The sequence below is a fragment of the Aeromonas sp. A04 genome (assembly GCF_047780465.1).
Classification (GTDB): Bacteria; Pseudomonadota; Gammaproteobacteria; order Enterobacterales; family Aeromonadaceae; genus Aeromonas; species Aeromonas bestiarum.
In genome coordinates this window covers 169,909-400,594 of record NZ_JBLNHP010000002.1, presented here as the reverse complement: position 1 = coordinate 400,594, position 230,686 = coordinate 169,909, and the positions used below count along the sequence as shown (strand labels likewise).

Here is a 230,686-nt window from a genome sequence, read left to right as displayed (position 1 = left end):
ATAGAGCGAGCCGGTCAGGTGGAGGGATGCCGCCGCCAGCGCGATCAGGCCGTAGCAGAGCAGCGTCATCCGCTTGAGACCCACCTTCTCGATGAGGAAGAAGGCGGCAATGGTGCCCGCCAGCGCCCCGCCGTTAAGCAGGGAGAAGATGGAGGCCACCTGATTGACGTCGGCGCCGAACTTGGCGGCGATGGGTTCGATCAGCATGCCGAACTGGGTCGCAAAACCGGCCATCACGAAATTGGCCAGGAAGCTGATGGCAGTGAGGGAGAGCTTATTGTTCATATTGGATCTCTCATAGGGGTCAGGGTGCGTGCAGGGTTGGGCGGGGCCGCGGCGCTTACAGCGCTGTGTGCAGTGCCAGCTCGATCATCTGGTTGAAGGAGAGTTGCCGCTCCTCTGCGGTAGTCTCTTCACCGGTCAGGCAGTGGTCGGAGACGGTGAGGATGGCGAGCGCCTCGATCCCCTGTTGATGGGCCAGCCCGTAGAGACCGGCCACCTCCATGTCGATGCCGAGCACACCGAACTTTTCCAGCGCAGGGATCAGGTTTTCGTCCGGATCGTAATAGAGGTCACCGGTGAAGATATTGCCCACCTTGACCGGAATCGCCTTCTCCTGCGCCTTGGTAAACGCCTTGTGCAGCAGGGCGAAGTCGGCCGAAGTGGCCATCTGGTAACCGGCGCTGCGCTTGGCGTTGGTCGGGGAGTCGGTGCCCGCCGCCTGCGCCAGAATGACGTCACGCATCTGCACATGGCGCTGGGTCGCCCCCAGACTGCCGATGCGGATGATGCGCTTGACCCCGAAGTCGTTCACCAGCTCGTGGGCGTAGAGCACCATGGAGGGGATCCCCATGCCGTGGCCCATCACAGAGATACGCTGGCCGTTGTAGTAGCCGGTGTAGCCCAGCATGTTACGCACATTGGTCACCTCGCGCGCATCGGTCAGAAAGGTCTCGGCGATATAGCGGGCCCGCAGCGGATCCCCCGGCATGATGACGGTCTCGGCGAAATCGCCCGGGTTGGCATTGATATGAGCGGTCATTGTTGTTGTGCTCCAGGTTGACTCATGTGGATGAGCGCATCCTAGCCCCCGCCCAGCCTCCCCTTGCAGGACAAAAGTCCTGTTGCCCCGATCGAGATCCCAGTTCCGGCAACTTGTTGTCTGCTGCGTTGCATGCCGCATGCTTTCGACGTTGCTTGCTACGGCTTGCCCATCACAGTCACCCGCCATTCCTGACGCGCCGGGCAACCGGCATAAAAAAGCGGGAGGGCGACTGCCCTCCCGCTCGATAGACCCTGCTACTGGCGCAGCGGGCCGATGACATTGTTGGTTCTGCCGGTTGACGCTTTCACTGCGCCAACAAACGCTGACCTAGCTCAGGTCATGCAGCGCCTTGCCAAGGGGTGGCGTGAGGCGCAAGTCAGAGAAGCGCACCGCCAGCCCCTGCCGCTCCGGGGTGCAGCACATAACCCCGATAAAGCAGCGCTCGCTTGGCGGGAACGGGGCGAGGCGCAGCAGCGGCCACACTTCGCCATCGGTGGAATATTGCAAACGCAGGCAATCGGCCAGACGGGTCAGCCGCAGCCAGAAGCGGCGCGGATTGCCGGTGAAAATGCCGGTGGCCCAGTCAGATCGCGGATTGGTCAGCACGCTGCCGATCATCGGCTGGGCATCGTTGTACTCGATCCCCGCTTTGAGCCAGTGCGCGTCGTCTTGCAGCAGCATCAGACCCGCCTGATCGTAGAGGGTGGTGAACTCCCCCTCGACACAGACTTGAAAGGTAAACTCCCCCGCCACCTCGCAGCCATAAAGATGCCCGCTGTGGCGCTCGAAGCCATACCAGGTGCTGCGCCAAAAATCGGTCTGCTTGTCCGTTACCACCTGCAAGCCATCGCTGGTCTTGTGCCACTCGGCGGGCTTATTGAGCCAACGCCACGCCGTGCCTTCTATCATCCTGCTCTGCTCCCTTTTATCCCGCGGACTCCCGCACAACAGCGGCTCGCCAACGCCTCGCCCCTCGTCCGGTAACGACAGGTCATGGCTGCGCCTCTGCGGAACCCATAAAAGGAGTCAATAGTGTCGCTATTGCCGCCCCGACACAAGCCTAGTGCCCAGCGCCATCAACCCGCCCAAAAAGCACGGGGGCCTGATGGCCCCCGCTAGCATGCACTGTCGACCTGTCGGCTTATGCCGATTTGACGCACTTCTGGACAAAGCTGTTCTTGGCCGCGCCCGCCAGCTTCTTGTCAGCGGCCGCTTTCTCGCACTGGGCTGCCTTGTCGGTGGCCGCGTCGGTTTTTACGCACTTCTGGATAAAGCTGTTTTTGGCCGCGCCAGCCAGCTTCTTGTCGGCGGCTGCCTTCTCGCACTGGGCCGTCTTGCCGTTGGCCGAAGCATCCTTGACACACTTGCCCACAAAGCTGGTCTTGGCGGCGCCGTTCAACTTCTTGGCCGCGGCCTGCGCCTCACACTGCAACTGGGCAGAGTCCTGGGCAAACGCCGTGCTGGTCAGCAACGCGCCGGTACAAAACAGGCCGAACAGGATGGCAATACGCTTCATATGACGTTCCTTATTGTGATGTGGTTGCAACTGCTGATTGTTGCCGCAGATCCCCCGCACTGCCAACCAGAGCAGCCGGAAGCCGGGCAACCATCGCCCGCACTATAGCGCCGATTGCTGAAGCGGGATTATCCCCAGCCAGTCTACCCCAGCGGCAAGCCAGCTCCCCTCTTCCCCACAACACCCGCCAACCCCCAATAAAATCAAGGGCCATGGGAATCCTGTGCCCTGCCTCTGCGATTTCTTGAGCTGGCGCATAAAACGCAGATATTCCTGATAGTTACGTCAATTTTTGACTGGTGAGACCAGATTCGATTGGCTTATCATAGCCATCCGGTGCCTATTGTTGCGATGGGCTGCGGCCCTCGCTGGTCAATGGAGCATATTGGAAGCTGTAATCCACGGGCGGTAGCGTGAGACTTAGTGGCGTTACGCTCCACCCAAAAAGGTGGGTGTCCCACATTTTCTTGACCATGCAAAAATAAACAACCAAAAAATTTAGCTTTCTAGGTAAACGTTGGGCTTCACTTCGTTCAGCGCCAACCTACGAGGGTTAGCAAAAAAATATATTTAAATGTAGTTCTTTGACGAATATTTATTTTCATGCCTTTGATATGTGGTAATTTTTATGGAACGACAATTTTTCTCCGAAAACATGCTTGTACAAAGACTCAAACAGAGCGATGAGGTTTCATTTCTTTTTGGCTCAGCTCTGAGTTCAATTAAAGATGGCGCTGGAATATCAAATGTCCCCCAAGTTATAGATATAATAAAAGAATATGTTACCGAACTTGATTTGCTAGATGACTACAATGATTTTATTTCAGGTAAAGACGAGCAATTTGTATATCAAGAATCATTTGCCTTCATGTCTGCAATTAAAGGTGCGGTATCAACAAAAGAAATTGTAAAACGTGTGGTAATGAAAAACTATGATACTAACACTGCGCAACATAAAGTACCCAAAGCGATAAAAGATTTTGTTAGAAGCATAAAAGATCGGAAAATAAACGTTAAAAACATCATAACCACAAACTTTGACACGTTGATTGAAGCTCAGTTTGATAATGAAGGTATTCTATACAATAGTATAAGCATCATATCGGACTCAAATATCAATCAAAATAGCAATGATTTTATAAATATAATTCATATTCATGGTGTCTGGGATAAAGGTGACACCATGCATACAAGAAATCAATTAGAAGCAAAAAGAGATAAGATTGAAGCCTCTTTAAAAAATCTTCTTGCTGAACAACATGTTATTGTAATGGCTTATAGTGGATGGACGGATAGTTTTACAAGAACATTAGCAAATATTGTGAACGATGATAAAACTGAATATAATCTTGCTTGGTGTTTTTATGAAAAAGAAGATGGAATCATTGATCGAAAATTTAAAAGCCTTTTTGATGAACTTACACCAGCAATAAGTAGAGATAGGATCCAGTTCTATAAAAGCATTGATTGCAACATCATTTTTGACAGAATAGCTCCACAGCCACAAACAAAAAAAAAAGCAAACAAGCCATCAGAGCCAAACTCTAACAATGAAATAAATTATTATATTTTAGATGCAAACAATGCGTTTCAACATATAAGAGAGAACGAAAGATATAAAGCAATTGGTTTTTTAAACTCAAATAACTCCTTGTTTATTGAAGCCGGACTTGGTTACGGATTATACGGATTTATATATTCAATAATTAAAACCGTAAAAAATAAAGATACCAAGTGTATCAAAATTGATTTATCTGATGTAATTGCAAAAAGCCAAATTGATGATAAAGTCAAAAATGATACAGGCCACAATCTGGCATCCCTTATATATACGTTAGGATTAAATCAAGACTCTGTACACTTCATTATATTCGATAAAATCCGAGGGAATGCAGATGCAGATGCCTTAACATATTTATTGAAGCTTCAAGAAATATTTACAATTCATAATAAAAATATATTCCTGATATATTCATCGGCCATTAAAATAAAACCGTTCGATTTAATTCATGTGAAATTGTCAGAGCTGAGTTTGCATGAGACTGGAATATTTCTTAGAGAAGAATTTGGCAGTTCACGCTTTACCCATAATGAAATATCGCAAATTCATGATCAGTCAGAAGGTGTAGTAAAAAAGCTTGAACAGATTATCTATTTTTTAGAGAACAGTTCAGCACAGGAGGTTCTTTCCCAAAATGATATTTTTGATGACATATTTCACTCAGACTGCATACCGAACACAACATTAAAGCAAATAGAACTATTGATTAATGACCCCAATAAAGAACTAACTTTTAGTATGCTAAAGGTACTTTCTATTCTTAAAAATGGAGAGACACTAAGCAACTTGCGAAGAGATAAAATGGGGCTGAATTTCGGACCAAGAAACACAAAAGAACTAATCCAGTTGGAGTTGGCATCCACTATATACATAGATAGCGCTACAACAATAATCAGGATTAGCCCAATAATAAAGGATTACATCCTTTCACATATGTCAGATGAGGAAAAGTTCAATATTGCTCACGCATATCTGAGTGTAACTATTATAGAGTCAAAAGATGGCATAAAGCTAAATGCGGCCAACAGAAAGATATATGATAATGGTTATAATACCGAGGAAGATAACGCTAACACCCTTCTGAAGTATAATATTGATGCATGTAAATCCAAACTATCAATAGAAAATCTCCCTGTAGATATCGAAAAATCACAACAGCAACGACTTGACAAATTACTTTATTTATCTAGGTCATATGTTTATGGGTTATGTAACTCATCACGCTTTAATGAAGCCATCTCTGCGATAAGCAGCCTAACTGATACTATCAAGGAGGTGAATCCAAACGATCTTTACAAATATTATCAAAGAATAGCTTATGCACATCGTATGAAGACGAATTATGAAGAAGCTAATCATTATCTAAATTTATGTGAAACTCTGTGCCCCAGCTCAGATAAAACAACTCTGCAAGATATTTATACAGAAAAGCTATATTTATTAGAAAATGAAGACCCTATCAAAGCAGCTAACTTTGCTAGAGAACACAAAGATAAATTCAATCGTAACTCACCTGCATATATTTTGTCAGATGTAATGATGACAATAAATAAAGATAAAGGCGCTAGGATTAAAGCTTTGGAAGCCTTAGAGCGCAAGGCTAGAAGATTGAATTACCATACAGCAGCAAATAACATTTTATTCATTCTCAATGATGAAAAAAATGATGTGGAAAAGATAAATTTACTAAATAAGGTTCTGGCAACAGATACTAGTGCATACAATGTATGTCGAGCAACGATTGATAAAAATGAAGTGCTAGTCCGGAATGGGAAATTTGACAAAATTTCTGAGTCTGACATAAGCCGCCTGTTAAATATTTATGACTATTTGTTTAAACAAAAATTTGACTACTTATTCAATCAATGTCACAGCATACTTTGGTCTATTGCTGAACACATAAAAAGGGAAGATTTAATTGTTTTTATTTTTTATAAGGGAACTATCGTTTGGAAACTTAATTCCGATCAAGAAAACGAAGATAAATACAATAAACTGATTGGTGATGTCAATATCCTCAACAATAGATCCTTGCTTGAAAATAATTACTCCTATTGATTTTAAATGGCTAAATAACAAATATAGAATTCTACACAAAACGTGGAACTCCCGATAATAAGTGACTATCTGCCTGCTCATAGAAAAAATCCCCCGTTGCCGAAGGATTTCATTCACATCTGTTATCTAGACGCGGCGGCTTAGCTTAGCCCACCAAAAACGCCCTTAACCGGGCAAACTCCGCTGGCAAATTAACGGAGAGCAGCGGCAGCTCGGCGTGTTTGGCGAGGGGGCCGGGCAGCGGCACATCGAGATTCAGGATCTCGTCCACCGACTCCTTGAACTTAGCGGGATGGGCGGTGCAGAGGAACACCCCCACCTCATCTTCACCGAGCTGCTCGTTCAGCAGATCCCAGGCAATGGCGCCGTGGGGCTCGCACAGGTAATCCAGCTGGTGCAGGCGCAGCAACGCATCGCGGGTCTGGGCGTCGTCACGCATGCCAGAGCCCAGGGTTTCCAGCGCCCAGCCGTTGCGGCGGCACAGCTCCTCTACCCTAGGCCAGTTGTTGGGACGGCTCACATCCATGGCATTCGACAGAGTAGCTACCGTCTGGTGCGGCTCCCACTGACCGGATTTGAGGTAGCGCGGCACTGTGTCGTTGGCGTTGGTGGCGGCGATAAAGCGCTTCACCGGCAGCCCCAACGCCTTGGCGATCAGCCCCGCGGTGAGGTTGCCAAAGTTGCCGGACGGCACGCTGATAACCGCCTTGGCTCGGTCGGCTTTCGGTAGCTGGGCCAGCGCCTCGAAGTAGTAGCAAACCTGCGCCAGCAGACGGCTGATATTGATGGAGTTGGCGGAGTTGAGGCCAATCGCCTTTTTCAGCGCTTCGTCGTCGAAGGCATCTTTCACCAGCGCCTGACAGGCATCGAAGTCGCAAAATCTAGGACGCCCACCTTTCTGAGCCAGCCACTGCTCGGCTGGCTATCTCTGCAATCATGAATACTGACCCCAGGAAAACAGTAACAATCGGGCAAGCGAGCGGTTTTTATCTGACAAACCGTTTGTGCAAACGTGGTAATGCCTGACACCGGAACATATGCCAAAAATGGGGAGAAAACAGGGTCTAATAGACTAGTACGGTGGCTGATGACATCGTTGTTGACCACAGTGGTGGGCGAACTGCCGACAATGTGCCTTGTCTCCCACAACTCTGATCCCTTGCCGCCTAAACAGTGTCACCTGTTTCAGCCATCGGGCACCATCAAGGCCCAACCGCGCCAAGATTGGGGCCAGGTGGGCCGGAATATAACCCCGCTTGTCGGTCCGAATTGCACGGCCGGTCCAGTCAACCAGCATCAGATAGTCAGAAAAGGCATAGGGCAGTCCGTCAGGTTCGAACTTACTGGCAAACGGCAGCAATAGTGGTGGCAAAACATCAGTGCCGGGAGCTTTCTCGAGACGCTGTTTGATACTGGTGTAATCACTCTGCTCGGGCCGGTCGGCCAATCCAGCCCGTATCGGGTTGAGGTCCACATACGCCATGCAGGCCAGAAGGGCTGACTCGGTGAGCAGGGCCTGGCTTTTGAAGCGCCCTTCCCAGAAATGGCCCTTGCAGCCATCTTCCCGATTGGCCTGCCGTGCCAGGGTTTCATTGAGCAGCCGCACAAACCAGCTGATGGAATGAAGCCGCTCCCGCCATTCCTCTATCAGTTGCTGCACCACCATATGTTCGGGCTCAATCAAGGATTCCCCTTGATACCAGCGCCGTACCAACAACGGCCACTGGAACAACGCTACCCAGCGCTCGGCCACTTCCCGTTCGCTCCAGCTGGAGGCGGTATCCTGCTCCACCTTAAGCACCAGGTGATAGTGGTTGCTCATCACCGCATAGGCACAGACGCTGATGGCGAACAGCCGCGACAGTTGGCCCAACTTGTCGACTACCCACTGGCGCCGGTGCTCGTAACTCTGACCGGAATGGGCATCTTCCCCACACAGAAAAGCCCGCCGCACACAGCGGCTGACCACATGGTAGTAAGGCGTATCCTGCAGACTGATTTGACGTGAACGGGCAATAGTCATGGCTCCTCCCCCCGACAGTAACCTCTCATCTCAAGCCAAGTACAGCGCTGCGCCACTGTCAAAAAGGTGGGTGTCCCTATTTGAAAGTCCGCGCCACTCCCCTATCAGCTGCTGCACCACAACCAGCTCGGGCTCAATCAAGGATTCCCCCTGGTACCAGCGCCGTACCTGCAGCGGCCATTGAAACAGGGCAGCCCAGCGCTCGGCCACCTCCCGCTCGCTCCAGCTGGCAGCTGTATCGGGTTCCACTTTGAGCACCAGATGATAATGGTTGCTCATCACCGCATAGGCGCAGACGCTGATGGCGAACAGCCGCGACAGCTGGCCCAGCTTGTCGACCACCCACTGGCGCCGATGCTCGTAACTCTGGCCAGAATGAACATCCTCCCCGCACAGAAAAGCCCGCCGTACACAGCGACTGACCACATGGTAGTAAGGCGTATCCTGCAAGCTGATCTGACGTAAACGGGCAATGGTCATGGCTCACCCCTCGACAGTGACCTCTCATCTCAAGCCAAGTACAGGGTTACGCCGCTGCCAAAAAGGTGGGTGACCCAATTTATCCCAGAAACTATTACTATCCAGCCCCCACTAAACAACATACGAACGCCTCTACTCGAAGCCCAAGAATAAAGCCAGTAATGATTGAAAAGTAAAATATATACACTTGCAACTGTCTTGTCATCATCATTTTAAAAAGATGAACACACACAAATTTCAGTATACAGATCACGACAAGGTAAATAGCAAAAATAAATAGCGCAACCAGCAATTCTCACTCCACCATAAAATATAGAAAGACCATAGGAGAATATACTACTCTGGCCATTCATTACTTTTTAGATGGCAAGATGCACATCCACCGACAACAGAGGCACCAATAGCAGCGGCAAGCTTAGGGTTATTTGTGAACTTTTCAACTACACCGGCAGCAGCTCCTCCTGTAGCTAAAACGGATAGTTTATACATGTCCAAATCTTCTCCAAAGGCATACGACTCTGCAATTGCCCCAAATGCTGCTAGCGAAGCTCCTTGTGCAGCAGCAACAAATACCATGCCAGCGCCTCTAATAATATAACCATATGCATTACTATACCCAGAAGGATGCATGCCACTCGGTTCTATATACATCAACTCTTTTCTCCTAACAGCATCATGGAAGTATGATAGTGTTAAGTTTTTATTATCCTCATATGCTACTCTATCACCATCTTTAAATGATGTTTCTCCAATCAAAATTAACTTTTCCTTGAGCTTAGGAAAAATATTGTAAACTGCATGGTCACGCTCTGAATCTAAAATAAAACGGCCATATGATACTGTCATATCATTGGGTTCTAAATATGCAGCGCCAGCAATAGATGCGAATTTTATAGTCTCCGATGTCATATTTACCAGTGTATATACTTCAGGCTGAACATGATCATTTTGTGGCCTGTTAAAAATTTTACAGCGTTTACTACCAGCTTTCAAAATAAAGTATGGTTTCCCCACCCAACCACATCGCAAAGGATCTATTGCTATTTTGATAGGGCTTATCCTTATCTCATGATGTAGTTTTGCACGCTGTTCCTCCGTCAATGGAAAAGCATGAACACTGATTGAAAATAAAAAACAAGGATGAATCTAAGTATATTCATAATCATATGACCCCGCAAATGATAATCATTTTCATTTTGCATGAATAGTATTCACCCATGCTTTGTATGTCAACCAATAGCTATTTTTTCGTAACCATATGGGGGGATAATCCAGAATATTAGGGAAAAATTTCGGGCACTTAATTTTCTAAACTATCGATTCCCCAGTTTCCCTACCCAGGGTATATTCCCGCCCAATCCCCACTCCCGTAACAAACTCGGGATCGTGGGAGAGCAGCAGCAATGTGTCCGGGTAATCAGCCAGCACCTGTGTGAGCAACTGGCGAGAGGCGTTATCCTGGTGGCTGTCCAGCTCATCTAGCAACCGCAACTCGGGCTGTTGGACCATCGCCATCAGCAGGATGCTGTAACTTATAGGATTACATCCAACAACGAGGTCCCGTAGGCGCTATCTATGGTGCAGCGTCACTGCCCATCGGCCTCTTTGCGAAACACATAGGTGGCGCGGCGGGTTTCATCAGTCAGGCCCCCCTGACCATCCGGGTAATCGAGCCGGGTCTCCATGATCACCAGCGCATTGTCGGCCCCCTCGATCACCTCCATGGCGCCCTGCTCCACCTTGAGCTGCCCCTGAAAGTAATCCGAGATGGCAGTGAAGGCGCGGCGGATGGCGGGAATGCCGCGCACCACCATGCCGGGCTTGACCACCAGGGCGGCGTCCTCGGCGTAGAAGGCCATCAGGGCGTCGAAATCGCGCCGGGAGATGGCTGCGTCGCAGGTTTCGATAAGAGCACGTAGGGGATGCTGACTCATCTTCACTCCTTATGGGGCGGCTTACCCGCCCTGTCACGGATAGAAAACAACGGATAGAAAAATCCCCCGAGCTCGGGGGATTGGCAATCAACTTAACCGAGCAGGAAGGCCCTTAGGCGAGCAAACTCCGCCGGCAGGTTGTGGGACAACAGCGGCAGCACGGCGTGCTTGGCGAGCGGGCTCGGCAGCGGCACATCGAGACCCAGGATCTCGTCCACCGACTCTTTGAATTTGGCCGGATGAGCGGTGCAGAGGAAGACCCCCACTTCGTCCTCAGCCAGCTGTTCGCCCAGCAGATCCCAGGCGATGGCGCCGTGGGGCTCGCACAGGTAATCCAGCTGGTGCAGGCGCTGCAACGCATCGCGGGTCTGGGCGTCGTCACGCATGCCCGAGCCCAGGGTTTCCAGCGCCCAGCCTTCGCGGCGGCACAGCTCCTCTACCCTAGGCCAGTTGTTGGGGCGGCTCACGTCCATGGCGTTGGAGAGGGTCGCGACCGTCTGGTGCGGCTCCCACTGCCCGGACTTCAGGTAGCGCGGCACCGTATCGTTGGCGTTGGTGGCGGCGATAAAGCGCTTCACCGGCAGCCCCAGCGCCTTGGCAATCAGGCCCGCTGTCAGGTTGCCGAAGTTGCCGGACGGCACGCTGATGACCGCCTTGGCGCGATCCACTTTCGGCAACTGGGCCAAGGCCTCGAAGTAGTAGCAGACCTGAGCCAGCAAGCGGCTGATATTGATGGAGTTGGCGGAGTTCAGGCCGATAGCCTTTTTCAACTCCTCGTCGTCGAACGCATCTTTCACCAGCGCCTGACAGGCGTCGAAGTCGCCGTCGATGGCGATGGTGTGGATGTTGCCGCCCAGGGTGCAGAACAGCGCCTCCTGCAGGGGGCTGATCTTGCCCTTGGGGTAGAGGATGACCACTTCGATCCCCTCCAGCCCGTAGAAGGCGTGGGCCACGGCGGCGCCTGTGTCACCGGAGGTAGCGGTGAGTATGGTGATCTTGTCGTTGGTTCTGAACGCAGCCAGACACTGTGCCATAAAGCGGCCGCCGAAGTCCTTGAACGCCAGGGTCGGACCGTGGAACAGCTCAAGGGCATAAGTCCCGTCTTTCAATTTCACCAGGGGCGCCGGGAAGGTGAAGGCGGCGTCGATCAGCTCGCTCACCTTGGCCGCAGGCACCTCGTCCCCCAGCAGGTGGCTGATGATGCGCGCGGAGCGCTCGGCCAGCGGCAAGTCCAGCAGGGCATCCACATCGGCCAGCGGTGCAATCACCTCGGGGAAGAAGAGCCCCTGATCGCGGCCCAGCCCCTGACGCACCGCCTGCGCGAAGCTGACCTGTTCACTCTTGTCCTTGATATTGTAAAGATTCATAGCTCGCTTCCTGTTACCCGTGCCCCGGCCATGTCCAGTTTGCAGACCCGGGCAAATCCATCTTCGTTCTGCACAAAATGTGCATCCATCCAATCCTTCATGCGCTCGGCCTGGGCCAGATCCTTCATCACCACGAAGACGCTGGGGCCCGAGCCCGAGATGCCGGTGGCCAGCGCCCCGTTCTGGGCCGCCTGGGCCCGCACCTCGTTGAAACCTTCGATCAGCGCCGCGCGGTAGGGTTCGGCAATCACGTCTTTCAATACGCTGGCGGCCAGCCCCTCCTGCCCTGTGTAGCTGGCGTGCACAAACGCCGCCAGCCGGCGGCCATAGGTGAGGCAGTCTTGGCGGCGATACTGAGCCGGCAGTATGGCGCGGGCAGCGGCGGTGGAGACGACTGTGCCCGGATAGCAGACCACCCAGTACCACTGCTCGAACACCGGAATGCCCTGGCTGATGACGCCGTGCTCTTCCAGCACCAGCTGCATGCCGCCGAGATAGCAGGGGGCCACGTTGTCGTAGTGGACCGAGCCGGAGATCTTGCCTTCCATCTCCCCCATCAGCAGCAGCAGGTCGTGCTCATTGAGCGGCGCGCCGTGGAAGGCGTTGAGGCCTTCGAGTGCCGCCACCACGCTGCAGGCGCTGGAGCCCAGGCCCGAGCCCACCGGCAGGTTCTTCTCCAGCACCATTTCGAGGGGCTTGAGACCAAGGCCACGCTTCTCCAGCGCCTCGCCATAGGCGAGCCAGCAGTCATGGAGGATGTTCTTTTTCGGATCGTCCGGCAGCTTGTGGGCGTAGCGGCCCACGGAAGAGAGGGCAAAGGGCACGTCAGCCGCCTTCACCTGGACGCGATCCCCCAACAGGGAGCCATCCACGGGGGCGAGCGCCGCCCCCAACACATCGAATCCCACGCTCAGGTTGGCGCTGGAGGCCGGGGCATAGGCGACCACGCTGCCGCCCTGCGCCATGGCATCTTGTTCAAAATCGGGGTTCATCGCTGAACTCATGTTACAACTCCTGCTTCCAGTTCTGGGTGCGCAGCACGTCGGCAAAGACGCCCGCGGCGGTCACTTCGGTGCCGGCGCCATAGCCGCGCAGCACCAGCGGGATGGGCTGGTAGTAGGTGGAGAAGAAGGCGAGCGCGTTCTCCCCGTCTTTCACCTTGAACAGCGGCTCATCGGCGCCGACCGCCTTGATGGCGACCTTGCACTTGCCACCCTCGATGGAGCCTACGTAGCGTAGCACCTTGCCTTCTCGCTGGGCTGCCGCGAACTGGTCGCGGAACCAGCCGTCGGCCTCGGGCAGGCGGGCCATAAAGGCTTCCACATCGCCACTCACATCAAAGCCCGGCGGCAGTGCCTGCTCCACCTCGACATCGGACAGCTCCAGCGCCATGCCCGCCTCGCGGGCCAGGATCAGCAGCTTGCGGGCCACGTCCATGCCGTTGAGATCGTCGCGGGGATCCGGCTCGGTGAAGCCGTTGCCGCGGGCAATCTTGGTCGCCTCGGAGAAAGCCATGCCCTCATCCAGCTTGCCGAAGATGAAAGAGAGTGAACCGGACAGCACGCCATCGAAGGCGCGCAGCTTGTCGCCGGCCTTGATGAGGTTTTGCAGGTTCTCGATGACCGGCAGACCGGCGCCGACGTTGGTCTCGTACAGGAACTTGCGACGAGTCTGACGAGCGGTGCGGCGCAGCGCCTTGTAGTAATCGAGCGACCCGGTGTTGGCCTTCTTGTTCGGGGTGACCACGTGGAAACCGGCGGCCAGGAAGTCGGCGTACTGGACGGCGACGGCCTCGCTCGAGGTGCAATCCACGATCACCGGGTTGATGAGGTGGCTCTCTTCCACCAGCTTTTGCACCGCTTCCAGACTGAAGCTGTCGCGCGCCTCCACCAGCTGTTCACGCCAGTTGGCGAGGTTCAGCCCATCCTTGTTGACCGCCATCTGGCGGCTGTTGGCGATGCCGACCACCCGCAGGCCTGTACCCTGCTCGGCCAATACCGGTTGCTGGCGGGCAATCTGATCCACCAGGGCCGCGCCGACGCCGCCGACACCGACCACGAAGAGATCGATGAACTGCTGGCTGCCGAAGAAGTTCTGGTGGCAGGCCTTGATGGCTTCCGCCACCTTGCGATCCCGCACCACCGCAGAGATGGAGCGTTCGCTCGAGCCCTGCGCGATGGCGACGATATTGATGGAGGCCTGAGCCAGGGAGGTGAAGAAGCGCGCCGCCATCCCCTTGCTGGTGCGCATGCCGTCACCGATGAGGGAGATGATGGCGAGATCGCTCATGATCTCGAGCGGATCCAGCAGCTGGTTCTTGAACTCCAACTCGAACTCGCGCTCCAGCACCTTGCGGGTCTTGTCGCTGTCATAGCTGTGGATACAGAAGCTGACGCTGTACTCGGAGGATGACTGGGTGATGAGGACGATACTGACCCCGGCGCGGGAGACGGCGGAGAAGATGCGGCCGGCCATGCCGACCATGCCCTTCATGCCGGGGCCGGAGACGTTGAACATGCACATGCCGGACAAGTCCGAGATGGCTTTCACCTTCAGGTCGTCATCCCCCTGCTCGACGCCAATCAAGGTGCCCGGCCCCTGCGGGTTGAAGCTGTTCTTGATGAGGCAGGGAATGTGGAACTGGGCCACGGGGGCTATGGTTTTCGGGTGCAGCACCTTGGCGCCAAAATACGAGAGCTCCATCGCCTCTTTATAGGAGAGGGTTTTCAGCAGGTAGGCATCCGGCACCAGGCGCGGGTCGCAATTGTAGCAACCTTCCACGTCGGTCCAGATCTCGCAGCACTCGGCATCGACGCAGGCGGCCAGCACGGCGGCGGAGTAATCCGACCCATTGCGGCCCAGCAACACGGTTTCGCCCTTGTCGCTGCCACCGGTGAAGCCCGGCATCAGGTAGAGGCAATCGGAACGCAGGCCCTTGGCGGCGAAGCGCAGGCGGGAGGCCTCGATGTCGACGTGGGCTTCCAGGTAGCCGCCGTCGGTGGCCAACAGTTGCTCCGGTACTATGATATCCAGCTCGAGGCCGCGCACTCGCAGCAACTCGTGCATGAAGGCGATGGAGAGGTTCTCGCCGCGGCTCAGGATGCGGGCCTGCACGTTGTCCGGGCAGAGCCCGAGCAGGCGGATGCCCTGCATCAGCCGCTCCACCTGATCCAGTTCGCTGGTCAGGCGCGCCTGCAGCGCCTTGTCATCCAGCGCCGGATAGGCCGCCTTCAAGCCGGCCAGCAGGCGGGAGAAGATGCCGTTGATTTCAAACAGGGTGGAACTGGCATCCATGCCGCGACTGGTCTGCTCCACCAGGGCGACCAGGTGATTGGTCACCTTGGCCGGTGCTGACAGCACCAGGGCAACCTGGGATTGGCCGTGGGTATTGACCGCGATATCGGCTACCCGTAAAAAACGCTCTGCGTCGGCCAGTGACGACCCGCCAAACTTCAACACTCTCATCGCTTATCTCCCTGTGAACCCTGCAAATTGATCTGAAAACGGTCTAAAAACAACTCAACAAAAAGGCCCGTACTGGGTGGGTACGGGCCTTTTCTGATTTCTGTGCTTGTTCGTCAGCGCATCAACCGGCCCCAGTGCCACCTGTGGTGGTACCGGTAATAATGGTGGTGGTGATGACGTTGGTGAATGACTGCATGACGAACACTCTTGAACGAAGCTGGCTTTTAGCAATACCGCGCCGACAGCAAGGCTGTCAACCTAAACCTCTTTGCCGAGTTTGCGGGCGAGGTCTTTACAGAGCAGATGCAGCATATTCAAATCCCGCTGCGGCAGCATGGGCACTCGGTCCATTACCCATTGATGTAGTTTTTCATCCTGAGAAACTCCGAGTTCACCAAGTATTTCTGCTGTTTTGTGTTTCAGTACACGAACCTGCCCGGCGTTATCAAAATTTTCTGCTACAGCCTGCGGCTCATCCAGCAACTGGCTCATCTCGTAGGCATACAGCATGATCGCCTGCCCCAGGTTCAGGGACGGGTAGCTCACCTTGAGTGGCAGATAGCTGATGAGGTCGACTTGGGCCAGCTGCTCATTGGAGAGCCCCGACTCCTCGCAGCCGAAGACGATGGCGACCTTGCCGAGCGAGGGCTTGGCGCGGATCTGCTCGCGGATCTCCCCCGGGGTGAGGTAGTGCTGATAGCGGCCCCGTTGGCGGGCCGTGGTGGCGATCACCAGATCCATGTCGGCAAGCGCCTCCGGCAGGGTGTCGAATGCCTCGGCCTCGGTCAAAATGTCCTGCGCCCCGTGGGCTACCCAGCTCGCCTCCTCCTCTTCGTGTACCCGGCTCGCCACCAGTCGCATGGCATCGAAGCCCATGGTTTTCATGGCGCGGGCAGCGGCCCCGACGTTGGGTGCCCGGGCAGGCGCCACCAGCACAAAATAGAGTTTCATTGGGTTTCCTCTTGGGCAGGCCGACCGCTCGAACAGGCGGCAAATGGTCGGCAAAACAGGGGCGCAATCTACCGTTTATCCCCCGAAATTGCCACTTGAACAGACGTTTGAATGTTGCCATAGTGGCCAGACGGGTGAACAAACTGCCAGCCATTCTCGGCATGAATGCCGCGAGGGATTGAGCGCTTGCAGGGTAAGGACAGGACGACAGACCAGCCCCGGATTCAGCCGCCATACCGGCCGACACATCACAAGGAAGAGAGAGATGCAGCAGCCATTGGAACAGGCCGTCGCCGAGACTATCTTGCAGCGCTTCGAGTCGTTTTACAGCCGGTTTCTCGAAATAACCCAGGGCAGCAAGAGCCGCTTCGAGAACAGCGACTGGCTGGGAGTACAGCTCGCCGGGCGCGAACGCATTCGCCTCTACGATCACCACGTCGGCGCCACCACGGCCCTGATCAAGCAGATGATGGGGGAGCATCACTCCACCCAGGAGCTGCTCAAACGGGTAAAGGGCGCCTTCAGCGATCTGCTGCCTCGCTGTGACAACTTCGAGGTAGCGGAGTCCTTCTTCAACTCCGTCTATCGCCGCATCTTCCGCCATCGCAACATTCGCGACGAGAACCTCTACATCCACCCGTTTCGCAGCCGGGGAGAGCATCCCGACTTGAGCGCCCTGCTGCGGGTCTATCGCACCGATCTTGCCCACCTGCCGCAGACCCTGAGCCAGATGCTGGGGGATTACAGCTTCACCCTCCCCTACGAGGACAAGCAGCGCGACATTGTCGACATCCATCGCCATCTTGCCGAGAACGGCCCGCAGATCCTGCATGAAGAGCCGTTCGCCATCGAGCTGCTCAAGGAGGTGTTCTACCGCAACAAGGGCGCCTATCTGGTGGGGCTTATTCGGGTGAAGGGACAGGTATTCCCCTTCATTCTGCCGCTGCTCAGCACAGGCCAGAGCATCTACGTGGATACCGTCATCTTCGAGCCGGAGCTGGCCTCCATCGTATTCGGTTTCGCCCGCGCCTACTTCATGGTCTATGCCCCTGTGCCGGCGCTGTTTGTGGTGTTTCTGCGCCAGATCATGCCCCACAAGCCCGATTACGAGATCTACAACGCCATCGGCTGCCAGAAGCACGGCAAGACAGAGCTCTATCGCCACTATCAGCAGCACCTGGCCCAGAGCCGGGAGCAGTTCGTCATTGCCCCCGGCATCAAGGGGATGGTGATGAGCGTGTTCACCCTCCCCTCCTACGACGTTGTGTTCAAGGTGATAAAAGACGAGTTCACCCCGCCCAAGGATGTGAGCCACGAGCAGGTGAAGGCCAAGTACCGGCTGGTCAAACAGCACGATAGGGTGGGTCGCATGGCCGACACCCAGGAGTTTACCAACTTCGAGTTTCCCCTGGATCGCATCTCGCCCGAGCTGCTGGCCGAGCTCAAGACGGTAGCCCCCTCGGCGCTCACCATCACCAGTGACAAGCTGGTGATCAAGCACCTCTACACAGAGCGCAAGATGATCCCGCTCAACCTCTATCTGGACAAGGCGGACGAGCAGCAGACCCGGCTCGCATTGGAGGAGTACGGTAACGCCATCAAACAGCTGGCGGCGGCCAACATCTTCCCCGGCGACATGCTGTTCAAGAACTTCGGCGTCACCCGCCACGGCCGGGTGGTCTTCTACGACTACGACGAGATCTGCTACATGACGGAGTGCAACTTCCGCCAGATCCCGCCACCCCGCTACCCGGAAGATGAATGGAGCGCCGAGCCCTGGTATTCGGTGGCCCCCAACGACATCTTCCCCGAGGAGTTCGCCACCTTCCTGCTGCAAAAGCCCCAGGTGCGGGAGATCATGATGCAGCTGCACAAGGAGATGTTCGACGCAAACTACTGGAAGATGCTGCAGAGCAACATCAAGGTGGGGGTGTTCGAGGATGTCTATCCCTATCGACGCAAGAAGCGCTTCAAGTTCCAGCGGGGGGGATGAGGATTAGCTCGCGGCGCCTTGCCGGTGACTCAAGATGCGATGCATCTTGCGATGCTTGCTGGCACAAGCCGCAAAACGGCATTGAAAAAGGGACGCCGCGGCGTCCCTTTCTGATCGCGGCTGCCTGCGCATGCTACGACAGCCTCTGACAGGAATATCAGTTACTTGGCGGCCGGCATGGCATCGAAGGTGAGCAGCGCCACCTTGTTGGCATCACTCAGCACCAGCTGTTGACCGCTGACCTTGAAGGTTGCCACCTTCTCCAGTTTCTGCAGATAGAGCATCTCCTTGCCGGCCAGATCGCCCATGCACATCATGCGGGTCGAGCCCATGGCCCCCAGCGTCAATACACCGTCACCCTGCTGGGTGATGCCGCCAAAATAGCGGTTGCAGCCGCCCTTGCCCGCCACCTTGTCACCCGCGACCTGCAGGGTGAAGGTATCGCCGCTCGCCCCCTGCAGCTGCCAGGTGGAGGCTTGCAGTTGAGCCAGATTGGAACCAGTTGCCATGGCGCAGCCTCCCAGTGCCAGTGCGGCCAGCAGGGTCAGTTTCTTGTTCATGGGTTCACCTCTTGATGTGAGAGAAATAGGGGAAGGAAAGTGATGATGGTGGCCTGTTTATCATGAGTCGGCGGCAGATTAAAACTGTTTTATTGTGATCTGGGTTGCCTTTACTAGCAGCTGGCATGTGCCATGCTTGTATTCCTGTTCCGGACCCAGGGAGGGGAAAAGAATGGTCAAACCACTCATCATCGCACTCGCTTCATGTCTCAGCTTCGGTGCCCAGGCCGCCGACTGGGATTTCCTCAAGAGCGAGGCAAACAGCCAGCTCTACGTAAAAAGCTATTCCGGCGTGCTGCTCGGCAGCCAGTCCCATCACAGCGACAATTTCGATCTCTGGCTCATCAACACCGGCTACCAGTATCCGGTACAGGATGATGTCAGCCTCTACATGGAAGCCGGGCCGGCTGTGGGTACCCACAGCGAGCAGACTGGCTTCAATATCAGCTCGGGGGTGCGTTATCAGCTCTCCCCCTCGCTGAACATCGGCAGCCAGCTCAAGCAGCTGGAAGTGAACAAGGCCAGCACACTGCTGGAGCTCAACACCAGCCTGCTGCTCACCCCGCAGCTGGCCATCACGGCCAACTATGGCGTCAGCGCCTTCAGCACGGAACAGTCCCTCAGCATAGGCGTCGGCCTCAACTTCTGACCGCTCAGATGAGCCGGGTGGCGCTCACCAGTACGCCGTTGAGGTCGGCGTAGACGTAGTCACCCGGATGTATGGTCATCCCGGCAAACGACACCACGGCATCCAGCTCACCCTGACCCCGCTTCTCGGTCTTGACCGGGCAGGCCGCCAGCGCCTTGACCCCCAGCGCCAGCGTCGCCAAGGTGCCCACGTCGCGTACGGCGCCGTGGATCAGGATCCCCTCCCATCCCTGCTCCGCCGCCTTGATGGCCAGCTGATCACCGAGCAGGGCGCGGCGCAACGAACCACCGCCATCGATCACCATCACCCGCCCCTGGCCGGGCCGAGTGACCAGCTCCCGCACCAGGCTGTTGTCTTCATAGCAGGAGAGGGTAACCGCCTGGCCATAAAACAGCGGCTTGCCACCAAAATTGTGGAACAGCGGATCGGCCACTTGCAGGGCATCGCCGTGTTGATCGCAGAGGTTGGGCAGTAGATCCAGCATCATAAGCTTCCTTCCATGGACATGAATTCGCTCATTCTTTCATCAAGCCGGGTCTCTGACAATCCAGTGGGATTCAATTCTGCCCAGATGGAGAGGTATGCCTTTCATCAATACCGGCAACAACCAGAGCTCCCCCCGCTCCACCCAATAGAGGGCGTTCTGGCCGAAACGGGCTGCCAGATCGATGGCCTCAGCGCGGGAGGAAGCCAGCAACAGCGACGATTCACGCCAACTTTCATCGGGCGAGCTCCCCCAGCAGGGCCCCATGGCCATCATGCGGGGAGATGCCGCGATCACCCGCCAGAGAGCCCGCTGGCGCCGGGTATTACGACGCATTCCCACCTCGCGACTGGCCGGATTCCAGGCCGTCACTATGGCGTAGGCGGGCCATTGCGGCGCCGCAAAGGGTGCAATAAAACAAATTTTTCTGTAGTTTTCCCACAAATTCATGTCAACCACATGTTACATTCCATTACATTTTATAAGGGCGAAAATGGGGGCAACCCCAAGTATCATGCTGTGAACTCAGGGTTTGACCTATATCAAACCAGAGTTAAAAAGTTGCTATCTGACGGCAAAGAGTGTTGTTATGCGCCTGTTAACTGATAAAATGCAGCCACTTTTGTAATGGACTACCTTTCCAGGCTTCTCTCGATCAGACTTGTTGAGAGCCTATGTGTGGCACAGGGATGTTTGCCAACGCTGATGCCAAATTCGCGATAATCCGACCTGACATTCATACCCAGGATGACGTAATAAATTTTCAGGACCGGTCGGGTAACGCCAAAGAGTGTTAAAATTTAGATAACTAACTGATAAGAATCTGGGAATACTCATGCAAACACCACACATTCTGATCGTCGAAGACGAACTGGTCACCCGCAATACCCTGAAAAGCATCTTCGAGGCCGAAGGCTACATAGTGCTCGAAGCCAACAATGGCGACGAGATGCATCAAGCCCTGACCGCCCACACCATCAATCTGGTGATCATGGACATCAACCTGCCGGGCAAGAATGGCCTGCTGCTGGCACGCGAGCTGCGTGAAGATGACAACATAGCCCTGATGTTCCTGACCGGCCGTGACAATGAAGTGGACAAGATCCTGGGTCTGGAAATCGGCGCCGATGATTACATCACCAAGCCGTTCAACCCCCGTGAACTGACTATCCGTGCCCGCAACCTGCTGAGCCGCACCATGAATGTGGCCGCCGGTGGCGAAGAGAAGAAGCTGGTTGAACGTTACCTGTTCAACGGCTGGGCACTGGACATCAACAGCCGCGCACTGGTCAGCCCGGCTGGCGACATGTTCAAGCTGCCGCGCTCCGAATTCCGTGCCATGCTGCACTTCTGCGAAAACCCGGGCCAGATCCAGACCCGTGCCGAGCTGCTCAAGAAGATGACAGGCCGCGAGCTCAAGCCTCACGACCGTACCGTGGATGTCACCATACGCCGTATTCGCAAGCACTTCGAAAGCGTCAATGACACCCCGGAGATCATCGCCACCATACATGGCGAAGGCTACCGCTTCTGTGGCGAGCTGGAACAGGAATAATCCCTGCTCGTCGGATCCCAGTGTGGTAAGAGAGGCGCCGTTGGCGCCTCTTTCGTTTACGGCGTTCGGGGCAAGCACAGCGGGCAACACCCGATGAGCCAGAAAACAAAAAGCCCACTCGCAGGAGTGGGCTTTTTGCATGAAAGCTGGAGCGGGCAGCGGGAATCGAACCCGCATCATCAGCTTGGAAGGCTGAGGTAATAGCCATTATACGATGCCCGCTAGGCATCAAAATCGCAGCAGATACCAGGCATCAAACGAACGTCGAGAAGCAGTGCGCTAATAACAAGACGGCTTGGTTACCGGGGATCAGAATGTGGAGCGGGTGATGGGAATCGAACCCACGTATGCAGCTTGGGAAGCTACCGTTCTACCATTGAACTACACCCGCGTCAGGGCCTCTACTATATGCATTTTGCCGCCGAGCGCAATCACCACAGTGCTGTTTTTTACCATAAATCAAGCTGTTCGACCAACTAATGAGCAGCAAGCTGTTTTTTCCATCAAACATTTTCAACACCGGGAATTTACAAGGTTGCCAATGCCGGGGGCCGAGGATAGTCTTGCGCCACTCGACGCGAGGATGGTGGTAATGGACAAGAAAACTCAGAAACATCTCTATGGCTGGTTGCGCAACCAGTCGAGCCACGGCCGACGCTGGATCGGTCTCTCCATCGGCTTTGGTCTGGGTCAGGGCATACTGATGGTGGCACAGGCCTGGTTGCTGGCGACCCTGTTGCATGGCTTCATCATAGAGGGAGCCACTCCGGAACAATCCATTCCCCTCTTCATTGCCCTGCTGCTGGTGACCCTGACCAAGGCGGCGCTGGCCTATGGCCGTGAAGTGACCAGCTTCAAGGCGGGCAGCGCGGTGCGCCAGGCCATTCGCGAGCTGGTGCTCACCCGCCTCGGCCGGCTCGGCCCCGCCTATATCCAGCGACGCCCGGCCGGCAGCTGGGCCAGCCTGCTGCTGGAACAGATTGAAAACATGCAGGATTTCTTCTCCCGTTACCTGCCGCAGATGGCCATTGCCGTCTTTATCCCCGTGGTGATCCTGGTGGCCGTGTTCCCGGTCAACTGGGCGGCGGGTCTGATCCTGCTGGGCACGGCGCCCCTCATTCCGCTGTTCATGATCCTGGTGGGGGTGGGCGCCGCCGATGCCAACCGCCGCAACTTCCAGGCGCTGGCGCGCCTCTCCGGCCACTTCCTCGATCGCCTCAAGGGGCTGCGCACCCTGCAACTCTTCATGCGCACCCAGGCGGAAGGGGATGCCATTCGCGATGCCTCGGAAGATTTTCGCGAGCGCACCATGGAGGTGCTGCGCCTCGCTTTCCTGAGCACGGCCGTGCTGGAATTCTTCGCCGCCATCTCGGTGGCGCTGGTGGCTGTCTACTTCGGTTTCTCCTACATAGATCACCTGAACTTCGGCCACTATGGCACCAAGGTCACCCTGTTTACCGGCCTGTTCGTGCTCTTCCTCGCCCCCGAGTTCTACGCCCCGCTGCGCGAGCTTGGCGCCCACTACCACGCCAAGGCGCAGGCCATAGGCGCGGCCGAGCAGTTGCTGGAATTCCTCGAGGCCGACGTGAGCGAGCCCGCCTCTGGCAACGCCCCTTTCCATGCCGACACCCCCATCAAGGTCGAAGCCAAAGACCTTGAAGTGCTGAGTGCCGAAGGCAAGGTGCTGGTCGGCCCCATCGACTTCACTCTGGAAGCGGGTTCACGCACGGCGCTCATCGGTATCAGCGGCGCCGGCAAGAGCTCGCTGGTCAACGCCCTGCTCGGCTTTGCCCCCTATCGTGGTGAGCTCAAGGTCAACGGCCAGGAGCTGGCCAGCCTCGACATGAGCCAGTGGCGGCTGCAGCTGGGCTGGCTCTCCCAGAACCCGCAGCTGTTCCACGCCTCCTTGCGCGACAACCTGCTGCTGGCCAAGCCGTCAGCCAGCGATGCCGAGCTGGAAGCCGCCCTGAAACGGGCACAGGCCTGGGAATTTGCCATGGAGAAGGGGCTCGACTATCCGGTCGGGGATCAGGCCGGCGGCCTCTCGGTCGGTCAGGCCCAGCGCCTCGCCCTGGCCCGTACCCTGCTCAAGTCCACCCAGCTGATGGTACTGGATGAGCCCACCGCCAGCCTGGACCGCCACTCGGAGCGCGCCATCATGACCACGCTGGAGCAGGCGATGGCGGGCCAGACCCTGCTGATGATCACCCACCGCCTCGATCAACTGACCAAGATGGACAAGATACTGGTGCTGGCGCGCGGCCAGCTGGTGGAGCAAGGCAACTTCCAGCAACTGAGCAGGGCGCAGGGCCCGTTCGCCCGCCTTTTGTCCCAACACCCGGGGGATTCTCTCGATGACTGATCTATTGCCGTTTCTGCGCCTCTATCGTCAGCACTGGCTGAGCCTCTCGCTGGGCCTGCTGCTGGCCCTGGTGACCCTGGTGGCCGGCATGGGACTGCTGTCGCTCTCCGGCTGGTTCCTCTCCGCCGCCGCCGTGGCGGGGCTGGCCGTCGCCAGCCGCGACACCTTCAACTACATGACCCCGGCCGGCGGGGTGCGTTTCTTCTCCATCATCCGCACCGCGGGTCGCTGGGGCGAGCGGGTGGTGAGCCACGACGCCACCTTCCGGGTGCTGACCCGGTTGCGGGTCTGGTTCTGGCAAAAGCTCTCGCCGCTCTCCACCGGCACCCTGGCAGGCTTTCGCCAGGCGGATCTGCTCAACCGGCTGGTAGCCGACATAGACGCCATGGATCACGTCTATCTGCGCCTGGTCACCCCCATAGGCGCGGCCCTGCTCAGCTGCGCCGGCCTGGTGTTCTTCCTCTCCTTCTTCGACGGCCGTCTCGCCCTGACTCTGGGCGCCATACTGCTGTTTGGCATGATAGCCCTGCCGCTGGTGTTCTACTTCCTCGGCCGCCAACCCGGTCGTCGGCTGATCGCCGAGAAATCGGCCATGCGTACCCGCATGGTGGACTATCTGGACGGTCAGGCCGAGCTGCAGATGTTTGCCGCCGCTCCCAAGGCGCTGACCGAGCTGAAACAGGCCGAACAGGCGCTGCTGACCGCCCAGGCCCGCATGGCCAGAGTGAGCGGCCTGGCCAACTTCTCGGTGCAGTTGCTCAGCGGCTGGACCCTGACTCTGATGCTCTGGCTGGCCGGCCACGGGGTCGCAAGCGCCGCGCCGGATCCCATCACGGCGCTCATGGTGTTTGCCACCCTGGCGAGCTTCGAGGCCTTGCTGCCGCTGGCGGGTGCCTTCCAGCACCTCTCCACCAGCCTCACCTCGGCCCGTCGTCTCAACGAGATACTGCAGGAGGCCAAGGCCCCCGAGTGGGGAGCCGAGCAGCAACACGCCCGCGTCGGCACCCTGCAGATCAGCGACCTCTATTTCGGCTATCCCGGCAACCCGCATCCTGTGCTGCGCGGTTGCACCCTGCAACTGCAGGCAGGCGAGAAGCTGGCGCTGCTGGGCCAGACAGGTTGCGGCAAGTCCACCCTGATGGGGCTGTTGACCCGGGAATGGAGCCCGCAGGCGGGCAAGATCCTGCTCGATGGCAAGCCGCTCACCGACTACAGCGAAGGGGCGCTGCGCGCCTCGCTGTCGGTGGTGAGCCAGCGGGTTCACCTGTTTGCCGCCACCTTGCGCGACAACCTCAGGCTGGCGGCCCCGACGACATCTGACGAGCAGTTGACCGAGGTGCTGACCCAGGTCGGTCTGGCCAATCTGCTGGAGGATGACAACGGCCACAGCGACAGCGGACTGAACGCCTGGCTGGGGGACGGCGGTCGCCCGCTCTCCGGTGGTGAACGACGCCGCATCGGCATCGCCCGCGCCCTGCTGCACGATGCCCCGCTCTGGCTGCTGGATGAGCCGACCGAGGGGCTCGACAGCCAGACCGAACGGGAGATCATGGACCTGTTGTTCAGGCTGGGGGCGGATCGCTCCTTGCTGCTCATCTCCCACCGCCTGCTGGGGCTGGAGCAGATGGACAGGATAGCCCTGATGGAAGAGGGGCAGATCCGCCTCTGCGCCCCCCATCAGGCGCTGCTGGCGGACGATTACTACCGCAGCCTGCATCAGCGGCTGGCACCGGTCTGAGCGCAAGTACGGCAGAGAGGCGCACCTGCGCCCTTCTCACATCATGAGTTGCCGGCGGATGATGACTACCGCAGCCTGCATCAACGGCTGGCACCGGCCTGATCGCAAGCACGGCAGAGGGGCGCACCTGCGCCCTTCTCACATCATGAGTTGCTGGCGGATGATGACTACCGCAGCCTGCATCAGCGGCTGGCACCGGCCTGATCGCAAGCACGGCAGAGGGGCGCACCTGCGCCCTTCCCACATCATGAGTTGCTGGCGGATGATGACTACCGCAGCCGGTATCAGCGTGCAAGAACCTGTCTGATCCCCGTCACACCCCGTCTCCATGGCTGAAAATGGGGCTGGTCGCAGGCAGCGACTGACCCCTATAATGACCCCCTCACAGTTCAACAAGATACCGACATGAAACGCCTTATCCTGATGATGCCCCTGATCGCCTCCGGTTGCGCCGACTTCTCTTTCAACAGCAACCTGGACAAGGAAAATTTCGACGAGTACTTCAAGCCGGGCGGCGTCCAGATCTATGAGCAGGGTCAGCTGGCTGACCTCAACTACCTCTACCTCGGCACTGTCGAGGGGGAATCCTGCCAGAGCGATGCCAAGCAGCCCATCCCCAACGCAGGTGAAGCCCGCACCCTGGCGCGCCGCCGCGTGGCCGACATGGGTGGCAACGGTGTCACCTTCGACAAGTGCGCCGAGTTCAGCGACACCCCGGGCTGCCTGAAACAGGTGATCTGCTACGGGCAGGCGCTGAAAGTGGCGCAAGAGAAGTAAGGACCCAATGGCACTGGCCATAGTCCGGCTCGGCAGCCCTCGCCTCCCCGATGAGGGGCTGCGCATCGGCACTGTGCGGCGTCCGCCCCGTGGCGTGCCCAAGAGCGAATTTGCCAGTCAGGATTGGTACGACGTCTGGTTCCCCAACCTGGCCCCCAGCAGCGAGACCATGAAGCTGGGCCAGGCTGCCGAGACGCCGGCCCAATGGGCGGCCTTCTGCAAGCAGTACAAGGCCGAGATGGCCAGCCCCTGCGCCCGCCACGATCTGGCGCTGCTGGCCGCCCTCTCCCACACCACCAACCTGTCGGTGGGTTGCTACTGTGAGCAGGCCGAGCGCTGTCATCGCACCCTGCTGAAAGAGCTGCTGATCCAGTGCGGCGCCAGACTGCGCTAACCCGCACCGCCGGTGAATGAAAGAGGGCGTCCCGCAGGACGCCCTCTTTCATATGCTGGCCATCAAGGCAGGATGGGGGCACTCCGACCCTATTGCAGACTGCCCACCCGCAACACTTGCTGCAGCGCCCGCTCCTGCTCGGCCGTCATCCCGGCCACCAGGGCCTGATCGTTCTTCGCCAGCCACTGGGCCAGATCGGCCACCGTCTCCTCCAGCGGCCGAAAGTTGAGCCCCTGCACTATGGCCGCCTCGGCGCTGATGCGGCCATAGCCGGCATACTCCGGCTGCTCGTTGGGCAACAGGGTCGGGTAGCTCTGCCAGGGCTCGACACCGGCCGCCAGCAGTACGGACCAGGGCACCCACTCAGGTTGCGGCGCCATGGCGGGCGCGAGTCGGACGGCGATGCGATCCACCCAGTCCGCCAGCGCTATGCCGGGCTTGAGCAGGTTGAAGATGCCCCCCAGCTGCTGCTCGGCGGCCCGCAGCACGAACTCGGCGCAGTCGCGCACGTCCAGGTATTGCAATCGATCCTGCCCCTCCCCCGGCAGCAGCCAGGGCCCCCCTTGCTGTATCCGCTTCACCCACCAGGCCAGACGGCCGGTCGGATCATAGGGGCCGCACAACACGCCGGGGCGCAGAATGCAGAGCCGCTCGCCCCAGCGGGCCCGATATTCGGCCTCGCACAACACCTTCAGGGGGCCATAGTCGGTGGGCGTCTCCCCGGCCCCTGTCTCGTGCAGCGGCGCCGACTCATCTATCCCCCGCTGGGCAAAGTCGCGATAGACGCTGATGGTGGAGATGAAGATCAGCCGCTCGCAGCGTCCGAGCAGGGCTGCCGAGAGGCTGGCCGCCTGCTCGGGCCGGTAGCAGCAGGTGTCGATGGCCAGATCCCAGCCGGGCCCTTCCCCGTGCAGGGCGTGCAGATCCTTGTCCCTGTCGCCGGTGAGCTGAACCAGATCGCGCCAGTCCGGGTGCTGGCGATGACCCCGATTGAACAGGGTCACCTCGTGGCCCCAATCCAGCGCCAGCGAGGTGAGGTGGCGGCCCAGAAAACCTGTGCCGCCGATGATCAGCAGTTTCATCCATGTCCCTCCTGTCCGGCACAATTGGCTATCTCGGGTATGACGCGCCTTGCCTGCCGGTATTCATAGTGCCCCCACCCTACCCAAGTTGGCGGCGGGGTACAGCCTCCATGGTGCGGGGATGAGACTGTGATCACGGCAAGGCATGAGGAAAAAGGGTCTGGGAAAGGGAGGCCGGGAGCCAGGCAAGGCAAGGGAAGGGAAGCGAGGCCTGCGTTTTGGCGCCGCCTGTGCTAAATTGCCGGGGTTTTCAGTCAGGATCCGCCATGAAGTTCGAAATCGACACCCTGGGTATCATCCGCTCTCCCTACAAGGAGAAGTTCGCCATCCCCCGCCAGCCCGGTCTGGTCAAGTCGGCCCGTGCCTGCCTCGAGCTGCTGCCCCCTTACGATCAACCGGACGTGCTGCGCGGCATTGAGCAGTTCTCCCATCTCTGGCTCAGCTTCGTGTTTCACCAGACCATGGATCAGGGCTGGCACCCGACGGTGCGCCCGCCGCGCCTGGGCGGCAACGAACGGGTCGGGGTCTTTGCCACCCGCTCCACCTTCCGCCCCAACCCGCTAGGACTGTCGGTGGTCGAGCTGCACGGAGTCGGCCGCGAGCGGGGCAAGCTGTGGCTGGAACTTGGCGCGGTCGATCTGCTCGATGGCACCCCCATAGTCGACATCAAGCCCTATATCCCCTATGCCGACAGCCTGCCGGACGCCCGCGGCGGCTTCGCCCTCGACGCCCCCACCCCGCCGCTGGCGGTGAGTTTCAGCCCGGAGGCGGAGCAACAGCTGCAACCCTGGCTCAAGGCCCATCCCGAGCTGCGCCTACTGGTGAGCGAGGTACTGGCCCAGGATCCCCGTCCCGCCTACAAGAAGGGCAAGCCGGACGACAAGGAGTACGGGGTACGCTTGTTCGATCTCAACGTGCGCTTTCGCATCAACGAACCCGACTGCCTGGTGCTGGCCATAGCGCCCGCCTGATCACCAGGCGATGCGAGCAATAAAAAAACCACCCGAAGGTGGTTTTTTTATCACTCCTGATCCCTGTGCTCGGCGGCAATCTGCCTGAAGGCCCCCTCGCAGGCGAGGAAGGCATCGACCATCCCGGGATCGAAATGGCTGCCACGCCCCTGCACTATGATGGATTTTGCCTCTTCGTGGGTGAAGGCGGGCTTGTAGACCCGTTTCGAGATGAGGGCATCGTAGACATCCGCCACCGCCATCAAGCGGCCCGAGAGCGGGATCGCCTCCCCCGCCAGGCCGGCCGGATAACCGCTGCCATCCCACTTTTCGTGATGGGTGAGGGAGATCTCCCGTGCCAGTCGCAGGAAGGAGTTGGAACCGAGCTGGGCCTCGGCGCTGGCCAGCGCATCGGCCCCTATCTGGGGATGGCGCTTCATGATGGCGAACTCTTCATCGGTCAGCTTGCCCGGCTTGAGCAGGATCGCATCGGGAATGCCCACCTTGCCCACGTCGTGCAGCGGCGCCGACTTGAACAGCAGGTCTATGGTGGCGTCGTCGAGGGGATAACGCTCGGCGTCGTGGCGGCTCAGGTGTTCGGCCAGCACCTTGACGTAGTGCTGGGTGCGGATGATGTGGGCACCGGTCTCGTTGTCCCGGGTCTCCGCCAGCGAGGCGAGGCCGAGGATGGCCACGTCCCGGGTCAGGTTGAGCTCGTCGCTGCGCGCCTTCAGCTCGCCGATCATCTGGTTGGTGCTGGCGGCGATCAGGCCGAATTCGTCATCCCGGGTCACCGGCACCCGCGCATCCAGATCGCCGCACTGCACCTGTGCCATGGTGCGCGTCTGGTGCATCAGGGAGAGGGTCAGATTGCGGCCATAGCCACGAATGATGAGCCAGAGGTAACAGAAGGTCACCGCCATCACGAAGGCGATTTCCAGCAATATGTAGTGCTGGGCATCGAGCCGCGACAGGCTTCTGTCCACCGTCGCCAGCCACTCCAGATCCTTGTTGAACAACAGAAAGAAGACACCCCCCAGCAGCGCGAGCGTGGTGAAGGCAAACAGGGAGAACTTGCGGGAGACCGGCATGGCCAGTGGCCGGGTCAGCACCAGCGAGCCCTGATGCTCCCGCAGCTTGGCCAGGTTCCAGTCCCGCACCAGCGACAGATCCGCCGCCACCAGAAAGCCCAGGGTGCTCATCCCCAACAGGATCTTGAGGTGACTCTCCAGCGGGAAGTCATACATGAGGCCGTTGTAGCCCGAGAGCAGCAGGGCCCCCAGCAGGTAGAAGCCCACCTCCAGCGCGAAGCCACCGAGCCCGCTGCCGGGCAGCACCAGCCGGTGCAACACCCGATCGCGCACGGCGAACATGATGGCGAAGACCAGCAGGGTGGGCCCCAGCAGCTGGGGCAGGGTCAGGCTCTCCAGAAACGGACAGACCTGCAACCCATAGAGGCAAAAGAGCGACAGCGTCACCCCGTAGTGCAGGGCGCAGCGCCCCGTGATTTTCTGCATGATTCCACCCTGATCGCTGTTTATTGTTATGACGGCGGGGATATGCCCCCGCCCCTCACAGGCGCCGCAGCAGCAGGCTCCCTATCGAATAGCCGGCGCCAAACGAGCAGAGCACGCCGCGGGCCCCCGCAGGAAGGTCGCGATTGTACAGATGGAACGCGATAATGGAACCCGCCGAGCTGGTGTTGCCGTAACTGTCGAGGATCACCGGCGCCTCCTGCTGGCTGGCATCGTGACCCAGCAGCTTGCGGCCGATGAACTGGTTCATGGTGAGGTTGGCCTGATGCAGCCAGAGCCGGCTCAGGGTATCCGCCGGCCAGCCCTGCTCGTCGAGCTGGCTGGCTATCTGATCGCACACCAGCGGCAGCACCTCCTTGAACACCTTGCGCCCCTGCTGGCAGAACAGCTTGTCATCGCCATAACGGGTACGCGGGCTGAGCCGGTTCAGGAAGCCGAAGTTGTTGCGAATGTTGTTGGAGTACTGGGTCACCAGCTTGCTGGCCACCAGTTGCCAGGGATTGGCCACCTTGCAATCGGCCTCCCGCTCCAGCAGCACGGCGGTACAGGCGTCGCCGAAGATAAAGTGGCTGTCTCTGTCCCTGAAATTGAGGTGGCCCGAGCAGATCTCCGGGTTCACCACCAGCGCCAGTTTGGCACTGCCGGCCGCCAGCATGTCGGCTGCCGCCTTGATGCCGAAGGTGGCGGAGGAGCAGGCCACGTTCATGTCGAACGCCATGCCACCGGCTCCCAGGTAGTGCTGCAGCTCGATGGAGATCGCCGGATAGGGGCGCGGCATGTTGGAGGCGGCGACTATGACCAGATCGATCTCACCCGGCTCGCGGCCGGCGGCGATCAGCGCCTGCTCGGCGGCGGCCACCGCCATCTCCACCATGATGGAGGGTTTGTCATCCGGGCGCTCTGCCATGAGCGGCTGCATGATGTCCGGATCCAGCACCCCCTCCTTGCTCACCAGATAGCGGCTCTTGATGCCGGAGGCCTTCTCGATGAACTCGCAGCTGGAGTGCTGCTTGGCGGGCAGCTGTCCCGCATCGATGGCGGAGGCATTCTCCTCGTTGTAGAGATCCACATACTGGTTGAAGGCGGCCACCAGCGCTTCGTTGCTGACGGCAAAAGGCGGGGTATAGAGGCCTGATCCACTGATCACGATAGAAGTCATCTTTGCTCCTGGCCGGGTTCGTTCCCGGCTTGTTGACTTTTTAGGGTAGAGAGGTCATTACAGCTGATCGATCGCCGCGGCGAGACCGGCCAGAGTCAGCGGATGCATGCGCCCGCCAACCAGTTCATTCATCAACTTGATGGAGGGGTGCCAGAGCCACTCCCGGCGCGGGACAGGGTTGAGCCACACCAGTTTGGCATAGTGCTGCTGCAGGCGGGCGAGCCACACCTGACCCGCCTCCTCGTTCCAGTACTCGACACTGCCACCGGGCCAGGTGATCTCGTAGGGGCCCATCTTGGCGTCCCCCACCAAGATCACCTTGTAGTCGCTGCCGTAGGTGCGCAGCAGCCGCAAGGTATCAAAACGCTCCTCGGCCCGGCGGTTGTTGTCCTGCCAGACGAAGTCGTAGAGACAGTTGTGAAAATAGAAGTACTCCAGATGCTTGAACTCGTGGCGCAGCGCCGAGAAGAGCCGCTGCACCTCGGCCACATGGGCATCCATGGAGCCCCCCACGTCGAAGAACACCAGCAGCTTGACGCCGTTGTGGCGCTCCGGCCTCAGCTTCACATCGAGCCAGCCCTGACGGGCCGTACTCTGGATGGTGCCGTCGAGATCCAGCTCGTCCGGGTTGCCCTGGCGCACCCAGCGCCTGAGCTTGCGCAGCGCCAGCTGGATGGCACGCTGCCCCAGCGGCGAGTCGTCGCTGAAGTTGCGATAGTGACGCGCCTCCCACACCTTGGCCGCCTTGCCATGCTGGCCCTCTCCCCCCATGCGGATCCCTTCCGGGTGAAAACCGCCGTGGCCGAACGGGCTGCTGCCCCCCGTGCCGACCCACTTGTTGCCGCCGGCGTGGCGCGCTTTCTGTTCGCTCAAGCGCTGGTTGAGGGTCGCCAGCAGCTTGTCGAGCCCGCCGAGGGAGGTGAGCAATGCCTTCTCCTCGGGGCTTAGCAGCCGCTCGAACTCCTGGCGCAGCCAGTCATCCGGCAGGCTCTCGGGCAACAGGGGCGTGGCCTGCAGGCCGTCGTAATATTCGGCGAAGGCGCGATCGAAGCGATCGTAATGGGCCTCGTCTTTCACCAGCAGACAGCGGGAGATCTGGTAAAAATCGTTCATGTCGACCGTGGCAAGCCCGGCCGACAAGGCCCCGTGCAGATCCAGCAATTCGCGCAGGCTGCAGGGCAGCTTGTGACGGCGAAGGTGGCTGAAAAAGTCGATCAGCATTCAGCTACCGCGTCGGGCCAGGAAGGCGAGCTTTTCGAACAGGTGCAGGTCCTGCTCTGTCTTGAGCAGAGCGCCGTAGAGGGCGGGCACCAGCTTGCCAGGCTCACGGGTGCGCATCGCCTCGGGGGAGATGTCGTCGGCCAGCAGCAGCCGGATCCAGTCCAGCAGCTCAGAGGTGGAGGGCTTCTTGCGCAGTCCGTCCACGTCACGCAGCTCGAAGAAGAGCGCCATGGCTTCGTCCAGCAGCGCCGCTTTCAGGTTCGGATAGTGCAGATTGACGATGGCCTGCATCTCGGCCTTGTCGGGGAAACGGATGTAGTGAAAGAAGCAGCGGCGCAGGAAGGCGTCCGGCAGCTCTTTTTCATTGTTGGAGGTGATGATGACCACGGGGCGCTGGCGGGCCTTGATGCGCTCACCGGTCTCATAGACGTCGAACTCCATCCGATCCAGCTCCAGCAGCAGGTCGTTGGGAAATTCGATGTCCGCCTTGTCGATTTCGTCGATGAGCAGCACGGGCCGCTGCTCGGCGGTGAAGGCCTGCCACAGCTTGCCCTGGCGAATGTAGTGGCTGATGTCCCCCACTCGCGGATCGCCAAGCTGGGAGTCGCGCAGCCGCGCCACGGCATCATACTCATACAGCCCCTGCTGGGCCTTGGTGGTGGATTTGATATGCCAGGCGATCAGCTCGGTGCCCAGATGGCGGGCCACGGCTTCGGCCAGCTCCGTCTTGCCTGTGCCGGGCTCACCTTTGATCAGTAACGGTTTTTCCAGCACTATTGCCGCATTGACCGCCATCTTCAGCGCCTCTGAGGCGAGATAGCGATCGCTTCCTGCAAATCCCATAACGTCCATTCCTTTGACGACAAGAGACCTTTTTGAGATCGAGGCCTCAGTAAGAAAGAATAAGCTCTATATCTTGTAATAACATATTGTTATAACAAATCGTCACTTCTCATTCAGAAACCACAGGGTAATCTTGTTTCATCGCCGTAACAAACAGGGATAGCACCATGAGCAAAATTTTTGAGGACAACAGCCAGACCATAGGTCACACCCCGCTGGTTCGACTCAACCGTGTTACCAAGGGCCGCGTACTGGCCAAGATTGAGAGCCGTAACCCGAGCTTCAGCGTCAAGTGCCGCATCGGCGCCAACCTGATCTGGGATGCCGAGAAACGCGGCGTCCTGACCAAGGGCAAGGAGATCATCGAACCCACCAGCGGTAACACGGGTATTGCTCTGGCTTTCGTGGCCGCCGCTCGCGGCTATCCCATCACATTGACCATGCCCGCCACCATGAGCCTGGAGCGCCGCAAGCTGCTCAAGGCGCTCGGCGCCAATCTGGTGCTGACCGAGGGGCCGCTGGGCATGAAGGGCGCCATCGCCAAGGCCAACGAGATCCTCGAATCCGAGCCGGGCAAATATGTGCTGCTGCAACAGTTTGAAAACCCCGCCAACCCGGAAATCCACGAGAAGACCACGGGCCCCGAGATCTGGGATGCCACCGACGGTCAGGTGGATGTGTTCGTGGCGGGCGTCGGCACGGGTGGCACCATTACCGGTGTCTCCCGTTATCTGAAACAGACCAAGGGCAAGGCCGTGGTCTCGGTGGCCGTCGAGCCAAGCGAGTCACCCGTGATCAGCCAGCGTCTGGCCGGTCTCGAAATCAAGCCTGGCCCTCACAAGATCCAGGGCATTGGCGCCGGTTTCATCCCGGGCAACCTGGACCTGACCCTGCTGGACCGCGTCGAGCAAGTAAGCAGCGATGATGCCATCGAGATGGCCCGTCGCCTGATGGAAGAAGAAGGGATCCTGGCCGGGATAAGCTCAGGGGCCGCCGTCGTGGCCGCCGCCCGTCTGGCCGAGTTGCCGGAGTTTGCCGACAAGACCATAGTCGTCATACTGCCGAGCGCCGCCGAGCGTTACCTCTCCAGCGCCCTGTTTGCCGGGGTGTTCAGCGAGCAGGAACTGCAGCAATAGGTGATCGGATTCTTTCAAAACAACGGCGCTCCCAGGAGCGCCGTTTCTTTATGAGCTAGACTGAGCACTTGGCAGCGCCACTCGGCCCCTTATTTTTTGGGGTAAAATAACAAGCTGGCGGGCGACAAAAAAAGCAGACATTCCGTGATAAATCTCATATCCTGTGCGGCGTCACGAGGTGTTTGCCGACTAGGTATCACAAAGTAACAAAGTGTTATTTTTCGTTATAAAATAATTTCAAGCCAGTATTTATGCGGCTTGTAGCGCGATAACGGAAAAGAGTTTGGGCAGACACCGAATACTGCACAGAAAATTGACCTGGATTAAACCATTGCAGGTCTGATTTCGTTACTTTACAACATATCCATACTGACACGGTGAGATAAGGAAGCGTCAAAAGCATCCATCTCTCCAAAAAATATCAATAATATGGGGTGAAACCATGTACGAGAAGTCTGTTGTTATCACTGCTGAAAACGGTCTGCACACCCGTCCGGCAGCTCAGTTCGTGAAAGAAGCCAAAGAATTCCAAAGCGAGATCACTGTGGTCTCCGGTGGCAAATCCGCCAGCGCCAAGAGCCTGTTCAAGCTGCAGACCCTGGGCCTGACCAAAGGCACCAACGTGACCATCCAGGCCGACGGCCCGGACGCTCAGAAAGCCGTTGAGAAGCTGGTTGCCCTGATGGACGAGCTGGAGTAATCCAGCTTTACTCCTCCCCCACAGTCGTTTTAATAGGAAGGATTATGATATCTGGCATTCTTGCGTCCCCCGGTATCGCATTCGGTAAGGCGCTTCTTCTGAAAGAAGATGAAATCGTTATCAATCAGGGCAAGATTTCTGCTGACCAGATTGACGCCGAGATCAACCGCTTCCTCGAAGCCCGCACCAAGTCAGCTGCCCAGCTGGAAGCCATCAAAGCCATGGCTGGTCGCACCTTCGGTGAGGAAAAAGAGGCCATCTTCGAAGGCCACATCATGCTGCTCGAAGATGAGGAGCTGGAAGGGGATATCAGATCCTTCATCAAAGACAACAAGGCCACCGCTGATAAGGCCGTCTACGAGGTCATCGAGCAATACGCCAAGATGATGGCCGATCTGGACGATCCCTACCTGCGCGAGCGCGCCACCGACTTCCGTGACATCGGAACCCGTCTGGTGAAGAATGTGCTGGGCATCGCCGTTGTCAATCTGAGCACCATAGACGAAGAGGTCATCCTGGTCGCCAAAGACCTGACCCCGTCCGAAACTGCCCAGATCAACCTGAAATATGTGCTGGGTTTCGTTACCGACATCGGTGGCCGTACCTCTCACACCTCCATCATGGCGCGCTCCCTGGAGCTGCCGGCCATAGTGGGCACCAACGACATCACCGAGCGCGTCAACAATGGCGAGATGCTGATACTGGATGCGATCAACAACCAGATCATCATCAACCCGACCGCCGAGCAGCTGACTGAAGCCAAGCAGTTCCAGGCCCAGTTCCAGGCCGAGAAGGACGAGCTGGCCAAGCTGAAAGACCTGCCTGCCATCACACTGGATGGTCATCAGGTTGAAGTCTGCGCCAACATAGGTACCGTCAAGGATACCGAAGGTGCCATCCGCAATGGCGCCGAAGGCGTGGGTCTGTACCGTACCGAGTTCCTGTTCATGGACCGTGATGCGCTGCCGACCGAAGACGAGCAGTTCAAGGCCTACAAAGAAGTGGCAGAGGCCATGCCGGACCAGCCGATCATCGTCCGTACCATGGACATCGGCGGCGACAAAGAACTGCCTTACATGAATTTCCCGAAAGAGATGAACCCCTTCCTGGGCTGGCGTGCCGTGCGTATTTTCTTCGATCGCGAAGACATCATGCATGCCCAGCTGCGGGCCATACTGCGTGCGTCTGCCTTCGGCAAACTGCGCATCATGTTCCCGATGATCATCTCCGTCGAAGAGTTCCGTAGCCTGAAGGCCACCGTAGAGACGCTGAAAGCCGAACTGCGCACCGAAGGCAAAGCCTTTGATGAATCCATCGAAGTGGGTATCATGATCGAGACTCCGGCTGCTGCCGTGATGGCTCATCATCTGGCTAAAGAAGTGGATTTCTTCAGTATCGGTACCAACGACCTGACCCAGTACACCCTGGCAGTCGACCGTGGTAACGAGATGATCTCCGCCATGTACAACCCGCTGTCACCCTCCGTCCTGACGCTGATCAAGATGGTTATCGACGCTTCCCATGACAATGGCAAGTGGACCGGTATGTGTGGTGAGCTGGCTGGTGACGAACGCGCCACACTGCTGCTGCTGGGTATGGGTCTGGATGAGTTCTCCATGAGCTCCATTTCTGTACCGCGTATCAAGAAGCTTATCCGCAACACCAACTTCGAAGATGTGAAGGCAATGGCTGACCAGGCTCTGAGCTATGCAACCGCCGCCGAAATCGAAGCCTGTGTAGATAACTTTATTAAGCAGAAGGCAGTCTGCTAAGATCGGCTGCAAACAGCGACAATCATCTCTAGGAGCTTTTACTATGGGTCTGTTTGATAAACTGAAGAAACTGGTTTCCGACGATAGCTCTGATACCGGCGGCATCGAAATTTTTGCCCCGCTGTCAGGGGAAATCGTGCCGATCGAAGATGTGCCTGACGTTGTCTTCGCCGAGAAGATTGTCGGCGACGGTATCGCCATCAAGCCGGCTGGCAACAAGATGGTTGCACCGTGCGATGGCACCATCGGCAAGATCTTCGAGACCAACCATGCGTTCTCGCTGGAATCCGACTCAGGTATCGAGCTGTTCGTTCACTTCGGTATCGACACCGTTGAACTGAAAGGTGAAGGCTTCAAGCGCATCGCTCAGGAAGGTCAGAAGGTCAAGCGCGGTGATACCATCATCGAGTTCGATCTGGCCATCCTGGAAGCGAAAGCCAAGTCTACCCTGACACCTGTGGTCATCTCCAACATGGACGAGATCAAAGAGCTGATCAAGATGACTGGCGCCGTAACCGTGGGCGAGACCCCGGTGATCCGCATCAAGAAATAATGCGCTCTGGCTGGTGCCAGTGACTGCAACAAAAAACCGAAGCCAAGCGCTTCGGTTTTTTTATGGGCCGTGCTGACCATTGACGCCGGGCTAGGTCTTGCCAAATACCACCCGATTGCGCCCCTGCGCCTTGGCCTGATACAGGGCCCGATCGGCCACCAGCAACAGGTTGTCCAGGCTCTGCCCGGCAGCCAGGGTGGCGCAGCCAAAACTCATCGTCAGCGAGAAATGGTGATGGTGCCAACTCATGGGGCTGGCAGACAACAGCTGACGCAGCTGCTCCGCCCTGGCAAGCACCCGCGAGGCGTCCGCTCCCGGCAGGATCAGCAGGAACTCCTCCCCTCCCCAGCGGGCCAGACACTCGGCCCCCTGCAGCTGCTCTTCCATGATGCGGGCAACCCCACACAGGGCAGCATCCCCGGCGGGATGGCCATACCTGTCGTTGACCTGCTTGAAGTGATCGATATCGCACAGGATCACCGAGAACATGTGGCCCTGCAGCCAGAGCGCCTGCAACTGCTGCTCGGCACCGCGCCGGTTGCCGAGCTCTGTCAGCGGGTCGGTACAGGAGAGACGACTCACCTCCTCTATCATGCAATGCAGATCGTGAATGTCGCGAAACGTCACTATGTGCCAGCCGGGCATGGCATCGGCAGTAAGCTGGGCCGTGATGGTAAACCAGCGCCGCTGGCCACTCTTGCAATAGATTTGGATGGCCATCTCAGCCACGGACGAGCCATTGGCCAGACTGGTCATGACAGCCTGATTCCAGTCCTGAATGGCCTGGGTTCTGCTCTGCTCGTCGTGATACACAGTCGCAAACCAGGCGGTCATGTCGGGCAGGTCGGCCAGGGTGTAACCCAGTTGCGCCGAGAAGGCCTGGTTCACAAACCTGTGATGACGCACGGGGATGTCCGACAGCGTGGTCGGAATGGTGCCAAGGGTGTCACCACAAATCGCTTCCGAAATGAGGATTGGAAACGGGATCACGTCAAAGGATCGAAACAGGATCTGCTGCAATTCGGTCAATATCGCCGACTCGGATATGTTCAAGGCCATTCCCTTACCAATATTTCACTCAAAAGTAAGTGAGTCTGCCGACTCGGTAAACTGGATCATGGCGTCGTTCGGACCGCCTTGGTCGCAGCGCTTTCTCCCGGCTGCCACTCCTGATAGGGACCATGGATGCCGGAGTAGATCTGGCCCAGCTGGCCGCTGGTCCTGAGCCTTTCGATGGACTGCGTCAGGAAGCGGTCCACCGCGTCGCCTCTCTCCCCCTTGGGGATGATGAACACATCGTCAAACTCGCCAAAATAGACTCGATGGATATTGGTCAGCCCCATCTTCTTGAGTGCAAAATCCGCCTCCTCCTGCGCCCAGAGGAAGGCATCGATACGGCCCCTGCTCAGCTTGCCGAGGGACTGCTCGATAGAGAGGGAACGCTTGACCGAGAAGGGCCAGAAGTCGCTCACCCCCTCGATGAGCAGATCGCGCTTGGTGTACTCGTAGCCGAGCACCATGGCTGGAGTGATAGGAGCGGCGCTGTTGCTGTAGAGCACATGGGTCACCTTGCCGAAGGTCACCGAGCTGAAGCGATAGGGCAACATGGACTCGTCGATATAGGGATTGCGCAGGGCGGGCAGATTGAAGTCCGCCTCCCCCACCACCACGCTGCGCGTCGCACGCGACATGGGGTAGACCATCACGCTCACCTCGACCCCGTCATCCAGCGCGGCTATGGCCTTGACCAGATCGACGAAGGGGCCGCTCCCATCGGAATCTATGAGCCCAGGCAAGAGCCCCAGATAGGCGGAAAAGTGCGATGGATGCTCAGGCTCTGCCGCAGAGAGGCGATCGCTGCCACTGCCCGCCACGCCAAGCAGAATTGCGCCCAGCATGAGCAGCAGCACAGCGCCCAACCCAAGATGTTTCATGACCAGATCCTCATCAGCACTGCCGTTACCAGAAGCATAGCCCTGCGCAGAGAGGAGCCTCGCCGGGCACCGCCTGAGAGATGAGAATAAAATGTTAAAAAGTTATCGAGATCAAAGTTTGGTCGAACAGGACTTGTAACATGGAGATGGATGCAAGGAGGTCCGGGCACAGGAAGCAGTCCGGATGGATAAAAAGTGATGCAATGAGCGCCCAGAGAAGGACATGAACATGTTGAAGAATACCGAACAACGTTACGGCAGCCTGAGTATCGGCCTGCACTGGCTGACCCTGCTGCTGATGATCGCCGTCTACGCCCTGATGGAATTCAGGGACATCTTTCCCAAGGGCTCGGCCGGGCGCGATCTGATGAAGGAGTTTCACTTCATGGCGGGCTTGCTGATCCTGGCACTGGTCGTGGCGCGGTTGCTGGTGCGTTTCAGCAGCCCTTCACCCCGCATAGTGCCCGAACAGTCTCCCCTGATGCTCAAGCTGGCTCAGCTCGCCCATCTGGCGCTGTATGGTTTTCTGATCCTCACCCCGCTGCTGGGCTGGCTGCTGCTGAGCGCAGGCGGCAAGCCCATCCCCTTCTTCGGGTTCGAACTGCCCGCCCTGATTGCGCCGGATGATGGCGTGAAGGGCACGATAAAGGAGCTGCACGAGACGCTGGCCAACATAGGCTATGCCCTGATCGCCCTGCACGCCGTTGCCGCCATCTATCACCACCATGTGCTCAAGGACAACACACTGACCAATATGTTGCCCGAGCGCCGCAGCTAAACAACGAGGGGCGCGCTGGCGCCCCTTTGTTCACGCCTGTTTTGCCGCCACTTCCGGTACATCGATGTCCTTGGGTTTTCCCTCGGGTTGCAACTTCTTCACGTTCCCCTTACTCTCGCCAGAGACAGCTTTGCTCTCTTCCTGAGCTTGGGATTGCCCGATGAACTGGCCTCCCTTTCGAATAGAGAGGCTGCCACCTTTGAAGATCCCCTTTATCTTGCCATTTTCAAGGATCTCCACCTCGTTCGATGCGCAAGTGCCATCCAGGGTGCCATTGATGGTGACATGGGCGGCGGTCACCTCTCCCTCAACGCTGCCCCCCTCCATGATGCGAACAGTCCCTCCGCTGACCCGCAGGGTTCCGATGAACTGGCCATGTACGTCCAGATTGCCTTCCACTTGCAGCTCACCCTTGAATCTGGCGCCCTGTGCAATCACAGTCATTGCAACATCCGATACCACAGACACAGACTCATTGCGCTTTCGTCCAAACATTCTGACTTTCTCCACCATCAACATCAGCGCCATCACTAGCAGCGGCACTACGGGTAATTTGTAATATGCAGATCCCAGCACATAGAGCAGCAACGCCAAGCCCCAGCAAAACCAGATGAAATAAAGCGCGTCACCTCGTTTTCGCATGGCGATGCGACACAGGATCCTTTCAGGTACAACCGTCATTGACCATTCCCTCTTGCGGGTGCATGGATTCAAGACCGGGGTCATGACCCCTGGTTATGTCTTTTCCCGCGATATGCGGGCATGGACCTAGCTCAAGCGACCATATTGCGAAAACTCTGAAACAAAAAAGCCCCGCCATCTGGCGGGGCTGCTGGCCCTCAACTGAGTGCGTCAGGATTCAGGGCAGCACCACCCGGCTCTCGCCGCCGCCGAGGGCCTCGACCCGGATCTGCACACCGATCCGCTCCACCAGGGTCTGCACGTGGGAGATGACGCCGATCTGGCGACCGGCCGCCTGCAGCGAGTCCAGGCTGGAGAGCGCGAGATCCAGGCTGTCCGGATCCAGGGTGCCGAAGCCCTCGTCGATAAACAGCGACTCGACCTGGGTCTGGCGCGACGAGAGGCTGGAGAGGGCCAGCGCCAGCGCCAGCGACACCAGGAAGCTCTCGCCACCTGAGAGGGAATCCACGGATCGCACCTCGTCCCCCATGTCGAGATCCACCACCTGCAGCGCCAGATCCGTGCCGGGCACCCGCTCCAGCCGGTAGCGTGGCGACAGCTCGCCGAGCTGGGCATTGGCCTCCAGCAGCAGACGTTCGAGGGTGAGGCTCTGGGCGAAGGTACGCAGCTTGGCGCCGCTGGCGGAGCCGACAAGATCGGACAGCTGCTGCCAGTGATCCGCCACCGCCTGCTGGCGACCCAGCTCCTCTTGCAGGGAGCCCGCCTTGAGGGCAGCCGCCTCGGCCTGGGCCAGGGTGCTCTTGCACTGGAACAGTTGCTCTTCCAGCTCGCGGCAATGGGCCTCGCTGGCCCCCAGGCGCAGGCCAAGCTCCTGCGCAGAGAGGGCGGTCAGCTCGCCGTGATGCTCGCGATAACGCGCCAGCTTGACCTCCTCCAACGCCAGCGCCCGCTGGCGCTCGGCCAGCCGGGTGCGAGCCTCGGCCAGGGCGTCGTCCAGCTGCTGCAAGGCGACACGGCGAGCCTTGAGCTCATCCGGTCCCATGGCCAGCAGTCGCCGCAGATCATATTCGGCGATGCCCAGGGTGCTGGCGTGCGCTGCCCAGCGTCCCAGCACCTCGCGACGGCGACGGCTGCTCACCTGCTTGTCCTGCTCAAGGTGAGTCAGCCTGGCCTTGAGCTCGGTCTGTTTCTCCCGGGCAATCCGCAAGGCGGCCACCGCCTCCTCGAGCTGGCTGGCGGCATGCGACAACCGTTGTTGCCATTCGCCTTCGACCTCGGCGATAACACGGCCTCCGAGGCAGGCCTCGCGGCTGGCGAGCAAGCCATGGCGCTGCAACTCGGCCTCCTTGTAGTCGCGCTCCAGCTTGTGCAGCAACGCGTTCTGGCTCTGCACCCGCGCCTCCTGCGCGCTCACGCCCGGCGTCAGGCTGGCGAGTTCACTGCCAAGCTGCTCCCACTCGCGCTGCCCCTGCAGATAGGCTTCGCAGGTCTGCTGCCATTCAAGCCACTGCCGGCTGCCGAGCCACTGGCGCCAGGGTTCGGCCCCCATCTGTTCATCGAGTCGAGCCTCCCCCTGCAGCAGACGCTGGCGCAGTGCGGCCTCCTGCTCGGCCAGCGCCTTGAGCTCGGCCTCCCACTCTATCTTCTGCCGCTCGGCCTCCTGCCACTGCTGTTCGAACTGCTGATGACGGGCAGTCAACTGGGTCAGCTGATTGCGCAGCCCCATCAACAGCTGTTGCCCCTGCTGGGCCTGCTGCAGTTGGCGCTGGCCGGCCACCAGACCCAGCTCCAGGGTCTCTCCCTGTGCCAAGAGATGCGCCAGCAGATCCGCCCACTCAGCCGGACTCTGGCGCAAGGGCAGTTCGTGCCCCAGCAGGGTATTGCCGCCCAGTTGCAACCAGCGCTGGGTCAGCTGTTCGGATCTCGCCTCAAGCTCAGGCTGGCGCTGCTGACGGGCGGCCAGCTGCCGGGCCAGTTCCACCCGCTCGCTCTCCCCCTGAATATGCTGGTGATTGAGCCGCTCCCACTCCAGCTCCAGCTGACGGGCACGCTCGGCCAGTTGCGCCAGTATGCCGGCCACCTGCGACTGGCTCTGGCTATAGGGGTGCTCCTCAGCGCCGCAGAGCGGGCAGGGAGAGCCATCGCTGAGCACGTGACGATACTGCTCCAAGCTGGCCACGGCGCGGGCCTGCTCCAGGGCATGGCGCGCCTCGCCACGCTGGGTGGCGAGCCGTTCCAGCGCCGGCACCAGCTCATCGCGCTGACCGGCCAGGCGGTGCAGATGTTGTTCGAGCAGCGCCATCTCTTGCAGCAAGCGCTCCTGTTGCTCGCTGTGATTGCGGCCCGCCTCCGCCAGCTCCAGCAGTTGCCGCACCCGCGCCAGCTGCTCGGTCTGGGCCTGCCGCTGCTCCTGCGCCCTGGCGACCTGGCCGTCCCACTCCTGCGCCTGCAACTGATCGTGCTGCTGTTGCAGCCGCGTGCGCTCCTGCAGCCAGTAGTCCCGCTCCTGCTGACCCTGCTCCAGCCGGCTGTTGAGATCCCGCAGGGCATGGCCCTTGTGTTCACGACTCTGCTGCAGATGTTGCAGCTGATCCCGCCCCTCGGCCCAATCCTGCATGGCCGCCAGCAAGGGCTGCCACTGGCGCGCCAGGGGTGCCAGCGCCTTGCGCTCATCCAGCCAGAGTGCCCATTGCTGGCGCCGGGTCTCGAGTGCCTGCACCCGGCTCGCCTGCTGTTGCCACTCCTGCTGCAGCGCCAGTTGCAGGGTACGCGCCTGCGCCCCCTGCTGCTGGACATCCTGCAACTGGCTGCCCTTCTCCCTGATGCGGGTATCCAGCTCCTGCGCCCGCTTGAGCTCGGGTTGCAGCGCCCCCCATTCACGCTCGGCGGCTATCTTGTCGGCCAGCAGTTGCTGCTCGCGCAGCGCGGCCTGCTGCTGCGCCAGTTCAACCTGTGCCAATTCGGGCCCCAACTGGCCGATTAGCTGCTCCTGCTGCTGCACCTCCAGGGTGAGACGCGCCAGCTCGTCGTGATCGGCGCGGGCCACCTGGGCCTGCTCGGCGCGGGCAAACTCCTCCCGCTCGGGCGCTGCCTGGGCGTGAGCCGCTTCGGCGGCAGCCAGTGCCGCCTGCCCCTCCTGACAGGCCAGCAACTGGGCGGCGATGCGATCGTTGAGATCGCGCAAGTCCTGCAACAGCTGGCGCTGCTGCTGCTCGTGCTTGAGGCCGGTGGAGAGGCTCAACTGTTGGGTGACCCACTGCTCGCGGGTCGCCTCGTCCATCAGCGCCACATCGCCGAGCCTTTGCCCTATGGCGGCCAACTTTTGCTGCTCCTCCCGCGCCCGCTCATGGGTCTGGATGGAGATGGCGGAGTAGAGCTCGGTACCCGTCATGCGCTCGAGCAGGGCGGATCGCTCGTCGGCACTCGATTTGAGAAAGGCCGCAAACTCCCCCTGGGGCAGGATCACGGCGCGGCGGAACTGCTCCCAGGAGAGCCCCACCAGCTCGTCGATGCGATCCTGCAGCTCCCGCTTGCTGCCGGAGAAGACCTGGCCGCTCGCCACGTCGGTCAGGCTGCGCTCCTGAGCCTGAAAGCGCCCCTCGGAGCGGTTGCGGGCCCGGCGCACCGCCCAGCGCGCCAGCCAGATGCGACCGTCACAGCCGCGAAACTGCACCTCGGCACAGCCGCTGGCGTGGCCACGGCTGAGGATGTTTTTCACATCATTGGCGGTTAACTTTTCTTTTTCGTCTTCATCCGCTCGACCAATTTTCTCAACATTCTTGCGGTTGGCGATAAAGCGCGGCATCTCGTCGTACAGCGCCAGACAGATGGCATCGAGCAAGGTGCTCTTGCCCGCGCCCGTGTTGCCCGTGATGGCAAACAGACCGGCGGCGCCGAGCGCCCCCCTGGTAAAGTCGATGGTGAAGGCCCCGGTCAGACTGGCCAGGTTCTCACCGCTGAGGGACAGGATCTTCATGCGCCGGACTCCTTCACCTGTTGCAATATCTCTTCAAACGAGGCCACCAGTTCGGCCCCGGGTTCACCGTCAAACTGGCGTTGATAGCAGAGCCGGAACACCTCCGTGGGGGAGAGCTCATCCAGCCTGCGCTGGTTCTGGCCATCGGCCAGCCCCTGCCCGGATCCCAGATAACGGGTGCTGATGCGGGCCAGGCGCACCGGCTTGCCGGCCATGGCCGCCAGAATGCGCTCGCGGATGCGGGCCTCAGGTCTGGGCAACAATAGTCGCACTTCGAGGAAAGGCTGTGCTTCTTGTTGGCAAGCGGGTAGCGCCAGCGCCTCGATGGCCTTGAGCGCCCCTTCCAGTTCGCTCTCGGGCAGCCGGATCATCTCCACCGCGCGGGGCACAGGGAGCCGCTCCAGCCCCACCAATTGGCCCCCCTCAAGTGTCACTTCCAGCACCTGATGGTTGTAGTTGGCCTCGGCGAGCGAGAGCGGCAACGGCGAGCCGCTGTAGTGCACACCGGGGGCCGGGCTCTGGGCCAGATGCAGGTGCCCGAGCGCCGTGTAATCGGCGGCGGCGAAGATGTCGGCCGGCAGGGCGTGCTGGTTGCCGCCCAGCACCCGCCGCTCGGATAGCTCGGATAGCTGGCCCGCCGCCAGATAGGCGTGGCCCATGGCGATCAGCGCCTGATCGGGTTCACAGCGCGCCCGCCCGGCACTCAACACCTCTTCATAGACCTGACGAACCCCCTCGATCAGCCGATCCTGCCCCTCTTCAAGCTGCTCGACCCTCAGGTCGCTGCTGCGCAGGAAGGGGACGGCGGCGCACCAGGCGGCTATCTTGCCCTCCCTGTCTTGCAGCGGCACCAGCAGGCGATCTGTCTCAAGCCTGCCATCACAGTCCCGGCTGATGCTGCCCACCAGATGCAGGTCGAAGGCCCGCAGCAGCTCGTGGGGCGCATCCAGCTTGGAGGGAGAGTCGTGATTGCCGCCGATCAGCACCATGTTGAGACGGGGCATCTCGGCCCGCAGCCTCGCCAGGAAGCGATAGAGCTGCTGCCAGGCGCTGGCGGGAGGGTTGGCGGTGTCGAACAGATCGCCCGCCACCAGCAGGGCGTCGATCTGCCGCTGCTTGATGGTGTCGGTCAACCAGTCGAGAAAGGCGTCGTGTTCGAAACGGCGTTCATGGCCATGGAGTTGATGGCCAAGGTGCCAGTCGGCTGTGTGCAGGATCTTCATGAGGAAACGGCTCGAAATGGAGGAGCGGTGCCCACGGCACCCAATGCAGACAAGATGAGGATACGCCACCCTTTTTTCAAGCAAAACAGGTCGGTGGCGTCAGATTCAGGCGGGCTCGCAACACATCTTGTACTGGGGATGGCCGGTGAGGGGATCGAACTCCTCCCCCTCGATCACGAAGCCGTGGCGGCGGTAGAAGCGCACCGCCTGATCGTTTTCCACGAACACCCGCGCATGCAGCCTGGCCCCCTGCGACTTGGCCTCCTGCAGCAGGGCATGACCCACGCCGCGCCCTTGACGGTCGGGTCGCACGAACAGGGCGGCGAGGTAGTCATCCACCAGCGCCATGAAGCCGAGCAGCTCGCCGCGCTCCTCGAATACCCAGATGCGGGCGTGGTCGAGATAGCGGGTGCGCAGATCTTCCTGGGCCTGCCACCAGCAGGAGGCATCGACGAAATCGTGGGCCTGCAGGGAGGCCAGCAACCAGATTTCGACGATCTCTTCCATGTCCTCTGACCGACTCGGCCTCAACATATCTGCATCCTTGTTAACAACTTGAACACCCGCAGTCTAGGGGAGTTTGATGACAGGGTTGGGGGCGAACATGGCTCCCTGTGAACTCGATCGCCCTTTATTTAGCGAGAATGATTGGCTGATCACAAAGCGCCTCTCTAGTACAATGCCCGCCGGACAATCTATGAGACCGAGGACGCCATGTGGTTTAAAAACCTGCAGATTTATCGCTTTACCCGCCCCTTTGACCTGACAGTGGATCAGCTGGAAACCCAGCTTGAGGCCTGCGCCTTCACCCCTTGTGGCAGTCAGGACATCTCCCGGTTCGGTTGGGTCAAGCCCCTTGGCAAATTCGGCTCGACCCTGACCCACTCGGCCGCCGGCCACATCCTGCTCTGTGCCCGCAAGGAAGAGAAGATGCTGCCGGGCTCCGTCGTCAAGGAGATGCTGGCGGAGAAGGTAGAAGCGATCGAATTCGAGCAGGGCCGCGCCCTCAAGAAGAAAGAGAAGGAAGCGCTGAAGGAGGAGATACTCCACACCCTGCTGCCCCGTGCCTTCAGTCGTACCAGCCAGACCTTCGCCTGGATCAATCCGGCCGACAATCTGATGGTGGTGGACGCGGGCTCCGCCAAGAAGGCGGACGATCTGCTGGCCCTGCTGCGCAAGAGCATAGGCACACTGCCCGTGGTGCCCGTGGCCCTCAAGAACCCGCCCGAGATCACCATGACCGAGTGGCTGAGCGAGGGCAATCTGCCCGCCTCCTTCGCGCTGGAAGACGAAGCCGAGCTACGCAGTGCCATGGAGCACGGCGGCATCATCCGCTGCAAGCAGCAGGATCTGATGACCGACGAGATCAAGAACCACCTGGCCAACGACAAGCTGGTGACCAAGCTGGCCCTCAACTGGGGCGAGACCCTGAGCTTCGTGCTGGGAGACGACATCTCCATCAAGCGCCTCAAGTTCAGCGAAGAGCTGCGCGAGCAGAACGACGACGTAACCAGTGAAGATCCGGCCGCCCGTCTGGATGCTGACTTCGCCCTGGTGACCGCCGAGCTGGCCCAGTTCATCCCGGCGCTGTTTGCCGCCCTGGGTGGCGAAGAGCAGTCCATCTAGCCCGGCCTGCTTCACCAAATTGCAAAAACCGCCCCAGGGCGGTTTTTTTATGGCCGGCGCTGACGGATGGGGCCTATTGATAAATGAGTAAGGCATTGATCCTGTTCAACAACTTGAGTAACCAGTGCCAATCGTGACATAGTCGCCCCTCATGGTCATAAAACAGACAAGGAGAGTGTCATGTTGCTCAAACCCCTGGGGCTGACCCTTGCCCTCGCCCTGCTGGCCGGTTGTGCCAGCGACAAGGGCTTTCACTATGCCCCACCGCCCCAGACCCTGCTTGCCCCCGAGGCAGCCAGCGGCTGGACCGACAAACAGGGCTGGCAGGGCCATGACTTCATGGTGGCGGCCGCCAACCCGCTGGCGGTGGATGCGGGCTACCAGATCATCCAGGCGGGTGGCAGCGCCGTGGATGCCGCTATCGCGGTGCAACTGGTGCTGACCCTGGTGGAGCCGCAATCCTCCGGCATCGGCGGTGGCTCCCTGCTGCTGGTGTGGGATGGCAGCAAGGTCGCGGCTGTGGATGGCCGCGAGACGGCCCCTGCCGCCGCCACGGATCAGTTGTTCATGAAGGATGGCAAGCCGATGGCCTTCTACGATGGCGTGGTGGGTGGCCGCTCGGTCGGCGCGCCGGGCACGGTACGGGCACTGGCGCTGGCCCATCAGCGCTATGGCAAGCTGCCCTGGGCCACGTTGTTCGAGCCCGCCATCACGCTCGCGGAGCAGGGTTTTGTGATAAGCCCGCGGCTGGCCACCCTGCTGGCAAAAGATCCCTACCTCGCCAGGGACCCGGATGCCCGTGCCTACTTCTATCTGCCGGATGGCACTCCCAGGCCCGCCGGCAGCACGCTCAGCAACCCGGCGCTGGCCAAGGTGCTGCGCACCCTGGCCACACAGGGGGCGGATGCCTTCTATCAGGGGCCGCTGGCCCAGGCCATGGTCGCCAAGGTGCGCCAGCATCCCACCAATCCCGGCGTGCTGGCGGCGGCGGATCTGGCCAGCTACCAGGCCAAGCTGCGGGACGGTCTCTGCTTTGACTATCGCCAGAGCCAGATCTGCGGCTTTCCCACCCCCTCCTCCGGCACCATAGCCCTGGGCCAGATCTTCGGCATGCTGGAGAGCCACGACATGGCGGCCCTCAAGCCGATCGCCACGACGGAAGGGGGACTGGCCGCATCAAGCGAGGCCATTCATCTCTACAGCGAGGCGGCGCGGCTCGCCTTCGCCGATCGCAACCAGTACGTGGCGGACGGCGATCTTGTCAGCGTGCCGGTGAAGGGTCTGCTGGACAAGGGCTATCTGGCCGAGCGGAGCAAGCTTATCGGCGAGCGTTCCATGGGCCTGGCCCAACCGGGCACGCCGCCGCTGGCACTGGCTCGCGGCAAGGATGCTACCCCCGAGCTGCCTTCCACCAGCCACGTCTCCATCGTCGACAAGGCGGGCATGGCAGTCTCCATGACCAGCTCCATCGAGGATGGCTTCGGTTCGCGACTGATGGTCAACGGCTACCTGCTCAACAACCAGCTCACCGATTTTTCCTTCACCTCGCTGGATGCCGCCGGTCTGCCGGTGGCGAACCGGGTCGCGCCCGGCAAACGGCCGCGCTCCTCCATGTCCCCCCTGCTGGTGTTTGACAAGCACAGTGGCGAGCTCGAAATGAGCCTGGGCTCTCCGGGGGGCTCCGCCATCATCAACTACGTGGGCAAGACGCTGCTCGGCACCCAGGATTGGGGGCTGAACCTGCAGCAGGCCATCAACCTGCCCAACTTCGGCAGCCGCAACGGCCCCACCGAGCTGGAGGCGGGACGCACCCCCGAGGCAGTGGTCGAGGGGCTCAAGGCGAGGGGACACGAGGTGGTGCTGAGCGAGCAGACCTCGGGCCTGCAGGGGGTCGAGCGCAATGCCGGCGGCTGGTTCGGCGCCGCCGATCCGAGGCGCGAGGGGATTGCCAAGGGCGAATAAGTGCCCGCGTCTATGCAACAAGGCGACCTCAGGGTCGCCTTGTTGCTTGTTGCATCCTGGCGCCGCCCCGGGGCGCACACTTTGCAGACCAAAATCATCGCAGATTAATTACTCCTGCCAACAAAATGGAGAAAGGCGCCCCTTCCCCCCTGCATTTCGATACTTATGCACTTTTAATCGCAAATAAGCGTTGAAATGTGGATAAATATTGCTTTTAGGCAAAAAATGTATTATTTTTCAACAGAAACGACAACTGTTGTCCCCAATATCCAGTGTTTGTCGCGGCCAACATCTGTCTCTTTCGCCCCCTGCTCATTGACAGCTGCCCTGTTCATCCCGCGCGGTGATCTGGTAGCCCCCTGACTGCCATTAGCGAGGTGACGACATGGACCACTCCCTTCCCCTGATTACCACCCTGGTTGGCGGCTTCGTGCTCGCCTACGTGCTCGGCATGCTTGCCCATCGCCTCAAGATCTCGCCCATGGTGGGTTATCTGGCGGCCGGGGTGATCTCGGGCCCCTTCACGCCTGGCTATGTGGCCGACATGGCGCTGGTGCCCGAGCTGGCGGAACTGGGCGTTATCCTGTTGATGTTCGGGGTGGGCCTGCACTTCTCCTTCAGCGACCTGATGTCGGTGAAGAAGATCGCCATTCCGGGCGCCATCGTCCAGATAGCGGTCGCCACCTTGCTCGGCATGGGGCTCTCCTCCCTTATGGGGTGGGATCTCACCGCCGGTCTGATGTTCGGCCTCGCCCTCTCCACCGCCAGTACAGTGGTGCTGCTGCGGGCGCTGGAGAGCCGCCAGAACCTGGAGACCCTGCAGGGGCGCATCGCCATCGGCTGGCTCATCGTCGAGGATCTGGTGATGGTGCTGGCGCTGGTGATGCTGCCCATACTCGCCAATATCCAGCACGGCGATCAGAGCATGAGCTGGCAGAGCATAACGCTGGATCTGGGCTGGACCCTCGGCAAGGTCGCCCTGTTCGTGGCGCTGATGATGGTGGTGGGCAGCCGCTTCATCCCCTGGTTGCTGGCCCACACCGCCAGCACGGGCTCCCGCGAGCTGTTCACCCTGGCGGTACTGACCGGCTCCCTCGGCATCGCCTTCGGCGCGGTCAAGCTGTTCGGCGTCTCCTTCGCCCTCGGCGCCTTCTTCGCCGGCATCGTCATGAACAGCTCCGAGCTGAGCCATCGCGCCGCCAACAACACCTTGCCGCTGCAGGATGCCTTCGCCGTGCTCTTCTTCGTCTCGGTGGGCATGCTGTTCAACCCCGCTGTGCTGCTGACGGATCCGCTGGCGGTGCTGGCCACCCTGTTCATCATCATGTTCGGCAAGTCGGTGGCGGCCTACGCCATAGTGCGGCTGTTTCGCTACAGCCAGCGCACCGCGCTCACCATCTCCGCCAGCCTGGCCCAGATCGGCGAGTTCTCCTTCATCCTGATAGGGCTCGCCATCGTGCTCAAGCTGGTGCCGGAAGCGGCCCGGGATCTGATCCTGGTGGGTGCCAGCCTCTCCATCATGCTCAATCCGCTGGTGTTCAACGCCGTCGAGCGCTACCTGGAGAAACACCCGGATGCCGACAACACCCAGGCGCTGGCCGAGTGCAAGTGCCCGGCCGTCGAGATGAAGGAGCACACTGTGCTGGTGGGCTTTGGCCGGGTCGGCCGCCTGCTGGTGGAAGGGCTGCAAGCCGCAGAGCGGCCGCTGGTGGTGATAGAGCAGGATCCGCACCGGCTGGAGAGCCTGCACCAGGCCGGGATCCCTCATATCAATGGCAACGTGGCAAACGATGAGGTGCTGTGTCGCGCCGCCATCGCCGATGCCAGCTGGCTGCTGGTGGCCATCCCCAACAGCTTCGAGGCCGGCGAAGCCATCGCCCAGGCCAGGCTGATCAATCCGACCATCCGGGTCATAGCCCGCGCCCACAGCGATGACGAAGTCAACTTCCTCACCCGGCAGGGGGCAGACAAGGTGATCATGGGGGAGCGGGAAATAGCGCTCGGCATGCTGGCCGAAACCACGGGCTGACCGCCATTGGCAGGGAGCAAACCGACAGAGAGGGGCCCCAGGCCCCTTTCGTTTGGGCCGAGCGCAACGGCCAGCCCCCAGCCATAGTGGCGCAACATCGCCGACATGGCACACTTTGGGTCCCTGCGTCAGCCCCCCAGCCGGGGCATAATGGCCAGGGCACGGCAACCAGACTGCCACTCCCCTTCTCATCAGCACAAAGCGCTGACCAGCCCGGCCCAACCCCCCGGGTAAACAGCAGATCCTGCAGTGACCCCCACCGGATGGGGCAGCCAGCCCGCCAGATGGGCAGATCCGGCGTGCCCTCCCCTGACTAGACTGGGCAGGTCGTCTTATGACACCCACTTATGTCATTCATCTGTCACGCTACCCGGAAGGATCCGATATGAAACCCTTGCTGACCGCCCTCTTGCTTCCCCTGCTGCCCCTCGCCGTGCAGGCCGCCGACCCCGTCTGGATCACGGTTGGAGCCGACAGCGGCGTCGAACTCAAGCAGGTCAAGGCCAAGCTGGCCCCCCTGTTCAGTGCCAGCGGCGCCCCCGTCCAGCTGGCTCAGGTCGAGGCGAGCGAGCTCGGCACCCTCTCCCACCTGATGCACGAAGGCCATCAGCGCTGCGGCGGCTATGTGGTGCACAGCACCCTGGCCGACGCCCTGCAGAGCATGGCCCAGCCCCTCAGCCAGAACCTGTTCAGTGCTCCGCCGCTGACCCAGGGCGGCAGCGTCAACCGACTGCTGCCCTATCTGGATCAGGGCAACATAGTCGGCACCATCAGCAAGCTCGCCAGCTGGCGCAACCGCTACTACACCACCACCACAGGAGTGCAATCCGCCGACTGGGTGGCCAGCCAGTGGCAGAGCCTGAGCGCAACCCTGCCCTGGGCCAGCGTCAGCCGGGTCAAGCACAGCGGCTACCCGCAGCAATCCGTGGTGCTGACCCTCAAGGGCAGCCGCTATCCGGATGAGGTGGTGGTGATCGGCGGTCATCTCGACTCCACCGCAGGCTCGGCCCCCAACAGCCGCACCCTGGCCCCCGGCGCCGACGATGACGCCTCCGGCATCGCCACCCTGACCGAGGTGCTGAGGGTCATCGCCGAGCAGGGGCGCCAGCCGGAGCGCACCCTGCAATTTATCGGCTATGCGGCGGAAGAGGTGGGTCTGCGCGGCTCCAAGGACATCGCCAGTCGCTACAAGGCGGTCAACACCAAGGTACTGGCGGCGTTGCAGCTGGACATGACCAACTACCAGGGCTCGGCGGAAGACATCGTCTTCATGACCGACTACACGGACCAGGGACTGACCGGCTATCTCGCCCAGTTGCTCGATGCCTACCTGCCGCAGATAAGCTATGGCTATGACAGCTGCGGCTACGGCTGCTCGGATCACGCCTCCTGGCACAATCAGGGCTATCCCGCCGCCATGCCGTTTGAATCGCGCTTCAACGACTACAACCCCAACATCCACACGGCGCAGGATACCCTGCCAAATTCGGACGCCTCCGCCGGTCATGCCCTCAAGTTCGCCCAGCTGGCCACCAGCTTCGCCATCGAGATGGGCAAGATCAACTGAGCCAGATGCCGTTGAAAACAGGATAAAAAGAGAGGGAGGCTTGGCCTCCCTCTCTTTTAACGTCTCCCGTTCAGTGCGGCCCGTGTTGCTAGCCGTGCAGACTGTCCTGGCGCAGCTGCCGCCAGGCGTCACGGGAGAGGCCGGGTTCGCTGGCCGCCAGCATCTGCTGCAATTCGACAAGCTCAAGGGCGCTGGCAGCCCGCGGGGCAGGATCGTCCGGCCAGCAGGCGGCAGGCAGGGCCTGCACGGCCAGCAGGGCGAGGGAGAGTATCAACAGATAGGGCGTCATCCTGGGGCTCTCATGTTCCGTCACCGGGTCTATTCTTGTCGGGACTGATGACGGCTTGATGACAGGGCGGGATCGTCATTTTACAACATCTGACGAGGCGGGCCGGCGCCTGGATGCATATGGCAACATTTATGCCAAATCTGCGCGGACCAGTTAATTTATGCCCTAAAAAGTAGCAGGGAGGAAAACGTTATCCCTGAAAAGAAAACGTTATCTGGTCAAAACGTTGTTTCTGGATCATAAAAAGTATCCAAAAACTGGTGTATATTGCACGGCGGAAACTCCTTAACCATGAAGACTGACATGAAAAAGACCAAAATCGTCTGCACCATCGGTCCCAAGACCGAATCCAAAGAAATGCTGGCTAAAATGCTGGATGCCGGCATGAACGTCATGCGCCTGAACTTCTCCCACGGCGACTACGCCGAGCACGGCGGTCGTATCAACAACCTGCGCGCTGTCATGGCCGAAACCGGCAAGCACGCAGCTATCCTGCTTGACACCAAGGGTCCGGAAATCCGTACCATCAAGCTGGAAGGCGGCAACGACGTTGCCCTGGTCGCTGGCCAGACCTTCACCTTCACCACCGACCAGACTGTGGTTGGCAACAAAGACAAAGTGGCCGTGACCTATGCCGGTTTCGCCAACGACCTGCGCGTCGGCAACCGCATCCTGGTGGATGACGGCCTGATCGGCCTGGACGTGATCGAAATCACCGAGCGTGAAGTTGTCTGTAAAGTGCTGAACAACGGTGATCTGGGCGAGAACAAGGGCATCAACCTGCCGGGTGTCTCCATCAAGCTGCCGGCCCTGGCCGAGAAAGACAAGCGCGACCTCATCTTCGGTTGCGAGCAAGGCGTTGATTTCGTTGCTGCCTCCTTCATTCGCAAGAAAGAAGACGTGCTGGAAATCCGTGAGCACCTGAAAGCCCACGGTGGCGAGAACATCCAGATCATCTCCAAGATCGAAAACCAGGAAGGCCTGGACAACTTCGACGAGATCCTGGCTGTCTCCGACGGCATCATGGTTGCACGTGGCGACATGGGCGTGGAAATTCCGGTTGAAGAAGTGATCTTCGCCCAGAAGATGATCATCACCAAGTGCAACAAGGCACGTAAAGTGGTTATCACCGCCACCCAGATGCTGGATTCCATGATCAAGAACCCGCGTCCGACCCGCGCCGAAGCCGGCGACGTGGCCAACGCCATCCTGGACGGTACCGACGCAGTCATGCTGTCCGGTGAGTCCGCCAAGGGCAAGTACCCGCTGGAAGCCGTGACCATCATGGCCACCATCTGCGAGCGTACCGATGCCGTGATGCCGTCCAACCTGTCTGCTGCCAACGACAGCAACAAGCTGCGCATCACCGAAGCCGTATGTAAAGGCGCGGTCGAGACCTCCGAGAAGCTGGATGCCCCGCTGATCGTGGTTGCCACCGAAGGCGGCAAGTCTGCCAAGGCCATTCGCAAGTACTTCCCGCAAGCCTGGATCCTGGCCATCACCACCAACAAGAAGACAGCTGCCCAGCTGGTTCTGACCAAGGGTGTGATTGCTCACGTGGTTGACAGCATCGCCTCCACCGACGATTTCTATCGCATCGGCAAAGAAGCGGCGCTGGCCAGCGGCATGGGTCTGAAGGGTGACGTGGTTGTCATGGTCTCCGGTGCCCTGGTACCGAGCGGCACCACCAACACCGCCTCCGTTCACGTACTCTAATCCGTACCGAACCGATGAAACGGCGCCTGCGGGCGCCGTTTTTTTTATCTGCCCCCCTGCTTCCCGTTCAAGCCCGGTGTTAGAATCCACGCGGATTCAATCCAAGTGGGAAATTTCCCAACTATCGCGTAATAACCCGGAAGTTTTATGCTCTCAACACGCTTCAAAAGAGCCTCGGCCACCCTGTTGCCGCTGCTCTGCTTATTCATCAGCCTCTGCGTACCGCAAGCCATGGCGCAGGACGTGCCCCAAAGAGCCAGCGTACAGCGCGCGCTCGATGCCCTCGGCAAGTCAGACACCCTCACCGTCAGCCAGCAGGCCGACCAGAAGCTCCTGACCGAGACCCTCAGCCTGCTCGACAGCATCGAGAAGGAGCACGCCAAGGCCAAGAGCCAAACCCAACGCCTTCGCTCCCTGCCGGGTGAGCTCAGGGACATCAGCGCCAAACTCGATGCCCTGACCCAGAACAAGAGCGCCGAGCAGATCAAGAGCGAGTACGCCAGCATGAGCCTGGCGGAACTGGACAGCCGCCAGCCTGAAGTGCTGGCCAACATGCAGGATGCCCAGGAAACCCTCGGCACCATAGGCAGCCAGCTCACCAGTCTGCAAACCCTGCCGGAGCGGGCCCAGACCAACATGAGCCGCGCCTATCAGCGCAGCCAGGAGATCCGCACCCGCCTCAACGTCGGTGACAGCGTCAGCAGTGCCGAGAAGATGAAGCTGGGCGCCGAGCTGGCCTTGCTGGAGCTGCAACTGGCCAACCTGCAACAACAGCTGGATAACCGCACCAGCATGCAGGATCTGGCGGTCAAGCAACGGGACTACCAGAATGCCCGCCTCGCCAACGAGGAGCAGAAGCTGCAACTGCTGCAGGAGCAGAGCAGTGCCAAACGTCTGGGCGATACCGAAAAAACTGCCGAGCAGACAGGTGAACTGGTCGCCATCGACGATAACCCGCTGGTACAAAAAGAGCAGGAACTCAACCATCAGCTCAGCCAGCAACTGGTCAGCGCCACCACCAATCTCAACAATCTGGTGCAGAAGAACCTGCAAGCCAAGAGCTGGCTGGAACGCGGCACCCAGACAGAGCGCAACCTGAACGAACAGGTACAGATGCTCAAGGGCAACCTGCTGCTGTCGCGCATCCTCTATCAGCTCTACCAGCAGCTGGAGTCCGCCCCCACCTCTGCGGTCAAGAACCTGGAGGAGCAGATCGCCGACCTGCATCTGGCCCAGTTCGAACTGAGCCAGCAACGTGACCAACTGTTCCAGAAAACCCAGTATCTGGACAACCTGATCGCCAACAGCAGCGAACCTGTCACTGCAGAGGACAAGGCCAACCTCTCCACCCTGCTTGACACCCGCATCAGCCTGCTCGACCAGCTCAACCGTCAGCTCGACAGCCAGCTGACCAACGCCATCAGCCTGCAGCTGACCCAGCAACAGCTGGCGCGGATCTACGCCTCCATCGAATTTACCCTGCAGCAACACATCTTCTGGGTCAGCAGCAACAAACCCATCGACATGAAGTGGTTCATCAACTGGCCGGCCCAGGCCTACAAGCAAGCCTCGGACTGGGTGCTGAAGCCGGACTGGGACGGCTGGGGCGAGATGCTGCTGCCGGTTTCCCTGCTCGCCTTCCCGCTGCTGCTGGTGGGTGGCCTGCTGATCTGGAAGCGCCCGACCCTGGTCAAGCGCCAGCAGAGGATCGCCAAGGATCTGGGACGTTTTCGCCAGGACAGCCAGTGGCACACGCCGCGCGCCCTGCTCTATTCCGTGCTGCAGCGCCTGCCGGGCAGCCTGTTCATACTGGCTGCCGGTCTCTGGCTCACTTACTGCGGCCTGCTCAGCCCCAAACTGATTTTCCAGATCACCCTCAACCTGGCCCTCGGTTATCTGGTGTTCAGCGTCTATCTGGCGGTAATGCGTCCGGGCGGCATTGCCGAATCCCACTTCCGCATGCCGAAGGCCGAGCTGCAGGCCAAGCGCACCAGCATGCGCTATCTGTGGCTGCCGCTGCTGCCGCTCATCATGCTCTCGACCAAGGCGGTGGTAGAACCCTCGTCGCTAGGCAACGATGTGGTCGGTCAGGCACTGACCCTGCTGCTGCTGGGCCTCACCACCTATCTGGTGTTCCCCATCTCTCGCGCCATTATCAAGGGCGAGGGCAGCATGCAGCAGTCGATCACCGCGGGCGCCCTGGCGCTGGCGCCGGTAGCACTGATGGTGCTGGTCGGCCTGGGCTACTACTACACGGCGCTGAAACTGACCGGCCGTCTGGTGGAGTCCTTCTACCTGCTGATCATCTGGAGCCTGGTCTACCGCACCGCCCTGCGTGGTCTGGAGCTGGCTGCCCGCCGTCTGGCTTACCGCCGTGCAGTGGCCAAGCGTGAGCACAGATCGGTGGAAGACGCGGAAGGTGGCGAGTCCATCGAAGAGCAACCCATGGATCTGGAGGATGTCAGCCAGCAATCCCTGCGCTTGACCCGTACCGTGCTGCTGCTGGTATTCGGTGTCGCCTTCTACTGGCTCTGGTCTGATCTGGTGGCTGTCTTCTCCTACCTCGACAGCATGGTGCTGTGGCACCGCAGTGAAGGGAGCGGCGCCAATGCCGTGCTCTTCCCGATCAGCCTGAGCGACGTGCTGATCGGCTTCCTCCTGCTCGGAGGCGCCTGGTCACTGGCCCGCAACCTGCCCGGTCTGCTGGAGGTGCTGGTGCTCTCCAAGTTGAACCTGGCCCAGGGTACCGCCTACGCCATCACCACCATGCTCAACTATGTGCTGATCGGCTTCGGCTCCCTGACCGCCCTCTCCATGATGGGCGTGCAGTGGGACAAGCTGCAGTGGGTAGCGGGTGGTCTGTCGGTCGGTATCGGTTTTGGCATGAAGGAGATCCTCTCCAACTTCGTCTCGGGCATCATCATACTGTTCGAGCGTCCGGTGCGGATCGGCGACACAGTCACCATTGGTCCCTTCTCCGGTACCGTCTCCAGGATCCGCATTCGCGCCACCACCCTGACCGACTTCGACCGCAAAGAGGTGATCATCCCCAACCAGCAGCTGATGACAGAGCGGCTGATCAACTGGTCCCTGAGCGATACCGTCACCCGCGTCATAGTGCGGGTAGGGGTCGCCTACGGCTCGGATCTGGAGCTGACCCGCACCCTGCTCAAGCAGGCCGCAGACGACAACAGCCGCGTGTTGAAAGACCCGGCCCCCATCGTCTACTTCCTCACCTTCGGCCCCAGCACCCTGGATCACGAGCTGCGCTTCTTCGTGAGCGAGCTCGGCGATCGCAACCCGGCCGTGGACGAGCTGAACCGCAAGATCGACGCCCTGTTCAAGGCGAACGGTATCGAGATCGCGTTCAACCAGATGGATGTCTACATCAAGAACATGAAGGGCGAAGAGCAGAAGGTGGAGCCCAGCTCCGCCGCCCTGCCGCCGCCGGGCCAGCAGCCCGCCTGATGCAGGACGACAACCAGTACCCAAGGCCCCGTGACGGGGCCTTTTTTATGGTCCTGGCCCGCCCGGCGGAACCGGGTTGGCGGTTTTGTGATGGCGAGGCGAGAACAAGCCGTCACTTATCAGTAACTTGGATAGCGGATAAAGGGCGACGGTACGACCGCCAGTTCGGCCAAGCCGGGATACACTCAGGTGCCACATCCCCACATTTGCAATCGAGGTGCGCCATGAATTCACCATCCAGTCTGCTCGCTTTTCTCGGCTCCCCCCTGCTCGGGGTCGCCGCCACCTATGCCGATCCGGCCAGCAAGGAGACCGGCGTCTATATCTGCGGGGTCGAGATCCATGACGACGATACGCTGCTGCTCAGCTTTCCCAAGGGGCACCAGCTGGCGGCGGGCGACAAGATCACCCTGCACCTGGACAACCGCACTGGGGTCGATGAGTACGATGCCTCCCTGAGCGTCTATCGCGCCTCCTACAAGGGGCGGGTCGAGCGGGTTTCGCCCGGCAGGGTCCATGTCACCCCGCTGCAGTTCGAGCTCTGGTATGGCAATCGGGTGGCCCATGCCTTTGCCCAGCCGGACTACCAGCATCCGCAAGACGGGCGAGAGGCAGTTCCGCTGCCGGTCACCCCGCTCACCGGCTTGCCCGTGCCTGATTTGCGCGAAGTGGAGAACAAGATAGGGGTACTGGTCACCCGGGCCCAGTCACAGCCGCACACCACAGTGCTGGCATTTCTCTCCTCGGATGAGGACGACATCTTCTTCATCACCTTCCCCGAGACCTTCAAATCCCGGCTGCTCAAGCGCGACGGCCGCTGCCATTTCGCCATCGACTCGCGGGCTGTGTTTACCTACACCCGGGCCATCGAGTGGAATTACACCATCATCGCCGCCGATGCCTACCAGATCCCGCAGGATCATCCACTGTTCGAGCCTATTCGCGCCGCGTTCGTGCAGAAAAATCCGTGGGAAGTGGGCTTCTTCAGCCACCCGCAGGTGGAGCTCTATCACCTGAAGGCCCATCAGGTGGTGTGCCCGGGCCGGGCAAAAGAGTAAGCAAAACCCCGGAGGATGGAGATAAGATTGGCCTGCCGTTACCCATGACAAGGAGTAGAGATCAGATGCAGCAGGTCGTTTACGTCGCAAGCCCCGCCAGCCAGCAGATCCACGTGTTCGCCCTGGCCGAGAGCGGGGAGCTCGCGCTATTGCAGGTGGTCGATACCCCGGGCCAGGTCCAGCCGCTGGTGACAAGCCCGGATGGGCGCTGGCTGCATGCCGCCGTGCGGCCCGATTTTGCGGTCATCAGCTACCGGATTGGCATGGATGGCCGGCTCAGCGAACAGGGCTCGGCGCCGCTGGCGGGCAGTGCCTCCCACACCGCCATCACGGCCGACGGCCGCTTCCTGCTGGCGGCTTCCTACGCCTTCAACCATGTCACCGTCTTCCCCATCGATGCCGCTGGCCTGGTGCAGGCCCCGCACCAGCACATGGATCCGCTGATGACGGCTCACTCGGTCACCCTGCTGGCGGACGAGCAGGGCAGGCAGGAGGTGCTGATTGCCTGCCTTACGGAAGATGCCATCCGCCGCTTCACCCTGAACGACGAGGGGCGGCTGGCGCCCCATCCGCTGGGAGATCTGCATACCGCCAGCGGTGCCGGGCCAAGGCACCTGGCGCTGCACCCCGTCAATGGCGATATCTACTGCCTGAACGAGCTAGATTGCACCATCAACCGCTACCACAGGCAGGCCGATGGCCATATCCATCTGCAACAGAGTCTGGACATGCTGCCTGCGGGGTATCAGGGAGAGCGCTGGGGGGCGGATCTGCATGTCACGCCGGATGGCCGTTTTCTCTACAGCTGCGAGCGGGCCAGCAGCCTGCTGACCCTGTTTGGCATAGCGGAGCTGGATGGCAGCCTGACCCCGCTGGCCCACTTCCCGACCGAGACAATGCCGCGCGGCTTTGCCATCGATCACAGCGGCCGCTATCTGCTGGCGGCCGGGCAAGCCTCCCACCAGCTCGCCGTGCACCGCATAGACCCGGGCAGCGGCGAGCTGACGCTGCTCGCGCGCCATCCGGTGGGCGACGGGGCCATGTGGGTGAGGGTGCTGGCCTTGCCCGAGTGACACCGGGAAACCGGTCGAAATGAGTGAGGCCACCCGGGGGTGGCCTCTTTTTCATCATCTCAATGCACAGCAAGCCAAGCGCTTAATCCTTGGCGCTCTCCATGGCGCCCTCTTCGGAGCTGGCAGGCAGGATCAGGTTGAGCAGTATGGCGGCAACCGATGCCAGGCCGACACCGGCCAGGGCGAAGTCACCTATCTTCATCTCCAGCGCGCCGACGCCGACCGTCAGGGTCACGGCCACGATGGCGATGTTGCGGGCCAGCCCCAGATCCACCTTGGACTCCACCAGCGTCTTGAGACCTATGGCGGCGATGGATCCGAACAGCAGCAGCATGATGCCGCCCATCACCGGCATGGGGATGGAGGTGAGCAGGGCGTTGAACTTGCCGAAGAAGGCCAGAATGATGGCGAACACCGCGGCCCAGGTCATGGTGACAGGGTTGAAGTTGCGGGTGATCATCACGGCGCCGGTCACTTCGGCGTAGGTGGTCACGGGTGGGCCACCGATGAAACCGGCGAAGCAGACGCCGATCCCGTCACCGGCCAGGGTACGGTGCAGGCCCGGGTTCTTGGTGTAGTCCTGCCCGGTCACGCCACCGATGGCGAGCACGCCGCCTATGTGTTCGATACAGGGGGCTATGGCCACCGGCAGCATGAACAGGGCGGCAGCCCAGTTGATCTCCGGCGTTTCGAAGTGAGGCAGCGCCAGCCAGGGGGTGTTGACCAGACCGTCGAAGTTCACCTGACCCATCAGCACGGCAGAGACATAACCGGCGATGACACCGCACAGTATGGGGATCAGCTTGATCCAGCCCTTGCAGAACACGGCCGCAATCAGGGTCACCGCCAGCGAGATGCCAGCCAGCGTCAGCGCAGTACCAGCGGGCACCACCTGCTCACCACCGGCACGGCCCATCGCCATGTTGCAGGCAACCTGAGCGACCGACAGGCCGATCACCATGATCACGGGGCCAATCACCACGGGCGGCAGCAACTTGTGCACAAAGCCCATGCCCCGCACGCGAATGAGTGCGGCCAGGGTGAAGTACATGAAACCGGCGGCAAACAGGCCAAACATGGTGGACGGCAGTCCCCAGGTCTGGGTGGCGTAGATGATGGGGGCGATGAAGGCAAAGCTGGAACCGAGGAAAATCGGGACCTGGCGGCGAGTGCAGAGCTGGAACAACAGTGTGCCCACACCGGCGCCAAGCAGGGCCATGGAGGGGTTCAGTCCGGTGAGCAGGGGCACCAGAACCATGGCACCGAAGGCGACAAACAGGATTTGCAGCCCGGCGACACTTTGCTTGACTAAGGAAAACATGGATGTCCTTAATTTTTTGATAACTGACAGGGATATTTGACACTTTTCAGTTATCACAAGACGCTTTCAAGGCGTGAAATGGGCCATTTGGCGTCATTCGTTACCTTTTACTGCTTGGGGAGGGCATGAAACTGGCTTTTTAGGCGGGATTCGTTGCTACAAGCATCGAGTATGCGATTTTACGCACTTTTATGGCGGACGCCAATCGTTTTTCCACGCGACTTTGTTTGTCAAAGGCTCACCCCTGCTCCGCCATAGGGTCACTCTATACTTGATTGCGTGAATCCCTGCCGGACAAGGAGTCCCCCATGCCACTGCCCTCTTTCAAGCCCAGCCAGCGCAGATTGCTGGTGGGATCAGCCATCGCATTGGCCCTGTTTGCTACCCCATTCAGTTATGATTTCACCCATAACGCATGGCAAATGAGTCAGGCCCATGCCAAGTCCTGCTTCATTGCCGGCACCCGGATCGTCATGGCCGACGGCAGAGAACGCCCTATAGAAACGCTGCAAGCCGGTGAGCGAGTGCTGGATCAACATGGTCATGTCAACCGGATCCAGGCTATCGAGCGGGTGCTGCTGGGGGAGCGCAGGCTCTACGGGATCAACCAGCTGGCGCCCTTCTTCACGGCGGAGCACCCCTTCCTGACCTCTCGCGGCTGGGCGGCCATCTCGCCGGCCATGACCCGCACCGAAAATCCGGCCCTGGCCGTGTTGCCGCTGTTTACCGGCATGCACCTGCTGGGCTGGCCGGCAGCCGCAGCCAGCGCGGGCAATCTGGCGCTGGCCCCGCAACCGAGCGAGCTGCTGGTGGAGTCGCTCTGCTGGATTGACGCCCCGCCCACCACGGCACTGTTCAACCTGATCCTCGATGGCAGCCACAGCTATATCGCCAACTCGCTGATCGTTCACAACAAGGATGGCGACAGCGGTGGTGGCAGCGACAGCAGTGGCGGCAGCGACAGCAGTGGCGGCAGCGACAGCAGTGGCGGTAGCGACAGCAGTGGCGGCAGTGACAGCAGCGACAGCGATGGGGGTGGTCAGGGTAGTGACGACAATGGCGGTGGTGAACACGCCGGTGGTGAGCATCATGCAGGGGGCGAGCAGCATGGCGGAGGAGACCGCCACGCCGGAGGGGATCGTCATGCCGGCGGACGCGGACTTGGCAACGGCCTGGATGACAATGGCGTGGATGCCATCGATGCCAATGGCAACGAGATCCGGGGCAACGGCACTGTCGACGACAAGGGCGTGGATGCCATCGATGCCAATGGCAACGAGATCCGGGGCGACGGCACTGTCGACGACAATGGCGTGGATGCCATCGATGCCAATGGCAACGAGATCCGGGGCGACGGCACTGTCGACGACAAGGGTGTGGACGCCGTCGATGCCAACGGCAACGAGATCCGGGGCGATGGCACTGTCGACGACAAGGGGGTGGATACCGTCGATGCCAATGGCAACGAGATCCGGGGCGATGGCACTGTCGATGATCGCGGCCAGACGCTGACCGATGCACAGGAACAAGCCTTGATCCAGCAGGGCTTTAGTACAAAGGAGCAACCATGATCCGTTACCTGCTGCCCTGGCTCTCCCTGTGGCTGCTCGGCTGTGCCACCCTTGAGCCCGCCCCTCTCTACCACCAGATGGACAAGGCCGATGTGGCACTGGCCAACCAGGCGCTGGCCGATGCACTGCAAACCCGCCCCAAAGGCCAGAGCCTCACCTGGTTCAATGCCGCCAACCGTCACAGTGGCAGCGTCACGCCGCTGCGCACTTTTCGCCACGCCAACGGCCATTGGTGCCGCGACTATCGCGAGCAGCTCTACATAGGCCAGGCAAGCCAGCAGTGGCAGGACACCGCCTGCCGCAGCAAAGAGGGACACTGGCTGCCGCTGCGCAGCTGACGAAAAAAAGGGGGTGGCCGACGGCCACCCCCTTTTCATCTCACGCTTTCGGCCGTCATACCCGGCGATAAGGCAGGTAGAGCGGCTCCCACATGTGGCTCAGGATATGCTGCTGCAGATCCTGCCCGATCAGCGGATGGGAGGGGTCCTTGCGCACTATGTCTTTGAGCACGGCGGTCGCCACGTGCACCGAGATGTTGCGCAGCTCGCGAATGCGCGGATAGACGGAGCCTTGTGCCAGATCCACCTCGTTCACGCACTCGGCCAGTGCAAAGGCGGCCGTGGTGAAGATATCCGGGCTGATCTCGCTCAGCTGGCTGACGATGGCCGCCAGCCCCACCCCTGGGAAGATGAAGACGTTGTTGCCCTGGCCTATGCGGTAATCCTTGCCCTCATAGTGCACGTCCTTGAACGGGCTGCCGGTGGCGACTATGGCCTTGCCCTGGCTCCAGCGGTAGATGTCTTCCGGCAGCGCTTCGCAGTTGGCAGTCGGGTTGGAGAGCGGGAACACCATGGGACGGGCACAGTGCTTTTGCATCAGCTGCACGTGCTCCTCCTTGAAGGCGCCGCCGGAGCCGCTGGTGCCGAGCAGCACTGTGATGGGCACATGGCGCAGCACGTCGGTCAGGTTGGCCCTGCCGGGCACTTCGGTATCCCAGCCAGCCAGCAGCAGACCCGGTTTGGCGTAACGGCGCTTGTACTCGTCGAGCCCCTCGCGGTTGTCACACACCAGCCCCTGGGTATCCAGGATATAGATGCGATCCCGGGCCGCCTGCGGATCCAGTCCCTCGCGGATCATGCCGGCACAGATCTGATCCGCAACCCCTACCCCGCCGGCGCCGGCGCCATAGACCAGATAGTTCTGCTGACCCAGGGTCTCCCCCTTGACCTTGACCGCCCCTATGATGCCGGCCAGTACCACGGCCCCCGTGCCCTGAATGTCATCGTTGAACGACGGCAGTGACTGCTGGTAGCGGGAGAGATTGTTGAAGGCGTTGGACTTGCTGAAGTCTTCCCACTGCAGCACGGCGTTCGGGAAGTGACGCTTGACCCCGGCCACGAACTTGTCGATGAAGTCGTCGTACTCCTTGCCACGGATGCGCTTGTGAGGCTGACCCAGATACATGGGGTCGTCCAGCAGGGCCTGATTGTCGGTGCCCACATCCAGCGCTATGGGCAGGCAGCAGGCAGGGTGAATACCGGCCGCCAGGGTATAGAGGGAGAGCTTGCCGATGGGGATCCCCATGCCGCCCACCCCCTGATCACCTATCCCCAGGATGCCCTGGCTGTCGGTCACCACGATAATGCGCACCGATTTTGCGTCCAGCTGACGGGCCAGGGAGCCCATGTCCTCGACGTTTTTCGGGGTGATATAGAGGCCGCGCGCCTTCTGGTAGCGGTGGCTGAACTCCTGGCACGCCTTGCCGACGGTCGGGGTATAGATGATGGGGGTCATCTCCTCCACGTGGCGTGACAGCAGGGCATAGAACAGGGTCTCGTTGCGATCCTGCAGGGCGCGCAGGTTCTGGTACTTTTCGATGTCGCTGCAGGCGCTCAAAAAGCCCTGATAGACCCGCTCCAGCTGGGCCTCAAAAGTTTGAACCCGGGGAGGCAACAGGCCGTCGAGCTCGAAGTCGGCGCGCTCCTGTTCGGTGAAGGCGGTGCCCTTGTTGAGATTGCGATCGTTGAGCAGATCGGTGCCAGTCAGTGCAACGGGGCGAAAATCCTGTCCCTGTGCATCTTTCCACAGCAGATATTGTCCGGTAGCCATAGTCGTTCTCTTTGATTTACGTGAAATTGCCGTTCGGCAGGAGAGCAAGACTCATAATGAAATCAATCATATGACGTTTGGTTGTTTAGTTTTGTGAGCTTGGGCATACCCTGCGGCCAAAAAACGCGCCAAACCGGTTTATGGCCTCATACCGGCCACGCACGGCCTAAATCGGCCAACTATGCTCAACAACAGGCCACCAGCAGGATGGGTTTCCTCAGGGGCGGGAGAGAACACATGAGTGATATCCTGATCGTCGATGACATGGCGTCCAACCGCTACATATTGCGCTGCCTGCTGGAAGAGGCGGGTTATCAGGTGCGCGAGGCGACCGACGGCCAGCAGGCGCTGGATGCCGCTACCCGGTTTCCTCCCGCACTGGTGTTGATGGACATCAACATGCCGGTGATGGATGGCTATGAAGCGTGCCGCCGCATCAAGCAGTTGCCGGGCCAGTGGTGCCTGCCCGTCCTCTTCATCAGTGCCAACAACGAGATCAGCGCCCTCGAGCAGGCCTTTCAGGCCGGCGGCTGCGACTATGTCTCCAAGCCGTTTCACCAGCTAGAGGTGCTGGCCCGGGTACAAAACCAGCTGCGCCTCAAGGATCTGAGCCGCCAGCAGGCCAAGGTGCAGCTCTACCAGAGCCTGTTCCAGCTCACGGCCGGGATTGCCCACGAGATCAACACCCCGGTCGGCATCGGCATCACCGCCTCCAGCCTGATCCACGGCGCGGGCGATCTGCTGGCGAACGCGGTGCAAAACGGCATGCTGGGCCAGCGCCTGCTGCACCAGCAGCTCACCGACATCAAGGAGGGCACAGAGTTGGTGGAATCCAGCCTGCGCCGGGTCGCCCTGCTGATCACCCGCTTCAAGGAGCTGACCCGGGATCAGCACGAGCCGCCGGCCCTCCCCTTCCCGGTGCAAAAAAGCCTGCGCAAGCTGCTGCAAGCCTTCTCGCCCGAGTTTCTCATCGCCAGAGTCAACGCGGATGTCGGGGGCGAAGAGGTGACCCTGACCGCCCCCGAGCCGCTGTTTCTCGATCTGGTGCAGGAGCTCATCAAGAACAGCATGGATCACGCCTTCAAGGGGCCGGGGCAACACAGCTTCGGCCTGAACATAGCGCAAAGCGGCAACGAGCTGCTGCTGACCTACAGAGATTCGGGCCCCGGCATGACGGCCGAGCAGTTGCCCCGCCTGTTCGAGCCCTTCTTCACTACCCAGCGCGGCAACACCAACCACTGCGGCCTGAGCGCCTGCCGCATCCACAACCTGGTGGAGAACAACCTGCACGGCCAGCTGACCGTCACCAGCCCGCCCGGCCAGGGGCTGACATACCAGATCCGGCTCCCCCTGCAGCCCCCCCTGTAAAGAGGCTGGCGTTGACGAGTGCTATGACAAGCAGACAATAAAAAGGGACGCCTCGGCGTCCCTTCTCTTTCATCGTTGAATCGCGGTCAGCCTCAGTCGGGCTTGCCCGCCTTGGGCTCGTCGAGCTGGTGCTTCACCTCTTCATACCAGAGGTCGTGGTGCTCCTTGGCCCAGGTCTCGTCCACCTCGCCGCTGATCATCCCCTCCAGCGCCCCTTCCAGCTGGAACAGGCCCATGTAGATATGGAAGATGAAGCCGCAGATGAGGATGAGCGCCCCGACTATGTGGATGAAGCTGGCCCACTCCATCTGACGGCGCAGCTGGCCAAAGATGGGGAAGTCCAGAAACAGCCCGGTCGCCACCACTATGCCGCCAAACCAGATCAGCAGCCAGAAAATGGCCTTCTCGCCGCCGTTGGAGAAGCCCGCCGAGGGGTGGCTGCCCTTGTGGGGCCCCAGCATGCCGCCCGCCTTCATGAACCAGCGCACATCCACCATGTTGACTATGTTGTGGCGAAACCACTTGATGAGCACGCCCAGCAGGCAGAGGAAGAAGAGCGGCCCCACGTAGTTGTGGAACTCCTTGGCGAACCAGATCCAGTTCTCCCACACCCCCATGCTCACCACCGGCTTGATGAAGTGCTTGCCGTAGATGATGGCCAGCCCTGAGCCAGAGAGGGTCAGGAACATGCCCGCCGTGGTCCAGTGCAGCGCCCGATCCAGCCGGCTCCAGCGCTTGAGCTTGCGCCCGGTGCGTGGCTTGGAGAGCCGGGTCGGCCCCACAGCCCAGTACATCAGGCCGCACATGGCCAGGGAGCCGAAGATGGCGATGGCACCGAGCGGCGACACCCACTTGGTCTTCACCTCGAACCAGAGCTGGCCCGGCACCGAGATCAGCACCCCGTGCTCCGGCGAGCGGGAGGTGGTGTAACCCTCCTGCCCGTCCTTCACCGCCCGCCAGTAGTCGGCGCCGGCAAAGCCGACCGCCTCCTTCTCGGCATCGGCGAAGCTGGCGGTGCTCACCAGCAGCAGGGCGGCAAACAGGGCCATTAGCCAGGTTTTCATGCCGCCCCTCCCTTGCCCGCCTTGCTGGCGTCATGGAACAGCTCTTCACCGCTGCCCCAGCCCGCGTCCTTGGCGCCGCGATAGGCGACCCGCTCGCGGAAGATGTCGGAGATCACCTGCGCGTCACCGGCCAGCAGCGCCTTGGTGGAGCAGAGCTCGGCACACATGGGCAGCTTGCCCTCGGCGATGCGGTTGGCACCGTACTTCTGGCGCTCCGCCTCGCTGTGATCCTCTTCCGGGCCACCGGCGCAGAAGGTGCACTTGTCCATCTTGCCGCGGTCGCCGAAGGCGGCAGTTTTCGGGAACTGGGGCGCCCCGAACGGGCAGGCGAACAGGCAGTAGCCGCAGCCGATGCAGAGATCCTTGTTGTGCAGCACTATGCCGTCGTCTGTGTGATAGAAGCAGTCCGCCGGACAGACCGCCATGCAGGGGGCGTCGGTGCAGTGCATGCAGGCGACCGAGATGGAGGTCTCCCCCGGCAGGCCGTCATTGAGGGTCACCACCCGGCGCCGCTGTATGCCCCACTCCAGGGCGTCGTCGTTCTCGTTCTTGCACGCCGTCACACAGCCGTTGCACTCGATGCAGCGCTTGGTGTCACACATGAATTTCATTCTGGCCATGAGATCAGGCTCCTACTTTGCGAAAGCGGCACAGGGTGACCTTGGTCTCCTGCATCTGGGTGACAGGGTCATAACCATAGGTGGTGACTATGTTGACCGATTCCCCCAGCACATAAGGGTCAGACCCTTCCGGGTATTTGGATCGCAGATCCTGGCCCTCGAAGTGGCCGCCGAAGTGGAACGGCATAAAGGCCAGCCCCGCCTTGACCCTTGGGGTCACCAGCGCCTTGACCAGCACCCGGCCCCCTTCCGGCCCCTCGACCCACACATCCTGACCGTCGCGCACGCCGACGTCGTTGGCATCCGCCGGGTTCATCTCGACGAACATCTCCTGCTGCAGCTCGGCCAGCCAGGGGTTGGAGCGGGTCTCATCGCCGCCCCCCTCGTACTCCACCAGACGACCGGAGGTGAGTATGATCGGGAACTCCTTGCTGACGTCCTTCTCCTGAATGGAGGCGTACTGGGTCGGCAGGCGCCAGAGGCTCTTGGAGTCAGACCAGGTAGCGTAGTCGGCCAAGAGATCCCGACGCGGGGTGTAGAGCGGCTCGCGGTGCTTGGGCACCTGGTCCGGGAAGGTCCACACCACGCAGCGCGCCTTGGCGTTGCCATAGGGCACGAAGCCGTGCTTGATGGCCACCCGCTGGATGCCGCCGGATAGATCTGTCTTCCAGTTCTTGCCCTCGGCCTCTTTCTTCTCGGCTTCGGTCAGCTCATCCCACCAGCCGAGCTGTTTCATCAGATCGGCGGTGATCTCGGGATAGCCATCCTCCACCTCGCTCCCCTTGGGCCAGGAGTCTTCGGCGAGCAGTGACACCCCCTGATACTCGATGCCGAAACGGGCGCGGAAACCGCCGCCCCCCTCGGAGACCGGAATGCTGGTGTCGTAGAGGATGTGGCTGCCTGGGTGTTTCATCTCCGGGGTGCCCCAGCAGGGCCAGGGCAGACCATAGATCTCGCCGCTCACCGGGCCGCCCTCGGCCTTGAGGTTGGTCTTGTGGAAGGTGTGCCAGTTCTGCTGGTGCGCCTTGAGCCGCTCCGGGCTCTGGCCTGTGTAGCCCACGCTCCACATGCCGCGGTTGTACTCGCGGGTGATGTCTTCCAAGAGCGGCTCGTTGTTCTCCACCTTGATGTGCTTGAACAGCTCATCGACGAAGCCCAGCTTCTTGCTCAGCAGATACATGATCTCGTGATCCACCTTGGATTCGAACAGGGGCTCGACCACCTTGTCGCGCCACTGCATGGAGCGGTTGGTGGCGGTGACGGAGCCATAGGTCTCGAACTGGGTGGTGGCCGGCAGCAGGTAGACGCCGTCGGTGCGATCGTTCATGACGGCGGCGACCGTGGGGTACGGGTCGACAATCACCATCATGTCGAGCTTTTGCATCGCCTTCTTCATTTCCGGGCCGCGGGTCTGGGAGTTGACCGCATGACCCCAGTAGAACATGGCGCGGATGTTGGAGCCCTGCTCGATGAGATCGGCGTTCTCCAGCACACCATCCACCCAGCGGGAGACAGGAATGCCGTTGTTGTTCATCGGCAGTTTGCCGTTATAGGCCTTGTTGTCGAAGCGAGCCTTGATCCACTCGTAATCCACATCCCACACCCGGGCCCAATGTTTCCAGGAGCCCTCTTCCAGCCCGTAGTAGCCAGGCAGAGAGTCGGAGGTGACGCCAAAGTCGGTGGCACCCTGCACGTTGTCGTGACCGCGGAAGATGTTGGTGCCCGCCCCGCTCTTGCCCACGTTGCCGAGGGCCAGTTCGAGGATGCAGTAGGCACGGGTATTGTTGTTGCCCGTGGTGTGCTGGGTGCCACCCATACACCAGACCACGCAGCCGGGACGGTTGTCGGCCAGCAGCTTGGCGGCGCCATGGACCTGCTGTTCGTTGAGGCCGGTCACCCGCTCCACTTCGGCCGGGGTCCAGCGCGCCACCTCTTTTTGCACCTCGTCCATGCCGTAGACACGGGTGCGGATGAACTCCTTGTCTTCCCAGCCGTTCTTGAAGATGTGCCAGAGCATGCCCCAGATAAAGGCGACGTCTGTGCCCGGGCGCAGGGAGAGGTACATGTCCGCCTTGGCGGCGGTGCGGGTGCGGCGCGGGTCGACCACCAGGATCTTGCAGCCGTTGCGCTCTTTCGCCAGCAGTATGTGCTGCATGGCGACCGGGTGGGCCTCCGCCGGGTTGGAGCCGATAAACATGATCGACTTGCTGTTGTGCATGTCGTTCAGGCTGTTGGTCATGGCGCCATAGCCCCAGGTGTTGGCTACACCGGCGACCGTGGTGGAGTGGCAGATGCGCGCCTGGTGATCCACGTTGTTGGTGCCCCACAGGGACGCCATCTTGCGAAACAGGTAGGCCTGCTCGTTGGAGTGCTTGGCGGAGCCGAGCCAGTAGACGCTGTCGGGGCCGGACTCCTTGCGAAGGCGCAGCACCTCGTTGCCCACCTCTTCGATGGCCTGCTCCCAGCTCAGACGCTGCCACTTGCCGCCCACCAGCTTCATCGGGTACTTGAGGCGACGCTCGCCGTGGCCGTGCTCACGCAGGGCCGCCCCCTTGGCGCAGTGACCGCCGAGGTTGAAGGGGTGATCAAACGCCGGCTCCTGACCGGTCCAGACGCCGTTTTGCACCTCGGCATAGACGCCGCAACCCACAGAGCAGTGGGAGCAGATGGTGCGCTTCACCTCGACCGGCACGTCGGCCGCCACGGTTTTGGCCTCTGCCCGCTGCATCATGGCGGGGGCCAGCCAACCGGCGGCAACGGCGCCGCCGGCCACCAGACTTGAGTTGACCATAAAGGCGCGGCGGGTCAGCCCCTGGCCGCGAGCGGCCGCATTGCCTTGCTCGCTCGCGTTGACCGGCTCGGCTCGTTTTGTCAGTTTCATAAGCTCTCCTTCACTGAGCCGGCTCAGTCGGTGCCGCGCAGGGTGCGATAAAAGTCGTGAACATGGGGTGTCTCCCGATAGCCCTTGTCAGGCTGGGTGTCGTGGGTCAGCGCCTCCTTGCTCACCACCCGGCCGGTGGCACCGGCCAGCGCGCCTATGGTGGCGACCACGCCCACCCCCTTGATCAGATTGCGTCGGGACGGGTCTTTCAGCTTTTCATCGCTCATCTTTCTGTGACCTCTGTTTTTGTTATGGCCAGCCGCACTGTGCCGGCTTCGCTATGAGTGAGTGGGTGCCGCGTCATGGCAGCGTCACCACAGGGGTACCAAAGGGCAGGCGCAGATCCTGCTCCAGTTTGAAAAAGTCTTCGGCAAGCGCCCCAACCGCCCGGTAGAAGCTGCCCCCCTTCGCCTGTTGCTGATCGCGGCAGCAGGCGAGCACCCAGGGGGCCAGATGGCGTTCATAGAAGCGGTTGCGCTCGGGGTGCTGCTCGGCAATCAATACCGCCATCACCTCGCACAGGGCGGCCAGGTGATCCTCGGGTTCGCACACCCCGCTCTGGCGCTCGAAACCCAGAGACTGGAGGTCTGCGCGCAGCACCGCCAGCGGCAGCTCCATCAGAGAGCCGGTGAGATACCAGGAGGCAAACGGCACTATTTCGCCGCGCCCCAGGCCGATAAAGAGATCCTGATACTCCTCGGCGAGTTCGCTTTCGCGGTGGCTGCTGGCGGCCAGTTGCACCAGCCCCAGCCCTCTGGCAAAGGGGCCCGGCATGGCCTGCAAGCCTTGCAGCCAGGCGAGCTGATCGCCACCAGGGGCGGCGCGCCACAGGCTCGCCAGCAGGGCATACATGTCGGCGCTGCTCTGTTCCAGATCTGTCATGGTCAGTTCGCCTGCATTCAGTGCGGTATGGCTATTCGGTTGTTCACTCATCACAGGCCCCTCATATCTTGAGCTGGGCGGCAGGATCCGCCGCCAGCGCCGTAAACACATCCTTGACCCGGCAATCCTCACACATCAGCAACCGCGCGGCGGCTTCATTCTGGAAGTGGGAGTGACCGGCCAGCTTTTGCTGGATGCGACGAATGAGGGAGGCTGGCGCAAACGGCTTGCCGCAGCGTATGCAGCAGGCGGCCTCCTCGGCTTTGAGGCTCTGCACGGCGCGGCGCGCCTCGGGCACAGGCTGCAGGCGGGGTGCAAGGACTATGGCCTGCTCGGGGCAGGCTTTTTCGCACATGCCGCACTGGATGCAGTCCTGCTCGATAAAGTTGAGGCCGGGCGTGTGGCCCACCGCATGCAGAGCGCGGCTTGGGCAGACCGCCACGCAGCCCATGCAGAGGGTGCAATCCGATTCCTTGAGCACCACGGCGCCAAAGGGGGCGCCATGGGGCACTGCCAGCGGCTCGTGGCTGCCCCCGTTGGCCTGCCAGAGGGCATCGAAGGCGGCAAACAGGGTCTCCCGCTTCTCCCCTTTGAGCGGTTTGTCGAACAACGCAGTGCCAGGGTGTTCACTGGCACGCTCCATGGCGCTCAGGGAGTGGATCGCCACCCGGTCCACCGGTAAACCGGCCCCCACCAGCAGTACGGCGGCGCTGGCCAGCTCCCGCTCCAGCAGGGCCCGCACGCTGGCGGGGGCATCCTCGTCAAGCACTATGCGCACCGCGCTGGCACCATAGGCGAGCGCCGCCAACCAGCTCTCAACCCCCAGGCTGGCGCTCTCTTCCACCCAGACCGGCAACCAGTGGGTTGGCAGGGCGGGCAGGCTGGCCTCAAGCCGTGCCCGCTCGCTCTCCCCGGCGATCAGCAGCACAGGGTGGGCGCCGCCCGCCACCCGATAGCGTTTGAGCAAGCGGAACAGGTAGTCGCCGCTGGTGCTGGCATCGGGCTGGTGATAGGCAATCGCCCCGGTCGGACAGGCGGAGGCGCAACTGCCGAAGCCCTGACAGAGATGGGGATCGATCTGGATGCGACCATTGACGGGCTTGAGCGCATCGGTCGGGCAGACATCGAGACAGCGGCTGCAACCTGGCACGCCGCGGGCGGTGAAGGCGCAGGCCTCGGCATCGAGGCGAAAATAACGCGGCTTGTCGAAGATGCCGGTCAGCGCACAGAGCTCGGCAAGCCGTGCGGCCAGCCCTTCGTCATCAACCAGATGCAAATAGCCGATCGGTGGGCGCTCCAGCGCAAACAGCGGCGTGCGGCCCAGATCGGCCACCAGATCGAAGCGAGGCTCCCCTGGCAGTTCACTGACAGCTGCCGCAGCCTGCTGCGGGAAACCCTGTTGTGGAAAACCCTGTTGTGGAAAACAAAGCCTCGCCAGATCAACCCTCTCCCCCTGCCCGTTCAGGCCGGTTAGCTGGTACTGACCGAGATACCCCTTGAGGCTCGGCTCGCGCAGGGTCAGGGCAGCGAGGGATGTGGTGGCGTCGAAGATGGCTTCGAGATCTGCCGCCTCGGCATTGTGGACGGATTCTGTGACCAGCAGGGTCGGCATCACGCCTTGGGGCAGCAGGCTGGCGGCACGGCGAATGCGATCTTCCGGGCCGACCAGCAACAAGCGGCCCTGGCTCTGATAGGAGACAGTGGCCGGGATCAGGTTGTCGGTCTTGACCGTGTGGCGCAAGGCGTCGGCGCGGGCTCGCTCATTGCGCCCCGCCACTCCCCCATCGGGGGTCAGGTTTGAGTAATGTTGTTCGATGCTCACATGCACTCCTGTGCGGTCCACCTCATGGGATGGATCGCTTGTTGGTCTTGTGGAGGAGCAAGAGCCGAGCCAACTCCCCCGGAAAAATAGTGACTGGCAGGGAGTCAGGATCCCAGACGCTCCATTCCCCCACCCTTGGTTGGGACATTTTGTCCATCCTCATCAACCAAAATGTCCCGCTCCTTGGTGTGGGCTTGTGGATCCGGGGCCGGCAAGGTGGCGAGCGGTTCACTCCGCTGGGAGGCGGGAGAAGAAAAAGAGGGGGCAGCGGCTGGCTGGTCGGCAATGGCCTGCTCGGGTGATGCCTGATCTGATGGCGACAGTGCGCTGCCGGACTCGGCCTCGGGCGCCGTCACCGCCTCCACCAGCCAGTTGCGCAGCCCGGCGGTCAGGGCCGCCGGCAACAGCTCGGGCTGGCTGAAATCCTGGGTGTAGTCATCCAGCCCGTCCGGCTTGTGAGTACGAAACATGGCTCTCAGTGTCTCTTTGTCAGGCAGTGCAGATTTGCCCGGCCGGGTTGGTCTGGCCGGCTGCGAAGCGGCGTCACCGATAGCCGGTTTTCCCTCCGACACCTCATACAGGAGACCCTCGGCAGCCTCGGGTTCACCACTCCCCTTGTCAGTGCTGACTGCGCGGCTATCCTGCTCTGTATCTGATATTTTGCCTTCGTCATTGCCTTCGATGGGGATAGCAACAACCTCGGGGTCGGCCTGCTCCCGTGGCTGCAATGCCTGATGCTTTCGAGCCGACCAGCGCTTGAGAAACTCACTCATGGGAGCCAACTCCCGAACGCTCGCGGCCATCGGGGCCTGTGGCCTTGACGGCGCCACAATTGGCTTGATCACTGGCGTCTCTTGATGTCTCAACTCTCGTATCGACCCCCAGCTGATCCTGCGCCCGCCCCTTGCCCTTCTTGCCCTTGCGACGGGCCTCCAGCAGCTCGCCGTGACGGCCGATAAAGGCCTCCACCCAGGCTTGCAGCGCTTCGGGCAGCGGGCAGGAGAGCACCTGCCGCTCGCCATCCATATAGGCGGCGGCCACTGTCTGGCTCAAGGTGAGGCCATCGGCCACAAAGCCATTGTCCACACGGCTTCCGGTGACAAAGAGGCGGGGCGAGCCGGAGCTCAGATTGAAGCGATAATCCCCCCGCTCATCGCGAAACAGGGTAAGAGGCAAGGCACCTGCTGCCTCAGGTTCGGCGGGGTGGAGCGCCGCTATCTCGAAACGGTGGCTCTGCCAGCGGCCAACCTGGCTGTCGATGGCCTTTAACTCCAGCTGCAGCCAGCGCTGCGGGGAGAGAATATTGGTTGTGTCTTGCACTTGTCGCGGCTCCCATCAGAAGGTCTCTGCCGGGCCGCCCTCCTCTATGATTAGCCCCGGTCGGGGCTGGTCACTGCGGGTAAATCGAGGCGGCCACGGCCATCAATGGGATAAGACATAGCAAGAGTGGGGCCAAGGCGGGTGTGGTGGTTGATGGGGGGTTTGATGCGGGTTAGGGCGTAGTGCTGGAGGTAGGTTGGCGCTGAGCGCAGCGAAGCCCAACATGCAAAGAAAAAACAATTCCCCCCAATCCAGCTTGGTGTTGGCAATAACCGAGTGACCAGATGATTGCCTATATCAACAAGATCACGCGGTAAACGTTGGGCTTCACTTCGTTCAGCACCAACCTACGATTTAGCCCAATATACAAGATATCCAAATTGCTACGATGTTTTACTAATTTTGCTCTTCCCATCGACAGCATTAATATAAATTTCACCTCGAGTTTGAGCCGCCTTTATTTTCTTATCTAGCATTTCAGAAAAAGTCTGAAATCCCTCTAGAACCATAATTAGATCACCACCGTCAACAAAAATAGTTTTTATTGCTTTACCATGTACGAGAGAATCGACTACGTTTTCACTAAAACCATTAACAGAGATAAAAACACCTCGTCCATACAGTTTCCCTTCAATCTTACTAGCAAATTGATATACTGGCTCATTTGCTGATGCCTTATCTTGCCATTTTGCCTCGACTAAGTAGTGCTCCCCTTCGAATTTAATAGCACCATCTATTTGTTCACCATTTACTCGATATGGTTCTGTTATTTCCAAATTTGATAGCTTACCAAGTTCTTGAAGCACATTTTCCAACTCATACCCTCGACGTGAAGGCGAGCAACTACCTTGGAGCAGTCCAATATATTGCTCTTTAAGAGCATAGAGAGTTTGCTTTGGCGTTTGTAATGCTGCAGATTTAGCTGCTCGAACTTTTCGATCCTCTTGGATTTTATGATCCCGAATCTCTTGAAGCTGCTTAAGATGTGTAATTGCTCGTTCAGCATCTGCACGATTAAGCTTTTTCAGATTATCGAAATAATACGGGTCAAAAGAAGACCACCCAATCAAAGACTGTAACATCGAACGAAAAGGACCAAGCCCACCATCAGGCTTTGTCGTAAGGTGATTAAATATAGAATCAACAATTTTATATCTTTGTAATTCCTTATGATCACCTAACGCTTTAATGTCCGCTCTTGTACATCCATTATCAGAAAAAAACTGAACAATATCATCTTTTGGCCAAAGTAATTTAAGGATGCAATCGCGCATCCCGACTTTTATATCTGAAGGAAAACTCATTAATACCCTCTCATATGGCCAGTATACTCATAGCTCACCTATCACCATTAACAAGTCAGAGGAAAGCTTACTAATTGCCATCATATTCATACTCTTACAGTAATTTGTCCAGTCATGTTTATTAACAAAAACGCCGTACCATACCTCTTTGCAAAACACTCGTCTTTCCCTACTAGATAGACTGGAACAAAACTTGCTATATCCCTCCTCTTAGATCCCGGCAACCGGTCGCGAGGGGCCCATGACACCGACCTTTATCAAAAGCAATGCTGCCGCCCAGCTCACTATGGCCGTCGAGGTGATGGATGAACAGGGCACGATGCAAACCCGCCAAATCGCCTGCGAGCGCCCACTGACGGTCTACCTCAACTGGAAGGAGATAGTGACCCTGATGACGCTGGGTGCCCGCCCCGAGGCGCTGGTGCTGGGTTATCTCAAAAATCAGGGCTTTATCGAGGATATTTCGGCCATAGAGTCAGTGATCGTCGACTGGGAGAGCGAGGCCGCCGCCGTGGTGAGCAGCCAGCAGGCCGCCGATCTCGACCAGGCGCTGGAGAAGAAGACGGTCACCTCCGGCTGCGGTCAGGGCACCATGTATGGCAGCGTGATGAAGAAGCTGGAAGGGGTGATGCTGGCGGCGCCAGAGCTTAAACAGAGCACCCTCTACGCCCTGCTCAAGGCGCTGTCGGCCCATAACGAAACCTACAAGATGGCGGGTGCCGTGCATGGCTGCGCCATCTGTCGCGGTAGCGAAATCCTCTCCTTTGTCGAGGATGTGGGACGCCACAATGCGGTGGATACCCTGGCCGGCGAGCTCTGGATGACCGGCGAGAGCGGCAGCGACAAGATCTTCTACACCACGGGCCGGCTCACCTCGGAGATGGTGATCAAGGTGGCGCAGATGGGCATTCCTGTGCTGCTGTCGCGCTCAGGAGTTACCCAGATGGGGCTGGATCTCGCCCGCCAGCTCGGCATCACCATGATTGCCCGCGCCAAGGGGCGCCACTTCGAGGTCTTTACCGGCCGGCAGCATCTTGAGCTGGACGAGAGGCCGCCTGTGCTGGCGCCAAGCCCGGCCGGTCGCGGGATGCGGGATTAAGCCATGAACGAGTTTATGAACGTGAAGCAGGTGGCCGAGTATCTCGATCTCAACGAGAAGAAGGTCTACCAGCTCGCCAACGAGGCGCGCATTCCCGCCACCAAGGCGACCGGCAAGTGGCTGTTTCCGCGCTCCCTGCTCGATCGCTGGCTGCTCGGCAGCTGCCACGAGGGGGTGATGAACGACCGGCTGCTGCTGGCGGGATCCGACGACGTGCTGCTGCACTACGCCAGCAGCCGTTTGGCCCAGCAGCTTGGCACCCAGGCGCTGGTGGGCTACACCCCCTGCGGCACTCGCCAGGGGCTGGCGATGCTGGCACGCGGCCATGTGGATCTGTGCGCCATTCACTGGGGTCAGGCCGAAGAGGCCCACCTGCGCCACCCGGCGCTGGTGCAGCAGTATCAGGGCCACCGCCAATGGGTGATAGTGCATGGCTTTCGGCGGGTACAGGGGCTGGTGCTGCGCCAGGGCTTGCAGCCGCAGGAGGCAAAACAGGCGCTCGACTGGCGCTGGGCCATGCGCCAGGAGGGGGCCGGCAGCCAGCGCGCCCTGCAGGAGTGGCTGCAAACCCAGGGGGAGTCGCTGACCAGGCTGGAGAGCACTGTGCAGGTCAACAGCGAGCGGGAGCTGGCCGCCGCCATCAGCCGGGGCGATGCCGATGTCGGGCCCGGCGCCCAGAGCACGGCCACCGAGTTTGGCCTCGGCTTTATGCCTCTGTCGCAGGAGTGCTTCGATCTGGTGATGCCGCAGGGGGTCTTCTTTCGCACCCTGTTGCAACAGCTGATCGGCTGGCTGCAATCCCCCGAGGGGCGCGAGCTGGCCGCCCGCCTCGGCGGCTATGACCTGACCCAGAGCGGCAAGCTGGTGTGGAGCCCGCAGTAGCGAAAGCGGCCAGCCCTCTCTTTGTGCCGACAGCCCTGACCAGCACGGGCCTGCCACCCTGGCAGGCCCGTCTGTTTTATTGCCATCCGCTCTGATAAATGGGCAGGCGCTTACCCAGGCCGTGACTCACCCGCTGCCGAGTCAGGCTCATGCCCCGCCGAGCCAGATCCGCGCCCCTCGGCCCCGAGCGCAATGCGCCACCCCTCCAGCTGGGCGGGCTCGCCGCCGCTGGGCAGCAGGGCATGGCTGCGCAGCCTGATGGTAAAGCAGCTCCCCTGCCCGGGAGTGGAGTCCACCACCAGCTCCCCGCCCCAGCGGCTGATGATGCGATGGCTCAGGGCCAGCCCCAGACCTGTGCCTGTGGCACGGGTGGTGAAGAAGGGGTCGAAGATCTTGTCCATGATGGCGGCATCTATGCCGCTGCCGTTGTCGATGACCCGCACCTCGGCCCCTTGCAGCCCACCCGCCTCCTCGAACCAGTCGCGGCTCTCGACCCGGATCTCCCCCTGCTCTCCCAGCGCGTGGCTGGCGTTGACCAGCAGGTTTATCAGCACCTGCAACAGCTGCTGGCGATCCGCCTCTATGGGCTGCTGGGCCTGCAAGTCGGCCACCAGGTTCACCTGCTGCTGGCGCAGGGCGGAGCGGACCAGAGTCAGGCTCTCTTCGATGATGGGGGTGAGGTGCTGCCACACCGGCGCCGTCTCGTAGTCGCCAGGGCGGGAGTATTGGAGCAGGCTGCGGGTGATGGCGCGAATGCGCTCTATCTGGGCCAGCACCAGCGCCAGCTCCTCGCTGACCGGGGCGGCCGCCTCTCCCAACTCCAGCTTCATCAGCTCCACATTGCCGAGGATCACCGCCAGCGGGTTGTTGATCTCGTGGGCCACCCCGGCGCACAGCTCGCCGAGGGCCGCCAGCTTCTCGCTGATGAGCAGCTGCTGGCGCGCCTGGGTCAGCATATGGATATGGTGTTCCAGCTCGGCAGTCTTCTGCTCCAGACTGCCCGTGCGCTCGGCCACCTTCTGCTCCAGCTCGTCGGCGCTGCGGGCCAGCTGCTGCTGGTGCGCCGCCTGCCGATCCAGCATGGCGTCAAACTGGCGCCCCAGCTGGGCCAGCTCGTGGTCGGGGTCGAGCGGCAGCGCCCCCACCCTGGCCGACTGGTCATGCTGCACCTGACGCACCACGCCGTGCATCCGCTCTATGGGGGTGAAGAGATCCCGGGCGCCGCGATAGACCAGCAGGCCCGATAGCAGCAGGAGCAGCACCACGCCTGAGCCCAGCTCCAGCAGGTTGGTGAGGTAGGTGCGAATGAAGGGCCACTCCAGAAAGCCGACGTAGAGCATGCCGATGCGCTCGCCGTGCGCCCCGAGCAGGGGCTCGTAGCCGGAGACATACCAGGCGTCGTGGACGAAGGCGCGGTCGACCCACAGTTCCCCCCGATCCAGCACCTGCTCGCGCACCGGTGCCGAGACCCGGGTCCCCACCGCCCGCCCCAGCTGGCGACTGCTGCTGGCGGGCACGTTGGTGCTCACCCTCAGATCGCCGAGAAACAAGGTGACAGTGCCTATGCTCCCATCCGGCAGGGTATTCTTGGCAAACACCTGCCCCTTGAGCTCGTCCACCAGCCGGGTACTGCCGTTGATGAGCTCGCCCCCCTCCAGCACGGCCCAGAGGGAGCCGTCTCTGGCCATGACGGGCGTCAGGGAGAGGCTGACGAGCCCCCGGGTCTCCTGGCCAGGGGCGGCCGTGTGCTCCCTGTCCAGCACGGCGCGGCTGGCAAGGGCGGGCGAGAGGGTCAGCAACTGCTCCCGCGACCAGACCACGAAGTGGCTGACGCTGCGCCCGGCGGCGAGGGCCGTGCGCTCCCTGGCCGTCAGCAGTTCCAGTTCGGCGCCACTGCGCAGGCGCAGAAAGTCGAGATCGTAGTTGGCCGCCAGCGGCATCACCCAGGCCGGCAGCGCTTCGGGCGTCTGGCGCAGCCGCAGCTGGAAGGCCCAGGCATCGCGCAGGTGCTCCAGATGTTCGGCCTGACGCTGCTGCTGCACATTGACCGCATGGTGGGCCACCCCCAGGTCACCGCGCACATTGGTGAGCAGGTTCTGCCAGCTGTAGGTGAGGGTCCAGTAAAGCGTCAGCCCTATCATGCCCACCAGGGTCAGCATGATGGGCACCGAGGTGAGCAGCAGCAGGCGCCAGCGTACCTTGGTCTTGAGCCAGCGCGGCAGCAGGGTCATAGCGGCGCCGTCCGGTTGCGGGTTGTCATTCGATGGCCCACTCCTTGAACTTGCGCTCCAGGGTCTTGCGCGCCACCCCCAGCACCCGGGAGGCGGCGGATTTGTTGCCATCATGGCTCGCCACCACCTGCAGGATATGGGCCTTCTCCACCTCGGCCAGCGGCCACGCCAGCGGATAGCCCTCCTCGCTCGCCCCCTGTTCTGCCGCCTTGCTGCTCTGCCAGTAGTCGGCGGGGGGCTTGCCCAGCAGCAGGCAGCGCTCGATCAGGTTGCGCAGCTCGCGCACGTTGCCGGGCCAGGGATAGGCCTGCATGGCCACCACGTCCTCGTGAGTCCAGCTAAGCGAGCCCATCCCCATCTCGGCGGTGAGCTGGCGGGTGAAGTGGTGCACCAGGGCCGGGATGTCGTCGACGCGATCGCGCAGGGGCGCCACCGGCAGCGCCACCACGTTGAGGCGATAGAAGAGATCTTCCCGAAAGCGGCCCGCCTCCACCTCGGTTTTGAGGTTGCGGTTGGTGGCGGCGACGATGCGCACATCCACCGACAATTCACGTTCGGCACCGACCGGCCGAATGGCTTTTTGCTCCAGCACCCGCAGCAGGGACGATTGCATGGCGAGCGGCATCTCGCCTATCTCGTCCAGAAAGAGGGTGCCCTGGTGGGCGACCCGGAACAGGCCGTCACGCCCCTTGCGGGCGCCGGTGAAGGCCCCCTGCACGTGGCCGAACAGCTCGCTTTCGAGCAGCTCGGGGGCGATGGAGGCGCAGTTGAGTGGCACGAAGGCCCCCATGCGGCCGGAAAGCTGGTGCAGGGCGCGGGCCACCAGCTCCTTGCCGGTGCCGGACTCCCCCTCCACCAGCACGGCGGCGTTGGAGGGGGCCACTCTGGCGATGAGCGTCTTGAGCTCGCGGGTCTTGGCGCTGTCGCCTATCAGGGTGGGCGGGAACAGCTTGCTCACCTCCCGGCGCAGCAGCAGGTTCTCCCGCTCCATCTGGCGGCGCTCTATCACCCGGTCCACCGCCTGCACCATCTGATCCAGATTGAAGGGTTTGAGGATGAAGTCGCTGGCGCCGAGCCGCAACGCCTTGAGGGCTGTCTCCATGTCGCCGAAGCCGGTCATGAAGATGATGTCGCTGCGCCGGGTGGCGGGGTCTATGGCCTCGTGCCACTCGATGCCGGAGCGCCCCGGCAGCCGGATGTCGGCGATGATGAGATCGAAATGCAGACGGCAGCGCAGGGCTTCCGCCTCCTCCACGCTGGCGGCCGTCTCTATCTGGGCGAAGCGCCTGGCCAGCGCCTTGGCCAGAAAGCTGCGCATGCCGGGCTCGTCATCGACGATGAGCAGAGAGAGGGCGGACCAACGGCTGGCGGGTGCAGTCATGAAAAAAGTACCTCAGATTCGACAAGGTTCCGGGATTGTCCCACCGACCTTATAAACTGTGGGACATTTTGTCGCTAACCGGCCCCCAGTGCCAACCCCCTTTATTAAAAGCGACGGGGCCATCACGCAATTAACGCCGTTAACCGACTGTTTTAGCATTGAAAACCATGCTGCTGGCAGCATGCGGCCAGCTTGGCACCCTGCTTGCTTATTCCTGCCCTCTCCCCATCACCCGGATACGATGAACATCATGATCACAGGAACCGTGCGCCAACGTCTCGCCCTTGCCCTCTCCACCGCCCTGCTGCTGAGCCTCCCCTTGCTGAGCACAGCCAGCCACGCCGAGAGCGCCAAGGCGCCCATTCGCCTCGCCACCACCACCAGCACGGAGCAGTCCGGCCTGCTGGGCTGGCTGCTGCCCCAGTTCACCAAGGAGACGGGTTATCCGGTGCAGGTGATGGCGGCCGGTACCGGCCAGAGCCTGAAGATGGGCGAAAATGGCGACGCGGATCTGGTGATGACCCACGCTCCGTCTGCCGAAAAAGCCTTTGTTGACGCGGGCTTTGGCATAGAGCCGGTGCACCTGATGTACAACGACTTCGTCATCGTCGGCCCGGCGAAAGACCCTGCGGGTCTGGGAAAGCTGCACGACGCAGCCAGGGCGCTGCAGGCCATCAAGGATAAGAAGCAGACCTTCATCTCCCGCGGCGACGAGTCCGGCACCCACATCAAGGAGAAGACCCTGTGGCAGGCGGCCGACGTCAAACCCGAGTTTGCCGGCTACAAGTCCATCGGCCAGGGCATGGGCCCGACCCTGACCATGGCCTCCGAGCTTGGCGCCTATACCCTGACCGACCGCGGCACCTGGCTGGCCTATCAGAGCAAGCTGGATCTCGCCGTGCTGCTGGAGGGCGACAAGCGCTTGTTCAACCCCTATCAGGTGATCCTGGTCAACCCCAAGCGCTACCCGGATCTCAATACCGAAGGGGCCCGCACCCTGAAGAACTGGCTGGTCTCCGAGCACGGCCAGACGCTTATCGGTGACTTCAAGGTGGCAGGCCAGGCGCTGTTTGTGGCCGATGCCAACGGGAAATAATGCAGCCCTTGTTCCATACGATTACATGGATGGCTCTCGCCCCGCACGATAGGGGAAGCGTCTGATGCCGACCCTGATCGAAACGACGCTGGCCGCCCTCGCCCTACCCCATGAGGAGAGACGCCTGATGCCGACCCTGCTGGGTATGACCGCATTGACGGCCCTCGCCCTGCCCCATGAGGCAAGCGTCTAATGCCGACTCTGCTGGATACAACGCTGGCGGCGCTTGCCTTGCTGTTCGGGGGCGACACAGATCTGTGGCAGGTGGTGGGGGTCTCCTTCTCCGTCTCCTGCCTGGCACTGGCGCTGGTGCTGGTGCCGGCGCTGCTGCTCGGCTTTGCGCTCGCCTATCTGCCGATCCCGGCACGCTGGCTCTGGCTCTCCTGCATCAACACCCTGCAGTCGGTGCCGACCGTAGTGATTGGCCTCTTGCTCTACATGCTGCTGTCGCGGGCCGGCCCCTTCGGCGACTGGAAGATGCTGTTCACCCAGCAGGCCATGGTGGTGGGACAGATGTTGATCGCCTTCCCCGTCATCGCCACCATGGCCCACGCCGCCTTTATCCAGAGCGACAGACGCGCCTGGGAGACGGCGCTCACCCTGGGGCTCTCCTGGCCGAGGGCGCTGCTCGGGCTGATGCGCGAGTGCCGTTTCGGCCTCTTGGCGGCGGTGATCGGCGCCTTCAGCCGCATCGTCACCGAGGTGGGCTGCTCCATGATGGTGGGGGGCAATATCCTGCACTTCACCCGCAACATCCCCACCGCCATCGCGCTGGAAACCCAGAAGGGCGCCTTTGCCCAGGGGGTGGCGCTCGGCATAGTGCTGCTGAGCCTGGCCCTGCTGCTCAACCTGCTGCTGACTGCGTGCCGCGGTCACAGTTATTTGAAAAACTGACCATGGCGCCGCGCACTGTTATCCCTGACCGGATGCTGCTGACCCCATCTCTGTCGTGGTCACAGCGAGTTGAAGAACCGACCATGCCCCCACTGTTTATCAACTGGAGTACCCCATGGCCCTGACCGCCCACCAGCTGATGATGCGCTTTGGCGAGCGCAACCTGTTCCAGATAGAGCGGCTCTCCATCGCGGCGGGCGACGCCATCTGGCTGCGCGGGGCGAACGGGGTGGGCAAGACCACGCTGCTCAAGATACTGGCCGGCCTGCTGACGCCGACCCTGGGCCACACCAACCTGGCCCGGGGCTGGCGCGCCAGGCTCGAGCAGTGGATCACACGGGATCCCGGCCCGGGCCGGGTCACCTACCTGCACCAGACCCCCTATCTGTTCGATCGCAGCGTGCACGACAACGTGGCCTGGGCCCTCGGTCATCAGGCCGCCGACGAGGTACGGGTGTTCGAGGCGCTGCGCCGGGTCGAGCTGGAGGGGCTGGCGCGGGAGCACATCAGCATTCTGTCCGGCGGCGAGCGCCAGCGTCTGGCCATGGCCCGCGCCTGGGCGCTGCAGCCCGCCTTCTTGCTGATGGATGAACCCACCGCCAATCTGGATGCACATTCGGTTGCCCTGATGGCCGCCTTGGCGCAAGATCTGCGGGAACAAGGCAGCGGCCTGGTCATCATCAGCCACCAGAGCAACGATCTGACCGACCTGTGCGAGCGGCAATGGACCCTAGCCCGGGGCCGGCTGCACGAACCCACCCCTTTGAAAATCATCGAGCGACATGACCTCAAACAGCGAACCCAGAACTGATGCCTTCCCCGTCTCTGCCGTGATCCTGGCCGGTGGCCGCGCCACCCGCATGGGGGGCGAAGACAAGGGCTGGGTCCAGCTTGCGGGCCGCCCGCTCATCGACCACGTGCTTGACCGGCTAAGGCCCCAGGTCGACGAGATCCTGATCAACGCCAACCGCAGTCAGGCCCGCTATCAGGCGCTGGCTCCTGTCATCAGCGACGACAACCCGGACTATCTGGGTCCGCTGGCGGGCATGCAGGCCGGCCTTGCCGCCGCGCGCCACGACTGGGTGCTGTTCGTCCCCTGCGACGGCCCCGCCCTGCCCCGCGATCTGATGAGCCGCTTTCGCGCCGCCCTCACCCCGGATACCGAGCTGGTGGTGGCCCACGACGGCGACTGGCTGCAACCCGTGGTCGCCCTGCTGCACAAGTCCCTGCTGCCGTCGCTCACCCGAGCCCTGGCCGAAGGGGAGCGCAAGATAGATATCTGGTTTGCCCGCCACCGGATGGCGGTGGTGAGCTTTGCCGACCAGCCGGATGCCTTCATCAATCTCAACAGTCCGGCCGAGCTGGCCGCCTACGAGGCGCGCCTGCTGAACTCGTCTACCGACCCCCAACAAGGAGCCACCCCATGACCCCGGCCCCCACCCTGCCCCTGCTCGGCTTTGCTGCCTGGAGCGGTACCGGCAAGACCACGCTGCTGGAGCAGCTCATCCCCATGCTGGTGAGTCGTGGCCTGCGCCTCGGGGTGCTCAAGCACGCCCACCACGACTTCGACATAGACCAGCCGGGCAAGGACAGCCATCGCCTGCGCAAGGCCGGTGCCAGCCAGATGATGGTCGCCTCCCGTCGCCGCCATGCACGAATGATTGAAACCGAGCTGGCCGAGGCCGATTTTCGCGAGCTGCTGGCCAGCTTCGATCAAACCAGCCTCGACCTGCTGCTGGTGGAGGGGTTCAAGCACGAACACTTCCCCAAGATAGAGCTGCACCGCGCCGCGCTAGGCAAGCCGCTGCTGTTCCCGATTGATCGCGACATCATAGCCCTGGCAAGCGATCAGCCCCAGGAGACAGCCCTGCCCCGGCTCGATATCAATGATCTGGACGCCATCGCCGACTTCGTCTGCGCCTACCTGACGCAGAGCCGGCAGCAGGAGCAGGCGCCGGGGGCCGGCTTCTTGTCGGTCGAAGGTGCGCGCCAGGCCATCCTTGACGCACTCGAGCCCGCCACCCGCAGCACGGACACGCCGCTGGCCCGCAGCCACGGCGCAGTGCTGGCGAGGGATCTCGTCAGCCCCATCAATGTGCCCCCCCACGCCAACTCGGCGATGGACGGGATTGGCCTGCGCGGCGACGACCTCGCCGCCGATCGCTGGCAACTGGTGGGTCAGGTGTTGGCGGGCCAGCAGCGCCACGAGCCGGTACTGGCGGGTCAGGCTGTGCAGATCATGACCGGCGCCCCACTGCCCCCCGGCGTCGATACTGTGGTGATGCGCGAAGAGACTCAAGTTGACGGCGACTGGGTCACCCTCAGCGCCCCCATCAAGGCGGGGCAGAACGTGCGGCTGGCCGGGGAAGATCTCGCCAAGGGCGCGGTCGCCATCCCGGCCGGGACTCGCCTCGGCGCCCCCCAGCTGGGACTGGCAGCATCGCTCGGTCAAGCCACTCTCAGCGTGCGTACCCCGCTCAAGGTGGCGCTGTTCAGCACAGGTGACGAGGTGCAGGCGCCGGGCGAGGCGCTGGCTCCGGGCCATATCTTCGACAGCAACCGCTTCACCCTGATGGCGCTCATCGCCGCCGCCGGCTGCGAGGTGATGGACTTGGGCATCATCCCAGATGATCCCGCCATACTGCGCCGACAGCTGGCACAGGCCGCGGCCGACGCCGATCTGGTGCTGAGCTCGGGCGGCGTCTCGGTGGGCAATGCCGACTTCATCAAGCAGGTGCTGGCCGAGCTTGGCCAGATAGCCTTCTGGCGCATCCAGATGCGGCCGGGCCGACCGCTGGCGTTTGGCAAACTGGGGCAGACCCCCTTCTTCGGCCTGCCGGGCAATCCGGTGGCGGCCATGGTCTGCTTCCTGCAATTTGTCGAGCCCGCCATCGCCCGCCTGCAGGGCCGGCTCTGGCAGCCGCTGCGCCTGTCGGCACAGGCCGAGCAGAAGATGCAGAGCCGCCCTGGCCGCACCGAGTTTCTGCGCGGCGTCTTCCATCAGGATGCCAGCGGCGTGCTGCGGGTGCGCACTACCGGGCCGCAGGGCTCAGGCATTCTCAGCTCCATGGCCGAGGCCAACTGCCTGATTGAAATTGTCCCCGCCCAGCCGGCCATCGCGGTCGGCGAGCGGGTCTGGATCCACCCACTCCAGGGACGAGTGGCCTGATACATAGCGATCACCCCGCCGGGCGTGGCGGGGTGTTTGCGCCCATGACCCGAGGCTTGTCCCTTGCGCCTGAATACCCCGCTCTCCCGGCTCGATCTGCTGATCTATGGCCGCTATCGCATCGTCCACGGCCTGCGCATCGCGCTCGCCTTCATGCTCACCTTTCTGCTGACCCGCGAACTCAAACTGCCTGAAAGCACCTGGCCGCTGATCACGCTAGTGGTGGTGATGGGCCCCATCTCGTTCTGGGGCAATGTGTTGTCACGGGCCCTGCAACGTGTGGTCGGCACCATCTTCGGCGCCGGTTGCGGTGTGGTGGCCCTCTATCTGGAGCTCTACTCCCTGCCGCTGACCCTGGTGTGGTGCGGCTGCATCATGTTCCTGTGCGGCTATCTGGCGCTCGGCAAGCGCCCCTACGTGGGGCTGCTCATCGGCATCACCCTGGGCGTCACCATGGGAGCCATGCCGGGGGACATAGAGACGGCGCTGTGGCGCAGTGCCGACGTGATCCTGGGCTCCCTGCTGGCGCTGCTGTTTTGCAGCATCTACCCCCAGCGCGCCTACAGCCACTGGCGGTTGCAGATGCACGACACCCTGCTGCAGGCGCACCGGCTCTACCATACCCACCTCTCCCCCAACATTCTGGAGCGACCCAGGCTGGCGCAAAGCCACTCTCGTCTGCTCTCCAAGATGGTCAGCCTGCGCCCCCTGCTGACCCCGGCGGTCAAGGAGACTCGCCTTGGCAGCGCCCTGTTCGAGGCCATCCAGACCACGATGCGCAACACCCTCTGCACCCTGGAGATGCTGGCCAACACCTACTGGAGCGATCGCCAGAGCCACTTTCTGATGCAGAGCACACCCGAGCTGCGTGCCTGCCAGCAGGCGACCGAAGCCTTGATGATCGAGCTGGCACTCATGCTCAAGAGCGGCGACTTGAAGGGATCGGAGCAAGCCATCACCCAGTTGCAGGAAGCGGCGACCCGGGTGCGGCTCGATGCCAGGGGCGAGGCCGCCATCAGCGGCTATCTCTGGTTGAGTCTGCAGCTCACCGAACAGCTCACCCACCTGCGCCGCCTGCTGGGGCTGGTGATGTACCCGCCCCGCAGCCAGAGCCACACATAGCAAAACGCCCCGCAATGCGGGGCGTTGTCATATCGCGCTGACCACTCAAGCCATGTACGCAACCCGCGTTAACTGGCATCCGCCAGCGGCTGCTCGGCTGTGAGGTAGATGGAGAAATCCTTGATCCCCGCCTCCAGCGCGGCAAAACAGTCGGGGTCTATGGCGGATCCCAGCTGCTCGGCCATCATCTCCAGCGCCTGGGGCACGGGAATGGCACCACGATAGGGACGCTTGGCGGTGATGGCATCGAAGATGTCGGCCGTGGTGATGATGCGGGTCTCAAGGGCAATCTCCTCTGCCTTGAGTCCCTTGGGATAGCCTTTGCCGTCGAGCCGCTCATGATGGGCCCCCGCCACCTGGGCCAGCTCCTTGAAGGCACCGATCCGGCTCAGGATCTCCTCGGTATAGGCGGCATGCATCTGCACCGCCGCCCACTCATCGGCATTCAGCTTGTCCGGTTTGTCGAGGATTGCGTTGCTCACCCCAAGCTTGCCCACGTCGTGCAGCAGGGCACCCCGCTTGAGCCAGCGCCGCCGTGGCTCCGGGATCCCCATCTGGGTGGCGAGGATATCGGTATAGAGTGCCACCCGGCCGCTGTGACCGGCTGTGTAGGGGCTCTTGGAGTCGACCACCTGACCGAAGGCGGCGGCGATCTCGTCCAGATAATCTTCATCGAGCGCCACTTCCCCCTGCCCGGCCGGATGGATAAATACCCACTCAGCCAGCTGGGGATCCGCCAGCCCTTGCCAGAAATACTCATCGGCCATGGCTTCAAACTGCCTGACCAGCTCGGGGTCGAACCAGCTGCCACTGCGCCCGCGCAGCTCCTTGAGCACGGCCTGCGGGCCTACGGCGGCATGAAACACATCCACCACCTGACAGAGCAGGGCGATGCGGGAGAAGATCGGGATCGCCTCGCCAGCCAGCTGCAACGGCCGCCCCTTGCCATTCCAGTGCTCGTCGAGAGAGAGGATGCCGCCGGCGACCTCATCGCTGAAGCGCAGCTGGCGAGCGATATCGGCGCCACGATGGCAGCGGGTCTGGATCAGCTCGTTGGCAATCTGATCGCCGTTGCGAAAGATGTGAAACAGGCTGCGAAAGCGCCCCAGCAGATCGGCCTGCAGGCCGGTGTGGCCCAGCACGAAGTTGACCACCTCGGAGAGGGAGCCATCCACCAGCTTGAAATCGCGTTTGAAGTGCAGATCGTCGGTGAGATAGAGCTCGCAGATGCGGGCCGCATTGCTGCTGCAACCGAGATCCTTGAGCAGCAGGGTGTAATAGAGGTCGTGGCGCTGCCCGGCATCCAGGCCAAGCTGCTCCCCCAGCCGGGAACCAATCCAGCAACAACGGATGCAGTGCCCTCTGGGCTGCCCCTCAGTCATGTCGAGGGCATGACTGAGGGAACCGATCAGTTCCGATAATCGCAGACCGCTGAAGGTCATAAGCTACTCCCTGGCCACAATGGCAATGTTGCATGCAGGGAATACTATACCCAATTCAGGCCAGAACGGATCTCGGACCTGCAGGATCAGGCCTGCACACGGCCAGCGACCGCAGCATCGTCCAGCTGGGCCTGAGTCAGGGTCGAGACCAGCCGGCCATCGAAGTAGATATCCAGCAGCTCGCCGCGCTTTTCACCGCGCATCAGGCTGCTGCGACCATCCAGGTAGTGCACCTCCATCTGGGCGGTACGTTCATCCGGATAGCTCATCTCGACCTCGCGCACCCCTTGCGGCAACATGGCCAAAGGCACCTTGTTGAGAGCCGGGTCCAGATGCTGGTTGACCTTGATCAGGGCATCGAGCTTCTGATCCACCAGCGCAGGTGACTTGCCGGTGATGGGGTTCTTGCCCGACCAGAACTCTATGGTATTGAACACGAACAAGTCCGCCGTCGCCGCCAGACCATAGACGGGGGAGAGCAACAGGAAGACCCCGGCCCGACCGTAACGGTTGTCCACCACGCTGAGATTGCCCTTGGTCACCATGGAGGAGAGCCCCATCTGCCCCATGCAACCACTCAACCCCATGCTCGCAAGCATGCCCGCCAACAGGGCCAAGGCCCTGCTTTTTGCTCTTGTTGCCATTACGTTTTCTTGCTCCAGAATCGTGAGGCGGCAAGCCTAAACAGGCCGCCCCCGGCGGGCAATTGACAAGCAGGGGGTGATACAGCAGGGGTTCAGATTGGTGAGCTGACCGCTCGGATTGTGCACAGCCGCCAGGACGGCAGCCGTGCTCGGGGAGGAAAAATGACTCAGGCGCCGATGGCCAGACCCGAAACAGTCTGGGTCACGTTGGTCGCCCCCTGCTCTATCTGTACCATCACGCTGCTCACCTCGACGATCTGTTCCTTGCCACGCAGGGCACTCACGGCGACTTCGTTGATGTTGTTGGTGATCTGCGCCGTCAGTTCACGGTTTTTCTGTACCACGCTGTCAATCTCGCTGGTAGAGAGGGAGGTTCGGGCGGCCAGTTGCCGCACCTCATCCGCCACCACGGCAAAGCCACGGCCCTGATCCCCGGCCCGCGCCGCCTCTATGGCCGCATTGAGCGCCAACAGGTTGGTCTGCTCGGCGATGCTGCTGATGGTGGAGACGATGGCCTCGATACTCTTGGATTGCTCGTTGAGCAGCCCGATCAGATCGGACATCCGGCCCACCTGCTCCGAGATGGCCGTGGAGATGCTGACCGAGGAGTTGAGCAGGGTCGCCCCGGTTGCCGCCGCCCTGGTCGTCTCCTGCGATATGCTGTGGGCGATGCGGGCCGCCTCGCTCACCGCCTGTGCGCGCTGGATCCGCTCGGTCACATCGCTGGCAAACTTGATCACCTTGATCACCTTGCCGGCCTCGTTTTTGATGGGGTTGTAGCTCGCCTCCAGCCAGATCTCGTTGCCATGGCTGGTGCGACGCAGGAACAACCCGGACTTGACCTGTCCCTTGGCCAGATCCTCCCAGAAGTGCGGCTGCTCCCGATAGAAGCTCTCATCGCAGAAGATCCTGTGATGCTGGCCCTTGAGCTGCGACAAGGAGTAACCCATGCAGGAGAGAAAGTTCTGGTTGGCGCTGACAATCTCCCCCTTGGGGGTGAACTCTATGATGGCCTGGGAGCGATCGAGGGCGGTCGAGGTGGCCTCCTGGCTCAGCAACTGCTCATGGCTGTGGGTGATGTCGGAGGCAATCTTGATCACCCGCACCACACGCCCCCCCTGCTTGACCGGGAAGTAGGTGGCATCCAGCCACAGGGTGTGGCCCTGCTTGTTCAGCCGCCGGAACACGCCACTGTGGCTGCGCCCTTGACGCAACTGCTCCCAGAACTGCTGGTAAGCGCTCGACTGGGCATACAGGCCGTCACAAAATATCCGGTGCGGCTGGCCCACGACCTCCTGTTCGCTGTAGCCAACCACCCCCAGAAACAGCGGATTGGCATCCAGGATCTGCCCCTCTGGGCTGAAGGTGATCACCGCCACCCCGCCCTTGACCGCATCGATAAAGGTCTGTGCCTGCGTCAATTGCTCCTGACAAGCCAGCAGTTCGGCTTTGAGTTTAAGATTGAACATCTTGTCTATACCTCGTCATCAGGGAAAGCTCCCCCGCCTGAATTGATCTTAGTCAAGGTTTCTAGCTTCTCGGCGCTCAGATAGCAACGGGGAAGGGGTGGCCGACCACTCCAAATAGGCCGGATTGGCCACAAAACCGACCCGTTCATACAGAGGGCGCCCCTCATCGCTGGCATGCAGCCACACCTTGCCCAGTCGTTCGGCGCTGGCATGGGCCACCATGGCATCGAGCAGGGCGCTGGCCATGCCCTGCTTGCGGTAGGCCGGCAGCGTATACATGTTGAGCAGATAGGCCTCCCGCCCCGACAGGTTGCCGGGATAGGGCGGCCGCACGAACAGAGCCAGCGTGCCGCTCGCCACCACCTCATCCCCGACCTCGGCCACCCAGGAGCGCGCGCTGCCATCGGCCTGCGCCGTGCTGAAATAGGCGCGGGTCGCCTGCCAGAGATCCAGATCGGCCAGCGGATCGCTCAGCTCGCCCACCTCGCAAAACAGCTCCATGCGCAGACTCACCAATGCGGGAATATCAGCCTGCGTTGCCTGACGAATGATCATCTGCACCTCCTGGTGTCATCACGGCTCCAAACATGACAAGGCGCGCCTTGTGGAGGGAGCAGTGTGTGCAGATATGTCCCCCTTGGCAAGGCGACCGGACTCCCGTACCCGGGGATGCCGACTCCCACGTGCCAGCCACATCCAGCCCGCGGCGGGCGATCAAAAAAGCCCCGCCAGAGGACGGGGCCAAGCAGCCTGACAGCCAGGGCAAACCGGGCGAGACATGACCTGGTCACCCACCAGGCCGGTTGCTGCAATCTCTTGATAACAATAAAAAAGACAGCCGAAGCTGTCTTTTTTGTCTGAAGCCGAGCTTAGTAGAAGATCCGCTCACCACGTTCGCTCATCTTGAGCCACACCGGCTTGGTGCTGGTCTTGCTCCAGATGCGGTGCAGATAGCTGTAGAAACGGGCGCGATCACTGCGAAACAGCATCACGGGGAAGGCCAGAATACCCACCAGCAGCACATAGATGCGACGAAGAATTATCTGAGTCAGGGAATAGGGATGAAACATGATAGCACTCCTTACTGGTAAGACCACTGAGCAAAGATTACTCCACAATTTGTAGGATTACTACACCAACAACCTCGTTTTTTCGCAAAAAAGTTCGTCAAAAGCCACAAAATGAAATTAGGTTACATCCATTAACTTACAAGCAACAAAATCTGGCAAAGCGGCGCCGTTTGACCAGATTTAATGAGTTGGCAGTCAACATGGAGTCTGTGCGATGAAACCCGCAGAAGTGGCGATCATAGGAGTGTTGGGTCTGTTGCTCTGGTCGGAGTGGCAGGATTGGCGGCTCAATCAAAACGACAGCATAGAGCTGGCCTACAAGGGGGCTCCGACCATCAGCCTGTGGCAATGCGGCCAGTTGAAACAGAAGATGATGGATCTGACCGAGCATTCGGCCGAGGTGCAGTTTCAATTCCGGGGACAGGATCTGGTGGAGGTCAATCGCTATCTGGAACGGGAGTGGCAACAACAGGGCTGCGAACCCTTGCTGACGCAGCAGGGATATTGAGAAAACCTGAATAACGGGAAACAGAAACACACACATGAATGTGTGGGAGCTTGGTGCAGGGATAATGCTGAACAGAAAGATGATGGAGGCACGTTCCGGAGTCGAACCGGACTAAACGGATTTGCAATCCGCTGCATAACCGCTTTGCTAACGCGCCATGCTGACAAGGCTGATTGCCTTGAAAGTGATACCCATAGTTGGTGCTATGAGAAATTGGAGCGGGAAACGAGACTCGAACTCGCGACCCCGACCTTGGCAAGGTCGTGCTCTACCAACTGAGCTATTCCCGCCAGACTGCCGTGTGCCAGTTACCTGACAACGAGGCGCATTATACGTACCCCAAGCGCGGGCACAACCCTTTTTTCGCACTTTTAGCCCTTGCCCGTGCTGTTTGCTCAGGGTTTAGACGGCTTGGCCAAAAAAACCACATCAGGCTGTGACCCCACAGGCGAATTTAAGATAAAGTCATTGAAATGATTAGTCTTTAGTCAGAGACTTGTGGCGCTTAGTAACTGGATTCTCAATTGAAAATCACACGATGAAATGGATCTTTAAGCCTCGTGGGCTCAGGCCGCAGCTAATGCTGGCTTTTTTCATGCTGGCCATGGTGCCCTTCCTGGTCGTCACCCTGTTCTTCCTCTACAGCCACGGCAAAGATCTTACCACCCAGACCTCCAATCATCTGGTGTCGGTGCGCAACATCAAGAAGAGCCAGCTGGAGGATTACTTCGGCAACCTCAAAGAACAGATCATCAACTTCTCCCAGCAGGATTTTGCCGGCAACAGTATCGGCCGCTTCTATGGCTTCACCGGTGCCTTCGAAAAACTCGGCGTCACGCCACAGGAGGCCCGCGCTCGCGCCCAGGCCCGCTATGTGCCCGGCTCCTGGGATCAGTTGCAAAAACCCGACGACAAGGCCGACATCGAGCCCTCCATCAGCGCGCTGATCCTGGCGGACGAGATGTATGGCCGGGTGCACCAGCGCTTTCATCGCGGCTATGCCGACATGGTGCGCAAATCCAACTACAGCGACATCTTCCTCATCGATCTCAACGGAGACGTTGTCTACTCGGTCACCAAGCGTCCCAACTTCGCCACCAACCTGCTCTCGGGCCCCTATCAGGCGAGCGGCCTTGGCAGCACCTTCGCCAAGATAAAACGGCGCCTCGACGGCGGCCAGAAGCCGCAGCAGATCTTCGAATTCACCGACTTTGGCCGCAACGAGCTGACCGGCCAGGTGGTCGCCTACATGGCCGCCCCCGTGATGCAGTACGACTATGTGCGCGGCGTGGTGATCTTCGAGCTGCTGCCGGACAAGCTCAACCAAATCATGGCGGAGCGGGAAGGCCTCGGCGAGACCGGCGAGACCATCCTCATAGGCCCGGACAAGCGGATGCGCGCCAATGCCTGGCTGGCGCCGGAATTCAGCGTGGAGAACAGTTTCAGCCCCAATTTCAGGCCCCTGCAGACCCCGCTGGTGGTCAAGACCCTCTCGGGTGAGCAGGGAGTCGGGCTGTTTCGCTCCTATCACGATGACGAGGTGCTGGCCGCCTACACCCAGGTGAAGGTGTTCGACACCGAGTGGGCCTTCATCGCCGAGATCTCCACCAGCGAGGCCTACCGCCCCATCCGTCAGCTGGAGACCCTGGTGATCCTGCTGGGGGCCGGCTCCCTGCTGCTGCTGATCCTGTTCTCGCGCTGGCTCTCCCACTCCATCACGGCCCCGCTGCGCTCCCTCACCGCCGCCGCCGAGCAGGTGGCCGACGGTGCGCTGGATCACCCCATCACAATCCCCCGCACCGACGATGACATAGACAGGCTGGCCCAGGCGTTTCGCCACATGCAGCGCTCGGTGAAGGACAAGATAGAGCTCATCGAACGCCAGACCCAGGAGCTGCAGCAGCAGGTCAAGCTGACCCACAAGCAGAACCTCAGCCTGCAGCAGGCGGACAAGCTCAAGGATGAGCTGTTGGCCAACACCTCCCACGAGCTGCGCACCCCCATCCACGGCATCAAGGGGATGGCCGAATCCATGCTCGCCAGCCAGCAGGATCTCACCGAGGGGCAGCAGAAGCAGCTCGGCCTCATCATCAAGAGTGCTGACGGCCTGGCCCGGCTGGTGGACGATCTGCTCGACTACCACCAGATGCGCTACGGCCAGCTGGAGATACATCCCCAGCCCGTCGCCTCCAAGGGAGTCATACGGCTGGTGCTGGATCTCTGCCAGCACCTGGTGCAGGCCAAGCCCCTCACCCTGGTGGACATAAGCCCGGCGGAGCTGCCGCCGGTGCTGGCCGACGAACAGCGGCTCGAACAGGTGCTCTACAACCTGGTGGGTAACGCCATCAAGTACACGCCGCAGGGCAAGGTGGTGCTGAGCGCCCTGGTGGAGGGCAATTTCCTGCGCATCAGGGTGACCGACACCGGCATCGGCATAGCCCCGGACCATCTGGAGCACATCTTCGAGCCGCTGGTGCAGATGAGCCCGGAAGTGAGCAAGCAGGGGGCCGGCCTCGGCCTCTCCATCACCCGCCAGCTGGTGCACCTGATGGGGGGTGAGCTGTTCGTGGAGAGCGAGCCGAGCGTCGGCTCCACCTTCGCCTTCACCCTGCCGCTCGCCAGCGGCAAGGCGGGCAGCCTGACGCTGGACAGCCGCCAGATCGAGCACCAGCTGGTGCGCCAGCAGCCGCTCATCCTGCCGGACTGGGAGAGCGATGACCTCCCCCCTCCCCCCGAGGATGCGCCACTCATATTGGTGGTGGATGACGAGCCCATCAACCTGCACATACTGCGCCACCTGCTGCAGCCCTGCGGCTACCGCATACTGCCCAGCAGCGACGGCCACGATGCGCTGGCCAAGCTGGCCCAGGAGCCAGTGGACCTCATATTGCTGGATGTCATGATGCCGACCCTGTCGGGATTTGACGTCTGCCGCCGCCTGCGCCAGCAGCATCCCAAGGATCAGCTGCCGGTGCTGCTGCTCACAGCCCTCAACCAGCCCAAGGATATAGAAGAGGGTTTCAACGCCGGCGCCAACGACTATCTGGTGAAACCCTTCTGCAAGGAGGAGCTGTTTGCCCGGGTCAGGGCACTGCTGGAAGCCCGGGCTGGCCGCGCCTCTCTGGTGGAGAACCGGTTGCTGAAACAGGAGATAGAGCACCGCCTCACCCTGCAGGAGCGGCTGCATCAGGATCAGGAACGGCTGCTGGCCCTGCTTGGCGAAGGGGCCGATCCCATGGTCTTCATCGACGAGCAGGGCACAGTGCTGTTTGCCTCCCGGGTGCTGGCCCGCTTGCTGGGCCAGGAGCCGGAAGCCATGGAGGGTCAGCCGCTGGACGACTGGCTGGCCAGCCCGCTGGCCACCCAGTGGCCCGATCTGAAGGCCCGCCAGGAGCAGCGTCTGGAATTCCTGGTGGCCGGGCTGAAGGACGAGCTCAATGCCCGTGCCCTGCCCATCAGCCTGGGGGGACAGGCCGCCTTCGCCCTCACCCTCAGCACTGAACCGCGCCAGGACGAGAACCGGGTGATGGCGCTGGAGAATGCCCTCAAGAGCCTGTCGCGCCAGGCCATCATAGAGGACGGTCAGCTGCTGGGTGAGCTGAGCCGGTTGGGGGGAGAGTTCCGATCGCTCGCCGACGATCTCATCCGTCAGCAGGATGACGAGCCGCTGCGCCGGGCCCTGGTGGATACCATGCGCCTCACCCTGGATGCCTGGCAGCAGAGCACGGGCAAGGGCAAGATAGTGCTGGCGGAGAAGAGCAAGCTGTGGCGGGTCTACATGGACAGATCCAGCCCCCAGACCCGCACCCTCGACAAATACCTGAGCCTGGACACCCTGCCCAAGGCGCCGCGCTGGAAGACGGTGGTGGCCACCGCCGAGTACGTGCTCACCCACGGCCCCCTGAGCGATCCCCAGCGCCAGCAGTTGCACCACAGCGCCCAGACCCTGCGTCAACTCGCCAACCGCAAACCCTGACATGACCCGCCCCGATCTGCGCCCTGGCTCACACTTGCCGGGGCGGTTTTTTTTTGTGCAGAATTAAGCAGGCAAAAGGCGTCAAAACGAGAGCCGATCCAATTCACACAATTGTCATGACGAGCGTATGGATGGGGACTTATTACGCCAAAGCAAATAACATAACTTAATGATTTAAAATGAGTTAAAAGTCATTTTGACGAAATTGACGTAAGGGCCGTGATTTTTACGATATCGACGAACGGAACAGTTGTTGTTTTCCTGTTAACTCTGCTTTGCTAGGGACGTTGGATGACACAACTACAAGGGTGAAAAACCTGACCAACATTGAGGGCCGACCTCCACAGCATGCGATGTCGGTGCTCAAATCCGAACAAGGAATATAAATAAGAAAGGACATAATATGCTTGCCAAAGTATCCAAAATCTCTACTGCTGTACTGCTGGGAACCATGATGCTGGCCGGGGCTGCCGGCACTGCCATGGCTGCCGACAACAAGACTGTGCTGACTCTGGTCGCCCAACAGGAGACCGCCTGGGTCAAGAACTTCAACCCCTTCCTGCAAGCGGGCCTGCTGCACACCACACGTCACTTCATCTATGAACCTCTGGTGATCTTCAACGATATGCAAGGGGGCAAACCCGTCTATCGTCTGGCCACCAACTACGCCTTCAGCGATGACCTGAAATCCGTCACCTTCGATCTGCGTGACGGGGTCAAGTGGTCTGACGGTCAGCCCTTCACCGCCGATGACATCCTCTTCTCCTTCAATCTGGTCAAGGCCAACAAGGCGCTGGACGAGCGCTCTATCTGGACCCAGATCAAGAGCGTCGAGAAGCTGGCCCCCAACAAGGTCAAGTTCGAGCTGACCGACGTCAACACCAACGTGGTGAATGACCTGGTACTGGTGCCCATAGTCCCCGAGCACCAGTGGAAATCCGTGAAGGATCCGGTTGCCTTCACCAACGACAAGCCGGTCGGCACAGGTCCCTTCACCGAGGTGGACAACTTCTCCGCCCAGCTCTACACCCAGTGCCGCAACCCGCACTACTGGGACAACGCCAACCTCTCCATCGACTGCCTGCGCATGCCGCAGATGGCCACCAACGATCAGGTGCTGGCCGCCGTGATGAAGGGTGATGTGGACTGGTTCGGCTCCTTCGTGCCGGACATAGAGCGCCTCTACGTCGGCAACGATCCGAAGAACAACAAGTACTGGTTCCCGGCCTCAGGTACAGTGGCATTCAACGTCAACTTCCAGACCAAGAATCCCGGCAACCACGAAGCCTTCAACGACATCAACTTCCGCCGCGCCTTCTCCATGGCGATGGACCGTCAGTCCATGGTGGACATCGCCGGCTACGGCTACCCGACCGTCAACGAATACCCGTCAGGTCTGGGCAAGGCGTTCGCCTCCTGGGACAACCCGGAAGTCGAGAAGAAATACGGCAAGTTCAACAAGTTCGACCTGGAAGGGGCCAAGGCCCTGCTGAAACAGGCCGGCTACAAGGACTGTGACGGCGACAAGTTCCTCGACACCCCGACCTGCCAGAAGATCACCTTCAAGGTGCTGGTACCGAACGGCTGGACCGACTGGGTCAACACAGCCCAGATCGGGGTCGAAGGCTTGCAGGCCCTGGGTCTGAACGCCAAGACCGCCACCCCGGAAGCCACCGTCTGGACCGAGAACCTGATCACAGGTGACTTCGACGTTGCCCTGCAGGGATACTTCGCCGGTGCCAACCCGCACAAGTACTTCGAGACCGCCTTCCACTCCCGCAACATGGGTGAGCGTGGCAACCGCTTTGCGGCGCCCCGCTACAAGGATCCGGCACTGGACAAGCTGATCGATGACTTCACCCAGACCGCCGATGCCGCCAAGCAGAAGGCCATCATGTTCGAGATCCAGGACAGGGTCGGTGCCAACCAGACCATAATCCCTGTGTTCAACAACCCGACCTGGTACGAATACAGCACCAAGCGTTTCCACGGCTGGTTCAGTGCCGACAACCCGGTCGCCAAGCCGCAGGTTCACCCGGATACCCCGGAGCGTCTGCTGCACGTGTTGTCACTCAAGCCAAACAGCTAACCACCCCGGCCCCCTGCGGGGGGCCATTTTCCCCGCCATGTCTTCCATCCCTCTGATTGTTCGGGGTTGGGGGAGCTTTGCCCGGCGCGGGGCAGGCTTGCAGTAAAAGGGTTTACCATGGGATTTATACTGAGACGTTTCTCCTTCTATCTGGTCGCCTTCCTGGTGGCCGCCACCATCAACTTCCTGCTACCCAGAGCCATGCCGGGGGATCCTGTCTCCGTCATGTTTGCCCGGGCTGGCGCCATGATGGAACCCGCCGCACTGGAGGCCCTCAAGGCGACCTTCGGCTTTGTGGACGGCCCCATCAGCACCCAATTTCTCACCTATGTGAAGAGCGTCTTCACCTGGGATCTCGGCACCTCGGTGCGCTACTACCCCCAACCGGTCGCTGACGTGCTCGGTCGCGCCATCGGCTGGACCCTGTTCCTGGTGGGCACCTCCACCATCCTCAGCTTCTCCATCGGCTCCATCGTCGGCATCTTCGCCGCCTGGCACCGGGGGGGACGCATGGACAGCATCCTCTCCCCGCTCACCCTGGTGATGCAGGCCATTCCGCCCGTGGTCATCTCCCTGCTCGCCCTCTTTCTGTTCGGGGTCAGTCTGGAGTGGCTGCCCATCGGCTATGCCTACAGCCCGGAGATCACCGCCGATTTCGGCTGGGAACACATCAAGAGCATCATGCTGCACGCCGTCATGCCGGTGCTGACGCTGGCCATGGTGCAGGTGGGGGGCTTCCTCATCACAATGCGCAACAACATGATCAACCTGCTGGGGGAGGACTACATCACCATGGCCAAGGCCAAGGGGCTCTCCAGCAACCGGGTCATCTTCAACTACGGTGCCCGCAACGCCATACTGCCGAGCGTCACAGCGCTCTCCATGGCGCTCGGTTTCGTCATCGGCGGCTCTCTCATCACCGAGGTGATCTTCAACTATCCCGGCCTGGGTCTGACCCTCTATCAGGGCATCCTGGCCCGCGACTACTCGCTCATCCAGGGGCAGCTGCTCATCATGACCATCACCATGCTCAGCTTCAACTTCCTGGCCGACGTGCTCTACGTCTTCCTGGATCCCCGTCTGCGTACAGGAGGCAAATAAGATGCGCATGCCGACTATCTTGAAAATCCTGCTGGGCAACAAGAAAGCCGCCTTCGGCCTCTTCATCGTGGTCAGCTTCGTGCTGATGGCGCTGCTCGCCCCGCTGCTGGCCAGCAACGAACCGACCAAGCGGGTCTCCCGTCCGCACCAGCCCCCCAGCGCCGAGTACGTGATGGGCACCACCCGCATGGGCCACGACATCTGGTCCCAGTTTGCCAACGGCGCCCGCATCTCCCTGATGGTGGGCTTCGGTGCCGGCATACTGGTGTGCGCCCTCGCCATCACCATCGGCATCACAGCCGGCTACTTTGGCGGCGTGATCGACGAATGCCTCACCTTCCTGATGAACGTGGTGCTGGTGATCCCCAACCTCCCCCTGCTACTGGTGCTCGCGAGCTTTATCGGGGAGGCGTCACCGACGGTGATTGCGCTCATCATAGGCTTTACCTCCTGGGCCTATGGCGCGCGCGTCATCCGGGCCCAGACCCTGGCCCTGCGCGAGAAAGAGTTCGTCATCGCCGCCGAGGTGCTGGGGGAGCCAGCCTGGCGCATCATTCTGGTGGAGATACTGCCCAACCTCATCTCCATCATAGGGGTCAGCTTCATCGGCTCCATCATCTACGCCATCGTCACCGAGGCGACCCTGGAGTTCCTGGGGCTCGGCGATCCGACCGTGGTCAGCTGGGGCATCATGCTCTACAACGCCCAGACCTCCAGCGCCATCCTGGTGGGTGCCTGGTGGGAGATCCTGGCCCCCTGCTTCGCCATCGCCACCCTGGGCGCGGGCCTGGCCCTGCTCAACTTCGCCATCGACGAGATAGCCAACCCTCAGTTGCGATCCCATAAAGGGCTCAACCGCTGGAAAAAACTCGCCGCGCCCGTCTCAGCACCACAGGAGAGGACAGCATGAAGACCCCACCCCTGCTGTCGGTACGCAACCTCTGCGTCGACTACATCACCGAGAGCGGCGACGTGCGCGCCGTCAACTCGGTCAGCTTTGACATAGCCCCCGGCGAGGTATTCGGCCTGGCCGGCGAGTCCGGCTGCGGCAAGTCCACCATCGCCTTCTCGGTGGCCCGGCTGCACAAGCCGCCCGCCTACATCAGTGGCGGCGAGATCCTGTTCAAGGGGGAGAACATACTCCACTACGGCGAAGAGCGGCTGCGATCCTACCGCTGGCAACAGGTATCCGTGGTGTTCCAGTCCGCCATGAACGCGCTCAACCCAGTGCTGCGCATGGAAGAGCAGTTCTGCGACGTGCTGCTGGCCCACAACCCCGGCATGACCCGTTACGAGGCGATCAAGCGCGCCCAGGTGCTACTGGAGATAGTCGACATACACCCGAGCCGGCTGCGGGATTATCCGCACCAGTTCTCCGGCGGCATGCGCCAGCGGCTGGTGATCGCCATCGCCATGGCGCTCAACCCGGAGCTCTTGATCATGGATGAGCCGACCACGGCGCTGGACGTGGTGGTGCAGCGGGAGATATTGCAAAAGGTCTACGCCCTGAAAGAGCAGTTCAACTTCTCCATTCTGTTTATCACCCACGACCTGTCGCTCATGGTCGAGTTCTGCGATCGCATCGGCATCATGTACGCCGGTGAGCTGATCGAGGTGGCGCCTTCCAAGGCGATCCTGACCTCGCCCCTGCACCCCTATACCCGCGGGCTCGGCAACTCCTTCCCGCCCCTGCACGGCCCGAAAACCGTGCTGGAGGGGATCCCCGGCACCCCGCTCAACCTGCTGGAGGTGCCGGTCGGCTGCCGCTTTCAGGCCCGCTGCGGCAAGGTGCACGCGCGCTGCCGCCAGGAGTACACCCGCCTGGTCGAGATCCGGCCGGGACAACAGACCGCCTGCCACCTCCATGAGGCGCAGGATGAGCAACAAGATCCCCTGATCTATCTGGACAAGGCCGCTGGCTGTTAAGGATGTCTGTCATGCAAATCGCCCAAACCGACGCGCCCATCATCGAAGTCCAGCACCTCTACAAGGACTTCCCCGTCAACTCCAATGCCATCAAGAGCGGCAAGATGCGGGCCCTCTCCGACATCACCTTCAACCTGCACCGGGGCCGCGCCCTGGCGGTGGTGGGGGAGTCGGGCTCCGGCAAGAGCACCATCGCCAAGATCATCGCCAAGATGTACAAGCTCTCCAGCGGCCGCATCCTCTATCGCGGCCGGGATCTGGAGGAGTTCAACAAGGGCACGGCCCTGCTCGACTATCGCCAGAGCGTGCAGATGGTGTGGCAAGATCCGTTCGGTTCGCTCAACCCGACCCACACCATCTACCACCACATAGCCCGCCCCCTGCTGCTGCACAGCAAGGTGCTCGACAAGAAAGATCTGCCGGACATGGTCCATGCCCTGCTCGAAAAGGTGGGGCTGACCCCGGCCAAGGCAACGGCGGCCAAGTACCCGCACCAGCTCTCCGGCGGCCAGCGCCAGCGGGTCAACATAGCCCGCAACCTGGCGGTGGAGGCGGAAGTGGTGCTGGCGGATGAGCCCACCTCCATGCTCGACGTCTCCATTCGCATCGGCATCCTCAACCTGATGGAGCAGATGAAGAACGAGCTGGGCGTCTCCATGCTCTACATCACCCACGACATCGCCACCGCCCGCTACGTGGCGGAAGACTTGGCGGTGATGTACGTGGGCCACATGGTGGAGTGGGGCGAGGTGGACGAGATACTGCACCACCCCCAGCACCCCTACACCCAACTGCTTATCTCGGCGGTGCCCGACCCCGAGAAGAGCATCCACGCCGAACTGGAGGGGGGCCGCAAGGGGGAGATACCGCTCTGGACGCCGGAATCCTGCGGCTGCCCCTTTGCCGGGCGCTGCAATCAGGCCATGGCCCGCTGCAAGGATGAGCTGCCCCCCATCACCAGGCTCGCAGACAACCACTTCGTGCGCTGCTACCTCTACGAATGAGGGTGAGCCTTATAGCGGCCGGACAGCACTGTCCGGCCATGCCTCGCTACGGGGCAGCCACAGCCCCGTGATGTGCCTCACCGCCCGTCGGTGAACCACAGGAGTAATACCTTGATGGAACTCTTGATCAATCAGGTAGGCTACGAGTGCGACGGGCAGAAGATTGCCCTGCTGCAGACCACCACCCAGCTGGCTATCAGCGGCCATGTCAGGCTGCTGCGCCAGTGTGATGACCAGATCCTGTTTGAAGCGCCGCTGCAACAAGCCGGCCGGGTCGACGGCTGGCAGGGCCGCGCTTACTGGCGCGCCGATTTCTCCTCTTTCAAGGAGCCCGGTCACTACCGGCTGGAAACTGTCATCCAGGCCGGCACCGACGAGCGCATGGTCAGCTCCGCCCCCTTCGCCATCGGCCACCACCTTTTGGCGAGCCAGTGCCTCTCCGATGTCATTCACTACTTCAAGGGCCAGCGCGCCAGCGGCGCCTTCGATCGGGCCGACCGCACTGCCCCGCTGTTTGGCACCGATCAACGCAAAGACGTACACGGCGGCTGGTTCGATGCCAGCGGCGACATGAGCAAATACCTGAGCCACCTCTCCTACGCCAACTACCTCAACCCCCAGCAGACCCCCATGGTGGTATGGGCCCTGCTCAGGTGTAGGGAACTGCTGGCATCGCGCCGCGACATAGACGGGGTCAACCTCTGCAAGCGGCTCAATGACGAGGCGCTGCACGGGGCGGATTTTCTCTGCCGGATGCAGGATGAGAGCGGCTTCTTCTACATGACGCTGTTCGACAAGTGGAGCAAGGATCCCGAGCAGCGCGAGCTGTGCGCCTACGCCACCCAGCAGGGGCTCAAGTCTGCCGACTGGCAGGCGGGTTTTCGGCAAGGGGGCGGCATGGCCATCGCCGCCCTGGCCCGCGCCGCCCGCGAGAGCGTCAGCGGCGACCTTGATGCGAGTCACTATGCCGAGGCGGCCAGGTGCGGCTACCTGCACCTGCGCGAGCACAACCTCGCCTATCTGGACGACGGGGTCGAGAACATCATAGATGACTACTGTGCCCTGCTGGCTGCGGTCGAGCTGACCAAGACCCTGGGCCATGAGTGGCTAAGCGAGGCGAGGGAGTGGGCCGGCAAGCTTTGCGCCCGCCAGCGCCCGCACCCCGATCTCGGCCACCATTGGTCCGCCAACCAGGATGGCTCGCGTCCCTACTACCACGCCGCCGAGGCGGGACTGCCGGTGCTGGCGCTGCTGGAATACCTAGGCGTAGAGCCGGACAAGGAGCGCAAAGCCCAGGTGCAAACCGTGGTGCAGCAGGCGCTGGCCGCCGAGCTGGCACTGTGCGCCCGGGCAGGCAACCCCTTCGCCCTCGCCCGCCAGTATGTAAAAGGAGTGGATGAAGCGCCTCGCGTGAGCTTCTTCATCCCCCACCACAACGAATCCGGCTACTGGTGGCAGGGGGAGAACGCCAGGCTGGCCTCTCTGGCCGCCATGGCCTTTGCCGCCGCCGAGCAGCTCCCGCCACAATCCGGGCCGCTGCTCGACTTCGGCCAGCGCCAGCTCGACTGGATCCTGGGGCAAAACCCGTTCAACGCCTGCATGCTGGCGGGCCACGGCATCAACAACCCGAGCTACACAGCCGGTTATCCCAATGCCCTCGGCGGCATCTGCAACGGCATCACGGCCGGCTTCGATGACGAAAATGACCTGGCCTTTATCCCTGAAGAGTACAAGGATCGGCTGGATCAGAACTGGCGCTGGGGCGAGCAGTGGATCCCCCACGCCGCCTGGTTCGCCCTGGCCATCAGCTGGCAGAGCGCACAGGGAGGTCGCCATGATTGAGAGCGGCTCGGACATCATTAGCACTGGGGGAGAGCAGTGGATCTTCCATACATTCCGCCTGGTTTGCCCTGGCCATCAGCTGGCAGAGCGCGCTGGGAGGCCGGCATGATTGAGTTCTGGGTCGGCGTGGATGGTGGCGGCACCCACACCCGCGCCCGCATTCGGGACCGGGCCGGCAAGCTGCTGGGCGAGGGGCGCGCCGCCGGCTCCAACCTGGAGCTGGGCATAGAGGTCGCCCACGCCAACGTGCTGGCCGCCATCGAGCAGGCCCGCACTGCGGCCGGTCTGCCGGCGGCAAGCGTGCAGCAGATGGGGGTCGGGCTGGCGCTCGCCTCCGCCGAGCTGGCGGAGTGCTATCACGCCATGCTCGAGATGCCCTTCCCCTTTGCCAGCGTGCGGCTCACCTCGGATGCCTTCGGTGCCTGCCTGGGTGCCTTTGGTGGCCGGGAGGGGGCCATTCTCATCGCTGGCACCGGCTCGGCCGGGCTCCTCTATCGGCATGGCCAGCTCCACACCTGCTCCGGCCGCGGTTTTCCCATCTCGGATCTGGGCAGCGGCGCCTGGCTTGGGCTGCGTGCCATCCAGCAAGCCCTGCTCTGCCATGACGGCATCCTGCCCCCCAGCACGCTCGCCATCCGCTTGCTCGACCACTTCAAGCGGGATCAGGCCGACGTCGTGCGCTGGGCATACCGCGCCATTCCGGCCGATTATGGCCGCTTCGCCCCCTGGGTGTTCGATGCTGCCAGCGACGGCGACGAGCTCGCCTGCCAGCTGCTGGACGAGACCTGCGAACAGTTGCGGATCCTGCTGGAGGGGATGCAACAGCTGGGGGCCAGCCAGATTGCCCTGCTCGGTGGCATCGGCATGCGCCTCGCCCCCCGGCTGGCGCACCTCAACCTGGTCAACCCCAAGGCCGATGCGCTGGAGGGGGCCATACTGTTTGCCCAGTCGGAGGCGTTCCCATGTCTGCACTGCTGAGCCTTGTCCAATGCGATCTGCCCGCCGGCGGGGACAGAGTCCCCCTCTGCCCGCTCCGGGGTGTGCCCATCTCAGCACTCGGGCTCCCTCCCCGGGTTGACCAGTACCACAAGGAGATGATCGCCTTGTTTGTTCCCTTAACTCCATCAGAGGAATTTTCATGTCTGCACCCCTGATCCACACCCAGGTCGACCGACGCGATGGCGAGGACGTCTGGTTCCGCTTCAACCTGAGCCAGCTGCCGGCCGTCCCCTGGAAGCTCCACTTCTGCCTGGCCCGCCACATAGACCCGGCCTCGGTCGAAGGGGGGGAGCTGGAGCGCCAGAGCGGCAGCTACAAGGTACTGATCCCGGCCGAGGGGCAAAGCGAGCTGCGTTTTTGCTGTCGCAACACCCCCATCAAGCGCCTCTCCGACATGCCGCGCGGCTTCTTCCTGAGCCTGCCCGAGGCCAGCACGGGCCCTCAGCTGATACCTGTGGTGCTGGCCGATGAGGCGCTGGGCCTGCCGTCAAGCGCGCCCGGCGCCCCGGATCTGCCCGAGGTCGAGTCTCTGGCCGGCATAGTGCCCCAGCCGGATCAGCTGGTGCTGCTGGAGGGCAACTTCCGCTTGGCAGAGCGGGCCCATGTCAGCGGGCCCGGGTCGCTGACCGGCCTGCTGGCCCATTTCAACGAGCTGACAGGGCTAGCGCTGGAGCAGGATCATGATGCCGAGATCCGGCTGTTCGAGGCCCCCCTGGCTGCCGAAGCCTATCGCCTCACCATCACGCCGGAGGGGGTGACCATAGCCGCGGCTGGCGAGGCTGGCTGGCGCCACGGCCTGACAAGCCTGGCCCAGTGGGCTCTGCAGCACGGAGAGAGCCTGCCCTGCATCGAGCTGGTCGATGCCCCCCGCTTCGGTTTTCGCGGCATCTTCCTCGACTGCGCCCGCCACTTTCACCCCGTCGCTAGCCTCAAGCGCCTGCTCAAGCTGATGAGCCTCTACAAGTTCAACCGCTTCCACTGGCATCTGACCGATGACGAGGGGTGGCGGCTCGAGATCAAGGCTTTCCCGCAGCTGACAGAGATCGCAGCCTGGCGCGGCCACGATCTGCCTGTGGGGCCCCAGCTCAGTGGCGGCCCCGAGCCCTATGGCGGCTACTATACCCAAAGCGAGGTACGCGAGCTGGTGGCTTATGCCAGCGGGCTCGGCATTACCGTCATCCCCGAGATCGACATCCCGGGCCACTGCCACGCCGCCATCAAGGCGCTGCCCGGGCTACTGATCGAGGAAGCGGATCGCTCCCGCTACCTGTCGGTGCAATATTTCGACGACAACGTGCTCAACCCGGCCCTGCCCGGCACCTATCAGTTCCTGGAGGCGGTAATTGACGAGGTGTGCGAGCTGTTCCCGGGCCCCCTGGTACACATGGGGGGGGACGAGGTACCGACCGGAGTATGGACCGACAGCCCGGCCTGCCAGCAGTTGATGCAACGGCAGGGATATCAGGATTGCCGCGAGCTGCAGGGCCACCTGCTACGCCACTGCCAACAGTATCTGGCCAGCAAGGGCAAGCAGATGCTGGGTTGGGAGGAGATATTGCACGGCGACAAGGTGAGCCGGGATGCCACCATCTTCGCCTGGACCAGTTTCCAGGCAGGGCTGGATGCGGCTACGGCGGGCTATCCCGTTGTGATGGCACCGGCCCAGCACCTCTATCTGGATCTGGCCTGGAGCCAGGATCCCCGCGAACCCGGCCTCTACTGGGCGGGCACCCTCAATCTGGAGCAGGTCTATCGATGTGATCCTGCCCCGGCCGATTTCCATGCCAACGATAACATCCTGGGGGTGCTGAGTCCCTTATGGTCGGAACTGGTTACCTCTCGTGACCGTCTCGACTATATGTTGTTCCCGCGCATGCTGGCCACCGCCGAGGTGGCCTGGAGCGACGCCACCCGCAAGGCGTGGGATCACTTCGCCGCCCGCCTGCCGGGCCAGCTGCAGATCCTCGACCAGCTACAGGTGCGTTATCGGGTACCACAGAGGTAGTGTTATCTTTCTGTCTGGCGACCTTTGGGTCGCCTTTTTTTACCATCCACCAACAAAAAACCAACTTTTCCCTACCATTCATCCGCCATTGTTGGCAAAATTCAGCCCCCTATGAAGCCGACTCGGCGCGCCCTGGCAATCACCTGCAACCACGCCCGGATCTGCCACAATAACAACGACAAAACTATCAACAATAACATCGGAGCGTATTCCTATGGCTCGCAGAGACGTCCATACCCTGGACAGCGAAGTGGAGTTTCCTGCCGACGAACAACTCGTTTCCACCACCGACCTGCGCGGAGTGATCACCTACGCCAACCCCGCCTTCTGCCGCATCGCCGGCTACCCCGTTGAAGAGCTGGTCGGTCACAACCACAACCTGGTGCGCCACCCCGACATGCCCAAGGCCGCCTTTGCCGATCTGTGGGCTCGCCTCAAGGAGGGCAAGCCCTGGCGCGGCATGGTGAAGAACCGCTGCAAGGATGGCCGTTACTACTGGGTCGACGCCTATGTGACCCCCATCTACGAGGGGGGCAGGATCAGCGGCTACCAGTCAGTGCGCTGCAAACCGGAACCCCAGCTCAAGCGCGTCGCCAGCCAGACCTATCAGGCCCTGCTGAAGGCGGAGCGGGGCTCGGCCAGCAGCCTCCCCTCTTTCAACCGCGTGCGCCTGCCGGTGCTGGGCTTGCTGTTGCTCGGCCTGCTCGGCTGGGCCTTTCTCAGCCAGGGCGCCATGACAGCCCTGCTGATGCTGCTGCCCCTGCTGCTCATCGGTGGCGCCTACTGGCGGGAAATATTCTCCCTGCCCCTCTACCTGCAGCAGCTCGGCCGCGAATATGACAGCCTGACCCGGCTGGTTTATTCGGGTGACGGCCCGGGCGCCATCGCCGATTTTCACATCAAGATGCTGCAGGCCCGCATCCGTACCGTGCTGGGCCGGATCAACGATGCGACCCATCCCCTGCAGACCCTGGCCACCAACCTGAAACAGGCATCCCATCAGGCCTGTCTCGACATCAACGAGCAGGATGCCCAGACCCAGCAGATGGCTGCCGCCATGACCCAGATGGCCAGCACGGCTCATGAGATTGCCCACAACATTCAGGACTCCAACGGTCAGGTCAACGAGGCACGCAGCCGCTGCGAGCACACCAACAAACAGCTGAGCCAGACCGAACAGCGCATCGAGCAACTCGCCAAACAGGCTGAACTGGCGTTCAACTCTGCGGTAGAACTTGCCAGCGAGTCGGAGCGAATTGGCAGCGTCATGGGCGAAATCCAGGGCATAGCCGATCAGACCAACCTGCTGGCCCTCAACGCCGCCATAGAGGCGGCGCGGGCCGGTGAGCAGGGCCGCGGCTTTGCGGTGGTGGCTGACGAGGTGCGTACCCTGTCGACCCGCACCCACAAGGCGACCGAGCAGATCCAGGGCAGCATACAGCAGATCCAGCACACACTGGGACGCTGGAAGGGGATGATGCAGGAGAACCTACAACAGACCCGCGAGTGCGCCGAGATGACCCGCCAGGGCGCCAGCAGCCTGCATTCCGTACTGGAAGAGATAGAGCTGGTCACTGAGCACTCCACCCAGATCGCCGCCGCCGCCGAGCAGCAACAGGCGGTGGTGGAGGAGATCAGCCGCAGCATCAACCAGATATCCCAGTACTCCCAGGCCAATAGCCAGAAGATGCAGGAGGTCGACGACTCGAGTCAGGAGCTGCTGGAGCGCGCCAGGCAGCTCAAGGGGCTCAGTCAGACCTTTGGTTGACGCGGGTTGCCACCCCCACGACAGAAGCGCCACAATAGCGCTTCTGTCGTTTCTGGAGAGTCATGACCCATGAGAATAGAGCCAGCCCCTGCCACCCTGAACAAGGTCGCCCGCATCGAGGCGATCCTCGCCCTGATACCGGCCGGCAAGGTGGTCAGCTATGGTCAGGTGGCGGATCTGGCTGGGCTGCCCGGTCGAGCCCGACTGGTGGGCAAGGTGCTGCGGGAAACGGACAAGGCGCTACCCTGGCATCGCGTGCTGGGCGCAGGCGGCACCATTTCACTGCCAAAAGGGTCGACAGGCTTTATGGAACAGACGGGGCGATTGCAGCAGGAGGGTGTGCCTGTGATAGGCGGGAGGGTAAAGATGCGGGAGTGGCAATGGCAGCCCGACCTCGCCGAGCTGCTATTCCTCATCCCTTTTTAAAGCGCTGCTATTTCTTGTTAAACCAGATCGCTGCGGTTTCTCATGATGTTCTGTTGAGTCACAGCGCGGCTATCTGTCTTGGTTTCCTTGCGAATCAAAGAGCTGTCATGCCTCCTTGTTCCCTTTCAAGTCACAGTGTGAGGGGAGCCAGGATCTCGTCGCTGCGCACCTGCACGGGTATGGTTTCATACTCCCGTTGCAGCAACACCAGCAGACTCTGCCTGTCCACTTCCAGCACATAGGCAGTCCCTTCCCGGGTCAAGCAGGTCATTCCCGGCCGGATCTCGTTAATCTCCATCACAACCTCCGTGTACAGCGCTGCCATCCTTGCAGCCGTTTCAGTATACCGTCATCTCCCAACAAAAAGGCCCCTGCAAGGGGCCTCTTTCATCATAGTGTGAACTGCGCGCCATCACGCCTTCTTCGACTTGGCCAGGCTCTCCTGCCACTTGCCGTTGTCGTAGTGCGCCGTCCAGCCCGTCGCCTTGCCGTTGACCTCCGTCATCACGTACTGCTCCTTGGTCTTGCGACTGAAGCGAACGATGGAGGCGTTACCGTCAGGATCTGACGCCGGGGCGTCAGCCAGGTACTGGTGCTTGGGCGAGAGGCGATCCTTGAAGCGCTTGAGCTCTTCCACCAGAGGTGCACGGGTCTCACGGGATTTCGGGAAGTTGCTGGCGGCCAGGAACAGGCCGGCCGCACCGTCACGCAGCACGAAGTGGGCGTCGGACTGGGTGCACTTGAGCTCGGGCAGCGGTACAGGATCTTCCTTCGGCGGCGCTATGTCGCCGTTTTTCAGGATCTTGCGGGTGTTTTTGCAAGTCTCGCTGGTGCAACCCATGTACTTGCCGAAACGGCCGTTCTTGAGCTGCATCTCGGATCCGCAGCGATCGCACTCTATGCTCGGCCCTTCATAGCCCTTGAGCTTGAACTGGCCCTTCTCGATCTCGTAACCATCGCAATCCGGGTTGCGACCACAGACGTGCAGCTTGCGGCTGTCGTCAATGATGTAGGCGTCCATGGCGGTGCCGCAGACGCCGCAGCGGTGCTTGGCGCGCAGCGCCTCGGTTTCGGCCTCGTCACCGTCGGTGGCGGAGACGAATTCGTCGGCGGAGACCAGGTTGATGGTCTTCTTGCAGCGCTCTTTCGGCGGCAGGGCATAGCCGGAACAGCCGAGGAAGACGCCTGTGGTGGCGGTACGAATGCCCATCTTGCGGCCGCAATCCGGGCAGTCGATGTCGGTCAGCACCATCTGGTTGGCACGCATGCCCCCCTCTTCCGCGTCCCGATCCGCTTTTGCCAGCTCCTGGGTGAATTCTTCGTAGAAGGCGTCCAGCACCTTCTTCCACTCCAGGCTGCCTTCGGCTATGCCATCGAGCTTGTCTTCCATCTTGGCGGTGAACTCGTAGTTCATCAGCTCGACGAAGTTCTCGACCAGACGGTCGGTAACGATTTCACCCATCTTCTCGGCGAAGAAACGGCGGCTCTCGACCCGCACATAACCGCGATCCACGATAGTGGAGATGATGGAGGCGTAGGTGGAAGGACGGCCGATGCCGCGTTTTTCCAGCTCGCGCACCAGGGCCGCTTCGGTGAAACGCGCAGGCGGCTTGGTGAAGTGCTGACGGGGATCCAGCTTGACCAGTTTGAGGATCTCGCCCACCGTCACCGCCGGCAGCTGGCTGTCGTCGCCCTTGCGACCCATGGGTGGCAGCGCCTTGGTCCAACCGGCGAAGCGCAGGGTGCGGCCACGGGCCTTCAACTCGAACTCACCGGCCTTGACGGTCAGGGTGGAGGAGTCGTACTGGGCCGGGGTCATCTGGCAGGCCACGAACTGGCGCCAGATCAGGTCATAGAGCCGCATCGCATCCGGCTCCATGCCTTCCAGCATCTCGGCCGTGACCAGCACGCTGGAGGGACGGATCGCCTCGTGGGCCTCCTGGGCACCGGCCTTGGAGCCGTAGAGATTCGGTTCGCTCGGCAGATAGGCGGCGCCATACTGCTCGCCGATATATTCCCGCAGCGCCTCGACCGCCTCTTTGCTGAGGTTGGTGGAGTCGGTACGCATGTAGGTGATGTAGCCCGCCTCATACAGACGCTGGGCCATCATCATGGTCTTCTTCACCCCGAAGCTCAGACGGGTCGATGCCGCCTGTTGCAGGGTGGAGGTAATGAAGGGGGCGGACGGCTTGGAGCCGGTCGGCTTGTCTTCCCGGTTCACCACCTTGTAGTCGACCCCTTCCAGGGCGGCCACGGCGGCAAAGGTCTCGGCCTGGGTGACCGGCTTGAAGTCGGCGCCGTTGCGGCTGACCACTTCCATGCGCAGGTCGGCCTTGTCACCGGTCAGCAGGTCGGCGTTGAGATCCCAGAACTCCACCGGCACGAACGCCTTGATCTCGCGCTCTTTATCGACGATGAGACGCACCGCAACAGATTGCACCCGGCCGGCGGAGAGACCGCGAGCCAGCTTCTTCCACAGCAGGGGGGAGACCATGTAGCCCACTACCCGGTCGAGGAAACGACGAGCCTGCTGGGCATTGACGCGGTGGATGTTCAGCTCGGATGGCTGGGCAAACGCCTCCTGAATCGCGGTCTTGGTGATCTCGTTGAACACCACCCGCTTGTAGCGGCTGTCGTCACCACCGATGATCTCGCGCAAGTGCCAGGCGATCGCCTCTCCCTCTCTATCCAAGTCGGTTGCGAGATAGATGGTGTCAGCCTTGGCGGCCAGACTTTGCAACTCACTAACCACTTTCTCTTTGCCGGGCAAAATCTGGTAGTTGGCCTGCCAGCCTGCGGTCGGATTGATCCCCATCCGTGAGAACAGGGCATTGCGATCCTTGGCAGCCTTCTCTGATTCGCTCAGCTTGATGCCGCGAATGACAGGTTTTTTGGGCTCGTTGCTGGCGCTGCCACTGGTGGGCAGATCGCGAACATGACCGACGCTGGATTTCACCACGTAGTCCTTGCCCAAATATTTGTTGATGGTCTTGGCCTTGGCCGGAGACTCCACTATGACCAGTGATTTGCCCATGCTGTAACTATTATCCTCATTGCACCCGACGGGGTTGGTGTGCGGTTTTGTGGGGCTGTATAAGAGATTTGACGCGAAAAAGCAATCTTGTGAGCAAATTAGCTCACCCGCCCGAACCAGCTGACCTCTTTATTTATTAATGCGAAGCCGAGCCGCGGGAAGCAACCGCTTTTTTATTTTTATGCTATATCCACCCCCTTTTTATATTTGAAACGACATAACCAACCGCTCTTGTAACATAACAAACCACTTTAGTTATCAGCTTGTTACAAAAGACAAAATCTCCTTATAATGGCTGCATCCCGCAGCTTTGTGCGCGGAAGGAACCGCTACCCATATAAAAATCGAAAGGATGTACGCAATGAAGCACTTCGAGGTCAACTTCGACGGCCTGGTCGGCCCGACCCACAACTATGCCGGCTTGTCCTATGGCAACGTCGCCTCCCAGAGCAACGCCAAGGAGGCGTCCAATCCGAAGGAGGCGGCCAAGCAGGGGCTGCGCAAGATGAAGGCGCTGACCGAGCTTGGCATGACCCAGGGGGTGCTGGCACCGCAGGAGCGGCCGGATCTCGCCACCCTGCGCCGCCTCGGCTTCACCGGCAATGATGCAAGCGTGCTGGCCCAGGCCGCGAAACAGGCGCCCGCCGTGCTGGCCGCCTGTTATTCGGCCTCCAGCATGTGGACCGCCAACGCAGCCACCGTCTCCCCGAGTGCCGATACCCAGGATGGCCGCATTCACTTCACCCCCGCCAACCTGACCAACAAGTTCCACCGCTCCCTCGAACCCGAGGTGACGGGCCGCATACTGCGCGCCGTGTTCAACAACGATCGCCACTTCTATCACCACCAGCACCTGCCGGAGAACGACCACTTCGGTGACGAGGGCGCCGCCAACCACACCCGGCTGTGCCGTGCCTATGGCGAGTCCGGGGTCGAGCTGTTCGTCTATGGCCGCAGCGCCTTTGACGTCTCCCAGCCTGCCCCCAAACGCTACCCGGCCCGCCAGACCCTGGAGGCCAGCCAGGCCATCGCCCGTCTGCACGGTTTGAGCGAAGAGAGCGCCGTCTTCATCCAGCAGAATCCGGAGGTGATCGATCAGGGGGTGTTCCACAACGACGTGATCGCGGTAGGCAACCAGAACGTGCTCTTCTTCCACCAGCAGGCCTTCCTCAACACGGCGTCGGCGCTGGCCGAGGTGCGCACCAAGTTCGGTGACGGGGAGCTGCACTTCATCGAGGTGCCGACTGCCGAGGTGTCGGTGCAGGATGCGGTGAAATCCTATCTGTTCAATACCCAGATCCTCACCCTGCCCTCCGGCGAGATGGCGATCATCGCCCCCACCGAGTGTCGCGACAATCCGGCCGTATCGGCCTACCTCGGCCAACTCCTCGCCCAGGGCACCCCCATCAAGCAGGTGCACTACATGGACGTGAAGCAGAGCATGCGCAACGGCGGTGGCCCCGCCTGCCTGCGGCTGCGGGTCGCCATGAACGATCAGGAGCTGGCGGCGGTCAATCCGGCCTGCCTCATCAATGACAGCCAGTTTGCCCGCCTCGACAACTGGGTGGATCGCCACTACCGCGACAGCCTGGCGCTGGACGATCTGCGCGACCCGGCGCTGGTGCAGGAGTCCCGCAGTGCGCTGGACGAGCTGACCCAGATCCTGAAACTTGGCTCCGTCTACCCCTTCCAGCGCTGAGTCGCTGGATAGTAAAAGCCGGGCAAGTGCCCGGCTTTTTATTGCCCTTTGAACGGCTTCCTAGAACCTGTTTTCGAACTGTCGCGAGAGGTCGTCAGCAAGGTGAAGAGCTGCGCAGGAACCGGAGCGTATAGACATACGTGAGCACTCTTGGTTACAAGCAAGCGAGCAGCACATGAGCCTTGATCACGACCTCGCAGTAAGATCGGAACAGGTTCTCAGCGCCAGGGGCTCTGCTGCCATAGACGACCCAGGCTCGACTCCAGCGCCAGGGCGGCCTGCTGGCCCAGTTTCTGGGTCAGGCTCTTTGGCTTGCGATAGCTGATGCCGACCACCTTGTGATGGCTGGCCTGGGCCAGCAGGTAGTCGTCGCTGGTGCAGAGGGTGTCCACCAGCCCCAGCCCCTTGGCCTGACTCGCCAGCCAGTGTTCCCCCGTGGTGACGCTGTCTATGTCGAGGTGGAGTCTGTGCTCGGCCACGAACGCCTTGAACCGCTCGTGGATGGCACCCAGCTCCTCGCGAAACTTCTCCCGCCCCAGATCGTCGTTCTCACCGAACATGGTGATGGTGCGCTTGTACTGGCCTGCTGTGTGCATCTCGAACTCGATATCGTGCTTTTTCAGGAGCTTGTTGAAGTTCGGCAACTGGGCTATCACGCCGATGGAGCCGACGATGGCAAAGGGTGCAGCCAGGATCTGATCCGCCACGCAGGCCATCATGTAACCGCCGCTCGCCGCCACCTTGTCGATGGCCACGGTGAGCTTGATGCCCTTGTCGCGCAGTCGCTGCAGCTGGGATGCGGCCAGGCCATAGCCATGGACCACGCCGCCGCCGGATTCTAGCCGCAGCAACACCTCGTCACCGGACTGGGCGACGCCTATCACGGCGCTCACCTCTTCCCGCAGGGAAGCCACCTCTTTGGCATCCATGCTGCCGTTGAAATCGAGCACAAACAGCCGGCTGCGCTCGTCTTCGGTCTTGGCGCGGGCCTTGTGTTCGGCCTTGCGCGCCTTCTCCAGCTGCTTGCGCTCGGTCTTGCCGGCCAGCGCCGCCTGCAACTGGTAACGCCCCTGCTCCAGTTCGCTGGAGAGGTCGGTCACCACCAGCTCACCCTTGCGGGATTTCGGCTGACGGCTGCTGATCACCATCAGGATGACGGCAGCTATGGCCAGCAGTAAGGTGAGGGTCTTGGCCAGGAACAGGCCATATTCGGTCAAAAATGCCACTTGATGCTCCGCTCAGTGTTCGAGTTTTTCACATTCTAGGGAGTTTGCCGGGCTCGCGCAAAAACTCTGCGACAGTGGCTCAAAAAACACACTCCGCAATCACAACCCCTCTATTTTCTTCACATTTTTGCCGTCTCATACTGGTCAAATGCCGTGCGGGGTCAGTACACTTGCCCCTCTATTGCCGCGCGCATCTGCCACGAACTTGTTAACAGGAGTTGTCATGCTCGATTATCAGGCCCCCCGGGATCTGCTCAAGCACAAGGTCATTCTGGTCACAGGTGCCGGTGACGGCATAGGCCGCGAAGCCGCTATCACCTATGCCGCCCACGGCGCTACCGTGATCCTGCTCGGCCGCACCAGCGCCAAACTCGAGGCGGTTTATGACCAGATCGAGGCCGCCGGTTATCCCCTGCCCGCCATAGTGCCGGTGGACCTGAAAGGTGCCACCGCCGCCCACTACCGCGGCATGGCCGAGACCTTCGCCCAGCAGTTTGGCCGCCTCGATGGCGTGCTGTTCAACGCCGGCCTGCTCGGCACCCTCTCCCCCTTCGAACACATTCAGGAGCAGGAGTGGGACGAGGTGATGCAGGTCAACGTCAAATCCGAGTTCCTGCTGACCCAGGCGCTGCTGCCGCTGATCCGCCAGACCGCCAAGGAGCACGGTGAGGCCTCCATCGTCTACACCTCCTCCAGCGTGGGCCGCAAGGGCCGCGCCTACTGGGGCACCTACGCCATCTCCAAGTTCGCCATCGAGGGCATGATGGAAGTGCTGGCCGACGAGCTGGAAAACACGGCTGTGCGGGTCAACACCCTCAACCCGGGCGGTACCCGCACCAAGATGCGCGCCAGCGCCTTCCCGGCGGAAGATCCCCAGCAGCTCAAGACGCCAGCCGATCTCATGCCGCTCTATCTCTATCTGATGGGGGCCGACAGCCGTGGCAAAACCGGCCAGACCTTTGTGGCCCAGCCCAAATAAATCAACAAAATAACCGGAACCCTGCGCCGCATGGGGTTAAATTCAATAGGGTGCCGCCGGCACCCCGTTGCAGCCCCTTACCACATACGATCCCTGATCAGGTTGAGATATGTTTCGTCCCAAGAGCACGTTTGAGCAATGGCGGATCTTTCAGGCCGTGGTGGACTGTGGCGGTTATGCCCAGGCCGCCGAGGCGCTGAACAAGAGCCAATCCTCTCTCAATCATGCGGTGGCCAAGCTGCAGCAGAGTCTGGGGGTGCCTCTGCTGGAAGTGAGGGGGCGCAAGGCGGTATTGACCCAGGCCGGGGAGATCTTCCTCAAGCGGGCGCGTCAGCTCAGCCAGCAGGTGGAAGAGCTGGAAAACCTGGCCAACAACCTGGAGCGGCAGTGGGAGCCGCAGATCAACCTCTATGTTTCCGTGCTGCAGCCACGGGAGCGCCTCTATCGGGCGCTGGCCCACTTCTATCCCCGCAGCCGGGGCTGCCGCGTCAATCTGCACGAACGCATTCACTGCCACTTCAACGCCTTGCAAGTGGGGGATCTGATGCTCTCCGAGCACCTGCCCCAGGATCGCACCGGCCTGCCGCTGGACGAGGTGTGCCTGCTGCCGCTCTGCTCGGCCGACCATCCCCTCGCCGCCCTGGCCGGGGCCGTTTCAACCGACGAGCTTGCCAGCCACAACCAGATAAGCCTGCATCCCCCCATTCACCGCTCGGTGGACTGGAACGATGCGGACGACACCGGCTGGAAGGCGACCCACTACCACGAAGTGATCGCCATGCTCAAACTCGGCCTCGGCTATGCCTGGCTGCCCCGCCATCTGGTGCAGGAGGAGCTGGCCAACGGCGTCCTGGTGCCGCTGGATCTGGCAAGCGGCAACGAGCGCCATCTCTACACCTATCTGCTGACCCCGTCAGCGGATTCGCTGGGGCCGGCCACCGAGCTGCTGCTGCGCTGCCTGCGCAACGAATATCAGAACGACAACGACAAGTAAGCCCAAGCCGTCAGGCAGCCTGCGTCACCCATAGCCAACAGGTCACAGACCGGCCTCACACATTGGGCACCCGCCAGCAGGCGCCCAGTGCCGCCAGCGCCAGTGCCGTCGCCACCATGAAGACCCCGTGAAAACTCCAGATCTCGGCCACAGTCCCCGCGATGGCCCCCGCCATGATGGAGCCGGTGCGTATGCTGTTGGCAAACAGGGTAGTCGCCACCCCGGCGCGCCCCGGCATCAGATCCTGGAAGTAGGACATGCCGATCCCGGCGACTATGCCGATGAAGATGGCGTTGAGCAGTTGCAGCGCGATGAGCGCAGACTGGCTCGACAGAGTGACCAGCCCCACGTAGAAACCCACCCCGGCCAGCACGGCCACCAGCATCATGGGACGCTTGCCGAAGCGCTGGGTGTAGTAGCCCGCCAGCAGCATGAAGGGGATCTCGAGGGCTGCCGCCGTGCCCATCAGCACACCGGCCAGCTTCTCCTCCAGCCCCAGCTCGCGGGTGATGTAGAGCGGCATGTTGATGAGGTACATGCTGTTGCAGGTCCACATCAGGGTGGAGGCGATGAACAGCGCCCGCACCGAGGGATCCTTCCAGCTGCTGACCCGCTCAACCTCGCTGTTTGGCGTGGGCAGCGGCAGGGAGGGCAGCCAGCGCCACACCACGAAGGCACAGATGAGGTAGGCCAGGGCGGAGGCGAGATACATCACCTCGAAGCCATAGCCGATGGCCAGTGCGAAGGCGATGGGGGGGCCAATCACCCAGGCCAGGGAGAACTGGGCCCGCAGCACGGAGCTGAACATGTCCGCCCGCTTGTTGCGGCTGTCGGCATATTCCCGCGCCAGGGCAAACAACTGGGGACTGGCGGTGGCGGCCAGGCTGGCCAGCAGCACCCCCAGGCTCACCAGCAACCAGTAGTTGCGATTCCAGGCGAACAGCAGGGAGAGCACCACACCCGCGAAGCAACAGCGCAGGATCAGCCGCTTGCGATCCCCCTTGCTGTCGGAGCGGTGGCCGAGCCACTGACTGATGAGGATGCCGATCACGGCGTTGACCGTGTAAAACAGTCCGACCAGCAAGGGGCGCACCTGCACCTCTTCGGCCAGAAACAGGCTCAAGGTAGGCACCTGGAGCGCCACCGCCACCCCAGTCATAAAGGTCACGGCCAAAAAAGAGAGGGAGACGGGATCCGACCTCTTCAGAGCGGCGGTCAACAAGCTCATAGGATTACCACTGATTGGGGGGAAGAAAACTGGCCAAAATTCGGCAAGTGCATGAAATAGCGTCGCTTATTTTATGTCATTATCAAGAGTCACCTCAAGGCTTGCGACCCCGCGCCCGACCCCGTACATTGAAAGCCCACTGCCCAGCATAAGGATTTCACATGTTTGATTTTGACCGGGAAATAGATCGTCGCGATACCATGAGTCTGAAATGGGACAAGTACAAGGAACAGGACGTACTGCCCATGTGGGTAGCCGACACCGACTTTGTCTCGCCGCCCGCCGTCATCGAGGCCCTCACCCAGCGGGTCGCCCACGGCATCTTCGGTTACTCGCGCCCCTCTGCCCGGCTGATCGAACTGATCATGGCGCGTCTGGCCAGCCGCTACGGCTGGACCATCCAGCCGGAGTGGCTCGTCTTCCTGCCCGGCGTGGTACCCGGCTTAAACCTAGCCTGCAAGGCCTGGAGCCAGCACGGCCGCGGCATCATCACCCCCAAGCCGGTCTACTACCCCTTCCTGCTGGCACCCGGGTTCAACGATCGCCCCCTGCTCACAGTGCCCATGGTGGAAGAGGCCGGTCGCTGGGTGCTGGATCTGGAGGAGCTTGAGCGTCAGGCCCCGGCGGCGGATCTGCTGCTGCTGTGCAACCCGCACAACCCGGGCGGTACAGTGTTCACCCGCGCCGAGCTCGAAGCCATAGACGCCATCGCCGAACGCCACAATCTGGTTGTCTGCTCGGACGAGATCCATTGCGACCTGCTGCTGGACAAAGATGCCCGCCACATCCCCTATGGCGCCATCAGCCCGGACGCGGCCGAGCGCTGCGCCGTCATGATGGCTCCGAGCAAGACCTTCAATATCGCGGGTCTGTGCTGCGCCTTCGCCGTGGTGCCCAACGCCCGTCTGCGCCTCAAGCTGCAACAGGCGATGCGCGGCATCAGCGCCGACGTCAATCTGCTGGGCTTCGTGGCGGCCGAGGCGGCCTATGAGGGAGGCGACCCCTGGCTCAGCGAACAGCTCGACTACCTGGCCGCCAACCTGGCGCTGATCGAGCAGGCTGTCGCCCGCTGGCCCGGCATCAAGCTGGCGCGCCATCAGGCCACCTACCTCGCCTGGATCGACGTCAGTGCGCTCGGTCTCGAGGATCCCATCGCCTTCTTCGAGCAGGTGGGGGTGGGACTCTCCCCCGGCGCCCAGTTCGGCGATGGCCAGTTCGTGCGGCTCAACTTCGGCTGCACCCGGGCACGGCTGACCGAGGCACTGGCCCGGATGGAGAAAGCGATCCAGACTCGCATCTGATGGCAATAGGGTATATTTTTGCGGCTGAATGTCAGCTGCACCAGCCCCCGCCATAAGCGATGAGATCGGGTTTGAATGGCACATGCCATGCAAACCCGGCTCTGCGCCAAACAGCGGCAGGCCGTGATGTCAGACGGGATGGGCTTGGCCCATCCTTTTTATCAGCCATTGATCCGGTTCATTATGTTGCCAAGCGCCCTGCACCACCTGTCGACCCTGTCTCGTACCGCCCTGCCCTGGCTGGCTGCAGCCCTGGTGCTGCCCCTGCACGCCGCCACACCGGCCTATCTCACCATAGGCACGGGGGCGCTCAACGGCGTCTACTATCCGGCGGGAGGGGCCATCTGCCGCCTGCTGAACGAAGATAACGCCAACCACGGGCTGCACTGCGCCGTGCAGAGCACCTCGGGCTCCCTCGCCAACCTGAAGGAGCTGGGCCAGGGGAAAATCCAGCTGGCGCTGGTGCAGTCGGATGTGGTGCACCACGCCGCCCACGGCACAGGCCCCTTCGTGGGCCAGCCGCCCAACGACCGGCTTCGCAGCCTGTTTCGACTCCATCAGGAGTCGCTGACCCTGCTCGCCGGTGCCAACAGCAACATCAACACCCTGGCCGACATCGAAGGCAAGCGGGTCGATCTGGGCAATCCGGGGTCGGGAGAGCGCGTCACCAGCCAGGCCCTGCTCGATGCCATGGGCTGGCAGGAGAGCAGCTTCGCGCCCGTCATTCCCTCCTCCATCAACAACCGGCTGGAGGGGCTCTGCGACGGCACCCTGGACGCCGCCTTCATGGTGGCGGGCCACCCCAATCAGGGCATAGGGGATCTGACCGGTCGCTGCAAGGCGCGCATCATCCCCATCGAGGGGGAGCAGATCGATCGCCTGCTCAAGAACCACCCTTATTACCAGCGCGGCCGCATCGGCGCCAACCTCTACCCGGGCCAGCCCAGCGGCGTCAACACCTTCGCCGTCACCGCCGAACTGGTTGCGCTGGACAGCCTGCCAGACACCCAGGTGCGTACAGTGCGCGACGTGCTGACCGCACGGCTCAAGCAGTTCACCCGCCTGCATCCGGCGCTGACCACCCTCACCCTGGACTCCATGCTGGCGGAGGCCGAGGTGCCGCGTCACCCGGGCATGGAGGATGCCGTCCTGTCGCCGCCATCACTGCTCCCCGAATCCCTGACTCCCCAGGAGTCAGAGGGCTCGGCGGCGACGGCAAGCCTGGCAGCCCAGTCGGCAGCGCAGGCCACCGGGGATGGCGCAGCACAGGCAGCAACCTCGGGTGCAGTGGCAACCCAGCCGGTGGCACCCGTCTCGGCCGCCCAGACCACGCAAGCCGTGACGGCGGAGCCACCTTCGGCCGCTGCAGCCACACAAGCCGCCTCGGCCGCACTCGGCTCGGCGCCCGCCGATACGCAAGGGGCTGCGCCCAGTGCCGCCAGTGGCAGCCTGAACCAGCCCCTGCCGGTCACCCCTTCGGCAAGCGTGCCCGTCCAGTAATCTCACGTTCCGCCAACGAAAGAGGCCACCTGTCAGGGTGGCCTCTTCTTTTGCATTGCAGCTGTTGCCTTGCACCTTTTACCTTGTTCTGTGGCAACTCATGCGCACACGGGCCGCAACACTGTGGCCGATCGCTATCTCCCCTCCCGGCCCAGCCAAACCCGGTCAGGCGCCCGCCGTGAAACCGGGCGCACAAGGGGCATCCCGTCTGCTTGTCCCGCCGGACCTGATCAGCCTTCTGCCCTGGGCGCCGCTTGATGGCGGGCGTCGGGCTGCAATATCTCCTCCTCCACCCAGTGCAGCAGCTGCTTGATGGCCCGCGACAACACCTGATTCTGGCGCACCACATACCCCAGGCTGGTGCCGGGAAAGTCGGTCAGACGGGCCACGGGCGCGGTGAGCTTGAGGCGCGGGTGGAGCGAGAAGTCCGGCACTATGGCGACCCCGAAGCCCGCCTCGGCCCAGTCGAGCTGGGCATCCACGCTGCCCACCTCCATGATGCGGCAGCTCGGCAGCCCCAGCAGGGGCAGAGAGGGATCGATCAGGGCCCGGGTGCGGGTGTCGTGGCCGAGCAGGATCAGGGTCGGCTCGTCGAGGGGATCGCTCTCACCCGCCTGCGCCCTCGCCTGCCAGCGGGCCAAGCCGTGTCCCAGCGCGCACCAGGTCACCTGCTGCAATTCTGTGTAGAACAGCGGTTCGCTGCGCTTTTGCGCCATCACGAAGCCGAGATCCGCCTTGCCGGCCTTGACCAGCTCGGCCGCCTGATCCGAGGTGGTGTTGAACAGGGTGAGGTCGATGCCGGGAAAGGCCTGCTTGAAGCGCTGGAACGGCTGGATCAGCAGCAGGCGGGAGATGATGTCGCTGGCGGCGATGGCCAGCGTGCCCTGGCTCAGCTGGTTGAGGGCATTGAGATCGGACTGGCACAACAGCAGCTCGTTGATGGCGCGCTCGGCGCTTTGCAGCAGTCGCTCACCGGCCTGGGTCAGCCGAAACGGGCTGCGTTCAATCAGCTTGACCCGGGTGGCCTGCTCCAGATTCTTGAGATGCAGGCTGACGTTGGGCTGGGTCATGTGCAATTCGGTGGCGGTCTGGCCGAAGTGCTGCAGGCGGGCCAGGGTAACGAAGGTGTGCAGCCAGTGAATGTCCAGCATGAGGGTCCTCTTGTTTTTCCACATCTGCGCCCATGACGCGGGCCAGCGCGGCAACACTGGGTGTCTTGCCGGTAAATTCACCACGATTATATGGTTTTCTTATCGGAATTATAAAGATAATTAATTTTTCTAATCCGCCCCAGCCTCCTAGGATGGACGCCTAACGTCTTAGGAGAAAGAGTCATGTCGTCTATCGTAGTCGTAGGTGCTAACTGGGGTGATGAAGGCAAAGGCCGCATCGTCGATTATCTGGCAGGTCAATCCGCCGCCAGCATCCGTTTTCAGGGCGGCAACAACGCCGGCCACACCGTCGTCAACGACCTGGGCACCTTCAAGCTGCACCAGTTGCCGAGCGGCGTATTCAACCCGGAGTGTCTGGTTGTCCTCGGCCCTGGCATGGTCATCAGCCCGGAGCCGCTGACCCGCGAGCTGGCTGAAGTAAAAGCCGCCGGCGTGACCCCGAAACTGGCCATCTCCGATCGCGCCACCTTCTGCCTGCCGATCCATGCGCTGGAAGATACCCTGGAAGAAGTCCGTCTGGGTGATGGCGCCTATGGCTCCACCCGTCAGGGCATAGCCCCGGCTTACGGTGATCGGGTCATGAAAAAAGCGATCCTGGTCGGCTGGCTGAAACAGCCGGACGTGCTGGTCGAGCGCATCCAGTTCTTCCTCGACTGGAAACTGCCGCAGCTCAAAGCCCTCTACCCGAGCTTCGAGTTCAGCCAGACCGCCCAGGAAATGGCCGACTGGCTGCTGGAAGTGTCCGCCCCCTGGATCGACGCCGTCTGCAACGTCAGCGAGCCGCTCAAGGCCATCCAGGCCCAGAACGGCACACTGCTGTTCGAAGCCCAGCTGGGCGCCGGCCGTGACCTCATCTACGGCGAGTACCCCTGGGTGACCTCTTCCCACGTTTCCGGCGCCTACGCCGGTATCGGTGGCGGCCTGCCGGCCCTGCGCCCCGAGCGCGTGATTGCCGTGGCCAAGGCGTTCAGTACCTCTGTCGGTACCGGCACCCTGATCACCGCCATGGAGAACCAGGAAGAGTTCCGCAAGTTCGCCAACGAGTTCGGTGCCACCACAGGCCGTCCCCGTGACATCGGTTACTTCGACGCCGTTGCCACCAAGCAGGGTCTGGAGATCCAGGCCGCCAACGAAATCGCCCTGACCAAGCTGGACTGCCTCTCCGGCATGCCGGATCTGAAGATCTGCGTCGCCTACGAAGGCGCCAACACCGAGAACCCGATCTGGCCGCAGACCGCCGGTCTGAAGCCGGTGTACGAGTCCATGGAAGCCTGGAGCGAAGACATCTCCCACATCCGCAAGTTCGAAGACTTGCCCAAGGCTGCCCAGCACTACGTGCTGCGCATCGAAGCCCTGCTGGGTGTGCCGGTTCCCATGGTCTCCGTCGGCCCGGGCCGCGAGCAGATGATACTGCGCTAAGCCGCCTCGCTGCTGCCAGCAAGATGTCAAAACCGGCCTCCATGAGGCCGGTTTTTTTATGGCCGCCATATACCACAAGCCGTCCACTCCCTTACCACCTCGCCGTCCCACTCTTTTCCCGCCTAGATGCAGTTCGGCTCACAATCCGCCACCGACAACCCGATATTGAGCCTTTTGGTTGCCCCCGAATCGCCCCGCTTCGCTAGACTGATCCCGTCATCAGGATCCTCCCGGCGGGATCCCCTCATCCATAAAGGAGCACCACAATGAAATTACCCCTGCGTTCTACCCTGCTCTCCCTGCTGTGCCTGGCGGCCCTGCCCGCCTCTGCCATGACCTTGAAGAGCACTGACATTCAGGAAGGCCAGCTGATGGACAAGGCGTTCAGCTTCAACGGCTTCGGCTGCAAGGGGGAGAACCGCTCGCCCCAGCTGAGCTGGCAGGATCTGCCGGCCGGCACCAAGAGCGTCGCCATCACCGCCTATGATCCCGACGCCCCCACCGGCAGCGGCTGGTGGCACTGGCTGGTGGTGAACCTGCCGGCCAACCAGAGTTCACTTGCCAGCAACGTCTCCGGCAAACTCAAACAGGGCCTTGAGCTCAGAACCGACTTTGGCAGCCAGGGCTACGGCGGCCCCTGCCCGCCCGCCGGTCACGGCATGCACCGCTACCAGTTCACCGCCTGGGCTCTGCCCGAGGCCAAACTCGAGGTCAAGGCAGATACCCCGCCCGCCATGGTAGGCTACATGCTCAATGCCATGGCGCTGGGCAAGGCCACCCTGACCGCCACCTTCGTCACCCCCTAGGAGCCCGCCGGATGAGCGCCCCCTTGCTGCAACTGCATCACTATCTCGGGATCCGTCAGCAGCCGCTGCACAGGGTGCTCATCTATGCGCCGACCATCATCTGGGTACAACAGGGCCACAAGCAGCTGTGGTGGCAGGACAGGCGCCTGTCGTTTGACAAGGGGAGCTGGCTGCTGATCCCGGCAGGCCACCAGCTCACCTTCGTCAACCAGCCCGAACAGGGCAAGTTCAGCTCCCATGCCCTGACCCTGCTGACCCCGCCCCCTACCGAGTGGCTGACTGACGCCCCGGGCACCCGGCTCAGGGAACCACGCCTTGAGATAAGTCCGGCGCTGGCGTTCTGCTTCGAGCTGATCTGCTCCATGGCCAGCCGCACGCTGAGCCAGGCCACTCAGACCCAGCTGCTGCACGGCTTCTATGCCGAGCTGCAGGCCGCCGGCGGTCTCGAGCTGCTGTTTCCCGCCAGCACAATGACGCTCGGGGAGCGGCTGGCCCGCTACCTCGGGGTGGAGCCGGGCGCCGACCACAGGCTGGAGACCATAGCCCCCCACTTCGCCATGAGCCGCGCCTCCCTGGTGCGCAAGCTGGCCGCCGAGGGGCGCAGCTTTCGCCAGCTGCTGACCCAGGTGCGCATGAGCCACGCCCTCACCCTGCTGCAACAGGCCCTCACTCCGCTGGAGGTGGCCCTCGCCTGCGGTTATGACTCTCCCAGCCGCTTCGCCGCCCGTTTCAAGCAGGAGTTCGGTCTGACTCCCCACCAATATCTGCGTACCTGTCCCTCAATGGACACTCAACGCCAAGTAAATAGTTACTAAAACACCCTGCAATGTAACCTCGTGTAACCCGGTGATCCGGCTCACATCCCCTCGCTCCACAGTGTGACGAAGCGCCAATATGGCCAGCAGCATTCCCCTACAATGTCTCTTGCAAACGATTTCACTAAAATAAACGCTAAAAAAGCACCTTCCTTAACCTACAAAATCGTAATTGGAGCGAGACATGTTTCGTAAAAGTTTACTTTCCATCACCCTGAGCGTCGCCCTGTTTGGCCTCACCGCCTGCAACGGCAATGACTCCAGCGCCCCGACTCCGCCCAGTGCGACCCTGGCGAGCCAGTACCAGAACGTGATCGATCGCAGCGGTACCCCGCTCCAGTTCCGAGACTTTGACAGCTACTCCAATCTCAAATACAACCCGCTGCTCGATCTGGGGGCCTGGCACGGCTTCCTGCTGCCCGCCAGCGACAGCGAATGGGGTGGTTTCACCGGCCCCATGGTCATCTCGGAGGAGTACAGCCTCTTCTTCGCCAGCGAGCTGGACCGGCTCAGCCTGAGCGATGAGAGCGGCCGCTCCTATCCGCTCACCGCCGCCAGCAAGCACGAGATCTACGCCATCCCGGGGGCACTCATTCAGCGATTCGAGTTCGCGCCCTTCACCCTGGAGCTGGAACTGCGCTACGGCGATGCCCGCACGGCGCTGATCCGAACCCGACTCATCAACAATCAGGACGCGCCGCTGACCCTCAACCTGACCTGGCAGGGTGAGCTGCTCCAGCAGTGGGATGCCAACAAGACGGTGGCCGAGCAGTACCCGGATTGGACCCGCACCATCAGCCGGAGCGAGCAAGGCATAGAGTTCCAGTTCGGCGAGCTGCGCAGCACCTGGAACATGATGCAGAGCGGCAGCGCCCGCTATCGCATCGACCGCACCCTGCCGAGTCGCACCATCCTGGACGAGAAGGAACTCGGCTACCGGAGCGAGGCCAGCCTCACCTTGGCCGCCAAGGGGAGCGAGGATATCTACACCCTGCAGAGCTACGTTCACAGCAGCGATGACGCCAGCCGCTTCCAGCAGAGCCGCAACGCCCTGCTGGCCAAGCCTGCCAGCTATTTCGACGACTCCATCCGCCGCTGGGAAGGCTATCTCGAGCGCGGCCTATCCAACCAGGGGATCCCGGAAGCCGAGCGACGCATCGCGGTCAAGGCGATGGAGACCCTCAACGGCAACTGGCGCTCACCAGCCGGCGCCATCCTCCACGACGGGGTCACCCCCTCCAACACGGCCCGCTGGTTCGACGGCGTCTGGGCCTGGGACAGCTGGAAGCACGCCTATGCCATGGCCCACTTCAACCCGGAGGTGGCCAAGAACAACGTGCGCGCCATGTATGACTACCAGGTCCAGCCCGATGATCCGGTGCGCCCCCAAGACGCCGGCATGGTGATCGACGCCGTCTTCTACAACAAGCTGTCCGATCGCGGTGGCGACGGTGGCAACTGGAATGAGCGGGACACCAAGCCGCCTCTTTCCGCCTGGGCCATCTGGGAGATCTACGGCGCGACCAAGGACAAGGCCTTCATCGCCGAGATGTATCCGAAGATCCAGGCCTATCACGACTGGTGGTACAGGGCGCGGGACAACAACCGCAACGGCATCATCGAATACGGCGCCACCAAGCACGTCGAGCACAACGACGAATTCGGCAACATCACCTTCAAGGTGCAGTACGCCAGCGGCGTGCCCGCCGGGCTGGATCTGTCGAGCTGTACCGCCGAGGGGGACGGCTGGTACGGCTGCGCCGGCATGGCGCTCTATCAGCAGGTATTGAGCGTCGGCGGCTATGCCGAAATGGATATCGGCGCCCAGCACGGCGCAGGCTGGGAGTCCGGCATGGACAACGCCGCCCGCTTCGGCTTCATCGAGCAAGATCAGCTGCAGCGCTACGCCGACAAGTCTTACGCAGGGGATCTAGCCAAGGCGCGTCAGGACTGGAACGTCGCCTTCTTCGAGAACCACCAGGACGATGGCAGCCTCATCGGCTTCTCCATCGATCAGGAGTCGGTGGAGCTGAACGCCTTCCTCGCCAAGGAGAAGCGCATCCTGGCGGACATGGCCGATCTCCTCGGCAAACCGGACGAAGGGATCCGCTACCGCGAGGGCGCTACCCAGCTCGCCGGTTACATCAATACCTGTTTGTTCGATGAGGCCTCAGGCTTCTATTACGATCGCCAGATCCATCAGGGGGATGTGGCAGACGCCAACGGCTGTGTCGGCAAGCTGTTGACTACCCGCGGCCGTGGCCCGGAAGGCTGGAGCCCGCTCTGGGCCGAGGTGGCGGACAAGGAGAAGGCCGCGCGGGTGCGCGAGGTGATGCTGAGCAGCCAGGAGTTCAACACCAGGGTGCCGCTCGGCACGGCGGCCCTGACCAACCCGGCCTATGACCCCGACATCTACTGGCGCGGCCGGGTCTGGCTGGATCAGTTCTACTTCGGGGTGAAGGGGCTGGAGAACTACGGCTATCGCAGCGATGCCCAGCTGCTGGTCAACAAGCTGTTTGCCAACGCCGAGGGGCTGGCGGGCAGCGGCCCCATCCGCGAGAACTACAACCCGGAGACAGGCGCCATGCAGGGGGCCAGCAACTTCAGCTGGAGCTCGGCCCACCTCTATATGCTCTATCGCAACTTCCTTAAAACAGAAGGCTGATATTCGTACCCCTTGGGAATGACGCAACAAAAAGACCTCCGTGATGGAGGCCTTTTTTATCGGCAGCGCGGGGCTGACGGGAGGGGCTTACTTGACGGTCACCCGGGCAAACTTGCGCTTGCCGACCTGGTAGACGGCGGTACCGGCACCTATGAGTGCCTTGCCATCGTCCAGCTTGTCGCCATCAACCTTGACCGCACCCTGCTTGATCATGCGCAGCGCCTCTGAGGTGGTGGCCACCAGATCGGCATCCTTGAGCAGGTTGGCGATCGGCAGACCTTCGCCTTCCAGTGCCAGCTCGACTTCCGGCATCTCGTCCGGGATGGCGTTCTTGGAGAAGCGCTGGGTGAAATCTTCGTGAGCCGCTTCGGCTGCCGCTTCATCGTGGTAGCGGGTGATGATCTCTTTGGCCAGCCAGATCTTAACATCGCGCGGGTTCAGGGTAGCGGCAGCGATGCCCGCCTTGAAGCCTTCGATGTCGGAAAGCGGGCGAGAGGAGAGCAGCTCGTAGTAGTTCCACATCAGGTCATCTGTGATGGACATGATCTTGCCGAACATCTCGCCCGGGGCGTCGTGCACGCCTATGTAGTTGGCGGCGGACTTGGACATCTTCTTGACGCCGTCCAGACCGACCAAGAGCGGCATCATCAGCACACACTGGGCGGCCATGCCGGCATCTTTTTGCAGCTCGCGGCCCATCAGCAGGTTGAACTTCTGATCGGTACCGCCCAGCTCCACGTCCGCCTTCAGCGCGACCGAGTCATAGCCTTGCAGCAGCGGATAGAGGAATTCGTGAATCGCGATGGATTGGCCGCCGGTGTAGCGCTTCTTGAAGTCGTCGCGCTCCATCATGCGGGCCACTGTCTGCTTGGCCGCCAGCTTGATCATGCCGGTCGCGCCCAACTCGCCCAGCCAGCTGGAGTTGTACTCGATACGGGTCTTGGCGGGATCGAGGATCTTGAACGCCTGCTCGGCATAGGTGAGGGCGTTGTGCTTGATGGCCTCTTCGGAGAGCGGCGGACGGGTGCTGTTCTTGCCGGAGGGATCACCCACCATGGCGGTGAAGTCGCCGATCAGCAGGATGATCTCGTGGCCCAGATCCTGGAAGGTCTTCAGCTTGTTGAGGATCACGGTATGACCCAGGTGAATGTCGGGAGCCGTCGGATCCATCCCCAACTTGATGCGCAGCGGGCGCCCTTCCTTCAACTTGGCGACAAGTTCTTCTTCCACCAGAATTTCTTCCGCTCCGCGCTTGATCTCGGCTAGCGCCACCTCGAGCTGGGACATTTTTTGACTCTCCAATCACGATTCCACAGGGCCAAACATATTACTGGAATGGCGGGCCAATTGGAAAGGCTGTAAAATCCGCCCATTCTGCCCGACTTCGTCAGCTTCGCATGGTTATTTGGAACGCCTTCAACTCTCTCCCCACCTGGCACCGCAAGATGGTGCTGATCCTGAGCATCATGGTGATGATGCTGGCGGCCTGGCCAAGCGAACAGGCGGTCGCCACTCGGGTCGATGACAGCGGCAACGAGCTTGCCGCCGAGCCGCAAGCCGACGAGGACGAGCTGCTGGCCCAGGCCGAGCTGCCCGTCACCCCGCCCAAGCCCAGCTACATCACCAAACAGGTGAAGGTACGCAGCGGCGACAACATGGGGGTCATCTTCCAGCGCCTTGGCCTCAGCACCATGGATCTGCACCTGATCGATCAGCTCGAGGGTACGGATACCCTGCGCCTGCTCAAGCCCGGCCAGGAGCTCACCTTCAAGCTCACCAAAAATGGCGATCTGCACAGCCTCTATTATCCCCACAGCCTGGAACAGGCGCTGAAAGTGAGCCGCAAGGCCGACAGCTTCGTGGCCAGACCGGTCAAGCTGGAACTCGATACCCGCGAGCAGGTGGCCAAAGGGGAGATCCGCTCCAGCTTCTGGGGCGCCGCCGCCGAGGCGGGCATGACAGAGGATCAGATCATGGATCTCGCCGCCATCTTCGGCTGGGACATCGACTTCGCCCAGGACCTGCAACCCGGGGACAGCTTTCAGGTGGTCTATCAGGAGAAGTATCAGGATGACGAGCGGGTGGCCTCCGGCGACATCCTGGCCGCCGAGTTCGTCAACCAGGGCGCCACCTATCGCGCCGTGCTGAACGAAGATGGCAACTACTACACGCCGGAGGGCAAGGCGATGCGCAAGAGCTTCCTGCGCGCGCCGGTCAACTTCAAATACATCAGCTCCAACTTCAATCCGCGCCGCCTGCACCCGGTCACCGGCAAGATCCGCCCCCACAACGGCATCGACTATGTGGCGCCTGTGGGCACCCCCATCATGGCGGCGGGCTCCGGCAGCGTGGTGGCCGCCGGTTACAACCAGTTCAACGGCAACTATGTCTTCATCAAGCACGCCGGCAACTATGTGACCAAGTACCTGCACCTCTCCCAGCGCACCGTCAACAAGGGGCAGCGGGTGAAGCAGGGCCAGACCATAGGCAAGCTGGGCGGTACCGGGCGCGTCACGGGCCCGCACCTGCACTACGAATTCGTGGTGGGCGGCGTGCACAAGAACCCGCGCACCCTCAATCTGCCCCAGGCCGAGACGCTCAGCGGGCGGGAGCTGGCCAACTTCAAACTGCTGGCGATGCCGCAACTGGCCAAACTCGACCAGCTTGACAAACCTGAGCTGCAGCTGGCCCAGAACAAGCGGACCAACGGCGGTAACTGAGCCGCCGTTGCGGGCCAGAGACCTCGACCCACAAGGAGCAGTCATGAGCGAACGCTATATCGGATGGGTGTCGGGCGCCAGAATACGGTACGGGATAGAGGCCGCGCCCTCTCTCAAGTACTTTTCCCGGCCTGCAAGTAAGGAAGCCCCATGACCGAACGCTATATAGGCTTGATGTCGGGCACCAGCATGGACGGTATCGACGCCGTGCTGATCGAAACGGACGGAGATCAGTTGTGGGTCGAGGCGGCCCTTTGCCACACTTGGTCGAGCGACACAGCCCGCGAGCTGCACGCCCTCTGCACCCCGGGGGAGAACGAGATAGATCGTATGGGTGTGGCGGATAACCTGGTGGCGCGGGAATTTGCCGCCGCCACCCACGCCCTGCTGGCCAAGGCCGGCCTCACGCCTGCCGATGTTCGCGCCATCGGCAGCCACGGCCAGACCATACGTCACCGCCCCCAGCTCGGCTTTACCCTGCAGATCGGCAACGCGGCCCTGCTGGCAGCACTGACCGGCATCGATGTGGTGGCCGATTTTCGCACCATGGACATGGCCCTCGGCGGCCAGGGGGCACCGCTGGTGCCCGCCTTCCATCAGGCTTTCTTTGCCCGCCCCGGCGCCCTGCGGGTGGTGCTCAACCTCGGCGGCATCGCCAATATCTCTGTGCTGCCGGGCCAGACCGACGGCGTCTATGGCTTCGATACCGGCCCGGCCAACACCCTGCTCGACGGCTGGTATCGCCGTCATCACTCCAAGGGGGCCGGCTACGATGCCGGTGGCCAGTGGGCGGCCAGCGGCAGGCTTGTCCCTGCACTGCTGGAGCAGTTGTTGGCTCACCCCTACTTTGCCGCCCCCCACCCCAAGAGCACGGGGCGGGAGATGTTCACCCTCGACTGGCTCGATGGCGAGCTGGCCGGCCACGCCCATGCCCCGGCGGATGTGCAGCGCACCCTGCAGGCGCTCACCTGCCACAGCATAGCCCGCCAGCTGCCCGCACTGGATGATGTGCAAAGCCGGCCCGAGCTGTATGTCTGCGGCGGCGGCGCCCATAACGCCCCGCTGCTGGCGGAGCTGGCCAGCCTGCTGCCCGGCTGGCGCATCGCCAACACGGCCGAGCTGGGGATCGCCCCCGACTGGATGGAGGGCGCGGCATTTGCCTGGCTGGCACAGCGCTTTATCCACCGCCAACCCGGCAACCTGCCCGCCGTTACCGGTGCCAGCCGTCTTGCCGTCCTGGGCGCCCTCTATCCCGCCTGATAGACAAGGAGGGCAAGCAGCCCTCCCATACGCCGGCGCCAGCCGCCCGGCCCTCTTGGGCGCCCCCTATCCCGCCTGAGCGGCAACTGGGGTCACCACCTTTACCTATCACTGCCAGCCAGCACCTCTAACGGCGCCATTGAGTGCACAATGGCAGGATCAGACAGGCTCCCCTTGAACGGATGCCGGCATGCCGCTATCGAGGCACCCGGATCCCGCCGGCCACCCCTTTTGGGCTGAAGAGCACCTGCCAGAGCTGGATATTCCGGGCACGAAATGCCCCGGCACAGGCGCCCAGATAATAGGTGAACATCCTGTAGAATTGCTCATCGTAATTTGCCTTCAATTTTTTCCAATTGGCATTGAAACGGGCTAACCAGGCCATCAGCGTTCGATCATAATCCGCCCCGAAGTTATGCCAATCCTCCATGACAAAATGCTTTTCACTGCTCTGTGAAATCTGAAATACCGAGGGCAGGCAACCGTTGGGGAATATATATTTATCGATCCATGGATCCACATCAAGATCGCTTTTATTGGAACCTATGCTGTGCAACAAAAATAATCCATCATCAACCAGACTCTTTGCTACCACATCAAAGTAGGCGGCATAGTTTTTCGGCCCAACGTGCTCAAACATCCCAACCGAGACGATTCGATCAAATTGTTCATCAAGATCGCGATAATCTTGCAAGCGAATATCCACGGGCAAACCGGCACAATTTTTCTGCGCCAGTGCCTGCTGCTCCGCCGATATGGTCAGCCCGACGACAGAAACACCATAATGTTCTGCGGCAAAACGGGCTAATCCTCCCCAGCCACAGCCAATATCCAGCAGCCGCATATTTTTCTGCAGTTGCAGCTTCTCGCATATCAGATGCAACTTGTCGCTCTGCGCCTGCTCCAACCCGCTGGCATTAGCCCAGTAGCCACAGGAGTACTGCATGTAGGGATCCAACATAAGCTCGAACAGATCGTTACCCAGATCGTAGTGCTCCCTGCCTACCTGCCACGCCCGCTTACGGCTCTGCTTGTTGATGAGACGGCTCGACAGCACATAGAGAATATCGGCAAAGTGGCGCGGCATGCGCTCCTCCACCCCGGTGGCAAGCAAGCGACTGAACAATATGTCGAGGCGTGGGCACTCCCACCACCCATCCATATAACTCTCGCCCAATCCTAGTGATCCCTCTTTAATGACTCGCTGAAAGAAGAGGGGATTATGTACATGAATATCATAGGGATGGGGACCATTAATCGTGATCCCAGAATATAAGAGCAGCTCTTCTACAATCTTATAATAATGGTTTTTAGGCACATTCAGATTCAACACTTTTGTTGCCATTACAACATTCCTGTTTTTTATTTTATGCGACTAACCATGACATTAAGACAGTCGCAACGAGTGGGCTTGGTAAAAAGTTGAAAAATGCAGATATTCTCGATGCAGAGATAATTAAAAAACATCTGGCATATCATTCATCCAAGCTTATGAAGTCAATTCATGCACATCCCGGCCTGGTAGGGATATATAACGAAGAGGCGAGGCGTCAAACAACAGGGTGTTATTATTCTGGCTCGGACAAACCGGCAGCACAGCCTCATCGGTCAGGCTCAGGCCACCTCTCTTGCCTCGTCGGCAGCCCGCAGCAGGCTCTGGCGACCGAGCCAGTAACCCTGCAGATACCCGGACTCCAGCTTGGAGAGATCCTGAGTAAAGCGGGAGACCCGAAAATCGGCCGGCGGCGCTATCACCTCGATCTCGCAATCGGCGGGAGGATTGGCGATGAAGTCGAGGGCACTGTTGTAGGAACGATCCCGCTCCAGCAGGGCCTGTACCAGTGCCGGCTGGGTTTTCAGCAGCGCTTTCAACATCCAGCAGAAGCGGGGGGGCTTCTTGCGATAGCCATGGGGTTCAGATAACACCACCGTCATCCGGCGCACACCACGGCGATAGGCTTCTATCACAGGTATGGAGTCGCTGATCCCACCATCGGCCATGGGGCGGCCATCGACGCAAGGGGTATCGTGCTGCACCACCGGCAGGGCACAGGTCGCGGTGAGCACCTCGTCCATGTTATCGGGCCGAACCTGCAGGTAGACGGCGGCGCCTGTCGTCACATCGGTCGCAACCGCATAGAAGGGGATCTGGTGGGCGCAGAAGGTCTCGAGATCCAGCGGAAAACGATGACGACTGGTCCGCCACAGCCAGCCAATATCCACCAAGTCTCCCCCTTTTACGAAGCGCATGGGATCGAGAAAATCGCTGCTACAGGCCAGCTCGGTGATGATGTGATGGCTGCGGCGCGGCTGTTCGCTCAGGTAGGAGACCAGATTGGTCGCACCGGCCGACACCCCGATGATCAGATCGAAGGGGTAGTAACGGCTTTCAACAAAGGCATCGAGCACACCGCTGGCAAAGATGCCGCGCATCGCACCTCCCTCGACAATCAGGGCGGTAGAATGAGAACTTAACATGACAAGGCTCCGTCAGCTGTAATAGGCGCAGGAAATCATCCTGCCCAGCGATGGACGCCTTCATGCAGAACACCAAGACGCCGCAGCAAGACGGATCAGGCAAGCATTCTGCGAGGCGGGGGCCAGGCAGGTGCCAACCTGAGACCGTGAAGCGGCTCCCAGTATATGCAGAGCCATAACCTTCAAAAAATGAATTTAAATAATAAAAAACATGCCATTTTGGAATGTTTCGTTTCACCACAGCCTGGCTGACGAAATGCATCCGCCTGCAGTGGCCCGCCGGGATCAGGGCAGACCCGGTCAGGAGGTCTCTTTGGGGGGCTCTATGGTAGTCCCTGACAGCCAACATCGCCCGACAACGGCTTGTCTAGCTCAAACAACCGCCGCTGATGAGCTTGGCAAACCGGGAGAGCAACCGCTGCTCAAGAACTTGTTGTAGTTCGACCAGTTGACGACAGGGTGACTGGATTTCCCCATGATGAGGCTAAGAGACTGACACCACAGGCTGCAAGACTTCGTCCTGCCCCCCCTACCTCTGGCGGCGAGACGGCTCTCATATCATCCAGGTGACTCTGCAAGAATGCGGCGATGGCCTGGCCGGCGAGGGGCGTTGTCAGCCCCCATTGATACGCGGTCGATGGCGGCAGATCCCGTCCTCAAGGTGGCACGCCCAGAGACTGGCAGCCGATCTCTTGCCCCGTGCCTTATCAACGAGACCGAGCCGGAAAATATATGCCTGACCCAATGAGCAATATCGCGCCCCGGCGCCGCCCTGATACGCCCCCATGCAGAATGACTGAATCATATTTCAGGGGCATCTTATTGGCGGCAAACTGGTCGTCGGCTAGCATATTTCGAGTCGGCTTGATAGCCCCTGAAAGGGTTTTAAAATACATATCTATGCACAATAAAAACTATTAACTGCAGGATGGCGAATATTTTTAACGCCCCATTCACAGTACCGCCCCTCCCCACTGGAGGGAAGAACCCAGTCCATACGGGCTCGCCCGCGATACCAGACCTGTTTGATCCACCCAGGAATGGTATTCACCCTGAATTGAATAGCAAAACAGCTATATTTCCAAGCGTTGAGCCATCTCATAGAAACGCAATCACCGGTTTGCATCCCCTGATTAGCACTCATAGAATCGCCTCGTCTGAAATAATCAACCCCGTCCCTTCCTCTCTTATCCCATTCAGCTAGTGAGTGGATTAAACATAATAACCTTGGATGCACCCGCTGGCGCAGTCGGTATGGCGCACTCGGATGGGACGAACCTGTACCTGAGTTAACAACGAATACTAAAAAGAGGAATATCTATGAGTGGCACCATCATCAAGGCTGCAAGAAATACCACCAATGCCCCCCAGGATCTGGGTCCCTACACCCAGACGGTGGCTTTCTCTCATTACAACAATATTTCTGCCCAGCTGCCGGTCGATCCCAAGACCGGCAAGATGGTGAGTGGCGACGTCAAGGTACAGGCCAGACAGTGCCTGAATAACCTCAAGGCGATCATAGAGAGCATCGGCCACGTCATGGACGATATGGTCAAAGCCACCATCTTCCTGAAAGACATGGCGGATCTGGAAGCGGTCGACGCCGTCTATCGCGAATTCTTCCCGGGCTATCTGCCGACCCGTACCACACTCGCGGTGGCCGCCCTGCCGCTGGATGCCCAGGTGCAGATCGACGCCATCATCTCCAATGGCGAAGGCACCTTCCCGCAGGCGCCCTGCGCCCTGGTGAAGCTGGCCCGCAACAGCGACAAGGCCCCGCACAACCCGCTTTCGACCCATACCGTTGCCTTCTCCCACTACAACAACATAGGCGCGCAACTGCCGGTCGATGCGGCCTCGGGCCAGCTGGTCGCCGGTGGCATCCGCGAACAGGCGGGTCAATGTCTGCGCCACATCAAAACCGTGCTGGAAAGCATCGATGTGCCGTTTGACGACATCGTCAAGGTGAACATCTACCTGACCAGCCTTGCGGATCTGGACGCCGTCAACGAGGTCTACACCACCTTCTTCCCGGACTCCGCCATTGCCCGCGCCGTCGCCTATCTGCCGGCCCGCTCCGTGATCAGCGCAACTGCCCTGCCGCTGGGTGCCCGAGTGCAGATGGATGCGGTCATCTCCCACGGTGACGGCACACCGCCGCAACTGGTAGAAGACAGACACAATCTGGTGATCGCTGCCCGCAATACCGACAAGGCGCCACGCAGCACGCTCCATTGCCAGACAGTCGCCTTCTCCCACTACAACCATCTGACTGCGCAGCTGCCGCTGGATATCACCACAGGCAAGATCCTGACCGGTTGTGTCAAAGAGCAGACCGCCCAGTGCCTGAGCCATATCAAAGCCATCGTCGAGAGCATCGACCACGTGATGGACGATATCGTCAAGGTCAATATCCAGGTCAAAAACATCGCGGATCTGGATGCGATCAACGCCATCTATACCAAATACTTCCCGAGCTATCTGCCGGCCCGTACCGTGATTGGCGTGAGCGAGCTGCCCGCCGGTGCCCTGGTACAGATGGATGCCGTGCTCTCCAATGCGGAAAGCACCCCGCCGCAAGCGTAAGGCTGGCGGTAAATAAGAAAGAGACCGGCTATATGCCGGTCTCTTTTTAGGTAACACGAAAGGATATTATTTTCATAGCATCGTCTTAAAGAACGCAAACGTCAGATTACGCTTCGCTAATCGAACCTACGAGCTAGTCTAATCTATGGATTGCTTCGTCAAAGTTTACAGCATCAATAACTTTCTCTATGATGAAAAACCTCATATCTGCATTCTATTATTAGGTGGCCAATGGCTAATTTAAGAGTTTTCATTAGTTCAACATATTATGACTTAAAACATGTTCGTTCATATGTCGCTAGCTTCATCACAAAAATGGGATACGATGCAACTTTATCAGAAAAAGGTAAAATAGCTTATGACCCCTCACTTTCTTTGGACGAATCTTGCTATCAAGATACTGTTTCATCAAATATTCTAGTTCTAATAGTTGGTGGAAGATATGGTTCCGCAACAAGTGAAACGGACACTAAAAACAATAACAACGAGTTCTATCAACGATATGAAAGTGTAACGAGAAAAGAGTTTGAAACCGCATCAGCACACAACATACCAACATATATTCTGGTTGAAAAAGCTGTTATGCTAGAATATGAAACGTTCAAGAAAAATAGAGGTAATGATACAGTAACATATGCACATGTTGATTCTGTAAATATTTTCAATTTTCTAGATGATATTTTAAGCAAAGGAAGAAACAATCCTTTATTCCAATTTGAACAGCCTCAAGAAATTGAAAGTTGGCTAAAAAATCAATGGTCTGGTTACTTTCGTTCCCTATTAGAGAAAAAACATCAGAATCAACAACTCACCTCTTTGTCAAATCAAGTATCAGAGTTAAGTAGTATTAATAGTTCATTGCAGCGATATTTAGAAAGCATTATTCAACGTGTTGCTGGCGATACTGCTGATGAAATAATTGAGAAAGAGCATCATACGATAGAAAATGAGAAACTAAAGTTTAAATTAATGAGCGATAAGTTGTTTAGCTCATTAGTAGATAAGTACAATGTTTCATATAACGATACTAAGTCCGCTTATGAAAGTCACGACACAATATCCGAAACCATTTTTCATATTGCACGTCTCTCAGATGAATTAGATGTCCAGGTGATTAAGTCATTTTGGCAAAATAACGATGACATAATTAATAGATTAAATACATTAAGAGATATTTTAGGAAAACCACATTTAATTTTAGATTGGGATTCCATATGACAATTCTCAAACATCAATAGTTGCTTAAAATAACTCCAATAAAAACGCCCCCCATCTTGCGATGGAGGGCGTTTTATCGTTCCGGCTATTGGGCCAGGTTGGCCCAATGTTCAGGAATGACAGGGGCTGTTACAGGGACTCTGCGGTCGCAACCACGTTTTCCACGGTAAAGCCGAATTCCTTGAACAGCAGCTCGGCCGGTGCAGACTCACCGAAGGTGGTCATGCCGATGATCTTGCCGCCAAAGCCCACGTACTTGTACCAGTAGTCGGCGATGCCCGCTTCGATGGCCACGCGCTTGGTGACGGAAGACGGCAGGACGGACTCTTTGTATTCGGCAGACTGGGCGTCGAACACATCGGTACAAGGCAGGGAGACCACGCGCACGGCACGGCCCTTGGCAGTCAGCTGCTCAAAGGCGGCCACGGCCAGCTCCACTTCGGAACCTGTGGCGATCAGGATCAGCTCAGGCTTGCCGGCGCAATCCTTCAGCACGTAGCCACCCTTGGCGGTATCGGCCAGTTGCTGGCTGGTACGGTCCATCTGGGCCAGGTTCTGGCGGGAGAAGATCAGGGAAGTCGGACCGTCGGTACGCTCGATGGCGTGCTTCCAGGCGATCGCGGATTCAACCTGGTCACACGGGCGCCAGGTGCTCATGTTCGGGGTCAGACGCAGAGAGGCGATCTGCTCAACCGGCTGGTGAGTCGGGCCATCTTCACCCAGACCGATGGAGTCGTGGGTGTAAACGAAGATGACGCGCTGCTTCATCAGGGCGGCCATGCGCAGGGCGTTGCGGGCGTACTCCATGAACATCATGAAGGTGGCGCCGTAGGGGATGAAACCACCGTGCAGGGCGATACCGTTCATGATGGCGGACATGCCGAACTCGCGTACACCGTAGTGGATGTAGTTGCCGGACGCATCGTCGTTGGTCAGGGACTTGGAGCCGGACCACATGGTCAGGTTGGACGGGGCCAGGTCGGCGGAACCGCCCATGAACTCGGGCAGCAGCTTGCCGAAGGCTTCCAGAGAGTTCTGGGACGCTTTGCGGGTCGCGATCTTGGCCGGGTTGGCTTGCAGGGTTTCGATGATCTTGGCGGAGTCGCTTGCCCAGTTGGCTGGCAGCTCGCCTGCGGTACGACGCTTGAACTCGGCAGCCAGCGCCGGGTGAGCGGCTTCATAGGCGGCAAACTTGGCAGCCCAGTCGGCTTCCAGCTTGGTGCCCTTCTCCTGACCATTCCACTCGGCGGCGATGTCGGACGGGATGACGAAGGGCGCGTGGTCCCACTTCAGGAAGGCACGGGCGGCGGCGATCTCGTCATTGCCGAGCGGTGAGCCGTGGCAATCATGGGAGCCGGACTTGTTCGGTGAACCGTAACCTATGATGGTGCGGCAGCAGATCAGGGTCGGCTTGCCGGTCTCGGCCTTGGCGGCTTCGATGGCGGCATTGATGGCTTCCGGGCTGTGACCGTCAACGGCGGCAATCACGTGCCAGCCGTACGCTTCGAAACGCTTGACGGTGTCGTCGGTGAACCAGCCTTCAACGTGGCCGTCGATGGAGATGCCGTTGTCATCCCAGAATGCAATCAGTTTGCCCAGTTGCAGGGTACCTGCCAGGGAGCAAGCCTCGTGGGAGATACCTTCCATCAGGCAGCCGTCGCCCATGAAGGCGTAGGTGTAGTGGTCAACGATGTCGTGACCCGGCTGGTTGAACTGCTCGGCCATGGCCTTCTCGGCGATCGCCATGCCCACGGCATTGGTGATGCCCTGACCCAGCGGACCCGTGGTGGTTTCCACGCCCGGCGCATAGCCGTACTCGGGGTGACCCGGGGTACGAGAGTGCAGTTGGCGGAAGTTTTTCAGGTCGTCGATGGAGAGGTCATAACCGGAGAGGTGCAGCAGGGAGTACAGCAGCATGGAGCCGTGGCCGTTAGACAGAATGAAACGGTCGCGGTCGGCCCACTTGGGGTTGTTCGGGTTATGCTTGAGGTGGCTGCGCCACAACACTTCGGCGATATCTGCCATTCCCATGGGGGCGCCCGGGTGACCGGAGTTGGCTTTTTGAACGGCATCCATACTCAATGCGCGAATGGCATTGGCAAGCTCTTTACGAGAAGGCATCTGTATCTCCTGCGATTGCTTCATTTGATGGCCAAGATTAAGGCGCGTTATTGTCCCAGCAGGGCGCGTGCGGTGCAAATATTATCTGGGCGAATAAAGTGGCTTTGGGAGCTCAATCGCTTTTCTGGCCGGGGCAAACGATTGAGTTGTAAACGGCTTGCACCCCAAATGGGGTAAAGCACGTATCTTGTTCGGCCGGCGCGCGGCAAAACCAAAATAGTGCTGGCAATCGAGGGGGGCGCTAACTAAAATGGACGTCCAGATGTAGATACCTCTACAATCATCCTATCATCACCCGGTTATTGCTGTGGCGATAACCCCAGACAAGCTGAGAATCCCATCATGGCAAAGCTGTTTACTTCCGAGTCGGTCTCCGAAGGCCATCCCGACAAGATTGCGGACCAGATCTCCGATGCGGTACTGGACGCCATCCTCAAGCAAGATACCAAGGCCCGTGTTGCCTGTGAGACCCTGGTCAAGACCGGAATGGTCATGGTGGCCGGTGAAGTAACCACCTCTGCCTGGGTTGATATCGAAGAGATAGTGCGCAACACAGTGCGTGACATCGGTTACACCCACTCCGACATGGGCTTCGACGCCGACTCCTGCGCCGTGCTGAACGCCATCGGCAAGCAGTCCCCTGACATCAACCAGGGTGTTGACCGCAGCGATCCGCTGGAGCAGGGCGCCGGTGACCAGGGCCTGATGTTCGGCTACGCCACCAACGAAACCGACGTGCTGATGCCCGCCCCCATCACCTATTCTCACCTGCTGGTGAAGCGTCAGGCCGAAGTGCGCAAGAACGGCACCCTGCCGTGGCTGCGTCCGGATGCCAAGAGCCAGCTGACCTTCGCCTACGACGACGCGGGCAAGATCCTGGGTGTGGATGCAGTTGTGCTCTCTACCCAGCACAGCGAGTCCATCAGCCACAAGGATCTGGTGGAAGCGGTGCGAGAAGAGATCATCAAGCCGGTGCTGCCGGCCGAGTGGATCACCAAGGACACCAAATACTTCATCAACCCGACCGGTCGTTTCGTCATCGGCGGCCCCATGGGTGACTGCGGTCTGACCGGTCGCAAGATCATCGTCGACACCTACGGCGGCATGGCCCGTCACGGTGGTGGCGCCTTCTCCGGCAAAGACCCGTCCAAGGTTGACCGCTCCGCCGCCTACGCCGCCCGCTACGTGGCCAAGAACATAGTCGCCGCCGGTCTGGCTGATCGCTGCGAGATCCAGATCTCCTACGCCATCGGCGTGGCCGAGCCGACCTCCATCAGCGTCGAGACCTTCGGTACCGCCAAGGTGGCCGAGGATCTGCTGGTCAAGCTGGTACGCGAGCACTTCGAACTGCGCCCGTACGGCCTGATCCAGATGCTGGATCTGAAACGCCCCATCTACCAGGCTACCGCTGCCTACGGTCACTTCGGTCGCGAAGAGTTCCCGTGGGAGCAGACCGACAAGGCCGAGCTGCTGCGCTCAGCCGCTGGCCTCTAAGCCACTCAGTTGTGATAAAAGGGGAGCCTGGCTCCCCTTTTGCTTGTCTGCCGACCGACGGAAATCCCATGTCTGCCACCCCAGCTCAACTCGAACAACTGCTGCATCAGCGGGTCGAGGCCTGTTTCGTGCAGGCCGAGGCGCGCCTCGGCCGCACCTTTGCCCGCCCGCGCATCCACTGCAACATGCGGGGCCGGGCGGCGGGCTCGGCGCGGCTGCAGACCTGGGAGCTGCGCTTCAACCCGGCCCTCTATCAGGCCAACCAGCAGGCGTTTCTGGACGAGGTGGTGCCCCACGAGGTGGCCCATCTGCTGGTCTATGCGCTCTGGGGCCAAGGGCGCGGCAAGGCACGGGTGCTGCCCCACGGCCAGCAGTGGCAGTCGATGATGCGCGAGCTGTTCGGCCTTGAGCCCAGAACCACCCACAGCTTCGATCTGACTGTGCTGGCCCAGCGCACTGTGCCCTATCGCTGTCACTGCCAGCAGCATCAGCTGTCGGTGCGCCGCCACAACAAGGTGGTGCGCGGCGAGGCCCGCTACCACTGCCGCCGCTGCAAGCAGCCGCTGGAACGGGAACGGCAGGTGCCTGCGCAGTAAGCCAACCCGTGTCGCAACCCTGTGCTAGGGTGCCCCTCTCTTCATCCAACCACTTCATTGCCAAGGATCTTCATGTTTCGTCCCCTGTTTTCGTTCACCCTGGCCCTGTTGGTCAGCCTGCCCCTGCATGCCCAGACCTTTCGCGCCGCCAAGCAGGATCTGAACCGCCTCTATCAGGATCACCCCGTCACCTTCTACTGCGGCTGCAAGATTGAGTATCAGGGCAAGAAAATGAGCCCGGATCTGGCCAGCTGCGGCTATGAACCGCGCAAGCAGGCCAAGCGCGCCAACCGCATCGAGTGGGAACACGTGGTGCCGGCCTGGGAATTCGGCCATCAGCTGCAGTGCTGGCAGCAGGGGGGTCGCAAGAACTGCGGCAAGAGCGACGAGTTCAACCAGATGGAGGGGGACATGCACAACCTCTTCCCCGCCATCGGCGAGGTGAACGGGGATCGCGCCAACTACCGCTTCTCCGACTGGAACGGCACCCCGGATCAGTACGGTCAGTGCCAGATGCTGGTGGATTTCAAGGTGCGTCAGGTACAGCCGCCCAAGGGGCTGGTACGGGGCCAGATCGCCCGCGCCTACCTCTACATGAGCCAGCAGTATGGGCTGCGTCTGGCGGCGCAACAGCGTAAACTGTTCGAAGCTTGGGACAGGCAGTACCCGGCCGATGGCTGGGAGTGCGAACGCAATCGCCGCATCGGCAAGTTGCAGGGCAACACCAATCCCTTCATTGAAAAGCAGTGCCAATAACCCCATTTGACAGGGAGGGATCACACCCCTCCTATAACGAGACGCGTCACTAGTCGAGTGCGCCGTGAACCCGGCCTCGCAGCAAGACATTGACGCGTTTCCAAGCAAGAGACTGACACTTAGCCATGCGCATTCCACGTATCTATGAAGCGGCCGCCCTGCAGGTTGGCCAGACCCTAGCCCTGTCGGAAGACGGCGCTAACCACATAGGCCGGGTGCTGCGCATGCAGCCGGGCCAGCAGCTGGAGCTGTTCAATGGCGACGGCAATCAATATGCCGCCACCATAGCCCTGGTCGGCAAGAAGTCGGTGGAGGTGACCATAGACGGCTGCGAGGCTCAATCTGTGGAGTCCCCCTTCGCCATCCATCTGGGCCAGGTGATCAGCCGGGGTGACAAGATGGACTTCACCATCCAGAAATCCGTCGAGCTGGGCGTCACCTGCATCACCCCGCTCTTCTCCGAGCGCTGCGGCGTCAAGCTGCCGGCGGACAGGCTGGAGAAGAAGCGCGAGCAGTGGCAGAAGGTGGTGATCAGCGCCTGCGAACAGTGCGGCCGCAACCTGGTACCCGAAGTTCGGATGCCCATGGAGCTGGACGCCTGGCTCGCGGAAGAGACCAAAGAGCTCAAGCTCAACCTGCATCCGCGCGCCGAGTACAGCATCAGCACACTGCCGGTGCCGGAGCACGGGGTGCGCCTGCTGATAGGTCCGGAAGGGGGCTTGTCCGGCGACGAGATCGCCCGTACCGTGCAGGAAGGTTTCAAGGAGATGTTGCTGGGTCCGCGGGTGCTGCGCACCGAAACCGCCGCCCTGACCGCAATAACAGCGCTGCAGTGCCGCTTCGGCGATCTGGCCTGAAACGGGTTCTGACAATCTCAAACGCAATCGAGCTACCAGAAGGACATTCGGATGACCATTAAACTCGGCATAGTGATGGACCCCATCTCGGCCATCAATATCAAGAAGGACTCCAGCTTCGCCATGCTCGAAGAGGCGCAAAAGCGCGGCTATGAGCTCTTCTATCTGGAGATGTCGGATCTTTACATGGAGGCGGGCCGCGCCTTTGGCACCATGCGCCCGCTGACGGTCAAATATGACTACGCCGACTGGTTCAGCCTGGGCGAGGTGGTGGATCAGCCCCTCTCCACCCTGGATGTGATCCTGATGCGCAAGGATCCGCCGTTCGACACCGAGTTCATCTATGCCACCTACATGCTGGAGCGGGCCGAGGATGAGGGCTGCCTCATCGTCAACAAGCCGCAGAGCCTGCGCGACGCCAACGAGAAGCTCTACACCGCCTGGTTTGCCGAGCACACCCCGACCACGCTGGTGACCCGTCGCTCTGACAAGCTGCGCGCCTTCCACGCCCAGCACAAGGACGTGATCTTGAAGCCCTTGGACGGCATGGGCGGCGCCTCCATCTTTCGCATGAAGGAAGATGACGCCAACGTGGGGGTCATCATAGAGACGCTGACCGAGCACGGTAGCCAGTACTGCATGGCCCAGACCTATCTGCCCGCCATCAAGGATGGCGACAAGCGGGTGCTGGTGGTGGACGGCGAACCTGTTCCCTACTGCCTGGCCCGCATTCCGGCGAAGGGGGAGACTCGTGGCAACCTGGCGGCCGGTGGCCGTGGCGAGGCGCGCCCCTTGAGCGAAGCTGACTGGGCCATCGCCCGCGCGGTCGGCCCGACCCTCAAGGCCAAGGGCCTCATCTTCGTCGGCCTCGACATCATAGGCGATCGGCTGACCGAGATTAACGTCACCAGCCCGACCTGCATCCGCGAGATCGAGGCCGCCTTCCCGGTACATATCACCGGCATGCTGATGGATGCCATCGAGCGTCGGCTGGCGAAAGCCTGAGTGGCCCGAAGCTAAGCGGCAATAACAACAGAGGCGGCCCAGTGGCCGCCTCTGTTGTTTCTCCCGCCAGAACGCCGGGCACGCCCCTCAGCAACGGAACTGCCCCACCTTCACCTTGAGGTCGCTGGAGAGCTGCTCCAGCTCGTGGCAGCTCTGATTCAGCTCGGAGGCCGCCGCCGTCGACTCGGTGGCAATGTGGGCGATATTGACCACGTTGCGGCTGATGTCCTCCGCCACCTTGCTCTGCTCCTCCGCCGCCGTGGCGATCTGGGTGTTCATCTCGTTGATCACGTTGACCGAGCTCACTATCTCGCCGAGTGCCTGACCGCAGGCCAGCACGGTACGATTGGACTCTTCCACCTGACTCAGTCCCAGCTCCATGCTGGAAGCCGCCTGGGTGGCCCCCTGCTGCAGCTTGACTATGGTCTTGCCAATCTCTTCGGTCGAACGCTGCGTGCGCTGGGCCAGGGTACGCACCTCGTCGGCCACCACCGCAAAACCACGGCCCTGATCGCCGGCCCGCGCCGCCTCGATCGCCGCATTGAGCGCCAGCAGATTGGTCTGCTCGGCAATGCCACGGATGGCATCCATCACGCTGCTGATATTGCGGCTGTCATCCGCCAGCTGGGTGATCATGGCGGCCGTGTTCTGGATCTGGGCGGAGAGACCGGACATGCGCAAGATGGCATCTTCGACTATGTGGTGACCGTGACGGGCGCTCTCGTCAGCATGGTGCGCCGCATCCGCGGCGGCGTTGGAGCTGTTCGCCACCTCGGCCACTGTGGCGCTCATCTGGTTCATGGCGGTCGCTGTCTGATCCGTCTCCGCCTGTTGCTGGGCGAAACGGCCCCGGCTCTGGGTGCCGATATGGGCCAGGTGAGCCGACTCTTTGGCGAGCTGCTCCGCCATGCCGTTGATCTGGGTGATGAGGTCACGAAAATGACAGATCACCTCGTTGAGGGAGTGGGCCAGCCCGCCCATCTCGTCCTTGCGCAGCACGGGCGCCAGCTTGCTCAGGTCGAGATCCGTCTGCATGCCGCGCAAGATCCCGCCCATGGCCGCCAACGGCTGGCTGACGCTGCGCCCCGCCCACACGCCGAAGAACAGGATACAGGCGCCACCCACCACAAACAGCAGGATGAACAGCCGGATCAACTGCACCCTGAGCTCATTGAGCTCGGCCATGTTCTTCTCTGCCTCCTGCAACTGGTATTCCACCAGGGCGCTGACCCCGTCACTGACCGGGTCGATCACCCGATAGAGCGGCATGATATGAGCGGCCAGCTGGCCCTGGTTGTCACCTTGCATGCTTGCCAGTATCTGCATCACGGACTCAATTTCCCGATCCGCCGCCGCGAACAGCGCCTGCATCTTGTCGGCCTCCCGCTGCTCGGCCTGGCTCATCTCCTGACCGCGATACTCTCGCCAGATCCGGTTGATCTCCTGCTGGGCTGCGCTCATGTCCGCGCGCGACTTGGCGGGGTCAAAGCCCCCCACATTGGCCTTGTTGGCGGCGTCTATCACCTTGACCGCGTAGAGATCGGCAATCTGCTTGAGCTCCTTGAGCTGGACGACCTCCCCCTGATACATGGCATTCATGCCCGCCATCAACTGGGACATGGCCTGGGTCGCCCCTATCACCAGCAGCAGGAGCGTCAGCAGGGGAACCACACACCCCAGGATCAACTTCTGTCTGATCGAAATACCTTCCATGGCGTTCTCTCCATCCTGACCATGTCGCTGGACAGGACCGCAAGCGATAAAAAGCGGTTTTGCCCGACACAGTGAGCTGCCATAATTGACCCAAATACCTTTGCAATATTTGGCCCATATGCAAACACTGCAAAATCATTTCCTGCTCGCCATGCCGAGCCTCTCCGATCCCTATTTCGAGCGTTCGCTGGTCTACCTGTGCGAACACAACGAGGAGGGTGCCATGGGGCTGGTGGTCAACATACCGGTGGACATGTCGCTGGACGCCATGCTGACCCAGCTCAAGCTCGCCCCCCCGGCCAGCCCGGACCTCAAGCAGCCCGTGCTGCAAGGGGGGCCGGTACACGCCGATCGCGGTTTCGTGCTGCACAGCTTCCGCCCTGGGTTCAACTCAACCCTGCAGGTGGGGGATGAACTCATGGTCACCACTTCCAAGGATATACTGGAAACCCTGGGCACAGAGCAGGCCCCGGATCACTGGCTGGTGGCGCTCGGCTACGCCGGCTGGAGTGCGGGTCAACTGGAACAGGAGCTGGTGGACGGCGCCTGGCTGGTGATACCGCCCAACCCGGATCTGGTCTTCAAGACCCCGATCCATCAGCGCTGGCAGCAAGCAGCCGCCAGCATAGGGGTCAATCCCATTCATCTATCCAGCGACATCGGCCACAGCTGATGCCGTTTGCCACGCATTTTGCGATGCGTTTTGAGGAAACAATTCAATGTCATCACGCAGTATCATGGGCTTTGACTACGGCACCAAGAGCATAGGGGTCGCCATCGGCCAGGAGCTCACCGGCACGGCCCAGCCCCTGCGCGCCATCAAGGCCAACGACGGCGTCCCCAACTGGGACGATGTCGAGAAGCTGCTCAAGGAGTGGCAGCCGGACCTGCTGGTGGTCGGCCTGCCGCTGAACATGGATGGCACAGAGCAGGAGATCACGGTACGGGCCCGCAAGTTCGGCAACCGTCTGCACGGCCGCTTCGGCAAGCAGGTGGAGTTCAAGGACGAGCGGCTCACCACCACGGATGCCCGCGCCCGCCTGTTTGAACGGGGTGGCTACAAGGCGCTCGACAAGGGCAGCGTGGACGGGGTCTCAGCCCAGCTTATCGTCGAAGCCTGGATGGAAGAGCAGTACGGTTGACCGGCAAGGGGGAGGCAGCGAACGCCTGCCTCCCCCTCATCACCTGCGTCAGGCCTTGGCCTGTTGCGGAAGCACATCCTCTTCATCCGCCGGGCCGGCATTCATCATGCGGTTGAGCCAGGGCACCATCAGCGCCATCACCACGGCCACCAGCAGCGTCGCCAGTCCTATCTTGCCAAACACATCCGTATAGATCGGCAGCGTCAGCAGTGGATCCGTCACCCCTTGCGGCACTGCGGTAAAGGTCGCCACATAGCCCCCCAGCAGGGATGCCATCGCCTGGGTCAGGAACCACATTCCCAGGATGAAGCCCATCAACCGCTGCGGCACCAGCGCCGCCACCATGGCCAGCCCCAGGGCGCTGATCATCAGCTCGCCCAGGCTCTGGAACAGATAGATAAGCACCATGAACCAGGGCGAGGTCAGCCCGCCGGCATCGGCAAACCAGATGCCCGCCGCCGCCGCGGTCAGGAAGCCAAGGGAGCAGAAGAACATGCCCAGGGTAAACTTGAGCGGCATGGTCAGATCCCGCCCCTGGCTGCCCATGCGGGTATAGATCATGGCCAGCACGGGGCTGCCCACCACCACCCAGAAGGGGTTCAGGGCCTGAAAGCTGATCGGATTGACGGTAAAGCCCAGCATCTCGTGATGCATGTTGTTGATGGCGAAGAAATTAAGCGAGGTCGGCATCTGGGCATAGAGCACGTAGAACACCACGGCCTCCAGCATCAGCACGAAGGCCACGTACATCTTGTTGCGGTGGATGCGATCCAGCTTGAACGCCTCGCGGAAGAAGAAGATCACCACAACCAGGGTCACCGTCATCAACACCATGTTGGCGATCACCACGTGGTGCATCAGCCAGGCGCAGAAGAAGACCAGCGCCACCGCCCCCAGCAAGACCAGCAGCAGCTTGCCGTAGTCGAGCGGCAGATGATCCGGCTCCGAGCCTATGTCCCTGACCATGTTGCGGCAGGCAAAGAAGGTCAGCAGCGCTATGATGAGGCCGACCCCGCACAGGTTGTAGGTCACCGTATAGCCGTAATGATCGGCAATGACCGGGGCCAGCGAGAGGGATATCAGGGAGCCAATGTTGATCGACATGTAGAACAGGGTGAAGGCCCCGTCCAGACGGGGATCCCTTGGCCCATAGCACTTGGCGAGCAGGCTGGCCGGGTTGGCCTTGAACAGGCAGTTGCCCACGGCAATGGTGCCCAGGGCATAGAAGATGAGGTCGGGATTGTAGATCGACATGCCGGTCATGAAATAGCCGATGACCAGCACTATGGCCCCCAATACCATGGTGCGCTTGGTGCCCAGAATATGGTCACCCACATAGCCGCCGACCGAGATCAGTCCATATACCAGCGCCGAGAAGGCGCCGAAGGTAATAAATGACTGCTCCTGTGAAAAACCCAGTTGTTGGACAAAGAAAACCGCCAGAATGCCTTGTACGCCGTAATAGCCAAAGCGTTCCCAGAGTTCGACGAAGAAGATCATGAAAAACGGTTTGGGTTGCTGTAACAACCCGGTCGGGGCGGATGGATGCATACTAACCTACCTGTGTGTATGTTCTTTTATTCATGTCAAAGCGGCAGGATCCACGCATTGATGCGCAGTCCTGCGCCTGATATGTCATATGGGGCGACAGCCAGGTTTGACGAGATGAATATTCATCTACCCGCAGTCATGCTTATTTGGCCTGTATCAGGGTGCCTGTTTAAATATCGGAGGCGGACACTGAGTTCACTTGGCAAATGGCTAAATAGCGCGGCCTCGCGCAGACAGCATTGCCTGATCTCACCCGTGCCTCCTCTCCCCCGGATCAGGTTCCCTATTCTGATGTGATGGTGCTTGGTACCCCGCTCACCGGCTCGGCCAGCAGGCAAGGCCGCACTTCGCAACCAACCAGACAAGGTTAAAACCACACGTTCAAGGATTGGCATGCTATATCACTAGCATCTAACGAACTTAATGGTTGATCACACTAGAAGATAACCAATTAATGACATTTTCTAATGAAACCGGATTACTTTTTGTAGCGCAAACAGCGCCATATGGGGCGTGAATTTTCGACCCTGACATGCCTGGCAAGCGAGCAGGTGGTATGGCGAACAGGGTGGCGGCAACCACCATCACTGACATGAAGAGAGGGGCAACAGACCCGTCATGACCCAGGTACTGACAAATACTGATACGCACCCGCGAGTATTAACCAATCTGGTCCGTTGACGCCCCCGGGTATATCAATTCCAATGGGCCGCCCGCATGATGTCGGGCGCTGTGGGAGTGAAACATGTATCAGTCATCGGATTTTGATATCGGCGGAGATCGACTCAGGATCAAGCGGGAGCAATATCCGCTCGCCAAAATAGTGAATATCAAGGCCAGACAATCCAGCCTGACCAAACAGCTGCTGCGGGCGGCCGGCATAGGCCTGATATTCTCCTTCGCCGTCTGGCTGCTGCCCCTGTTCAATACAGCGCCCGAGGTGACGACCATATTGGCCCCCCTGCTGTTTATTGCGGGCATGCTGTTTGCACTGCTGCAATACGCCAGATATGAATTGCTCATCGAGGTGCGACATGGGGATGAGACCGGCATTCAATGGGTCACTGTGGCCAGAAGCCGCCACCAGCAAGACTTCGCCCTGTTCCGGCAACAGGCGGATATTCTCACCCGTCGGCTGATGCAATAGTCCGGGCGCCTGACACGAATACGCCGGGGCAGCCCCGGCGTATTTCACGACATTTATCCACCGCCCCCTTGGCCGACAGACAGATGGATACGGCTGATCACAACGCCAGCTGGCTCAGGATGGCGTGGGCCGCCTTGACCCTGGCCTCGTTGGGATAGTTGCGGTTGGCCAGCATGACGATGCCGATTCCCTTGGCGGGCACGAACGCCACATAGGCGCCAAAGCCGTTGGTCGAGCCCGTCTTGTTGTAGAGTCGCGCCAACCCCGTCTCTTGGGACGCGGCAACGGGTTTGACCGGGTTGGCATTGTAAATCACCGCCGAGGAGTTGCCCGCCAGCAATGTCTGCTCGGTGACGGGATAGGCGTAACTCTCCCAGCCCAGTCCCTGGGTCATGTCCCCCACAGAGTAGAAACCTGTGTGGGTCAGCGCGATCGCGCTCTTGACCGCCTCATCCCCCTGATAGCCGATGTTGGCCTCGACAAATCTCAGCAGATCCGCCGAGCCGGTCTTGATGCCATAGGCCTCTGCCGCCAGCACACCCGGATTGACCCTGATGGGCTTGTCTTCCTTCGAATAGCCATAGGCATAGTTCGCCATGGCCGCGTCGGGGACCTGAATATAGGTGTGGTGCAGACCCAGCCTGGGCAGCAGGGTCTGGCTCATCAGTTGCTCAAACGGCTGGCCCAGGCTGCTCGCCGCCAGGTGGCCGAACAGGCCTATGCTGGGGTTGGAATATTGGCGATGGCTGCCCGCCGGATAGGCCGGTGCCCAATGCCGGTAATACGCCTGCATCTTGTCGCTCGAATCCACCTCGTCGGGGAACTGCAGCGGCAGGCCACCCGCGCTGTAGGTGGCGAGCTCAGCCATTGTGATGCCATCAAAGGCGGAGCCTTTGAGCCAGGGCGCATGCTGGCTCGCCTTGTCCTCCAGCTGAAAACCACCCTTGACCGAGGCATAGGCGCCAAGGGTCGCGGTCAGTGTTTTGCTGACCGAGCCAATCTCGAACAGGGTCTGCTCGCTGACGCGAGCACCGCTCTCCCGATCCGCCACCCCGTAGTTGAAGTAGTGCGCCTTGCCATCCTTGAGCACGGCGACCGCCATGCCCGGGATCCTGTGCTGCTTGAGCAGAGGCTGGATGGCGCCGTCGACCACGGTCGTAAGGGGATCCGCCCCCTCGCCGTGGGACAGGGGGGAGAGCAGCAGGGCACTCAGTGCAAGCAGTGACACGGCAGTGTTTTGTTTCATTGGATGAGTCTCGCGATGGATAAAGGCGCCGGCATGGTGGCAGGCGCGGTCAAGGTGTGAGGCCAGCATAACCGGCCAGCATGTGTCCACTGTGCGCCTGGGTGAAGTCTGTGTGAAGTCGCCCCCAAACATGACCCCTCTCAAGGGTTTATCCCGGAGTTGCCCGCCTTCTCCCGCCGCTGACGTATAAGCTGTAGGGGCGAAAGGAGACAAGGGAGGCGCGGGTGAAGGGACAAGAGCACATAGCACGACTGCTGGCGGCACTGGAGCAGGTGATCCTGGGCAAGCCGCTGCAACTCAAGATAGCCCTGGTGACCCTGCTGGCCCGTGGTCACCTGCTGATCGAGGATCTGCCCGGCATGGGCAAGACCACCCTGGCCCACGGGCTGGCGCAGGTGCTGGGGCTGGACTGTCGACGGGTACAGTTCACCGCCGATCTGCTGCCGGCCGACCTGCTGGGGTTGCAGATCTTTGACCCCCACCAGCAGCAATTTCGCTTTCACCCCGGCCCCGTCTTTACCCAGGTGCTGCTGGCGGACGAGATCAACCGCGCCAGCCCCAAGGTGCAGAGCGCCCTGCTGGAGGCCATGGCCGAGGGCAAGGTGAGCATAGAGGGCCACACCCACCCGCTCCCCTCTCCTTTCTTCGTCATCGCCACCCAGAATCCGGCGGATCAGGCGGGCACCTATCCACTGCCGGAATCCCAGCTCGACCGCTTCGCCGTGCGGCTGTCGCTTGGCTTTCCACCACGGGAAGCGGAGCGTCAGCTGCTGCGTGGCCATCGCCAGAGCCAACCCCTGACCCCGCAGTTGCATGCCACCGAGCTTGCTGCCCTGCAGGCCGAAGGGGATGCCATCCATGCCTCCGATGCCACCCTCGACTACCTGCTGGCGCTGGTGCAACAGAGCCGTTTCGATGCCGAGCTGCCCCAGCCCCTCTCCCCCAGGGCGGCCCAGACCCTGCTGGCGGTGAGCCGAGCCTGGGCGCTGGTGGCGGGGCGCCGTTTCGTCACTGTGGAAGATGTGCAGGCCGTCTTCCCTTATGTGGCCGAGCACAGGCTCAGGGGCAGCTTCGGCGTGCAGCGCGGCGAGGCCTGCCCCCTGAGCCAGCGCCTGCTGGCCAGGGTCGATCCGGACAATCCTTGATGAGACGCTCCCTGATGGGCTGGCGCCAGTGGAGGGAGCGCTGGCAGCGACGCTGGCTGGCCCGCCGCATTCCCCCGGCCCGCCAGATGACTCTGGGGCCGCGCAGCCTGTTTATCCTGCCTACTCGCATGGGGCTGCTCTATCTGCTGGTGATGATCGCCATCTATCTGCTCGGCACCAACTACCAGAACAACCTGGTGCTGCTGGTATCTTATTGCCTCGGCAGCCTCTTCATGGCCGCCATGTGGCTCACCCATCGCAACCTGCTGGGGCTGGCATTGCTGGGAGGACCCGCTGTGCTAGGGGAGGCGGGCAGCCAGCTGCCCATGCGGGTGACGGTGCAGAGCCCGCGCCCGGTGCAGGCGCTGCACTTCAGTCTCAACGAGGGGGCGCTCTGGCTGGCGCAGGCCGGCTCGGCTCCCCAGTGCCTGACCCTGGCGGTGCCGGGCCTGCGACGGGGCCGTCTGCCATTGGGCCGCTTGCGGGTGGAGAGCCGCTATCCCCTCGGCCTGTTTCGCTGCTGGTCGCTGCTGGATCTGCAACTGGAGGCCTGGCTCTCCCCCAAGCCCCTGCATGGGCTGTTGCGAAGCGAGGAGCTGTCGGCTCAGCACGGCGCGCAGGGCCAGCCAGGCCCGGCCCCCCTCGGCGACTTTGACATGCTGCGGGCATACCAGAGTGGGGAGCCTTTCGGCCGGATCGCCTGGAAGCAGCTCGCCCAGGGGCGCGGCCTGCTGGTCAAGCAGTTCCACGAGCCGAGGCAGGATGACACCCACCTCAGCCTGACGCGGGTAACGGGCACGGATCTGGAGCAGCGGCTGGCGGTGCTGGCCTGGTGGTGTGGTGATTACGGCAGGCGGGGCATTCCCTTCACCCTGACTCTGGCGGGGCAGACGCTCGGCCCTGACTGTGGCCCCGCCTTTCTCCAGCGCTGCCAGCTGGCGCTGGCCAGCGTCGACAACCCGCAGGCTCAGGCAGACGAGGCCAGCCCGTATGCTTCTCGATAACCGGCGCCTGCTGCCCCTCATCGCCCTGCAACAGCTGCTGCTGGTGCTGGCACTCTGGCCCCAGCTGCAGCTCTGGATCGTCGCCGTCGGCGCCCTCACCCTGAGCGTGCGAGCCATGATGCTGTGGCGGGGCTGGCGCGCGCCCCCCGCTCGCGCACTGGCGCTGCTGGCCATCACCGGGGCCCTGCTGCTGGCCTGGCAGTGGCGGGCACTGGGCACCTTGCCGGCCCTCATCAACCTGCTCTGGCTCGGCTACAGCCTGAAGATCATAGAGGTGCGGCAGGAGCGGGATATAGAGCAGGTACTGCTGCTCGCCTTCTTTCTCATCGCACTGACGCTGGTGCAGCGCCAAAGCATGGGCTGGACCCTGGCGATGGCGGGGGCACTCTGGCTGGCGGTGACGGCGCTGGTGACCGCCGTGGCCCCCGAACAGAAACAGCCGTGGCGCAGCGCGGGTTTCTCGCTGCTGCTGGCCCTTCCCCTGCTGCTGACCCTGTTTCTGGTGCTGCCCAGGCTGCCGCCGCTCTGGCAGATGCCGACCACCAGCCGCGCCCTGTCGGGTCTTTCGGAAGAGGTGGCCCCCGGCGACATCAGTGAACTGGTCAACTCTTCCGAGCTGGCCTTTCGTGTCACCTTTGCCGACGGCCCGCCCCCCGCCAATGAGCGCTATTTTCCCGTGATGCGCCAGGAGCTGTTCGATGGCCGGCGCTGGCGGCTGAGCGCCGAGATCCGGCAGTGGCAACAAGCCCAACCCATGCAGACTGCGCCCCTTCAGGCCAGTGCAGGGGCTCTGCCTGGCGCTAGCTACGAGGTAATCGCCGAACCCCAGCGCCACCGCTGGACCCTGGCCCTGTCCAGGCCCAGGGTGGTGAGCGGCCCGGTGCAAGTCAGCCCGCTCACCACCCTCTATCGCCGGGACCGGGGGGATCAAAGGATCAGCTACCGGGTCACCAGCGAGCCAACAGCGCCCAAGGCAGACCTCGCCGCCCGACGGCTCAACCTGCAACTGCCCCCGGCCGGCAACCCCAGGGCCCGCGCCCATGCCCTCACCTTGGCAGCCCGTTATCCAGACCGGGCAGCGCTGGCCTCGGCCCTGCTCGATGAGTTTCGGCGCGAACCCTTTTACTACACACTGCAACCGCCGCTGCTGGGACCGGATGGGGTGGATGACTTCCTGTTCAACAGTCGGCGCGGCTTCTGCGGCCACTACGCCATGGCCACCGCCTTCGTGCTGCGGGCGGCCGGCATTCCGGCGCGGCTGGTGACCGGCTATCTCGGCGGTGAGTGGAACCCCAGGGGCAACTACCTGGAGGTGCATCAGTTCGATGCCCACGCCTGGGTGGAATACCTGAATGAGCAGGGCGACTGGCAGCGGCTGGACCCCACGGCGGCGGTGGCACCGCAACGGATAGAGGGGGGCATGACGGCGGCCCTGAGCGACGAGTTCACCGCCGCCGATCCCCTCTCACTGCAGCGCTATCGCAACTGGGCCCTGCTCAACCAGTTGCGCTGGTGGGGCGCCAATCTCGACTACCAGTGGACCCGGCGGGTGCTCAACTACGATGCAGCCCTGTTGTGGCAACAGGTGGGAGCGCGCTGGCCTGTGTTGGCCAGCCACACCGCCTGGCTGATCCTGGCCTGCCTGCTGGGGGTGGCCACCCTGGTGGGTACGCTGCTGTTGTGGCCGGGGCGGGCGCCGCCGCAACAGCGGCTGTGGCGCCCCCTGCGCCGGCGTGCCGCCCGCCAGGGGTGGCAACCCGCCGAGGGGGAGAGTCTGGCCAGCTGGTGCGCGCGGCTCGGCTCCCTTGTCCCTCTGCTGGCGCGGCCGCTGGCACGCTGCGCCTGGCTCTATCGGCGCTGGCGCTACGCCCCCCTCTCCCCGAGACAACGACAGCGGGTCTGGCAGCAACTGCAGCGACGGCTGCGCCAGACCTGCCGCGCATGGGATGGGCAGCGATAGCGCCGGGCACCCATCAGGATCCCGCGCAAGCAAAAGGGGAGCCAGTGGCTCCCCTTGTTCATCAGGCAACAGCGAGCGTCAGGCTCAGGCCTGCTTGCTGCTCTGGGGCGGGTTGTCCCAGATCCCCTCTTCCAGCTGGCTGCGGATCTCGGGGTACTTGTTGGCATCGAAGGTGGGCACCTTGCCCAGCTTGAGCTGATCGTTGTAGTCCTTGGCCAGCTTGATGGCCACGCCGGAGAGCAGCAGTATGGCCACCAGGTTGACGATGGCCATCAGCCCCATGGAGACATCCGCCATGGCCCACACGGTCGGCAGCTCACCCACGGAACCGAACATCACCATGCCCAGCACGAACATCCGGAACAGCATCAGGCCGCCCTTGTGGTTGTGCTCCAGAAACACCAGGTTGGTCTCGGCGTAGGAGTAGTTCGCCACTATGGAGGTGAAGGCGAAGAAGAAGATGGCCGCCGCGATGAAGATGTTGCCACCGCCACCTATCTGGGAGGAGAGCGCCCGCTGGGTCAGCTCGACCCCTGTGATGCCGGAGCCAGGTTCAAACTGGCCGGACATCAGTATGATGGCCGCGGTACAGGTACAGATGACGATAGTGTCGAGGAACACCCCCAGCATCTGCACATAGCCCTGGGAGGCCGGGTGCGGCGGATAGGGGGTCGCGGTCGCGGCGGCGTTGGGGGCTGAGCCCATACCGGCTTCGTTGGAGAAGAGACCGCGCTTGATGCCGTTGATCATCGCCTGGGAGATGGCGTAACCCATGGCGCCGGAACCCGCCTGCTCGATGCCGAAGGCCGACTTGATGATGAGAACAAAGACCCCTGGCAATTCGCTGATGTTCATCGCCACCACGAACAGCGCCATCAGTATGTAGGCCAGCGCCATGAAGGGCACTACCAGTTCGGCGAAGCGGGCTATGCCACGAATGCCGCCGAAGATGATGAGGCCGGAGAGCACCACCAGCGCCAGGCCGGTCGCCCAGTCAGGAATGCCGAACGCCACGTTCATCGCCAGGCTGATGGAGTTGGCCTGCACCGCGTTGAACACCAGGCCGAATGCCAGCAACAGACAGAGGGAGAATACCACCCCCATCCAGCGCATGCCGAGGCCGCGCTCCATGTAGTAGGCGGGGCCACCACGGTAGTTGCCATCCTCGTCCTTCACCTTGTAGAGCTGGGCCAGAGTGCTCTCCACGAAGGCCGTCGCCATGCCGATGAAGGCGATCAGCCACATCCAGAAGATGGCACCCGGGCCACCTAGGTAGATGGCCACGGCCACACCGGCCAGGTTGCCGGTACCCACGCGGGCGGCAAGGCTGGTACAGAGTGCCTGGAAGGAGGAGATGCCGGCCTTGTCCGATTTGCGGCTATTGCGCAACACGGAGAACATGTGGCCGAAATGGCGGATCTGGATAAAGCCCAGCCGGAAGGTAAAGAAGATGCCGACCCCGATGAGCAGGTAGATGAGCACGGCTCCCCACATCAGGTCGTTAATCATTGCGATCAAGGTGTCCATATTTCTCTCGTTGTTATCACGTCCATGGCCAGTCTGCGCTGGCCCCTTGCTGTCTGTTTCTGAATTAGCGGTTCACTAAAGGGGCGGAATCTAGCATAGCGAGGGAGTTCAGAATAGTGATCGCGATCACTGAGAAAACAAAAAACGAGCTGTCCGGCGCAATAAAGCTTCATTTAACACGCAAATTTTCAACAAAACTTGAAACTCAATCAATCAGCCGACAAATTAGACCCAAAAGAGCACAATTTGGCAATTATCTACATAGAGGTAGATGCGTTCACGGGGAAGCAAATCAGGGCGCAAGCGTTTACCTGAAATGGATTTCAAAATGGCCCCATTTTGCCAAACGTTTTACACGTAATAAAATTTCAAGTGGCTGACCACACAATTTATGTGACCGATGACACAAAACCGATAATCAACCAAAAAAGTTGTTTTTATCGGGGGATAAATCCATTTGCTGGAAATAGATAAAAGTCGTTTTTTATCAATTACTTTTATCCACTTCTTCCCCGCGCCGCCGGCGACTGGCTGATAAGCATACAAGCCCCCCTATTGCAGGATGCGCCACATCCGTATTAATTAGGCAGGCAATGGCGATGGGCCTCCCCCATCGTGCTTTTCTGAGCCTGAGCCGCCGGGATTTTGTAATTTTATTTCAGAACTGTCGTCTCATGCCCGCAACCCCGGGATCCCTCCCTCATTAAGAGATGATATTTGCTATGGCCGATAAATTAACCCAGCTGAAAGCCCTGACCACAGTTGTCGCCGATACCGGTGATATCGAAGCCATCAAGCGCTACCAGCCCATCGATGCCACCACCAACCCCTCCCTGGTGTTGAAGGCATCCGAGATCCCCGAATACGCGGCGCTGATCGAAGACGCCATCAACTGGGCCAAAGCCCAGAGCCAGGACAAGGCACAGCAAATCATCGACGCGGGCGACAAGCTGGCGGTCAACATAGGTCTGGAAATCCTGAAAATCGTTCCGGGCCGCATCTCCACCGAAGTGGATGCCCGTCTCTCCTTCGATACCGCCGCCAGCATCGCCAAGGCCCGCAAACTGATCCGCCTCTACAATGAAGCCGGTATCAGCAACGATCGCATCCTGATCAAGCTGGCCTCCACCTGGGAAGGGATCCGTGCCGCCGAGGTGCTGGAGAAAGAGGGTATCCAGTGCAACCTGACCCTGCTGTTCTCCTTCGCCCAGGCCCGCGCCTGTGCCGAAGCCGGCGCCTTCCTGATCTCCCCGTTCGTGGGCCGCATCCTCGACTGGTACAAGGTCAAGCACAACCGTGACTACACCGCGAGCGAAGATCCGGGCGTGGTTTCCGTCACCGCCATCTACGACTACTACAAGCAGCATGACTACCCGACCGTGGTCATGGGTGCCAGCTTCCGCAACACAGGCGAGATCCTGGAACTTGCCGGTTGCGACCGCCTGACCATAGGCCCGGCCCTGCTGGAAGAGCTGAGCAAGACCGAAGGCGCTGTGGTGCGCAAGCTGAACTACACAGGCGAGCGCAAGGCCAAACCGGCTCCGATGAGCGAGGCCGAATTCCGCTGGGAACTGAACCAGGACGCCATGGCCCACGAGAAGCTGGGCGAGGGCATCCGCATGTTCGCCATCGACCAGGGCAAGCTGGAAACCATGCTGGCCAGCCGCCTCTAATCAGGGCGCCAAGAGCAGACAAAAACCGGACTCCCGCGAGGGAGTCCGGTTTTTTTATGGGCGCTGGATCCCCTGTCATGAGTTCGTCACGAAAACGTTTTAATTTTAATGGCGTTATGTTATACGGGTGATGAAAACGAGAATAACCAAGGAGGGAGCCATGGAAATGTTCAACTTCGATTATGACGATGTGGTTGAGCTCGGTTCACGTAGCCGCGGGACAACGGGAAAGAAACGTAAATGGCGTGAGATTGAGGCGTTGAAAGACAAGCATCGCCTGCAGAAGGAGCTGCAATCCATCGACATCGCCTACGAAGGTCTCTCGGAAGAGATCGAACTGTAAAAACAGCGCCCCGGTTAACCGGGGCGCTGTTTTTTAGTGGCTTGTGACTGTCAGGAGGAGAGTGGCAACGACAGGCGTTTGGCCAGCTCCTGGAAGTGCTGACTGATCTCGGCGCCAAACAGGGGATCCCCTATGGCCCGGTTATGCCAGATCTGCTCCAGGTGACGCCAATCGTCCTCGGTCAGCGAATCGCGCAGATGGGGGAAGATGACCCCCTCTTCATAGTTCATGTGCGCCTCTTGCAGCGCCACAAACTGATCCAGCTTGGCCGTGAACTGATCCAGCGGGATGACCGCATCCATCAGTATCATCTCCACCATCTCCTTGAGCTCGGCACCGGCCTCCAGCAGTCTGGCGTGCTCCTCCTGCAACCGGTTGGCGACCTCGCCCTCCACCACCCGATATTTCAGGTAGTAGTCGTAGATCATGTCCTCTTTCGGGTGGTGGTACTTGTCCGACACCTCCCGCAAATAATCCACCACGTCCCGGATCAGGAAGTAGCTGACCGGCTGTTCACTGCGAATGGCGGCAAGCTTGTTCTTGAGCAATTGCAACAGCTTGGCGATGTTGAGGTGGTCCTTATGCAGACTGGCTAACATGGGCACTCCTTGCACTGATTTGAGAAACATCCTGTCTCGAGTATACGGTCATTTATTGCGCTAACTTTGCACTCAATCAAATCTGACGCAGACAATCCCGGCTCATACCCCCTCCTTCAGATGACCTCGATTGCCGCCTCCAGCCTGTCCGCAGACGACCAGAAACAGTGCGATCCCTCTCGGGCTCACACTGTCGGGGTCACATCCGTCTGGCCTGGGTCGGCTACTCGCAGACCGAATGCCAGTTGATGGGGCTCATCCCCTGCTGGGCCAGCAGACGGTTGGTTTCGGAGAAGTGGCCGCAACCTATGAAGCCGCGATGGGCGGAGAGCGGGCTGGGATGAGGCGCGCTCAGCACGTGATGGCGCTGCCGGTCGATGAAACGGCCCTTCTTCTGGGCATGAGCCCCCCACAACAGGAAGACAACCCCCTGACAGCTGGCATTGATCTGCTCTATGACCCTGTCGGTGAAGGTTTCCCAGCCCAGATGGGCGTGAGAGTGGGCCATGCCTGCCTGCACAGTCAGCACCGTATTGAGCAACAGCACCCCCTGCTGGGCCCAGGACTCCAGAAAACCGTGATTGGGTGTGACAAAACCCGGCAGATCCCGCTGCATCTCCTTGTAGATGTTGACCAGCGAGGGAGGCGTGCGCACCCCGGGCAGCACGGAGAAGCAGAGGCCATGGGCCTGGTTCGGGCCGTGATACGGGTCCTGACCCAGGATCACCACCCTGACCCGATCCAGCTCGGTCAGCTTGAAGGCGTTGAACACCTCGGTTGCCGGGGGGTAGATAAGCTTGCCCGCTTCCCGCTCACTCCTGACGGTCGCCAGGGTCGCCTTGAAATAGTCCTGCTCTTTCTCAGAGCCAATCACATCTGTCCAGCTCGGCACCCCAGCCTCCTCAATCAATGCGGCAGGATCAGACCCCTGCGGTCCTCTCCCTTTCTCCTCTTTCTCCGAATCCAGTACATCTGTCCAGGTCAGCACCCCAATATCCTCAATTAATGCGGCAAGGGGCTCAGGATAGGGGGGCAGACCACAAGACGCAACCGCAGCGCCATCGGCTGAGCCCCATACGGCTGGTCGCTACAGCCATTATGCCCCCTCATCGAGAGCGGCAAAAAACGCGAGGGGCCGAACCAGCCCGCTTCGCCAAGTGTGCCAAGGCGGAGGGCCTCACCTTCCCCTGAGCCCCTGCCGGCGGATCCGCTTCCTTTTATAGCGAAGACGAGAATCCTGGGTTGCCGGACGATGGACATCCGGCCCTGTACCCTGGCCCAGTCTGCCGGTGAGGCCGGCTGCGCCCTGACTTCCACGGAGTCAAATAGCCATAACATGTAGTTAAATTACTAGATTTAATTAATGAAAGATGCATAATTTGTATATCTTACATAATCAGAAAAATGACCTATTTTTGATTAATCTCAATAATTTAATCCCTATAGACAGGCGCAAATCGCGTATTTTTTGATTTAGATCAATTTTCGTATTATTACCATCGTGGTATATATGACCCAACAAAGTAAAGGTGTAAGGTAAGGGCCCTTTAAATCATCCCGGTGGTTTAAATACATCAGGGTAATTTCCTTACAGTTGAATCCGCTTTCCTATGAGGAGTCATACCATGATCAAGGGCATCCAAATCACCCAGTCCACCAACGCAGCGCTGCTGAACTCTTTCTGGCTGCTGGACGAAGAGAAGCAACAGGCTCGTTGCATCTGCGCCAAGGGCGACACCTTCACCGCCGATCAGGAAGTCAGCGTCTCTGACCTGGGTCAGTTCGAATACCGTGAGCTGCCGGTTCAAGCCGAACCTGCCGTGGAAGGTGGTCAGCACCTGAACGTCAACGTCCTGCGTCGCGAGACCCTGGAAGACGCCATCGCCAACCCGGAGAAGTACCCGCAGCTGACCATACGTGTTTCCGGCTATGCCGTGCGCTTCAACGCACTGACCCCGGAACAGCAGCGTGACGTGGTCACCCGTACCTTTACCCAGAGCCTGTAATTCCCTCTGCGGTGATCTGCACCATGAAAAACGGCCCTCTCGGGCCGTTTTTTTATGTCTGACTGTCCGCCCCTGGCTGGCCTATGGGTCAGTGCCTGCGGGCGGCAAATCTGGCTCTGGCAGGGCCCGGGGCATGACAGGCATGCCGCGGGCCCGGCTCGTCGCTATCCCTGTTGATCCGCCTTCAGGGCCGACGATCCCAGCACCTCGTGCATCTGCTGCTCATCGAGCTGATCGCAGTAACGGGCCACCACCACGGTAGCCACCCCGTTGCCGATCAGGTTGGTCAGGGCACGCGCCTCCGACATGAAGCGATCTATGCCGAGGATCAGCGCCAACCCGGCGAGCGGCAGGTGCCCCACCGCCGAGATGGTGGCCGCCAGCACGATGAAGCCACTGCCGGTGACGCCGGCCGCCCCTTTCGAAGAGATGAGCAGCACCACCAGCAGGGTGATCTGCTGGAACAGATCCAGCGGCGTGTTGGTCGCCTGGGCGATGAAGATGGCCGCCATGGTCAGATAGATGGAGGTGCCATCCAGGTTGAAGGAGTAACCGGTCGGGATCACCAGCCCCACCACCGACTTCTTGCAGCCGAGCGCCTCCATCTTGACCAGCATGCGCGGCAACACGGATTCAGAAGAGGAGGTTCCCAGCACGATCAGCAGCTCTTCCTTGATGTAGGAAATAAAGCGCAGGATGCTGAAACCATTCGCCCTGGCGATGCTGCCCAATACCAGAAAAATGAACAGCAGACAGGTCATATAGAAACAGGCAATCAATTGGCCCAGCTGGATCAGCGAGCCAATACCGTATTTCCCTATGGTAAAGGCCATGGCACCAAATGCCCCGACCGGCGCCAGTCGCATGATCATGTTGATGATGCCGAAAATAACCTGGGAGAAGCTGTCGATGACATTGAAGATTAATTTTCCCTTCTCGCCAATATGATGCAGGGAGAAACCAAACAGCACAGCAAACAGCAACACCTGGAGAATATTGCCGCTGGCAAAGGCGCCGATCACGCTGCCCGGGATCACGTCAAGCAGGAAGGCGATGATGCCCTGCGACTTGGCCTGCTCGGCATAGGCCGAGATGGAACTGGCGTCCAGCGTGGCAGGATCCACGTTCATGCCCACCCCGGGCTGCAACAGGTTGACCACGCACAGCCCAATGACCAGGGCTATGGTGCTCACCACTTCAAAGTAGAGCAGCGCTATGGCACCGGTTTTCCCCACCGCCTTCATGCTCTCCATGCCGGCGATACCCGTTACCACGGTACAGAAAATAACGGGGGCTATGATCATCTTGATTAATTTAACGAAGCCATCACCCAGTGGCTTCATATCCGCCCCGAGGTCGGGATAGACGTGCCCCAGAAATACCCCCAGGGTGATCGCAAGCAGCACCTGGAAATAAAGGCTGCTGAATATTTTCTTTCGCATTATTAACGTCCTGTTAATTAATCGACATCTCATATGGCAGAAATAAGCATGCAGGGAAGCGTAACGAGAGATCATAGTTCTCTCGCCAGCTTCATGCTATTTCGTCATCGTAACGGCGCCACTTTCACACGTTATAAGAAGCAATTAAGAGACATTAATCACACAACACATTTAACATCATTAACACCACGGCAACCGTGATATATTTAGTCGGTGATTTATTTAAGGCTTTATTGAATACCTTTCAGATATAAAAATGCCCCGCATGGCGGGGCATTTTGCATCACGACACAGGCGCCGTGGATCAGGCGGAGGTATCGAGGGGCTCGAAGCCCTTGATGAGATCGTCGATCGCCTTCATCTGCTTGAGGAAACCTTCCAGCTTCTCCAGCGGCAGGGCACTCGGGCCATCGCAACGGGCCACTTTCGGGTCCGGGTGTGACTCGATGAACAGACCGGCCAGGCCGACCGCCATGCCGGCACGGGCCAGCTCGGTCACCTGATCCCGACGACCACCCGAGGCAGCCCCCAGCGGATCGCGGCACTGCAATGAGTGAGTCACGTCAAAGATCACCGGATAGCCGCCTGTGCTCTTCTTCATCACCCCCAGACCCAGCATGTCCACCACCAGGTTGTCATAACCGAAGTTGGCACCGCGCTCGCACAGGATCAGCTGATCGTTGCCGCACTCCTCGAACTTGTCGGTGATGTTCTTCATCTGGCTTGGGCTCAGGAACTGCGGTTTCTTGATGTTGATGACGTTGCCGGTGCGGGCCATGGCCTCCACCAGATCGGTCTGACGCGCCAGGAAGGCGGGCAGCTGGATGACGTCAACCACTTCGGCCACCGGCTTGGCCTGATGCACCTCATGCAGATCCGAGATGACCGGCATGCCGAAGGTCGCTTTCAGCTCCTGGAAGATCTTCATCCCCTCTTCCAGGCCCGGGCCGCGGTAGGAGTGGATGGAGGAGCGATTGGCCTTGTCCCAGCTCGCCTTGAACACGAATGGTATGCCCAGCTTGCTGGTCACTTCCACGTACTTCTCGCACACCGCCATCGCCATGTCGCGGGATTCCAGCACGTTCATGCCACCGAACAGCACGAACGGTTTGTCGTTGGCTACATCGATGTCATTGATCTTGATATTCTTCTGTTCCATCTCAGGCATCCTTAAGTGAAGGGGCTTGAATCCAAATTAGTCCGCTGCGCCTTGGCACACCGGCCTTGATACTCTTCTGTTTCAGTTCCCGGCCGCCCTTGAGTGAAGGGGCTTGGGGCTTGAATCCCAGTTGGTCCGCTGCGCCTTGGGCACACCGGTCTTGATACTCTTGCGTTGCAGCTCCCGGCCACCCTTGAGTGAAGGGGCCTGGGGCTTGAATCCCAGTTGGTCCGCTGCAGCTCACGGCCCTTTAATGGAGGGGCTTGGGGCTCAGATCCAGCGCGGCCAGTTGCACCTTGAGCACATCGGCCACAGGATCGTCCGGACATTGCTCAATAAAGTATTCAAAATCGTCGGCGGCGAAGCGCGGGCAGTCGAGCTGCTCGTAGATGAAGCCGCGATCCCGCGTCTCCAGCGGATCGCCGGGCTTCATGCGCAGCAGCAGTTCGCTGCAGCGCAGCGCTTCCGTCATGCGATCTTCCCGCAGCAGGGCACCCTTGCTGACGTTGAGCAGCCGCTCGATGATCTCCCACTGGCCCGAGGGCTGCAGGTGTTCGGAGGTCAGTGTGGCCAGATTGCCGAGGGCGCCGCGCAGCAGCAGCTCGATGCGGTGCAGGCTCAACTCGTCGCCGGTGAAGGGGTCCACATAGACCTCGCCCTCGCTGCCGGCGAAGCTCACCAGGAAGTGACCGGGGAAGCAGATCCCCTCCACATCCAGCCCGAGCTTGCGGCCCAGCTGTATGATGAGGATGCCGAGGCTGACCGGAATGCCCTGCTTGCGGGCGAGCACCTGAGCCAGATCGCAATTGGCGGCGGAGAAGTAATCCTGCCAGTCACCGTGAAAACCCAGGGTCTGGTAGAAGCCCTGCAGCAGCTGACGACGCACCTCGTCACAGTTGCCCTCGTCGATCGTCTCGTCCAGCCAGGCATCGAGCCGGGCCAGCTCGGCATCGCCACGGCCGCCGATACCATGGATCTCGTCGCTCACCGACAACGCCAGCTCGGCGATGTCGTGGGCCTCGAAATCGGTCCATTCGTCTACGCGTATCATAGTCATCATCCTTAACCGAACAGACCGGCCTGCTTCTGCAGCGCAAGCTTGGCGATAAAGAAGAGCCAACCCAGGGCACCGAGGAAGGCAAACCAGCGGATACCCTTGTTGCGGGCCAGCCGCAGCGCCATCGTGGCCAAAAAGGCCACCACCAGGATGGCGGTCAGCTTCTCGCTGAGCCAGGGGGTGCCATTGTTGAGCGGATTGAGATCCAGCACCATGCACAGCAGCACGCCGGAGAGCACCACCAGCCCATTCAACCAGCCGCTCAGTTGCAGGACCCGGCTGCCATAGGCGCCGGCCGTCCCCTTCTGAACCCAGTAAAAACGCAGCATAAACATCAGCACGGCCGAGGCGATCAGCACCAGATGCAGATGTTTGAGAGCAACATACATAACATGTCCTTGAACAGAGGCAGACCGGGCCCGCCCGTCATCATCACCGAACCAGGCGCCCCAGGGTCACCCGCTCGTTATCGCCGTAATCGCGCACGGTTTCCACCTGGCTGTAGCCGTGCTGCAGCAGGAGTTGACGCACCGCCTCGCCCTGTTGCCAGCCGTGCTCCAGCAGGAGCCAACCACCGGGCAGCAGATGGGCAGGCGCACCGGCCACTATCAGCCGGATATCCGCCAGCCCCTGCTCGTCGGCCACCAGGGCGGAGCGCGGTTCGAAACGCACATCCCCCTCGGCCAGATGGGGGTCGGCGCCGTCGATGTAGGGCGGGTTGGAGACTATCATCCCGAAGCGCGGCGCGCCCGAGAGCGGTTCAAACCAGCTGCCGTCCCGCACCTCTATGGGCAACCCCAGCGCGGCGCTGTTGGCGCGCGCCAGTGCGGCCGCCTCCGGCATACGATCCACCGCCCATACATCGGCATCAGGTCGCTCCGACTTGAGCGCCAGTGCGATGGCCCCTGTGCCTGTGCCGAGATCCAGCAAGGTACAAGGCGCCTGATCCGGCGCGACTGGCCTTGGGGGCAAGCGCGCCAGCGCCTGCTCCACCAACACCTCGGTGTCGGGGCGCGGGATCAGGGTGGCCGGGCTCACCTTGAGCGGCAGTGACCAGAACTCCCGCTCGCCGATGAGGTGGGCAATGGGCTCGCCGTCGAGGCGACGGCTCAGCCAGTCTTGCAGCCTTCCCTGCTGGGCCGCATCCAGGGTGCGCTCCGGCCAGGTCATCAGATAACTGCGCCGGCAACCGAGCAGATGGCAGAGCAGCACGTCGGCGTCGGCGCGGGGAGACTCGCCCCCGGCCAGGGTTGCCATTATGTGGGCGCGAGCCTGCTGGATCTGCATCAGCGGCACGCCATCGCCGTGACGGCGATATCTGCACAAACGGGCTGCATCAGCTGTTTTCCGCCAGGGAGGCGAGCTGATCGGCCTGATACTCCTGGATCATGGGGCTGATGATGCAGTCCAGATCCCCCTCCATGATCTCGCCGAGGCGATAGAGGGTGAGGTTGATGCGGTGCTCGGAGAGGCGGCCCTGCGGGTAGTTGTAAGTGCGGATACGCTCGGAGCGATCGCCGGACCCCACCAGGTTGCGACGGGTGCTCTGCTCGGCGGCGCGGTGGCGCTCATCCTCGGCCGCCTGCAGGCGGGCGGAGAGCACGGACATCGCCTTGGCGCGGTTCTTGTGCTGGGAACGCTCATCCTGACACTCCACCACCAGGCCGGTCGGCAGGTGGGTGATGCGGATGGCGGAATCCGTCTTGTTGACGTGCTGACCACCGGCCCCGGAGGCACGGAAGGTATCTATCTTCAGGTCGTTCGCATTGATCTCGATCTGCTCGGCTTCCGGCACTTCCGGCAGCACGGCAACGGTACAGGCGGAGGTGTGCACCCGGCCCTGGGATTCAGTCTCGGGTACCCGCTGCACCCGGTGGCCGCCGGATTCAAACTTGAGGCGGCCGTAGACGTGCTCGCCGTCCACCTTGGCGATCACCTCCTTGTAGCCACCGTGCTCGCCGTCGTTGCAGCTGACGATGGAGATGCGCCAGCCCTGACGCTCGGCGTAACGGGAATACATGCGAAACAGGTCACCGGCAAAGATGGCCGCCTCGTCACCGCCGGCACCGGCCCGGATCTCGAGGTAGCAGTTGTTGTCATCCTTGGGATCCCGCGGCAGCAGCATCACCTGCAGTGCCTGCTCCTGCTCCTCCAGCGTGCTCTTGGCCAGCGGCAACTCCTCCTGCGCCATCTCGCGCAGGTCGGCGTCATCCTCTTCCAGCATCAGCTTGGTAGCCTCCAGGTTCTCTTCGGCCTGGCGGAAACGCTGGAAGGCGTGAACGATATCTTCCAGCTGGGCATATTCCCGGGTCAGGGCGCGGTAGCGATCCTGATCCGAGGCCACCCCGGGCTCGCCGAGCATGGCCTGTACTTCTTCGTGGCGCTCGATGAGGCCTTCCAGCTTTCTGATCAGTGACGGATTCATAAATCTTGTTTTCTCGATGGAGGAAGGGGCCGCCAGCCGGCCACCCCGAACAATTACTCTGGTGACAATCCCAGCACCTGACGCAGGCGGGAGAGCTGATGGTGATCCCCCTGGGCCGCCGCCTGGCGCAAAGCCTGGGTCGGTGCGTGGATCAACTTGTTGGTGAGGCGGTGCGCCATGGCCTTGAGGGCCTGCTCGGCATTCTCGCCCTGTTGCAGGGCCAGCAAGGCGCGCTGCAACTCCTCATCGGCCACCTGCTGGGCCTGATGACGATAATCGCGGATGAGGTCCACCGAATGCTGGCTGCGATACCAGCCCATGAACTCATCGCGCTCTTCCTGCACTATGAGCTCCGCCTCGGCGGCGGCCCGTTTGCGGGTCTCCAGGTTCTGCTCGATGATGCCCTGCAGGTCATCCACCGTGTAGAGGTAGGCATCGGAGAGCTCGTCCACCTCGGCCTCGATATCCCGCGGCACGGCGATATCCACAAGGAACATGGGCTTGAAGCGACGGGCCTTGAGGGCGCGCTCCACCATGCCCTTGCCGATGATGGGCAATGGGCTGGCGGTCGAGCTGATGACGATGTCCGCCTCATGCAGATAATCGGGGATCTCTTCCAGGGTCATCACCCGGGCGCCGAACTCCTCGGCCAGCAGCTGGGCCCGCTGCAGGGTACGGTTCGCCACCATCATCTGGGTGACGTTCTGCTCGCGCAGATGGCGAGCCACCAGTTCTATGGTTTCGCCGGCACCGACCAGCAGCACCTTGGTCTGGGAGAGATCGGAGAAGATCCGGCGACCCAGGCTGACGGCGGCAAAGGCCACCGACACGGCGCTGGCGCCTATCTCGGTGTCCGTGCGCACCCGCTTGGCCACGGAGAAGGATTTCTGGAACAGCCGCTCCAGCGACCCCTTCACCGCCTCGGACTGCTGGGCATGGGCATAGGATTGCTTGATCTGCCCCAGGATCTGCGGCTCCCCCAGCACCAGGGAATCCAGGCCGCAGGCCACCCGCATCAGGTGACGCACCGCCTCTTCGTCCCAGTGCTGGTAGATGGCGGACACCACTTCGGCCGCGTCCAGGGCATGGAAACGTTGCAGCCAGTGCAGTACCTGCTCCCCCTGCCCCTGCGCCAGGCTGCAGTAAAGCTCGGTGCGGTTGCAGGTCGAGACGATCACCGCCTCGCTTACGCCGGGTTGGGTGACCAGCTCACGCAGGGCGCGATCGATGCAGTCCGGGCCGAACGCGACCCGCTCCCGCAAGGCGACACTGGCGGTGTTGTGGTTGATTCCGAGGGCAAGCAAACTCATGAGTGGGTGGTGATCGTATCTGTGCGCTGGGAGTAAAGGCCGTCAATTGTACGAGAAAGGGTAAGGCTTTAAAAGCAATACGGCCGCCCCTTATACTGTGGCAAATCCCCGTATCTGGAGCATGACCTTGTTGTTGCGTATTTTCACCTTCGCCTGCCTGCTGTTGCTGGCCGGTTGTGCCACCACCCAACCCCAGCGGGATCAGGTCAACTGGCAGCAGGAGCGGGCCCGTCTCGAGCAGCTCACCCACTGGCAGCTGTCGGGCAAGATGGCCATCATCACGGTCCAGCAGAAGGGCAGCGCCCGGGTCAACTGGCAGCAGGATGGGGACGACTATCGCCTCAACCTGAGCAGCATAGTCGGCACCCACATACTGGAGCTCTCCCGCAGCAAGGGCGAGATAACCCTGATCGACAACGAGGGCAAGCCGCACCAGAGCCAGGATGCCGAGGCGCTCGTCTATCAGCTCACCGGCTGGAACATACCGGTGCAGGGGCTGCCGGAGTGGATCAAGGGGCTGCCGGGCAAGGCCGAGTTCGAACTCAATCCCGACAGCAGCCTGGCCAGCGTACGTGACGGCCAGTGGCAGATCGTCTACGGCGACTACCGGGATCAGGACGGCTACCGCCTGCCGCACCAACTGACCATGACGGGCCAGGGCAGCCGCCTCAAGTTGCAGATCAACCAATGGACGCTCGTTCGCTGATGGCTGCGACTGACAAGGAGGCGACAATGACAGCCACTCGCTGGCCCGCACCGGCCAAACTCAACCTCTTCCTGCACGTCAATGGCCGTCGTCCGGACGGCTATCACGAGCTGCAGACCCTGTTCATCTTCCTCAGTCACGGCGACTGGCTCGAATTCGAGCCACTGCCAGACACGGACCTGCTCACCCTGAGCCCGGCCATTCCCGGCGTGCCCGATGAGCAGAACCTCATCATACGCGCCGCCCGCCTGCTGCAGGCACGGCTGCCGAGCCCGCAGGGGGCCCACATCCGGCTGGAGAAGGTATTGCCCATGGGCGGCGGCATAGGCGGCGGCTCCTCGGATGCGGCCACCACGCTCGTCGCCCTGAACCATCTCTGGCAGGCGGGCTTGAGTGAAGACGGGCTGGCGGAGCTTGGCGTGCAGCTGGGGGCCGACGTACCAGTGTTTGTGCGCGGCCGTGCCGCCTTTGCGGAAGGGGTGGGCGAGCGACTGCAACCGGTCGAATTGCCAAGCGCCTGGTATCTGGTGCTCAAGCCCGATTGCCATGTGGCCACCGCCGCCGTTTTCCAGGATCCGGACCTGCCCAGAGCGACGCCGAAAATGGCATTTCACAACCTGCTGGAAGGCGAGTGGAAAAACGATTGCGAATTGCTGGTGAAAAAGCGCCACCCCGAGGTTGCCAATGCGCTCGGCTGGTTGCTAGAATACGCGCCGTCAAGAATGACGGGCACAGGAGCCTGCGTCTTTGCTCAATTTGAAGACGAAGAGGCTGCTCGGGAAGTGTTGGCAAAAGTGCCGAAGAGATGGGATGGGTTTGTCGCCAAGGGCGAGAACATATCACCACTGTTCGTGACATTGCAACAAATCAGTGATTGGGGTATCGCCAAGCGGTAAGGCAGCGGGTTTTGATCTCGCCATTCCTAGGTTCGAATCCTAGTACCCCAGCCATTATCTTGGTGATTGACACGGGTGTGTCGGTAAATCGGCCGCAGAGGATCTTGACAGAGCGCAATCTCGTCAAGCCCGTCTGCAACCATTATCGTCCCCTTGTCACTCGCAAAGAGGTCATCGATCTCCTGGATGACGGCTGCCTGCAAACGCGACAGCCATCCGATTTGAAACATGTAACGATATGCACCTAGCCTGAAAGCAGCCTATAGTGGCCTGACCCGTCAACTTGATAAATCGTTTGCCCCAAAACGATACGGGTCTGAATCAGACTCCCCCACATACTGGATGCAACCCCGAGGTTTCAAACCGTGCCTGACATGAAGCTGTTTGCTGGTAACGCAACGCCGGAACTAGCCCAGAAGATCGCAGATCGCCTGTTTATCAAACTCGGCAATGCTGCCGTAGGTCGCTTTAGCGACGGCGAGATCAGCGTACAGATCAATGAGAATGTACGCGGTGGCGATATCTTCATCATTCAATCCACCTGTGCCCCGACCAACGACAATTTGATGGAATTGATCGTCATGGTGGATGCTCTGCGTCGTGCTTCAGCTGGCCGTATTACTGCCGTTATCCCCTACTTTGGTTATGCCCGTCAGGACCGCCGCGTCCGCTCCGCCCGTGTACCCATCACCGCCAAGGTTGTCGCCGACTTCCTCTCCAGCGTGGGTGTGGACCGTGTGCTGACCGTTGACCTGCATGCCGAGCAGATCCAGGGCTTCTTCGATGTCCCGGTCGACAACGTGTTCGGCAGCCCTGTGCTGCTGGAAGACATGCAGTCCAAGAACCTCGAATCCCCCGTGGTTGTGTCGCCGGACATCGGCGGCGTGGTACGTGCCCGTGCCATCGCCAAGCTGCTGGACGATACCGACATCGCCATCATCGACAAGCGTCGTCCCCGCCCGAACGTCTCCCAGGTCATGCACCTGATCGGTGACGTAGCCGGCCGCGACTGCATTATCGTCGACGACATGATCGACACCGGCGGCACCCTGTGCAAAGCCGCGGAAGCCCTGAAAGAGCGCGGCGCCAAGCGTGTATTCGCCTACGCCACTCACCCGGTCTTCTCCGGTTCCGCCGTGGAAAACATCAAGAACTCGGTCATCGACGAGCTGATCATCACCGACTCCATCCCGCTCACCGCGGAGATGAAGGCGGTCGACAAGGTCAAGCAGCTGACCCTGTCAACCGTACTGGCGGAAGCCATTCGTCGTATCAGCAACGAAGAGTCCATCTCTGCCATGTTTGAGCATTGATAGACGCCGTTGTGACAAAAACCGCCAGCTGGCGGTTTTTGTCTTTTTAGCCCAGTTACACCCGGTATTGCCCTGCCCCGGCAGGTTAAGGATAGATCCATGAATCGCTTGCGCCCGCTGCTGCTCCTCGTCCTCTGCAGCTTCCTGTTCGCCTGTCAGCCCGGCAAAGAAAACCAGCCCTTCGTGCTGACCCTGGCGCACATGAACGACACCCACTCCCAGTTTGACCCGGTCAACGCCGAGCTGAAGGGGCCCATCTTTGGCAAGCAGGGGGAAACCGACACCCTCTACACCCGCTTCGGCGGCTATCCGCGCCTGCTCACCATGGCGAAATCCTTTCAGGCCGAAGCGCTTGCCAAGAACCAGCCGCTCTTGCTGCTGCACGGTGGCGATGCCTGGCAGGGCAGCGGCTACTTCAAGCTCAACGAGGGAATGGCCAATGCCGAGCTGCTGAGCCAGTTCGGGCTCGATGCCATGGCCCTGGGCAATCACGAATTCGATCTCGACAACCACAAGCTGGCCCGCTTCATTCAGGGGGTCAACTTCCCGATACTGGCCGCCAACCTGGACACCCGTGACGACCCGGATCTGCGCCACGCCACCAACCTCAAGCCGTTCGTGGTCTATGCCTTCGAAGGCAACCGGAAGAGCCCGGTCACCGATCTCAACAACCTGCCCCAGGGCAAGCAGCTGGTCGCCGTGATGGGGCTGGTGCTGGAAGACATGGCCAACATCTCCCCCAACGTCGGCAAGCTGCGCTTTGGCAAGGAGGTCGCCTCGGCCCAGGCGACCGTGGATCTGCTGCGCCAGAAGGGGATCCACCACGTCATCGCCTTGACCCATATCGGCAACCAGCGGGATCTCGCGCTGGCGGCCGAGGTGAACGGGATAGATGCCATCGTCGGCGGCCACTCCCACAGCCTGCTCGGCGACTTCAGCAACATCGGCTGGGGCAAGACAGGCGAATACGCCCAGCTGGTCACCAATCCGGACGGCGTCGGCCTGACCTGTGTGGTGCAGGCGGGCTCCTACGCCCAGGCCATCGGCCTGGCCCGGGTCAGCTTCGACGGCCAGGGCCGGGTCATCGCCTGCAAGGGCCAGAACCAGCTGCTGGCCAGCCGCGACTTCTTCGCCGATCCGGCCCGCAAGCAGGTGCTGGATGAGACGCGTGGCAAGCAGGCGGGCAAGTTCATCGATGCCCAGCCCAACCTGGTGACTGTGGATGAAGACCCGCGTCTGCGCGGCATCATCGACAGCCACTACAAGCCGGCACTGGAGCAGGCCTTCGGGCCCGTCATCGCCACCCTGCCGGCGGCGCTGCAAAATGCCCGCCGCCCCGGCGACAACGGCAGCGACAGCCACGGCTCCGACATCGCCCCCCTGGTGGCCGAAGGCCAATACTACTGGGCCAACACCCCGGCAGTGCAGGCCCTGACCGGCGGCCCTGTCCACTTCGCCCTGCTGGCGGTGGGGGGCGTGCGCGCCGATCTGCCCGCCGGCGAGTTGCGCGAAGGGGACGCGGCGCTCACCCTGCTGCCGTTCAAGAATCAGCTCTCCGTGCTGACCCTGACCGGTGCCGAGGTACGCGCCCTGCTGACCGAGACCATCACGGCCACCCTGCCTGCCAGCGCCCACGCCGGCAAGTTCCCCTACGGCGGCCACCTGCGTTACACCTTCACCGAAACCGTGCCTGGCAAGCGTGGCGAGCTGACCCGACTGCAATGGCAGAGCACCGAAGGGCAGTGGCAGGATCTGGTCGATGACCAGCGCTACCGGGTGGTGATGAACGCCTACAGTGCCAATGGCAATGACGGCTGGCAGGCGCTCGCCCGCGCCCAGCGCCAGCAGGCCGAGCGGCTGGATCTCGCCTGGGTGGATGGCAAGCTGACCGGCTTCCCCATCGAGAAGGTGGAGCAGAGCGGCGATCAGCTGAGCGCCCGTTATGCGCCGGGTCAGCAACTCGACTGCAAGGCCAGCGGTGTCAACTGCGGCACGGATGCGGCCTCCTTCGTGCAATACGTGCGAGAGCAGCGGCCGACCCTGACCGCATTGACGGAAGAGACGGTCACGCTGCTGCGGGCCAAATAAGCCGCCACCCCAGCCAACACCGACCTGCACGGGCCTCGACAAGGGGCCCGTTTTGCTGCCATTGGCAACCCGATCAGCGGTTATTCCCTCACGGTTGCCGAGCTTTGGTTGAGTGATCGCCAGTCGGCGGCTAGAATATTGCGTCCCATTGCCTTGGGCAGTCTGCCCATTGCAAGCAGCGAGTGAAGACATCAAGCGTGACAAGCCAAATCAAACTGATCGTGGGACTGGGCAATCCCGGCCCCGAATACGCCAAGACCCGCCATAACGCGGGCGCCTGGTATGTGGAGCAGCTGGCTCGCTGGCACAATGTCAGCCTGCGCGAAGAGCCCAAGTTCTTCGGCCACACGGCCCGCATTCAGGTGGAAGGTCAGGATGTGCGTCTGCTCATCCCGAACACCTACATGAATCTCTCCGGCAAGGCCGTGGCGGCGCTGGCCCGTTTCTACCAGATAGAACCGGAAGCCATACTGGTGGCCCACGATGAACTGGACCTGCCCCCCGGCATCGCCAAGTTCAAGCAAGGTGGTGGTCACGGTGGTCATAATGGCCTCAAAGACATCATTGCCAGGATGGGCAACAACAATAATTTCTTCCGGCTGCGCCTCGGGATAGGCCATCCCGGCGCCAAGGAGCTGGTGGCCGGATTCGTCCTGACCAAGGCCCCAAGCAGTGAACAGAGCCTGATCGAGGCCGCATTGGATGAGTCCCTGCGCGCCACCGATATCCTGTTCAAGCAAGACATGACCAAGGCCATGAATCGCTTGCACAGCTTCAAGGCCGAAAAAGTCTGAATACAGATGCCTGACACGCGTCAGGCTCGCACAATATGACAGGGTCGCCCAAGAACCTGTCCACGCACTGTGACGAGAGGTCGTCAGCAAGGTGAAGCGCAGCGCAGGAACCGGAGCGTATAGGCATACGTGAGGATTCCGAGCAGCACATGAGCCTTGATCACGGCCTCGCAGTAAGAGCGTGAACAGGTTAAGCGGCCCTCAACAGCATCCATCAATAAGGTAACAATCCATGGGTTTTAAATGCGGTATCGTGGGCCTGCCCAATGTAGGTAAATCCACCCTGTTCAATGCGCTGACCAAGGCCGGCATCGAAGCCGCCAACTTCCCGTTCTGCACCATTGAGCCGAACACGGGTGTGGTTCCCATGCCGGATCCGCGTCTCGACCAGCTGGCGGCCATCATCAATCCCCAGCGTGTCGTGCCGACCACCATGGAATTCGTGGACATCGCCGGTCTGGTTGCCGGTGCCTCCAAGGGCGAAGGTCTGGGCAACCAGTTCCTGGCCAACATCCGTGAAACCGAAGCCATAGGCCACGTGGTGCGCTGCTTCGAGGACGAGAACATCATTCACGTTGCCGGCAAGGTCTCTCCGGCCGACGACATCGAGGTGATCAACACCGAACTGGCCCTGTCGGATCTGGACGCCTGCGAGCGCGCCATTCACCGCCAGTCCAAGCGCGCCAAGGGCGGCGACAAGGATGCCAAGCTGGAAGTGGAAACCCTGGAGAAGATCCGGGTCGCCCTGGAAAACGGCCAGATGATCCGTGGCATGAAGCTGGACAAGGATGAGCTGGCCGCCGTGAGCCACCTCAACTTCCTGACCTTGAAGCCCACCATGTACATCGCCAACGTGGCGGAAGACGGTTTCGAGAACAACCCCTTCCTCGACAAGGTGCGTGAAATCGCCGCTACCGAGAACGCGGTTGTGGTGGTGGTCTGCTGCGCCATCGAATCTGACATCGCCGAGCTGGATGACGATGATCGCGCCGAGTTCATGGCAGATCTTGGCATCGAAGAGCCGGGCCTGAACCGGGTGATCCGCTCAGGTTACGAGCTGCTCAAGCTGCAGACCTATTTCACCGCCGGCGTGAAGGAAGTGCGTGCCTGGACCATTCCGGTCGGCGCCACAGCACCGCAAGCGGCGGGCAAGATCCACACCGACTTTGAAAAAGGCTTTATTCGCGCCCAAACCATCGCCTTCGAAGACTTTATCACCTACAAGGGTGAGCAAGGCGCCAAGGAAGCAGGCAAGATGCGCGCCGAAGGGAAAGACTACATCGTCAAAGATGGCGATATCATGAACTTCCTGTTCAACGTCTAATCCCATGGGAGGCCAGCATTTGCTGGCCTCTCTTTTATCTGGCATAACGCCGTATCTTCCGGCAAATGTCGTAAAAAAAACCAGATTGTTGGGCTTTTGCACGACAGCGACCAATAACTCGCCAAACGCACCCAAATTCGGTTTTTCTGGCAAAAAAAGGGTTGACGCCCCAGAGCCAGATACGCATAATTCGGCCCGCACAGTGACGAGGCAACGACTCACTGGAAGCACGGTTGGCTATGTAGCTCAGTTGGTTAGAGCATCGCACTCATAATGCGAGGGTCACAGGTTCGAATCCCGTCATAGCCACCATTAATTGTTCAGTTGGGGTATCGCCAAGCGGTAAGGCAGCGGGTTTTGATCTCGCCATCCCTAGGTTCGAATCCTAGTACCCCAGCCATTTTTAAAAGTTCTTTGACCAGTCACATGACTGTCGAGGAGCGCTGTTGGGGTATCGCCAAGCGGTAAGGCAGCGGGTTTTGATCTCGCCATCCCTAGGTTCGAATCCTAGTACCCCAGCCATTTTTAAAAGTTCTTTGACCAGTCACATGACTGTCGAGGAGCGCTGTTGGGGTATCGCCAAGCGGTAAGGCAGCGGGTTTTGATCTCGCCATCCCTAGGTTCGAATCCTAGTACCCCAGCCATTTTTACCCGTCATCGACCTCGTCGGTGATAGCTGTGGTGAACGTAAGAGGTTTTAATCTCGTCAACGTTCCTAGGTTCGTATCCTAGTGCCACAGCCATTTTTAAAAGTTCTTTGACCAGTCACATGGCTGTTGAAGAGCACTGTTGGGGTATCGCCAAGCGGTAAGGCAGCGGGTTTTGATCTCGCCATCCCTAGGTTCGAATCCTAGTACCCCAGCCATTTTTAAAAGTTCTTTGACCAGTCACATGGCTGTTGAAGAGCACTGTTGGGGTATCGCCAAGCGGTAAGGCAGCGGGTTTTGATCTCGCCATCCCTAGGTTCGAATCCTAGTACCCCAGCCATTATCTCGTTCTCTTCCACCTAGTGGTTGATGACAGATGGCTATGTAGCTCAGTTGGTTAGAGCATCGCACTCATAATGCGAGGGTCACAGGTTCGAATCCCGTCATAGCCACCATTTTGCAGTTGTTCAGTTGGGGTATCGCCAAGCGGTAAGGCAGCGGGTTTTGATCTCGCCATCCCTAGGTTCGAATCCTAGTACCCCAGCCATTTTTACTTGTAGACGACCCGGTCGCATACAAGACGGCTATGTAGCTCAGTTGGTTAGAGCATCGCACTCATAATGCGAGGGTCACAGGTTCGAATCCCGTCATAGCCACCATTAATATTGCGGAAGTGGCGAAATTGGTAGACGCACCAGATTTAGGTTCTGGCGCCCTAGGCGTGAGAGTTCGAGTCTCTCCTTCCGCACCATTAATAGCAGTACCAAACAGACCAGCTCAGGCTGGTTTTTTTGTGCCCGTTTTTCGCCCTCTATCCTCTTGCCATCCTGTCTCTGCCTCGCTCCCCCCTCGCTCTGCCGCCACCCGAGCTCATGCGGAGCGACAAAAAAGCGGCCCGCAGGCCGCTTGTCTCTCTTTTCCCTGGATCAACCCGGTCAGAACGGGAAGAACCAGGGGATGGCGATCACGCTCACCACCATCACCAGCAGGGTGAAGGGCACGCCGATGCGTACGAAATCCACGAACTTGTAGTTGCCGGGCCCGAGCACCAGGGTATTGACCGGTGACGAGACCGGCGTCATGAAGGCCGCCGAGGCCGCGATGGCGATGGTCATGGCAAAGGGATAGGGGGAGATCCCCATCTGCTGGGCCGTACCTAGCGCAATGGGCGCCATCAGCACAGCCGTCGCGGTATTGGAGATGAAGAGCCCGATCAGGGCGCACAGGGCAAACAGGCTGGCCAGCATCACGCGAGGGCCCATCTCACCGACGGCCGCGATCAGACCGCCGACAATCAGGTCCACCCCGCCGGTCTTCTGCAGCGCCAGAGCAAAGGGCAGCATGCCGACGATCAGGATCAGGGTGGGCCAGTGGATGGACTTGTAGGCACTCTCCATGTCGATGCAGCGGAACTTGCCCATCAGCAGGCAGGCCACCAGCGCCGCGATGACGTTGGGCACGGGATCCGTCACCATCAGCACCACCATGACCCCGAGACAGATCAGGGCGTGGATGGCCTGGCTGCGGGCCGGCGCCATCTCGTCCACCTCGGCGGGCAGGCCGAGCAGCAGGAAGTCGCGGCTATGGGTCTGCAACAGGCGGATCAGGCTCCAGTTGCCCACCACCAGCAGGGAGTCGCCCATCTGCAAGGGGTCATCCACCAGCTTGCCGGTCAGCGCCTCGCCGTTGCGGCGGATCCCCACCACGCTCAGACCGTAGTGGGAGCGAAAGGCCACTTCGCGAATGCTCTTGCCGAGCAGACGGGATTCGGGGATGAGCGACACCTCGGCCATGCCCACCTCCCGCGCCTGATCGGAGAAGTACTCCCCGCGCAATATCATGGGCTCGAGCCGCGCCTCGCTGCAGAACTCTCGCACATCCACCTCGGGGTCGGACATGTCGATCAGCAGCACGTCCTTGGCCTGGAACTCGGTGACGCCGGAGACGGTCACCATCACCCGCCGAAACTTGCGCCAGCGCTCCACCCCGATGACGTTGGCACCATAACGGGCCCGCAATTGCAACTCGTCCAGGGTCTGGCCTATCAGGGGGGAGTCGGGCCGGATCGCCAGCCGGCGGGCGCGCCCGGCCAGCCGGTAATCGCGGATGAGATCGCGCATTGTGCTGCGCCCCGCCTGCTTGCCTTTGCCCTCCTCCCCTTCACGCACCAGGGAACCCCGCATCAGCAGCATGTAGATGATGCCCATCACCAGGATAATCAGCCCCATGGGGGTGAAGCCGAAGAAGCCGAAACCATGGATGCCGTGGCGCATCAGCTCACTGTTGACCACCATGTTGGGCGGGGTCGCCACCAGCGTCATCATGCCGCTGATGAGGCCGGCAAAGCCGAGCGGCATCATCAGGCGGCCAGCCGGGATCCCCATCCGGTTCGCCACGCTCAGCACCACGGGGATGAAGATGGCCACCACCCCTGTGCTGCTCATCACGGCCCCCAGCAGGGAGACGGCCACCATCAGCAGCACCAGCATGCGGATCTCGCTGCTGCCCGCCACCTTCACCAGCATGTCCCCCACCTGATAGGCGATGCCGGTGCGCACCAGCCCCTCCCCCACCACGAACAGGGCGGCGATCAGAATGACGTTGGGATCGCTGAACCCCGCCAGCGCCTCCGGCAGGGTCAGGGTGCCGCTCAGCACAAACAATATGATGATCAACAAGGCGACTACGTCCATGCGTACCTTGTTGGTAATAAACAGATAGATGGCGCCCACCAGCATGCAGAGGACCCAGATCAGTTCGGAATTCACACTTGCTCCTTTCGTTCATGTCCGCCACTGCACAATGGGTGAAATGGCGGACTCCATCAGACCACAGCTTGTTCTGCCCCGGTTTGTTACATATCAATAAAGGGCAAGGGCCATCATCGCATATCGGGGCCCCCTGCGGTCCGCAAAAATGGCGAGCCTTTGCCGTCACCCTTTATCCATTCTTTGATGTGGCTCAGGCCGGCTCGGACAAAAGTCCTGCGTTGGCCCCCGCGCAGCCCCTAGAATAGGCCCGTTCCGATCACCCCCTTCTTCCAAATTTTCAAAGGAAACGAAAATGAGCATATTCGAGTGGTTCAGCATCAATCACACCCTGGTGACCATACCGCTGGGCAGCGGTTACGCCATGTCGTGGATTGAAGCCATCGGCACCCTGTTCGGCCTGGCCTGCATCTGGTTCGCCAGCCAGGAGAAGACCATCAACTACCTGTTCGGCCTCATCAACGTCAGCCTGTTTGCCATCATCTTCTTCCAGATCCAGCTCTACGGCCTGCTGATGCTGCAGCTGTTCTTCTTCTGCGCCAACGTCTACGGCTGGTACGCCTGGACCCGCCCCGCCAACGAGCAGGGTGACAGCCTGCAGATCCGCTGGCTGAGCAAGTCCAAGCTGATGGTGACCGCCGCCCTGAGCGTGCTGGCCATCGCCCTGCTGACCCTGTTTATCGACCCCGTGTTCGCCACCCTGGCACGCACCTCGGTCGCCCTGCTCAACCTGTTCGGGGCCGGCCTGGCTACCCCTGAGCCCTCCCCCGATGCCTTCCCGTTCTGGGATGCCAGCATGACGGTGCTCTCGGTGGTGGCCCAGATCCTGATGACCCGCAAATACGTGGAGAACTGGATCCTCTGGGTGGTCATCAACATCATCAGCATCGGCGTCTATGCCGCCCAGGGCGTCTACGCCATGTCGCTGGAGTACCTGATCCTGCTGTTCATCGCCGCCAACGGCACCCGCCTCTGGATGCTGGCCGCCAAACGCCCGCAGCAGGAAGCGATCGCATGAGCCTGCTGCCCCATCTGCAATGCCGCCCGGATCAGATTGCCGAACGGGTGGTGCTGTGCGGCGATCCGGCCCGGGTCGATCGCATCGCCAGTCAGCTGCAAGGGTGCGAGTCGCTCGGCCAGAACCGGGAGTTTCGCCTGATCAACGGCCATCATCAGGGGCTGCCCGTCACCGTCTGCAGCACAGGCATCGGCGGCGCCTCCGCCGTCATAGCGCTGGAGGAGCTGGTGCAGGCGGGTGCCCGCTCGCTCATCCGGGTCGGCTCCGCCGGCGCCCTGCAGCATGAGATGGCGCTGGGGGATCTCATCGTGGTGGAGGGGGCCGTGCGCCACGAGGGCGCCTCGCTGGCCTATCTGCCACCCGAGTACCCCGCCTGCGCCGACATTCGGCTGCAGGCCGCCCTGCTCGACCATATCGCCGCCAGCGGCCAGCCTCACTGGCACGGCCTGGTGCGCTCCCACGACAGCTTCTACCGGGATGACGAGCAGGCGGTGTGCCGCTACTGGCACGAACGCGGCCTTCTGGGGGCGGACATGGAGACGGCCTCCCTGCTTACCGTCGGTCGGCTGCGCAAGGTGCGAGTCGCCGCCGTGCTCTGCAACGTGGTGGTCTTCGAGCAGGACGTGCAGCAGGGGGTAAGCGACTACGCCAGCGCAGAGGCGGCCATGATGGCCGGTGAGCGGCTGGCCATCGCCGCCGCGCTCCATGCGCTGGCGCAATAAGCCAGCCACACCCCAGACCCGGATCTGATCAGCCCAGGGGCCGGCATCGCCGCCGGCCCCTGCCAAAACGTTAAGCCCGGCACATTCGATGGCTCGGGCGCTGGCATCCGGCCCCCGCTCTTGCTAGCCTCATGGCCCTCGTTTCCCCGCGCGGGTTTCTCATGCAGCAACAACCCTATCCCCTCGGTCGCTTTCACGCCGAACTTGAGCAGCTTGAACCCCGCTTTGCCGCGGCGCTGGAGGCCTGCACCCTGTTTCTGCGCCGCTACCTGCCGGGCGAGCCCATCATGCGCCAGGGGGAGCAGAGCGAATGCCTCTATCTGGTGGAGACGGGACGGGTCTCCCTCAACAGTGCCGTGCACTCGGGGCGTCTGTTTCAGCTCGGGGAGATAGCGTGCCAGCGCCAGATCTTCGGCGAGATGGAGTTCTTCAGCGCCACCCCGGTGCAGTGGAGCGTGGTGGCCGAGACAGAGCTGGATGCCAGCGTCATCTGTGCGCACAAGCTGGCCCAGCGGCTGCTGGCCGAACCCGAGCTGACCCTGTTCTTCGCCTCGGCCCTGGCCAGCGACTATCTGGATACCCTGGACATCACCACCAGCCGCCTGTTGCACCCCATCGCCTACAACATCGCCTTTGAACTGTGGCGCGAGCGCCAGCGCACCCCCATGCTGGGCTCGCGCAAACGCTCCCACGAGGCGGCGCGCTTTGGCACCACGGAGCGCGTCTACCGCCGCGCCCTCAAGGAGCTAGTCGAACAGGGGATAGTGTGCGATGGCGCTGACGGCCCCAGCATCGCCGATCTGGCCAGGCTGCGCGCCTATCTCGACCTTTAATCTCGATTCACTCTTCACCCCTATCGGAGCATCCATGTCTACCTATCCCGAATTCACCTTCTTCAGCCGCTTCGTCGCCGACATCCAGGCCGGCCGCAAGACCATCACCATACGCGACGAAAGCGAAGCCCAATGGCAGCCCGGCCAGCGGCTCTCACTCTTCACCAATCCCGAACAGCAACCGTTCGGCGCCATAGAAGTGCTCTCGGTCAATGCGGTCGCCTTCGATGAACTGAGCGAGGAACACGCCCGCCAGGAGAACATGACCCTCGCCGAACTCAAGCAGGTGATCAGAGATATCTATCCCGCCCTGCCACCACTCTATGTGATTGAATTCAAACTGATTGCCTGATTGATGACCCGAACCGGGTTTGGCCCTGGTCGAGCAATATGTTAATAGTGTTCCTTTTGAATCGTGGAGAAGCCGAACGTGTTTGAGATAGCGAGCCTGAAAGAGGGCATGATGCACGGGGTCGAGCTGTTCCAGCTGCTGCTGGAGATCATCTCCATCGCCTGCGTGGTGATAGGGCTTGGCAAGACGCTCTGGCTGGCGGCACGAGTCCGGGATCACGCCCCCGGTTTCCCCCGTATCCGCCTCTGTTTCGGCAGCTGGCTCATTCTGGCGCTGGAGTTCCAGCTCGCCGCCGACATACTGGCCACCACAGTCGCGCCGAGCAAGGAGGAGCTGATCCGCCTCGCCATCATTGCGGTGATCCGCACCTTCCTGAACTATTTCCTCGGCAAGGAGCTGGAGGCGCAGGCTGAGCGCCAGCAGGAGCAGCACGGCGAACCAGCCAGGGTCGCCCAATAACACGCCCGAAGCCGCTTGCGCCAAGGCGCCGCCATCCCTGCCCCGGCACAGGATGGCGGTATTGTGACCCTCCCCTCACTTTTGAAAATCAGTCACTTATGGAACCCTTTTCAGCCACTCCCCCGCCCTGTTGAGGCCAACCCGGAGCGCCTAGAATGGGGTTACCCCTTCCCCAGCCGACCCGCACCATGACGCCTCTCGACACCTGCGTGATTTACCAGATCTACCCCATGAGCTTTCAGGACAGCGATGGCGACGGCATGGGCGACATCAAGGGCATCCGCCAGCGCCTGGACTATCTGGCGACCCTGGGGGTCGACCTGCTCTGGCTCACCCCTGTCTATCGCTCCCCCAAGCGGGACAACGGCTATGACGTGGCGGACTACCGCGCCATAGACCCCGCCTTCGGCACCCTGGCCGAGATGGAACAGCTGATCAGCGATGCGGCCGCCCGCGGCATCGGCATCATGATGGACATAGTCGCCAACCACACAGCCACCGAGCATCTGTGGTTCCAGCGCGCCCTGGCGGGGGATCCCCATTATCAGGCCTACTACGTGTTCAGGGACCAGGCCTTTGTCGATGCCCACCCGGTGGAGTCCATCTTTGGCGGCAGCGGCTGGGAGTATGTGCCAGAGCTTGATCGCTACTATCTGCACAACTTCGACATAAGCCAGGCCGATCTGGACTGGGACAACCCGGCGGTGCGCGCCGAGATGGCCGGGGTGATCAACTTCTGGCTGGGCAAGGGAATCAAGGGATTTCGCTTCGATGTGATCGACATGGTGAGCAAGACATGGTCGCCCCTTGCCATGAGCAACGGCCCCCGCCTGCACGACTATATCCGCGAGCTCAACGCCGCCAGCTTCGGCAACAAGGGGATCATCACGGTCGGTGAGACCTGGGGAGCCAATCTCGCCCACATGCAGCACTATTCGAGCCCGAATGGCAGCGAGTTCAGCATGGTGTTCAACTTCGAACACCTGGGGCTGGGGCAGGACAAGTGGGCGTCGCATTTTGACCCTCTCGCCTTCAAGCGGGCGATGGCCCGCCACCAGCAGGGGCTGCACGGCCAGGGCTGGAACAGCCTGTTTCTCAATAACCACGACCTGCCCCGCGCCGTCTCCCGCTTTGGCGACGACAGGCCGAAGTGGCGCGAGCCGAGTGCCAAGCTCTGGGCCATGGTGCTGCACATGATGCAGGGCACTCCCTTCATCTATCAGGGGGAGGAGCTCGGCATGACCAACCGCCACTGGCAAACCGATGAGCTGCGCGACGTGGAGGCCATCCACTACAGTGCCAGCCAGCCGGAGCTGGCTCCTGCCGAGCTGAGCCGACGGCTGGATGCCATCGGCCGCGACAACGCCCGCACCCCGATGCAGTGGGATGCCGGCCCTCACGCGGGCTTCAGCACAACCACCCCCTGGATAGCGCTCAACGACAACCACATCGAGATAAATGCCGCCGAGCAGCTGGCCCGCCCCGACTCGCTGTTTCACTGCTATCGCCAGCTGATCGAATTGCGCAAGGCCCACCCCGTCATTCGCCACGGCGACTTCGAGCTGCTCGATGGTGACGATCCGCTGCGCATCGGCTACCGCCGCCACTGGCAGGATCCGGCAAGCGGAAAGCGGCACACCCTGCTGCTGCTCGCCAATCTCACCGCAGACACCTTGCCCATGCCCCATCTTGAGCTGGTGGAAAGGGGAGCCACCCTGCTGATGGGCAACTACCCGGATGCGCCCACGGCCACCTTCGCCCCCTATCAGGCCGCCGTCTGGCTGATGCAGGCAAGTGAGTAACGGGCAAGACCATCGCTCGGCGCCAGCCTCCGCCACGCGGGGGCGGCCCCTGCGCCTCACCCCCTGATGATTCCCCTCGCCCTGGGCTGCCGAGGTGCCCCGGCGATTTACTCACTTAAAAACTTCGCATTTTCAGGCCCGAACAGCCTTGCCAGGCAATATCCGACCTCGTCTTGCTATCGACAATTGAAATAGTTCAACACACTGTTTTAATTGGAAATAATCGCCATCAAAAACGACACCTTTATCATCAAACGACGATATTCAACGCTGTTTAGTCAGGGTTAAAAGTCAATTCAGATTTGCGCCCTTGTGGTTCTTCGCTGACTCCTTATGGTTTCCATCCGAAGCATGCGGCACTCAGCTGCACGCCGACGTTCAGGCTCGCGGGATAGGTATCCCGCCATAACAAAAGGTAAACACCATGCGTAAAACCGGAGTGGCGCTCGCCATCTCGACCCTCTTCTGGCTCAATTCGGCCACGGCAACCCCCATCATGTTCCCGGACGACCCGCTGGCCGGCTCTGGAGCAGAGACGCCCGCCCTCGCTCGCACCTTCCAGCTGGCGCAGGACGATCTGGGCAACCGGATCCACCAGCTTCATCTGCCAATTCAGACCGAGCCCGAGCTGGTGGCGGAGCTGGAGCAGATCGGCAGGCAGCAGGGATTCTCGGTCAACACCCATGGCGACATGTACACCTGGACCGAGGACAACATGTGGCTGTCACGGGATGGCGCCCTCGTCTTCCGCCCCCGGGCACCGCTGGCCGACAAGGATAGCTACCACGCCTTCGTCACCGCCTTGACCCCAGAGAGCCCGCAGGCCGAGCAGGAGGGGCACCACAGCCTGGGCAGCCAGGACTCCCAGGGGCTGACAGATGGCATGCTGGCCCAGGCCGACAGCTTTGCCAGCGAACAGGGGCGCGAGCTTCTCCCGACCTTCTCCATCATAGATGGCGGCAACATGCTGACCGGCCAGCGCGCCGACGGTACCCCCTATGCCCTGATAGGTCGCGACGCCCTGCTGCAGACCACTCTGCACCACAGCCGGCTGGATCGGGAGCGCATCGCCACCCGGCAGGAAACCATGGAGCGCGACGGTGACTTTCGCCTGCAACTGATCGAGCGCGAGTGGCTGGGCAGCCCCCATACGGTGCAGAACGGCCATGATCCCGAGATTGACCTCATACTGCTGGAGGCAGCCAACCTGCTGCCCCGGGATCTGAGCGCCGAGCAGCGCCACGCATATGCCAGGACCGCGCGCGCCAAGGCCGAGCTGGCGCAGTACCAAGTGGACTGGGACAGCCGGCAGGCCGCACAGGGGCGGATGTTTCTGAGCCAGCAGCAGGGCGCCCTCATCGCCGAGCGCTATCGCGCGCTCCATGGTCAGGCGCTGCCGGCCTCCTTCGATCTGCTGGCTCAGCTGAAACAGGACTACGCCAGCCTGGTGGTCACCGCCGATCTCCACTCTGACTTTGCTGATGACCAGATAGAGAACGAGCTGCAAACACTGCAGGCCGATGCCGCCACCCTGACCCGGCTGGGACGCATGCTGCAGGCCGGCGGCTACCAGCGCCAGGGGCTGACCGGCGTAGAGCTGGATGAGCAGACCCGCCGTTTCCTCGCCATGATGGCCATCAGCCAGCGCCTGATGGCGCAGGAGCTCAAGGTGGCCGAGCGCGATCTGGTGATCCTGGCCCAACCCGGTTTTCACCTCGACATGGCCATGCGCCCGCTGGCCGATGGCCGCATCCTGTTCAACGATCCTGCGGCCGGCGAGGCACTGATCCAGCAGGTACTGACCAGCGACGGCAGCCTGAGCGACAGTGAACGCCAGGACCTCACCGAGACGCTTACCAGCCTGCGGCAACAGGCCGAGCGCTGGCACAAGATCCATGCTCTCATCCGGCAGCAGCTGACCGACGCCGGTCTGACCCCCATCGCCACCCCGGGCGCCTTCAGCGTGAACAAGCGGGCGGTGAACTGGATGAACGGTATCATGGGCACGGCGCAGCAACCCTTCTACATCACCAACGCCGCCAGCATAGCCCCCCTGAATCAGGCCTTCGGCGCCTGGTTGAAACGCGAGGTGCCCGAGCTGACCACCTATTTCGTGGGTCAGGCGGCCAGTAGCCACAGGGACGGATTGAATCAGGCGGAGGCCCTGCTCAGGGGCAGCGGTGGCCTGGATTGCATCACCTTGCACCACGAGTAGCGAGCGCTTGGGTCAAATGTTCAACCGATGGTCATTTGACTCGCAGGCGGGTTCTGTGTACTTTGCGACCAGAATTTTTGTTGGACCGCTTTTCCATGTTGTACATCCTGTTCAAATGCTCTGTCAGGAGGCTGTGCTCCGTGCACTAACACGATGAAGTGTTGCCCGGAGCCATCCCTCTTCTGAATCTTCATCAGCTGCGTGCATGCCCTCTCACAGGGAGGCGGCCCCGCATCTGATGAAAACAGGAGACTCAGGCCGGCGAGATGCTTCATCGCCGGCCTTTTTGTTTCTGATATTCAGGACAAAGTTTCAATATTGCTTGAAACGGGGGGCCGGTACGCCAAGTACCGCCCCCCGTTTTTTATGGATGTAGCACCATGAGTTTACTCACCATTCAAAACCTGACTTGTCACCTGGGTGACAAGACCCTCTACCAGCAGGCCAACTTCACCCTCTTCGCCGGCGAGCATATCGGCGTCACGGGCAAAAACGGCGCGGGGAAAAGCACCCTGCTGAAACTGCTGCAGGCGGAGCTGTTGCCCGACGGAGGCGACATCCTCTGGCAGCCCGCGGTGCGCCTCGGTTATCTGGATCAGCATGGCAAGATGGATCCGCAGACCAGGGTGCGCGATCAGCTGCAATCCGCCTTTGCGGATCTCTACCGGCAGGAGGCCGAGATGATGGCCATCTACGCCTGCCCGGCGAAAAGTGCCCAAACCCGCCATCTGGCACGCGCCGCCACCCTTCAGGCCGGCCTGGAAAACCGGTCGTTTTATCAGGTCGACAGCCGCATAGATGCGGTGGCTGATGGCCTGGGGATCACGCCATTGGGCATGCATACCCGGCTGGGGGAATTGAGCGGCGGACAAAGGCACAAGGTCATGCTGGCCCGCCTGTTGTTGCTCGCGCCGGATGTCCTGCTGCTGGACGAGCCGACCAATTATCTGGATACCCGTCACCTCGACTGGCTGGCGGACTATCTGGGCGGCTTCAAGGGAGCCTTTATGCTGGTCTCCCACGACCAGACCTTCCTGAACCGGATTGCCACGGCCATTTGCGACATAGACAGGCAGCAAATCCGCAAATTCAAGGGCAATGTCGACAAGGCCATGGCCCAGAAAGCCAGCGAGGATGCCGCCCACGGGAGGCAATATCTGGCGCAGCAGCGACATATCGACAAGCTGGAACGGTTCATCGACAAAAACGGGGCCGGGGTCAATGCCAGCATCGCCAATGGCCGCAAGAAGCAGCTGGCACGCATAGACAGGCTGGCCGCACCGGGGCAGGAGAAGCCCCTCTCCTTCTCGTTTTGCTCGGCCCCGCACAATGGCCAGCAGCTGATCGCCGCCTCGAAACTGGTCATTGGCTATCAAGGCCCCTTGCTGGCGCCCATCTCGCTGACCCTGAGCCGTGGCGACAAGCTGGTGATTGCCGGGTTCAACGGCATAGGCAAGTCCACCCTGCTGAAAACCCTGGTGGGTGAACTGCCCGCGCTGGCCGGTCAGCTCGCCCTGTCACCGGCGCTCAAGCTCGGTTATTTCGAGCAGGCGCTGTGCTGGCGCTACCCGGATGCCACACCTGTCAATCTGGTGAAAGCTGTGTGCCCGGGCGTGGATGACAAGGCGGCCCGGCAGCATCTGGCGCGGTTTGGCATCACGGGAAAGCAGGCCGTGCAGCCGATTGCCTCCCTCAGTGGTGGCGAGCAGACCAGAGTCAAGCTGTGCCAACTAGCCCTGCAACCCAGCAACCTGCTGGTGCTGGATGAACCGACCACGCACCTGGATGCCGGTGTCAAAGCGGCCCTGCAACAGGCATTGCAGGACTATCCAGGTACCGTGGTGCTGGTCTGCCACGAACGGGAGTTCGTCGCCCACTGGCCGGATCGGGTGGTGGAGATCCCGTCCCTCACCGCCGCCGACCACATTGAGTATCGTTAAGGTAGAAGATATGTTATTGAAAATATTGCTGTTCTTGATTGCATTTCTGGTGGGTGCCGATGAACTTATGCTGGGTCCCATACTGGCGCCCATAGGCCGGGAGCTGGGGGTCCAGCCCGAGCGTGTGACCCTCTTCATCACGGCCTACAGCCTGGCGCTGGCGATGATAGCCCCCTTGCTGGGCACCCTCTCGGATCGTCTGGGCCGAATGAAGGTGATGCTGCCTGCCACCCTGCTGTTTGGCGCCGCCTCTGTGGTCACGGGTCTGGTGGAGAGCTTTGAATGGGGGCTGGCAAGCCGGGTGCTCACCGGCCTCGCCAGTGCCGGCATGCTGCCCATCGCCTTTGCCATGGCCGCAGACAGCGCGGGAACAGATGCCATGAAGCGCATTGCCTGGGTCCAGGCAGGCCTGACCCTGGGCATGATAGCGAGCCCGGCCGTCGGGGCTCTGCTGACCCAATGGCTCTCCTGGCGCGCTGCCTTCATCCTGCTCGGCGTGTGCGCCTGGGGTGTGGCGGCGGCGCAGGCCTTGCTGCCCGCCGGTCAAGATCCGGCAGAAAAATCGGCTGCGCATCAGGAGGACCAGGGCCCCCGCCTGCTGGCCATCCCGGGCGCGGTCGGGGCCCTGCTGGCCATGTGCCTGGGCCTTGGCGGCGGCATAGGTCTGTTCAATCTCGTCGGTCAGCACCTGCGCGATACCCAGGAGTGGTCTATCGGGTCCGTGGGGGGCTTGTACGCCCTGCTTGGCGTCATCAGCGTCGCCGGCAACCTGCTGATGCCCCGCCTCTCTGGCCGGGTCGAGAGCGGGCGTACCCTGATGCGCCTGGCCTTGATGGTCTGCCTGCTGGTCAGCGTCTGCTTCTATCTCTCTCCGGCCGGGCAACTCATGCTGCCGATACTGCTGCTGTGGGCGCTGGCGGGCGGCATAGGCTCGCCGGCACTGCAGGGCTATATTGCGCAGCTCTCCAGCGCTCACAGAGGCATGCTGATGTCGCTGGCGATGACTATGATGCACCTCGGGGTCGCGCTCTGGTCCGCCGTCGCCGGGTTCGCCTACAGCGCCGGGCCCCTGGCCATGGCGCTGCTGGCCATGCTGCTGTTCGGCAGCGCCATTGCACTGCTGCGCCCCGTCAAGCCCGCCGGCTGAAAAAGGGAGCGCATACTCCGGGCCCACGCCCATCCCGTACACGGGTCGCCCATCCGCCAGGATCGGCGGCCCCATATCTCACTGTGTCGGCACTGCCAGCCCGCACGCTTCCCACTCACACCATACTCGCTGCCCCTCATACCAGGCTCAGCTCTCGCGATGAAGCCTCTTAATTTATTGATTTATCTGACGTAAAAAGCGCATTTCAGCTTGCTCATATCCACCGCCAAATGCGCTGAGGCAAATAGATCCCATTGCGTTCTGGGTGCGGACAATGAATAAAAGATGTATTCACTGATTATTTATCCCGTTTGATGCCTTCTCTCCAACCCTCTTACTATGCCTGCGACCTATCCATGGCCGGTTGCCTGCAACCGGCCTTCAAACTGGCATAGCAAGTGGACAACTCATGATCACCACAGACGGTAACAACGCGGTCGCCTCAGTGGCGTACCGCACCAGCGAAGTCATCGCCATCTACCCCATCACCCCCAGCTCCAGCATGGCGGAGCAGGCGTCGGCCTGGTCGAGCGATCGGGGCCTGAACCTGTGGGGCGACGTGCCTCGCGTGGTCGAGATGCAGTCGGAGGGAGGGGCCATCGCCACCGTCCACGGCGCCTTGCAGACAGGTGCACTGGCGACTTCGTTTACCTCGTCCCAGGGCCTGCTGCTGATGATCCCCAACCTCTACAAGTTGGCGGGTCAGCTCATTCCCTTCGTACTCCATGTGGCGGCGCGCACCGTCGCGACCCATGCCTTGTCCATCTTCGGCGATCACTCGGACGTGATGGCGGTGCGCCAGACCGGCTGCGCCATGCTCTGCGCCAGCAACGTGCAGGAGGCGCAGGACTTCGCCCTGATCGCCCAGGTCGCCAGCCTCAACAGCCGGCTGCCCTTCATCCACTTCTTCGACGGTTTTCGCACCTCCCACGAGATCACCAAGATAGTGCCGCTGGCGGACGACACCCTGCGTGCCCTGCTGCCGGAAGCGGCCATCCGTGCCCACCGCGATCGCGCCCTGAGCCCGGATCACCCTGTCGTTCGCGGCACCGCCGCCAACCCGGACACCTATTTCCAGTGCCGGGAGGCCACCAACCCCTGGTATGACGACGCCTACCGCCACGTGAGCGAGGCGATGCAAGCCTTCGGCGAACAAACCGGCCGTCACTACCAACCGTTCGAATATCTGGGTCACCCGGAGGCCGAGCGGGTGCTGCTGCTGATGGGTTCCGCCATCGGCACCTGTGAGGAAGTGATAGCACGGCTGATTGAGCAAGGAGAGAAAGTGGGACTGGTGAAGGTGCGCCTCTACCGTCCCTTCTCAGCCTCGCATCTGCTGGCTGTCATTCCCGAGAGCGCCCGCAAGATTGCGGTGCTGGATCGCACCAAGGAGCCGGGCGCCCAGGCCGAGCCGCTCTATCTGGATGTGATGAGCGCACTGGCCGAGGCGGTCAGCCGGGGCGAGCGCGCCAGCCTGCCACGGGTCATCGGCGGTCGCTACGGCCTCTCCTCCAAGGAGTTCAATCCGGCCTGCGTGCAGGCGATCTTCGACGAGCTGACGCTGGACAATCCAAGGCCGCGCTTCACCGTCGGCATCTTCGACGACGTCACCGGCCTCTCCCTGCCGCTGCCGACGTTGGATTATCCAAGCCAGAGCAAGCTGGAGGCGCTGTTCTACGGCCTTGGCAGCGACGGCACCGTCTCGGCGGCCAAGAACAGCATCAAGATCCTCGGCAACCACACCCCGCTCTATCCCCAGGGCTATTTCGTCTACGACTCCAAGAAGGCGGGGGGCCTCACCGTCTCCCACCTGAGGGTGAACGAACGGCCGGTGCAGTCGGCCTATCTGGTGGACGAGGCGGACTTCATCGGCTGCCATCAGTGGCAGTTCATCGACATGTACCAGATGGCGGAGCGGCTCAAGCCGAACGGCATCTTCCTGCTCAACAGCCCCTACGACGCCGACCAGATCTGGCAGCGGCTGCCGCAAGAGGTGCAACAGGTGCTGCACGAGAAGCGCGCCCGCCTCTACACCATCAACGCCGCCAGGATTGCCCGGGAGTGCCAGCTCGGCAGCCGCATCAATACCGTGATGCAGATGGCCTTCTTCCAGCTGACCGCCATCATACCGCCGGCAGAGGCCACCGAGTTGCTCAAGCAGGCCATCGCCAAGAGCTATGGCAACAAGAGCGCCGAGCTGGTCGAGCGCAACTGGCAGGCCCTGGCCGCCACCTGCGAGGCACTGATCCCGGTGCCGCTGCAGGTGCTTGATCAGTCCAGCCACCAGCGCCCCCCCGTGGTGTCCACCAAGGCCCCCGACTTCGTCAAGACCGTCACCGCCGCCATGCTGGCGGGGCTCGGCGACAGCCTGCCGGTCTCCGCCTTCCCGCCGGACGGTACCTGGCCGGTGGGCACCACCCGCTGGGAGAAGCGCAACATCGCCAAGGAGGTGCCCATCTGGCAGGCGGATCTCTGCACCCAGTGCAACTACTGCGTGGCCGCCTGCCCGCACTCGGCCATCCGCGCCAAGGTGGTGGACAAGGATTCGCTTGAGGGTGCCCCCGCGACCCTGGATGCGCTGGATGTGAAGGCCCGCGACATGCGCGGCCAGCAATATGTGCTGCAGGTGGCGCCTGAGGATTGCACCGGCTGCAACCTCTGCGTCGAGGTCTGCCCGGCCAAGGATCGCACCGATCCGAGCCGCAAGGCGATCAACATGGCGTCCAGACTCGACCACCTCGATGCCCAGAAGGCGAACTACGACTTCTTCCTGGACTTGCCCGAGCGCACCGCTGAACAGCTGGAGCGCATCGACATCCGCACCTCCCAGCTCATCTCGCCGCTGTTCGAATACTCGGGCGCCTGCTCCGGCTGCGGCGAGACCCCCTACATCAAGCTGCTGACCCAGCTCTACGGGGACAGGCTGCTGATCGCGAACGCCACCGGCTGCTCCTCCATCTATGGCGGCAACCTGCCCACCACCCCCTACACCACCAACGCCGAGGGCCGTGGCCCGGCCTGGGCCAACTCCTTGTTCGAAGACAATGCCGAATTTGGCTTGGGGTTCAGGCTCACCGTCGATCAGCATCGCGATCGGGTGTGCCGCCTGCTGGCGGGCCTGGGGGACACTGTTCCGGCCGAGCTGCAACAGGGGCTACAAGACGCCAGCCTGCCGGTCTCCGAGCAACGGGCCCACATTGAGCAGCTGCGCAGCCTGCTGCAGGGGCGCACCGAGCCGGGCGCCGCTGAGCTGGCAAAGGATGCGGATCACCTGGTGGACAAGTCGGTCTGGCTCATCGGCGGTGATGGCTGGGCCTATGACATCGGCTTCGGCGGGCTCGACCATGTGCTGAGTCTGGGGGAGAACATCAACGTGCTGGTGCTCGACACCCAGTGCTACTCCAACACCGGCGGCCAGCAGTCCAAGGCGACGCCGCTCGGCGCCATCACCAAGTTTGGCGAGCAGGGCAAGCGCAAGGGGCGCAAGGATCTCGGTGCCAGCATCATGATGTATGGCCACGTCTATGTGGCGCAGATCTCCCTCGGCGCCCAGATGAACCAGACGGTGAAGGCCATTCAGGAGGCGGAAGCCTATCCGGGGCCGTCGCTCATCATCGCCTACAGCCCCTGCGAGGAGCACGGCTACGATCTGGCCCAGAGCCACGAGCAGATGAAGCAGCTGACCGCCACCGGCTTCTGGCCGCTCTACCGCTACGACCCCCGTCGCAGCGAGGAAGGCAAGGCGCCGCTGGCGCTGGACTCCCGGGCGCCAAACGCCTCGCTGACCGAGACCCTGCAGCAGGAGCCCCGCTTCAAGCGGCTGGAGCGCCAGTTGCCGGAGATCGCCACCCAGCTCTACCGGGAGGCTGAGCTGGATGCAAACCGCCGCTTCGCCTGGCTGAGCCAGCTCGCCGGCAAGGAGGCGCCAGCCCAGGAGTAAGCGGCTGAGGGTCTATCACAGCCAATAAAAAGAGGGCTCCCCATGGGGAGCCCTCTTGCTATGCGCGATACAGCCATCAGGCCGGCATGCTGGCCAGCTCGTGGCGTTTCAACGCCAGCAGCGTGATGAGGAAAGCGGCGGTGGCGATCAGCGCCATGCCGATATAGGTGGCACTGAAACCGGGAGCCAGCTCGGCCGGGCTCAAGCTGGCCAGGTTGTGGCTGGTGCCCGCCGGCAGGGCTGAGTGGAACAGCACGGAACAGATGGCGACCCCGACCGCGCCCCCCAGCTCACGGCCGAAGTTGAACATGGACATGCCGATGCCGCGATCTTCCCGTGGCAGGGCATTTTGCACCACCACGGAGAGCGCCGGCAGCACCAGGCCCAGCCCCAGACCGGCGAAGCCCAGCCCCAGATTGGCCCAGACGTCGAAATGGATCTGCCACAGCGCCAGCGCCGACAGGGCGAAGCCCACCACCACGAAGCGTTTGTAGTAACCGGTGCGGCCGATCAGCTTGCCGCCGACGAAGGCTCCCGCCGTGATGCAGACCATGAAGATCACCATGTAGAGACCGCTCTCGCTGGCTCCCATCCCCTTCTGCCACTGCATCTGCAACGGCAGATAGACCAGCACGGCAAACATCAGCAGTTGTGAGGCCAGCGCCAGCAGCACGCTCACCAGATAGCCGGGCAGCCGGACCAGATGGGCGGGCAATATGGGGTCATGGGCGCGCCGCTCCACCAGGATCAGCAGCAGCAGGGCTATCGCCAGTCCTGCCGCCAGCCAGATGGCAGGCAGGGCTGTCTCGGGCGAGAGCAGCAGCAGGCTCAGCGTGGTGACTGTGATCAGCAGCGCCGCCCCCTTCCAGTCGAAGCGACTGTGGCGGCGCACATTGAGGTGGCCCAGGTTGCGGTTCACCAGCCAGAGCGCGAGCGCCCCGAGCGGCAGGTTGATCCAGAAGATCCAGCGCCAGCTCAGCTGTTCGGTGAAGTAGCCGCCGAGCAGGGGCCCGGCGATGCTGGAGACCGCATAGACGGCCGAGATGTAGCCCTGATACTTGCCCACCTCCCGCGGCGGTATGCTGTCGGCGATGACGGTGAAGGCTAGCGCAATCAGGCCGCCGCCGCCCAGCCCCTGCAGCACGCGGGCCGCCAGCAGGGTCGGCAGATCCTGGGCCAGGCCGCAGGCCACAGAGCCTGCCAGAAACAGGCCTATGCCGATGTTGAGCATGCGTACCCGGCCGAACATGTCACTCAGCTTGCCGTAAATGGGCAGGGCGGCGGTAGCCGCCAGCAGGTAGGCGGTGACTACCCAGGTGAGGGCGGCGCCGGCGTTCAGCTCGGCGCCTATGATGGGCAAGGGGGTGGTAACTATGCTCTTTTCCAGTGAACCCAGGGCGATCACCAGGGCCACGCTTGCGAAGATGGTTTTTGGGGACATATAGGGGCTCGCTAATTTGAAATGCCAGGATCTGCGGCGCAGAGCTTGTTATTGTCTCATAAATCACCAGCCGATGGCCAAAACCACTGCCATGGCGCCGCCAGCCCGCAACCATGACGGCGGTCGCGGCACTGCTTCCTGCATTCTGTTAGGCTGGCTGTTCACACCCCAAGAGGAAGCAGCCCCATGTCCGAGCAGTTCCGGTTTGATCAATACGACGCCCTGATTTTCGATATGGACGGCACCCTGGTGGACTCCATGCCCCTGCATCTGGATGCCTGGGAGGCAACCAGTGCCGAGTTCGGCCTGCCCTTCGATCGCGCCCAGCTCAATGAATTCGGCGGTATTCCCACCCGCAAGATAGTCGCCATCCTGGCCGAGCAGCATGGGCTGGAGATAGATGTGGATGCCTTCACCCGACGCAAGGTGGCGCTCTATCTGGAGCATATCGACCGGGTTCGCGTCTTTGCACCCATGTGGGAGCTGGTCCAGCGCTGCCACGGCAAGGTGCCCATGGGCATAGGCACGGGCTCATCGCGGGATCATGCGCAGCGCATTTTGAAAAATACCGGCCTGGATGCCTATATCTCTGTGCTGGTCAGTGCCGATGACATCGACAACCACAAGCCCCACCCCGACACCTTCCTGAAAGTGGCCGAGCTGCTCGGCGCCAACCCCGCCAACTGCCTGGTGTTCGAAGATACCCAGATCGGCATTCAGGCGGGCAAGGCCGGCGGTATGGCCACCCTGCTGGCCACCGAAGGCGAACTGCAGCGGGTGTGAGACCAGGTTAGCGACGCGCCCGCCACTGCTGCCAGAGTCCGTCAAGGAAGGCGAGCAGGAAGAGGCCCAGGGCCATCTCCCAATGGAAAGTGAAATAGAGATCCGCTGGCAGGGACGCCAGATAGATAAACAGGGCGCTGAACAGGCCGCGACAGAGCGGCCCTTTCAAGACAGACCAGCGCAGCAGCGTGGCAACGCCGGCCCCCTTGCCAGACAGGGCCATCAGCTCATCCCCAGCAGGCCGAGAATGCCGGCGACTGTGTACCACGGATTGTGCACCCTGCGCTCCTCTTCCAGCGCCTCATGATCCTGCAACAATGTCAGCGCCTCGGCCGGGGTATCGGCAAAAGAGGGGGCAACGACAGTCACAAACCCCTGCTCGACCAGTTGGAGACGCTCATCGTCATAACCGACCGCCCAGGTATCGAGATAGGTAAATGACTGACCTTGTTTGAAGAAGTGATAGCGAGACATGGCGGGCTCCGAGGCATTGGACCCCCACTCTACACCGGCGGTTGCAAACTGGCTCACCCCGAATGGGTAGCCAGCTCACTCTCAGTTTGCCGTCACCTCATCCTCCCCCTTGTCACCGCCAGGGGCGGCGCCCGTCGGTCTGGCAAAACCCAGCTCGGCCATGCAGCTGTCAAATGCGGCCTCCCCCGGTTTGCCGCTCTCCTTGCAGCTCTCAAAGGCCGCCTTCATCTCGGCCGACATCTCGCGAGGCGGCTTGGGCGGGGTGCGACTGCCCTGATCGGCCGCCATGGCGGTGGCAGTGGCGAGGAATAACAACAGGGGCAGAACACTCTTCATGGCATGACTCCGAATAACGCGCGACATCCACCGCCAGAGGGCGGCGATGGCCCGCTCAAGCGGGCGGTTTCATGCTAGCGAAAAATCAGGAAAAGCAGGGTCAAGGCGGGGTAAAGGGGACGTCAGGCCTGCGTAAAATCCATAAAAAAACGCCCCTCGCGGGGCGTTTTTTCCAACTATCGCCGTTACATGGCGTTGGTGGATTCGAAGATCTTGTCGGCCGAGGCTTCGACGAAGCCCGGGTAGAGCACGCCGTCGGCCTGCGGGTAGCGCAGGGCGAACTCGTAGAAGCAGCTCGGAATGGTGCGCACGCCGTCGCTGAAGGGCACATCCGCCTTGTCGGCCATGGTGGAAGATTGCTCCAGCATCACCTGCGGGTCCCCTTTCACCTCGCCACCCACGCCGTTGAGCACGAAACCGGCCGCCTTGAGGGCGGCGTTGACCTGTTGGATGGTATCGAACTGCTTGAGACGATTGATGTTGACCGTGAAGTGATTGGCACGATAACCCCAAGCCGCCATCCAGGCCGCATACTCACTCTCCGCCAGCAGGGTCTGGTAATCATCCCAGGAGACCTGCCAGGGAGCGCCCGTGTAGAGGAAGGCCTGGGTGTCGGTCAGGTGATCGGGTACCTGATCCGCCAGCTTGTGAATAATGGCCTGGGCAGCCTCGGAGAGTTCTTCCACCTTCAGCTCGCTGATGAACACCTTGGGGGCATCCGGATCTTTATGCTCGAAGTGCTTGGCGTAGAGCTTCTTGGCCTTGAACACGTACTCGCCCTTCTGCTCGTAGCCGAGCGCCAGGAAGTGGGCGGCCAGCTTATCCAGCCCCAGCTTGGGCAGGTTGTAGGTGCGAAACGCCACGTGATCGTTGACGATGGGCTCGCCGCCACCCAGCAGGGTGTGGACCTTGAGGGCACTCGGGGTGACTTGAATGTAGTTATCCCACAAGTGACCGAACAGGGTGTCGATATCCTTTTGCATCTCTCTTTCCTTTGATTGCGGGTACAGACAAGGGCACCTGTTCAGTGCCCCTTTTATTTTTTGTTATCAGCGCTCAGCGCAGAAGAGGACAGTGTCAGCCGTGGCGGCCTTGCTGCCGGCCTCTTCCTTGTTAAAAGGTCAAACCCGGAGACAGCTGATCCGGCATGGCAGCCTTGCTGTCTTCGACGGAAGCCACCGGGTACGCACAGTAGTCGGCGGCGTAGTAGGCGCTCGCCCTGTGGTTGCCGGAGGCACCGATACCGCCGAACGGTGCGGCGCTGGAGGCGCCCGTGATGGGCTTGTTCCAGTTGACGATACCGGCGCGGATCCGCTTGAAGAAGTGGTGCCAGTCCGCCTCGCTGTCACCCAGCAGGCCGGCCGAGAGGCCGAAGCTGGTGGCGTTGCCCTGGTCGATGGCGGCATCGAAATCGTCGTAACGAATGAGCTGCAGCAGCGGGCCGAAATACTCTTCGTCCGGCAGCGTACCAACCGCGGTCACATCTATGATCCCGGGAGAGACGAAGCCGGTGCCCGCTTCCAGGTGCTTGAGGGAGAGCAGACTCTCGCCACCCAGCCCTTGCAGCTTGGCTTGCGCCTCGACCATGCCGAGCGCAGCTCGCTCGCTGATCATGGCGCCCATAAAGGGTTGTTCGGCGGCGTCATAGAGGCCGACCCTGATCTGGCCGACCACCTCCACCAGACGCTTGACCAGGGCATCGCCCCGGGCGCCGCGCTCGACAAACAGACGGCGCGAGCAGGTGCAGCGCTGACCAGAGGTAATGAAGGCAGACTGGACTATGGCGTGCACTGCGCCGTCGATATCGCTCACATCCTTGACGATGAGCGGGTTGTTGCCGCCCATCTCCAGCGCCAGGATCTTGCCGGGCTGACCGGCAAACTGCTGATGCAGGAAGTGGCCGGTACGGGACGAGCCGGTGAAGAAGAGACCGTCGATATCCGGATTGCCCGCCAGCGCCTTGCCGGTCTCCACCTCGCCCTGCACCAGGTTGAGCACGCCCTTGGGCAGCCCCGCCGCCTGCCAGATCTTCAGCATGGCCTCGGCCACCATGGGGGTCAGTTCGGAAGGCTTGAACACCACGGCATTGCCGGCGATCAGCGCCGGCACTATGTGACCGTTCGGCAGATGGCCCGGGAAGTTGTAGGGGCCGAACACGGCGACCACGCCGTGGGGCTTGTGGCGCACGAACGCCTTGGCGCCCGGCATGGGGTTTTCGACCGTGCCGGTGCGCTCGTCATGGGCGCGGATGGAGATGGCGATCTTGCCCTGCATGGCGGCCACTTCGGTGCGGGTCTCCCACAGCGGTTTGCCGGTTTCGCGGGCTATGGTCAGCGCCAGCGCCTCCTTGTGCTCGCCGAGCAGCTCGGCGTAACGGCGCACTATGGCAAGACGCGCCTCCAGGCTCATATCAGACCAATGGTAGAAGGCGCTGCGGGCGGCCTTGACGGCGGCATCCACCTGGGCGGCGCTGGCGGCGCCCCCTTGCCAGATCACCTCGTTCTTCGCCGGATCCCTTGACTCGAATGGCTTGCCTTCACCGGCAAGCCATTGACCGTCTATCAGTTGTACTAACTGGCTCATCCATTCACTCCCTGTGGTTCGCAAGCAGCCTTGGCTGCCTGTTTCATATGCGGTTTTACTGCCAATACGGCTCAATCGAGATCGACGGCCCGTACCATGTCGCCATCTTGCACCTTGAGTGCCGTCGCCATCTTGGGCGGAATGATGGCTTCGTGCTTGTCCAGATCGACCCGGATATTGCCGTAGCAGGCACGGTAGTGCTCGTAGCGGGCATTGCAGACCAGGTGGATCTTGCCACCTATGGGTTCGCCGATCAGCACCCGCAACTTCTGGCTGCGGCGCACGCTGCGGATATTCTTCACGTCACACTCGACGGTGGGGCCGGCATCGAAGATGTCGACATAGCCCCGGTTCACGAAGCCTTCATCCTGCAGCATCTTGATGGCCGGGCGAGTCTTCTCGTGGGTCTGGCCAATGACGGCGCGCGCCTCGTTGCTCAGCAGGTTGACGTAGATGGGATACTTGGGCATCAGCTCGGCGATGAAGCGCTTCTTGCCGATGCCGGTGAGATAGTCGACGGTGGGAAAATCCATCGAGAAGAAATGCTTTTGCAGCCACTCGTAGAAGGGGCTGTGACCATTGCCATCGGAGACGCCACGCATCTCGGCAAAGACGGTATCGTCGAATAATTCCGGATGCTCGGCCATGAACAGGAAACGGTGCTTGGAGAGCAGACGGCCGTTGAGCCCCTCGCGGGCGCATTCACGCAGAAACAGGGTGCAGAGTTCGGAATTGCCTGTGTAGTCATTGGACAGGGTGAGCGTCTCGACCACGTTGTAGATGCCGAGCTTGGGGGAAGAGTGGACCACCTTGCCGATGTGATAGTTGTAGAACGGCTGGGACAGGCCCACGGCCGCATCGATGGCACAGGTACCGACCATTTCGCCGGTCTCCAGATCCTCAGCCACGAAGAAGTAGAGGCAATCACCCTTACCTGCCGGTTTGTCCGAGAAGGTCTGGGTCGAGGCATCTATCTTGCGCTGCAGCAGTTCATCATTGACGGGCAACGAGGTCATGCCGGTGCCGGATTCGATGGCACAGGTCTTGAGACCGGCAAAATCTTTTTGCTCGATGGGACGGATAACCAACATAAATGACAACTCCCTTTCATTGACGACAGGTGGGGTCCCGGCTCCTGCCGGGAGGGCTCCCCACCTCAATTTGGATCAGGCGTTAACCACCTGGGCAACCGCTTTCTCGAACCGGGCCAGCCCTTCCTTGATGTCTGCTTCCGGGATAACCAGCGAGGGGGCGAAACGCACCACGTTGGTACCCGCTACCAGTGCCATCAGCCCCTGATCGATGGAGGCCAGCAGGAAGTCACGGGAACGGCCCTTGTAGTCGTCGTTCAGCACGGCGCCGAGCAACAGGCCCTTGCCACGCACTTCGCTGAAGCAGTGGTACTTGGCATTGATGGCATCGAGCCCGGCGCGGAACAGCTGCTCGCGGTGCTTGATGCCGCTCAGCACTTCCGGGGTGTTGACCACGTCGATCACCGCCTCGGCCACGGCGCACGCCAGCGGGTTGCCGCCGTAGGTGGAGCCGTGAGTACCCACTTTCAGGTGAGCTGCGATCTCATTGGTGGTCAGCATGGCACCGATGGGGAAGCCGCCGCCGAGCGCCTTGGCGCTGGTGAGGATGTCAGGCGTGACGCCCAGACCCATGTAGGCAAACAGATCACCGGTACGGCCGACCCCGGATTGCACCTCGTCATAGACCAGCAGGGCATTGTGCTTGTCGCATAGCTCGCGCACCCCTTTGGCAAACTCGTCGGTCGGACGAATGATGCCACCCTCCCCTTGCAGCGGCTCCATCACCACGGCGCAGGTATTGTCGGAGATGACGGCAGCCAGCTCCGCCAGATCGTTGTAAGTCACATGGGTGATATCCGCCGGCTTGGGACCGAAACCATCGGAGTAGGCGGCCTGGCCACCGACGCTGACGGTAAAGAAGGTACGACCGTGGAAACCCTGATGGAAGGCGATGATCTGGGTCTTGTGCGCCCCGAACTTCTCGATGGCGTAACGACGGGCCAGCTTGAGGGCCGCCTCGTTGGCTTCGGCGCCCGAGTTGCAGAAATAGACCTTGTCGGCAAAGGTGGCGGCAACCAGCTTCCTGGCCAGACGCAGAGCCGGCTCGTTGGTCATCACGTTGGAGAGGTGCCACAGCTTTTCGCCCTGGGTTTTCAGGGCTTCGACCAGCTTGGGATGGCAATGGCCAAGGCCATTGACGGCAATCCCGCCGGCAAAATCGACATACTCACGGCCTTCCTGATCCCAGACACGTGACCCTTCACCACGCACCGGGATGATCTTGGCGGGCGCATAGTTGGGAACCATCACTTCATCAAACACTTCACGTGTCACTGCCAACAACTCTGACATATTGCTCTCCTTCGATCTGGCGACAGAATAATCCACCGCCCAAAAGTTAAATCCATGTAAACACATCGGCATTGTCACAGAAAAAAAGCTAAAAGTCTGCAACAAAGCGAGTTACAGGGAACAATGTTCGATTGCCTGTGAGATTTTAGGCAACCGCATTGCATAACGGCTCAGGGGGTATTGGCAAGAGATAATTTGGACAGGGAGGGAGGTGAATAAAGTGTCAGGGAAAATATTTTTGGCCTCATTTCGATTCTGGGAGGCCGATCACAACTATTCAGGAACTTGCTAAAAAATTGGCCAGCAATTGGTGGCCCTGTTCGCTCAAAATGCTCTCCGGATGGAACTGAACCCCCTCTATATTCAACTGCTTGTGGCGCAGGCCCATGATCTCGTCAAAGGAGCCATCGGCGTGCTCGCTCCAGGCGGTGATCTCGAAACAGTCGGGCAATGTGCCCTGATCCACGATCAGCGAATGATAACGGGTGACCCGCAGCGGGTCGTTCAGACCGCGAAATATACCCTGCCCCTGATGGCGGATGAGCGACGTCTTGCCATGCATCACCTGACGGGCGCGCACCACCCGAGCCCCGAAAGCCTGCGCCAGCGACTGGTGGCCGAGACAGACGCCCAGAATGGGAAGCTGGCCGGCAAACCGGCTGATGGCAGCAAGGGAAATGCCCGCCTCATTGGGGGTGCAGGGGCCGGGAGAGATCACCAGATAACGGGGGGATAGCTGCGCTATGGCGTCCAGCGTCAGTTCATCATTGCGCTTCACCACCACCTCTTGCCCCAGGGCGCCAAAATACTGCACCAGGTTCCAGGTAAAGGAGTCGTAGTTATCGATCAGCAACAGCATGGGGTAACCAGAAACAGAGAATCAACGATCCAGATAACGACCCTGTTCCATTTCGCGCTCGCGCTGACACTCGGCCAGATAGATGGCGGCGGCGATGGCAGGGGTCTTGTGGTATTTGTCGATGGCGTTGGAGACCATCAGCTGCAGGGTATTGAGGTTCTTGGCCTTGCGAAATTTACGCAGCCAGTGACCCTTGTCGCCCAGCTCTTCAATCATGGTATTGGATTCGACAGACATGCTTACTCTTGGGGCAGAAGCCCGCGTTTGAAATTGGAAGATGAATTAACGAATAGCAGGTCGGGTAAAACAAAGAAAGCCAGGCAAATACCCAGCTCTCTTCTACTACACCTTCCCAGTATGTCAGGCTCGAGGAACGAAGCCGACTACATCATATACGCTGGTCAGGGTTTTTTCAGCCCTTTCACGTGCCTTTTGTGCACCTGCCGCCAAAATTGTTTGCAGATGAGCCTCATCCTGACGCAGCTCGCGGAAGCGCGCCTGGATGGGTTCCAGCAAGGCGACGACCGCCTCGGCAGTCTCGGTCTTGAGGTGACCGTACATCTTGCCTTCGAAGTGCTGCTCCAGCTCTGGGATGGAGCGCCCCGTCACCCCGGACATCAGGGTCAGCAGGTTGGAGACACCCGGCTTGTTTTCCGGATCGAAGCGCACCACGGCCGGCTCGTCGGAGTCGGTTACCGCCCGCTTGATCTTCTTGACGATCTGCTTGGGATCTTCCAGCAGGCCGATGAAGTTGGCCTCGTTGTCGTCAGATTTGGACATCTTCTTGGTCGGATCCTGCAGACTCATCACCCGCGCCCCGTCGGTGGGGATGAAGGGCTCGGGCAGAGTGAACACCTCGCCGTGCAGGTTGTTGAACCGGGTGCAGATGTCGCGAGTCAGCTCCAGATGTTGCTTCTGATCGTTGCCGACCGGCACCTGATTGGCCTGATAGAGCAGGATATCGGCAGCCATCAGCACCGGATAGCCGAACAGGCCGACGTTGACGTTGTTCTCGAAACGGGCGGACTTGTCCTTGAACTGGGTCATGCGCGACAGCTCGCCCATCTGGGTGTAGCAGTTCAGGATCCAGCCCAGCTCGGCGTGCTGTGGCACGTGAGACTGGATGAAGACGGTGCTCTTGGCCGGATCAATCCCCACCGCCAGATAGAGGGCGGCGGCATCGAGACACGCCTTGCGCAGGGCAGCCGGCTCCTGGCGGGTGGTGATGGCGTGCAGGTCGACGATGCAGTAGAGGCAGTCGAAATCATCCTGCATGTTGACCCACTGACGCAGGGCCCCCAGGTAGTTGCCTATGGTCAGCTGGCCCGACGGTTGGGCCCCGCTCAGTACGATTGGTTTAGTCATGAGAGTGTTAATCCTTGTTATTCGGCCAGCCCAGCAGCCTTATTCGGCCAGCAGCGCATCGAGCTGGGCAAACTGCTCGCATACCCAGTCCGGGCGGGAATCTGCGATGGGGCGGCCGTAGTTATAGCCGTAGGTCAGTCCCACCACCTTCATGCCGGCGGCCTGAGCGGCCAGCACGTCATTCTCGGAGTCGCCCACCATCAGGGTGCGCGACGGGCTGACGCCCAGCTCGTGGCAGGCGTGCAGCAGCGGATCCGGGCTGGGTTTTTTAACGGGCACGCAGTTGCCGCCCAGCCAGAGCGCGAAACAGTCACCGATGCCGAGGGCATCCAGGATGGGCTGCACGAAGTGACTCGGCTTGTTGGTCACCACGGCCTGTTTGTAACCGAGCTTCTGCAGGCGGCGCAGGCTCTGCTCCACCCCGTCATACATGGCCAACCCTTCCAGCAGACAGGCCTGATAATGCCGATCGAACAGGGGGCGCGCCTTGGCAAACAGCTCGGGGGCCTCGCGGTAATCCAGCGCGCGCTGGATCAGCTTGTCGGCGCCATTGCCGACCCAGGTACGTACCACGGCCTCGTCGGCCTCGGCCAGTCCCAGCTCGGTGAGGGTACGGTTGACCGCCAGCGCCAGTTGAGGGGCGCTGTCGATCAGGGTGCCGTCCAGATCGAACAGCACCAGATCAAAATCACGCTCAGCGTTCGACATGGGCAAGCTCCGCACGCATCCGGTCGATCACTGCCTTGTAGTCCGGCTGGCTGAAGATGGCAGAACCGGCCACGAACATGTCGGCACCGGCTTGTGCTATCTCGCGAATGTTGTCGACCTTGACGCCGCCGTCGATCTCGAGACGAATGTCACGGCCACTCTCGTCGATCAGGCGACGCACCTGGCGCAGCTTGTCGAGGGTGCCGGGGATGAAGCTCTGACCACCGAAGCCCGGGTTGACCGACATCAGCAGGATCACATCCAGCTTGTCCATCACGAACTCGAGGCAGGAGAGCGGCGTCGCCGGGTTCAGCACCAGACCCGCCTGGCAGCCCTGCTCCTTGATGAGGCCCAGGGTGCGATCCACGTGATCGGACGCTTCCGGGTGGAAGGTGATCAGATTGGCGCCCGCCTTGGCGAAGTCCGGGACTATGCGATCCACCGGCTTGACCATCAGGTGCACATCGATGAGCGCCTCTATGCCATAGTCGCGCAGCGCCTGACAGACCATGGGGCCTATGGTCAGGTTGGGGACATAGTGGTTGTCCATCACGTCGAAATGCACCACGTCGGCACCGGCGGTCAGCACCCTGGCGACATCATCGCCCAGACGGGCGAAATCGGCGGAAAGGATCGAGGGGGCAATCAGAAAGTCTTTCATCAGCGTCATCCATTGGCTAGCGGGCAGAAAAAGCGGCGCAATTTTACCGCAAATATCCGATGAAAACGACCCGAACGCGGGGAGGAAAAAACGGGCCCGCGGCTTTACCGCCCATATCCGATGAAAACACCCCATACACGGGGAGGAAAAAACGGGCCGCCAGCTTTACCGCCCATATCCGATGAAAACACCCCATACACGGGGAGGAAAAAACGGGCCGCCCGCTTTACCGCCCATATCCGATAAAAACGCCTCATACACGGGGAGGAAAAAATAGGCCGCCAGCTTTACCAGCCATGTCCGGCGAAAACGATGCGAACACAAGGATAGCAACGGGCAGAAACAGCGGCGGCACCCAAAGGTGCCGCCAGAAGGTCAGCCGAGTGAGACAAGCTCGGCGTCGCTGGGGTAGTAACCCTGCTCCGGCTCGATACCGGGCGGGTAGAGCGCCAGCAGCTCGGCCACCTTGTTGCGGCTGCCGCCGTTGCGGCTGATGGTGCGCTTGACCAGGATCTCGTCCAGTCGCGCACCACGGTAGAGCTCGCGGGTCAGCTCTATGTCGTGGTTGCTGATGAGCACGGGCACCCCCTTGCGGGCCGCCGTGTGACGGGCCAGCCGCGCCAGTATGGCCTGATCATCCAGGGTGAAGCCGCCTGCGGAATAGGTAGTGAAGCTCGCCGTGGTGGAGAGCGGCGCATAGGGGGGATCGCAGTAGATCACCCAGTCCGGTTCGGCACGCTTGATGGCATCAGCATAGCTTTCGCAGATGAAGGTCGCCTTCTGCGCCTTCTCGGCAAAAGCCCACAGCTCTTTCTCCGGGAAGTAGGGCTTCTTGTAGGAACCGAATGGCACGTTGAAGCCGCCCTTCTTGTTATAGCGGCACAAACCATTGAAGCCGTGACGGTTGAGAAACAGGAACAGCAGCGCCCGCTCGAAGGTGGTCTCGGTCTGGTTGAACTGGGTACGCAGCCGATAGTAGGCCGCCTTGTGATTGTGCTCGGCTACAAACAGCTTGCGCGCCTCGGCGATGAATCGGTCAGGCGTCAGCTTGAGATGGTTGTAAAGGCAGATCAGATCCGGATTGATGTCGTTGAGCACATAGGCGTCGTAGTCGGTGTTGAGAAACACGGACCCGGCCCCGACGAAGGGCTCCAGCAACACACGCCCGGCCGGCAAGCGCTCGGCAATCTCTTCAACCAGGGAGTATTTTCCCCCGGCCCATTTTAAAAAAGCGCGTGTTTTTTTCATGGAAATCCGGTGTTAAGAAGGCATCGACCAAAAAAGGGGGACGATTCTACCCCCTTACCGGGCGCAATGGCTATTGCTTCAACTCTTTTTGTACCTGAGCAAACGACTTGGGCCAGGGCTGACCCTTGAGCAGGGCGGGCGAGAGCTTGCGAATGGCGGCCTTGGCCTGGGCAGCGTTGGCATAATCCCCTTGCAGTACCACGTACCAGGGGCTGCCACGGAACTGGGTTTTGTAAACCCAGATATTGCCAGCCAGCGCATGCTCGGCCACGAACTTGTCGACGGCCTTGGTGTTGCTCGCCCCCATCAGCTGGACGCTGTAATGATTCCTGGGCTTCTTGTTCAGGGTCGCCGCCGGCGTCAATGCCACCTTGGGTGAGGGGGCCGCCACGGGTTCAACCACGGCTGGCTTGACCGCCGGTTTGGTTGCAACCGAGGTGCTCTGGGTCTTGGGCGCAGTGGCCGGCTTGGCAAGCAGGCCCTGGGTCGATGCATTCTGAGCCTGGGCAACCTGAGTCGCAACGGCCTGGGAACCGGCACCGGTCAGCTCATCCACCACGGCCGTGGGCAAGGCACCGCTGACATCGGGCTGCTTCATCAGTTTCTCGACCACTTCATCTGAGATCACCACCCGGCGTCCCTCGTAGTTGGTCGATTCCGTGGTCACAGTCTCGCTCTCGACCGCCTTGGGCAACACCTTGGCATCCGGCTGCCAATCGCGCACCACACCGCCAGGATTGCCAGCGCCGCCATCATGGGTTGCGTTCTGATTGCCATTCTGGCTGGTGTTACTGCCGCCTATGGTCAGCGGATCCCCACCCGACACGGGAATAGGCAAGGCGGTGGTTTGCGCAGGCTCCAGCGCAGTGCTTTGGCTCTCACTGTTGAACAGGGCTGGCAGCAGATAGCTCAGAGCCAGCAAACCGGCGGCAACCAGTGCCAGCACGGTCGCAATCTTCTTGACGGGCAACTCGGCCTGACGCTTCTTGGGCCTTCTGTCGGTCATGATATCCTCCAGTAACTGCATGATGGTGGACGGATGTCCATTTGCCGCTTTCAGGATCTCTTCCACTTTCAGCTTGGGCAAGAGGGCTGTCGGGATCTTGAGCTCTTTGGCTTTCTCATACAAGAAGATACGTTGCTCTGGCGCGCTCAGTGGCGCGACTTCCAGCTCCAGTGCCGGCATGGCCCGCCCTTTCAGCTGCGCCTTCTGGTTGCGACACCAGACGTCACTGCCGGAGAGCACTATGGCCAGCTGATGGGGCACGGTCAGGGTATCGTTGTGACGACAGAGGCTCCACAGCTCGCCGACCAGCTCGGCGGGCAACTCGTCGGCGCGTTCGATCAGCAGCAGCAGGGTGGCAGGTTTGCCTTCCAGCATGCGAAAGAAGCTGTCGGCCAGCGCATCCTGTGGATTGAACAGCGGCCTTGCCACCACCTGCGGCAACAGCAACTGGCGCACGTCCGCCATCTTCATGGCAGAGCTGCCAATCAGGCTCACCACCCGTACTTTTTCGGGCAGGGCGCCGAGCAGAGATTCACACAGGGTGCCGCGACCACTGCCGTGCTTGCCACAGAGGAAAATAAAGGGGTGATTGAATTCAATCAGGTGCAGCAGCCGGTCAACCAGCTGCCGCTGGGAAGGAAGCTTAAGCAGTTTATTATTACTCACGACCAGACTCGATCACCGCCAACAATTCAGCATCAGAGACATCGGCCACCACCTGTGCATGACCAATACCGACCGGCAGCACCAGTCGCAGCTTGCCTTCCAGTACCTTCTTGTCACGCCGCATATGGCGAATGAAGGCATCGAAATCCATCTCGGCCGGGGCTTGTACCGGCAGATTCGCGGCCAGCAACAGATCGCGGATACGAGCGACCTGCCGCTTATCCAGCTCGCCACGCGCCTCGGCCGTGAATGCGGCCAGCATCATGCCTGCGGCAACGGCTTCGCCGTGCAGCCAGTTGCCGTAGCCTTTCTCGGCCTCGATGGCGTGACCAAAGGTGTGGCCCAGGTTCAACAGGGCACGCACACCGTGCTCAGTCTCGTCCTGCCCCACCACATCGGCCTTGATCTCGCAGCAGCGACGAATGGCATACGCCAGGGCAGCCGGTTCCAGCGCCTGCAGACGGGACATGTTGGTTTCGAGCCAAGAGAAGAATTCGGCGTCCCAGATGATGCCGTACTTGATGACCTCGGCCATGCCGGCGGCAAATTCACGGGCAGGCAGGGTCTTGAGGCATTCGGTGTCGATGACCACATGCTTGGGCTGATAGAAGGCCCCAATCATGTTCTTGCCGAGGGGATGATTGACGGCGGTCTTGCCGCCGACGGAGGAATCAACCTGGGAGAGCAGTGTGGTAGGCACTTGAATAAGAGGAATGCCACGTTGGTAGCTTGCCGCAGCAAAGCCGACAACATCCCCTATCACACCGCCCCCCAGGGCGATCAGTGTAGTGTCCCGACCATGGTTGGTTTCCAGCAGAGCAGACATGATCCGCTCGAAGGTTGCCAGGGTCTTGTAGGCTTCACCATCCGGCAGGATCAGGTGTTCAACCTGAAAACCGGACAGCAACTGGATAATCCGCTCAAGATACAAGGGTGCGACAACGGTATTGGTCACTATCATGACCCGCTTGCCCTTGATGGTTTGTGTCAGCACCTCTGCATGCTGCAACAGACCCGCCGCTATCTCGATGGGATAACTGCGTTCACCCAGTTCGACCTTCAACCTTTCCATGGACGTCCTCTAGATTACATGCCAATCAACTTAACAATTTGATTAGCAACAACTTTAGCGCTCTGATCATCAGTCTGGATGACAAAGTCAGCCACTTCTTCATACAGTGCATTGCGCTCTTGTGCCAGACGCTCGAGTACTTCGCGCGGCGGCTCTTCGGTTTGCAGCAGTGGGCGGCGCTTGTCTCTTTGTGTGCGCGCCAGCTGCTTTTCAATCGTTGTTTCGAGGTACACCACGATACCGCGAGCAGAGAGCTTGTTCCGTGTTTCACGGCTCTTGATGGCACCGCCACCCGTCGCCAGCACGATACCCTGCTGTTCTGAAAGGTCGCCTATGACCTTCTCTTCGCGGATCCGGAAACCCTCTTCGCCTTCAACATCGAACACCCAGCCGATATCGGCACCACTGCGGCGCTCAATCTCATGATCTGAGTCGAAAAACTCCATATGCAGTTGTTCTGCCAGATGTCTACCTATGGTGCTCTTGCCCGCACCCATGGGACCTATCAGGAAAATATTGCGTTTCTCAGCCATGTCTTTTCATTAGTAATTACAAACTGTACGACCCCGACAAACACTCGATCGGGGTACCTATGAACCTTGTCTTGCGATGGATCAGGAGGGGGATTATCTCAATAGAAATCGGGACTGGCAACCGCAGCCCTTACGCCCCAGCCTCATTGGGGCGTAAGGTTATATGTGTTTTACCCTCACATGTAAAGCATTCAGAAGGCGTCGGTGACTATCTTCGGCGTCACGAAAATCAGCAATTCCCGCTTTTTATTCTCGCTGGTTGTCTTGCGAAACAACACGCCAAGACCCGGGATATCACCGAGCAGAGGCACCTTGCTGACGTCGCTCTTGATGGTCTGTTGATAGATGCCGCCAAGCACCAGGGTCTCGCCATTGTTGACCAGCACCTGGGTGGTGATGGACTGGGCATTGATGGAGACGGCATCACCGGTACCGGTTGGTACCGTCTCGCCCTTGGTATCCTGGGTCACGGTCAGATCCAGGATAACCCGGTTGTCCGGCGTGATTTGCGGCGTGACCTTGAGGCTCAATACTGCCTTCTTGAAGGTGACCGAGGTGGCACCACTGGAGGAGGACTCCACATAGGGGATCTCGGTACCCTGCTCGATCAGCGCCGGTTTCTGGTTGGCGGTGGTAACACGGGGGCTGGCGATGATTTCAGCCTTGCTCTCTTTTTCCAGCGCCGACAGCTCGAGGTCCAGCAGGGTGCCATCTGCCAGGCGGGCCACCTGGAATGCCAGGGTGCCAGCGGCATTGGTCACCGGCAGATTGACGTTCAATCTGTCATCCACCCCGGGACGGGTGATGGCCGAACCGCCGTTGTTATTGCCGGAGCCGTCATTGCCTTCGATGGTACCTGACGTGCTGTTGCCGTGACCGTCGTTCTTGGTCACCCCCCAACGCACCCCGAGCGCCTCGTCGAAACCATCATCTATGGTCACCATGCGCGCTTCGATCACCACCTGTTTGACCGGAATGTCCAGAATGTCCAGCATGCGCTTGATGTTGCTGATGACATCTGCCGTATCCTTGACCACCAGCACGTTGGTCCGCTCATCGACACTTACGGCCCCCTTGGAAGAGAGCAGCTTGGTGCTTTCGGAGGAGAGCAGCGCCGCCACCTCGGATGCCTTGGCATAGTTGATCTGCAGGTATTCGGTATAGAGGGGTGCCAGATCGGCGACCTGATTGCGACTCTCCAGCTGCTGCTTCTCGCGGGCGGCTATCTCTTCTGCCGGCGCCACCAGCAGAATGTTGTTATCCAGTCGTTTATCCAGCCCTCTCACCTTGAGGATGATGTCCAGTGCCTGCTCCCAAGGCACGCCATCAAGCCGCAGCGTGATATTGCCCGACACCGAGTCCGTGGTGACCAGGTTTAGGTTGTTGAAATCGGCGATGAGCTGCAGCACGGTGCGCACCGGGATGTCCTGGAAGTTCAGCGAAATCGGCTTGCCCTGATACTGCTTGCCAGCGGTCACTGCGGTGCGTTTTTTCACCTCGACGATGAACGTCTTGTCCGCCTGATCGTAGCGATAATCAAACTGGCCGTTGATGGAGAGCTCGAACAGGGTGTCATTGCCCTGACGGAACACCTCCACCTGGGAGACGGGGGTGGCAAAGTCCTGCACATTGATTAGATTGAGCAGGTCGTCCGGCACCCTGGTACCATGGAACTTGGCCAGCACTGTCTGGCCACGGCTGCTGACATCGACTGCCGCCGAGCTGTTGTCCAGCGTGACCAGGAACTCCCCCTGCCCCTCCTTGCCACGTCTGAAATCTACCCCCTTGACGGAGTTAAAATAGGCGCCGCTCGCCCCGGTTTGAGCCGCAGGCAAGACGGGTTTACTGGCCACTGGTGCTGCCACCGGGGCTGACTGGGCGACCAGCTGGGTGTTAATCAGGGCTGATTGCACCACAGGTTGAGGATTGACAAAAGCGGGCGAAGCCGCTGGTGATGAGACCATACCAACCGACTGGGTCGAAGCCGGCAGCGGCATGGTTGCCTTTTCTCCCAGAGCGACCAGCAACTTGTTGCCCTGCTGGTGCACCTGATAAGGGGTCAATTGATCGAGCGCTATCTTGATGTCGAGCCCGGCGCCCTTGCCCTCGACCTTGAGGTTATCGACACCCTGCTGCTTGATGGGAAGCGGATTGACATTGAGTGCCCCCACGGCTCCCGGCACATGCAGCAACAGCTGATTGGGCTCATAGGATAGCCGGTCGGTAAAACCGCTTACCGGTTCACTGAAGCTCAACTCCAGCAACAGCTGGTCGGCCATCAGCGGATTCACCTTCACCTCTTGCAAGGTGGCCACAGCCCAGGCCTGGCTCCATGCTCCGGCGCAAAACAGCAGGGCAACTCTGGTTACAGTACCGATTGTTGTTCTCATCGCAGTCATCCCTGATTATCGTTTTGCTTCAAGATTGGCCATGCCCAACTGGGTTTCTCTGGTGACCCAGCATCCTTTTCCATCCGGTATTGTCTCAATCAAATCCACGTAAGTGTCAGTGATCCTGATCACCCGACCCTGATCCAGTCCCATATGTTGGTTCAGACCCACCCGGACGGATTGGCCATCCGGCGTCCGGATCAAGGCCCACAACTGGCCCTGCTTGCCGAGCGAGCCCTGCATGATCAGGCTGGCCAGTGAATAGCTCTCCAACACTTCCTTCTCTCTGTTGGCGACTATCTGGGCACAATCCGGTTTCACCTTGGCATCCACCTTGGCGCTGCTGGCCTCTGGCTGGGGCGCAATGAAGGGGCTGCGCTGATCGCTGAGGTGATAGGCCATGGGCGAAAAGGGTTTGATTTCAGGCAGCGGCTCGATAGGCACAGGCTGTCTGGCCTTGGTCTGAGCCACATAATTATCCATGTCATCCTGCCCACCGCAGGCTGTCAGCAGACAGACGGGCAACAGTACGCAGATCATTCTCATTTTTTCTGCCCCACTGTCTTGCCGTTGTACTTGTAGGTCTTGGCCAGCATCGACATGCCGATCATCTCGTCCGGCTCCTTGCTCTGACCCAAGGTGAACGACTCCAGGATGACGATCCGCGGCAGTGCCGCCATGTCGGCCGTGAACTTGCCAATCTCATGGTAGGTGCCCACTACCTCGATCCGCATGGGCAGTTCGGTGGAAAACTCGTGCTTTATCTCGGGCTCCCAGTTGATGCGATTCAATTTGAGGCCATTGTCGGTCGCAATGAAGCTGATATCGTCCAGCAAGCCGGCCACCTCGTGCGTATTGGGTAACTGTTTGAGCTGGGTATCGACCAACTGCTCAAGCTGCACCATCTGTATCTTGTATGCGCCCAGATTGGCCGCCAGCATCGCCTTGCTCTCGAACTGCGCCTTCAGTTCAGCCTCCTTGTTGGTTTCCTGGGTCAACAAGGTCAATGAATGCGCAATCACGTAGTAATAGATGGCGCCGCCCAGCAAGGCACAGAAAAACAGGATGAAAATGCCCTTGGCCAACTTGGGCCAGCCGGCAATGTTGTTGAGATCCAGTTCATTGAGCTGTTGCAGGTTCATTCTTGCCCCTTAACCGCATCGACGGTGGCGCCAGCCGCAGCTGCGACCTGGAACATCATGGAGAACTGGCTCAGCGAGACAGGCGCAACGTCGGCCGCAAAAATCGTGCTGATCTGTGACTGCCCCAGCCAGCCGGAGCCATCGATGCGTCGCATCATGCTGGCAACCCGGCCATAGGCCTCGGTCTTGCCGTTGACGTCGATCCGGTTGTCTTGCAAGGCCAGCGTGTTCAGATACACGCCGTTGGGTACCAGCGAGGGCAACTGGTTGAACAGCCGAACCGGCAGATTGCGGCGCATCTGCAGATGCTCGATCAGTTGCATGCGATCGATCAGCTCCTTGCGCCTCTCTTTGAGCAAGCGGATCTCGCCGAGCTGTGCGTCGAGTATGGTCATCTCCTGCTGCAAGCGTTGATTGCGCTGCTGTTGATGACTGATCTGCTGCTCCACCAGCCAGTCGGCGGCAAAGCCGAGGGAAGCGGTGATCGCCAGGAAAATCCCGAGCATGACCCCGAACTGTTTCTTCTGTCGCTGAGCTCTGGCTTCGCGCCAGGGGAGTAGGTTTATATTTGACATGGCGTGAAGCTCCTCAATGCCAGACCCAGCGCCGTCATGTACTTGGCACCATGGGCAAGCCCCCCCTCCCCTTTGGGTTTGCCAAACAGGGCGAAGGGATCGGGATGCAATACTTCACAATTGAGTTCATTGCCGACCTGGGCGACCAGCCCGGGTAGCAGGCTGCCACCGCCAGTCAGCACCAGCTTGGAGAGCTCCCTGTGTCCGGAGGAGCTGCAAAACAGCTGAACGTTGCGCCTGACTTGCTGCAGCAAGGCATTAATGTGTGGCAGCAGCACATCCAGCTCGTAGTCGACCGGTAATTTGCCCTGCAGCTTGGCCTGCTCTGCATCATCCAGCGACAGGTTGTAGAAAGAGGCCAATGCCTGGCTGTATTGATCACCGCCGAAATTCTGCAGACGGGAGTAGATCACCTCGCCCTTGACCAGGGCGGCAAAGGTCATGGCACTGGCGCCGATATCGATAACGCCAACCGGCTTTTCCCAGGCAAGCAAATCAGGCAGACAGGCGAGGACGGCGCGGCCCAGAGCATGAGCCCCCACATCCACTACCTTGGTGGTCATCTCGGCTTCGGACAGTGCCGTGACCCGACCGCTCACGCTCTCGGTACGGGCGGCGCTCAGCAGTACCTCCTGGCGATCCTGATCGTTGACCTTGCCGAGGATCTCAAAATCCAGGCTCACTTCATCGAGGGGGAAGGGGATGAGCTGTTCGGCCTCCATCTGGACCTGATTTTCCAGCTCGTTCTCACCCAGGCTGGCATCAACCTGAATGACTTTGGTGATCACATTGGAACCGGTGACGGCCGTCGCCACGTACTGGCTGTTGCCAGAGATGAGGCGCTTGAGGGCCTTGAGAGACTGGCTGACCCGTTCGATATCCTGCAGCTGATAATCGACCAGGGTGCCCTTGGGGGTCGCCACTTCGGCCACAGATTCAAAATGCAGCTTGCCGGGGCGCCCGGTGATAGTGACAGCCTTGATGGTCTGGCTCCCAAAATCAATACCCGCCAGAGGAAGCAGGGAACCTTTATTGAATAGCCCAAACATATACACATCCATGCGTTATTGGGTTTTAGGATTGATTGTAGGACAGCTAATCAGATGATGATGACTTAACTCATCCTAAATGCTCTATCTATCAATGTCATAAAGTTTACACCGAAAAGTGATGCATCTCGCTTTCTTGCCGCCCCCGCCTCCCCTTGGTTATTGAGCCGCAGAATGCTAACCTCCCGCCTCTTCTCGAGGAGCCTGACTGCTGACAGGAAAACCTCGAATTCCCGGAGGCAAAAGGGCTATACTCTGCGCCCGTTGGCTAATTTTAAGACGATTGGTAGTTCTTCCATGCTGAAATGGCTCGTACGCCTGTTTATTGTCATGATGCTGGGTGCAGTGCTGGGTGTTGCCAGCCTCATCGGCATCTACTTCTACATCAAGCCCCAGTTGCCCGATGTGACCGCGCTGCGCGATGTCAAGCTGGCCACCCCGATGAAGGTGTACAGCCGGGATGGGGAATTGATCTCCCAATTTGGCGAAATTCGTCGCATCCCGCTGCGTCTGGATGAAATTCCCCAGTCCATGATAGATGCCGTGCTCGCGACCGAGGATGCCCGCTTCTATGAGCACCCGGGAATAGACCCGATCGGTATCATTCGAGCCGCCACCGTCTGGGCCGTCTCCGGCCATGCCCGTCAGGGCGCCAGTACCATCACCCAGCAGGTCGCCCGCAACTTCTTCCTGAGCAATGAGAAGACCATAGTGCGCAAGGTCAAGGAAGTGTTCCTGGCCTGGCGTATCGAGCAGAATCTCTCCAAGGACGAGATACTGCAGCTCTACCTCAACAAGATACCGCTCGGTTACCGCGCGTTCGGGATAGGCGCCGCCGCTCAGGTCTACTTCGGCAAAGAGGTCAAAGACCTGACTCTGGACGAGATCGCCATCATAGCCGGCCTGCCGAAGGCACCGTCCATGTTGAACCCGATCCGTTCACCGGAGCGTGCCTTCGCCCGCCGCAACGTGGTGCTGGGTCGCATGCTGGAAACCGGCAAGATCACCCAGGCTCAGTATGACGAGGCCTCCAAGATGCCGATCAAGGCCCGCTATCACGGCGCCGAGATCACCCTCAATGCCCCTTACCTGGGGGAGATGGTGCGCCAGAAGATGGTGGAGCAGTTTGGTGAAGACGCCTACACCATGGGCCTGCACGTCTACACCACAGTCACTGCCAAGCGCCAGCGTGCCGCCCGTCTGGCCCTGCTGGATGGCGTGTTCGACTACGATACCCGTCATGGCTACCGTGGCACGACAGCCCAGCTGTGGAAAGCGGGAGAAGCCGACTGGGATTACGACCAGATCATGGCGCACCTGGCCAAGCAACCCACTTACGAGCCCCTGATGGCCGCCGTGGTCACCAAGCTGGGTGACAAGAGTGCGACCCTGGTGCTGAAAAATGGCAAGCAGGCAGAACTCGGCTGGAACGGCATCAAATGGGCTCGCGCCTTCATCACCGATGATCGCCAGGGCTTCGCCCCCCGCTCCGCCCACGACATGCTGAAAGTCGGCGCCCAAATCTGGGTGCGGGAGAAGGGTGAAGAGCTGCTGCTCTCCCAGATCCCCGAGGTCAACGCCGCCCTGGTGGCCATGAACCCGCAGGATGGTGCCATCGAGGCCCTGGTCGGCGGCTTCAGCTTCGAGCTGTCCAAATTCAACCGGGTCGATCAGGCGCGCCGTCAGATAGGCTCCAACATCAAGCCCTTCCTCTATGCCACCGCGCTGGAGCAGGGCTATACCCTGGCTTCCCTCATCAATGATGCGCCGATCAACCAGTGGGACCCCTCCAAGGGCCCCATGTGGCAGCCCAAGAACTCCCCGGCCATCTACGAAGGTCCCACCTCGCTGCGGCTCGGTCTTGCCAAGTCCAAGAACGTGATGTCGGTGCGACTGATGCGTGCCATCGGTCTGGATACCTATATCGACGGCCTGACCCGCTTCGGGTTCGCACGCGACACCATATCCCGCAATGAATCGCTGGCGCTGGGCGCCGCCGAATTCACCCCGCTGGAAGTGGTGCGCGGTTATTCCGTCATGGCCAACGGCGGCTTCCAGGTGACCCCCTATTTCATCACGGACGTGACCGACAGCTTCGGGGAGCCCCTGTACCAGGCCAACCCTGCCGCCGCCTGTCGTGATTGCGGCGTGCTGGCCGCGGCCGGTCTCGACAGTGCCGATGCCTACGCCAATACCGGCGGCGACTGGAAGGCCCAGTGCCCGATCGATCCTGTCGTGCCCAACAACATGGCACCACAGACCATCAGTGCCCAGAGCACCTTCCTGGTCACGGATACCCTGACCACAGCCATCTGGGGTGGCAACGGCTGGCGCGGTACCGGCTGGCGGGCGGCTCGCGACCTCAAGCGTCACGACATCTCCGGCAAGACGGGGACCACCAACGAATCCCGTGATGCCTGGTTCTCCGGTTACACGCCGAACCTGGTCGCCACCTCCTGGATAGGTTTTGACAACCACCAGCGGGGTCTTGGCCGGGCCGAGTTCGGCGGCGGCGCGGCCCAGCCTATCTGGATCGACTTCATGAAGACGGCGCTCAAGCAGGTGCCCGAGCGCAAGATGCCGGTACCCGAGGGGATCATCACGGTACGGATCGATCGCGAGACCGGTCTGCTGACCAATCGCACCGACGGCAGCAGCACTGAGGAGTTCTTCAAGGAAGGCACTGAGCCGACCCGCTATGCGACCCAGAGCTCGGACGGGAATCAGGTGTATGGCGGCGACGGCTCGCCCACTGACGGGCCCGTATCTACCGACGACATCTTCTAAGCGACAGCTCAAGATAAAAAAACCGGCGCCAAGGCGCCGGTTTTCTTTTTCTGCTTCGTAAATATCAACCGAGCAGGCTCTTCATCAGGCTGGAGATGCGGGCAGCCAGCTCGTTGAAGCAGGGCCTGCGTACCGAGTAGTGGCGATAGAGCAACGAGATGGCACGGCCCGGCACCGGGTCGATCACGGGGCGATAGCTGACGCCCCCTTCCTCCGCATTGGCAGGCACGGCCAGTTTGGGCACCAGCGTCATGCCGCTGCCCGCGGCGACCATGTTGCGCAACGTCTCCAGGCTGGTGCCCTTGAAGCGCTGATCCTCACCGATACCCGCGGCGAAGCAGAACCCCATCGCCTGATCCCGCAGACAGTGGCCATCGGCCAGCATCAGCAGTTTCTTGCCCTTGAGATTGCTGAGCGGTACCGACTTGGCCCTGGCTTCCGGGTGATGCTGCGGTACAGCCAGCCACATGGGCTCCTGATAGAGGGGAATCGAGCCAAACCCTTCCATCCCCTCAAGTTCGGCGAGGATGAGACAATCCAGCTCCCCTTCCTCCAGCCGCTTGAGCAGCACCTGGGTCTGCTCCTCATAGAGATAGAACTCCAGCTTGGGAAAATGCTCGCGCAGATCCTGGATGATGTGGGGCAGCAGATAGGGACCGACGGTGGGAATGAAACCGATATGGATCTCGCCGGACATGGGTTCGGCGAAGTGCTGGCCTATGCTCTTGAGCTCACGCACCTCTTTTAGCACCTTGCGGGCCTGATGGGCCATGGCGTCACCGGCCGGGGTAAACAGCACCTTGCGGGAGGTGCGCTCGATCAGGATCACCCCCAGCTCGTCCTCCAGCTTGCGCAGCTGGCCGCTCAGGGTCGGCTGGCTGACGAAGCAGCGCTCCGCCGCCTTGCGAAAGTGCTTCTCCTCTTCCAATGCCACCAAATACTCGAGATCGCGAAGGTTCATACATCCAGAATCCTGCCAACCAATTGGGCCATTAGCATGCCCAAGAAAGACAGGAGGGACAAGGGATGGTGACTGAATGGAAAAAGAGGGGTGGATGGAAAAACAAAACGGGCCCGGATCCAGGATCCGGGCCCGCTCAAGCGGCGAGTGTCAAACCGTCATTACACCCGGAAGCGACGTACCATCTCCTGCAGCTGGGTCGCCAGGTGGTTGAGGTCGTTGCAGGCCTGAGCCATCTGGGTCGCTCCAGCCGCCACCTCTTCCGAGGCATGGCTGATGTTGACCACGTTGCGGTTGAGCTCTTCGCTCACAGCGCCCTGCTCTTCGGTCGCGGTCGCGATCTGTATGTTCATGTGGGAGATGCTCTCCACAGAGCCGCTGATCTCGGAAATGGACGCTCCCGCCTCCCGCGCCGTGCTCACTGTGGAGTTCATCATGTCCTGGCTCTGCTGCATGGTGGTGCCGGCCTGTTCGGCCCGCTGCTGCAGTTCGGCAATGATGGTGTTGATCTGGGAGGTGGAATCCTGAGTCCGTTTCGCCAGGGTACGCACCTCATCGGCCACCACGGCGAAACCACGACCCTGTTCACCGGCCCGGGCCGCCTCGATGGCGGCGTTGAGCGCGAGCAGGTTGGTCTGCTCTGCGATCCCGCGGATCACCTCCAGCACCATGCCGATGTTGCGGCTGTCATCACCGAGCTGGCGGATCACCACGGCGGTACTTTCGATGGCACCGGCCACCTGTTCAATACGCTTGATGGAGTCGTTGACGGTGCGAGCCCCCAGCTCGGCCGTGCTGCTGGCGGCACTGGCAGCACTGGCTGCATCGCTGGTATTGCGGGACACCTCCTGCACCGTGGCCTGCATCTCGTTCATGGCGGTCGCCAGCTGGTTCAACTCATGCTGCTGGCTGTTCATATTGTTGGCAGACTGACGGGCCACGGCGCTGATCTCTTCCGCCGCCGAGCTGAGCTGTACAACTGAGCCGGACACCTCGCTGACCAGGTTGCGCAAGTTTTTCTGCATCTCGCCAAAGCCTTTGGCCAGCTGGCCCAGCTCGTCGTTGTTGAACTGTCTCAAGTCGAGGTGCGTCGCCAGATCGCCGGCAGAGACCTTGCGAGTCTGCTCCAGCAAGGCCATGACGGGATTGCGGATCTGGCCGGTCAGCAACCAGGCCACGACGACGACGAACGCCAGCGTCATCACTCCCACCAGGATGCTCATGTTGCGCGAGTTGCTGTAAAGCTCGGCGACCGATTTGACCATGCCGTCGGCAATTTCGTTGTTGATCTCGCGCAGACGATAAGATTTGGAACCCACCTCTTCCAGGGCGACACGAGTCTCGTTTTTACGCAAACCTTTTACCCGTTCGAGGTCGCCATTGGCGAAAGCCGTCACCAGCTCCTCATGCACGGAGAAATATTTGGCACCGGCAGCAACCAACTGCTCATAGGTCTGCCGCTCTTCATCCGTGCTGAAGGGCAGCGAGCCATATTTTTGCGCCGCCGCATCAAACTCCTGCTTCGCCTTGTTAAAGGTGGTGGTGCGGTCACTGACCTCCTGGGCATCCTTGTTCAGGCCGCCGATGACCTGAGCCAGCTCGGAGCGACGAGCATCGAGAATGGCCACATGCATCTGGCTGGCATAGCGGGTCGATGGCAACAAATTCCCGGAGATGGTTTCAGTATCACCGTAGAGGCGTGACAGCTGAGCGATGGAAAACCACGCCAACCCCAGAACCAGCAAGGCCAATACGGCAAAGCCGGCACTCAACTTCTGACCTATAGACATATTTTTGAACATGATTGGTATCCTTGGCGGCTAGACGCAAACCCGTGGAGCCGAACTCCCGAGCCATCACCCATAGAGCATAGCGCGATGATCGCAAGCGGATGATTTTCAAACTATCCGCTAGTCAATATATCGTCATGCCCACAGATAGCATGAGGATCAAGCGGGTAGGAAAAATCTGTCCCTCTCAGCCTGGGTTTGCTTGTCATCCCGCCCACCAACCGAAAAGACGGGGTTTCAGCTTCCCATCACCGCCTGGATCTGGCGGGCAAAGGCCGCCGGCTCGCCCAGGAAGGAAGAGGCGGACAAGGGTGTCACCTTGTCCCCTTGCACCAACCCCAGGGTCGGGTAGCCCTGCCCACCGAGGCGGCGCATCCAGCCCTGGCTGGCTGCCAGATGGCCGGCCAGATCCACGTTCTGATAAGCATCTGCAAATGCCGCGGTATCAATGCCCTGCTCCGCAGCCAGGCGGCTCAGGTGCTCGAGGGAACCGATCCAGATGCCGTCGCGGTAGTGGGATTGCTGGATGCGGTGCAGCAGGGTCAGACCATTGCCGCCCAACGTCGACATCGCCAATATGGCGCGGATGGGTTGCTCCGAGTCGAGCAGCAGGCCATCGCGCAGCAGCAAGTCGTTGAAATAACCCTCACCGAAGGGCTGGCCAGTCAAGGCCTGGATCCGCTCGTCATGAGGGCGGACGTAGTCACGCAGGGCCTGACCCATGGGCTGACGACGCTCGCCCAGCCAGAGGCCGCCGGCATGCAGCTCTATGTGAAGACCGGGGATCCCGGCCGCCGCTTGCAGCAAGGGGGCAGCGCCATAGCACCAGCCGCAGAGGGGGTCGTATACGTAATGCAGGCTTGTCTCGTTCATGTGATTCATTCTCGATTGTTTGGCTAAAAAAACCGGGCCCAAGGGCCCGGTAAAAAACACAGGGAAGCAGGCGTCAGGCAATTACCACTTCATTTCACCGGTGTTGACCTTGGCACCTATGGCCAGACCATCGTCGACCGGCAGGGACGGGAAGGCTTTCTTCAGGCCTTCAATCAGCTCGCCGGAGTTTTTGGACTTGGCCAGCTCCTGCTCGAAGCGCTGGACATAGTCACGGGTGAAGGTCACGGCTTCGGTACCCTTGGGCGCAGTCCCCAGGAAGTGACCCGGCACCACACGCTCGGGTTTCATGGCCAGCAGCTCGTTGAGGGTCTTCACCCAGTGAGCGCGGGCTTCCTTGGTCTGGCTGTCCGCCATCCAGACGTGCACGCCGCTGTAGACGGGTACACCGCCCAATGCTGTCTTGATGGACGGCGCCCACAGGTAAGCGGTCGGCGTGTTCATCTCCTTGATCTCGATCTTCTCGCCTTCGAGGGTCAGGTAAGAGGCGGTCATCACTTCCGGTACCGTCAGAGCTTTGGGTGCACCTGCGCCCAAGATGGGTCCCCAATAGGTCAGCTTGTCATCCTTGGTCTTGTTGATGTGGTCGACCACATGCTGGTCCGCCAGGACTTTGACTTTCGGAAACGCCTTCATGATGGGCTCCAGACCGAAGTAGAAGTCGGGATCACCCGCGCTGATATAGACGGTGGTCAGCTGCTTGCCGCTTTGCTTGATCATGTCGACCAGCGCCTGGCCATTTTTCACATCAAACTGGGCATCGATCAGAATGGCCTCTTTGTCACCAGCCACCAGGGAAGAGGAGACAGGGAAGATGGCCTTCTCGCCCGGGTTGTAGACGGTCACTGTCAGGGGGGCTGCCATGGCGGCGCCACTCAGCAGGGTGGTGGCCAGGGTCAGGTTGCGGATCAGGGTGTTGTTCATCGGGTATTCCTCATCAAGTCATCAGGGGTTCATCAGATGGACACAGTTTATTGGAACATTAACGGTACAAATACAGCATAATAAGCACATCACTGTTGCATTAATCGAGCATATAGAGGGCCTGCACATGGATCGACTGACCGCATTACGGGTCTTTGTCAGCGTAGTCGAACAGGGCAGCCTGAGCGGCGCCGGGGAGAAGCTGGAGATGTCGCGCGCCATGGTGACGCGCTACCTGGCTGAACTGGAGCAGTGGATGGGGGCCCGTCTGCTGCACCGCACCACCCGGCGTTTGAGCCTGACAGGACCTGGGGAAGAGGCATTGAACCGCGCCAGAGCCATGCTGGCACTGGGGGAGGAGATGGAGCAGATCGCCATCCGCGGCGATGAGGCGCCCAAGGGGCAACTGCGCATCACCAGCAGTTACTCCCTTTCAGAGGCCCTGCTGGTGGGAGCCGCCAACGACTATCTGGCCCAGTATGCCGGCACCGCCATCGACATCCTGCTGCTGGACCGCACCGTCAACCTGGTGGAGGAGCGGATCGATCTGGCCATTCGCATCACCAATGATCTGGATCCCAACCTGGTGGCCCGCCGGCTCGGCACCTGCCACTCAGTGGTCTGTGCCAGCCCGGCCTATCTGGCCAGACACCCGACGCCGCACAAGGTGCAGGATCTCGCCCTGCACAACTGCCTGACCTACACCTATTTCGGCAAGAGCCTGTGGGAGTTTCAGGGGCCCGCCGGACCTGAATCCGTGCCGGTCAGCGGCAATCTCAGTGCCAACATATCCAACCTGCTGCTGGAGGCGACCCTGGGTGGCGCCGGCATCAGCATGCAGCCCCGCTACTCGGTGCAATCCCAGCTGGAGAGTGGCGCCCTGGTGCCCCTGCTCGAGGCATGGCAACCCAAGCGCCTCGGGGTCTACGGTGTCTATGGCACCCGCAAGCAGATGTCGCCCCTGCTGCGCAGCTTCCTCGATTTCCTGGTGGTGCACATGGCGGCCGATCCCATGTGGCAGGAGTAATGCCACCATGCAAAAGGGGCCCGCAGGCCCCTTCTTGTTCATGACATCCGATGACCCGCATCCGGATCAGGCTTCGAAGCCGGTCAGCGGAGCCTCGGAAGGCGCCTCCTGCGACACATCCAGATAGATGTCCCGATACGCCACATAGATGGAGTAATTGAGTGCCGGTATCACCACCAGCAGGCCGATCAACATCAGGGCGGCGCCAAACAGCATCAACCCGGCGGCGATTAGCCCCCACCAGAAGAAGGGCCACATGTTGGTCAGGCAACCTTTGAAGCTGAGCTTGGCGGCCTGCAATATACCGACATCGTGGAAATAGATGAGGGCGGGCGCAAAGGTGATGGCCATCAACACCGGGATCAACAGTGCCAGCCCCAGCAGCAGGCAGAGCAGCAACCCCTGCGCCTGCGCCACGCTCACCACCATGGACTCGGGATCCTGGGTCAGCAGGGAGGTCAACCCCCACATGGAGAGCAGCCCGAGGCAGATGAGCCCGATCAGAATGAACAGGGCCAGCACCAGCAGGCCACCCAGCATCAGCGGGGTCAGCTTGTTGCGAAACCCGGCGAAGAAGTCGGCAAACTTGAGCTGATTGCCCTCGTAGCCACGCTGGGCCACCACCACCCAGCCCGCGCCCCACACCATGTAGAGCAACTGGGAGATGAGGCCGCCCGCCGGCAGGCGCTCCAGCAGCAGGCCGACCGCGAACCAGATAAGGACCATGGCGACACTGACGCCCATGCCCTTGTTGAAAATATCGAAGCCGGATCGCACCCAGACCCAGCCACGCCCGATGGGGTGACGGGCGGGCTCGGCGCGCAGGGGGGACAATCCATTCATAACGTTTCCTCAGATGATGACGGGCTGGCTGCCGATTCTAGAGCCATGGGCCGGCTGACTCAATGGCGGACGATCGCGGGTTGCGGCTTCACACGTCAGGGCTGCTTGTATCAGGCGTTACGGTTATCATAAGAGACCCCCGCACCAGGGGCATTCACTTATTCAAGAGAATCCAAGATGCGTACACTTCATCTGGCGCCGATCCTGCTGGCCTCCCTGCTGCTCAACCTCTGGCAATGGCAGGATCAATCCGCCCCCCCAGCGCCCCAGCCGCAACCCGACGCCGCTGACAGCCCAGCCCTGGCCCAGTGCGACACAGCGGCCAGCCAGAGCGCCAGTCAGAACCTGATGGCCAAGCTGCCCGGCAAGGGATCGCAGGGTGAGCCCGCCCCCGCGCAGGAGGCCATGGCCCCCAATCCGGAGCTGGAGGCCGCCATCAGCCAGTGGAGCCAGTCCAGCGACGGCTCTGTGCTGATAGAGCGGCTCTACGATGCCGAGCAGGGCAGCCAGCTCACCACCGTCTTCGATCGGCTGGACGTGGTGGAGGACGTGCGCGCTCAGGTACAGGAGCAGTTGCGCGAACTCTATCGCCTCGGTTTCGATCACCCCGATGCCTACGAGCAGGAGAGCCAGCGCATCTGGAGCAACATCAGCAACCTGCTGGGTGACGACACCCGCACCCGGCTGGAACAGGAGCTCTACTCGGGCGATATCAACCGCCTGCTGGAGATCCAGGGCCGACTGGCGGAGCGCGGCGAGCTGCTGGCCCCGACCCAGCGCCAATCCCTGACGCGTCTGCTGAGCGACGCCAACCAGCAACTGGCCCAGCAGGAGAGTGGCGATGCCGGCACCTATCTGGAGAACCAGAAGGCCTATACCCAGCGCGTGCTGGAGAGCAGCCGTGCCTTCCTCAACCCGAGCCAGCTGAAAGTCGTGCAGGACATGCTGGAGCTGGATCTGGTACGCCAGGAGGTGTCGGTCCAGATGGAAGCCATCTATCAGCGCTTCCAGCCCGCGTCCTGATGCCCTTGCCCTGGTTCGTTTGACCCAACCCATAACGTGGAACCGTCATGAGAGTCGTTTGTTGTATCTTGTTGCTGCTGGCCAGCCAGTGTGCCCTCGCCGAGGGATTTATCAGCCGTCTGCTCAACCATCCGGTGCCGGGCGGCGTTGCCGTGGTGCCGCTTGGCAGTGCAGCGCAGGCCCCCGCCGCCCGTTATCAGGACAAGCCCGTGCTGGTAGTGCGGGAAGAGGATCGCCGCTGGATCGCCATCGTCGGCATTCCCCTCAAAAGCCAGCCAGGGGCTCATACCCTGACGGTGAATGATGGTCGCACCCTCGGCTTCACGGTCGGCAACAAGCACTACCGCGAGCAGCACATCAAGCTCAAAAACAGCCGCCAGGTCAATCCGCTGGCCGAAGACATGACGCGCATCAACCGCGAACTGGCGGAGCAGACCCGCGCCTATCAAACCTTCAGCCCGACCCAGCCCAGCAACCTGCTGTTCGACAAGCCGGTGCAAGGCCCGCTCTCCAGCCCGTTCGGCCTGCGCCGCTTCTTCAACGGCGAAGAGCGCAATCCCCACTCAGGCCTCGACTTCGCGGTCGGTGCCGGCACCCCCATCAAGGCCCCGGCCGCCGGCAAGGTGATCCTGATCGGCAACTACTTCTTCAATGGCAACACCGTCTTCGTCGACCACGGCCAGGGGCTGATCAGCATGTTCTGCCACATGTCGAAGATCGATGTGAAACTGGGCCAGACCCTGCCCCGCGGCGGCATAGTCGGCCGGGTTGGCGCCACCGGTCGCGCCACCGGTCCCCACATGCACTGGAACGTCAGCCTCAACGACGCCCGGGTCGATCCCGCCATCTTTATCGGGGCCTTCAAGCCCTGAGGCGGACCACGAATGCAGAAGAGGCAGCCCTGGGCTGCCTCTTCTTGTTATGACGATAGACTCACCTTCTCTGGCTACTGCGCCAGGCCCGACGCCGCGTGCAGGCCGGCCTCCTTGCGCATGGCCCACCACATCACCAGCACCAGTACAGTGCTGCAAGTCGGCAACGCCAGCCAGACCCCGGCCACCCCCCACAGGGAGGAGAAGCCCCACAGGAAGCCGCCAATCAGCACCAGCTTGCCACCGGTAAGCAGGGAGGCGATGCGGGCCCGGTTGATGGCCTGGAAGTAGGTGGCCCCCACCAGCAACAGCCCTTCCATCGGCAGGCCCCAGAAATAGAGCCAGATGCCGAGGCTTGCCACCGGCAGGAGGGCCGCGTTGTCGCCAGCAAACAGATAGACCACCCCTTCCGGCCACAGATAGAGCGGGATCATGCCGCACAGCGCCACCAGCAGGGTGACACCCAGCGCCAGGTTGCGCACCCGCAGCACCCGTTGCCAGTTGCCCGCCCCCGCGTTGAAGCTGGCGATGGGCTGTATGCCCATGGCGATCCCCTCAAAGATGAGATAGAAGAAGGCCTCGCTGTAGCTGATGACGCCATAGGCGGCCACGTGCAGCGAGCTGCCCACCGCCAGCAGCGCCTTGTTGTGCAACGCCAGCACCACCGACAGGTAAAGGTACATCAGAAAGCTCGATACCCCGAGCCGCAGCGTCTCCCGCATCAGTCGCCAGTCCGGTACCAGCGTATCCCAGCGAATGCGCAACTGGCTGCGCGGGGTGAAGAAGTGCCACAGACAGAGGCCGCCGGTCACCGCCTGGGAGAGCATGGTGGCGATGGCCGCCCCCGCCAGGCCCCAGGGGACGACCGCCATCAGCAGGTAATCGAGCAAGACGTTGAGTACGCCGCCGCCCACCAGGATCCAGGTGGCGAGACCGGGTCGCCCGTCATTGCGCAGCAGGGCGGTGAACGCCATGGAGAGCACGGCAAATACTCCGAGCCAGGCGTACCACTGCAGATAGGCGAGCCCGGCGTCGAATATGAGCCCCTCGGCCCCCATCCAGGCCAGCATCTCATCCCCATAATTGATGCCGATAAAGGCGAGCACGGCCGAAGCGAGCAGCACCATCACCAGCGCATTGCCGACTATGTGGCGCGCCTTCGCCGGCTCCCCCTTGCCAAGGTAGAAGGAGGCGAGCGACGAGGAACCCATGCCGATCAGCGCCCCCACCGCATAGAGCACGGCGCAGATGGGATACGCCAGCATCATGCCCGCCAGCCCGTCCTGGCCCAGGATATGGCCGACGAAGATGCCGTCTATGGTGACATAGATACCGGTGACCA

At 61.0% G+C, this 230,686-nt stretch carries 187 protein-coding genes, 15 tRNA genes and 4 pseudogenes (2 of these 206 running past the window's edge); 105 read left to right on the top strand and 101 right to left on the bottom strand.

The window, feature by feature from the left end; translation table 11 throughout:
- The 4 genes from tsgA to ACM3N8_RS09585 form a co-directional block, all read right to left on the bottom strand.
- A protein-coding gene (gene tsgA / locus ACM3N8_RS09600) for an MFS transporter TsgA (RefSeq protein WP_416016023.1) crosses the window boundary here: on the bottom strand, window positions 1-285 show its start. It extends 879 nt beyond the left edge of the window; only the first 285 of its 1,164 coding nucleotides appear in the window; the start codon lies at window positions 283-285; its stop codon lies off the left edge, out of view.
- A gap of 55 nt (window positions 286-340) precedes the next feature.
- Window positions 341-1,042 carry a purine-nucleoside phosphorylase gene (deoD, locus tag ACM3N8_RS09595; protein ID WP_005303072.1) on the bottom strand — a complete coding sequence of 234 codons (702 nt, stop codon included), beginning with the start codon at window positions 1,040-1,042 and terminating at the stop codon, window positions 341-343.
- Window positions 1,043-1,372: 330 nt separating this feature from the next.
- A complete protein-coding gene (locus ACM3N8_RS09590) occupies window positions 1,373-1,954 on the bottom strand; it encodes a DUF1349 domain-containing protein (RefSeq protein ID WP_155602536.1) in 582 nt (193 codons plus the stop codon).
- 232 nt (window positions 1,955-2,186) lie between these two features.
- Window positions 2,187-2,561: a hypothetical protein gene (locus ACM3N8_RS09585; protein WP_416016022.1), complete on the bottom strand. Its 375-nt coding sequence runs from the start codon at window positions 2,559-2,561 to the stop codon at window positions 2,187-2,189.
- Window positions 2,562-3,189: 628 nt separating this feature from the next.
- Here ACM3N8_RS09585 and ACM3N8_RS09580 point away from each other — a divergent pair.
- Complete coding sequence (locus ACM3N8_RS09580) at window positions 3,190-6,180, top strand: SIR2 family protein (protein WP_416016021.1); 2,991 nt, start codon at window positions 3,190-3,192, stop codon at window positions 6,178-6,180.
- 145 nt (window positions 6,181-6,325) lie between these two features.
- Here the strand turns inward: ACM3N8_RS09580 and thrC (ACM3N8_RS09575) are convergent.
- From thrC (ACM3N8_RS09575) to ACM3N8_RS09535, 9 genes and pseudogenes are all read right to left on the bottom strand, one after another.
- Window positions 6,326-7,054 (bottom strand): annotated as a pseudogene (gene thrC / locus ACM3N8_RS09575) (threonine synthase); the annotation flags it as partial.
- A gap of 198 nt (window positions 7,055-7,252) precedes the next feature.
- A complete protein-coding gene (locus ACM3N8_RS09570) occupies window positions 7,253-8,203 on the bottom strand; it encodes a transposase (RefSeq protein WP_416016020.1) in 951 nt (316 codons plus the stop codon).
- Window positions 8,204-8,293: 90 nt separating this feature from the next.
- Window positions 8,294-8,683, bottom strand: a pseudogene (locus ACM3N8_RS09565) (alpha-amylase family glycosyl hydrolase); the annotation flags it as partial.
- Window positions 8,684-9,019: 336 nt separating this feature from the next.
- On the bottom strand, window positions 9,020-9,784 hold the full coding sequence (locus tag ACM3N8_RS09560; RefSeq protein WP_290017669.1) for a hypothetical protein: 765 nt from the start codon (window positions 9,782-9,784) through the stop codon (window positions 9,020-9,022).
- Between the two features lie 488 nt (window positions 9,785-10,272).
- Window positions 10,273-10,617, bottom strand: a pseudogene (locus ACM3N8_RS09555) (YybH family protein); the annotation flags it as partial.
- 92 nt (window positions 10,618-10,709) lie between these two features.
- Window positions 10,710-11,984 carry a threonine synthase gene (thrC, locus tag ACM3N8_RS09550; RefSeq protein WP_290017671.1) on the bottom strand — a complete coding sequence of 425 codons (1,275 nt, stop codon included), beginning with the start codon at window positions 11,982-11,984 and terminating at the stop codon, window positions 10,710-10,712.
- Window positions 11,981-12,949: a homoserine kinase gene (gene thrB / locus ACM3N8_RS09545; protein WP_274454351.1), complete on the bottom strand. Its 969-nt coding sequence runs from the start codon at window positions 12,947-12,949 to the stop codon at window positions 11,981-11,983. The genes thrC (ACM3N8_RS09550) and thrB overlap by 4 nt, the downstream gene beginning before the upstream one ends.
- A gap of 40 nt (window positions 12,950-12,989) precedes the next feature.
- Entirely contained in the window at window positions 12,990-15,449 is a 2,460-nt protein-coding gene (thrA, locus tag ACM3N8_RS09540) for a bifunctional aspartate kinase/homoserine dehydrogenase I (RefSeq protein ID WP_290017673.1), read from the bottom strand.
- A 258-nt stretch (window positions 15,450-15,707) separates the two neighbouring features.
- On the bottom strand, window positions 15,708-16,400 hold the full coding sequence (locus ACM3N8_RS09535) for a tRNA/rRNA methyltransferase (protein ID WP_290017674.1): 693 nt from the start codon (window positions 16,398-16,400) through the stop codon (window positions 15,708-15,710).
- A 265-nt stretch (window positions 16,401-16,665) separates the two neighbouring features.
- On the opposite strand from ACM3N8_RS09535, the gene aceK reads away from it, so the two are divergent.
- Window positions 16,666-18,393, top strand: a complete 1,728-nt coding sequence (gene aceK, locus ACM3N8_RS09530) for a bifunctional isocitrate dehydrogenase kinase/phosphatase (protein ID WP_290017675.1) — start codon at window positions 16,666-16,668, stop codon at window positions 18,391-18,393.
- A gap of 161 nt (window positions 18,394-18,554) precedes the next feature.
- Here aceK and ACM3N8_RS09525 read toward each other — a convergent pair whose 3' ends face one another.
- Entirely contained in the window at window positions 18,555-18,953 is a 399-nt protein-coding gene (locus ACM3N8_RS09525; protein WP_042871037.1) for an META domain-containing protein, read from the bottom strand.
- 172 nt (window positions 18,954-19,125) lie between these two features.
- On the opposite strand from ACM3N8_RS09525, the gene ACM3N8_RS09520 reads away from it, so the two are divergent.
- Window positions 19,126-19,602 (top strand): hypothetical protein, encoded by a 477-nt coding sequence (locus ACM3N8_RS09520; RefSeq protein ID WP_290017677.1) that lies wholly within the window; start codon window positions 19,126-19,128, stop codon window positions 19,600-19,602.
- 4 nt (window positions 19,603-19,606) lie between these two features.
- On the opposite strand, the gene ACM3N8_RS09515 is transcribed toward ACM3N8_RS09520, so the two are convergent.
- The gene (locus ACM3N8_RS09515; RefSeq protein ID WP_290017962.1) at window positions 19,607-20,086 is read right to left on the bottom strand and encodes a putative 4-hydroxy-4-methyl-2-oxoglutarate aldolase; all 480 of its coding nucleotides are present in this window, start codon (window positions 20,084-20,086) and stop codon (window positions 19,607-19,609) included.
- A gap of 42 nt (window positions 20,087-20,128) precedes the next feature.
- Window positions 20,129-20,545 carry a DUF3293 domain-containing protein gene (locus ACM3N8_RS09510; RefSeq protein ID WP_098983218.1) on the bottom strand — a complete coding sequence of 139 codons (417 nt, stop codon included), beginning with the start codon at window positions 20,543-20,545 and terminating at the stop codon, window positions 20,129-20,131.
- 376 nt (window positions 20,546-20,921) lie between these two features.
- On the opposite strand from ACM3N8_RS09510, the gene arcA reads away from it, so the two are divergent.
- A complete protein-coding gene (gene arcA / locus ACM3N8_RS09505; protein ID WP_010633329.1) occupies window positions 20,922-21,641 on the top strand; it encodes a two-component system response regulator ArcA in 720 nt (239 codons plus the stop codon).
- Between the two features lie 147 nt (window positions 21,642-21,788).
- Here the strand turns inward: arcA and ACM3N8_RS09500 are convergent.
- Together ACM3N8_RS09500 and ACM3N8_RS09495 are read right to left on the bottom strand one after the other, a co-directional pair.
- Window positions 21,789-21,863, bottom strand: a tRNA-Gly gene (locus ACM3N8_RS09500).
- Window positions 21,864-21,958: 95 nt separating this feature from the next.
- Window positions 21,959-22,032 (bottom strand) — tRNA-Gly (locus ACM3N8_RS09495).
- A 201-nt stretch (window positions 22,033-22,233) separates the two neighbouring features.
- On the opposite strand from ACM3N8_RS09495, the gene cydD reads away from it, so the two are divergent.
- The 4 genes from cydD (at window position 22,234) to ACM3N8_RS09475 (ending at window position 26,912) form a co-directional block, all read left to right on the top strand.
- Window positions 22,234-24,003 (top strand): heme ABC transporter permease/ATP-binding protein CydD, encoded by a 1,770-nt coding sequence (gene cydD / locus ACM3N8_RS09490; protein ID WP_290017678.1) that lies wholly within the window; start codon window positions 22,234-22,236, stop codon window positions 24,001-24,003.
- Entirely contained in the window at window positions 23,996-25,741 is a 1,746-nt protein-coding gene (cydC, locus tag ACM3N8_RS09485; protein WP_290017679.1) for a heme ABC transporter ATP-binding protein/permease CydC, read from the top strand. The genes cydD and cydC overlap by 8 nt, the downstream gene beginning before the upstream one ends.
- Before the next feature lie 405 nt (window positions 25,742-26,146).
- Window positions 26,147-26,518: an Rcs stress response system protein RcsF gene (rcsF, locus tag ACM3N8_RS09480; RefSeq protein ID WP_042871028.1), complete on the top strand. Its 372-nt coding sequence runs from the start codon at window positions 26,147-26,149 to the stop codon at window positions 26,516-26,518.
- Window positions 26,519-26,525: 7 nt separating this feature from the next.
- Window positions 26,526-26,912, top strand: coding sequence for a DUF488 domain-containing protein (locus tag ACM3N8_RS09475; RefSeq protein ID WP_043137973.1), 387 nt, complete (start codon window positions 26,526-26,528; stop codon window positions 26,910-26,912).
- An 89-nt stretch (window positions 26,913-27,001) separates the two neighbouring features.
- Here the strand turns inward: ACM3N8_RS09475 and ACM3N8_RS09470 are convergent, their stop codons facing one another.
- Entirely contained in the window at window positions 27,002-27,994 is a 993-nt protein-coding gene (locus tag ACM3N8_RS09470) for an NAD-dependent epimerase/dehydratase family protein (RefSeq protein WP_416016019.1), read from the bottom strand.
- A gap of 266 nt (window positions 27,995-28,260) precedes the next feature.
- On the opposite strand from ACM3N8_RS09470, the gene tsaA reads away from it, so the two are divergent.
- A complete protein-coding gene (gene tsaA / locus ACM3N8_RS09465; protein ID WP_290017685.1) occupies window positions 28,261-28,965 on the top strand; it encodes a tRNA (N6-threonylcarbamoyladenosine(37)-N6)-methyltransferase TrmO in 705 nt (234 codons plus the stop codon).
- Between the two features lie 50 nt (window positions 28,966-29,015).
- On the opposite strand, the gene ACM3N8_RS09460 is transcribed toward tsaA, so the two are convergent.
- Genes ACM3N8_RS09460 through ACM3N8_RS09445 form a run of 4 tightly spaced genes read right to left on the bottom strand, consistent with a single transcriptional unit; the run spans window position 29,016 to window position 33,702 of the window.
- Window positions 29,016-30,461 (bottom strand): HD domain-containing phosphohydrolase, encoded by a 1,446-nt coding sequence (locus ACM3N8_RS09460; RefSeq protein WP_290017686.1) that lies wholly within the window; start codon window positions 30,459-30,461, stop codon window positions 29,016-29,018.
- A gap of 55 nt (window positions 30,462-30,516) precedes the next feature.
- Window positions 30,517-31,638 carry a beta-ketoacyl-ACP synthase III gene (locus ACM3N8_RS09455; protein ID WP_241278422.1) on the bottom strand — a complete coding sequence of 374 codons (1,122 nt, stop codon included), beginning with the start codon at window positions 31,636-31,638 and terminating at the stop codon, window positions 30,517-30,519.
- 57 nt (window positions 31,639-31,695) lie between these two features.
- Window positions 31,696-32,859, bottom strand: coding sequence for a vWA domain-containing protein (locus ACM3N8_RS09450; protein WP_290017689.1), 1,164 nt, complete (start codon window positions 32,857-32,859; stop codon window positions 31,696-31,698).
- Window positions 32,860-33,702, bottom strand: coding sequence for an AAA family ATPase (locus ACM3N8_RS09445; RefSeq protein ID WP_274453731.1), 843 nt, complete (start codon window positions 33,700-33,702; stop codon window positions 32,860-32,862). It lies immediately after the preceding gene.
- A gap of 167 nt (window positions 33,703-33,869) precedes the next feature.
- On the opposite strand from ACM3N8_RS09445, the gene cysK reads away from it, so the two are divergent.
- The 4 genes from cysK to crr all read left to right on the top strand — a co-directional run bounded on the left by cysK (window position 33,870) and on the right by crr (window position 37,863).
- Window positions 33,870-34,838: a cysteine synthase A gene (gene cysK, locus ACM3N8_RS09440; protein WP_042871008.1), complete on the top strand. Its 969-nt coding sequence runs from the start codon at window positions 33,870-33,872 to the stop codon at window positions 34,836-34,838.
- 442 nt (window positions 34,839-35,280) lie between these two features.
- A complete protein-coding gene (locus ACM3N8_RS09435; RefSeq protein WP_005303128.1) occupies window positions 35,281-35,538 on the top strand; it encodes an HPr family phosphocarrier protein in 258 nt (85 codons plus the stop codon).
- Between the two features lie 44 nt (window positions 35,539-35,582).
- On the top strand, window positions 35,583-37,310 hold the full coding sequence (gene ptsI / locus ACM3N8_RS09430) for a phosphoenolpyruvate-protein phosphotransferase PtsI (protein ID WP_241278426.1): 1,728 nt from the start codon (window positions 35,583-35,585) through the stop codon (window positions 37,308-37,310).
- Between the two features lie 43 nt (window positions 37,311-37,353).
- Complete coding sequence (gene crr, locus ACM3N8_RS09425; protein ID WP_042871003.1) at window positions 37,354-37,863, top strand: PTS glucose transporter subunit IIA; 510 nt, start codon at window positions 37,354-37,356, stop codon at window positions 37,861-37,863.
- Between the two features lie 90 nt (window positions 37,864-37,953).
- On the opposite strand, the gene ACM3N8_RS09420 is transcribed toward crr, so the two are convergent.
- Both ACM3N8_RS09420 and ACM3N8_RS09415 read right to left on the bottom strand, forming a co-directional pair.
- Entirely contained in the window at window positions 37,954-38,922 is a 969-nt protein-coding gene (locus ACM3N8_RS09420) for a diguanylate cyclase (protein ID WP_416016018.1), read from the bottom strand.
- Window positions 38,923-38,978: 56 nt separating this feature from the next.
- Window positions 38,979-39,797 (bottom strand): transporter substrate-binding domain-containing protein, encoded by an 819-nt coding sequence (locus ACM3N8_RS09415; protein ID WP_241278428.1) that lies wholly within the window; start codon window positions 39,795-39,797, stop codon window positions 38,979-38,981.
- A gap of 229 nt (window positions 39,798-40,026) precedes the next feature.
- On the opposite strand from ACM3N8_RS09415, the gene ACM3N8_RS09410 reads away from it, so the two are divergent.
- A complete protein-coding gene (locus ACM3N8_RS09410) occupies window positions 40,027-40,575 on the top strand; it encodes a cytochrome b (protein ID WP_241278429.1) in 549 nt (182 codons plus the stop codon).
- A gap of 30 nt (window positions 40,576-40,605) precedes the next feature.
- On the opposite strand, the gene ACM3N8_RS09405 is transcribed toward ACM3N8_RS09410, so the two are convergent.
- From ACM3N8_RS09405 to ACM3N8_RS09390, 4 genes are all read right to left on the bottom strand, one after another.
- Window positions 40,606-41,256, bottom strand: coding sequence for a bactofilin family protein (locus ACM3N8_RS09405; protein WP_290017693.1), 651 nt, complete (start codon window positions 41,254-41,256; stop codon window positions 40,606-40,608).
- Window positions 41,257-41,434: 178 nt separating this feature from the next.
- Window positions 41,435-45,193, bottom strand: a complete 3,759-nt coding sequence (locus ACM3N8_RS09400) for an AAA family ATPase (protein ID WP_416016017.1) — start codon at window positions 45,191-45,193, stop codon at window positions 41,435-41,437.
- Complete coding sequence (locus tag ACM3N8_RS09395) at window positions 45,190-46,416, bottom strand: exonuclease SbcCD subunit D C-terminal domain-containing protein (protein WP_416016016.1); 1,227 nt, start codon at window positions 46,414-46,416, stop codon at window positions 45,190-45,192. Before ACM3N8_RS09395 ends, ACM3N8_RS09400 begins: the two co-directional genes overlap by 4 nt.
- Window positions 46,417-46,521: 105 nt before the next feature.
- Window positions 46,522-46,950: a GNAT family N-acetyltransferase gene (locus tag ACM3N8_RS09390; protein WP_043556397.1), complete on the bottom strand. Its 429-nt coding sequence runs from the start codon at window positions 46,948-46,950 to the stop codon at window positions 46,522-46,524.
- A 180-nt stretch (window positions 46,951-47,130) separates the two neighbouring features.
- On the opposite strand from ACM3N8_RS09390, the gene rdgC reads away from it, so the two are divergent.
- The 4 genes from rdgC (at window position 47,131) to ACM3N8_RS09370 (ending at window position 53,600) form a co-directional block, all read left to right on the top strand.
- Window positions 47,131-48,042 (top strand): recombination-associated protein RdgC, encoded by a 912-nt coding sequence (rdgC, locus tag ACM3N8_RS09385; RefSeq protein WP_042870993.1) that lies wholly within the window; start codon window positions 47,131-47,133, stop codon window positions 48,040-48,042.
- 180 nt (window positions 48,043-48,222) lie between these two features.
- Window positions 48,223-50,004 (top strand): gamma-glutamyltransferase, encoded by a 1,782-nt coding sequence (ggt, locus tag ACM3N8_RS09380; RefSeq protein WP_416016015.1) that lies wholly within the window; start codon window positions 48,223-48,225, stop codon window positions 50,002-50,004.
- A 385-nt stretch (window positions 50,005-50,389) separates the two neighbouring features.
- Window positions 50,390-52,033, top strand: coding sequence for a YbaL family putative K(+) efflux transporter (gene ybaL, locus ACM3N8_RS09375; protein WP_274453725.1), 1,644 nt, complete (start codon window positions 50,390-50,392; stop codon window positions 52,031-52,033).
- Between the two features lie 385 nt (window positions 52,034-52,418).
- Window positions 52,419-53,600 (top strand): M28 family metallopeptidase, encoded by a 1,182-nt coding sequence (locus ACM3N8_RS09370; protein ID WP_416016014.1) that lies wholly within the window; start codon window positions 52,419-52,421, stop codon window positions 53,598-53,600.
- 88 nt (window positions 53,601-53,688) lie between these two features.
- On the opposite strand, the gene ACM3N8_RS09365 is transcribed toward ACM3N8_RS09370, so the two are convergent.
- Complete coding sequence (locus tag ACM3N8_RS09365; RefSeq protein ID WP_290017699.1) at window positions 53,689-53,889, bottom strand: hypothetical protein; 201 nt, start codon at window positions 53,887-53,889, stop codon at window positions 53,689-53,691.
- 303 nt (window positions 53,890-54,192) lie between these two features.
- Between ACM3N8_RS09365 and pykF the strand changes: the two genes are divergently transcribed.
- The 4 genes from pykF (at window position 54,193) to ACM3N8_RS09345 (ending at window position 61,204) form a co-directional block, all read left to right on the top strand.
- Entirely contained in the window at window positions 54,193-55,605 is a 1,413-nt protein-coding gene (pykF, locus tag ACM3N8_RS09360) for a pyruvate kinase PykF (RefSeq protein WP_042870985.1), read from the top strand.
- Between the two features lie 147 nt (window positions 55,606-55,752).
- Entirely contained in the window at window positions 55,753-59,073 is a 3,321-nt protein-coding gene (gene mscK, locus ACM3N8_RS09355; RefSeq protein WP_274453722.1) for a mechanosensitive channel MscK, read from the top strand.
- 224 nt (window positions 59,074-59,297) lie between these two features.
- Complete coding sequence (locus tag ACM3N8_RS09350) at window positions 59,298-60,131, top strand: hypothetical protein (RefSeq protein ID WP_274453721.1); 834 nt, start codon at window positions 59,298-59,300, stop codon at window positions 60,129-60,131.
- A 65-nt stretch (window positions 60,132-60,196) separates the two neighbouring features.
- The gene (locus ACM3N8_RS09345; RefSeq protein ID WP_416016013.1) at window positions 60,197-61,204 is read left to right on the top strand and encodes a beta-propeller fold lactonase family protein; all 1,008 of its coding nucleotides are present in this window, start codon (window positions 60,197-60,199) and stop codon (window positions 61,202-61,204) included.
- An 82-nt stretch (window positions 61,205-61,286) separates the two neighbouring features.
- On the opposite strand, the gene ACM3N8_RS09340 is transcribed toward ACM3N8_RS09345, so the two are convergent.
- Entirely contained in the window at window positions 61,287-62,525 is a 1,239-nt protein-coding gene (locus tag ACM3N8_RS09340) for a uracil-xanthine permease family protein (RefSeq protein ID WP_416016012.1), read from the bottom strand.
- A 308-nt stretch (window positions 62,526-62,833) separates the two neighbouring features.
- On the opposite strand from ACM3N8_RS09340, the gene ACM3N8_RS09335 reads away from it, so the two are divergent.
- Window positions 62,834-64,096, top strand: a complete 1,263-nt coding sequence (locus ACM3N8_RS09335) for a hypothetical protein (protein WP_416016011.1) — start codon at window positions 62,834-62,836, stop codon at window positions 64,094-64,096.
- Window positions 64,093-64,434 carry an RT0821/Lpp0805 family surface protein gene (locus tag ACM3N8_RS09330; RefSeq protein WP_241278440.1) on the top strand — a complete coding sequence of 114 codons (342 nt, stop codon included), beginning with the start codon at window positions 64,093-64,095 and terminating at the stop codon, window positions 64,432-64,434. The genes ACM3N8_RS09335 and ACM3N8_RS09330 overlap by 4 nt, the downstream gene beginning before the upstream one ends.
- A gap of 55 nt (window positions 64,435-64,489) precedes the next feature.
- Here ACM3N8_RS09330 and ACM3N8_RS09325 read toward each other — a convergent pair whose 3' ends face one another.
- Window positions 64,490-66,205: an NAD-dependent malic enzyme gene (locus ACM3N8_RS09325; protein ID WP_098983163.1), complete on the bottom strand. Its 1,716-nt coding sequence runs from the start codon at window positions 66,203-66,205 to the stop codon at window positions 64,490-64,492.
- 237 nt (window positions 66,206-66,442) lie between these two features.
- Here ACM3N8_RS09325 and ACM3N8_RS09320 point away from each other — a divergent pair, with 237 nt between their 5' ends.
- A complete protein-coding gene (locus ACM3N8_RS09320; RefSeq protein WP_098983161.1) occupies window positions 66,443-67,573 on the top strand; it encodes a hybrid sensor histidine kinase/response regulator in 1,131 nt (376 codons plus the stop codon).
- A 92-nt stretch (window positions 67,574-67,665) separates the two neighbouring features.
- Here ACM3N8_RS09320 and ACM3N8_RS09315 read toward each other — a convergent pair whose 3' ends face one another.
- The 9 genes and pseudogenes from ACM3N8_RS09315 to ACM3N8_RS09275 form a co-directional block, all read right to left on the bottom strand.
- On the bottom strand, window positions 67,666-68,637 hold the full coding sequence (locus tag ACM3N8_RS09315; protein ID WP_241325116.1) for a formate dehydrogenase subunit gamma: 972 nt from the start codon (window positions 68,635-68,637) through the stop codon (window positions 67,666-67,668).
- Window positions 68,634-69,257, bottom strand: coding sequence for a formate dehydrogenase FDH3 subunit beta (gene fdh3B / locus ACM3N8_RS09310; RefSeq protein ID WP_043556381.1), 624 nt, complete (start codon window positions 69,255-69,257; stop codon window positions 68,634-68,636). Before fdh3B ends, ACM3N8_RS09315 begins: the two co-directional genes overlap by 4 nt.
- 4 nt (window positions 69,258-69,261) lie before the next feature.
- Window positions 69,262-72,138, bottom strand: a complete 2,877-nt coding sequence (locus ACM3N8_RS09305; RefSeq protein WP_290017705.1) for a formate dehydrogenase subunit alpha — start codon at window positions 72,136-72,138, stop codon at window positions 69,262-69,264.
- Window positions 72,139-72,161: 23 nt separating this feature from the next.
- Complete coding sequence (locus ACM3N8_RS09300) at window positions 72,162-72,365, bottom strand: transcriptional initiation protein Tat (protein WP_290017706.1); 204 nt, start codon at window positions 72,363-72,365, stop codon at window positions 72,162-72,164.
- A 73-nt stretch (window positions 72,366-72,438) separates the two neighbouring features.
- Window positions 72,439-73,071: a molecular chaperone gene (locus ACM3N8_RS09295; protein WP_290017707.1), complete on the bottom strand. Its 633-nt coding sequence runs from the start codon at window positions 73,069-73,071 to the stop codon at window positions 72,439-72,441.
- 10 nt (window positions 73,072-73,081) lie between these two features.
- Complete coding sequence (locus ACM3N8_RS09290; RefSeq protein WP_416016010.1) at window positions 73,082-74,842, bottom strand: 4Fe-4S dicluster domain-containing protein; 1,761 nt, start codon at window positions 74,840-74,842, stop codon at window positions 73,082-73,084.
- A gap of 104 nt (window positions 74,843-74,946) precedes the next feature.
- Window positions 74,947-75,615, bottom strand: coding sequence for a DUF3306 domain-containing protein (locus ACM3N8_RS09285; protein ID WP_241278442.1), 669 nt, complete (start codon window positions 75,613-75,615; stop codon window positions 74,947-74,949).
- Window positions 75,608-76,178: pseudogene (locus ACM3N8_RS09280) on the bottom strand (DUF3305 domain-containing protein). The gene ACM3N8_RS09285 and the pseudogene ACM3N8_RS09280 overlap by 8 nt, the downstream one beginning before the upstream one ends.
- A gap of 367 nt (window positions 76,179-76,545) precedes the next feature.
- On the bottom strand, window positions 76,546-77,466 hold the full coding sequence (locus tag ACM3N8_RS09275; RefSeq protein WP_290017710.1) for a restriction endonuclease: 921 nt from the start codon (window positions 77,464-77,466) through the stop codon (window positions 76,546-76,548).
- A gap of 241 nt (window positions 77,467-77,707) precedes the next feature.
- Between ACM3N8_RS09275 and ACM3N8_RS09270 the strand changes: the two genes are divergently transcribed.
- Both ACM3N8_RS09270 and ACM3N8_RS09265 read left to right on the top strand, forming a co-directional pair.
- Complete coding sequence (locus ACM3N8_RS09270) at window positions 77,708-78,565, top strand: formate dehydrogenase accessory sulfurtransferase FdhD (RefSeq protein ID WP_290017711.1); 858 nt, start codon at window positions 77,708-77,710, stop codon at window positions 78,563-78,565.
- A gap of 15 nt (window positions 78,566-78,580) precedes the next feature.
- The gene (locus ACM3N8_RS09265) at window positions 78,581-79,447 is read left to right on the top strand and encodes a helix-turn-helix transcriptional regulator (RefSeq protein ID WP_103471061.1); all 867 of its coding nucleotides are present in this window, start codon (window positions 78,581-78,583) and stop codon (window positions 79,445-79,447) included.
- Between the two features lie 110 nt (window positions 79,448-79,557).
- Here the strand turns inward: ACM3N8_RS09265 and ACM3N8_RS09260 are convergent, their stop codons facing one another.
- Together ACM3N8_RS09260 and ACM3N8_RS09255 are read right to left on the bottom strand one after the other, a co-directional pair.
- Window positions 79,558-81,678, bottom strand: a complete 2,121-nt coding sequence (locus tag ACM3N8_RS09260) for a cache domain-containing protein (protein WP_290017712.1) — start codon at window positions 81,676-81,678, stop codon at window positions 79,558-79,560.
- A 25-nt stretch (window positions 81,679-81,703) separates the two neighbouring features.
- The gene (locus ACM3N8_RS09255; protein WP_241278445.1) at window positions 81,704-83,059 is read right to left on the bottom strand and encodes a sigma-54-dependent transcriptional regulator; all 1,356 of its coding nucleotides are present in this window, start codon (window positions 83,057-83,059) and stop codon (window positions 81,704-81,706) included.
- Window positions 83,060-83,309: 250 nt separating this feature from the next.
- Here ACM3N8_RS09255 and ACM3N8_RS09250 point away from each other — a divergent pair, with 250 nt between their 5' ends.
- From ACM3N8_RS09250 to ACM3N8_RS09220, 7 genes are all read left to right on the top strand, one after another.
- Window positions 83,310-84,155: a substrate-binding domain-containing protein gene (locus tag ACM3N8_RS09250; RefSeq protein ID WP_290017714.1), complete on the top strand. Its 846-nt coding sequence runs from the start codon at window positions 83,310-83,312 to the stop codon at window positions 84,153-84,155.
- Between the two features lie 64 nt (window positions 84,156-84,219).
- The gene (locus ACM3N8_RS09245) at window positions 84,220-84,348 is read left to right on the top strand and encodes a hypothetical protein (RefSeq protein WP_290017715.1); all 129 of its coding nucleotides are present in this window, start codon (window positions 84,220-84,222) and stop codon (window positions 84,346-84,348) included.
- Window positions 84,348-85,049, top strand: a complete 702-nt coding sequence (locus tag ACM3N8_RS09240) for an ABC transporter permease (RefSeq protein ID WP_043137869.1) — start codon at window positions 84,348-84,350, stop codon at window positions 85,047-85,049. The genes ACM3N8_RS09245 and ACM3N8_RS09240 overlap by 1 nt, the downstream gene beginning before the upstream one ends.
- Window positions 85,050-85,164: 115 nt before the next feature.
- Window positions 85,165-85,860 (top strand): energy-coupling factor ABC transporter ATP-binding protein, encoded by a 696-nt coding sequence (locus tag ACM3N8_RS09235; protein WP_098983132.1) that lies wholly within the window; start codon window positions 85,165-85,167, stop codon window positions 85,858-85,860.
- Complete coding sequence (mobA, locus tag ACM3N8_RS09230) at window positions 85,832-86,476, top strand: molybdenum cofactor guanylyltransferase MobA (RefSeq protein ID WP_043556365.1); 645 nt, start codon at window positions 85,832-85,834, stop codon at window positions 86,474-86,476. The genes ACM3N8_RS09235 and mobA overlap by 29 nt, the downstream gene beginning before the upstream one ends.
- Window positions 86,473-88,218: a bifunctional molybdopterin-guanine dinucleotide biosynthesis adaptor protein MobB/molybdopterin molybdotransferase MoeA gene (locus tag ACM3N8_RS09225; protein WP_290017716.1), complete on the top strand. Its 1,746-nt coding sequence runs from the start codon at window positions 86,473-86,475 to the stop codon at window positions 88,216-88,218. Before mobA ends, ACM3N8_RS09225 begins: the two co-directional genes overlap by 4 nt.
- A 63-nt stretch (window positions 88,219-88,281) precedes the next feature.
- Entirely contained in the window at window positions 88,282-89,340 is a 1,059-nt protein-coding gene (locus tag ACM3N8_RS09220; protein WP_290017717.1) for an FUSC family protein, read from the top strand.
- 68 nt (window positions 89,341-89,408) lie between these two features.
- Here ACM3N8_RS09220 and ACM3N8_RS09215 read toward each other — a convergent pair whose 3' ends face one another.
- The 5 genes from ACM3N8_RS09215 to ACM3N8_RS09195 all read right to left on the bottom strand — a co-directional run bounded on the left by ACM3N8_RS09215 (window position 89,409) and on the right by ACM3N8_RS09195 (window position 93,965).
- The gene (locus tag ACM3N8_RS09215) at window positions 89,409-90,782 is read right to left on the bottom strand and encodes an HD-GYP domain-containing protein (RefSeq protein ID WP_290017718.1); all 1,374 of its coding nucleotides are present in this window, start codon (window positions 90,780-90,782) and stop codon (window positions 89,409-89,411) included.
- An 86-nt stretch (window positions 90,783-90,868) separates the two neighbouring features.
- Window positions 90,869-91,426: a DUF3332 domain-containing protein gene (locus tag ACM3N8_RS09210; RefSeq protein WP_241278452.1), complete on the bottom strand. Its 558-nt coding sequence runs from the start codon at window positions 91,424-91,426 to the stop codon at window positions 90,869-90,871.
- Window positions 91,427-91,593: 167 nt separating this feature from the next.
- The gene (locus ACM3N8_RS09205; protein WP_043136011.1) at window positions 91,594-92,895 is read right to left on the bottom strand and encodes a methyl-accepting chemotaxis protein; all 1,302 of its coding nucleotides are present in this window, start codon (window positions 92,893-92,895) and stop codon (window positions 91,594-91,596) included.
- A gap of 48 nt (window positions 92,896-92,943) precedes the next feature.
- Entirely contained in the window at window positions 92,944-93,450 is a 507-nt protein-coding gene (locus tag ACM3N8_RS09200) for a GNAT family N-acetyltransferase (RefSeq protein WP_290017719.1), read from the bottom strand.
- 314 nt (window positions 93,451-93,764) lie between these two features.
- Window positions 93,765-93,965 carry a YbfA family protein gene (locus ACM3N8_RS09195; protein ID WP_043136007.1) on the bottom strand — a complete coding sequence of 67 codons (201 nt, stop codon included), beginning with the start codon at window positions 93,963-93,965 and terminating at the stop codon, window positions 93,765-93,767.
- Between the two features lie 214 nt (window positions 93,966-94,179).
- Here ACM3N8_RS09195 and ACM3N8_RS09190 point away from each other — a divergent pair, with 214 nt between their 5' ends.
- A complete protein-coding gene (locus tag ACM3N8_RS09190; protein ID WP_043136003.1) occupies window positions 94,180-94,473 on the top strand; it encodes a hypothetical protein in 294 nt (97 codons plus the stop codon).
- Between the two features lie 83 nt (window positions 94,474-94,556).
- Here the strand turns inward: ACM3N8_RS09190 and ACM3N8_RS09185 are convergent.
- A tRNA-Cys gene (locus ACM3N8_RS09185) sits at window positions 94,557-94,630 on the bottom strand.
- Window positions 94,631-94,687: 57 nt separating this feature from the next.
- Window positions 94,688-94,763: transfer RNA gene (locus tag ACM3N8_RS09180), tRNA-Gly, on the bottom strand.
- A 248-nt stretch (window positions 94,764-95,011) separates the two neighbouring features.
- Between ACM3N8_RS09180 and ACM3N8_RS09175 the strand changes: the two genes are divergently transcribed.
- The 11 genes from ACM3N8_RS09175 (at window position 95,012) to ACM3N8_RS09125 (ending at window position 111,609) form a co-directional block, all read left to right on the top strand.
- Window positions 95,012-98,449 carry an ATP-binding protein gene (locus ACM3N8_RS09175; RefSeq protein WP_290017720.1) on the top strand — a complete coding sequence of 1,146 codons (3,438 nt, stop codon included), beginning with the start codon at window positions 95,012-95,014 and terminating at the stop codon, window positions 98,447-98,449.
- A gap of 403 nt (window positions 98,450-98,852) precedes the next feature.
- Window positions 98,853-100,538: an ABC transporter substrate-binding protein gene (locus tag ACM3N8_RS09170; RefSeq protein WP_043135998.1), complete on the top strand. Its 1,686-nt coding sequence runs from the start codon at window positions 98,853-98,855 to the stop codon at window positions 100,536-100,538.
- A 117-nt stretch (window positions 100,539-100,655) separates the two neighbouring features.
- Complete coding sequence (locus ACM3N8_RS09165) at window positions 100,656-101,639, top strand: ABC transporter permease (protein ID WP_416016009.1); 984 nt, start codon at window positions 100,656-100,658, stop codon at window positions 101,637-101,639.
- Between the two features lies 1 nt (window position 101,640).
- Window positions 101,641-102,549: an ABC transporter permease gene (locus tag ACM3N8_RS09160; RefSeq protein WP_098983113.1), complete on the top strand. Its 909-nt coding sequence runs from the start codon at window positions 101,641-101,643 to the stop codon at window positions 102,547-102,549.
- Window positions 102,546-103,565, top strand: a complete 1,020-nt coding sequence (locus tag ACM3N8_RS09155) for an ABC transporter ATP-binding protein (protein WP_043556351.1) — start codon at window positions 102,546-102,548, stop codon at window positions 103,563-103,565. Before ACM3N8_RS09160 ends, ACM3N8_RS09155 begins: the two co-directional genes overlap by 4 nt.
- An 11-nt stretch (window positions 103,566-103,576) precedes the next feature.
- Window positions 103,577-104,569 (top strand): ABC transporter ATP-binding protein, encoded by a 993-nt coding sequence (locus ACM3N8_RS09150; protein WP_098983110.1) that lies wholly within the window; start codon window positions 103,577-103,579, stop codon window positions 104,567-104,569.
- Window positions 104,570-104,683: 114 nt separating this feature from the next.
- Complete coding sequence (locus tag ACM3N8_RS09145) at window positions 104,684-106,411, top strand: glycoside hydrolase family 9 protein (RefSeq protein WP_416016008.1); 1,728 nt, start codon at window positions 104,684-104,686, stop codon at window positions 106,409-106,411.
- 105 nt (window positions 106,412-106,516) lie between these two features.
- Window positions 106,517-107,389 (top strand): BadF/BadG/BcrA/BcrD ATPase family protein, encoded by an 873-nt coding sequence (locus tag ACM3N8_RS09140; protein WP_378081501.1) that lies wholly within the window; start codon window positions 106,517-106,519, stop codon window positions 107,387-107,389.
- A 160-nt stretch (window positions 107,390-107,549) separates the two neighbouring features.
- Window positions 107,550-109,415, top strand: a complete 1,866-nt coding sequence (locus ACM3N8_RS09135) for a beta-N-acetylhexosaminidase (RefSeq protein ID WP_416016007.1) — start codon at window positions 107,550-107,552, stop codon at window positions 109,413-109,415.
- A gap of 214 nt (window positions 109,416-109,629) precedes the next feature.
- Complete coding sequence (locus tag ACM3N8_RS09130; protein ID WP_416016006.1) at window positions 109,630-111,183, top strand: methyl-accepting chemotaxis protein; 1,554 nt, start codon at window positions 109,630-109,632, stop codon at window positions 111,181-111,183.
- Between the two features lie 69 nt (window positions 111,184-111,252).
- Window positions 111,253-111,609, top strand: coding sequence for an MGMT family protein (locus tag ACM3N8_RS09125; RefSeq protein ID WP_416016005.1), 357 nt, complete (start codon window positions 111,253-111,255; stop codon window positions 111,607-111,609).
- Window positions 111,610-111,739: 130 nt separating this feature from the next.
- Here ACM3N8_RS09125 and ACM3N8_RS09120 read toward each other — a convergent pair whose 3' ends face one another.
- Both ACM3N8_RS09120 and topA read right to left on the bottom strand, forming a co-directional pair.
- Window positions 111,740-111,907, bottom strand: a complete 168-nt coding sequence (locus ACM3N8_RS09120) for a hypothetical protein (protein ID WP_005312189.1) — start codon at window positions 111,905-111,907, stop codon at window positions 111,740-111,742.
- 114 nt (window positions 111,908-112,021) lie between these two features.
- Window positions 112,022-114,643, bottom strand: coding sequence for a type I DNA topoisomerase (topA, locus tag ACM3N8_RS09115; RefSeq protein WP_043556342.1), 2,622 nt, complete (start codon window positions 114,641-114,643; stop codon window positions 112,022-112,024).
- Between the two features lie 361 nt (window positions 114,644-115,004).
- Between topA and astB the strand changes: the two genes are divergently transcribed.
- Window positions 115,005-116,342, top strand: a complete 1,338-nt coding sequence (gene astB, locus ACM3N8_RS09110) for an N-succinylarginine dihydrolase (protein ID WP_348687925.1) — start codon at window positions 115,005-115,007, stop codon at window positions 116,340-116,342.
- A 218-nt stretch (window positions 116,343-116,560) separates the two neighbouring features.
- Here astB and sohB read toward each other — a convergent pair whose 3' ends face one another.
- Complete coding sequence (sohB, locus tag ACM3N8_RS09105; RefSeq protein ID WP_290017729.1) at window positions 116,561-117,568, bottom strand: protease SohB; 1,008 nt, start codon at window positions 117,566-117,568, stop codon at window positions 116,561-116,563.
- A 223-nt stretch (window positions 117,569-117,791) separates the two neighbouring features.
- Here sohB and ACM3N8_RS09100 point away from each other — a divergent pair, with 223 nt between their 5' ends.
- Window positions 117,792-118,547 (top strand): YciK family oxidoreductase, encoded by a 756-nt coding sequence (locus tag ACM3N8_RS09100; protein WP_043135552.1) that lies wholly within the window; start codon window positions 117,792-117,794, stop codon window positions 118,545-118,547.
- A 109-nt stretch (window positions 118,548-118,656) separates the two neighbouring features.
- Window positions 118,657-119,541, top strand: coding sequence for a LysR family transcriptional regulator (locus ACM3N8_RS09095; RefSeq protein WP_241278462.1), 885 nt, complete (start codon window positions 118,657-118,659; stop codon window positions 119,539-119,541).
- Window positions 119,542-119,596: 55 nt separating this feature from the next.
- Here the strand turns inward: ACM3N8_RS09095 and ACM3N8_RS09090 are convergent, their stop codons facing one another.
- Window positions 119,597-120,769, bottom strand: coding sequence for an MFS transporter (locus ACM3N8_RS09090; protein ID WP_043135556.1), 1,173 nt, complete (start codon window positions 120,767-120,769; stop codon window positions 119,597-119,599).
- Window positions 120,770-120,930: 161 nt separating this feature from the next.
- Between ACM3N8_RS09090 and ACM3N8_RS09085 the strand changes: the two genes are divergently transcribed.
- Window positions 120,931-122,070, top strand: coding sequence for a MalY/PatB family protein (locus ACM3N8_RS09085; RefSeq protein ID WP_290017730.1), 1,140 nt, complete (start codon window positions 120,931-120,933; stop codon window positions 122,068-122,070).
- A gap of 183 nt (window positions 122,071-122,253) precedes the next feature.
- Window positions 122,254-123,570, top strand: a complete 1,317-nt coding sequence (locus ACM3N8_RS09080) for a TAXI family TRAP transporter solute-binding subunit (RefSeq protein ID WP_290017731.1) — start codon at window positions 122,254-122,256, stop codon at window positions 123,568-123,570.
- Between the two features lie 230 nt (window positions 123,571-123,800).
- Here ACM3N8_RS09080 and ACM3N8_RS09075 read toward each other — a convergent pair whose 3' ends face one another.
- Window positions 123,801-124,721: a LysR family transcriptional regulator gene (locus ACM3N8_RS09075; RefSeq protein WP_290017732.1), complete on the bottom strand. Its 921-nt coding sequence runs from the start codon at window positions 124,719-124,721 to the stop codon at window positions 123,801-123,803.
- 183 nt (window positions 124,722-124,904) lie between these two features.
- Here ACM3N8_RS09075 and ACM3N8_RS09070 point away from each other — a divergent pair, with 183 nt between their 5' ends.
- The 4 genes from ACM3N8_RS09070 (at window position 124,905) to ygjK (ending at window position 130,447) form a co-directional block, all read left to right on the top strand.
- Entirely contained in the window at window positions 124,905-126,161 is a 1,257-nt protein-coding gene (locus ACM3N8_RS09070; RefSeq protein ID WP_042867442.1) for an adenylosuccinate synthetase, read from the top strand.
- A 266-nt stretch (window positions 126,162-126,427) separates the two neighbouring features.
- Complete coding sequence (locus ACM3N8_RS09065; RefSeq protein ID WP_103471038.1) at window positions 126,428-126,967, top strand: YbhB/YbcL family Raf kinase inhibitor-like protein; 540 nt, start codon at window positions 126,428-126,430, stop codon at window positions 126,965-126,967.
- 11 nt (window positions 126,968-126,978) lie between these two features.
- The gene (locus ACM3N8_RS09060; protein ID WP_416016004.1) at window positions 126,979-127,782 is read left to right on the top strand and encodes a helix-turn-helix transcriptional regulator; all 804 of its coding nucleotides are present in this window, start codon (window positions 126,979-126,981) and stop codon (window positions 127,780-127,782) included.
- A 184-nt stretch (window positions 127,783-127,966) separates the two neighbouring features.
- A complete protein-coding gene (ygjK, locus tag ACM3N8_RS09055) occupies window positions 127,967-130,447 on the top strand; it encodes an alpha-glucosidase (protein ID WP_416016003.1) in 2,481 nt (826 codons plus the stop codon).
- An 87-nt stretch (window positions 130,448-130,534) separates the two neighbouring features.
- Here ygjK and tyrS read toward each other — a convergent pair whose 3' ends face one another.
- Window positions 130,535-131,734, bottom strand: a complete 1,200-nt coding sequence (gene tyrS / locus ACM3N8_RS09050; RefSeq protein ID WP_098983081.1) for a tyrosine--tRNA ligase — start codon at window positions 131,732-131,734, stop codon at window positions 130,535-130,537.
- Window positions 131,735-131,844: 110 nt separating this feature from the next.
- Here tyrS and ACM3N8_RS09045 point away from each other — a divergent pair, with 110 nt between their 5' ends.
- The gene (locus ACM3N8_RS09045; RefSeq protein ID WP_416016002.1) at window positions 131,845-133,167 is read left to right on the top strand and encodes a peptidoglycan DD-metalloendopeptidase family protein; all 1,323 of its coding nucleotides are present in this window, start codon (window positions 131,845-131,847) and stop codon (window positions 133,165-133,167) included.
- A gap of 150 nt (window positions 133,168-133,317) precedes the next feature.
- Window positions 133,318-134,427 carry an anhydro-N-acetylmuramic acid kinase gene (locus ACM3N8_RS09040; protein ID WP_416016001.1) on the top strand — a complete coding sequence of 370 codons (1,110 nt, stop codon included), beginning with the start codon at window positions 133,318-133,320 and terminating at the stop codon, window positions 134,425-134,427.
- A gap of 196 nt (window positions 134,428-134,623) precedes the next feature.
- Here ACM3N8_RS09040 and cfa read toward each other — a convergent pair whose 3' ends face one another.
- Together cfa and ACM3N8_RS09030 are read right to left on the bottom strand one after the other, a co-directional pair.
- Window positions 134,624-135,772, bottom strand: coding sequence for a cyclopropane fatty acyl phospholipid synthase (gene cfa / locus ACM3N8_RS09035; RefSeq protein WP_416016000.1), 1,149 nt, complete (start codon window positions 135,770-135,772; stop codon window positions 134,624-134,626).
- Window positions 135,773-136,041: 269 nt separating this feature from the next.
- A complete protein-coding gene (locus tag ACM3N8_RS09030) occupies window positions 136,042-136,905 on the bottom strand; it encodes a patatin family protein (RefSeq protein WP_290065083.1) in 864 nt (287 codons plus the stop codon).
- Window positions 136,906-138,225: 1,320 nt separating this feature from the next.
- On the opposite strand from ACM3N8_RS09030, the gene ACM3N8_RS09025 reads away from it, so the two are divergent.
- Together ACM3N8_RS09025 and ACM3N8_RS09020 are read left to right on the top strand one after the other, a co-directional pair.
- On the top strand, window positions 138,226-139,491 hold the full coding sequence (locus ACM3N8_RS09025; protein ID WP_416015999.1) for a RidA family protein: 1,266 nt from the start codon (window positions 138,226-138,228) through the stop codon (window positions 139,489-139,491).
- Between the two features lie 231 nt (window positions 139,492-139,722).
- Window positions 139,723-140,709, top strand: a complete 987-nt coding sequence (locus ACM3N8_RS09020; protein ID WP_416015998.1) for a DUF4062 domain-containing protein — start codon at window positions 139,723-139,725, stop codon at window positions 140,707-140,709.
- Between the two features lie 129 nt (window positions 140,710-140,838).
- Here the strand turns inward: ACM3N8_RS09020 and tkt are convergent, their stop codons facing one another.
- Window positions 140,839-142,830, bottom strand: coding sequence for a transketolase (tkt, locus tag ACM3N8_RS09015; protein WP_416015997.1), 1,992 nt, complete (start codon window positions 142,828-142,830; stop codon window positions 140,839-140,841).
- Between the two features lie 342 nt (window positions 142,831-143,172).
- Here tkt and metK point away from each other — a divergent pair, with 342 nt between their 5' ends.
- The 5 genes from metK (at window position 143,173) to gshB (ending at window position 147,538) form a co-directional block, all read left to right on the top strand.
- Complete coding sequence (gene metK / locus ACM3N8_RS09010) at window positions 143,173-144,324, top strand: methionine adenosyltransferase (protein ID WP_043135581.1); 1,152 nt, start codon at window positions 143,173-143,175, stop codon at window positions 144,322-144,324.
- A 68-nt stretch (window positions 144,325-144,392) separates the two neighbouring features.
- Window positions 144,393-144,920, top strand: a complete 528-nt coding sequence (locus ACM3N8_RS09005) for a SprT family zinc-dependent metalloprotease (protein ID WP_416015996.1) — start codon at window positions 144,393-144,395, stop codon at window positions 144,918-144,920.
- A 72-nt stretch (window positions 144,921-144,992) separates the two neighbouring features.
- Entirely contained in the window at window positions 144,993-145,676 is a 684-nt protein-coding gene (locus tag ACM3N8_RS09000; RefSeq protein WP_416015995.1) for an endonuclease, read from the top strand.
- A gap of 125 nt (window positions 145,677-145,801) precedes the next feature.
- A complete protein-coding gene (gene rsmE, locus ACM3N8_RS08995; protein ID WP_043135587.1) occupies window positions 145,802-146,533 on the top strand; it encodes a 16S rRNA (uracil(1498)-N(3))-methyltransferase in 732 nt (243 codons plus the stop codon).
- Window positions 146,534-146,584: 51 nt separating this feature from the next.
- A complete protein-coding gene (gshB, locus tag ACM3N8_RS08990) occupies window positions 146,585-147,538 on the top strand; it encodes a glutathione synthase (RefSeq protein WP_416015994.1) in 954 nt (317 codons plus the stop codon).
- Window positions 147,539-147,625: 87 nt separating this feature from the next.
- Here the strand turns inward: gshB and ACM3N8_RS08985 are convergent, their stop codons facing one another.
- Complete coding sequence (locus ACM3N8_RS08985; RefSeq protein WP_103471026.1) at window positions 147,626-149,251, bottom strand: methyl-accepting chemotaxis protein; 1,626 nt, start codon at window positions 149,249-149,251, stop codon at window positions 147,626-147,628.
- 118 nt (window positions 149,252-149,369) lie between these two features.
- Between ACM3N8_RS08985 and ACM3N8_RS08980 the strand changes: the two genes are divergently transcribed.
- Together ACM3N8_RS08980 and ruvX are read left to right on the top strand one after the other, a co-directional pair.
- On the top strand, window positions 149,370-149,924 hold the full coding sequence (locus ACM3N8_RS08980; RefSeq protein WP_042037546.1) for a YqgE/AlgH family protein: 555 nt from the start codon (window positions 149,370-149,372) through the stop codon (window positions 149,922-149,924).
- Window positions 149,925-149,970: 46 nt separating this feature from the next.
- Window positions 149,971-150,393: a Holliday junction resolvase RuvX gene (ruvX, locus tag ACM3N8_RS08975; protein WP_042867427.1), complete on the top strand. Its 423-nt coding sequence runs from the start codon at window positions 149,971-149,973 to the stop codon at window positions 150,391-150,393.
- Window positions 150,394-150,441: 48 nt separating this feature from the next.
- Here the strand turns inward: ruvX and dtpB are convergent, their stop codons facing one another.
- Window positions 150,442-151,944 (bottom strand): dipeptide/tripeptide permease DtpB, encoded by a 1,503-nt coding sequence (gene dtpB / locus ACM3N8_RS08970; protein ID WP_043135594.1) that lies wholly within the window; start codon window positions 151,942-151,944, stop codon window positions 150,442-150,444.
- Window positions 151,945-152,689: 745 nt separating this feature from the next.
- Here dtpB and ACM3N8_RS08965 point away from each other — a divergent pair.
- Window positions 152,690-153,091, top strand: coding sequence for a DUF6232 family protein (locus ACM3N8_RS08965; protein WP_098983053.1), 402 nt, complete (start codon window positions 152,690-152,692; stop codon window positions 153,089-153,091).
- Between the two features lie 97 nt (window positions 153,092-153,188).
- Here ACM3N8_RS08965 and ampC read toward each other — a convergent pair whose 3' ends face one another.
- Entirely contained in the window at window positions 153,189-154,337 is a 1,149-nt protein-coding gene (gene ampC, locus ACM3N8_RS08960; RefSeq protein WP_416015993.1) for an FOX/MOX family class C beta-lactamase, read from the bottom strand.
- A gap of 224 nt (window positions 154,338-154,561) precedes the next feature.
- Here ampC and ACM3N8_RS08955 point away from each other — a divergent pair, with 224 nt between their 5' ends.
- Genes ACM3N8_RS08955 through ACM3N8_RS08945 form a run of 3 tightly spaced genes read left to right on the top strand, consistent with a single transcriptional unit; the run spans window position 154,562 to window position 158,446 of the window.
- Window positions 154,562-155,482: an AAA family ATPase gene (locus ACM3N8_RS08955; protein WP_416015992.1), complete on the top strand. Its 921-nt coding sequence runs from the start codon at window positions 154,562-154,564 to the stop codon at window positions 155,480-155,482.
- A 14-nt stretch (window positions 155,483-155,496) separates the two neighbouring features.
- Window positions 155,497-156,486: a DUF58 domain-containing protein gene (locus tag ACM3N8_RS08950; protein ID WP_416016124.1), complete on the top strand. Its 990-nt coding sequence runs from the start codon at window positions 155,497-155,499 to the stop codon at window positions 156,484-156,486.
- Window positions 156,473-158,446: a transglutaminase TgpA family protein gene (locus tag ACM3N8_RS08945; protein ID WP_416015991.1), complete on the top strand. Its 1,974-nt coding sequence runs from the start codon at window positions 156,473-156,475 to the stop codon at window positions 158,444-158,446. Before ACM3N8_RS08950 ends, ACM3N8_RS08945 begins: the two co-directional genes overlap by 14 nt.
- Before the next feature lie 84 nt (window positions 158,447-158,530).
- Here ACM3N8_RS08945 and ACM3N8_RS08940 read toward each other — a convergent pair whose 3' ends face one another.
- Complete coding sequence (locus tag ACM3N8_RS08940; protein ID WP_043135606.1) at window positions 158,531-159,973, bottom strand: alanine/glycine:cation symporter family protein; 1,443 nt, start codon at window positions 159,971-159,973, stop codon at window positions 158,531-158,533.
- A gap of 722 nt (window positions 159,974-160,695) precedes the next feature.
- On the opposite strand from ACM3N8_RS08940, the gene tal reads away from it, so the two are divergent.
- Window positions 160,696-161,646, top strand: a complete 951-nt coding sequence (tal, locus tag ACM3N8_RS08935; RefSeq protein WP_241278482.1) for a transaldolase — start codon at window positions 160,696-160,698, stop codon at window positions 161,644-161,646.
- A 160-nt stretch (window positions 161,647-161,806) separates the two neighbouring features.
- Window positions 161,807-161,989: a DUF3545 family protein gene (locus tag ACM3N8_RS08930; RefSeq protein WP_042867775.1), complete on the top strand. Its 183-nt coding sequence runs from the start codon at window positions 161,807-161,809 to the stop codon at window positions 161,987-161,989.
- A gap of 50 nt (window positions 161,990-162,039) precedes the next feature.
- Here ACM3N8_RS08930 and ACM3N8_RS08925 read toward each other — a convergent pair whose 3' ends face one another.
- Together ACM3N8_RS08925 and ung are read right to left on the bottom strand one after the other, a co-directional pair.
- Window positions 162,040-162,588, bottom strand: coding sequence for a hemerythrin domain-containing protein (locus ACM3N8_RS08925; protein WP_416015990.1), 549 nt, complete (start codon window positions 162,586-162,588; stop codon window positions 162,040-162,042).
- Between the two features lie 223 nt (window positions 162,589-162,811).
- On the bottom strand, window positions 162,812-163,480 hold the full coding sequence (gene ung / locus ACM3N8_RS08920) for a uracil-DNA glycosylase (protein ID WP_043135777.1): 669 nt from the start codon (window positions 163,478-163,480) through the stop codon (window positions 162,812-162,814).
- Window positions 163,481-164,213: 733 nt separating this feature from the next.
- Between ung and grcA the strand changes: the two genes are divergently transcribed.
- Entirely contained in the window at window positions 164,214-164,594 is a 381-nt protein-coding gene (grcA, locus tag ACM3N8_RS08915) for an autonomous glycyl radical cofactor GrcA (RefSeq protein WP_042867771.1), read from the top strand.
- Window positions 164,595-164,758: 164 nt separating this feature from the next.
- Here the strand turns inward: grcA and ACM3N8_RS08910 are convergent, their stop codons facing one another.
- From ACM3N8_RS08910 to hemA, 7 genes are all read right to left on the bottom strand, one after another.
- Window positions 164,759-166,036, bottom strand: coding sequence for a dicarboxylate/amino acid:cation symporter (locus tag ACM3N8_RS08910; RefSeq protein WP_290017749.1), 1,278 nt, complete (start codon window positions 166,034-166,036; stop codon window positions 164,759-164,761).
- 304 nt (window positions 166,037-166,340) lie between these two features.
- Window positions 166,341-167,195, bottom strand: coding sequence for a 3-deoxy-8-phosphooctulonate synthase (kdsA, locus tag ACM3N8_RS08905; RefSeq protein ID WP_042037513.1), 855 nt, complete (start codon window positions 167,193-167,195; stop codon window positions 166,341-166,343).
- Window positions 167,196-167,445: 250 nt separating this feature from the next.
- A complete protein-coding gene (locus ACM3N8_RS08900; protein ID WP_103471016.1) occupies window positions 167,446-168,246 on the bottom strand; it encodes a SirB1 family protein in 801 nt (266 codons plus the stop codon).
- An 11-nt stretch (window positions 168,247-168,257) separates the two neighbouring features.
- Window positions 168,258-168,641, bottom strand: a complete 384-nt coding sequence (locus tag ACM3N8_RS08895) for a SirB2 family protein (RefSeq protein WP_290017750.1) — start codon at window positions 168,639-168,641, stop codon at window positions 168,258-168,260.
- 43 nt (window positions 168,642-168,684) lie between these two features.
- Window positions 168,685-169,539: a peptide chain release factor N(5)-glutamine methyltransferase gene (prmC, locus tag ACM3N8_RS08890; protein ID WP_290017965.1), complete on the bottom strand. Its 855-nt coding sequence runs from the start codon at window positions 169,537-169,539 to the stop codon at window positions 168,685-168,687.
- Window positions 169,540-169,588: 49 nt separating this feature from the next.
- Entirely contained in the window at window positions 169,589-170,677 is a 1,089-nt protein-coding gene (gene prfA / locus ACM3N8_RS08885) for a peptide chain release factor 1 (protein ID WP_005317010.1), read from the bottom strand.
- Window positions 170,678-170,730: 53 nt separating this feature from the next.
- Window positions 170,731-171,987, bottom strand: coding sequence for a glutamyl-tRNA reductase (hemA, locus tag ACM3N8_RS08880; RefSeq protein ID WP_043135619.1), 1,257 nt, complete (start codon window positions 171,985-171,987; stop codon window positions 170,731-170,733).
- A gap of 121 nt (window positions 171,988-172,108) precedes the next feature.
- Here hemA and lolB point away from each other — a divergent pair, with 121 nt between their 5' ends.
- The 17 genes from lolB to ACM3N8_RS08795 all read left to right on the top strand — a co-directional run bounded on the left by lolB (window position 172,109) and on the right by ACM3N8_RS08795 (window position 180,506).
- On the top strand, window positions 172,109-172,693 hold the full coding sequence (lolB, locus tag ACM3N8_RS08875) for a lipoprotein insertase outer membrane protein LolB (protein WP_274453660.1): 585 nt from the start codon (window positions 172,109-172,111) through the stop codon (window positions 172,691-172,693).
- Between the two features lie 26 nt (window positions 172,694-172,719).
- On the top strand, window positions 172,720-173,589 hold the full coding sequence (gene ispE, locus ACM3N8_RS08870) for a 4-(cytidine 5'-diphospho)-2-C-methyl-D-erythritol kinase (protein WP_274453659.1): 870 nt from the start codon (window positions 172,720-172,722) through the stop codon (window positions 173,587-173,589).
- Window positions 173,569-173,643 (top strand) — tRNA-Gln (locus ACM3N8_RS08865). The genes ispE and ACM3N8_RS08865 overlap by 21 nt, the downstream gene beginning before the upstream one ends.
- Before the next feature lie 311 nt (window positions 173,644-173,954).
- Window positions 173,955-174,902, top strand: a complete 948-nt coding sequence (locus tag ACM3N8_RS08860) for a ribose-phosphate pyrophosphokinase (RefSeq protein WP_033131039.1) — start codon at window positions 173,955-173,957, stop codon at window positions 174,900-174,902.
- A 99-nt stretch (window positions 174,903-175,001) separates the two neighbouring features.
- Entirely contained in the window at window positions 175,002-176,990 is a 1,989-nt protein-coding gene (locus tag ACM3N8_RS08855) for a bifunctional metallophosphatase/5'-nucleotidase (RefSeq protein ID WP_290017755.1), read from the top strand.
- Between the two features lie 197 nt (window positions 176,991-177,187).
- Entirely contained in the window at window positions 177,188-177,784 is a 597-nt protein-coding gene (gene pth, locus ACM3N8_RS08850; RefSeq protein ID WP_098983020.1) for an aminoacyl-tRNA hydrolase, read from the top strand.
- A 232-nt stretch (window positions 177,785-178,016) separates the two neighbouring features.
- A complete protein-coding gene (gene ychF, locus ACM3N8_RS08845) occupies window positions 178,017-179,108 on the top strand; it encodes a redox-regulated ATPase YchF (RefSeq protein ID WP_098983018.1) in 1,092 nt (363 codons plus the stop codon).
- Between the two features lie 235 nt (window positions 179,109-179,343).
- Window positions 179,344-179,420, top strand: a tRNA-Met gene (locus tag ACM3N8_RS08840).
- A gap of 13 nt (window positions 179,421-179,433) precedes the next feature.
- Window positions 179,434-179,508: transfer RNA gene (locus ACM3N8_RS08835), tRNA-Gln, on the top strand.
- Window positions 179,509-179,555: 47 nt separating this feature from the next.
- A tRNA-Gln gene (locus tag ACM3N8_RS08830) sits at window positions 179,556-179,630 on the top strand.
- 47 nt (window positions 179,631-179,677) lie between these two features.
- Window positions 179,678-179,752 (top strand) — tRNA-Gln (locus ACM3N8_RS08825).
- Window positions 179,753-179,898: 146 nt separating this feature from the next.
- Window positions 179,899-179,973, top strand: a tRNA-Gln gene (locus ACM3N8_RS08820).
- A gap of 47 nt (window positions 179,974-180,020) precedes the next feature.
- Window positions 180,021-180,095: transfer RNA gene (locus ACM3N8_RS08815), tRNA-Gln, on the top strand.
- A gap of 38 nt (window positions 180,096-180,133) precedes the next feature.
- A tRNA-Met gene (locus ACM3N8_RS08810) sits at window positions 180,134-180,210 on the top strand.
- 17 nt (window positions 180,211-180,227) lie between these two features.
- Window positions 180,228-180,302: transfer RNA gene (locus ACM3N8_RS08805), tRNA-Gln, on the top strand.
- A gap of 35 nt (window positions 180,303-180,337) precedes the next feature.
- Window positions 180,338-180,414: transfer RNA gene (locus ACM3N8_RS08800), tRNA-Met, on the top strand.
- An 8-nt stretch (window positions 180,415-180,422) separates the two neighbouring features.
- Window positions 180,423-180,506 (top strand) — tRNA-Leu (locus ACM3N8_RS08795).
- 184 nt (window positions 180,507-180,690) lie between these two features.
- Here the strand turns inward: ACM3N8_RS08795 and ACM3N8_RS08790 are convergent.
- Complete coding sequence (locus tag ACM3N8_RS08790) at window positions 180,691-182,523, bottom strand: SLC13 family permease (protein WP_290017760.1); 1,833 nt, start codon at window positions 182,521-182,523, stop codon at window positions 180,691-180,693.
- A gap of 295 nt (window positions 182,524-182,818) precedes the next feature.
- On the opposite strand from ACM3N8_RS08790, the gene pnuC reads away from it, so the two are divergent.
- The 10 genes from pnuC (at window position 182,819) to nifJ (ending at window position 196,951) form a co-directional block, all read left to right on the top strand.
- A complete protein-coding gene (pnuC, locus tag ACM3N8_RS08785; RefSeq protein WP_290017763.1) occupies window positions 182,819-183,541 on the top strand; it encodes a nicotinamide riboside transporter PnuC in 723 nt (240 codons plus the stop codon).
- Window positions 183,538-184,263: a nucleoside phosphorylase gene (locus ACM3N8_RS08780; protein WP_098983011.1), complete on the top strand. Its 726-nt coding sequence runs from the start codon at window positions 183,538-183,540 to the stop codon at window positions 184,261-184,263. Before pnuC ends, ACM3N8_RS08780 begins: the two co-directional genes overlap by 4 nt.
- A gap of 161 nt (window positions 184,264-184,424) precedes the next feature.
- Complete coding sequence (locus ACM3N8_RS08775) at window positions 184,425-185,096, top strand: Crp/Fnr family transcriptional regulator (protein WP_416015989.1); 672 nt, start codon at window positions 184,425-184,427, stop codon at window positions 185,094-185,096.
- Between the two features lie 34 nt (window positions 185,097-185,130).
- Window positions 185,131-185,448, top strand: coding sequence for a N(4)-acetylcytidine aminohydrolase (gene yqfB, locus ACM3N8_RS08770; protein ID WP_290017768.1), 318 nt, complete (start codon window positions 185,131-185,133; stop codon window positions 185,446-185,448).
- A gap of 78 nt (window positions 185,449-185,526) precedes the next feature.
- Complete coding sequence (locus ACM3N8_RS08765; RefSeq protein WP_290017769.1) at window positions 185,527-185,907, top strand: DUF1622 domain-containing protein; 381 nt, start codon at window positions 185,527-185,529, stop codon at window positions 185,905-185,907.
- 188 nt (window positions 185,908-186,095) lie between these two features.
- Window positions 186,096-187,709 carry an alpha-glucosidase gene (locus ACM3N8_RS08760; RefSeq protein ID WP_290017966.1) on the top strand — a complete coding sequence of 538 codons (1,614 nt, stop codon included), beginning with the start codon at window positions 186,096-186,098 and terminating at the stop codon, window positions 187,707-187,709.
- A gap of 424 nt (window positions 187,710-188,133) precedes the next feature.
- Window positions 188,134-189,924: a hypothetical protein gene (locus ACM3N8_RS08755; RefSeq protein WP_290017770.1), complete on the top strand. Its 1,791-nt coding sequence runs from the start codon at window positions 188,134-188,136 to the stop codon at window positions 189,922-189,924.
- Between the two features lie 380 nt (window positions 189,925-190,304).
- Window positions 190,305-191,864 (top strand): ABC-F family ATP-binding cassette domain-containing protein, encoded by a 1,560-nt coding sequence (locus ACM3N8_RS08750; RefSeq protein ID WP_290017773.1) that lies wholly within the window; start codon window positions 190,305-190,307, stop codon window positions 191,862-191,864.
- A 10-nt stretch (window positions 191,865-191,874) separates the two neighbouring features.
- The gene (locus ACM3N8_RS08745; RefSeq protein WP_290017776.1) at window positions 191,875-193,011 is read left to right on the top strand and encodes an MFS transporter; all 1,137 of its coding nucleotides are present in this window, start codon (window positions 191,875-191,877) and stop codon (window positions 193,009-193,011) included.
- Between the two features lie 409 nt (window positions 193,012-193,420).
- Window positions 193,421-196,951 (top strand): pyruvate:ferredoxin (flavodoxin) oxidoreductase, encoded by a 3,531-nt coding sequence (gene nifJ, locus ACM3N8_RS08740; RefSeq protein WP_416015988.1) that lies wholly within the window; start codon window positions 193,421-193,423, stop codon window positions 196,949-196,951.
- Between the two features lie 76 nt (window positions 196,952-197,027).
- Here nifJ and ACM3N8_RS08735 read toward each other — a convergent pair whose 3' ends face one another.
- A complete protein-coding gene (locus ACM3N8_RS08735) occupies window positions 197,028-198,392 on the bottom strand; it encodes an MDR family MFS transporter (protein ID WP_416015987.1) in 1,365 nt (454 codons plus the stop codon).
- 186 nt (window positions 198,393-198,578) lie between these two features.
- Between ACM3N8_RS08735 and ACM3N8_RS08730 the strand changes: the two genes are divergently transcribed.
- The gene (locus tag ACM3N8_RS08730) at window positions 198,579-199,175 is read left to right on the top strand and encodes an HAD family hydrolase (protein WP_416015986.1); all 597 of its coding nucleotides are present in this window, start codon (window positions 198,579-198,581) and stop codon (window positions 199,173-199,175) included.
- Between the two features lie 7 nt (window positions 199,176-199,182).
- On the opposite strand, the gene ACM3N8_RS08725 is transcribed toward ACM3N8_RS08730, so the two are convergent.
- The 21 genes from ACM3N8_RS08725 to tapM form a co-directional block, all read right to left on the bottom strand.
- Window positions 199,183-199,398, bottom strand: coding sequence for a hypothetical protein (locus tag ACM3N8_RS08725; protein ID WP_241278500.1), 216 nt, complete (start codon window positions 199,396-199,398; stop codon window positions 199,183-199,185).
- The gene (locus ACM3N8_RS08720; protein ID WP_290017783.1) at window positions 199,398-199,649 is read right to left on the bottom strand and encodes a hypothetical protein; all 252 of its coding nucleotides are present in this window, start codon (window positions 199,647-199,649) and stop codon (window positions 199,398-199,400) included. The genes ACM3N8_RS08725 and ACM3N8_RS08720 overlap by 1 nt, the downstream gene beginning before the upstream one ends.
- 81 nt (window positions 199,650-199,730) lie before the next feature.
- Entirely contained in the window at window positions 199,731-199,985 is a 255-nt protein-coding gene (locus tag ACM3N8_RS08715) for a hypothetical protein (RefSeq protein ID WP_043135646.1), read from the bottom strand.
- Between the two features lie 185 nt (window positions 199,986-200,170).
- Window positions 200,171-200,968, bottom strand: coding sequence for a DUF1338 domain-containing protein (locus ACM3N8_RS08710; protein WP_416015985.1), 798 nt, complete (start codon window positions 200,966-200,968; stop codon window positions 200,171-200,173).
- A 130-nt stretch (window positions 200,969-201,098) separates the two neighbouring features.
- The gene (gene astD, locus ACM3N8_RS08705; protein ID WP_290017786.1) at window positions 201,099-202,568 is read right to left on the bottom strand and encodes a succinylglutamate-semialdehyde dehydrogenase; all 1,470 of its coding nucleotides are present in this window, start codon (window positions 202,566-202,568) and stop codon (window positions 201,099-201,101) included.
- A gap of 71 nt (window positions 202,569-202,639) precedes the next feature.
- Entirely contained in the window at window positions 202,640-203,659 is a 1,020-nt protein-coding gene (gene astA, locus ACM3N8_RS08700; protein WP_043135651.1) for an arginine N-succinyltransferase, read from the bottom strand.
- Window positions 203,660-203,734: 75 nt separating this feature from the next.
- Entirely contained in the window at window positions 203,735-204,952 is a 1,218-nt protein-coding gene (locus ACM3N8_RS08695; protein WP_043135652.1) for an aspartate aminotransferase family protein, read from the bottom strand.
- A gap of 277 nt (window positions 204,953-205,229) precedes the next feature.
- Complete coding sequence (locus ACM3N8_RS08690) at window positions 205,230-205,811, bottom strand: aminodeoxychorismate synthase component II (protein WP_241278505.1); 582 nt, start codon at window positions 205,809-205,811, stop codon at window positions 205,230-205,232.
- A gap of 21 nt (window positions 205,812-205,832) precedes the next feature.
- Window positions 205,833-206,048, bottom strand: coding sequence for a hypothetical protein (locus ACM3N8_RS08685; RefSeq protein WP_042867714.1), 216 nt, complete (start codon window positions 206,046-206,048; stop codon window positions 205,833-205,835).
- A 123-nt stretch (window positions 206,049-206,171) separates the two neighbouring features.
- Complete coding sequence (gene trpS, locus ACM3N8_RS08680; protein WP_042867712.1) at window positions 206,172-207,176, bottom strand: tryptophan--tRNA ligase; 1,005 nt, start codon at window positions 207,174-207,176, stop codon at window positions 206,172-206,174.
- Window positions 207,177-207,215: 39 nt separating this feature from the next.
- Window positions 207,216-207,884 (bottom strand): phosphoglycolate phosphatase, encoded by a 669-nt coding sequence (locus ACM3N8_RS08675; protein ID WP_290017788.1) that lies wholly within the window; start codon window positions 207,882-207,884, stop codon window positions 207,216-207,218.
- Window positions 207,871-208,545 (bottom strand): ribulose-phosphate 3-epimerase, encoded by a 675-nt coding sequence (gene rpe, locus ACM3N8_RS08670; RefSeq protein ID WP_353851968.1) that lies wholly within the window; start codon window positions 208,543-208,545, stop codon window positions 207,871-207,873. Before rpe ends, ACM3N8_RS08675 begins: the two co-directional genes overlap by 14 nt.
- A 375-nt stretch (window positions 208,546-208,920) precedes the next feature.
- A complete protein-coding gene (locus ACM3N8_RS08665) occupies window positions 208,921-209,793 on the bottom strand; it encodes a Dam family site-specific DNA-(adenine-N6)-methyltransferase (RefSeq protein WP_043135660.1) in 873 nt (290 codons plus the stop codon).
- Between the two features lie 70 nt (window positions 209,794-209,863).
- Complete coding sequence (locus ACM3N8_RS08660; protein WP_290017790.1) at window positions 209,864-211,465, bottom strand: SPOR domain-containing protein; 1,602 nt, start codon at window positions 211,463-211,465, stop codon at window positions 209,864-209,866.
- Window positions 211,458-212,537 carry a 3-dehydroquinate synthase gene (gene aroB / locus ACM3N8_RS08655; RefSeq protein ID WP_290017791.1) on the bottom strand — a complete coding sequence of 360 codons (1,080 nt, stop codon included), beginning with the start codon at window positions 212,535-212,537 and terminating at the stop codon, window positions 211,458-211,460. Before aroB ends, ACM3N8_RS08660 begins: the two co-directional genes overlap by 8 nt.
- Before the next feature lie 14 nt (window positions 212,538-212,551).
- Window positions 212,552-213,070, bottom strand: coding sequence for a shikimate kinase AroK (gene aroK / locus ACM3N8_RS08650; protein ID WP_005298388.1), 519 nt, complete (start codon window positions 213,068-213,070; stop codon window positions 212,552-212,554).
- A gap of 191 nt (window positions 213,071-213,261) precedes the next feature.
- Complete coding sequence (locus ACM3N8_RS08645; RefSeq protein ID WP_241278510.1) at window positions 213,262-215,460, bottom strand: type IV pilus secretin PilQ; 2,199 nt, start codon at window positions 215,458-215,460, stop codon at window positions 213,262-213,264.
- 15 nt (window positions 215,461-215,475) lie between these two features.
- Window positions 215,476-216,006 carry a pilus assembly protein PilP gene (locus ACM3N8_RS08640; RefSeq protein ID WP_043135667.1) on the bottom strand — a complete coding sequence of 177 codons (531 nt, stop codon included), beginning with the start codon at window positions 216,004-216,006 and terminating at the stop codon, window positions 215,476-215,478.
- Window positions 216,003-216,602 carry a PilO family type IV pilus biogenesis protein TapO gene (gene tapO, locus ACM3N8_RS08635; RefSeq protein WP_103470993.1) on the bottom strand — a complete coding sequence of 200 codons (600 nt, stop codon included), beginning with the start codon at window positions 216,600-216,602 and terminating at the stop codon, window positions 216,003-216,005. The genes ACM3N8_RS08640 and tapO overlap by 4 nt, the downstream gene beginning before the upstream one ends.
- Window positions 216,599-217,177: a PilN family type IV pilus biogenesis protein TapN gene (gene tapN / locus ACM3N8_RS08630; RefSeq protein ID WP_043135670.1), complete on the bottom strand. Its 579-nt coding sequence runs from the start codon at window positions 217,175-217,177 to the stop codon at window positions 216,599-216,601. Before tapN ends, tapO begins: the two co-directional genes overlap by 4 nt.
- Window positions 217,165-218,238 carry a PilM family type IVa pilus assembly protein TapM gene (gene tapM / locus ACM3N8_RS08625; protein ID WP_290017793.1) on the bottom strand — a complete coding sequence of 358 codons (1,074 nt, stop codon included), beginning with the start codon at window positions 218,236-218,238 and terminating at the stop codon, window positions 217,165-217,167. Before tapM ends, tapN begins: the two co-directional genes overlap by 13 nt.
- 285 nt (window positions 218,239-218,523) lie before the next feature.
- Between tapM and ACM3N8_RS08620 the strand changes: the two genes are divergently transcribed.
- Entirely contained in the window at window positions 218,524-221,013 is a 2,490-nt protein-coding gene (locus tag ACM3N8_RS08620; protein ID WP_290017795.1) for a penicillin-binding protein 1A, read from the top strand.
- 64 nt (window positions 221,014-221,077) lie between these two features.
- Here the strand turns inward: ACM3N8_RS08620 and oxyR are convergent, their stop codons facing one another.
- From oxyR to ACM3N8_RS08600, 4 genes are all read right to left on the bottom strand, one after another.
- On the bottom strand, window positions 221,078-221,974 hold the full coding sequence (gene oxyR / locus ACM3N8_RS08615; RefSeq protein WP_043135675.1) for a DNA-binding transcriptional regulator OxyR: 897 nt from the start codon (window positions 221,972-221,974) through the stop codon (window positions 221,078-221,080).
- 161 nt (window positions 221,975-222,135) lie between these two features.
- Window positions 222,136-223,776, bottom strand: coding sequence for a methyl-accepting chemotaxis protein (locus tag ACM3N8_RS08610; RefSeq protein ID WP_416015984.1), 1,641 nt, complete (start codon window positions 223,774-223,776; stop codon window positions 222,136-222,138).
- A 225-nt stretch (window positions 223,777-224,001) separates the two neighbouring features.
- Window positions 224,002-224,637 carry a DsbA family protein gene (locus ACM3N8_RS08605; RefSeq protein WP_416015983.1) on the bottom strand — a complete coding sequence of 212 codons (636 nt, stop codon included), beginning with the start codon at window positions 224,635-224,637 and terminating at the stop codon, window positions 224,002-224,004.
- Window positions 224,638-224,718: 81 nt separating this feature from the next.
- Window positions 224,719-225,579: a Vmh family MBL fold metallo-hydrolase gene (locus ACM3N8_RS08600; RefSeq protein ID WP_043555148.1), complete on the bottom strand. Its 861-nt coding sequence runs from the start codon at window positions 225,577-225,579 to the stop codon at window positions 224,719-224,721.
- A 127-nt stretch (window positions 225,580-225,706) separates the two neighbouring features.
- Here ACM3N8_RS08600 and ACM3N8_RS08595 point away from each other — a divergent pair, with 127 nt between their 5' ends.
- Complete coding sequence (locus tag ACM3N8_RS08595; protein WP_416015982.1) at window positions 225,707-226,606, top strand: LysR family transcriptional regulator; 900 nt, start codon at window positions 225,707-225,709, stop codon at window positions 226,604-226,606.
- A gap of 66 nt (window positions 226,607-226,672) precedes the next feature.
- Here the strand turns inward: ACM3N8_RS08595 and ACM3N8_RS08590 are convergent, their stop codons facing one another.
- On the bottom strand, window positions 226,673-227,449 hold the full coding sequence (locus ACM3N8_RS08590; RefSeq protein ID WP_241278514.1) for a BPSS1780 family membrane protein: 777 nt from the start codon (window positions 227,447-227,449) through the stop codon (window positions 226,673-226,675).
- Window positions 227,450-227,626: 177 nt separating this feature from the next.
- Here ACM3N8_RS08590 and ACM3N8_RS08585 point away from each other — a divergent pair, with 177 nt between their 5' ends.
- Both ACM3N8_RS08585 and ACM3N8_RS08580 read left to right on the top strand, forming a co-directional pair.
- The gene (locus tag ACM3N8_RS08585) at window positions 227,627-228,472 is read left to right on the top strand and encodes a hypothetical protein (protein WP_416015981.1); all 846 of its coding nucleotides are present in this window, start codon (window positions 227,627-227,629) and stop codon (window positions 228,470-228,472) included.
- Between the two features lie 47 nt (window positions 228,473-228,519).
- Entirely contained in the window at window positions 228,520-229,344 is an 825-nt protein-coding gene (locus ACM3N8_RS08580; protein ID WP_416015980.1) for a peptidoglycan DD-metalloendopeptidase family protein, read from the top strand.
- Between the two features lie 74 nt (window positions 229,345-229,418).
- Here the strand turns inward: ACM3N8_RS08580 and ACM3N8_RS08575 are convergent, their stop codons facing one another.
- Window positions 229,419-230,686: the 3' portion of an MATE family efflux transporter gene (locus ACM3N8_RS08575; RefSeq protein WP_416015979.1), read on the bottom strand. Its footprint extends 79 nt past the window's final position; only the last 1,268 of its 1,347 coding nucleotides appear in the window; its start codon lies beyond the right edge, outside the window; it ends in the stop codon at window positions 229,419-229,421.

Excerpts from the sequence above, each read along its gene's own strand:
- ACM3N8_RS09045 (WP_416016002.1), top strand. The coding sequence starts at position 131,845 with ATGGTTATTTGGAACGCCTTCAACTCTCTCCCCACCTGGCACCGCAAG.
- ACM3N8_RS09240 (WP_043137869.1), top strand. The coding sequence starts at position 84,348 with ATGCCGACTCTGCTGGATACAACGCTGGCGGCGCTTGCCTTGCTGTTC.
- ACM3N8_RS09225 (WP_290017716.1), top strand. The coding sequence starts at position 86,473 with ATGACCCCGGCCCCCACCCTGCCCCTGCTCGGCTTTGCTGCCTGGAGC.
- ACM3N8_RS08605 (WP_416015983.1), bottom strand. The coding sequence starts at position 224,637 with ATGAACGAGACAAGCCTGCATTACGTATACGACCCCCTCTGCGGCTGG.
- ACM3N8_RS09445 (WP_274453731.1), bottom strand. The coding sequence starts at position 33,702 with ATGGGATTTGCAGGAAGCGATCGCTATCTCGCCTCAGAGGCGCTGAAG.
- ACM3N8_RS09100 (WP_043135552.1), top strand. The coding sequence starts at position 117,792 with ATGCTCGATTATCAGGCCCCCCGGGATCTGCTCAAGCACAAGGTCATT.
- ACM3N8_RS08930 (WP_042867775.1), top strand. The coding sequence starts at position 161,807 with ATGGAAATGTTCAACTTCGATTATGACGATGTGGTTGAGCTCGGTTCA.
- ACM3N8_RS09515 (WP_290017962.1), bottom strand. The coding sequence starts at position 20,086 with ATGCTGGATCTACTGCCCAACCTCTGCGATCAACACGGCGATGCCCTG.
- ACM3N8_RS09120 (WP_005312189.1), bottom strand. The coding sequence starts at position 111,907 with ATGGAGATTAACGAGATCCGGCCGGGAATGACCTGCTTGACCCGGGAA.
- ACM3N8_RS08645 (WP_241278510.1), bottom strand. The coding sequence starts at position 215,460 with ATGAGAACAACAATCGGTACTGTAACCAGAGTTGCCCTGCTGTTTTGC.
- ACM3N8_RS09175 (WP_290017720.1), top strand. The coding sequence starts at position 95,012 with ATGAAATGGATCTTTAAGCCTCGTGGGCTCAGGCCGCAGCTAATGCTG.
- aroK (WP_005298388.1), bottom strand. The coding sequence starts at position 213,070 with ATGGCTGAGAAACGCAATATTTTCCTGATAGGTCCCATGGGTGCGGGC.
- pnuC (WP_290017763.1), top strand. The coding sequence starts at position 182,819 with ATGAGCATATTCGAGTGGTTCAGCATCAATCACACCCTGGTGACCATA.
- ACM3N8_RS09520 (WP_290017677.1), top strand. The coding sequence starts at position 19,126 with ATGGTCAAACCACTCATCATCGCACTCGCTTCATGTCTCAGCTTCGGT.
- ACM3N8_RS08640 (WP_043135667.1), bottom strand. The coding sequence starts at position 216,006 with ATGAGAATGATCTGCGTACTGTTGCCCGTCTGTCTGCTGACAGCCTGC.
- ACM3N8_RS09085 (WP_290017730.1), top strand. The coding sequence starts at position 120,931 with ATGTTTGATTTTGACCGGGAAATAGATCGTCGCGATACCATGAGTCTG.
- metK (WP_043135581.1), top strand. The coding sequence starts at position 143,173 with ATGGCAAAGCTGTTTACTTCCGAGTCGGTCTCCGAAGGCCATCCCGAC.
- aroB (WP_290017791.1), bottom strand. The coding sequence starts at position 212,537 with ATGGAAAGGTTGAAGGTCGAACTGGGTGAACGCAGTTATCCCATCGAG.
- ACM3N8_RS09260 (WP_290017712.1), bottom strand. The coding sequence starts at position 81,678 with ATGACCCTGCTGCCGCGCTGGCTCAAGACCAAGGTACGCTGGCGCCTG.
- ACM3N8_RS09365 (WP_290017699.1), bottom strand. The coding sequence starts at position 53,889 with ATGACGCCCTATCTGTTGATACTCTCCCTCGCCCTGCTGGCCGTGCAG.
- fdh3B (WP_043556381.1), bottom strand. The coding sequence starts at position 69,257 with ATGGCCAGAATGAAATTCATGTGTGACACCAAGCGCTGCATCGAGTGC.
- tapM (WP_290017793.1), bottom strand. The coding sequence starts at position 218,238 with ATGGATGTGTATATGTTTGGGCTATTCAATAAAGGTTCCCTGCTTCCT.
- ACM3N8_RS08855 (WP_290017755.1), top strand. The coding sequence starts at position 175,002 with ATGAATCGCTTGCGCCCGCTGCTGCTCCTCGTCCTCTGCAGCTTCCTG.
- ACM3N8_RS08620 (WP_290017795.1), top strand. The coding sequence starts at position 218,524 with ATGCTGAAATGGCTCGTACGCCTGTTTATTGTCATGATGCTGGGTGCA.
- ACM3N8_RS08720 (WP_290017783.1), bottom strand. The coding sequence starts at position 199,649 with ATGTCTCGCTATCACTTCTTCAAACAAGGTCAGTCATTTACCTATCTC.
- ACM3N8_RS09040 (WP_416016001.1), top strand. The coding sequence starts at position 133,318 with ATGACCGAACGCTATATAGGCTTGATGTCGGGCACCAGCATGGACGGT.
- ACM3N8_RS09405 (WP_290017693.1), bottom strand. The coding sequence starts at position 41,256 with ATGACGGTTGTACCTGAAAGGATCCTGTGTCGCATCGCCATGCGAAAA.
- cydC (WP_290017679.1), top strand. The coding sequence starts at position 23,996 with ATGACTGATCTATTGCCGTTTCTGCGCCTCTATCGTCAGCACTGGCTG.
- dtpB (WP_043135594.1), bottom strand. The coding sequence starts at position 151,944 with ATGCATCCATCCGCCCCGACCGGGTTGTTACAGCAACCCAAACCGTTT.
- tkt (WP_416015997.1), bottom strand. The coding sequence starts at position 142,830 with ATGCCTTCTCGTAAAGAGCTTGCCAATGCCATTCGCGCATTGAGTATG.
- ACM3N8_RS09585 (WP_416016022.1), bottom strand. The coding sequence starts at position 2,561 with ATGAAGCGTATTGCCATCCTGTTCGGCCTGTTTTGTACCGGCGCGTTG.
- ACM3N8_RS09165 (WP_416016009.1), top strand. The coding sequence starts at position 100,656 with ATGGGATTTATACTGAGACGTTTCTCCTTCTATCTGGTCGCCTTCCTG.
- ACM3N8_RS08910 (WP_290017749.1), bottom strand. The coding sequence starts at position 166,036 with ATGCGAAAGAAAATATTCAGCAGCCTTTATTTCCAGGTGCTGCTTGCG.
- grcA (WP_042867771.1), top strand. The coding sequence starts at position 164,214 with ATGATCAAGGGCATCCAAATCACCCAGTCCACCAACGCAGCGCTGCTG.
- ampC (WP_416015993.1), bottom strand. The coding sequence starts at position 154,337 with ATGAAACAAAACACTGCCGTGTCACTGCTTGCACTGAGTGCCCTGCTG.
- ACM3N8_RS09590 (WP_155602536.1), bottom strand. The coding sequence starts at position 1,954 with ATGATAGAAGGCACGGCGTGGCGTTGGCTCAATAAGCCCGCCGAGTGG.
- tsaA (WP_290017685.1), top strand. The coding sequence starts at position 28,261 with ATGAAGTTCGAAATCGACACCCTGGGTATCATCCGCTCTCCCTACAAG.
- ACM3N8_RS09170 (WP_043135998.1), top strand. The coding sequence starts at position 98,853 with ATGCTTGCCAAAGTATCCAAAATCTCTACTGCTGTACTGCTGGGAACC.
- ACM3N8_RS08585 (WP_416015981.1), top strand. The coding sequence starts at position 227,627 with ATGCGTACACTTCATCTGGCGCCGATCCTGCTGGCCTCCCTGCTGCTC.
- oxyR (WP_043135675.1), bottom strand. The coding sequence starts at position 221,974 with ATGAACCTTCGCGATCTCGAGTATTTGGTGGCATTGGAAGAGGAGAAG.
- ACM3N8_RS09155 (WP_043556351.1), top strand. The coding sequence starts at position 102,546 with ATGAAGACCCCACCCCTGCTGTCGGTACGCAACCTCTGCGTCGACTAC.
- ACM3N8_RS09215 (WP_290017718.1), bottom strand. The coding sequence starts at position 90,782 with ATGACCTTCAGCGGTCTGCGATTATCGGAACTGATCGGTTCCCTCAGT.
- ACM3N8_RS09250 (WP_290017714.1), top strand. The coding sequence starts at position 83,310 with ATGATCACAGGAACCGTGCGCCAACGTCTCGCCCTTGCCCTCTCCACC.
- cysK (WP_042871008.1), top strand. The coding sequence starts at position 33,870 with ATGAGCAAAATTTTTGAGGACAACAGCCAGACCATAGGTCACACCCCG.
- prmC (WP_290017965.1), bottom strand. The coding sequence starts at position 169,539 with ATGCAGATCCAGCAGGCTCGCGCCCACATAATGGCAACCCTGGCCGGG.
- ACM3N8_RS08985 (WP_103471026.1), bottom strand. The coding sequence starts at position 149,251 with ATGGAAGGTATTTCGATCAGACAGAAGTTGATCCTGGGGTGTGTGGTT.
- ACM3N8_RS08590 (WP_241278514.1), bottom strand. The coding sequence starts at position 227,449 with ATGAATGGATTGTCCCCCCTGCGCGCCGAGCCCGCCCGTCACCCCATC.
- thrA (WP_290017673.1), bottom strand. The coding sequence starts at position 15,449 with ATGAGAGTGTTGAAGTTTGGCGGGTCGTCACTGGCCGACGCAGAGCGT.
- ACM3N8_RS08755 (WP_290017770.1), top strand. The coding sequence starts at position 188,134 with ATGCGTAAAACCGGAGTGGCGCTCGCCATCTCGACCCTCTTCTGGCTC.
- ACM3N8_RS09255 (WP_241278445.1), bottom strand. The coding sequence starts at position 83,059 with ATGACTGCACCCGCCAGCCGTTGGTCCGCCCTCTCTCTGCTCATCGTC.
- tyrS (WP_098983081.1), bottom strand. The coding sequence starts at position 131,734 with ATGTCCCAGCTCGAGGTGGCGCTAGCCGAGATCAAGCGCGGAGCGGAA.
- ACM3N8_RS09140 (WP_378081501.1), top strand. The coding sequence starts at position 106,517 with ATGATTGAGTTCTGGGTCGGCGTGGATGGTGGCGGCACCCACACCCGC.
- ACM3N8_RS09450 (WP_290017689.1), bottom strand. The coding sequence starts at position 32,859 with ATGCTGATCGACTTTTTCAGCCACCTTCGCCGTCACAAGCTGCCCTGC.
- tal (WP_241278482.1), top strand. The coding sequence starts at position 160,696 with ATGGCCGATAAATTAACCCAGCTGAAAGCCCTGACCACAGTTGTCGCC.
- ACM3N8_RS09390 (WP_043556397.1), bottom strand. The coding sequence starts at position 46,950 with ATGTTGAGGCCGAGTCGGTCAGAGGACATGGAAGAGATCGTCGAAATC.
- ACM3N8_RS09330 (WP_241278440.1), top strand. The coding sequence starts at position 64,093 with ATGATCCGTTACCTGCTGCCCTGGCTCTCCCTGTGGCTGCTCGGCTGT.
- prfA (WP_005317010.1), bottom strand. The coding sequence starts at position 170,677 with ATGAATCCGTCACTGATCAGAAAGCTGGAAGGCCTCATCGAGCGCCAC.
- astB (WP_348687925.1), top strand. The coding sequence starts at position 115,005 with ATGAAGCACTTCGAGGTCAACTTCGACGGCCTGGTCGGCCCGACCCAC.
- ACM3N8_RS09345 (WP_416016013.1), top strand. The coding sequence starts at position 60,197 with ATGCAGCAGGTCGTTTACGTCGCAAGCCCCGCCAGCCAGCAGATCCAC.
- ACM3N8_RS08710 (WP_416015985.1), bottom strand. The coding sequence starts at position 200,968 with ATGCAAAAGGATATCGACACCCTGTTCGGTCACTTGTGGGATAACTAC.
- ACM3N8_RS08735 (WP_416015987.1), bottom strand. The coding sequence starts at position 198,392 with ATGTCCCCAAAAACCATCTTCGCAAGCGTGGCCCTGGTGATCGCCCTG.
- ispE (WP_274453659.1), top strand. The coding sequence starts at position 172,720 with ATGACAGCCACTCGCTGGCCCGCACCGGCCAAACTCAACCTCTTCCTG.
- ACM3N8_RS08965 (WP_098983053.1), top strand. The coding sequence starts at position 152,690 with ATGTATCAGTCATCGGATTTTGATATCGGCGGAGATCGACTCAGGATC.
- pykF (WP_042870985.1), top strand. The coding sequence starts at position 54,193 with ATGAAAAAGACCAAAATCGTCTGCACCATCGGTCCCAAGACCGAATCC.
- ACM3N8_RS09325 (WP_098983163.1), bottom strand. The coding sequence starts at position 66,205 with ATGGCTACCGGACAATATCTGCTGTGGAAAGATGCACAGGGACAGGAT.
- ACM3N8_RS09470 (WP_416016019.1), bottom strand. The coding sequence starts at position 27,994 with ATGAAACTGCTGATCATCGGCGGCACAGGTTTTCTGGGCCGCCACCTC.
- ACM3N8_RS09145 (WP_416016008.1), top strand. The coding sequence starts at position 104,684 with ATGGAACTCTTGATCAATCAGGTAGGCTACGAGTGCGACGGGCAGAAG.
- ychF (WP_098983018.1), top strand. The coding sequence starts at position 178,017 with ATGGGTTTTAAATGCGGTATCGTGGGCCTGCCCAATGTAGGTAAATCC.
- ACM3N8_RS08690 (WP_241278505.1), bottom strand. The coding sequence starts at position 205,811 with ATGCTGTTGCTGATCGATAACTACGACTCCTTTACCTGGAACCTGGTG.
- ACM3N8_RS09295 (WP_290017707.1), bottom strand. The coding sequence starts at position 73,071 with ATGAGTGAACAACCGAATAGCCATACCGCACTGAATGCAGGCGAACTG.
- rsmE (WP_043135587.1), top strand. The coding sequence starts at position 145,802 with ATGCGCATTCCACGTATCTATGAAGCGGCCGCCCTGCAGGTTGGCCAG.
- topA (WP_043556342.1), bottom strand. The coding sequence starts at position 114,643 with ATGGGCAAATCACTGGTCATAGTGGAGTCTCCGGCCAAGGCCAAGACC.
- ACM3N8_RS08940 (WP_043135606.1), bottom strand. The coding sequence starts at position 159,973 with ATGGACACCTTGATCGCAATGATTAACGACCTGATGTGGGGAGCCGTG.
- ACM3N8_RS09060 (WP_416016004.1), top strand. The coding sequence starts at position 126,979 with ATGAGCGCCCCCTTGCTGCAACTGCATCACTATCTCGGGATCCGTCAG.
- gshB (WP_416015994.1), top strand. The coding sequence starts at position 146,585 with ATGACCATTAAACTCGGCATAGTGATGGACCCCATCTCGGCCATCAAT.
- ACM3N8_RS09285 (WP_241278442.1), bottom strand. The coding sequence starts at position 75,615 with ATGAGTGAGTTTCTCAAGCGCTGGTCGGCTCGAAAGCATCAGGCATTG.
- ruvX (WP_042867427.1), top strand. The coding sequence starts at position 149,971 with ATGTCATCACGCAGTATCATGGGCTTTGACTACGGCACCAAGAGCATA.
- ACM3N8_RS09030 (WP_290065083.1), bottom strand. The coding sequence starts at position 136,905 with ATGTTAAGTTCTCATTCTACCGCCCTGATTGTCGAGGGAGGTGCGATG.
- ACM3N8_RS08895 (WP_290017750.1), bottom strand. The coding sequence starts at position 168,641 with ATGTATGTTGCTCTCAAACATCTGCATCTGGTGCTGATCGCCTCGGCC.
- ACM3N8_RS09000 (WP_416015995.1), top strand. The coding sequence starts at position 144,993 with ATGTTTCGTCCCCTGTTTTCGTTCACCCTGGCCCTGTTGGTCAGCCTG.
- ACM3N8_RS09580 (WP_416016021.1), top strand. The coding sequence starts at position 3,190 with ATGGAACGACAATTTTTCTCCGAAAACATGCTTGTACAAAGACTCAAA.
- ACM3N8_RS09235 (WP_098983132.1), top strand. The coding sequence starts at position 85,165 with ATGGCCCTGACCGCCCACCAGCTGATGATGCGCTTTGGCGAGCGCAAC.
- ACM3N8_RS09090 (WP_043135556.1), bottom strand. The coding sequence starts at position 120,769 with ATGAGCTTGTTGACCGCCGCTCTGAAGAGGTCGGATCCCGTCTCCCTC.
- ACM3N8_RS09130 (WP_416016006.1), top strand. The coding sequence starts at position 109,630 with ATGGCTCGCAGAGACGTCCATACCCTGGACAGCGAAGTGGAGTTTCCT.
- tapO (WP_103470993.1), bottom strand. The coding sequence starts at position 216,602 with ATGAACCTGCAACAGCTCAATGAACTGGATCTCAACAACATTGCCGGC.
- astD (WP_290017786.1), bottom strand. The coding sequence starts at position 202,568 with ATGAGCCAGTTAGTACAACTGATAGACGGTCAATGGCTTGCCGGTGAA.
- hemA (WP_043135619.1), bottom strand. The coding sequence starts at position 171,987 with ATGAGTTTGCTTGCCCTCGGAATCAACCACAACACCGCCAGTGTCGCC.
- ACM3N8_RS09200 (WP_290017719.1), bottom strand. The coding sequence starts at position 93,450 with ATGATCATTCGTCAGGCAACGCAGGCTGATATTCCCGCATTGGTGAGT.
- astA (WP_043135651.1), bottom strand. The coding sequence starts at position 203,659 with ATGTTGGTTATCCGTCCCATCGAGCAAAAAGATTTTGCCGGTCTCAAG.
- ACM3N8_RS09320 (WP_098983161.1), top strand. The coding sequence starts at position 66,443 with ATGAGTGATATCCTGATCGTCGATGACATGGCGTCCAACCGCTACATA.
- ACM3N8_RS08760 (WP_290017966.1), top strand. The coding sequence starts at position 186,096 with ATGACGCCTCTCGACACCTGCGTGATTTACCAGATCTACCCCATGAGC.
- ACM3N8_RS09300 (WP_290017706.1), bottom strand. The coding sequence starts at position 72,365 with ATGAGCGATGAAAAGCTGAAAGACCCGTCCCGACGCAATCTGATCAAG.
- cfa (WP_416016000.1), bottom strand. The coding sequence starts at position 135,772 with ATGGCAACAAAAGTGTTGAATCTGAATGTGCCTAAAAACCATTATTAT.
- ACM3N8_RS09095 (WP_241278462.1), top strand. The coding sequence starts at position 118,657 with ATGTTTCGTCCCAAGAGCACGTTTGAGCAATGGCGGATCTTTCAGGCC.
- ACM3N8_RS08775 (WP_416015989.1), top strand. The coding sequence starts at position 184,425 with ATGCAGCAACAACCCTATCCCCTCGGTCGCTTTCACGCCGAACTTGAG.
- ACM3N8_RS09205 (WP_043136011.1), bottom strand. The coding sequence starts at position 92,895 with ATGTTCAATCTTAAACTCAAAGCCGAACTGCTGGCTTGTCAGGAGCAA.
- tapN (WP_043135670.1), bottom strand. The coding sequence starts at position 217,177 with ATGTCAAATATAAACCTACTCCCCTGGCGCGAAGCCAGAGCTCAGCGA.
- arcA (WP_010633329.1), top strand. The coding sequence starts at position 20,922 with ATGCAAACACCACACATTCTGATCGTCGAAGACGAACTGGTCACCCGC.
- trpS (WP_042867712.1), bottom strand. The coding sequence starts at position 207,176 with ATGACTAAACCAATCGTACTGAGCGGGGCCCAACCGTCGGGCCAGCTG.
- thrC (WP_290017671.1), bottom strand. The coding sequence starts at position 11,984 with ATGAATCTTTACAATATCAAGGACAAGAGTGAACAGGTCAGCTTCGCG.
- ACM3N8_RS09315 (WP_241325116.1), bottom strand. The coding sequence starts at position 68,637 with ATGAAAACCTGGCTAATGGCCCTGTTTGCCGCCCTGCTGCTGGTGAGC.
- ACM3N8_RS09395 (WP_416016016.1), bottom strand. The coding sequence starts at position 46,416 with ATGAAGATCCTGCACACAGCCGACTGGCACCTTGGCCATCAACTCCAT.
- ACM3N8_RS08695 (WP_043135652.1), bottom strand. The coding sequence starts at position 204,952 with ATGTCAGAGTTGTTGGCAGTGACACGTGAAGTGTTTGATGAAGTGATG.
- ACM3N8_RS08580 (WP_416015980.1), top strand. The coding sequence starts at position 228,520 with ATGAGAGTCGTTTGTTGTATCTTGTTGCTGCTGGCCAGCCAGTGTGCC.
- kdsA (WP_042037513.1), bottom strand. The coding sequence starts at position 167,195 with ATGGAACAGAAGAATATCAAGATCAATGACATCGATGTAGCCAACGAC.
- ACM3N8_RS08715 (WP_043135646.1), bottom strand. The coding sequence starts at position 199,985 with ATGAAGAGTGTTCTGCCCCTGTTGTTATTCCTCGCCACTGCCACCGCC.
- ACM3N8_RS09265 (WP_103471061.1), top strand. The coding sequence starts at position 78,581 with ATGAACGTGAAGCAGGTGGCCGAGTATCTCGATCTCAACGAGAAGAAG.
- ACM3N8_RS09400 (WP_416016017.1), bottom strand. The coding sequence starts at position 45,193 with ATGAAGATCCTGTCCCTCAGCGGTGAGAACCTGGCCAGTCTGACCGGG.
- ptsI (WP_241278426.1), top strand. The coding sequence starts at position 35,583 with ATGATATCTGGCATTCTTGCGTCCCCCGGTATCGCATTCGGTAAGGCG.
- ACM3N8_RS09370 (WP_416016014.1), top strand. The coding sequence starts at position 52,419 with ATGAAACCCTTGCTGACCGCCCTCTTGCTTCCCCTGCTGCCCCTCGCC.
- ACM3N8_RS09005 (WP_416015996.1), top strand. The coding sequence starts at position 144,393 with ATGTCTGCCACCCCAGCTCAACTCGAACAACTGCTGCATCAGCGGGTC.
- ACM3N8_RS09435 (WP_005303128.1), top strand. The coding sequence starts at position 35,281 with ATGTACGAGAAGTCTGTTGTTATCACTGCTGAAAACGGTCTGCACACC.
- rcsF (WP_042871028.1), top strand. The coding sequence starts at position 26,147 with ATGAAACGCCTTATCCTGATGATGCCCCTGATCGCCTCCGGTTGCGCC.
- ACM3N8_RS09340 (WP_416016012.1), bottom strand. The coding sequence starts at position 62,525 with ATGTTTTCCTTAGTCAAGCAAAGTGTCGCCGGGCTGCAAATCCTGTTT.
- ACM3N8_RS09245 (WP_290017715.1), top strand. The coding sequence starts at position 84,220 with ATGCCGACCCTGATCGAAACGACGCTGGCCGCCCTCGCCCTACCCCAT.
- ACM3N8_RS09135 (WP_416016007.1), top strand. The coding sequence starts at position 107,550 with ATGTCTGCACCCCTGATCCACACCCAGGTCGACCGACGCGATGGCGAG.
- ACM3N8_RS09075 (WP_290017732.1), bottom strand. The coding sequence starts at position 124,721 with ATGCTGGACATTCACTGGCTGCACACCTTCGTTACCCTGGCCCGCCTG.
- ACM3N8_RS09570 (WP_416016020.1), bottom strand. The coding sequence starts at position 8,203 with ATGACTATTGCCCGTTCACGTCAAATCAGTCTGCAGGATACGCCTTAC.
- mscK (WP_274453722.1), top strand. The coding sequence starts at position 55,753 with ATGCTCTCAACACGCTTCAAAAGAGCCTCGGCCACCCTGTTGCCGCTG.
- lolB (WP_274453660.1), top strand. The coding sequence starts at position 172,109 with ATGACCTTGTTGTTGCGTATTTTCACCTTCGCCTGCCTGCTGTTGCTG.
- ACM3N8_RS09420 (WP_416016018.1), bottom strand. The coding sequence starts at position 38,922 with ATGGCCTTGAACATATCCGAGTCGGCGATATTGACCGAATTGCAGCAG.
- ygjK (WP_416016003.1), top strand. The coding sequence starts at position 127,967 with ATGTTTCGTAAAAGTTTACTTTCCATCACCCTGAGCGTCGCCCTGTTT.
- ACM3N8_RS08900 (WP_103471016.1), bottom strand. The coding sequence starts at position 168,246 with ATGATACGCGTAGACGAATGGACCGATTTCGAGGCCCACGACATCGCC.
- ACM3N8_RS09455 (WP_241278422.1), bottom strand. The coding sequence starts at position 31,638 with ATGACTTCTATCGTGATCAGTGGATCAGGCCTCTATACCCCGCCTTTT.
- ACM3N8_RS08780 (WP_098983011.1), top strand. The coding sequence starts at position 183,538 with ATGAGCCTGCTGCCCCATCTGCAATGCCGCCCGGATCAGATTGCCGAA.
- ACM3N8_RS09080 (WP_290017731.1), top strand. The coding sequence starts at position 122,254 with ATGTTGCCAAGCGCCCTGCACCACCTGTCGACCCTGTCTCGTACCGCC.
- ACM3N8_RS08675 (WP_290017788.1), bottom strand. The coding sequence starts at position 207,884 with ATGTCGAACGCTGAGCGTGATTTTGATCTGGTGCTGTTCGATCTGGAC.
- ACM3N8_RS08945 (WP_416015991.1), top strand. The coding sequence starts at position 156,473 with ATGCTTCTCGATAACCGGCGCCTGCTGCCCCTCATCGCCCTGCAACAG.
- nifJ (WP_416015988.1), top strand. The coding sequence starts at position 193,421 with ATGATCACCACAGACGGTAACAACGCGGTCGCCTCAGTGGCGTACCGC.
- cydD (WP_290017678.1), top strand. The coding sequence starts at position 22,234 with ATGGACAAGAAAACTCAGAAACATCTCTATGGCTGGTTGCGCAACCAG.
- ACM3N8_RS09160 (WP_098983113.1), top strand. The coding sequence starts at position 101,641 with ATGCGCATGCCGACTATCTTGAAAATCCTGCTGGGCAACAAGAAAGCC.
- ACM3N8_RS09415 (WP_241278428.1), bottom strand. The coding sequence starts at position 39,797 with ATGAAACATCTTGGGTTGGGCGCTGTGCTGCTGCTCATGCTGGGCGCA.
- ACM3N8_RS09065 (WP_103471038.1), top strand. The coding sequence starts at position 126,428 with ATGAAATTACCCCTGCGTTCTACCCTGCTCTCCCTGCTGTGCCTGGCG.
- ACM3N8_RS09525 (WP_042871037.1), bottom strand. The coding sequence starts at position 18,953 with ATGAACAAGAAACTGACCCTGCTGGCCGCACTGGCACTGGGAGGCTGC.
- ACM3N8_RS09270 (WP_290017711.1), top strand. The coding sequence starts at position 77,708 with ATGACACCGACCTTTATCAAAAGCAATGCTGCCGCCCAGCTCACTATG.
- ACM3N8_RS08725 (WP_241278500.1), bottom strand. The coding sequence starts at position 199,398 with ATGGCCCTGTCTGGCAAGGGGGCCGGCGTTGCCACGCTGCTGCGCTGG.
- ACM3N8_RS09350 (WP_274453721.1), top strand. The coding sequence starts at position 59,298 with ATGAATTCACCATCCAGTCTGCTCGCTTTTCTCGGCTCCCCCCTGCTC.
- ACM3N8_RS08980 (WP_042037546.1), top strand. The coding sequence starts at position 149,370 with ATGCAAACACTGCAAAATCATTTCCTGCTCGCCATGCCGAGCCTCTCC.
- ACM3N8_RS09070 (WP_042867442.1), top strand. The coding sequence starts at position 124,905 with ATGTCGTCTATCGTAGTCGTAGGTGCTAACTGGGGTGATGAAGGCAAA.
- ACM3N8_RS09535 (WP_290017674.1), bottom strand. The coding sequence starts at position 16,400 with ATGAAACTCTATTTTGTGCTGGTGGCGCCTGCCCGGGCACCCAACGTC.
- rpe (WP_353851968.1), bottom strand. The coding sequence starts at position 208,545 with ATGAAAGACTTTCTGATTGCCCCCTCGATCCTTTCCGCCGATTTCGCC.
- ACM3N8_RS08750 (WP_290017773.1), top strand. The coding sequence starts at position 190,305 with ATGAGTTTACTCACCATTCAAAACCTGACTTGTCACCTGGGTGACAAG.
- ACM3N8_RS09150 (WP_098983110.1), top strand. The coding sequence starts at position 103,577 with ATGCAAATCGCCCAAACCGACGCGCCCATCATCGAAGTCCAGCACCTC.
- ACM3N8_RS08745 (WP_290017776.1), top strand. The coding sequence starts at position 191,875 with ATGTTATTGAAAATATTGCTGTTCTTGATTGCATTTCTGGTGGGTGCC.
- ACM3N8_RS08685 (WP_042867714.1), bottom strand. The coding sequence starts at position 206,048 with ATGTCTGTCGAATCCAATACCATGATTGAAGAGCTGGGCGACAAGGGT.
- ACM3N8_RS08730 (WP_416015986.1), top strand. The coding sequence starts at position 198,579 with ATGTCCGAGCAGTTCCGGTTTGATCAATACGACGCCCTGATTTTCGAT.
- ACM3N8_RS09190 (WP_043136003.1), top strand. The coding sequence starts at position 94,180 with ATGAAACCCGCAGAAGTGGCGATCATAGGAGTGTTGGGTCTGTTGCTC.
- ACM3N8_RS09125 (WP_416016005.1), top strand. The coding sequence starts at position 111,253 with ATGAGAATAGAGCCAGCCCCTGCCACCCTGAACAAGGTCGCCCGCATC.
- ACM3N8_RS09275 (WP_290017710.1), bottom strand. The coding sequence starts at position 77,466 with ATGAGTTTTCCTTCAGATATAAAAGTCGGGATGCGCGATTGCATCCTT.
- ybaL (WP_274453725.1), top strand. The coding sequence starts at position 50,390 with ATGGACCACTCCCTTCCCCTGATTACCACCCTGGTTGGCGGCTTCGTG.
- ACM3N8_RS09210 (WP_241278452.1), bottom strand. The coding sequence starts at position 91,426 with ATGGCAACAAGAGCAAAAAGCAGGGCCTTGGCCCTGTTGGCGGGCATG.
- rdgC (WP_042870993.1), top strand. The coding sequence starts at position 47,131 with ATGTGGTTTAAAAACCTGCAGATTTATCGCTTTACCCGCCCCTTTGAC.
- ACM3N8_RS08610 (WP_416015984.1), bottom strand. The coding sequence starts at position 223,776 with ATGTTCAAAAATATGTCTATAGGTCAGAAGTTGAGTGCCGGCTTTGCC.
- ACM3N8_RS08595 (WP_416015982.1), top strand. The coding sequence starts at position 225,707 with ATGGATCGACTGACCGCATTACGGGTCTTTGTCAGCGTAGTCGAACAG.
- ACM3N8_RS08925 (WP_416015990.1), bottom strand. The coding sequence starts at position 162,588 with ATGTTAGCCAGTCTGCATAAGGACCACCTCAACATCGCCAAGCTGTTG.
- ACM3N8_RS09335 (WP_416016011.1), top strand. The coding sequence starts at position 62,834 with ATGCCACTGCCCTCTTTCAAGCCCAGCCAGCGCAGATTGCTGGTGGGA.
- ACM3N8_RS09305 (WP_290017705.1), bottom strand. The coding sequence starts at position 72,138 with ATGAAACTGACAAAACGAGCCGAGCCGGTCAACGCGAGCGAGCAAGGC.
- ACM3N8_RS08600 (WP_043555148.1), bottom strand. The coding sequence starts at position 225,579 with ATGAACAACACCCTGATCCGCAACCTGACCCTGGCCACCACCCTGCTG.
- ACM3N8_RS08665 (WP_043135660.1), bottom strand. The coding sequence starts at position 209,793 with ATGAAAAAAACACGCGCTTTTTTAAAATGGGCCGGGGGAAAATACTCC.
- mobA (WP_043556365.1), top strand. The coding sequence starts at position 85,832 with ATGACCTCAAACAGCGAACCCAGAACTGATGCCTTCCCCGTCTCTGCC.
- thrB (WP_274454351.1), bottom strand. The coding sequence starts at position 12,949 with ATGGCGCAGGGCGGCAGCGTGGTCGCCTATGCCCCGGCCTCCAGCGCC.
- ACM3N8_RS09020 (WP_416015998.1), top strand. The coding sequence starts at position 139,723 with ATGGCTAATTTAAGAGTTTTCATTAGTTCAACATATTATGACTTAAAA.
- deoD (WP_005303072.1), bottom strand. The coding sequence starts at position 1,042 with ATGACCGCTCATATCAATGCCAACCCGGGCGATTTCGCCGAGACCGTC.
- ACM3N8_RS09475 (WP_043137973.1), top strand. The coding sequence starts at position 26,526 with ATGGCACTGGCCATAGTCCGGCTCGGCAGCCCTCGCCTCCCCGATGAG.
- ACM3N8_RS09025 (WP_416015999.1), top strand. The coding sequence starts at position 138,226 with ATGAGTGGCACCATCATCAAGGCTGCAAGAAATACCACCAATGCCCCC.
- ACM3N8_RS09195 (WP_043136007.1), bottom strand. The coding sequence starts at position 93,965 with ATGTTTCATCCCTATTCCCTGACTCAGATAATTCTTCGTCGCATCTAT.
- yqfB (WP_290017768.1), top strand. The coding sequence starts at position 185,131 with ATGTCTACCTATCCCGAATTCACCTTCTTCAGCCGCTTCGTCGCCGAC.
- aceK (WP_290017675.1), top strand. The coding sequence starts at position 16,666 with ATGCAGCAGCCATTGGAACAGGCCGTCGCCGAGACTATCTTGCAGCGC.
- ACM3N8_RS09410 (WP_241278429.1), top strand. The coding sequence starts at position 40,027 with ATGTTGAAGAATACCGAACAACGTTACGGCAGCCTGAGTATCGGCCTG.
- ACM3N8_RS09460 (WP_290017686.1), bottom strand. The coding sequence starts at position 30,461 with ATGCAGAAAATCACGGGGCGCTGCGCCCTGCACTACGGGGTGACGCTG.
- ACM3N8_RS08950 (WP_416016124.1), top strand. The coding sequence starts at position 155,497 with ATGGGCTGGCGCCAGTGGAGGGAGCGCTGGCAGCGACGCTGGCTGGCC.
- ggt (WP_416016015.1), top strand. The coding sequence starts at position 48,223 with ATGTTGCTCAAACCCCTGGGGCTGACCCTTGCCCTCGCCCTGCTGGCC.
- crr (WP_042871003.1), top strand. The coding sequence starts at position 37,354 with ATGGGTCTGTTTGATAAACTGAAGAAACTGGTTTCCGACGATAGCTCT.